This window comes from Micromonospora sp. NPDC048930 (assembly GCF_043197935.1).
Classification (GTDB): domain Bacteria; phylum Actinomycetota; class Actinomycetes; order Mycobacteriales; family Micromonosporaceae; genus Micromonospora.
Genome location: NZ_JBICUB010000006.1, coordinates 1 through 228,035, shown reverse-complemented (window position 1 = coordinate 228,035; position 228,035 = coordinate 1). Strand labels below are relative to the sequence as shown.

204 protein-coding genes, 1 tRNA gene and 2 pseudogenes (1 of these 207 running past the window's edge) are annotated in these 228,035 nt (G+C 74.6%); 74 read left to right on the top strand and 133 right to left on the bottom strand.

Translation table 11 applies throughout. The features are described from left to right. From polA to ACGFI9_RS17965, 8 genes are all read right to left on the bottom strand, one after another. Nucleotides 1-2,287 carry the 5' portion of a DNA polymerase I gene (gene polA / locus ACGFI9_RS18000; RefSeq protein ID WP_393179106.1) on the bottom strand. The gene continues 413 nt to the left of window position 1, outside the view, so the window shows 2,287 of its 2,700 coding nt (coding positions 1-2,287); it begins with the start codon at nt 2,285-2,287; its stop codon lies beyond the left edge, outside the window. Nucleotides 2,288-2,391: 104 nt separating this feature from the next. After that, nucleotides 2,392-3,102 (bottom strand): ABC transporter ATP-binding protein, encoded by a 711-nt coding sequence (locus ACGFI9_RS17995; protein ID WP_393179105.1) that lies wholly within the window; start codon nt 3,100-3,102, stop codon nt 2,392-2,394. Then, the gene (locus ACGFI9_RS17990; RefSeq protein WP_393179104.1) at nt 3,092-4,012 is read right to left on the bottom strand and encodes an ABC transporter ATP-binding protein; all 921 of its coding nucleotides are present in this window, start codon (nt 4,010-4,012) and stop codon (nt 3,092-3,094) included. Before ACGFI9_RS17990 ends, ACGFI9_RS17995 begins: the two co-directional genes overlap by 11 nt. Next, nucleotides 4,005-5,162: a branched-chain amino acid ABC transporter permease gene (locus ACGFI9_RS17985; RefSeq protein ID WP_393179103.1), complete on the bottom strand. Its 1,158-nt coding sequence runs from the start codon at nt 5,160-5,162 to the stop codon at nt 4,005-4,007. The genes ACGFI9_RS17990 and ACGFI9_RS17985 overlap by 8 nt, the downstream gene beginning before the upstream one ends. Continuing rightward, complete coding sequence (locus tag ACGFI9_RS17980; protein ID WP_393179102.1) at nt 5,159-6,109, bottom strand: branched-chain amino acid ABC transporter permease; 951 nt, start codon at nt 6,107-6,109, stop codon at nt 5,159-5,161. Before ACGFI9_RS17980 ends, ACGFI9_RS17985 begins: the two co-directional genes overlap by 4 nt. Before the next feature lie 95 nt (nt 6,110-6,204). Beyond that, nucleotides 6,205-7,365 (bottom strand): branched-chain amino acid ABC transporter substrate-binding protein, encoded by a 1,161-nt coding sequence (locus ACGFI9_RS17975; RefSeq protein WP_393179101.1) that lies wholly within the window; start codon nt 7,363-7,365, stop codon nt 6,205-6,207. A 258-nt stretch (nt 7,366-7,623) separates the two neighbouring features. Continuing rightward, on the bottom strand, nt 7,624-8,793 hold the full coding sequence (locus ACGFI9_RS17970) for a hypothetical protein (RefSeq protein WP_393179100.1): 1,170 nt from the start codon (nt 8,791-8,793) through the stop codon (nt 7,624-7,626). A gap of 103 nt (nt 8,794-8,896) precedes the next feature. Further along, nucleotides 8,897-9,511 (bottom strand): ANTAR domain-containing response regulator, encoded by a 615-nt coding sequence (locus ACGFI9_RS17965; RefSeq protein ID WP_123241985.1) that lies wholly within the window; start codon nt 9,509-9,511, stop codon nt 8,897-8,899. A gap of 93 nt (nt 9,512-9,604) precedes the next feature. On the opposite strand from ACGFI9_RS17965, the gene ACGFI9_RS17960 reads away from it, so the two are divergent. Both ACGFI9_RS17960 and ACGFI9_RS17955 read left to right on the top strand, forming a co-directional pair. Beyond that, a tRNA-Leu gene (locus ACGFI9_RS17960) sits at nt 9,605-9,680 on the top strand. 30 nt (nt 9,681-9,710) lie between these two features. Then, nucleotides 9,711-10,460 carry a transcriptional regulator gene (locus ACGFI9_RS17955; protein WP_393179099.1) on the top strand — a complete coding sequence of 250 codons (750 nt, stop codon included), beginning with the start codon at nt 9,711-9,713 and terminating at the stop codon, nt 10,458-10,460. 53 nt (nt 10,461-10,513) lie between these two features. Here ACGFI9_RS17955 and ACGFI9_RS17950 read toward each other — a convergent pair whose 3' ends face one another. Next, nucleotides 10,514-11,671 carry a trans-sulfuration enzyme family protein gene (locus tag ACGFI9_RS17950; protein WP_393179098.1) on the bottom strand — a complete coding sequence of 386 codons (1,158 nt, stop codon included), beginning with the start codon at nt 11,669-11,671 and terminating at the stop codon, nt 10,514-10,516. Nucleotides 11,672-11,773: 102 nt separating this feature from the next. Between ACGFI9_RS17950 and ACGFI9_RS17945 the strand changes: the two genes are divergently transcribed. The 4 genes from ACGFI9_RS17945 to ACGFI9_RS17930 all read left to right on the top strand — a co-directional run bounded on the left by ACGFI9_RS17945 (nt 11,774) and on the right by ACGFI9_RS17930 (nt 15,535). After that, nucleotides 11,774-12,256: an Lrp/AsnC family transcriptional regulator gene (locus tag ACGFI9_RS17945; protein WP_393179097.1), complete on the top strand. Its 483-nt coding sequence runs from the start codon at nt 11,774-11,776 to the stop codon at nt 12,254-12,256. A gap of 46 nt (nt 12,257-12,302) precedes the next feature. Further along, nucleotides 12,303-13,313 carry an LLM class flavin-dependent oxidoreductase gene (locus ACGFI9_RS17940; protein ID WP_393179096.1) on the top strand — a complete coding sequence of 337 codons (1,011 nt, stop codon included), beginning with the start codon at nt 12,303-12,305 and terminating at the stop codon, nt 13,311-13,313. Between the two features lie 232 nt (nt 13,314-13,545). Next, entirely contained in the window at nt 13,546-15,021 is a 1,476-nt protein-coding gene (locus tag ACGFI9_RS17935) for a pyridoxal-dependent decarboxylase (RefSeq protein ID WP_393179095.1), read from the top strand. A gap of 118 nt (nt 15,022-15,139) precedes the next feature. Then, nucleotides 15,140-15,535: a hypothetical protein gene (locus ACGFI9_RS17930; protein WP_393179094.1), complete on the top strand. Its 396-nt coding sequence runs from the start codon at nt 15,140-15,142 to the stop codon at nt 15,533-15,535. Between the two features lie 33 nt (nt 15,536-15,568). On the opposite strand, the gene ACGFI9_RS17925 is transcribed toward ACGFI9_RS17930, so the two are convergent. The 5 genes from ACGFI9_RS17925 to ACGFI9_RS17905 all read right to left on the bottom strand — a co-directional run bounded on the left by ACGFI9_RS17925 (nt 15,569) and on the right by ACGFI9_RS17905 (nt 20,278). Beyond that, nucleotides 15,569-16,552, bottom strand: coding sequence for a sulfite exporter TauE/SafE family protein (locus tag ACGFI9_RS17925; protein WP_393179371.1), 984 nt, complete (start codon nt 16,550-16,552; stop codon nt 15,569-15,571). Nucleotides 16,553-16,697: 145 nt separating this feature from the next. Then, nucleotides 16,698-17,168, bottom strand: a complete 471-nt coding sequence (locus ACGFI9_RS17920; protein ID WP_393179093.1) for an RrF2 family transcriptional regulator — start codon at nt 17,166-17,168, stop codon at nt 16,698-16,700. An 86-nt stretch (nt 17,169-17,254) separates the two neighbouring features. After that, nucleotides 17,255-18,142, bottom strand: coding sequence for an acyl-CoA thioesterase (locus tag ACGFI9_RS17915; RefSeq protein WP_393179092.1), 888 nt, complete (start codon nt 18,140-18,142; stop codon nt 17,255-17,257). A 55-nt stretch (nt 18,143-18,197) separates the two neighbouring features. Further along, complete coding sequence (pyk, locus tag ACGFI9_RS17910; RefSeq protein WP_393179091.1) at nt 18,198-19,646, bottom strand: pyruvate kinase; 1,449 nt, start codon at nt 19,644-19,646, stop codon at nt 18,198-18,200. Between the two features lie 266 nt (nt 19,647-19,912). Further along, nucleotides 19,913-20,278, bottom strand: a complete 366-nt coding sequence (locus ACGFI9_RS17905; RefSeq protein WP_393179090.1) for a YciI family protein — start codon at nt 20,276-20,278, stop codon at nt 19,913-19,915. A gap of 137 nt (nt 20,279-20,415) precedes the next feature. Between ACGFI9_RS17905 and ACGFI9_RS17900 the strand changes: the two genes are divergently transcribed. Both ACGFI9_RS17900 and ACGFI9_RS17895 read left to right on the top strand, forming a co-directional pair. Further along, nucleotides 20,416-23,136: a SpoIIE family protein phosphatase gene (locus ACGFI9_RS17900; protein ID WP_393179089.1), complete on the top strand. Its 2,721-nt coding sequence runs from the start codon at nt 20,416-20,418 to the stop codon at nt 23,134-23,136. Between the two features lie 101 nt (nt 23,137-23,237). Next, nucleotides 23,238-24,110 carry an aldo/keto reductase gene (locus ACGFI9_RS17895; RefSeq protein ID WP_393179088.1) on the top strand — a complete coding sequence of 291 codons (873 nt, stop codon included), beginning with the start codon at nt 23,238-23,240 and terminating at the stop codon, nt 24,108-24,110. A 50-nt stretch (nt 24,111-24,160) separates the two neighbouring features. On the opposite strand, the gene ACGFI9_RS17890 is transcribed toward ACGFI9_RS17895, so the two are convergent. From ACGFI9_RS17890 to ACGFI9_RS17875, 4 genes are all read right to left on the bottom strand, one after another. Beyond that, nucleotides 24,161-24,964: a lipase family alpha/beta hydrolase gene (locus ACGFI9_RS17890; protein ID WP_393179087.1), complete on the bottom strand. Its 804-nt coding sequence runs from the start codon at nt 24,962-24,964 to the stop codon at nt 24,161-24,163. Between the two features lie 200 nt (nt 24,965-25,164). Further along, entirely contained in the window at nt 25,165-25,428 is a 264-nt protein-coding gene (locus ACGFI9_RS17885; protein WP_393179086.1) for a DUF6244 family protein, read from the bottom strand. Between the two features lie 118 nt (nt 25,429-25,546). After that, complete coding sequence (locus ACGFI9_RS17880) at nt 25,547-26,350, bottom strand: hypothetical protein (protein WP_393179085.1); 804 nt, start codon at nt 26,348-26,350, stop codon at nt 25,547-25,549. After that, nucleotides 26,347-28,902, bottom strand: coding sequence for an FtsK/SpoIIIE domain-containing protein (locus tag ACGFI9_RS17875; protein WP_393179084.1), 2,556 nt, complete (start codon nt 28,900-28,902; stop codon nt 26,347-26,349). The genes ACGFI9_RS17880 and ACGFI9_RS17875 overlap by 4 nt, the downstream gene beginning before the upstream one ends. A 191-nt stretch (nt 28,903-29,093) precedes the next feature. Between ACGFI9_RS17875 and ACGFI9_RS17870 the strand changes: the two genes are divergently transcribed. Continuing rightward, nucleotides 29,094-30,515: an alkaline phosphatase PhoX gene (locus tag ACGFI9_RS17870; protein ID WP_393179083.1), complete on the top strand. Its 1,422-nt coding sequence runs from the start codon at nt 29,094-29,096 to the stop codon at nt 30,513-30,515. Between the two features lie 63 nt (nt 30,516-30,578). Here ACGFI9_RS17870 and ACGFI9_RS17865 read toward each other — a convergent pair whose 3' ends face one another. From ACGFI9_RS17865 to ACGFI9_RS17855, 3 genes are all read right to left on the bottom strand, one after another. Beyond that, nucleotides 30,579-31,067: a hypothetical protein gene (locus ACGFI9_RS17865; RefSeq protein WP_393179082.1), complete on the bottom strand. Its 489-nt coding sequence runs from the start codon at nt 31,065-31,067 to the stop codon at nt 30,579-30,581. Beyond that, nucleotides 31,009-33,258: a hypothetical protein gene (locus ACGFI9_RS17860; RefSeq protein ID WP_393179081.1), complete on the bottom strand. Its 2,250-nt coding sequence runs from the start codon at nt 33,256-33,258 to the stop codon at nt 31,009-31,011. The genes ACGFI9_RS17865 and ACGFI9_RS17860 overlap by 59 nt, the downstream gene beginning before the upstream one ends. Nucleotides 33,259-33,370: 112 nt before the next feature. Beyond that, nucleotides 33,371-33,952 carry a TetR/AcrR family transcriptional regulator gene (locus tag ACGFI9_RS17855; protein ID WP_393179080.1) on the bottom strand — a complete coding sequence of 194 codons (582 nt, stop codon included), beginning with the start codon at nt 33,950-33,952 and terminating at the stop codon, nt 33,371-33,373. A gap of 319 nt (nt 33,953-34,271) precedes the next feature. On the opposite strand from ACGFI9_RS17855, the gene ACGFI9_RS17850 reads away from it, so the two are divergent. Further along, a complete protein-coding gene (locus ACGFI9_RS17850; RefSeq protein ID WP_393179079.1) occupies nt 34,272-35,729 on the top strand; it encodes an MFS transporter in 1,458 nt (485 codons plus the stop codon). Nucleotides 35,730-35,959: 230 nt separating this feature from the next. Here the strand turns inward: ACGFI9_RS17850 and ACGFI9_RS17845 are convergent, their stop codons facing one another. From ACGFI9_RS17845 to gltB, 4 genes are all read right to left on the bottom strand, one after another. Continuing rightward, nucleotides 35,960-36,481 carry a hypothetical protein gene (locus ACGFI9_RS17845; protein WP_393179078.1) on the bottom strand — a complete coding sequence of 174 codons (522 nt, stop codon included), beginning with the start codon at nt 36,479-36,481 and terminating at the stop codon, nt 35,960-35,962. A gap of 207 nt (nt 36,482-36,688) precedes the next feature. Next, the gene (locus tag ACGFI9_RS17840) at nt 36,689-38,386 is read right to left on the bottom strand and encodes an MFS transporter (RefSeq protein WP_393179077.1); all 1,698 of its coding nucleotides are present in this window, start codon (nt 38,384-38,386) and stop codon (nt 36,689-36,691) included. Nucleotides 38,387-38,599: 213 nt separating this feature from the next. Continuing rightward, nucleotides 38,600-40,108, bottom strand: a complete 1,509-nt coding sequence (locus ACGFI9_RS17835; protein ID WP_393179076.1) for a glutamate synthase subunit beta — start codon at nt 40,106-40,108, stop codon at nt 38,600-38,602. Further along, nucleotides 40,101-44,768 carry a glutamate synthase large subunit gene (gltB, locus tag ACGFI9_RS17830; protein ID WP_393179075.1) on the bottom strand — a complete coding sequence of 1,556 codons (4,668 nt, stop codon included), beginning with the start codon at nt 44,766-44,768 and terminating at the stop codon, nt 40,101-40,103. The genes ACGFI9_RS17835 and gltB overlap by 8 nt, the downstream gene beginning before the upstream one ends. Nucleotides 44,769-44,914: 146 nt before the next feature. Between gltB and ACGFI9_RS17825 the strand changes: the two genes are divergently transcribed. Beyond that, nucleotides 44,915-45,757 carry a GNAT family N-acetyltransferase gene (locus ACGFI9_RS17825; RefSeq protein ID WP_393179074.1) on the top strand — a complete coding sequence of 281 codons (843 nt, stop codon included), beginning with the start codon at nt 44,915-44,917 and terminating at the stop codon, nt 45,755-45,757. Nucleotides 45,758-45,775: 18 nt separating this feature from the next. Here the strand turns inward: ACGFI9_RS17825 and ACGFI9_RS17820 are convergent, their stop codons facing one another. Together ACGFI9_RS17820 and lgt are read right to left on the bottom strand one after the other, a co-directional pair. Further along, nucleotides 45,776-46,963, bottom strand: a complete 1,188-nt coding sequence (locus ACGFI9_RS17820) for an FAD-dependent oxidoreductase (RefSeq protein ID WP_393179073.1) — start codon at nt 46,961-46,963, stop codon at nt 45,776-45,778. 12 nt (nt 46,964-46,975) lie between these two features. Then, the gene (lgt, locus tag ACGFI9_RS17815) at nt 46,976-48,211 is read right to left on the bottom strand and encodes a prolipoprotein diacylglyceryl transferase (RefSeq protein WP_393179072.1); all 1,236 of its coding nucleotides are present in this window, start codon (nt 48,209-48,211) and stop codon (nt 46,976-46,978) included. A 118-nt stretch (nt 48,212-48,329) separates the two neighbouring features. Here lgt and ACGFI9_RS17810 point away from each other — a divergent pair, with 118 nt between their 5' ends. Next, complete coding sequence (locus ACGFI9_RS17810) at nt 48,330-48,962, top strand: NUDIX hydrolase (protein ID WP_393179071.1); 633 nt, start codon at nt 48,330-48,332, stop codon at nt 48,960-48,962. Between the two features lie 307 nt (nt 48,963-49,269). On the opposite strand, the gene trpA is transcribed toward ACGFI9_RS17810, so the two are convergent. The 3 genes from trpA to trpC are packed head-to-tail and all read right to left on the bottom strand — an operon-like array spanning nt 49,270 to nt 52,157. Continuing rightward, nucleotides 49,270-50,073: a tryptophan synthase subunit alpha gene (gene trpA / locus ACGFI9_RS17805; RefSeq protein WP_393179070.1), complete on the bottom strand. Its 804-nt coding sequence runs from the start codon at nt 50,071-50,073 to the stop codon at nt 49,270-49,272. 4 nt (nt 50,074-50,077) lie between these two features. Beyond that, nucleotides 50,078-51,313, bottom strand: coding sequence for a tryptophan synthase subunit beta (gene trpB, locus ACGFI9_RS17800; protein ID WP_393179069.1), 1,236 nt, complete (start codon nt 51,311-51,313; stop codon nt 50,078-50,080). Between the two features lie 40 nt (nt 51,314-51,353). After that, nucleotides 51,354-52,157 (bottom strand): indole-3-glycerol phosphate synthase TrpC, encoded by an 804-nt coding sequence (gene trpC / locus ACGFI9_RS17795; protein WP_393179369.1) that lies wholly within the window; start codon nt 52,155-52,157, stop codon nt 51,354-51,356. 411 nt (nt 52,158-52,568) lie between these two features. Between trpC and ACGFI9_RS17790 the strand changes: the two genes are divergently transcribed. Then, a complete protein-coding gene (locus ACGFI9_RS17790) occupies nt 52,569-52,844 on the top strand; it encodes a hypothetical protein (protein WP_393179068.1) in 276 nt (91 codons plus the stop codon). Here the strand turns inward: ACGFI9_RS17790 and ACGFI9_RS17785 are convergent. The 6 genes and pseudogenes from ACGFI9_RS17785 to ACGFI9_RS17760 form a co-directional block, all read right to left on the bottom strand. After that, entirely contained in the window at nt 52,837-53,415 is a 579-nt protein-coding gene (locus tag ACGFI9_RS17785; protein WP_393179067.1) for a Trp biosynthesis-associated membrane protein, read from the bottom strand. The two genes, ACGFI9_RS17790 and ACGFI9_RS17785, sit on opposite strands and share 8 nt — an antisense overlap. A gap of 8 nt (nt 53,416-53,423) precedes the next feature. Then, nucleotides 53,424-54,977 (bottom strand): anthranilate synthase component I, encoded by a 1,554-nt coding sequence (locus ACGFI9_RS17780; RefSeq protein ID WP_393179066.1) that lies wholly within the window; start codon nt 54,975-54,977, stop codon nt 53,424-53,426. Next, nucleotides 54,974-55,408, bottom strand: a complete 435-nt coding sequence (gene hisI, locus ACGFI9_RS17775; RefSeq protein ID WP_393179367.1) for a phosphoribosyl-AMP cyclohydrolase — start codon at nt 55,406-55,408, stop codon at nt 54,974-54,976. Before hisI ends, ACGFI9_RS17780 begins: the two co-directional genes overlap by 4 nt. A gap of 180 nt (nt 55,409-55,588) precedes the next feature. Continuing rightward, a pseudogene (locus ACGFI9_RS17770) lies at nt 55,589-56,263 on the bottom strand (phosphoribosyl-AMP cyclohydrolase); the annotation flags it as partial. Nucleotides 56,264-56,415: 152 nt separating this feature from the next. Then, complete coding sequence (locus ACGFI9_RS17765) at nt 56,416-57,420, bottom strand: aldo/keto reductase (protein WP_393179064.1); 1,005 nt, start codon at nt 57,418-57,420, stop codon at nt 56,416-56,418. After that, the gene (locus ACGFI9_RS17760) at nt 57,417-57,806 is read right to left on the bottom strand and encodes a MerR family transcriptional regulator (protein ID WP_393179062.1); all 390 of its coding nucleotides are present in this window, start codon (nt 57,804-57,806) and stop codon (nt 57,417-57,419) included. Before ACGFI9_RS17760 ends, ACGFI9_RS17765 begins: the two co-directional genes overlap by 4 nt. Before the next feature lie 107 nt (nt 57,807-57,913). Between ACGFI9_RS17760 and ACGFI9_RS17755 the strand changes: the two genes are divergently transcribed. The 3 genes from ACGFI9_RS17755 to ACGFI9_RS17745 are packed head-to-tail and all read left to right on the top strand — an operon-like array spanning nt 57,914 to nt 60,023. Next, entirely contained in the window at nt 57,914-58,639 is a 726-nt protein-coding gene (locus tag ACGFI9_RS17755) for an ABC transporter ATP-binding protein (RefSeq protein ID WP_393179060.1), read from the top strand. Further along, nucleotides 58,636-59,391 (top strand): ABC transporter permease, encoded by a 756-nt coding sequence (locus ACGFI9_RS17750; protein ID WP_393179058.1) that lies wholly within the window; start codon nt 58,636-58,638, stop codon nt 59,389-59,391. Before ACGFI9_RS17755 ends, ACGFI9_RS17750 begins: the two co-directional genes overlap by 4 nt. Continuing rightward, a complete protein-coding gene (locus ACGFI9_RS17745; RefSeq protein ID WP_393179056.1) occupies nt 59,391-60,023 on the top strand; it encodes a TetR family transcriptional regulator in 633 nt (210 codons plus the stop codon). Before ACGFI9_RS17750 ends, ACGFI9_RS17745 begins: the two co-directional genes overlap by 1 nt. 230 nt (nt 60,024-60,253) lie before the next feature. Here the strand turns inward: ACGFI9_RS17745 and ACGFI9_RS17740 are convergent, their stop codons facing one another. Beyond that, nucleotides 60,254-62,032 carry an ABC transporter ATP-binding protein gene (locus tag ACGFI9_RS17740; RefSeq protein ID WP_393179054.1) on the bottom strand — a complete coding sequence of 593 codons (1,779 nt, stop codon included), beginning with the start codon at nt 62,030-62,032 and terminating at the stop codon, nt 60,254-60,256. Continuing rightward, nucleotides 62,029-63,903, bottom strand: a complete 1,875-nt coding sequence (locus ACGFI9_RS17735) for an ABC transporter ATP-binding protein (protein ID WP_393179052.1) — start codon at nt 63,901-63,903, stop codon at nt 62,029-62,031. Before ACGFI9_RS17735 ends, ACGFI9_RS17740 begins: the two co-directional genes overlap by 4 nt. Nucleotides 63,904-64,116: 213 nt before the next feature. Here ACGFI9_RS17735 and ACGFI9_RS17730 point away from each other — a divergent pair, with 213 nt between their 5' ends. The 3 genes from ACGFI9_RS17730 to ACGFI9_RS17720 all read left to right on the top strand — a co-directional run bounded on the left by ACGFI9_RS17730 (nt 64,117) and on the right by ACGFI9_RS17720 (nt 67,790). After that, complete coding sequence (locus ACGFI9_RS17730) at nt 64,117-64,746, top strand: TIGR03085 family metal-binding protein (RefSeq protein WP_393179050.1); 630 nt, start codon at nt 64,117-64,119, stop codon at nt 64,744-64,746. Between the two features lie 126 nt (nt 64,747-64,872). Next, a complete protein-coding gene (locus ACGFI9_RS17725) occupies nt 64,873-65,823 on the top strand; it encodes a terpene synthase (protein ID WP_393179048.1) in 951 nt (316 codons plus the stop codon). Nucleotides 65,824-65,963: 140 nt separating this feature from the next. Next, complete coding sequence (locus tag ACGFI9_RS17720; protein ID WP_393179046.1) at nt 65,964-67,790, top strand: AMP-dependent synthetase/ligase; 1,827 nt, start codon at nt 65,964-65,966, stop codon at nt 67,788-67,790. Between the two features lie 72 nt (nt 67,791-67,862). On the opposite strand, the gene ACGFI9_RS17715 is transcribed toward ACGFI9_RS17720, so the two are convergent. The 3 genes from ACGFI9_RS17715 to ACGFI9_RS17705 form a co-directional block, all read right to left on the bottom strand. After that, a complete protein-coding gene (locus ACGFI9_RS17715; protein ID WP_393179045.1) occupies nt 67,863-69,176 on the bottom strand; it encodes a low temperature requirement protein A in 1,314 nt (437 codons plus the stop codon). Nucleotides 69,177-69,226: 50 nt separating this feature from the next. After that, nucleotides 69,227-70,528 carry a low temperature requirement protein A gene (locus tag ACGFI9_RS17710; RefSeq protein ID WP_393179044.1) on the bottom strand — a complete coding sequence of 434 codons (1,302 nt, stop codon included), beginning with the start codon at nt 70,526-70,528 and terminating at the stop codon, nt 69,227-69,229. Between the two features lie 63 nt (nt 70,529-70,591). Further along, nucleotides 70,592-72,049, bottom strand: a complete 1,458-nt coding sequence (locus ACGFI9_RS17705) for a PLP-dependent aminotransferase family protein (protein ID WP_393179043.1) — start codon at nt 72,047-72,049, stop codon at nt 70,592-70,594. A gap of 58 nt (nt 72,050-72,107) precedes the next feature. On the opposite strand from ACGFI9_RS17705, the gene ACGFI9_RS17700 reads away from it, so the two are divergent. After that, entirely contained in the window at nt 72,108-72,782 is a 675-nt protein-coding gene (locus ACGFI9_RS17700; RefSeq protein WP_393179042.1) for a YitT family protein, read from the top strand. Between the two features lie 153 nt (nt 72,783-72,935). Then, nucleotides 72,936-73,397 carry a hypothetical protein gene (locus tag ACGFI9_RS17695; protein ID WP_393179041.1) on the top strand — a complete coding sequence of 154 codons (462 nt, stop codon included), beginning with the start codon at nt 72,936-72,938 and terminating at the stop codon, nt 73,395-73,397. Nucleotides 73,398-73,429: 32 nt separating this feature from the next. Here ACGFI9_RS17695 and hisF read toward each other — a convergent pair whose 3' ends face one another. From hisF to hisD, 11 genes are all read right to left on the bottom strand, one after another. Beyond that, the gene (gene hisF, locus ACGFI9_RS17690; protein ID WP_393179039.1) at nt 73,430-74,197 is read right to left on the bottom strand and encodes an imidazole glycerol phosphate synthase subunit HisF; all 768 of its coding nucleotides are present in this window, start codon (nt 74,195-74,197) and stop codon (nt 73,430-73,432) included. Between the two features lie 74 nt (nt 74,198-74,271). Beyond that, complete coding sequence (locus ACGFI9_RS17685; protein ID WP_393179038.1) at nt 74,272-75,270, bottom strand: NADP-dependent oxidoreductase; 999 nt, start codon at nt 75,268-75,270, stop codon at nt 74,272-74,274. Further along, nucleotides 75,267-75,692 (bottom strand): organic hydroperoxide resistance protein, encoded by a 426-nt coding sequence (locus ACGFI9_RS17680; protein ID WP_393179366.1) that lies wholly within the window; start codon nt 75,690-75,692, stop codon nt 75,267-75,269. Before ACGFI9_RS17680 ends, ACGFI9_RS17685 begins: the two co-directional genes overlap by 4 nt. Before the next feature lie 2 nt (nt 75,693-75,694). Further along, a complete protein-coding gene (locus ACGFI9_RS17675; protein ID WP_393179036.1) occupies nt 75,695-76,141 on the bottom strand; it encodes a MarR family winged helix-turn-helix transcriptional regulator in 447 nt (148 codons plus the stop codon). 427 nt (nt 76,142-76,568) lie between these two features. Further along, on the bottom strand, nt 76,569-77,297 hold the full coding sequence (priA, locus tag ACGFI9_RS17670; protein WP_393179035.1) for a bifunctional 1-(5-phosphoribosyl)-5-((5-phosphoribosylamino)methylideneamino)imidazole-4-carboxamide isomerase/phosphoribosylanthranilate isomerase PriA: 729 nt from the start codon (nt 77,295-77,297) through the stop codon (nt 76,569-76,571). A 16-nt stretch (nt 77,298-77,313) separates the two neighbouring features. After that, nucleotides 77,314-77,637, bottom strand: a complete 324-nt coding sequence (locus ACGFI9_RS17665) for a hypothetical protein (protein ID WP_393179034.1) — start codon at nt 77,635-77,637, stop codon at nt 77,314-77,316. Between the two features lie 34 nt (nt 77,638-77,671). Next, entirely contained in the window at nt 77,672-78,295 is a 624-nt protein-coding gene (gene hisH / locus ACGFI9_RS17660) for an imidazole glycerol phosphate synthase subunit HisH (RefSeq protein WP_393179033.1), read from the bottom strand. After that, the gene (locus ACGFI9_RS17655; protein WP_393179032.1) at nt 78,292-78,465 is read right to left on the bottom strand and encodes a hypothetical protein; all 174 of its coding nucleotides are present in this window, start codon (nt 78,463-78,465) and stop codon (nt 78,292-78,294) included. Before ACGFI9_RS17655 ends, hisH begins: the two co-directional genes overlap by 4 nt. Next, nucleotides 78,465-79,076, bottom strand: coding sequence for an imidazoleglycerol-phosphate dehydratase HisB (hisB, locus tag ACGFI9_RS17650; RefSeq protein ID WP_393179030.1), 612 nt, complete (start codon nt 79,074-79,076; stop codon nt 78,465-78,467). Before hisB ends, ACGFI9_RS17655 begins: the two co-directional genes overlap by 1 nt. After that, nucleotides 79,073-80,146 carry a histidinol-phosphate transaminase gene (locus ACGFI9_RS17645; protein ID WP_393179029.1) on the bottom strand — a complete coding sequence of 358 codons (1,074 nt, stop codon included), beginning with the start codon at nt 80,144-80,146 and terminating at the stop codon, nt 79,073-79,075. The genes hisB and ACGFI9_RS17645 overlap by 4 nt, the downstream gene beginning before the upstream one ends. Beyond that, nucleotides 80,143-81,465 carry a histidinol dehydrogenase gene (gene hisD, locus ACGFI9_RS17640; RefSeq protein ID WP_393179028.1) on the bottom strand — a complete coding sequence of 441 codons (1,323 nt, stop codon included), beginning with the start codon at nt 81,463-81,465 and terminating at the stop codon, nt 80,143-80,145. Before hisD ends, ACGFI9_RS17645 begins: the two co-directional genes overlap by 4 nt. A 107-nt stretch (nt 81,466-81,572) precedes the next feature. Here hisD and ACGFI9_RS17635 point away from each other — a divergent pair, with 107 nt between their 5' ends. After that, a complete protein-coding gene (locus tag ACGFI9_RS17635) occupies nt 81,573-82,274 on the top strand; it encodes an LON peptidase substrate-binding domain-containing protein (RefSeq protein ID WP_393179027.1) in 702 nt (233 codons plus the stop codon). On the opposite strand, the gene ACGFI9_RS17630 is transcribed toward ACGFI9_RS17635, so the two are convergent. From ACGFI9_RS17630 to mraZ, 25 genes are all read right to left on the bottom strand, one after another. Further along, nucleotides 82,240-82,947 (bottom strand): DUF2567 domain-containing protein, encoded by a 708-nt coding sequence (locus ACGFI9_RS17630; RefSeq protein WP_393179365.1) that lies wholly within the window; start codon nt 82,945-82,947, stop codon nt 82,240-82,242. The genes ACGFI9_RS17635 and ACGFI9_RS17630 overlap by 35 nt on opposite strands. A gap of 440 nt (nt 82,948-83,387) precedes the next feature. Further along, the gene (locus ACGFI9_RS17625) at nt 83,388-84,866 is read right to left on the bottom strand and encodes an AAA family ATPase (RefSeq protein ID WP_393179026.1); all 1,479 of its coding nucleotides are present in this window, start codon (nt 84,864-84,866) and stop codon (nt 83,388-83,390) included. Nucleotides 84,867-85,006: 140 nt separating this feature from the next. Further along, nucleotides 85,007-85,873 (bottom strand): hypothetical protein, encoded by an 867-nt coding sequence (locus ACGFI9_RS17620; protein ID WP_393179025.1) that lies wholly within the window; start codon nt 85,871-85,873, stop codon nt 85,007-85,009. 33 nt (nt 85,874-85,906) lie between these two features. After that, nucleotides 85,907-86,851: an RluA family pseudouridine synthase gene (locus tag ACGFI9_RS17615; RefSeq protein WP_393179023.1), complete on the bottom strand. Its 945-nt coding sequence runs from the start codon at nt 86,849-86,851 to the stop codon at nt 85,907-85,909. Continuing rightward, entirely contained in the window at nt 86,848-87,450 is a 603-nt protein-coding gene (gene lspA, locus ACGFI9_RS17610; RefSeq protein ID WP_393179022.1) for a signal peptidase II, read from the bottom strand. The genes ACGFI9_RS17615 and lspA overlap by 4 nt, the downstream gene beginning before the upstream one ends. A 65-nt stretch (nt 87,451-87,515) precedes the next feature. Beyond that, the gene (locus tag ACGFI9_RS17605) at nt 87,516-87,935 is read right to left on the bottom strand and encodes a TraR/DksA family transcriptional regulator (protein WP_393179021.1); all 420 of its coding nucleotides are present in this window, start codon (nt 87,933-87,935) and stop codon (nt 87,516-87,518) included. Between the two features lie 223 nt (nt 87,936-88,158). Beyond that, nucleotides 88,159-89,661 (bottom strand): potassium/proton antiporter, encoded by a 1,503-nt coding sequence (locus tag ACGFI9_RS17600; RefSeq protein WP_393179020.1) that lies wholly within the window; start codon nt 89,659-89,661, stop codon nt 88,159-88,161. Nucleotides 89,662-89,683: 22 nt separating this feature from the next. Beyond that, nucleotides 89,684-89,992 (bottom strand): DUF167 domain-containing protein, encoded by a 309-nt coding sequence (locus tag ACGFI9_RS17595; RefSeq protein ID WP_393179019.1) that lies wholly within the window; start codon nt 89,990-89,992, stop codon nt 89,684-89,686. After that, nucleotides 89,986-90,690: a hypothetical protein gene (locus tag ACGFI9_RS17590; protein ID WP_393179018.1), complete on the bottom strand. Its 705-nt coding sequence runs from the start codon at nt 90,688-90,690 to the stop codon at nt 89,986-89,988. Before ACGFI9_RS17590 ends, ACGFI9_RS17595 begins: the two co-directional genes overlap by 7 nt. A gap of 70 nt (nt 90,691-90,760) precedes the next feature. Further along, nucleotides 90,761-91,564: a DivIVA domain-containing protein gene (locus ACGFI9_RS17585; RefSeq protein ID WP_393179017.1), complete on the bottom strand. Its 804-nt coding sequence runs from the start codon at nt 91,562-91,564 to the stop codon at nt 90,761-90,763. Between the two features lie 41 nt (nt 91,565-91,605). Further along, nucleotides 91,606-91,911 (bottom strand): YggT family protein, encoded by a 306-nt coding sequence (locus ACGFI9_RS17580; protein ID WP_393179016.1) that lies wholly within the window; start codon nt 91,909-91,911, stop codon nt 91,606-91,608. Between the two features lie 28 nt (nt 91,912-91,939). Next, a complete protein-coding gene (locus tag ACGFI9_RS17575) occupies nt 91,940-92,635 on the bottom strand; it encodes a cell division protein SepF (protein ID WP_393179015.1) in 696 nt (231 codons plus the stop codon). Between the two features lie 195 nt (nt 92,636-92,830). Beyond that, complete coding sequence (locus tag ACGFI9_RS17570; RefSeq protein WP_393179014.1) at nt 92,831-93,577, bottom strand: YggS family pyridoxal phosphate-dependent enzyme; 747 nt, start codon at nt 93,575-93,577, stop codon at nt 92,831-92,833. A 9-nt stretch (nt 93,578-93,586) separates the two neighbouring features. Continuing rightward, nucleotides 93,587-94,702 (bottom strand): cell division protein FtsZ, encoded by a 1,116-nt coding sequence (ftsZ, locus tag ACGFI9_RS17565; RefSeq protein ID WP_393179013.1) that lies wholly within the window; start codon nt 94,700-94,702, stop codon nt 93,587-93,589. A gap of 238 nt (nt 94,703-94,940) precedes the next feature. Continuing rightward, on the bottom strand, nt 94,941-95,759 hold the full coding sequence (locus tag ACGFI9_RS17560; protein WP_393179012.1) for a cell division protein FtsQ/DivIB: 819 nt from the start codon (nt 95,757-95,759) through the stop codon (nt 94,941-94,943). Next, nucleotides 95,756-97,246: a UDP-N-acetylmuramate--L-alanine ligase gene (murC, locus tag ACGFI9_RS17555; RefSeq protein ID WP_393179011.1), complete on the bottom strand. Its 1,491-nt coding sequence runs from the start codon at nt 97,244-97,246 to the stop codon at nt 95,756-95,758. Before murC ends, ACGFI9_RS17560 begins: the two co-directional genes overlap by 4 nt. Nucleotides 97,247-97,277: 31 nt before the next feature. Further along, nucleotides 97,278-98,384, bottom strand: coding sequence for an undecaprenyldiphospho-muramoylpentapeptide beta-N-acetylglucosaminyltransferase (gene murG, locus ACGFI9_RS17550; RefSeq protein WP_393179010.1), 1,107 nt, complete (start codon nt 98,382-98,384; stop codon nt 97,278-97,280). Next, complete coding sequence (locus tag ACGFI9_RS17545) at nt 98,384-99,799, bottom strand: FtsW/RodA/SpoVE family cell cycle protein (protein ID WP_393179363.1); 1,416 nt, start codon at nt 99,797-99,799, stop codon at nt 98,384-98,386. The genes murG and ACGFI9_RS17545 overlap by 1 nt, the downstream gene beginning before the upstream one ends. A 239-nt stretch (nt 99,800-100,038) precedes the next feature. Continuing rightward, nucleotides 100,039-101,163: a phospho-N-acetylmuramoyl-pentapeptide-transferase gene (gene mraY / locus ACGFI9_RS17540; RefSeq protein ID WP_393179009.1), complete on the bottom strand. Its 1,125-nt coding sequence runs from the start codon at nt 101,161-101,163 to the stop codon at nt 100,039-100,041. Next, nucleotides 101,160-102,557 (bottom strand): UDP-N-acetylmuramoyl-tripeptide--D-alanyl-D-alanine ligase, encoded by a 1,398-nt coding sequence (murF, locus tag ACGFI9_RS17535; protein WP_393179008.1) that lies wholly within the window; start codon nt 102,555-102,557, stop codon nt 101,160-101,162. The genes mraY and murF overlap by 4 nt, the downstream gene beginning before the upstream one ends. Continuing rightward, the gene (locus ACGFI9_RS17530; RefSeq protein WP_393179007.1) at nt 102,554-104,116 is read right to left on the bottom strand and encodes a UDP-N-acetylmuramoyl-L-alanyl-D-glutamate--2,6-diaminopimelate ligase; all 1,563 of its coding nucleotides are present in this window, start codon (nt 104,114-104,116) and stop codon (nt 102,554-102,556) included. The genes murF and ACGFI9_RS17530 overlap by 4 nt, the downstream gene beginning before the upstream one ends. 52 nt (nt 104,117-104,168) lie before the next feature. After that, nucleotides 104,169-106,385, bottom strand: coding sequence for a peptidoglycan D,D-transpeptidase FtsI family protein (locus ACGFI9_RS17525; RefSeq protein WP_393179006.1), 2,217 nt, complete (start codon nt 106,383-106,385; stop codon nt 104,169-104,171). Between the two features lie 3 nt (nt 106,386-106,388). Further along, nucleotides 106,389-106,970, bottom strand: coding sequence for a hypothetical protein (locus ACGFI9_RS17520; RefSeq protein ID WP_393179005.1), 582 nt, complete (start codon nt 106,968-106,970; stop codon nt 106,389-106,391). Continuing rightward, the gene (gene rsmH, locus ACGFI9_RS17515; protein WP_393179361.1) at nt 106,967-108,076 is read right to left on the bottom strand and encodes a 16S rRNA (cytosine(1402)-N(4))-methyltransferase RsmH; all 1,110 of its coding nucleotides are present in this window, start codon (nt 108,074-108,076) and stop codon (nt 106,967-106,969) included. Before rsmH ends, ACGFI9_RS17520 begins: the two co-directional genes overlap by 4 nt. Nucleotides 108,077-108,283: 207 nt before the next feature. After that, the gene (mraZ, locus tag ACGFI9_RS17510; RefSeq protein ID WP_393179004.1) at nt 108,284-108,715 is read right to left on the bottom strand and encodes a division/cell wall cluster transcriptional repressor MraZ; all 432 of its coding nucleotides are present in this window, start codon (nt 108,713-108,715) and stop codon (nt 108,284-108,286) included. 355 nt (nt 108,716-109,070) lie between these two features. Here mraZ and ACGFI9_RS17505 point away from each other — a divergent pair, with 355 nt between their 5' ends. Genes ACGFI9_RS17505 through ACGFI9_RS17490 form a run of 4 tightly spaced genes read left to right on the top strand, consistent with a single transcriptional unit; the run spans nt 109,071 to nt 112,476 of the window. After that, complete coding sequence (locus ACGFI9_RS17505; RefSeq protein ID WP_393179359.1) at nt 109,071-110,318, top strand: MurT ligase domain-containing protein; 1,248 nt, start codon at nt 109,071-109,073, stop codon at nt 110,316-110,318. Further along, the gene (locus tag ACGFI9_RS17500; RefSeq protein ID WP_393179003.1) at nt 110,308-111,030 is read left to right on the top strand and encodes a type 1 glutamine amidotransferase; all 723 of its coding nucleotides are present in this window, start codon (nt 110,308-110,310) and stop codon (nt 111,028-111,030) included. Before ACGFI9_RS17505 ends, ACGFI9_RS17500 begins: the two co-directional genes overlap by 11 nt. Beyond that, nucleotides 110,970-111,710 carry a TVP38/TMEM64 family protein gene (locus tag ACGFI9_RS17495; RefSeq protein ID WP_393179357.1) on the top strand — a complete coding sequence of 247 codons (741 nt, stop codon included), beginning with the start codon at nt 110,970-110,972 and terminating at the stop codon, nt 111,708-111,710. Before ACGFI9_RS17500 ends, ACGFI9_RS17495 begins: the two co-directional genes overlap by 61 nt. Before the next feature lies 1 nt (nt 111,711). Beyond that, nucleotides 111,712-112,476 carry a phosphotransferase family protein gene (locus ACGFI9_RS17490; protein WP_393179002.1) on the top strand — a complete coding sequence of 255 codons (765 nt, stop codon included), beginning with the start codon at nt 111,712-111,714 and terminating at the stop codon, nt 112,474-112,476. A 548-nt stretch (nt 112,477-113,024) separates the two neighbouring features. On the opposite strand, the gene leuS is transcribed toward ACGFI9_RS17490, so the two are convergent. After that, a complete protein-coding gene (leuS, locus tag ACGFI9_RS17485; protein WP_393179001.1) occupies nt 113,025-115,865 on the bottom strand; it encodes a leucine--tRNA ligase in 2,841 nt (946 codons plus the stop codon). Nucleotides 115,866-116,257: 392 nt separating this feature from the next. Here leuS and ACGFI9_RS17480 point away from each other — a divergent pair, with 392 nt between their 5' ends. The 3 genes from ACGFI9_RS17480 to ACGFI9_RS17470 are packed head-to-tail and all read left to right on the top strand — an operon-like array spanning nt 116,258 to nt 121,094. Continuing rightward, a complete protein-coding gene (locus ACGFI9_RS17480; protein WP_393179000.1) occupies nt 116,258-117,310 on the top strand; it encodes an AAA family ATPase in 1,053 nt (350 codons plus the stop codon). Next, a complete protein-coding gene (locus ACGFI9_RS17475; RefSeq protein ID WP_393178999.1) occupies nt 117,311-118,609 on the top strand; it encodes a DUF58 domain-containing protein in 1,299 nt (432 codons plus the stop codon). A 16-nt stretch (nt 118,610-118,625) separates the two neighbouring features. Then, entirely contained in the window at nt 118,626-121,094 is a 2,469-nt protein-coding gene (locus ACGFI9_RS17470) for a DUF3488 and DUF4129 domain-containing transglutaminase family protein (protein WP_393178998.1), read from the top strand. Between the two features lie 438 nt (nt 121,095-121,532). Here the strand turns inward: ACGFI9_RS17470 and ACGFI9_RS17465 are convergent, their stop codons facing one another. The 5 genes from ACGFI9_RS17465 to ACGFI9_RS17445 form a co-directional block, all read right to left on the bottom strand. Beyond that, a complete protein-coding gene (locus ACGFI9_RS17465) occupies nt 121,533-121,925 on the bottom strand; it encodes a DUF3040 domain-containing protein (RefSeq protein ID WP_393178996.1) in 393 nt (130 codons plus the stop codon). A 115-nt stretch (nt 121,926-122,040) separates the two neighbouring features. After that, nucleotides 122,041-123,300, bottom strand: coding sequence for a DNA polymerase IV (locus ACGFI9_RS17460; RefSeq protein WP_393178995.1), 1,260 nt, complete (start codon nt 123,298-123,300; stop codon nt 122,041-122,043). A 38-nt stretch (nt 123,301-123,338) separates the two neighbouring features. Beyond that, nucleotides 123,339-124,502 carry an alkaline phosphatase family protein gene (locus ACGFI9_RS17455; RefSeq protein WP_393178994.1) on the bottom strand — a complete coding sequence of 388 codons (1,164 nt, stop codon included), beginning with the start codon at nt 124,500-124,502 and terminating at the stop codon, nt 123,339-123,341. Beyond that, nucleotides 124,499-125,248, bottom strand: a complete 750-nt coding sequence (locus tag ACGFI9_RS17450) for a methyltransferase domain-containing protein (protein ID WP_393178993.1) — start codon at nt 125,246-125,248, stop codon at nt 124,499-124,501. The genes ACGFI9_RS17455 and ACGFI9_RS17450 overlap by 4 nt, the downstream gene beginning before the upstream one ends. A gap of 14 nt (nt 125,249-125,262) precedes the next feature. Beyond that, a complete protein-coding gene (locus ACGFI9_RS17445; protein ID WP_198940230.1) occupies nt 125,263-125,439 on the bottom strand; it encodes a hypothetical protein in 177 nt (58 codons plus the stop codon). 179 nt (nt 125,440-125,618) lie between these two features. Here ACGFI9_RS17445 and ACGFI9_RS17440 point away from each other — a divergent pair, with 179 nt between their 5' ends. Then, entirely contained in the window at nt 125,619-126,338 is a 720-nt protein-coding gene (locus ACGFI9_RS17440) for a sulfite exporter TauE/SafE family protein (RefSeq protein WP_393178992.1), read from the top strand. 75 nt (nt 126,339-126,413) lie between these two features. Here ACGFI9_RS17440 and ACGFI9_RS17435 read toward each other — a convergent pair whose 3' ends face one another. The 4 genes from ACGFI9_RS17435 to ACGFI9_RS17420 form a co-directional block, all read right to left on the bottom strand. Next, complete coding sequence (locus tag ACGFI9_RS17435; protein ID WP_393178991.1) at nt 126,414-129,788, bottom strand: error-prone DNA polymerase; 3,375 nt, start codon at nt 129,786-129,788, stop codon at nt 126,414-126,416. A gap of 156 nt (nt 129,789-129,944) precedes the next feature. Continuing rightward, complete coding sequence (locus ACGFI9_RS17430) at nt 129,945-131,753, bottom strand: DNA polymerase Y family protein (RefSeq protein ID WP_393178990.1); 1,809 nt, start codon at nt 131,751-131,753, stop codon at nt 129,945-129,947. Next, entirely contained in the window at nt 131,750-132,580 is an 831-nt protein-coding gene (locus ACGFI9_RS17425) for a hypothetical protein (RefSeq protein WP_393178989.1), read from the bottom strand. Before ACGFI9_RS17425 ends, ACGFI9_RS17430 begins: the two co-directional genes overlap by 4 nt. 151 nt (nt 132,581-132,731) lie before the next feature. Further along, on the bottom strand, nt 132,732-133,181 hold the full coding sequence (locus ACGFI9_RS17420; RefSeq protein ID WP_393178988.1) for an SAV_6107 family HEPN domain-containing protein: 450 nt from the start codon (nt 133,179-133,181) through the stop codon (nt 132,732-132,734). Nucleotides 133,182-133,732: 551 nt separating this feature from the next. On the opposite strand from ACGFI9_RS17420, the gene ACGFI9_RS17415 reads away from it, so the two are divergent. From ACGFI9_RS17415 to ACGFI9_RS17405, 3 genes are read left to right on the top strand one after another with little or no spacing between them, the layout of a single operon-like run. Then, nucleotides 133,733-135,130 carry a ferric reductase-like transmembrane domain-containing protein gene (locus ACGFI9_RS17415; RefSeq protein WP_393178987.1) on the top strand — a complete coding sequence of 466 codons (1,398 nt, stop codon included), beginning with the start codon at nt 133,733-133,735 and terminating at the stop codon, nt 135,128-135,130. Nucleotides 135,131-135,150: 20 nt separating this feature from the next. Next, nucleotides 135,151-135,654, top strand: a complete 504-nt coding sequence (locus tag ACGFI9_RS17410) for an FMN-binding protein (RefSeq protein ID WP_393178986.1) — start codon at nt 135,151-135,153, stop codon at nt 135,652-135,654. After that, nucleotides 135,651-136,475 carry an FAD:protein FMN transferase gene (locus ACGFI9_RS17405; protein ID WP_393178985.1) on the top strand — a complete coding sequence of 275 codons (825 nt, stop codon included), beginning with the start codon at nt 135,651-135,653 and terminating at the stop codon, nt 136,473-136,475. Before ACGFI9_RS17410 ends, ACGFI9_RS17405 begins: the two co-directional genes overlap by 4 nt. On the opposite strand, the gene ACGFI9_RS17400 is transcribed toward ACGFI9_RS17405, so the two are convergent. Next, complete coding sequence (locus tag ACGFI9_RS17400) at nt 136,457-137,647, bottom strand: FAD-dependent monooxygenase (protein WP_393178984.1); 1,191 nt, start codon at nt 137,645-137,647, stop codon at nt 136,457-136,459. The two genes, ACGFI9_RS17405 and ACGFI9_RS17400, sit on opposite strands and share 19 nt — an antisense overlap. Before the next feature lie 102 nt (nt 137,648-137,749). Here ACGFI9_RS17400 and ACGFI9_RS17395 point away from each other — a divergent pair, with 102 nt between their 5' ends. The 7 genes from ACGFI9_RS17395 to ACGFI9_RS17365 all read left to right on the top strand — a co-directional run bounded on the left by ACGFI9_RS17395 (nt 137,750) and on the right by ACGFI9_RS17365 (nt 143,971). Continuing rightward, entirely contained in the window at nt 137,750-138,451 is a 702-nt protein-coding gene (locus tag ACGFI9_RS17395) for a TetR/AcrR family transcriptional regulator (RefSeq protein WP_393178983.1), read from the top strand. 175 nt (nt 138,452-138,626) lie between these two features. Further along, a complete protein-coding gene (locus ACGFI9_RS17390) occupies nt 138,627-139,115 on the top strand; it encodes a YbaK/EbsC family protein (RefSeq protein WP_393178982.1) in 489 nt (162 codons plus the stop codon). Beyond that, nucleotides 139,112-139,843 (top strand): monooxygenase, encoded by a 732-nt coding sequence (locus tag ACGFI9_RS17385; protein WP_393178981.1) that lies wholly within the window; start codon nt 139,112-139,114, stop codon nt 139,841-139,843. Before ACGFI9_RS17390 ends, ACGFI9_RS17385 begins: the two co-directional genes overlap by 4 nt. Then, a complete protein-coding gene (locus ACGFI9_RS17380; protein ID WP_393178980.1) occupies nt 139,840-140,406 on the top strand; it encodes a GNAT family N-acetyltransferase in 567 nt (188 codons plus the stop codon). Before ACGFI9_RS17385 ends, ACGFI9_RS17380 begins: the two co-directional genes overlap by 4 nt. Beyond that, nucleotides 140,406-141,266 carry a carotenoid biosynthesis protein gene (locus ACGFI9_RS17375; RefSeq protein ID WP_393179355.1) on the top strand — a complete coding sequence of 287 codons (861 nt, stop codon included), beginning with the start codon at nt 140,406-140,408 and terminating at the stop codon, nt 141,264-141,266. Before ACGFI9_RS17380 ends, ACGFI9_RS17375 begins: the two co-directional genes overlap by 1 nt. A 76-nt stretch (nt 141,267-141,342) precedes the next feature. Beyond that, a complete protein-coding gene (locus tag ACGFI9_RS17370) occupies nt 141,343-142,470 on the top strand; it encodes a glycosyltransferase (RefSeq protein WP_393178979.1) in 1,128 nt (375 codons plus the stop codon). Nucleotides 142,471-142,483: 13 nt separating this feature from the next. Beyond that, complete coding sequence (locus ACGFI9_RS17365; protein ID WP_393178978.1) at nt 142,484-143,971, top strand: phytoene desaturase family protein; 1,488 nt, start codon at nt 142,484-142,486, stop codon at nt 143,969-143,971. A gap of 109 nt (nt 143,972-144,080) precedes the next feature. Here ACGFI9_RS17365 and ACGFI9_RS17360 read toward each other — a convergent pair whose 3' ends face one another. Continuing rightward, nucleotides 144,081-144,770, bottom strand: a complete 690-nt coding sequence (locus tag ACGFI9_RS17360; protein ID WP_393178977.1) for a CDP-alcohol phosphatidyltransferase family protein — start codon at nt 144,768-144,770, stop codon at nt 144,081-144,083. 45 nt (nt 144,771-144,815) lie between these two features. After that, complete coding sequence (gene metF, locus ACGFI9_RS17355) at nt 144,816-145,733, bottom strand: methylenetetrahydrofolate reductase [NAD(P)H] (protein ID WP_393178976.1); 918 nt, start codon at nt 145,731-145,733, stop codon at nt 144,816-144,818. A gap of 438 nt (nt 145,734-146,171) precedes the next feature. Here metF and ACGFI9_RS17350 point away from each other — a divergent pair, with 438 nt between their 5' ends. Both ACGFI9_RS17350 and ACGFI9_RS17345 read left to right on the top strand, forming a co-directional pair. Continuing rightward, nucleotides 146,172-147,410 (top strand): transcriptional regulator, encoded by a 1,239-nt coding sequence (locus ACGFI9_RS17350; protein WP_393178975.1) that lies wholly within the window; start codon nt 146,172-146,174, stop codon nt 147,408-147,410. Nucleotides 147,411-147,419: 9 nt separating this feature from the next. Then, nucleotides 147,420-148,502: a polyprenyl synthetase family protein gene (locus tag ACGFI9_RS17345; RefSeq protein WP_393178974.1), complete on the top strand. Its 1,083-nt coding sequence runs from the start codon at nt 147,420-147,422 to the stop codon at nt 148,500-148,502. Between the two features lie 113 nt (nt 148,503-148,615). Here the strand turns inward: ACGFI9_RS17345 and ACGFI9_RS17340 are convergent, their stop codons facing one another. After that, nucleotides 148,616-149,008, bottom strand: a complete 393-nt coding sequence (locus ACGFI9_RS17340) for an Rv2175c family DNA-binding protein (RefSeq protein WP_393178973.1) — start codon at nt 149,006-149,008, stop codon at nt 148,616-148,618. A gap of 167 nt (nt 149,009-149,175) precedes the next feature. Here ACGFI9_RS17340 and pknB point away from each other — a divergent pair, with 167 nt between their 5' ends. Together pknB and ACGFI9_RS17330 are read left to right on the top strand one after the other, a co-directional pair. Continuing rightward, on the top strand, nt 149,176-151,158 hold the full coding sequence (pknB, locus tag ACGFI9_RS17335) for a Stk1 family PASTA domain-containing Ser/Thr kinase (protein WP_393178972.1): 1,983 nt from the start codon (nt 149,176-149,178) through the stop codon (nt 151,156-151,158). After that, nucleotides 151,155-152,027, top strand: a complete 873-nt coding sequence (locus ACGFI9_RS17330; RefSeq protein ID WP_393178971.1) for a deoxyribonuclease IV — start codon at nt 151,155-151,157, stop codon at nt 152,025-152,027. Before pknB ends, ACGFI9_RS17330 begins: the two co-directional genes overlap by 4 nt. A gap of 105 nt (nt 152,028-152,132) precedes the next feature. Here the strand turns inward: ACGFI9_RS17330 and ACGFI9_RS17325 are convergent, their stop codons facing one another. The 3 genes from ACGFI9_RS17325 to ACGFI9_RS17315 form a co-directional block, all read right to left on the bottom strand. Continuing rightward, nucleotides 152,133-153,152: a threonine aldolase family protein gene (locus tag ACGFI9_RS17325; protein WP_393179353.1), complete on the bottom strand. Its 1,020-nt coding sequence runs from the start codon at nt 153,150-153,152 to the stop codon at nt 152,133-152,135. A gap of 25 nt (nt 153,153-153,177) precedes the next feature. Next, entirely contained in the window at nt 153,178-154,584 is a 1,407-nt protein-coding gene (locus tag ACGFI9_RS17320; RefSeq protein WP_393178970.1) for a class II 3-deoxy-7-phosphoheptulonate synthase, read from the bottom strand. A 115-nt stretch (nt 154,585-154,699) separates the two neighbouring features. Next, nucleotides 154,700-155,197: a hypothetical protein gene (locus ACGFI9_RS17315; RefSeq protein ID WP_393178969.1), complete on the bottom strand. Its 498-nt coding sequence runs from the start codon at nt 155,195-155,197 to the stop codon at nt 154,700-154,702. Nucleotides 155,198-155,403: 206 nt separating this feature from the next. Here ACGFI9_RS17315 and ACGFI9_RS17310 point away from each other — a divergent pair, with 206 nt between their 5' ends. After that, nucleotides 155,404-156,378: an AraC family transcriptional regulator gene (locus ACGFI9_RS17310; RefSeq protein ID WP_393178968.1), complete on the top strand. Its 975-nt coding sequence runs from the start codon at nt 155,404-155,406 to the stop codon at nt 156,376-156,378. 67 nt (nt 156,379-156,445) lie between these two features. On the opposite strand, the gene ACGFI9_RS17305 is transcribed toward ACGFI9_RS17310, so the two are convergent. Then, entirely contained in the window at nt 156,446-158,092 is a 1,647-nt protein-coding gene (locus ACGFI9_RS17305; RefSeq protein ID WP_393178967.1) for a glycosyl hydrolase family 18 protein, read from the bottom strand. Nucleotides 158,093-158,235: 143 nt separating this feature from the next. Here ACGFI9_RS17305 and ACGFI9_RS17300 point away from each other — a divergent pair, with 143 nt between their 5' ends. Continuing rightward, nucleotides 158,236-158,724 (top strand): glutathione peroxidase, encoded by a 489-nt coding sequence (locus ACGFI9_RS17300; protein WP_393178966.1) that lies wholly within the window; start codon nt 158,236-158,238, stop codon nt 158,722-158,724. Between the two features lie 93 nt (nt 158,725-158,817). Then, nucleotides 158,818-160,110, top strand: a complete 1,293-nt coding sequence (locus ACGFI9_RS17295) for an exo-beta-N-acetylmuramidase NamZ domain-containing protein (protein WP_393178965.1) — start codon at nt 158,818-158,820, stop codon at nt 160,108-160,110. 91 nt (nt 160,111-160,201) lie between these two features. Here the strand turns inward: ACGFI9_RS17295 and ACGFI9_RS17290 are convergent, their stop codons facing one another. Next, nucleotides 160,202-161,005, bottom strand: a complete 804-nt coding sequence (locus tag ACGFI9_RS17290; RefSeq protein ID WP_393178964.1) for an SGNH/GDSL hydrolase family protein — start codon at nt 161,003-161,005, stop codon at nt 160,202-160,204. 238 nt (nt 161,006-161,243) lie between these two features. Here ACGFI9_RS17290 and ACGFI9_RS17285 point away from each other — a divergent pair, with 238 nt between their 5' ends. Further along, a complete protein-coding gene (locus ACGFI9_RS17285) occupies nt 161,244-161,930 on the top strand; it encodes an NADPH-dependent F420 reductase (RefSeq protein ID WP_393178963.1) in 687 nt (228 codons plus the stop codon). A 64-nt stretch (nt 161,931-161,994) separates the two neighbouring features. Here ACGFI9_RS17285 and ACGFI9_RS17280 read toward each other — a convergent pair whose 3' ends face one another. From ACGFI9_RS17280 to ACGFI9_RS17260, 5 genes are all read right to left on the bottom strand, one after another. Continuing rightward, nucleotides 161,995-162,345: a DUF2203 domain-containing protein gene (locus tag ACGFI9_RS17280; protein WP_393178962.1), complete on the bottom strand. Its 351-nt coding sequence runs from the start codon at nt 162,343-162,345 to the stop codon at nt 161,995-161,997. Nucleotides 162,346-162,475: 130 nt separating this feature from the next. Then, on the bottom strand, nt 162,476-163,294 hold the full coding sequence (proC, locus tag ACGFI9_RS17275) for a pyrroline-5-carboxylate reductase (RefSeq protein ID WP_393178961.1): 819 nt from the start codon (nt 163,292-163,294) through the stop codon (nt 162,476-162,478). A 71-nt stretch (nt 163,295-163,365) separates the two neighbouring features. Next, entirely contained in the window at nt 163,366-164,394 is a 1,029-nt protein-coding gene (locus ACGFI9_RS17270) for a 6-phosphofructokinase (protein WP_393179351.1), read from the bottom strand. 167 nt (nt 164,395-164,561) lie between these two features. Then, nucleotides 164,562-165,065: a pyridoxamine 5'-phosphate oxidase family protein gene (locus ACGFI9_RS17265; protein ID WP_393178960.1), complete on the bottom strand. Its 504-nt coding sequence runs from the start codon at nt 165,063-165,065 to the stop codon at nt 164,562-164,564. Between the two features lie 69 nt (nt 165,066-165,134). Further along, nucleotides 165,135-165,632 (bottom strand): polyadenylate-specific 3'-exoribonuclease AS, encoded by a 498-nt coding sequence (locus tag ACGFI9_RS17260; protein ID WP_393179349.1) that lies wholly within the window; start codon nt 165,630-165,632, stop codon nt 165,135-165,137. A 247-nt stretch (nt 165,633-165,879) separates the two neighbouring features. On the opposite strand from ACGFI9_RS17260, the gene ACGFI9_RS17255 reads away from it, so the two are divergent. Next, nucleotides 165,880-166,572, top strand: a complete 693-nt coding sequence (locus ACGFI9_RS17255; protein ID WP_148803276.1) for a Crp/Fnr family transcriptional regulator — start codon at nt 165,880-165,882, stop codon at nt 166,570-166,572. 58 nt (nt 166,573-166,630) lie between these two features. Here the strand turns inward: ACGFI9_RS17255 and ACGFI9_RS17250 are convergent, their stop codons facing one another. Further along, nucleotides 166,631-166,840 carry a hypothetical protein gene (locus ACGFI9_RS17250; RefSeq protein ID WP_393178959.1) on the bottom strand — a complete coding sequence of 70 codons (210 nt, stop codon included), beginning with the start codon at nt 166,838-166,840 and terminating at the stop codon, nt 166,631-166,633. 190 nt (nt 166,841-167,030) lie between these two features. On the opposite strand from ACGFI9_RS17250, the gene ACGFI9_RS17245 reads away from it, so the two are divergent. Further along, nucleotides 167,031-170,618 (top strand): ATP-binding protein, encoded by a 3,588-nt coding sequence (locus ACGFI9_RS17245; protein WP_393178958.1) that lies wholly within the window; start codon nt 167,031-167,033, stop codon nt 170,616-170,618. A 134-nt stretch (nt 170,619-170,752) separates the two neighbouring features. Here ACGFI9_RS17245 and ACGFI9_RS17240 read toward each other — a convergent pair whose 3' ends face one another. Continuing rightward, the gene (locus tag ACGFI9_RS17240) at nt 170,753-171,445 is read right to left on the bottom strand and encodes a lysophospholipid acyltransferase family protein (RefSeq protein ID WP_393178957.1); all 693 of its coding nucleotides are present in this window, start codon (nt 171,443-171,445) and stop codon (nt 170,753-170,755) included. A 231-nt stretch (nt 171,446-171,676) separates the two neighbouring features. On the opposite strand from ACGFI9_RS17240, the gene ACGFI9_RS17235 reads away from it, so the two are divergent. Then, nucleotides 171,677-172,519, top strand: a complete 843-nt coding sequence (locus tag ACGFI9_RS17235; RefSeq protein WP_393178956.1) for a DUF308 domain-containing protein — start codon at nt 171,677-171,679, stop codon at nt 172,517-172,519. A 166-nt stretch (nt 172,520-172,685) separates the two neighbouring features. Continuing rightward, nucleotides 172,686-174,104, top strand: coding sequence for a trehalose-6-phosphate synthase (locus ACGFI9_RS17230; protein WP_393178955.1), 1,419 nt, complete (start codon nt 172,686-172,688; stop codon nt 174,102-174,104). A gap of 8 nt (nt 174,105-174,112) precedes the next feature. Here ACGFI9_RS17230 and ACGFI9_RS17225 read toward each other — a convergent pair whose 3' ends face one another. The 6 genes from ACGFI9_RS17225 to ACGFI9_RS17200 form a co-directional block, all read right to left on the bottom strand. Continuing rightward, nucleotides 174,113-174,937, bottom strand: coding sequence for an alpha/beta hydrolase (locus ACGFI9_RS17225; RefSeq protein WP_393178954.1), 825 nt, complete (start codon nt 174,935-174,937; stop codon nt 174,113-174,115). A 93-nt stretch (nt 174,938-175,030) separates the two neighbouring features. After that, nucleotides 175,031-176,434 carry a flavin-containing monooxygenase gene (locus tag ACGFI9_RS17220; protein WP_393178953.1) on the bottom strand — a complete coding sequence of 468 codons (1,404 nt, stop codon included), beginning with the start codon at nt 176,432-176,434 and terminating at the stop codon, nt 175,031-175,033. Nucleotides 176,435-176,536: 102 nt separating this feature from the next. Next, nucleotides 176,537-177,253: an endonuclease/exonuclease/phosphatase family protein gene (locus ACGFI9_RS17215; RefSeq protein ID WP_393178952.1), complete on the bottom strand. Its 717-nt coding sequence runs from the start codon at nt 177,251-177,253 to the stop codon at nt 176,537-176,539. After that, nucleotides 177,250-178,206: an ROK family glucokinase gene (locus ACGFI9_RS17210; RefSeq protein WP_393178951.1), complete on the bottom strand. Its 957-nt coding sequence runs from the start codon at nt 178,204-178,206 to the stop codon at nt 177,250-177,252. The genes ACGFI9_RS17215 and ACGFI9_RS17210 overlap by 4 nt, the downstream gene beginning before the upstream one ends. A 64-nt stretch (nt 178,207-178,270) precedes the next feature. Then, the gene (locus ACGFI9_RS17205; RefSeq protein WP_393178950.1) at nt 178,271-179,002 is read right to left on the bottom strand and encodes a hypothetical protein; all 732 of its coding nucleotides are present in this window, start codon (nt 179,000-179,002) and stop codon (nt 178,271-178,273) included. A 41-nt stretch (nt 179,003-179,043) separates the two neighbouring features. Further along, nucleotides 179,044-179,499, bottom strand: a complete 456-nt coding sequence (locus ACGFI9_RS17200; RefSeq protein ID WP_393178949.1) for an SRPBCC family protein — start codon at nt 179,497-179,499, stop codon at nt 179,044-179,046. Between the two features lie 207 nt (nt 179,500-179,706). Between ACGFI9_RS17200 and ACGFI9_RS17195 the strand changes: the two genes are divergently transcribed. From ACGFI9_RS17195 to ACGFI9_RS17175, 5 genes are all read left to right on the top strand, one after another. Then, nucleotides 179,707-181,503, top strand: coding sequence for an AMP-dependent synthetase/ligase (locus ACGFI9_RS17195; protein ID WP_393178948.1), 1,797 nt, complete (start codon nt 179,707-179,709; stop codon nt 181,501-181,503). Between the two features lie 14 nt (nt 181,504-181,517). Further along, entirely contained in the window at nt 181,518-183,212 is a 1,695-nt protein-coding gene (locus ACGFI9_RS17190) for a GAF domain-containing sensor histidine kinase (RefSeq protein WP_393178947.1), read from the top strand. A gap of 7 nt (nt 183,213-183,219) precedes the next feature. Next, nucleotides 183,220-183,888 carry a response regulator transcription factor gene (locus ACGFI9_RS17185; protein WP_007072219.1) on the top strand — a complete coding sequence of 223 codons (669 nt, stop codon included), beginning with the start codon at nt 183,220-183,222 and terminating at the stop codon, nt 183,886-183,888. A gap of 195 nt (nt 183,889-184,083) precedes the next feature. Next, a complete protein-coding gene (locus ACGFI9_RS17180; RefSeq protein ID WP_393178946.1) occupies nt 184,084-184,896 on the top strand; it encodes an SAM-dependent methyltransferase in 813 nt (270 codons plus the stop codon). An 82-nt stretch (nt 184,897-184,978) separates the two neighbouring features. Continuing rightward, on the top strand, nt 184,979-186,643 hold the full coding sequence (locus ACGFI9_RS17175) for a putative bifunctional diguanylate cyclase/phosphodiesterase (RefSeq protein ID WP_393179347.1): 1,665 nt from the start codon (nt 184,979-184,981) through the stop codon (nt 186,641-186,643). Between the two features lie 16 nt (nt 186,644-186,659). On the opposite strand, the gene ACGFI9_RS17170 is transcribed toward ACGFI9_RS17175, so the two are convergent. Next, complete coding sequence (locus ACGFI9_RS17170; RefSeq protein WP_393178945.1) at nt 186,660-187,334, bottom strand: LuxR C-terminal-related transcriptional regulator; 675 nt, start codon at nt 187,332-187,334, stop codon at nt 186,660-186,662. Further along, nucleotides 187,286-188,599: a sensor histidine kinase gene (locus ACGFI9_RS17165; protein ID WP_393178944.1), complete on the bottom strand. Its 1,314-nt coding sequence runs from the start codon at nt 188,597-188,599 to the stop codon at nt 187,286-187,288. The genes ACGFI9_RS17170 and ACGFI9_RS17165 overlap by 49 nt, the downstream gene beginning before the upstream one ends. A 168-nt stretch (nt 188,600-188,767) precedes the next feature. Between ACGFI9_RS17165 and ACGFI9_RS17160 the strand changes: the two genes are divergently transcribed. Beyond that, entirely contained in the window at nt 188,768-190,885 is a 2,118-nt protein-coding gene (locus ACGFI9_RS17160; protein WP_393178943.1) for an MMPL family transporter, read from the top strand. A gap of 157 nt (nt 190,886-191,042) precedes the next feature. Here the strand turns inward: ACGFI9_RS17160 and ACGFI9_RS17155 are convergent, their stop codons facing one another. The 4 genes from ACGFI9_RS17155 to ACGFI9_RS17140 form a co-directional block, all read right to left on the bottom strand. Continuing rightward, nucleotides 191,043-192,167 (bottom strand): glycosyltransferase family 4 protein, encoded by a 1,125-nt coding sequence (locus ACGFI9_RS17155; RefSeq protein WP_393178942.1) that lies wholly within the window; start codon nt 192,165-192,167, stop codon nt 191,043-191,045. Further along, nucleotides 192,164-193,423 carry a M48 family metallopeptidase gene (locus ACGFI9_RS17150; protein WP_393178941.1) on the bottom strand — a complete coding sequence of 420 codons (1,260 nt, stop codon included), beginning with the start codon at nt 193,421-193,423 and terminating at the stop codon, nt 192,164-192,166. The genes ACGFI9_RS17155 and ACGFI9_RS17150 overlap by 4 nt, the downstream gene beginning before the upstream one ends. Nucleotides 193,424-193,703: 280 nt before the next feature. Continuing rightward, nucleotides 193,704-193,922, bottom strand: a complete 219-nt coding sequence (locus ACGFI9_RS17145; RefSeq protein WP_393178940.1) for a hypothetical protein — start codon at nt 193,920-193,922, stop codon at nt 193,704-193,706. A gap of 236 nt (nt 193,923-194,158) precedes the next feature. Then, the gene (locus ACGFI9_RS17140) at nt 194,159-195,580 is read right to left on the bottom strand and encodes an NYN domain-containing protein (RefSeq protein ID WP_393178939.1); all 1,422 of its coding nucleotides are present in this window, start codon (nt 195,578-195,580) and stop codon (nt 194,159-194,161) included. 129 nt (nt 195,581-195,709) lie between these two features. Between ACGFI9_RS17140 and ACGFI9_RS17135 the strand changes: the two genes are divergently transcribed. The 5 genes from ACGFI9_RS17135 to ACGFI9_RS17115 all read left to right on the top strand — a co-directional run bounded on the left by ACGFI9_RS17135 (nt 195,710) and on the right by ACGFI9_RS17115 (nt 201,468). After that, nucleotides 195,710-197,467, top strand: a complete 1,758-nt coding sequence (locus ACGFI9_RS17135; RefSeq protein ID WP_393178938.1) for a DEDD exonuclease domain-containing protein — start codon at nt 195,710-195,712, stop codon at nt 197,465-197,467. Nucleotides 197,468-197,594: 127 nt separating this feature from the next. Further along, a complete protein-coding gene (locus ACGFI9_RS17130) occupies nt 197,595-199,385 on the top strand; it encodes a RelA/SpoT family protein (protein ID WP_393179345.1) in 1,791 nt (596 codons plus the stop codon). Nucleotides 199,386-199,434: 49 nt separating this feature from the next. Then, complete coding sequence (locus ACGFI9_RS17125; protein WP_393178937.1) at nt 199,435-199,974, top strand: NUDIX hydrolase; 540 nt, start codon at nt 199,435-199,437, stop codon at nt 199,972-199,974. A gap of 287 nt (nt 199,975-200,261) precedes the next feature. Then, complete coding sequence (locus tag ACGFI9_RS17120) at nt 200,262-201,128, top strand: sugar phosphate nucleotidyltransferase (RefSeq protein ID WP_393179343.1); 867 nt, start codon at nt 200,262-200,264, stop codon at nt 201,126-201,128. A 52-nt stretch (nt 201,129-201,180) separates the two neighbouring features. Beyond that, complete coding sequence (locus tag ACGFI9_RS17115; protein ID WP_013287689.1) at nt 201,181-201,468, top strand: Lrp/AsnC family transcriptional regulator; 288 nt, start codon at nt 201,181-201,183, stop codon at nt 201,466-201,468. Between the two features lie 64 nt (nt 201,469-201,532). Here the strand turns inward: ACGFI9_RS17115 and ACGFI9_RS17110 are convergent, their stop codons facing one another. The 7 genes from ACGFI9_RS17110 to ACGFI9_RS17080 all read right to left on the bottom strand — a co-directional run bounded on the left by ACGFI9_RS17110 (nt 201,533) and on the right by ACGFI9_RS17080 (nt 207,056). Next, a complete protein-coding gene (locus ACGFI9_RS17110; protein ID WP_393178936.1) occupies nt 201,533-202,207 on the bottom strand; it encodes a DUF4142 domain-containing protein in 675 nt (224 codons plus the stop codon). Nucleotides 202,208-202,258: 51 nt separating this feature from the next. After that, nucleotides 202,259-202,471, bottom strand: a complete 213-nt coding sequence (locus ACGFI9_RS17105) for a hypothetical protein (RefSeq protein ID WP_393178935.1) — start codon at nt 202,469-202,471, stop codon at nt 202,259-202,261. After that, nucleotides 202,468-202,656, bottom strand: coding sequence for a MerR family transcriptional regulator (locus tag ACGFI9_RS17100; protein WP_393178934.1), 189 nt, complete (start codon nt 202,654-202,656; stop codon nt 202,468-202,470). Before ACGFI9_RS17100 ends, ACGFI9_RS17105 begins: the two co-directional genes overlap by 4 nt. 117 nt (nt 202,657-202,773) lie before the next feature. After that, on the bottom strand, nt 202,774-204,399 hold the full coding sequence (locus ACGFI9_RS17095; protein ID WP_393178933.1) for a cytochrome b N-terminal domain-containing protein: 1,626 nt from the start codon (nt 204,397-204,399) through the stop codon (nt 202,774-202,776). Beyond that, on the bottom strand, nt 204,396-205,481 hold the full coding sequence (locus ACGFI9_RS17090; protein ID WP_393178932.1) for a ubiquinol-cytochrome c reductase iron-sulfur subunit: 1,086 nt from the start codon (nt 205,479-205,481) through the stop codon (nt 204,396-204,398). The genes ACGFI9_RS17095 and ACGFI9_RS17090 overlap by 4 nt, the downstream gene beginning before the upstream one ends. A 67-nt stretch (nt 205,482-205,548) precedes the next feature. Continuing rightward, nucleotides 205,549-206,382, bottom strand: coding sequence for a cytochrome c (locus tag ACGFI9_RS17085; protein ID WP_393178931.1), 834 nt, complete (start codon nt 206,380-206,382; stop codon nt 205,549-205,551). Between the two features lie 74 nt (nt 206,383-206,456). Beyond that, complete coding sequence (locus ACGFI9_RS17080) at nt 206,457-207,056, bottom strand: heme-copper oxidase subunit III (RefSeq protein WP_091268281.1); 600 nt, start codon at nt 207,054-207,056, stop codon at nt 206,457-206,459. 108 nt (nt 207,057-207,164) lie between these two features. Here ACGFI9_RS17080 and ACGFI9_RS17075 point away from each other — a divergent pair, with 108 nt between their 5' ends. The 4 genes from ACGFI9_RS17075 (at nt 207,165) to ACGFI9_RS17060 (ending at nt 210,320) form a co-directional block, all read left to right on the top strand. After that, complete coding sequence (locus ACGFI9_RS17075) at nt 207,165-208,121, top strand: cytochrome c oxidase assembly protein (protein WP_393178930.1); 957 nt, start codon at nt 207,165-207,167, stop codon at nt 208,119-208,121. 80 nt (nt 208,122-208,201) lie between these two features. Next, a complete protein-coding gene (locus ACGFI9_RS17070) occupies nt 208,202-208,600 on the top strand; it encodes a hypothetical protein (protein ID WP_393178929.1) in 399 nt (132 codons plus the stop codon). A gap of 139 nt (nt 208,601-208,739) precedes the next feature. Beyond that, nucleotides 208,740-209,786, top strand: a complete 1,047-nt coding sequence (gene trpD / locus ACGFI9_RS17065) for an anthranilate phosphoribosyltransferase (RefSeq protein ID WP_393178928.1) — start codon at nt 208,740-208,742, stop codon at nt 209,784-209,786. Nucleotides 209,787-210,002: 216 nt separating this feature from the next. After that, nucleotides 210,003-210,320, top strand: a complete 318-nt coding sequence (locus ACGFI9_RS17060) for a hypothetical protein (protein WP_393178927.1) — start codon at nt 210,003-210,005, stop codon at nt 210,318-210,320. Nucleotides 210,321-210,412: 92 nt separating this feature from the next. On the opposite strand, the gene ACGFI9_RS17055 is transcribed toward ACGFI9_RS17060, so the two are convergent. Together ACGFI9_RS17055 and coxB are read right to left on the bottom strand one after the other, a co-directional pair. Beyond that, a complete protein-coding gene (locus tag ACGFI9_RS17055; RefSeq protein ID WP_393178926.1) occupies nt 210,413-210,838 on the bottom strand; it encodes a cytochrome c oxidase subunit 4 in 426 nt (141 codons plus the stop codon). Nucleotides 210,839-210,848: 10 nt separating this feature from the next. Next, nucleotides 210,849-211,820, bottom strand: a complete 972-nt coding sequence (gene coxB, locus ACGFI9_RS17050; protein WP_393178925.1) for a cytochrome c oxidase subunit II — start codon at nt 211,818-211,820, stop codon at nt 210,849-210,851. Between the two features lie 171 nt (nt 211,821-211,991). Here coxB and ACGFI9_RS17045 point away from each other — a divergent pair, with 171 nt between their 5' ends. Together ACGFI9_RS17045 and ACGFI9_RS17040 are read left to right on the top strand one after the other, a co-directional pair. After that, nucleotides 211,992-213,143, top strand: coding sequence for a cysteine desulfurase family protein (locus ACGFI9_RS17045; RefSeq protein WP_393178924.1), 1,152 nt, complete (start codon nt 211,992-211,994; stop codon nt 213,141-213,143). Further along, nucleotides 213,140-213,370 carry a sulfurtransferase TusA family protein gene (locus ACGFI9_RS17040; protein WP_393178923.1) on the top strand — a complete coding sequence of 77 codons (231 nt, stop codon included), beginning with the start codon at nt 213,140-213,142 and terminating at the stop codon, nt 213,368-213,370. Before ACGFI9_RS17045 ends, ACGFI9_RS17040 begins: the two co-directional genes overlap by 4 nt. Nucleotides 213,371-213,743: 373 nt before the next feature. Here the strand turns inward: ACGFI9_RS17040 and ACGFI9_RS17035 are convergent, their stop codons facing one another. From ACGFI9_RS17035 to ACGFI9_RS17020, 4 genes are all read right to left on the bottom strand, one after another. After that, nucleotides 213,744-214,304, bottom strand: coding sequence for an AAA family ATPase (locus ACGFI9_RS17035; RefSeq protein WP_393178922.1), 561 nt, complete (start codon nt 214,302-214,304; stop codon nt 213,744-213,746). Further along, nucleotides 214,301-215,278: a carbohydrate kinase family protein gene (locus tag ACGFI9_RS17030; RefSeq protein WP_393178921.1), complete on the bottom strand. Its 978-nt coding sequence runs from the start codon at nt 215,276-215,278 to the stop codon at nt 214,301-214,303. Before ACGFI9_RS17030 ends, ACGFI9_RS17035 begins: the two co-directional genes overlap by 4 nt. 264 nt (nt 215,279-215,542) lie before the next feature. Beyond that, complete coding sequence (gene erpA, locus ACGFI9_RS17025; RefSeq protein WP_089005934.1) at nt 215,543-215,911, bottom strand: iron-sulfur cluster insertion protein ErpA; 369 nt, start codon at nt 215,909-215,911, stop codon at nt 215,543-215,545. Between the two features lie 190 nt (nt 215,912-216,101). After that, entirely contained in the window at nt 216,102-217,238 is a 1,137-nt protein-coding gene (locus ACGFI9_RS17020; protein ID WP_393178920.1) for a glycerate kinase, read from the bottom strand. 67 nt (nt 217,239-217,305) lie between these two features. On the opposite strand from ACGFI9_RS17020, the gene nadA reads away from it, so the two are divergent. The 3 genes from nadA (at nt 217,306) to ACGFI9_RS17005 (ending at nt 220,897) form a co-directional block, all read left to right on the top strand. Further along, entirely contained in the window at nt 217,306-218,481 is a 1,176-nt protein-coding gene (gene nadA, locus ACGFI9_RS17015; protein ID WP_393178919.1) for a quinolinate synthase NadA, read from the top strand. Nucleotides 218,482-218,694: 213 nt separating this feature from the next. Beyond that, nucleotides 218,695-220,050, top strand: a complete 1,356-nt coding sequence (gene murA / locus ACGFI9_RS17010) for a UDP-N-acetylglucosamine 1-carboxyvinyltransferase (RefSeq protein ID WP_393178918.1) — start codon at nt 218,695-218,697, stop codon at nt 220,048-220,050. A 238-nt stretch (nt 220,051-220,288) separates the two neighbouring features. Next, nucleotides 220,289-220,897: a DUF3043 domain-containing protein gene (locus ACGFI9_RS17005; RefSeq protein ID WP_393178917.1), complete on the top strand. Its 609-nt coding sequence runs from the start codon at nt 220,289-220,291 to the stop codon at nt 220,895-220,897. 52 nt (nt 220,898-220,949) lie between these two features. Here the strand turns inward: ACGFI9_RS17005 and ACGFI9_RS17000 are convergent, their stop codons facing one another. Together ACGFI9_RS17000 and ACGFI9_RS16995 are read right to left on the bottom strand one after the other, a co-directional pair. Beyond that, complete coding sequence (locus tag ACGFI9_RS17000; protein WP_393178916.1) at nt 220,950-221,258, bottom strand: AzlD domain-containing protein; 309 nt, start codon at nt 221,256-221,258, stop codon at nt 220,950-220,952. Then, the gene (locus ACGFI9_RS16995; RefSeq protein WP_393178915.1) at nt 221,252-222,205 is read right to left on the bottom strand and encodes an AzlC family ABC transporter permease; all 954 of its coding nucleotides are present in this window, start codon (nt 222,203-222,205) and stop codon (nt 221,252-221,254) included. Before ACGFI9_RS16995 ends, ACGFI9_RS17000 begins: the two co-directional genes overlap by 7 nt. A gap of 67 nt (nt 222,206-222,272) precedes the next feature. Between ACGFI9_RS16995 and ACGFI9_RS16990 the strand changes: the two genes are divergently transcribed. Continuing rightward, nucleotides 222,273-222,833, top strand: coding sequence for a helix-turn-helix domain-containing protein (locus tag ACGFI9_RS16990; RefSeq protein WP_393178914.1), 561 nt, complete (start codon nt 222,273-222,275; stop codon nt 222,831-222,833). Here the strand turns inward: ACGFI9_RS16990 and ACGFI9_RS16985 are convergent. The 3 genes from ACGFI9_RS16985 to ACGFI9_RS16975 form a co-directional block, all read right to left on the bottom strand. Beyond that, a complete protein-coding gene (locus ACGFI9_RS16985; protein WP_393178913.1) occupies nt 222,817-223,800 on the bottom strand; it encodes an ATP-binding cassette domain-containing protein in 984 nt (327 codons plus the stop codon). The two genes, ACGFI9_RS16990 and ACGFI9_RS16985, sit on opposite strands and share 17 nt — an antisense overlap. Beyond that, a complete protein-coding gene (locus ACGFI9_RS16980) occupies nt 223,797-224,588 on the bottom strand; it encodes an ABC transporter permease (protein ID WP_393179341.1) in 792 nt (263 codons plus the stop codon). Before ACGFI9_RS16980 ends, ACGFI9_RS16985 begins: the two co-directional genes overlap by 4 nt. Before the next feature lie 88 nt (nt 224,589-224,676). Continuing rightward, nucleotides 224,677-225,528: an ABC transporter permease gene (locus ACGFI9_RS16975; protein ID WP_393178912.1), complete on the bottom strand. Its 852-nt coding sequence runs from the start codon at nt 225,526-225,528 to the stop codon at nt 224,677-224,679. A gap of 161 nt (nt 225,529-225,689) precedes the next feature. Here ACGFI9_RS16975 and ACGFI9_RS16970 point away from each other — a divergent pair. Further along, nucleotides 225,690-228,035, top strand: a pseudogene (locus ACGFI9_RS16970) (hypothetical protein); the annotation flags it as partial.

The following is a 228,035-nucleotide window of genomic DNA, read 5'->3' as shown; positions in this document are numbered from 1 at the left end:
CGAAGTAGTCCTCCATCAGCCCGCGCGCCTCCTCGGTGGTGATCCCGAGCTGCTGGGACAGGCCGAACGCGCTCAGCCCGTACGCCAGGCCGTAGTTCATCGCCTTGATCTTGCGGCGCTGGTCGGCGGTGACCCGGTCGACCGGCACGCCGAAGACCGAGGAGGCGGTGGCGGCGTGGAAGTCGTGCCCGGAGTTGAACGCCTCGATCAGCGCGTCGTCCGAGGACAGGTGCGCCATGATCCGCATCTCGATCTGGCTGTAGTCGGCGGTGAGCAGGCAGTCGTAGCCCTCGCCGACGACAAAGGCACGCCGGATCCGCCGCCCCTCCTCGGTGCGGATCGGGATGTTCTGCAGGTTGGGCTCGGTCGAGGAGAGCCGGCCGGTGGCCGCCACGGTCTGGTTGAACGTGGTGTGGATCCGCCCGTCGTCGGAGACCGACTTGAGCAGCCCGTCGACCGTCGACTTGAGCTTGGCGACGTCCCGGTGCCGCAGCAGGTGCTCCAGCACCGGGTGCGGCTGCTGGGCGTAGAGCCACTGCAGAGCGTCGGCGTCGGTGGTGTAGCCGGTCTTGATCTTCTTGGTCTTGGGCAGGCCCAGCTCGCCGAAGAGGATCTCCTGGAGCTGCTTGGGCGAGCCGAGGTTGAACTCCCGCCCGACCGCCTCGTACGCGCCCTGGGCGGCCTTCTTCACCTCGGCGGCGAACTGGGCCTCCAGCTCCGACAGGTAGTCGGTGTCGGCGGCGATGCCGGTGCGCTCCATGGTGGCGAGGACCCGCATCAGCGGCAGCTCGACGCCGGCCATCAGCCGGGCGGACTGCTCGCCGTCGCGGGACAGCTCGGCGTCGATCGCGTCGGCCAGGTCGAGGGTGGCCCGGGCGTGCAGCATCAGGTTCTGCTCGGCCTCGCCGTCGTTGCCCAACCCGTCCAGGGTGAGCTGGCCGGTCTCCGGCGCGTCGACCCGCAGCTCGCGGTGCAGGTAGCGCAGCGCCAGGTCGGTCAGGTCGTACGAGCGCTGGTCGGGTCGGGCCAGGTAGGCGGCGATCTGGGTGTCGCGGGCGATGCCCTGCAGATCCCAGCCGTGCGCAGCGAAGGCCAGCACCGCCGGCTTGCTGTCGTGCAGCACCTTGGGGCGGGCAGCGTCGGCCAGCCAGCCGGCCAGGGCGGCCTCGTCGCCCGCGTCGAGGGTGGCCGGGTCGAACCAGGCGGCCGCCCCGCCGGCGGTCGCCAGGGCCATACCGGTGACCGAGGCGGTGTGCCGCCGGTTGGGACCGGTGTCGAGCTTCACCGCCACGCCCACCGGAGTGCCGGCCGGGGCGTGGGTCTCCAGCCAGCCGGCGAGCGCGCCGGGCGCGGTGAGCACCGCTCCGGCCAGCTCGAAGCCGGCCTCCGCCTCCGGCTCGACCGCCTCCAGGTACTGGTAGAGCCGGTCGCGCAGGATGCGGAACTGGAGGGTGTCGAAGACCTGGTGCACGGCCTCCCGGTCCCAGCCCTGCCAGCGGGTGTCCTCGGGGCGCAGGGGCAGCTCCAGGTCGGCGACCAGGCAGTTGATCTCGTAGTTGCGGATCACGTCGGCGAGCCGCTCGCGCAGGCTGTCGCCGGCCTTGCCCTTGATCTCGTCGGCATGGGCGATGACGCCCTCCACCCCGCCGTACAGGTTGATCCACTTGGCCGCGGTCTTCGGGCCGACGCCCGGGATGCCGGGGAGGTTGTCGCTGGTCTCGCCGACCAGGGCGGCGAGGTCGCGGTAGCGGTCCGGGCCGACGCCGTACTTCGCCTCGACCGCGGCCGGGTCCATCCGGGCCAGGTCGGAGACGCCCTTACGCGGGTAGAGCACGGTGACGCGCTCGCCGACCAGCTGGAACGCGTCCCGGTCGCCGGTGGTGATCAGCACCTCCATGCCCTGGTCGCGGGCCTGGCAGGCCAGGGTGGCGATGACGTCGTCGGCCTCGTACCCCTCCTTCTCCACCACCGGCACCCGCAGCGCCGCGAGGACCTCCTTGACCAGGCTGACCTGGCCCTTGAAGTCGGTCGGGGTCTCGCTGCGGCCGGCCTTGTACTCGGCGTACTTCTCGGTGCGGAAGGAGCGGCGGGAGACGTCGAAGGCGACCACGATGTGGGTGGGCTGCTCGTCGCGGAGCACGTTGATCAGCATCGAGGTGAAGCCGTAGACCGCGTTGGTCGGCTGCCCCGTGGTGGTGGAGAAGTTCTCCACCGGCAGGGCGAAGAACGCCCGGTATGCCAGGGAGTGTCCGTCGACGAGGAGCAGGCGGGGGGTCGTAGCTGTCACGGCAGCGACTCTAGTCCGTGGGCCCGACAAGCCGGGGATGGCGGCACCGTAAAGCCGGCGGCCGGCCGCCCGCGAGGGACGACCGGCCGCCGGAGGGTACGGCCTCAGGCCACGCCGAGGTACGCCTCCTTGACCGCCGGGTCGTGCAGCAGGTCCCGGCCGGTGCCCTCCTTGACGATCCGGCCGGTCTCCAGCACGTAGCCCCGGTGGGCGCGGGAGAGCGCCTGCTGGGCGTTCTGCTCCACCAGCAGGATGGTGGTGCCCTGCTCGTTGATCCGCGTGATGATCTCGAAGATCTGCTGGATCAGCATCGGCGCGAGCCCCATCGAGGGCTCGTCGAGCAGCAGCAGCCGGGGACGGGCCATCAGCGCCCGGCCCACCGCCAGCATCTGCTGCTCACCGCCGGAGAGCGTGCCGCCGGCCTGCTTGCGCCGCTCGGCGAGCCGGGGGAAGAGGTCCATGACCATCTTCATGTCCTCGGCGATGCCCGACCGGTCCCGGCGGGTGTACGCCCCCATCTCCAGGTTCTCCAGGACGGTCATGCCGGGGAAGACGCCCCGGCCCTCGGGCGCCTGCCCGATGCCCCGGGCCACCCGCAGGTCGGCCCGCATCCGGGTGACGTCCGTGCCGTCGAAGACGATCGAGCCGGACGCCACCGGGCGCAGCCCGGAGATGGCCCGCATGGTGGTGGTCTTGCCGGCGCCGTTCGCGCCGATCAGCGCCACCACCTCGCCCTCGTTGACCGTCAGGCTGATCCCGTGCAACGCCTGGATCCGCCCGTACAGCAGGGTCAGGTCCTTGATCTCAAGCAGCATCGGTCGGCACCCCCAGGTACGCGGCGATCACCTTCGGGTCCTCCCGGACCTCGGCCGGCAGCCCCTCGGCGATCTTCTTGCCGAACTCCAGCACGACGATCCGGTCGGTGACGCCCATGACCAGCCGCATGTCGTGCTCGATGAGCAGCACGGTAGTCCCGTTGTCCCGGATCTTGCGGATCAGGCCGAGCAGCTCCTCCTTCTCCGCCGGGGTGAAGCCGGCGGCCGGCTCGTCCAGGCAGAGCAGGGTGGGATCGGTGGCCATCGCCCGGGCGATCTCCAGCCGGCGCTGCTCGCCGTACGAGAGGTTGCGGGCCAGGTCCCCGGCGCGGCGCTCGATGCCGACGAAGCGCAGCAGCTCGTACGCCTTGTCGCGGCCCTGCCGCTCCTCCCGCCAGTGCCGCGGCAGCCGCAGCATCGCCGAGATCACGCTGGTCTTGTGGTGGGCGTCCGCGCCCACCATCACGTTCTCCAGCGCGGTCATCTCCGGGAAGAGCCGGATGTTCTGGAACGTCCGGGCGATGCCCGCCTTGGTGATCCAGGACCGGCGCTTGCCGTTGGTCCGCTGCCCCTTGAACCGGATCTCGCCCTCGGTGGGCCGGTAGACGCCGGTCATCGCGTTGAAGCAGGTCGTCTTGCCGGCGCCGTTCGGGCCGATCAGGCCGAGGATCTCCCCCTTGTAGAGGGTGAAGGCGACGTCGTTCAGGGCGACCACACCGCCGAAGCGGAGGGTGACGTGGTCGACCTCCAGCAGTGGCTCCCGCCCGGCCGGGGCGGTCTCCCCGGGGGTGGACTCCACCGGGGTGTCCGGGCCGGACTCCGGCGGGGTGCCGACGGTGCTGCGACCGTCGTCGGCGATGTCCCGCTCGCTGGTCTCGTCCCGCTCGCTGTGCATCTGCGGCTCACTCATTGGGCACCGTCTCCTGGGGGACCGCTTCCTTGCGCCGGTCGGCGAACTCTGCCGCCCGGCGCCGGTTGGGCACCAGACCCTGCGGCCGGAAGATCATCATGACGATGACCACCAGGCCGAAGACCAGGATCCGGTACTCCGCCGCGTCGAACTCGACACCGATCAGGTCGCCCACGCCGCGCAGCCACTCCGGCAGGTACCAGGTGATCGCACCACCGACGATCGCGCCCTTGATGTTGCCCGCGCCGCCGAGGATGACCGCGGCGAGCACCAGGATCGAGTTCTCCAGCAGGAAGCTGTCCGAGTTGATGAACGTCTGCTTACCGGCGAATATCGCACCGGTCAGCCCACCGACCCCCGCGCCGATGGCGAACGCCCACAGCTTGTACTTGAACGTCGGCACGCCCATGATCTCGGCGGCGTCCTCGTCCTCGCGGATCGCCACCCAGGCCCGGCCGACCCGGCTGTTGGCCAGGTTCCGCATCGCGAAGATGATCACGATGATCACCGTGAGGATCAACCAGTAGTAGGGCTTCGAACTCTCCACGCCGAACAGCGCCTTGCCGTCCGCGCCGGTGCCCGGCGGGTGCGGAATCTGCGGGATACCTCGCTGGCCCTGCGCGATGCCCTCGTTGCGGGCCGCGTACAGGCGGATCATCTCGGCGAAGCCGAGGGTCACGATCGCCAGGTAGTCGCCGCGCAGCCGCAGTGTCGGGCCACCGAGGATCACGCCGGAGACCATCGCCACCACGATCGCCACCGGCACCGCCGCCAGCCACGGCCAGTTCGTCCCGAACCGGCTCTCCGGCGAGGTCAGCAGCGCCACCGTGTACGCGCCGACCGCGTAGAAACCGAAGTAGCCCAGGTCCAGCAGGCCGGCGAAGCCGACCACGACGTTCAGGCCCACCGCCAGCAGGACGAAGACCGAGGTGTCGAAGAGCACCGTCGCGAAGTCCGAGCGGGTGGTGTAGAAGGCGAAGTAGTCGCTGCCGATCGGGAAACCGAGGTACTCGTAGAACCACCGGTTGGGCAGGATGTAGAGGAAGACCACCAGCGCGGCGAGGCCGGCCCAGCGGACCTGCTTCGGCATCGCGTCCCAGCGGCTGCGGAACGCCGCCATGCGTCCGGTCTTTTCCGAGGTGGCGGTCATGCGCGCGACCTCCCGAGAGATTCGCCGAGCAGGCCGGTCGGCCGGAACATCAGCAGCACGATCAACAGCACGAAACCGGTGAAGTCCTTCCAGTCTCCACCGAACAGGCCGGCGGCGTAGTTCTCCACCACCCCGAGCAGCAGACCGCCGAGCAACGCGCCGCGCAGGTTGCCGATGCCGCCGAGCACCGCGGCCGAGAAGGCCTTGAGCCCGATCAGGAAGCCGACGTTGAACTTGGTGAACCCGTACCGGACGTCCCACAGCAGGGCGGCCACGCCGGCCATCAGGCCACCGAGCACGAACACCAGCAGGATGACCCGGTTCTTGTTGACGCCCATCAGGGCGGCGGTGTCCGGGTCCTGGGCCACGGCGCGGATGCCGCGACCGAGCCGGCTGCGGTTCACGAACTGGTCCAGCCCGATCATCATGATCAGCGTGACGCCGAGGATCAGCAGCTGGAGGTTGGTGATCTCGGCCCCGAAGAGGGTGAAGACCGTCTTCTGCGGGATCAGGTCCGGCATGCCGTACGGGGCGCGCTCGGTGCCGATGCCGAACGACTCGGAGAGCACGAAGGACGCGCCGATCGCGGTGATGAGGAAGGCCAACGGCGGGGCGTTGCGGCGGCGCAGCGGCCGGTAGGCGACCAGTTCGACGACCACGGCGGTGGAGGCCGAGGCGACCATCGCGACGGCGAGGCCGGCGAGGATCGCCACGATCAGCGGGCCGAACGCGGGGGCGGGGCTGTTCTGGTCGTAGCCCAGGGCCTCCCAGGTCCACAGGGCGGTGAAGGTACCGACCATGAAGACCTCGGAGTGGGCGAAGTTGATCAGGCGCAGGACGCCGTACACCAGGGTGTAGCCGAGAGCGACGAGCGCGTAGATCGCGCCCTGTTCCAGCCCGGTGATGGTCAGCGCCGGGAAGTTCCCGAAGAGCTCATCGAAGTTCAAGAGGGGGCTCCAACTGTGCGGCCAAGCGGTGCGGCCGGGAGGAAATCACTCCCGGCCGCACGCCTGGTGTCCCGTGGCGGGACCGGACGGACCGGTCAGGCCTTGGGGATCTCGATGTCGGGGACGACCTGGCCCGCGTTCACCTTGAACGCCCAGACGATGACCTGGGCCGGGTCCAGCTCGCCGTTGGACTCGAACTTGTAGGTCACACCGGTGGCGGCACCGGTGCCGCTGTAGCTGTTGATGAAGGAGTTCAGGTCGGCCCGGCTCGTCTTACCGGCCTTGATGCCCTCGAGCATGATCCGGGTGATGTCGAACGACACGTCGGCGTAGGTGCCCGGGTCGACGTTGAACGCCGTCTTGTAGTCGGTGACGAAGCTGCCCTTGGCCTTGGTGGCCGGCGCGCACGGGCAGGTCAGGATGGTGCCCTCGGCGACCTGCTGGCCGGCGACCTTGATGAAGTTGGAGTCGTTGACGCCGTCGCCGGCGATCATGGTGCCCTTCCAGCCCGCACCCTTGAGCTGCTTGAGCAGCAGGCCGGCCTCGGTGTAGTAGCCACCGAAGAAGAGGGCGGTCGCGCCGCTGCTGGTGATCTTGGTGACCACGGCGGAGAAGTTGGTCTGCTTGACCTGGATCTTGTCGTAGCCGACCGGGGTGCCGATGACCTTCTTGACCTCGTCGGCCAGGCCCGCGCCGTACGCCGACTGGTCGTCGACGACGTACACCTTGTCGGCCTTCAGCACGTTCTTGATGTACCGACCGGCGGCCGGGCCCTGGGAGGTGTCGTTACCCACGCCGCGGTGGAAGATCTTCCAGTTCTTGGTGCTCAGGCTCGGGCGGGTCGCCGACGGGGTGATGGTCGGCAGGCCGGCCGCGTCGAAGATCGGGTCCGCCACCTCGGACTCACCCGAGAAGCCCGGGCCGATGATGCCGACGACCTTGCTGTCGCCGACGGCCTGCTGGGCCAGGGCCGGGGCCTTGGCCGGGTCGCCCTGGGAGTCGTACTGCTCCAGCTTGACCTGGCAGTCCTTGTTGTCCTTGTTGTACTGCTCGATGGCCAGCTGGGTGCCGTTGCGCATGTGGATACCGAGACCCGCAGCGTCACCCGTCAGCGCGCCGAAGAAGCCGATCTTCAGGTCGCAGGCGGCCTTTCCGCCGCCCGCCTCACTGCCGCTGTCGGCCTTGCAGGCCGCGCCACTGAAAACGAGCGCGCCGATGGCCACGCCACCGAGCACCCGTGCGAGCTTCTGCCTCACGGCTCGTACCCTCCTCCGTCCGAAGGCCCGGAACCACCCACCGCGAATTGGACCTTGCGGGGGCTGGCCGGACCGACCGCGATCCCGGTCTGGGGCGGGACGTTATCCCACCTGGGAGCGGGAAGGTAGACCTGCGAGACGGGGTTGACCTAACCGTTACGTTGAGTGGCCGGATTCACAGATGTGCTGTAACACACGGGTCCATGCGACGGGAAAATCGGACATCCGACACCCGGCGGAAACAGGCTGGTGAGAGGGTCAGCCGGGGCTCCACGATCCGCCCGCCGACCACACCGATGCTCGCGAACCGTCATCCACCAGCAACACCACGGAGTCACCGGACCCGGCCACCGCCACCGACCGGTCGGCACCCGCCGGCACCCCGGCCGGCAGCACCACCGGGGACCACCGCCCGCCGTCCGGCGAGAACCAGCCCGCGCCCGTCGCCCCACCCGCGACCACCGCGAACGCGCCGTCGGACCGCGCGGCCAGCCCCCACACCCGGCCCGGCCGGTCCGTCCCCGCGCCGCCGAAGCCACCGCCCGGCCGCCAGCCGTCGCCGTCGGCCAGCCAGGCGCCCAGGCCGTCCCCCCGCCGGCCCACCGCCACGGTGCGCTCCCCCACCCGGACCACCCGCTGCAGATCCTCGAAGCCGTCCCCGGCGGAGAGCACCGCGCGCCGCCAGCTCCGCCCGTCCGCGGAGGTCCACACCGCCGGATCCGATCCGGTACGCCCCGACGGCAGCACGGAACCCACCACCAGCCAGCCCGCCGGCACCGCCACCCCGTCCGCCGCCCAGGGCCGGCCCGCCACGTCGGCCGCCAGCCCCGGCACCGCGCTGACCAACCGGAAGTCCGTCCCGTCCGGCGAGACCCAGGCGGCTGCCCCGGTGGCCCGGTTGCCCGAGATCAACCACCCCCGCGGACCGCCCGCGATCCGCCCCACGTTCACCGCGTCCTGGCCGCCGAACACCTCGAACTCGGCCGGCACCTCCACCAGCGAACCGTCGGCCACCTGCCGCCAGGTGCTGATCCGGGGATTGCCGTGCACCCCTCCGGTCTTGCCGCCGACCGCGGCCAGCCGGCCGTCCCGGCAGCCCGCCGCGGTCAGCACGTTCTCCACCCCGTACGGGCTGCGCGGCACCGGCCGCAACGCGGTCCAGGTCACCGCGTCGGCGCTGCTCCAGGCGGCCGGCCGGGTGCCACCGGACCCGTCGACCACCGCGCCGACCACGAACCAGCGGCCTTCACAGGCCGTGACGTCCCGCAGCGCCAGCCGGCCGGCGGCGCCGGGCGGGACGGGCAGGGTGACCGGCTGCCAGGCCGGCCGTACCGGCGTGGGCGCGGGCGTGGGCGCCGCCCGGCCGGTCGAACGGCAGGCGGCGAGCAGCACGACGAGCAGGCCGAGCACCGCCACGCCACGCCGCATGCCGGCGATCGTATCGACCGCCGACGACGGGTGAAACCCGTCGAACCCCGGCGTCTGCGCGCGCCGGACCGACGCGGCGTGGGCGCCACGCGGTCGGGGAAGGTCAGGAGGCGGGCTGCGCCACCTCGCCGCCGGCGGTCTCCGCGAGGATCCGCTCGGCGACCTCCTTCATCGTCATCCGGTGGTCCATCGCGGTGCGCTGGATCCACTTGAACGCCTGCGGCTCGGTCATCCCGTACGTGGTCATCAGCGCGCCCTTGGCCCGCTCCACCGTCTTGCGGATCTCCAGCCGGTCGGTCAGGCCGGCGACCTCCGCCTCCAGCGCGGCGATCTCCGAGTAGCGGGACAGCGCGATCTCCACGGCCGGCACCAGGTCGCTCTTCTGGAACGGCTTGACCAGGTACGCCATCGCGCCAGCCGCCCGGGCCCGCTCCACCAGGTCGCGCTGGCTGAACGCGGTCAGAATGATCACCGGGGCGATCCGGGCGCCGGCGATGCGCTCGGCGGCGGCCAGCCCGTCCATGATCGGCATCTTGATGTCGAGAATCACCAGGTCGGGCTTCAGCTCCTCGGCGAGCTTGACGGCGGTCTCGCCGTCACCGGCCTCGCCGACCACCTCGTAGCCCTCTTCGACCAGCATCTCGGCCAGGTCCAGCCGGATGAGCGCCTCGTCCTCGGCGATCAGTACCCGCCTGCGCTCGGTCTCCGTCTCGGCCACAGCCACTCCCACCAGTTCGAACCCGACACCCGCCCTGCCGGGTGTCGCCACCCCTAGCCTAGTGGGTAACCTGTGCAGGCCGAGAAACTGAAGGCCCCTGTAGTCCAACGGCAGAGACGATGGTTTCAAAAGCCATAAAGTGTGGGTTCGAATCCCACCGGGGGCACCAAATGTCGTACGGGCGTTCGAAGATGGGCCTGTGCATCCACCCGAGATACGTGCCCGAGCACGGCAGGTCTTCCTGTCCGGCGGCACCGTCGCCGAAGCCGCCCGCAGTGTCGGTCTGAATTACCGCACGGTCTGGCACTGGTGCCGGGACCGGCCCGTCCCTGTCGTTCAGGGCACCGCTCTGCGCTGTTTCCGCTGCCGCGACAACGTCGATGTTCCGGCAGATCCCGCTGCCTACGCCTACCTGCTCGGCCTGTACCTGGGCGACGGGCATCTCGTCACCACCGCCCGGGTGCCGGTACTGCGGATCTCCTGCAGCAACAGTTGGCCGGGCCTGATCGACGCGTGCGACGACGCCATGCGGGCGGTCCTGGCGGAGAAGGTGCAGCGCGTTCAGCAACAGGGCTGTGTCAATGTGCAGAGCTACGGCAAGCACTGGCCGTGTCTGTTCCCGCAGCACGGCCCGGGCATGAAGCACGAACGGCAGATCACCCTGGCCGACTGGCAGCAGAAGATCGTGGAGGAGCACACCGGCGACTTCCTGCGGGGCCTCTTCCATTCCGACGGCTGCCGCTTCGCCAACCGAGTCACCGTCCGCGGCAAGCAGTACGTCTACCCGCGCTACATGTTCACCAACGAATCGACCGACATCATGGGCCTCTGTCAGTGGGCCCTCGACCTGCTCGGCATCGCTTGGCGAATGAACCGCCGCAACTCGCTGTCGGTCGCGCGGCGGGACGCGGTGGCCGCGCTGGACCGCCACGTCGGCCCGAAGTCCTGACGACGGCAGCACCTCCGGGCCGAGCGACGGGGTGGCCGAGGGCCGAGCCGCCGTCAGATCACCGACAGCGCCTGCTCCAGGTCCGCGCGCAGGTCCTCCGGGTCCTCCAGCCCGACGGAGACGCGCAGCAGCCCGCCGCCCGGCTTGGCGTGGCCCTCGACGGGCCGGTGGGTGAGCGAGGCGGGGTGCTGGATCAGGGTGTCGACCCCGCCGAGGGAGACGGCGTGGGTGATCAGGCGGCAGGCGCCGGCGACGGCGGCCGCGGCGGGGGCGCCGCCGCGTACCTCGAAGGCGAGCAGGCTGCCGGTGCCGGACAGCTGGCGGCCGACCAGGCCGGCGGGGTCGTGCAGCGAGGGGTGGTGGACGCGCGCGACGCCCGGGTGACCGGCGAGCCAGGCGGCGAGCTTCTCGGCGCCGGCCTGCTGGGCGCGGACCCGCAGCGGCAGGGTCTGCAGGCCGCGGTGGAGCAGGTACGCGCCGAGCGGGTGGAGGATCGCGCCGGTGACGGCGCGGACCTGGCGTAGCCGGGTGGCCCAGGTGGGGTCGCAGGCGACGATGCCGGCGAGGACGTCGCCGTGGCCGCCGATGCTCTTGGTGGCGCTGTGCAGGACGAGGGCGGCGCCGTGCCGGGCGGGCTGCTGGAGCACCGGGGTCGCGACGGTGTTGTCGACGAGGAGCGGGACGTCGCCGGCGGCGGTGGCGAGGGCGGCGATGTCGACGAGGTCGAGGGTGGGGTTGGCCGGGGTCTCGACGACGACCAGGGCGGTGTCGGGGCGGACGGCGGTGGCGATCTCGTCGGGTCGGGCCCAGGTGACGTCGGTGCCGAGCAGGCCGGTGGCGAGGACGTGGTCGGTGCCGCCGTAGAGGGGGCGGACGGCGACGACGTGGCGTTTCCCGTCGCGGGTGGCGGCGAGCAGGGTGGCGGTGAGGGCGGCCATGCCGCTGGCGAAGGCGACGGCTTCGGCGGTGCCTTCGAGTTCGGCGAGGGCGGTCTCGAAGCGCGCCACGGTGGGGTTCCAGAGCCGCTGGTAGACGGCGCTGGCACCGGCCGGGAGGGTGCCGCCGGTGGCGAGGGTCTCGTACGCGTCGCCGCCGTCGGTGACGGACGGGAGCGGGTTGGTGGTGGAGAGGTCGATGGGCGGTACGTGGACGCCGAGACCGGCGAGGTCGTCGCGCCCGGCGTGCACGGCTCTGGTGTCCACGGCGGTCATGGCCGGAAGCGTCGAACATGCGACCGGCGGGGGGCAAGAGGAGCGAAGAAGATTCTGACGCAGCGGGTTCCTGCATCGTGAAGTTCGGTGGATGATGGTGGCATGCCCCTCGCACCGAATGATGTACGGCCGCCGTTCGCGGCCCTGGACGACGTGGACCGCGCGATCCTGACGGAGTTGGCGGCGGACGGCCGGTTGCCGAACAACGCCCTGGCCGAGCGGGTGGGGGTGGCGCCGTCGACGTGTCTGACGCGGACCCGGGCGTTGCGCGAGTGCGGGGCGATCCGGGGCTTCCACGCGGAGGTGGATCCGGCGGCGGTGGGCCTGCCGTTGCAGGCGTTGGTGTCGGTGCGGTTGGCGGCGCACGAGCGGGCGGTCGTGGACGCGTTCCGGGCCCGGTCGGTGCGGCTGCCGGGGGTGGTGTCGGTGTTCCACGTGGCGGGCGCGGAAGACTACGTGCTGCACGTGCGGGCGGCGTCCGGGGACGCGTTGCGGGACTTCGTGCTGGATCATCTGGCGGTGGATCCGGCGGTGCAGCACACGCAGACGAGTCTGATCTTCGAGCAGGCGCGCGGTATGGGCTAGGGCACGGTGCGGAACAATTCCGGCGTCCGGCGGGTTGGTCTCTGCCGTGATCGACGTACCGTTGTCTGTTCTTGATCTTGCTCCGGTGACGGCCACCGGCAGTGCCGGGGAGGCGCTGAGGCACACCACCGAGCTGGCCCGCCGGACCGAGGAGCTGGGCTACCGCCGGTTCTGGGTGGCCGAGCACCACAACATGCCGGCGATCGCGAGTTCCGCCCCGGCGGTGCTCCTCGCCCACCTGGCCGCGCACACCTCGACGATCCGGCTCGGTTCCGGCGGGGTGATGCTGCCCAACCACGCGCCGCTGGTGGTGGCCGAGCAGTTCGGCACCCTGGAGGCGTTGCATCCGGGTCGGATCGACCTGGGCATCGGTCGCGCGCCGGGCACCGACCAGGTCACCGCGCTGGCGCTGCGCCGGTCCATGGAGGGGCTGTCGGCGGAGCATTTCCCCCGCGAGCTGGCCGACCTGATGAACTACTTCAGCGGCGCCGAGCCGGGTCCGATCACCGCCACCCCGGGCAAGGGGCAGTCGCCCGCGGTCTGGCTGCTCGGGTCGAGCGGGTTCAGCGCCCAGCTCGCCGGCCTGCTGGGGCTGCCGTTCTCGTTCGCGCACCACTTCAGCGCGCAGAACACGCTGCCCGCGCTCCAGCTCTACCGGCAGAGCTTCCGGCCGTCGCAGTGGCTGGCGAAGCCGTACGTGATGGTCGCGGTCAACGCGGTCTGCGCGGAGACCGACGAGCGGGCGGGGTGGCTGGCCGGGCCGGCCGGGTTGTCGTTCCTGAAGCTGCGCTCGGGGCGGCCGGAGCCGCTGGTCACGCCGGAGGAGGCGGCGGCCTACCCGTACAACGAACTGGAGCGGGAGTTCGTGCTGCAGCGGCGGGAGGGGCAGGCGACGGGTTCGCCGGAGACGGTGGCCCGGCAGCTCGGCGCGCTGCTGGAGCGCACCGGCGCGGACGAGCTGATGCTGACCACGATGGTGTACGACGTGGCCGACCGGGTCCGCTCGTTCGAGCTGATCGCCGAGCAGGTGGCCGGCGGCCTGCGCCGAAACGACTGAAACACGCTCTTCATAGCCACGTCACCCCACCGTCGCGGAGCGCGCATAGCTTTATCCCCGGTGGTGGTACGGCATTCCCGGTCGGGACGGGTCGGGAATGCCGCGGTGTGGTGCACCGGGTCGCCGGCGGAGCGGGTTCCGCAGCCGGCGACCCGGTGCCTGCTTGTGCGGGCCGGTAGCGGTCACCGCCTCTCCCCTTGCCCCGGCCCGGCCCACCTGATCGACTCCAGACATGGCTGAGCACATGGACCCGGAGGAGTTCCGCCGCGCCGGGCACGCCGTGGTGGACTGGATCGCCGACTACTGGACGACGCTCGGGAAGCGGCCGGTGACCTCACAGGACCCGCCCGGCGCGGTGGCCGCCGCGCTGCCGGCGGGGCCGACCGCGCAGGGCGAGCCGGTCGAGGCCGTCCTGGCCGACCTGGACCGGCTGGTCGCGCCGGGGCTGACCCACTGGCAGCACCCCGGGTTCTTCGGCTACTTCCCGGCCAACACCTCCGGGCCGAGCGTGCTGGGCGACCTGGTCAGCGCCGGCCTCGGCGTGCAGGGGATGCTCTGGGCCACCGGCCCGGCCTGCACCGAGCTGGAGACGGTGATGCTGGACTGGCTCGCCGACCTGCTGGACCTGCCGCAGCGGTTCCGCTCGACCGGCCCGGGCGGCGGGGTGATCCAGGACTCGGCCTCCTCGGCGGCGCTGGTCGCCACGCTGGGCGCGCTGCACCGGGCCAGCCGGGGACGGTGGCGGTCCGTCGGGGTCGACCGGCGCTACCGCGCGTACACCTCCACCCAGGGGCACTCCTCGATCGAGAAGGCGGCCCGGATCGCCGGGCTGGGCGCGGACGGGGTGCGCACGGTCGAGGTGGACCCGGCGACGCAGGCGATGCGGCCGGCGGCGCTGCGGGCGGCGATCGAGGCGGACCTGGCGGCCGGGGTGGTGCCGGCGCTGGTGGTGGCCACCATCGGCACCACCTCCAGCACCGCCGTCGACCCGCTGCCGGAGATCGGGGCGATCTGCGCCGAGTACGGCGTCTGGCTGCACGTCGACGCCGCGTACGCGGGCGCGGCGGCGGTCTGCCCGGAGCTGCGCTGGTCGCACGCCGGGGTGGAGCACGCCGACTCGTACTGCTTCGACCCGCACAAGTGGCTGCTCACCGGCTTCGACTGCGACGCGTTCTGGGTGGCCGACCGGGGCGAGCTGATCGAGGCGCTCACCGTGCTGCCCGAGTACCTGCGCAACGCGGCCAGCGAGTCCGGCGCGGTGATCGACTACCGGGACTGGCAGGTGCCGCTGGGCCGCCGGTTCCGGGCGCTCAAGCTCTGGTTCGTGCTGCGCTGGTACGGCGTCGAGGGGCTGCGGGCGCACGTGCGCTCCGGGGTGGCGCTGGCCGACCGCTTCGCCGGGCTGGTGGCCGCCGACGACCGGTTCGAGCTGGCCGCGCCGCACCCGTTCTCGCTGGTCTGCTTCCGGCTGCGGGCCGGCGACGAGGTGAGCGCCGAGCTGCTGCGCCGGGTGAACGACACGGGCCGGGTGTTGCTGACCCACACCCGGATCGAGGGCCGGTACGCGCTGCGCCTGGCGGTCGGCTCGCCGCTGACCACCGAGGAGCACGTCGACGGGGCGTGGGAGCTGCTCTCCACCACGGCGACCGACCTGCTGGACGCCGGAGCCCCGACGCCGGGGCGACCCGCGTCCCCGCCCGGCGCATGACGGCCGGCCGACGGGGGTAGAAGGACATCACTGTGCCCGGACGCACCAGGGGCGCGAACCCCGCGCCGCCGCCGGCACCACGCGGACTCGTCATCCGAGAAGGAAGGAGGCCGGTCCCATGTTCCCCGCATCCCGTTCGGCGCCCACCGCCCCGCGGATCCCGCGCGAGTACGTGCTGTACCTGCGCAACCGGCTGCTGGAGGCGGAGGCCAGCCTGACCGCCATGACCGACAAGTACGAGCGGACCAAGGCCAGGTTCAACCGCTCCTACGCGCGGCAGGGCATCACCCCCGAGACCGACATCGTCAACTACATCAACGCCAAGTCGATGAACCCGGAGCTGCAGTTCTGGTACGCCAAGGTGGAGCACTTCCAGCGTGAGCTCACCGCCTACAGCGCCGCGCTCACCGGGCTGGAGGCCGCTCACCGGATGTTGAACCCGGACGGCCGCCGGGTACCGGCGGAAGCCCCGCGGGCCGCGACCGCCCGCCGTGGCCTGAGCCGCGCGGGCTGAGACCCGCCCCCGGCCGGTGACCGGACCGGCGAATCAGCCCTCGACGGCGGCCGCCAGGCGCCGTGCCTCCGGCGCGGCGGCCTCAGGCGTCGAGGCGATGGCCGGTTTCGCGGCAGTCGGCGCACCGGCGGCGCGGGCGGCCGCGGCGACGGCCCGCGCCCGGCGGGCCCGCCGCAGCGCCCGGGCGGCCAGCACCAGCGCGACCAGCCAGCCGGCGCCGAGCACGGCGTAGACCACGGCCGGCACGGGGCCGCCCAGCTCGCCGGCGCGCAGCAGGGTCCGGGCGTTGGTCAGCACGATCACCCCGCCGATGGCGGCGCCGAGCAGTTGGGCCGGGACGATCCGGACCAGCCAGGCGGCGATCGGCGCGGCGATCAGGCCACCGATCAGCAGCGCCGCCACGGTGGACAGCAGGAAGCCCTCGGCGCCGAGGCCGAGCAGGAAGCCGGCGCTGGCGGCGCCCGCGACCACGAACTCGGCGGTGTCGACCGAGCCGATGACCTTGCGCGGCGCCATCCGGCCGGAGACCAGCAGCGCCGGGGTGGCGACCGGGCCCCAGCCCCCGCCGCCGGTGGCGTCGACGAAGCCGGCGACCAGCCCGAGCGGGGCGAGGAAGCGGCCCCGCAGCCGGCCGGCCGCCCGGTTCGCGCGCAGCGGCCGGGAGAAGCGGACCAGCAGGTACGCGCCCAGAGTGAACAGGATGGCGGCCATCCACGGCGCGGCGGCCGCGGTGGAGATGGAGCTGAGGAAGGTGGCGCCGGCGAACGCGCCGACCGCGCCGGGCAGCGCGATCCGGGCGACCACGCGCCAGTCGACGTTGCCGAAGCGCCAGTGCGACACCCCGGCCGCCAGGGTGGTGCCGATCTCGGCCAGGTGCACCGACGCGGACGCGGCGGCCGGCGACACCCCGGCGAAGAGCAGCAGCGTCGAGGAGGTGAGTCCGTACGCCATGCCGAGCGCGCCGTCGACCAGCTGTGCGGCGAGCCCGACCAGAGCGAGGATCAGCAGCTTCCGCACCGGCGCCCCCAGACTTTTCGGCATCTCCTATCGACTTGGTCGACAATGCGGCACGGAGGCGCTCCGGTCAATCCTCCATCCGACTGGTGGGACGGACGGCACACGCGGGATCAGCCGCCGCCGGACCGGCGGCGGCCCCGGGCGGTCAGGTCCAGGCGCTCGGGTCGGCGGCCAGCTCGTTGACCCGGGCCGGCAGCGTCCCGCCGGCCACGTCGGCGAGGGTGACCAGTTCGAGGATCTCCCGCTCGCTGGCCCGCAGGGCGATCCACACGTCCTGCAGGGCGCGGGCGGCACCCTGGTAGCCGAGCTGCTCGGGGCGCTGGCCGCGGATGTGCGCGAGCGGCCCGTCGATCACCCGGATCACCTCGGCGAGGGAGATCTCCGACGCGGGCCGGGCCAGCCAGTAGCCGCCCTCCGGGCCGCGCTGGGCGTGCACGATGCCGCCCCGGCGCAGCTGGAGCAGGATGCTCTCCAGGAACTTCGGCGGGATCTCCTGGCTGCGGGCGATCTGCTCGGCGGTCACCGGACGACTCCGTCCGGTCGCCCCGCCGTCGGCCACCGAGGCCAGCTCGGCGGACGCGCGGAGGGCGTAGTCGACCCGGGCGGAGAGACGCATGCCGGCAAGGTTAGTCGGCGGCCCGGCCGCCCGGTTCCGCGCCCCTCGGCCGATCGGTCACCGCCGATCGGCCGCGCGCCCGCCGGTCAGGCGCCCACGCGGCGCAGCAGCCCCTCCTGGACGGCGCTGGCGATGTGCCGGCCGTCGGTGGTGAACATCCGGCCGGTGGCCAGGCCCCGGGCGCCGGAGGCGGACGGGCTCCAGCAGTCGTAGAGGAACCACTCGTCGGCGCGGAACGAGCGGTGGAACCACAGCGCGTGGTCCAGGCTCGCGCCCACCACCCCGCCGGGGCCCCAGACCTCGCCGTGTACCGACAGCACCGAGTCGAGCAGGGTCAGGTCGGAGGCGTACGTGAGGGCGCAGGCGTGCAGCAGCGCGTCGTCCGGGAGCTTGCCGTCGATGCGCATCCAGACCCGCTGGTGCGGCTCGGCGGGGCGGTCGCCGGGGCGTACCCAGCCGGGCTCGCCGACGTAGCGGACGTCGATCGGGCGCGGGATCTGGCCCCAGATGCCCAGCCGCTCCGGATAGCGGGCGAGCCGGTCGGCCATGGTCGGCACCTCGTCCGGGCCGGGCACGTCCGTCGGGGCCGGCGCGTGGTGGTCGAGCCCCTCCTCCTGCCGCTGGAACGAGGCCGACATGAAGAAGATCGGCTTGTCGTGCTGGAGCGCGACCGAGCGGCGCACCGAGAAGGAACGGCCGTCGCGGACGTTCTCCACCTGGTACTCGATCGGCTCGGCCGGGTCGCCGGGCCGGACGAAGTAGCCGTGCAGGGAGTGCACGAAGCGCTCCGGGTCGACGGTGCGCCCGGCGGCGACCAGGGCCTGGCCGGCGACCTGGCCGCCGTACACCCGCTGCGGACCCACCGGGGGGCTGATCCCCCGGAAGGTCATCTCGCCGGTGTGGTCGAGGTCCAGCACCTCCAGGAGCTGGTCGACCGCCGCCTGGCCAGTCGCCGCCGCCGGGCGGCCGGTCACTGCGCCGTCTCCGTTCGCGACTGCGGGGCTCGCAAACCCGGCTCACTCCTCGCGCTCACTGAAGGGCCCGCGCGGAGGCGGCGTCGACCAGCGAGCCGAGCTGGTGCACCCGCAGGGTGTTGGTGGAGCCGGGGGTGCCGGGCGGGCTGCCCGCCACGATCACCACGTAGTCGCCCGGGTTGGCCCGGTTGAGGCCGAGCAGCGCCTGGTCGACCTGGCGGAACATGTCGTCGGTGTGCGCGACGAACGGCATCAGGAACGTCTCGACGCCCCAGGAGAGGGCGAGCTGGTTGCGCACCTCGGGCACCGGGGTGAAGGCCAGCAGCGGCAGGTCGCAGTGCAGCCGGGCGAGCCGCTTGACGGTGTCGCCGGTCTGCGAGAAGGCGACCATGGCCTTCGCGCCGATGGCCCGGGCGATCGAGGAGGCGGCGACGGTGAGCGCGCCGCCGTGCGTCCGCGGGTCGTGCTGGAGCCGCGGCACGCCGATCGAGCCGGACTCGGTGGTCTGGATGATCTTGGCCATGGTGCTGACCGTGAGCACCGGGTACTTGCCGACGCTGGTCTCGCCGGAGAGCATCACCGCGTCCGCGCCGTCGAGCACCGCGTTGGCCACGTCGGAGGCCTCCGCCCGGGTGGGCCGCGAATTCTCGATCATGGAGTCGAGCATCTGGGTGGCCACGATGACCGGCTTGGCGTTCTCCCGGCACAGCTGCACGGCGCGCTTCTGCACCAGCGGCACCTGGTCCAGCGGGAGCTCGACGCCGAGGTCGCCCCGGGCGACCATGACGCCGTCGAAGGCGAGCACGATCGGCTCCAGGTGGTCGACCGCCTCGGGCTTCTCGACCTTGGCCAGCACCGGGCGGAAGACGCCCTCCTCGGCCATGATCGCGTGGACCAGCTTGATGTCGTCGGCCGAGCGCACGAACGACAGCGCGATCAGGTCGACGCCCAGGCCGAGGGCGAACCGCAGGTCCTCGGCGTCCTTCTCCGACAGGGCCGGCACGCTCACCGCGACGTTCGGCAGCGAGACGCCCTTGTTGTTGGAGACCGGGCCACCCTCGGTGACCAGGACCCGGATGTCGTTGCCCTGCACGTCGCTGACCTCGACCGCCACCCGGCCGTCGTCGATCAGCAGCCGGTCGCCCGGCTTCACCTCCTGCGGCAGCTTGCGGTAGGTGCAGGAGACCCGCTCCTTGGTGCCGACGATGTCGTCGCCGGTGATGACCACCGAGTCGCCGGTACGCCACTCGTGCGGGCCGTCGGCGAACCGGCCGAGCCGGATCTTCGGGCCCTGCAGGTCGGCGAGCACCGCGACCGGCCGGCCGGCCGCGTCGGCGGCCTCGCGGACCAGCCGGTACACCGCCTCGTGGTCGGCGTGACTGCCGTGGCTGAAGTTGAGCCTCGCCACGTTCATGCCCGCCTCTACCAGGCCCCGGATGCGCTCGGGGGACGAGGTGGCGGGGCCGAGTGTGCAGACGATCTTCGCGCGGCGGTTCACGCCCATCAGGCTAGTCTCTCCTCCGGGTCGGCCTGCCGGCCGGCCCCTTTCGGACTGCGGAACAATGTCCGACGACGCGCGGATTCCGCGCAGCGGGCGGCGGGAACCGCACCGGAACGTCGTGAGCGGCGGGCATCGGCGACCGCGCGGCGGAAATCGTACCGCTCGCCCGCACCGCCCGACGCGGTGCTCCCGGGGCGCCGGCGGGGCGACGTGGACCGCATCGACCGGGGCGCGGACGGGCTCCCGGCCCGTCCCGCGCCGGGCGGGCGTCAGCTCTGTGTCTTCGCCAGGGGGAACTCCAGCGAGCCGGCCGGGCAGAGGAAGGTCAGCACGTCCACCCGGTAGAGCCCGGCCTGCACCGCCGGGTCGGCCTCCATCACGCTGCGCACGTCGTCCACGGAGCCGGTACGGGCCAGGCCGAAGCCGATCGGCGGGTCCGGTTCGCGGGCCGGGCCGTCCACCGAGCCGTCGATCAGGATGATGCCGCGCCGGTGCAGCGCCTGCATGTGCTTGAGGTGCTCGGCCTGGAGCTGCTGCACGGTCTCCTCCGGCAGGGCCCGGCCGGACGGCCCCGGGTAGAGCACGATGCACTCGTACGTGTCCAGCGCGAAGTCGACCCGCGGCGTCGCGGCCATGGCGCACCTCCAGGCGTACGTCCCGACTCCGGCCCAGCGTCGCACGGCGTACCCCGCCGTCGCGGTCGCTCGGCACAACTGCCCGCGCGGCGGCCGGGTTGCCGACCGGCTGCGTGGTTTGACCGCGCGGCCCGGCGATGGACAAGATCGACAACGCCGCGCTCGACGCCGCGCTGGTACGTTTCGGGGTATCGCCGACGCGCCCCGACGCCGAGCGGAGGTTCCGGGTGGACCACACCCCGCCGGACGGCTCCCGATGGCAGGACGTCCTCGCCACCGGCGGGGAGATGGGCGTCGCGATCACCGCCCACGACTGGTCCGCCACCCCGCTCGGCCCGATCGGCTGCTGGCCGCAGGGCCTGCGTACCGCGGTCGTCATCTGCCTGCATTCCCGCTTCCCCATCCTGCTGCTGTGGGGGGACGAGCTGGTGATGCTCTACAACGACGCGTTCCGCCCCATCCTGGGCTCGGCCGAGCGGGCGGCGCTGGGCCGCCCGGCGGTCGCGGTGTGGCCGGAGATCTGGGACGTCATCGGACCGATGCTCGCCGGCGTGCTGGCCGGTGCGGGCGCCACCTGGGACGAGGACCAGCGGCTGCTGCTCGACCGCAACGGCTTCACCGAGGAGTGCTACTTCACCTTCTCCCTCAGCCCGATCATCGACGAGTCCGGCGAAGCCGGTGGCGTGTTCACCGCGATCACCGAGACCACCGGCCGGGTGGTCAGCGAGCGCCGGCTGCGGCTGCTCACCACGCTGGCCACCGCGCTGGTCGACGTGACCGAGCCGGAGGAGGTGCTGAGCCGCACGGTGAAGGCGCTGACCGGCAGCCCGTCCGTGCCGTTCGTCCGGCTCTACCTGGCCGGTCCGGACGGCCCGCGGCTGGTCGCCGGCGACGAGGCCGAGCCCGCGCCGGGCGCGGAGGCTCGCTGGCCGCTGGCCGAGGTGCTGGTGGACGGGAAGCTTAGGCTGCTCCCCGTCGACCCGGCCGACGATCCCGACCGGCCCGGCGTACCCACGGTCGCCGTGGTGCCGGTGCCGGCGCCCGGCGGCACCGCCCCGATGGCCGTGCTGGTCGCCGGGTTGAACCCGCGCCGCCCGGTCGACGCGGACTACCTCTCGTTCGTGTCGCTGCTGGCCGGCCACGTCGGCACCGCCCTCGCCGGCGCCCTGGCGTACCGGGCGCAGCACCGGCGGGCGGAGACGGTGGCGCGGGACGTGAGCGACCGGCAGCGGGCGCTGCGGCAGGCGGAGGCGCTGGCCCGGCTGGCCGGGGCGCTCAGCTCCGCCCAGGGCCGGCCGGCCATCCTGGACGTGGTGACCACCGTCGCCCCGGCGGTGGTGGACGCCGCCGCGCTGCGGGTGGCGATCGTCCACCCGGGCACCACCCTGCTCGAGGTGGCCGACCGGGACGCCCCGGCCGGGCCGCTCCCGGTCGACGCCGACCAGCCGCTGGCCCGGGCCGTACGCGAGAACGCGGTGCTGCCGCTGACCGGCGACGGCGCGGAGACGACGGGCCTCTGCCTGCCGCTGCGGTACGGCGACGGCGGCGCGCTCGGCGCGCTGGAGGTGCGCTGGACCCGGCCGGTCGCCGACGACGAGGCGCTGCGCAACCTGCTGGACGCGGTGGCGGGCCTGTGCAGCCAGGCGTTGCAGCGCGCCGAGCTGACCGGTTCGGCCCAGGCGATGGCCGACTTCGCCGCCCGACTGAGCGTGGCCCGGTCGACCGCGGAGGCGATCGACGTGATCCTCGACGCGGCGCCGACCGCGCTCGGGGCGGTGCTGCCCGGGCTGGCCATGCGGGACGAGGGACGGCTGGTCCGGCTCTGGTACCACGAGGTGCCGGAGACGCTCTCCGCGACCTTCCACGACCTGACCATCGACGACCCGCGCCCGATCGTGCACGCGCTGCGGACCGGGGAGCGGATCCTCCTGCGCGACCGCGCCGACTTCGCCGCCCGGTTCCCGGGCCTGCCCGACCCGGTCGGCGCGCACGGCCTGGTCACCACGGTCGCGCTGCCGCTGTTCGACGCGCAGCGCCAGCCGATCGCCGGACTGGGGTTCGGCTGGTGGCGGGAGCGGCCGCTGCGGGAGAGCGACCTGGCCCTGCTGGACACCATCGCCGACCTGTGCGAGCAGACCCTGGAACGGGTCCGCCTGGCCGCCGCCGAGCACAACCTGGTGACCCGGCTGGCCGGCCGCCTGCGCAGCTCCGCGCTGACCACCCCGGACGGGTTGGAGATCGCCACCCGCTACCAGCCGGCGATGACCGGCCTGCACCTCGGCGGCGACTGGTACGACCTGGTCCGGCAGGACGACGACCGGCTGGCCGTGGTGGTCGGCGACGTGGTCGGCCACCAGGTGGAGGCGGCCGCCGACATGGCGCAGCTGCGCACCGTGCTCAACACCCTGATCCGGCTGGGCGTCCCGCTGCCGGAGCTGTTCCTCCGGCTGACCGAGCTGCTCGGCGTGGGCTTCCTGGGCACCTGCCTGGTCGTGGTGGTCGACCCGGCGGGCCGCGCGGCGCACCTGGTGCGCGCCGGGCACCCGCACCCGGTGCTGCTCCGGGCCGGCCAGGACCCGCAGGCGGTGCACACCACCAACGCGCTGCCGATGGGCATGGTGGACGCGCCGATGACCGTGACCACCGTGCCGTTCGAGCCGGGTGACCTGCTGGTGGCGTACACCGACGGGCTGGTGGAGCGGCGCGGCCAGCCGTACGACGACGGCGTGGCGGCCCTGCACCGGGCGCTGGTCGCGGTCCGGGACGAGCCGGCGGAGGCGATCGCGGACGCCCTGCTGCGGGACCTGCCCGGTACGGACGACGACCGGGCGCTGGTGGTGCTCCGGCACACCGGCTGATTGCGACGATCGGCACGCCGGATGTTGGGCGCGGCGATTCCCGGGAATGCCTTCCGGTCGGCGGCGGGATCGCGCCGACGACGACGCACAGGAGGACCGGCATGGCGACCAGTGCCAGCACCCAGCCCGCGAAGGCCTCGGGCACCTACCGGATCGGCGGCGACCTCCAGGTCGACCGGCTCGGCTACGGGGCGATGCAGCTCACCGGGCCGGGGGTCTGGGGCGACCCGAAGGACCCGGCCGAGGCGGTCCGGGTGCTGCGGCGGGCGTACGAGCTGGGCGTCACCTTCATCGACACCGCCGACTCGTACGGGCCGTTCGTCAGCGAGATGCTGATCAAGGAGGCGTTGCACCCGTACGCCGACGACCTGGTCATCGCGACCAAGGCCGGGCTGACCCGGGCCGGTCCGGGCGACTGGCGGCCGGTGGGCCGCCCGGAGTACCTGCGCCAGCAGTGCGAGCTGAGCCTTCGCCATCTCGGGCTGGACTGCATCCCGCTCTACCAGCTGCACCGGATCGACGAGAAGGTGCCGCTGGAGGACCAGCTCGGCGAGCTGGCCCTGCTCAAGCAGGAGGGGAAGGTCCGGCACATCGGGCTCTCCGAGGTGACCGTGGCGCAGATCGAGGCGGCCCGGCGGATCACCCCGATCGTCTCGGTGCAGAACCTCTACAACCTGGCCGACCGCAGCGCCGAGGACGTGCTGGACCACTGCGAGCGCAACGACCTGGGCTTCATCCCGTGGTTCCCGATCGCCACCGGCAACCTGGCCCGGCCGGGCGGTCCGCTGGACGCGATCTCCACCGAGCACGGCGCGACGCCCGCGCAGCTCGCCCTCGCCTGGCTGCTGCGCCGCTCGCCGGTCATGCTGCCGATCCCGGGTACGTCCTCGGTGGCGCACCTGGAGGAGAACGTCGCCGCGGCCGAGGTGCCGCTCACCGACGACGAGTTCGAGGCGCTGGCCAAGGCGGCGTGACCCCGACGACGGCCGGCCGCCCCGGAGGGCGGCCGGCCGGGGCGTGCGGGTCAGAGGGCGAAGCAGTTGGGCCAGATCGGGGCGTCGGCGAGCGCCTGCCGGACGATGGTGTACGTCGTCCCGTCGAGCACCAGGCCGAGGTGGCCGACGAGCCGCAGCGGGCACCACGCCTGGACCAGGACGTTGCTCGCGCCGTCGGCGAGGACGGCGTTGTCGACCGGGCGGACCAGCTCGTCCTGCCAGGTCCGGACGGTGGTCCAGCGGACCGCCCCCGGGGTGTCGTCGCCGCCGTTGAGGTCGGCGAGGAAGCTCGATCCGATGGACATCTGCTGGCAGGCGACGATGCCGGCGCAGCTGCCCAGGCCGAGGAAGTTGATGATGTTGGCGACGTAGGTGCCGTACTGCGGGGTGCCGAGGCTGATGTAGTGGTCGACCTTGTCGGCGCCGCCGAGGAACTTCACGTACCAGCGGCTGACCAGGCCGCCCTCGGAGTGGGTGACGAGGTCCACCTTGGCCGCCCCGGTGGCGGCGCGGACCTGGTCCACGTAGGACGACAGGGCCCGGGCGGATTCCCGGATGTCGCCGAAGCCGAGGTTCGGCAGCTGGTAGATGGAGACCCGGTAGCCGTCGGCGCTCAGCCGGGCGGCGATGGGCTCGTACGCGATGGAGATTCCGATCAGTCCGCCGACGACGATCACCGGGTTGGCGCCGGCGGCGGCGAGGCTGGTTTCGTCGGTGGTGGCGGTCTCGGCCGCAACGGTGGCGGCGCGCTGCGGTGCGGCCTGGGCGGCGGTGGCCGGGACGAGCAGGGCGGCGACAGCGGTGGTGGCGGCCAGGATCGTTCGGAGCAGCATGGCTGCACCTCCGGTGGGAGGCACCCGGAGTACCGGGAGGGGGACGGGTGGTGGGATCCGATCGATCGTGGAAACGATGATGCGTGTCCGATTTCACACACGTCAATGAAAAGTTACGCGCCGGTAACCCGTTGTCGCGCTGGAGGCACAAACCGGCGAATCACCCGCCCCCGCCCCGGCGGGACGGAAGACGGCGCGGTTCAGCTACCGAGGGCCTGGACCTTGGCGATGGTCTCCTGGACGTGCTGGCGGGCCGGCTCGCCACCCTGCGCGGCTTGGGCGAGCGCCTGCCGGTAGGCGTCGATGACGCCGATCAGCGGCCCGGCGGCCACCCCTTCCAGCGCGCCGGCGACCAGCGCCCGTGCCTCCGCGGCGTCCTGCGCCGCAGCGGCGGCCTTGGCCTTCGCCTCGTCCAGCTTCTGCGCGGCCGCCGCCAGCCTCGCGATGATCTGCGCCGCGCTCACACGCCCTCCCCTGGTCGCCTGCCCCGCAGCCTACGCGACCGGGCACGGCGAGATCTTGGTAGGAAACGGCCCCTGACGGGGCCGAAACCGTCCAAGATCTGCAAGCCGCGCGAAGCGGTCAACGCAGCAGGCGGAAGGCCACCAGGTAGAGGCAGAACAGGCCGGAGGAGAGCAGGGCACAGAGGACGAAGCCGAGCGGGACGTACCGGGACGGCGGGGTGTCTCCCCCGAGCACCGGTCTGCCCCAGCGGGCCAGCACGAGCTGACCGGCCAGGAAGGACAGCAGCGGCACCCCCGCGCAGGCGGCGGCGGCCACCAGGTCCAGCCCGGTCACCGGGATCGGCGAGCCGACCAGCGTGGCCAGCATCAGCAGCGAGCCGGCCAGCGCGCACGCGGCGTACACGGCCACGGCGCGGCCGAGCGGCGACCACGAGGGCAGCAGCACCGGCCGGTGGGCGAGGGCCTCGGCCTGCTGCCCGTACCGGTCGGCCTCGTCGGCGAGCTGCCGGGCCGCGGCCAGCTCCGCCAGCGGGTCACCCTCGCGCTGGGCGGGCACCGTCCCGTCCGGATACGCCCCGACCCCCGGCCGCCCCGGCGCGGCGGCTGCGCCGCCGGCCACCCCCGCCCCGGTTCCGGCCGGGGCCGGGGCACCGCCGGACGGGGAGGGTGCGGGTGCGGCCCCGACGGCGGTGGCCGGCGACCCGACCGGCACCGCGGCGTCCTCCGGCGGCGGGGCGATCCCGATGGCCCGGCCGAGCTGGTCCAGGCGCTGCCCCTGGGCGGCGAGCCGCTGGCCGAGCTGGTCGACGGCGGCCGCCAGCGTCCGGCGGCGCTCCGCCTCGGCGGCGACGGCCTGCTCCCCGCCGCGCTGCCGTGCGGAGAGCTCCCGGGCCAGGGCCGCGTACTCCTCGAATCCGGTCACCGGTCGTCTCCGTCGGGCACGAAGGGCACCATCAGCGCGATCCGTTGGTCGTGCCGGTCGACCAGCAGGGCCCGCCCCTCACGGGGGGTGTAGCTGAGGTCGTGCGCGCCGAGGTGGAGGCCGAGGTCCGCGCCGGGCACGTTCAGCGCCACCAGGCAGGCCACGTCGTCGCGGTTCTGGCTACCGCCGAGGTCCTCGCCGAGCCGGCGCAGGCCGCGCCACCAGCCGAGCAGGTGCACGCCGCGCGCCGGGCCCTGGCGCAGCACGGCGCGCAGGTCGTCGTGGCCGGAGCGGAACGTCGCGGGGTCGGTCGCGGCCAGCGCGCCGGCCGCCGCGTCCACCCCGAACACGACCAGGTAGGTGCGGGCGGCGGCCGGGGTGGCGGCACCGGCCAGCTCGGCGAGGTGGGTGCGTAGCTCCGCGGTGTCCAGGCGGCGGACCGGGTGGCGGGCGGCGGCGAGGGTCATCGCCAGGTCGTCGGCGAGCCCGGTGGTGCCCGGCGCCAGCGGGGCGAGCAGGAAGCGGGCCGTGCCGGGGGCGTGCTGCCGGGCCAGGCTGAGCGCGGCCGACCGGAGCACGTCCGCCCCGGCCGCGGCGGTGCCGACGACGGCCAGGTGCCGGCCGGGGCCGGCGTCGAGGGGGAACGCGGCGGGGCTGCCGGCCACGTCGACGGTCCGGCCCACCAGCGCCAGCGGCGGCTCGACGCCGGGTCGCAGCGCGGTCCAGGTGGGGTCGTCGGCCAGCCGGGGCGTCTCGTACCCGCGGAAGACGGTCGGCGGCGGCGCGCCGGCCGGCCGGGCCTGCCACAGCTCGTGCCGCAGGGCGGCCAGGTCGGCCGTCGCGGCGTGCGCGTCGGGGAAGCGGACCAGGATGTTCGCGCCGGCCGCGCCGCCGGCGGTGTTGACCACGGCCGTGCCCACGGTCAGCGCTCCGGCGGCGTCGTTGAGCGGGTCGAGCACCGCGGCCCCACCGGGCAGGGCGACCCGCAGCGGGAACTGCCCGAAGATCGCCTCGGCCCGGCCGTAGAGGGCCTCCACCCCGGTGGTGCTCTGGCTGGCCAGCACCAGGTGCAGGCCGTACGAGCGGCCCTTGCGGGCCAACTCCTCCAGCAGGTCCACGGCCTGCCGGGCGAGCGCGTCGTTGCCGGCGAAGAGCACGTGGAACTCGTCGACCACGGTGACGAACCGGGGCGGCCGGTGCTCGGCGGGCAGGTCGGCGAGCTTGGTCACGGCAAGCCGTTTGAGCAGGCCGGCCCGGCGGGTCAGCTCGTCGCGCAGCTCGCGCAGCACGGCGACGCCGTACTCGCGGTCGGACTCGATGCCCACGGCCCGGGCGTGCGGCAGCCAGGACGGGTCACGCTCGGTGGGGACGAACTCGGTGAAGCTGACCCCCTCCTTGAAGTCGAGCAGGAGGAGTTGCAGCTCGCTCGGGGCGTACCGGGCGGCCAGCCCGTAGAGCACGTCGAGCAGGAACACCGTCTTGCCCGCGCCGGTGCGCCCGACGACCAGCCAGTGCGGGGTGGCGTCGTCGAAGGCCACCGTGACCGGCTCGCCGCCGGCGGCTCCGCCTCCCGGCGTCCCGGCCCGGAGCGCCCGGCCGAGCACGGTGCGCAGCCCGGGCCCGGAGGACTCGGCCCAGCGCCGGGGCGGGAGCAGGTCGGCGAAGGTGACCGCCTCGGCCCGGCGGGTGGCCGCGGCGAGCTGCCGGGCCAGCGCGGTGACCGTGGCGTGCGACGGGTCGCCGTCGAGCACCACCGGGGCGGCCAGCCCGCCCCCGTCGCCGCTGTACGGCCCTCCGGGCGGGTCGCCGACCAGCGCGTACCGCTCACCGAGTCGGAGCTGGGTGGTGGCGCCGAGCGGCGGTGGCGCCTCGCCCGGGCCGGCGGCCGGGTAGCCGGCGAGCACGACGCAGACCGCGGCGGCCGGGCCGGCGTGGGTGAGCGCGGCCAGCCGGGCCAGCTCGCGCGGCGCCGGGGCCGACGCGGCGACGAGCAGCAGCAGGTCCTGGTCCTCCCGGGCGGCGTGCTGGGCGGCCCGGGCGTGCCGTTCCGCCTCGTCGAGCAGGGCGGCCACCTCGGTCGCGGTGGTGGCGGCGGGGCCGAGCACGCCGGCGTCGAGCAGCGGGCGCAGCGGCAGGAAGGCGGCGCCGAAGGCGGCCGGGTCGATGCCGGCCACCCGGACCGTGCCGGCCGGGGCGGCGGCGAGCAGCTGGGTCACCACCGCCCGCAGCAGCTCACCGACGCGGGGGTCGCGCGCGTCGGCGTCGACCGCGAGGTGGGTGCCGCCGGCCAGCGGGACCAGCACCGGGAAGCCACCGTCGAAGGTGGTCGCCTCGCCGACGCGGACCGGGACGGGGGTGGTGGCGGGACGGGCGCTGCCGGGCGCGGGGGCGGCCAGCGTGGCGCCGAGGCGGGCCAGCCGGGCGACCAGCTCGGGGCTGCCGGGGGCGACCGGTCCGGCGGCCGCGAGCGCCCGCCGGACGGCCTCCCAGCGGCGCACCGCCTGCCGGTGGAGGGCCAGCGCCTGCCCGTACGCCGTCGCGAGCCTGCCCACCGTCCGCCCTCCGACGCCGCCGCGGTCCCGATCGAGGGAACCCTAACGGACGCACGCCGACCCGGCACAGTACGTGACCCGCACTCAGGATTTGTCCACTGTTCAACTCGCGGACCCCGGTCGCGTCGCCGCCGTTCCACCGTCCCCGTTTGCCTGCAAGCGGAAACATCGTGAACAGGAAAGGCGACGACGTGAGCTCCTCCCCCATTTCCCGCCGGGCCGTGCTGCGCACCGGTGCGGCCGGCGCGCTCGGCATCGTGGTGGCCGGCAACCTCGAAGCGATCGCGGGCCCGGTGGCGGCCCGGGCCGCCACCCGTCCGGCGGTCGGCTACGGCGAGCTCGTCCCGGACCCGGCCGGCCTGCTGGCCCTGCCGCCGGGCTTCTCGTACACCATCGTGGCCCAGGCGGGCGCGACCCTGCTGGAGTCGGGCCAGCCGACCCCGAGCGACGCCGACGGCACCGGCTGCTTCCGCGGCCCGAACGGTTCCGTGCTGGTCAACAACCACGAGATCGGCGGCAGCGAGCCGTACGGGGTGCCGGCGCTGGCCGGGCTGACCTACGACCCGGGCGCCCGGGGCGGCACCACCACCATCGAGGTGGACGGCGAGGGCCGGCGGCTGCGCGAGTACGTCAGCGTGGCCGGCACGCACAACAACTGCGCCGGCGGCATCACCCCGTGGGGCACCTGGCTGACCTGCGAGGAGACCGAGCAGCGCAAGGGCGGGAAGTACCTCTTCGACCACGGGTACGTGTTCGAGGTGGACCCGCACGACCGGGCCGCCAACCAGAACCCGGTGCCGCTGAAGTTCCTCGGCCGCTACGCGCACGAGGCGGTCGCGGTCGACCCGTACACCCACTCGATCTACCTGACCGAGGACGCGGGCGGCCCGAACGGGCTCTACTTCCGGTGGACGCCGCCGGCCGGCTTCCGGGGCGGCAAGGGCGCGCTGCGGGCCCTGGCCGAGCGTCCGGACGGGGACACCGCGGGCAGCCTCCAGGCGATGCGTTGCCTCCTCGGCGACCAGCACGTCGCCGACCTGGCCGCGGCCACCACCCCGGGCACCCGCTACAAGGTGGAGTGGGTGGACGTGCCGGACCGGGACGCGAAGACGGTCTCGGTGCGCAAGCAGTTCACCGACGAGCAGGTGACCCGCAGCCGCAAGCTGGAAGGCGCCTGGTGGGCCGACGGCGGCGCGTACTTCGTGGCCAGCTTCGCCCGGCACTCGGACGGCAGCGTCAACGAGCACGACGGCCAGGTCTGGTTCTACGACCCGCGGACCGAGACGGTCACCCTGAAGACCATCTTCGGGGTGAACACCGACCCGGAGGCGGACAACGGCAACTTCGACGGGCCGGACAACATCACCGTCTCCCCGTACGGCGGGGTGATCCTGGCCGAGGACGGCGAGGGCGTGTCCCACCTGGTCGGGGTGACCGCGGAGGGCAAGGCGTACCCGCTGGCCCGCAACGAGCTGAACGACAGCGAGTTCACCGGCCCGACGTTCAGCGCGGACGGGAAGATCCTGTTCGCCAACATCCAGAGCCCGGGCTACGTCTTCGCGATCACCGGCCCGTGGGGCCGGCCGAGCAACGCGGACCTCGCCGCGTCCTGACCGGAGACCGGGCGGCCGGTGGTCCATCCCGGACCGCCGGCCGCCGGCGTCCGCGGCGGCTCGTCAGCCGGTACGGCAGCCCGGGTCGGGGCCGCCGTCGGCCACCCCGCAGTGGAAGACCTCGACCGGCTCGGCGGCGACGTCCGGCACCCGGGCCACGGTGAGCAGCGCGAGCCGCTTGGCGATCGGCTCGCCGGAGTCCGGGGCGTACCGGATCAGCCCGGCGACCCCCGGGTAGCCGCCGGCGGCGTTCTGCCGCAGCACCTCGGCGTGCACCCCGACCGGGTTGACCGAGCGGGGGTCCCAGCGCCGGCCGGTGTCGGCGTGCCGGAGCCGGGCGGCAAGGCTCTCCAGCGCCCGCACCATCATCATCGACGCGTCGTACGCCAGGCTGACGCGCTCGCCCACCCGCGGGCCGGCCCCGTCCCGGCAGCGCGGCGGGTCGAGCAGGTCGTCCGCGCCGATCCAGGTGAGGAAGCTGCCCCGGGCGTCGTCACGCCGGGCCTGCGCGGCCCGCAGCGCGGTGCAGGTGGCCAGGGCGGCCTTCGACACGTACGTCACCGGCAGGTTGCCCGGCGCGCTGGCCCGCAGGCCGGGATTGGCCATGTAGCGGTTGAACGAGTCGTCGGCGACCAGGTGCCGGGGCGGGTCGGACCCGCACTCCTTCAACGCGCGCAGGAACCCGTCGACCTCGGACCACCGCCCGGCGAAGATCAGCACCCCCCCGGTAGCCGCACTCCTGGGTCAGCCGCCGGCCGGTGCGCCACTCGTCGAGCCGGGTCAGCCGGCTGCCGAACCGCTCCCGCAGCCCGTCGACCAGGGTGGACACGTACAGGTCCTCGCCCAGCGAGCTGCCCTCGCCGGTGGTCCAGTAGACGTGCGCCTCCCCCACCCGCAGCACCTGCCGGGCGTACGCCTCGATCATCCGGGCCTGGTCCTTGTTGGGCGCGGAGATCTGCAGGTAGAGGCTGGAGTTCCGGTCCATCCGGTCGGCCGACAGGGTGGGCGCGAGCACCGGCAGGCCGACCCGGTTGAGTTCCCGCAACGCCGCCGCGGTGGTGGTCCGGCTGTCCACCAGCCCGACCACGCCGAGCACCGTCGGGTCGTCCCGGGCCAGCCCCTCCAGCATCCGGACCGCCTCGCCGGCGTGCCGCATCTGCCGGCCCGCGTTGGCCACCACGATGTGCAGCAGCGCCGCGTCGTCCGCCGCCGCCGACTCCTTGAGCAGCGCGTACTGGGCGGTCGCCATGCCCTCCAGTTCCTCGCGCTCGGAGACGTACGACTCCTCGTCCGCCCGGGTCCGGTTGCCGGTGAGGCTGCCCAGGTAGACCAGGGTGAGGTAGGGCCGGCGGTGGTCGCTGCGCCGCCACACCTCCTCGGCGGCCCGGTTCTGGGCGAAGATCCGCCGCTGCACCGCGCGCAGCCGGTCCTGGCCGGGTTCGCTGTTGAACACCTGGCCGGCGGTGTCGCTGTAGCCGACGCACTCGCCCGCGACCACCCGTACCGCCACCCGGTCGGTGGGCCAGGGACGGCAGTCCGGCGCCCAGCGCCCGTACGCCCACACGCCGACGCCGGCCAGCAGGAGCAGGACCACGGCCGCCGGCAGGAACCGCCGCGACCACCACGGCGGGTCTGGCGCCACCAGCGCCGGCGGGGCCAGGCCCGGCGGGGGCGCGACGTCCTCGCCGTCGAGCCGCAGCACGACCAGCCAGGCGCCGGCGCGGCGCAGCCGCCGCGTCTCCGGCACCGCCTCGGCCCACTCGTCGTACGCCTCGTCGGCCTCCCGCACCGGACGGGCCACGGCCGGTTCCGGCGGCGGGTCGGCGGCGACCGCCACCACCAGCAGCGGGTCGTTGCGGCCGGTCTCGTTGCGTACGTCGTCGAGGAGCCGGACCAGGGTGTGCCCGATGTTGTCCTCGGTGACCCCGTCGAGCAGCAGCACCGGGTACGCGGTGCGCCGCCAGTCCCCCGGCCGCCAGAACCGTCGCCGGTACGCCTGGCGCAGGTCCTCCAGGAAGGCGTGCAGCAGCAGCTTCTCCACCTGGGCCGGGTGTTCGCCGTCGCGCCAGCCGGCGGTGAGCCGTTCGGCGAAGCCGAGGAACGTCACCGACTGCCGGGGCGCGAGGTACTGCTGCCGCATGAACCAGCGGTACTGCCGCCCGACGACCGGCACCCGGCCGGACACGGCGATCCGGAACACCACGCTCGGCACCGCGCGGCGCAGCAGCCAGAGCAGCACCTGCAGCGCGGTACCCAGCCCCGAGTCCCCGGCCACCTGCGGATCCTCGCCGGCCCGGCGGCCCCGCCAGTCGCGCAGCCGGCGGACCAGCGCGGCCCGGCCGCTGTGGCCGGCGTCCGCGCCGACCGCGAGGGTCTGCTGCATCAGCCAGTCGGCCAGCGGGTAGTGCCGGAACCGCAGGCGGGCCGCGCCGAAGGCCTCCAGGGAGAGCTGCCGGTGCAGCTCCCGCAGCACCGCCGGGACGTCGTCGGTCTCCGGCCGGGCGGCCAGGTCCAGCACGGCGTGCGGCATCCGGCGGCCGGCGCCCTGGCCGAGGAACCGGCGCAGCAGCCCGCCCAGCGCACCGGCTCCCGCGGGGCGGACCAGCCAGAGCAGCGGCAGCCGCCGGTCGCCGCGATGCGGTCGGCGCAGCAGCCGGGCCAGCAGGGCGAACAGTTCGAGGCTGCCGGCCGGGAGCCGCTCCCGGGCGGCTCCGGGTCGTGGTCGGGTCGCCGGTTCGCGCATCGTCACCTCCGCGTCACTCCTGGTGTCGCACCATTGTCGACACCCGGCGCAACGGCCACCACCGACCTACGGTCCGTCGTGGACCGCGCGGCCGGGGGCGCGGGGGCGGAGGTCAGCGGGGTGCGGTCGGGTGGCGCAGGCCGTCCAGGGCGATGGCCAGCACCCGGTCGCGCTGCGCCGGCTCGGGGAACTGGTACGCGGTGACGCCGCTGATCAGCCGCACCACGTCGTCGAAGCTGGCGTCCGGCCGGGCCGCCCCGGCCGCCTGGGCGCGGCGCAGCAGCGGCTCGCCCGCGGCGTAGATCTCGGTGCGGCAGCTCCGAAACACCTCGGAGTCGTGCACCAACTCCTCGGCGAGGGCCCGCTTGGTGCCGACGTAGGCGACGAACCGGTGCAGCCAGGCGACCAGGGCGTCCCACGGCGGGAGGTCCGCCAGGTCGGCGGCGGAGCGGCTGAGCGCCCGCACCTCCTCGACGTAGACCGCCTCGAACAGGTCACGTCGCTGCGGGAAGTTCCGGTAGAGCGTGCCGATGCCGACCCCGGCCCGCCGGGCGATCTCCTCCAGCGAGGCGCCCGCGCCGGACTCCGCGAACACCTCCCGGCCGGCGGCGATCAGCGCGTCGTAGTTCCGCCGGGCATCGGCTCGCTTCGGGCGCCGCGCGAAGACCTCCCCCAGCTGGTCTGCGCTGGCCATGACGGGCGTCACCTCTCTCGCCTTGCAACCGGAGGCACCCCTCCGCTACGTTAGTGGAGGCACCCCTCCGGAACTGACCGGAGCCATGCCTCCGGATAGCGTACTCCGGATCGCCGGCCGATCCCCACCTGGCGCGATCGGCGCACCAGACACCGGACCCAGGAGGTCCCATCATGCCCGTGTCCCGCTGAAATCCGTCAGCTCCGGCCGCCACCGTCGCCCGATCGCCCCGGCCGAGCCCCGCACGGGCCGCGGCCCGATCCGCGCGAGCGGCCGCCCCGGCAAACCTTCTCTTTCGTACGTGAACGGGAGTTTCTCCGTGCTCGAAACCACCCGACCCGACTCGCGTCGGCTGACCTTCCTCGTCCTCGCGGCCGGCGCCGGCTTCTTCGCGATGCTCCAGTCGCTGATCACCCCGGTGCTGCCCACCATCCAGCACGACCTGCACACCTCGCAGAACACCGTGACCTGGGTGCTGACCGCCTACCTGCTCTCCGCGTCGATCTTCACCCCGGTCCTCGGCCGGATCGGCGACATGGTCGGCAAGGAGCGCACCCTGGTCGTCTCCCTCGCCGCGCTCGCGCTCGGTTGCCTGCTGGCGGCCGTCGCGCCCAACATCGGCGTCCTCATCGCCGCCCGGGTGGTCCAGGGCGTCGGTGGCGCGGTCTTCCCGCTGTCGTTCGGCATCATCCGCGACGAGTTCCCCGCCGCGCGGGTCAGCTCGGCCGTCGCGGCGATCTCGGCGATCGTCGCCGCCGGTGGCGGCCTCGGTGTCGTCCTCGCCGGGCCGATCGTCGCCACCCTCGGGTACCGCTGGCTGTTCTGGATCCCGATGGTCGTCGTCGGGCTCACCGCGCTGGCGGCGCACCGGTTCGTGCCGGAGTCGCCGGTCCGTACGCCCGGCCGGATCAACTGGGCGGCCACGCTGCTGCTCTCCGGCTGGCTGGTGGCGCTGCTGCTGCCGGTCAGCAAGGGTGCCACCTGGGGCTGGACCTCCGGCCGGGTGACCGGCCTGCTGGCGCTCGCCGGCGTCCTCCTGGTCGGTTGGCTGGTGGCCGAGGCCCGCTCGGCGAACCCGCTGATCGACATGCGGATGATGCGGCTGCCCGCGGTCTGGACGACCAACCTGGTCGCCCTGCTCTACGGCGGTTCGATGTTCGCCGTCTACGCCTTCCTGCCGCAGTTCGTGCAGATCCCGACCAGCGCCGGCTACGGCTTCGGCGCGAGCATCACCCAGGCCGGGCTGCTCATGCTGCCGATGCTGGTCGGCATGTTCGTCGCCGGCCTCGCCGCCGGCCGGCTGCAGGCCCGGTTCAGCGCCAAGGCGCAGCTGGCCACCGGCGCCGCGTTCAACGTGCTCGCCGCGGCGATGCTGACCGTCGCGCACGACACCCGCTGGGAGGTCGGCGTGGCCGGCGGCCTGGTGGGCCTCGGCATCGGACTGGCCTTCGCCTCGATGGCCAACCTGATCGTGGCCACCGTGCCGCCCCGTCAGACCGGCGTGGCGACCGGCATGAACGCCAACATCCGCACCATCGGCGGCGCGATCGGCGCCGCGGTGGCCAGCAGCGTCATCACCGCCCACCCGCAGGCCAGCGGGCTGCCCCGGGAGGCCGGCTTCACCATGGGCTTCCTGCTGCTCACCGGCATCTCGCTGGCCGCCGCGCTGGCCGCCCTGGCCGTACCCTCCGGCCGCCGGAGGGCCGGTGGGCGGCGCGGCGAGCCGTCGCCGCGGAGCGCCGCGCCGGAGCTGGAGCTGGCGACGGCGGGACGCTGATCCGGCGGCGGCCCGGGACGACAGTGCCCCGGGCCGCCGGCGGTCGCCCGACGGCACGGGACGCGGCCGCGGTCCGGCACGGACCGCGGCCGCCTCGCCCCGGCCAGCCGATGGCGGCGGTCAGCGCCGGCCAGGTAGCCGTAGCGTTGACGATCCATCACCCGGGAGCGGGCCCGGCCGGGTCAGGTCACCGCGCCCCGGGTCGGCGCCGTCGGGATGACCGTCGCCGGTCAGCCGGCCGCCGGTACGGGCGCGGCTACGGCCGGCGCCTGTGCCGCCTCGATCGCGCGGATGTGCCGGTAGGCGAACCAGAGCGGCGGGAACGCGCCGACGGCGAAGGAGAGGTCGACCACCGTCCAGAACCAGGGGATGTCGCGGATCGGGCCGCAGATCAGCGCCAGCGGCACGATCCCGGCGCAGGCGATCATCCCGAGCTGGACCACCCAGACGTTGCGTACCGGGTCGCGCAGCGGCCCCCAGAACGCCACCGCGAGCACCAGGTGGGCGAAGGCCAGCCAGTCGGTGCCGTACAGCATGAACGGGTAGCGCTCGCCGGTCTCGACGAGTCCGGTGTGGACCCGGGCGATCCAGTCGACCAGGGCCGGGAACTGCCCGGCGAGCGGCTCGAGCGCCCGCAGCAGCCACCGCACCTCGAGCTCCAGCGGGAACGCGGTCACCCCGCTGAGGAACAGACCCACCACCACGACCCACAGCCACCGGCGGACCCGCCGCAGGCGCTCCTCGACGTCCATACCGGCAGCGTAGTGACGATCTTCGCGCCGCCGCGCCCCGTCGTCCATGACCTCGCTCACCTCGGCCCCGCGATGGCACCCGAACGCCGCGCGGCATGGCGCTCGGACGCCGCGGGATGGCGCTCGAACCCGGAAGTAGTGGCCTCCCTGCGCCGGAAGGCCACTACTTCACGGATCGAGCGCGATCTTGCCGGCCGCCCGCCGCGGTCAGGCGGCGGGGCAGCCGTCGCGGTGCGCGACCGGAGACCGGGTGCCGGTCAGCCGGGAGCGGCGCCGGGACCGGTGGGGCGCGCAGGCGGCGCACTCCTGGGCCGTGCGGGCGGCCCGGCTGGACCGGAGCCGGCCGCGGCCGGGGCGGGACCTGCCCGGTTGGCCGCCGGCCAGGCCCGCCGGTGACATGCCGGACAGGACCGCAGGCGCAGCGCCGGGCACGACCGCCGGGGCGGCGCCGGGCCGGCCCGTCGGCGCACCGGCGGTCGACAGGACCGCCGGGGCGCCGCCCGAGAGAATCGCCGGGACGGCGCCGGACAGGACCGCCGGGGCCGCCGCGGACAGGACCACCGGGCGGGGCGCCGACGCCGGGCGGGTGGCGCGGAGTGCCAGGCCCGCCGGGCGGACGACGCGGGCGGCCGTGGCGGCGACCCGGCGTACCGGCAGCACGGCGGGGGCGGCGAGGACGGCGGTGAGCCGACGGTCGCGCAGCCGGTCCAGGGTCACCCCGGCCACGACGGTGGCGACGACGGTGACCGTACCGGCCAGCACCAGGGTCTGCCGGGGGCCGACGTGCTCGGCGAGCCAGCCCAGCAGCGGCGCGCCGACCGCGGCGGAGACCGAGCCGGTGACCGCGATGGCGGCCAGCACCCGGCCCCGCATGGCGTAGTCGGTGTCGAGCTGGGCCCGGGCGCCGACCGTGGTGTCGATGACCACCGCGGCGGCCGCCACGGGCAGGATCACCGCGGCGAAGCTCAGCGTGCCCGGGGCCATTCCGGCGACGATCTGCAGGCCGCTGGCGATCACGCCGGCCCCGACCAGCACCCCGTAGCCCAGTTCCCGCCGACGGGCCGCGACCAGGGCGCCGACCACCGTGCCGACGGCGAAGACGGTGGAGAGGAAGCCGTAGCCGGAGGCGCCGCCGCGCAGCGGGCCCTCGCTCATCGCCGCCATGGTCACCTGGTAGTTGCGGCCCAGGCTGCCCAGCACGAACGACAACGCCAGGGCGACCAGCACCACCGGCTGGCCCAGCAGGTAGCGGAAGCCCGCCCGGATGCCGCCGTCCGCCCGGGCCGCGTCGGCAGTCGCCGGCTCGGTCGTGTGCCGCTCCCCCTCGCGTACGGCGAACAGGGCGACCACGACCGCGACGAAGCTGGCGGCGTTGGTCGCGAAGAGCAGCGCCGGGCCGACGGCGGCGACCACGACGGCGCCGAGGCTCATGCCGAGGATGCGGCCGGCCGAGTTGGTGAGCGAGCCCAGCGCGAGGGCGTTGCCGAGGCTCTCCCGGTCCACCAGGGTCGAGGACCAGCGGCCCATCACCGGGCCCTCGATCGCCGACACCGCCCCGGTGACCAGGGAGATCGCGTAGATCGCCGGCAGGCCACCGGCGCCGGTGACGGCCACCACGGCCAGCCCGGCCGCGAGGGCCGCGTGTGCCGCCTGGGCGACGATCAGCAGCGGCTTGGCCGGCACCCGGTCGGCCAGCGCGCCGCCCCAGACGCTGAGCACCAGGGTGGGCAGCGCCGGGAGCAGGACGGTGAGCCCCATGGAGGTCGCGGATCCGGTCGCCGACATGACGTACCAGTTGACGCCGAGAACCTGCATCCAGGTCCCGATGACCGACACGAAGCCGGCACCGGCCCAGATCCGGTAGTTGCGGTGGCGCAGCGCGGCGAACGTGGCGCCGAGGGCCATGAGGATTTCCCCGTCCAGAAGGTGACACGACGAAGCCGGACCCCCGCGGGTCCGGCCAGCCGACAAGTCTGGCCGTGGTTAAACCTCCTGACGACAATTGGTGAGGCGGTTCACCAGAAGGGTCGGACGGCCGGGACGGCTGCGCACGAACCGGACCCGGAGACGGCGACACCCCGGCCCGTACGGGACCGGGGTGTCGTGGGCCGGGTGTGGTCAGCGGGCCGCGAGGGGCTGCCGGGCCGGGTCCACCGGCGCGGGCAGCGTGCCCACCCCGCCGAGGTACGCGTGGATGGCCGCCGCGGCGGCCCGCCCCTCGGCGATCGCCCAGACGATCAGGGACGCGCCCCGGTGCATGTCGCCGGCGACGAAGACCCCGTCGGCGTCGGTCTGCCAGTCGGCCCGGGCGTCGACCGCGCCCCGCGCGTTGCGGGTCACCCCGAGCTGGGGCAGCAGCGGCTGCTCCTCGGTGCCCTCGAAGCCGATGGCCAGCAGCACCAGGTCGGCCGGGAGCTCCCGCTCGGAGCCGGGCAGCACGGTCACGATCCGCCGGCCGTCCCGCTTCTCCACGGTCACCTCGGCGATGCGGACGGCCTTGACCTGGCCGGTGCCGTCGTCGACGAACTCCTGCACCGCGACGGCGAATACCCGTTCGCCGCCCTCCTCGTGGGCCGGATAGTTGCGCAGGATCCACGGCCAGGTGGGCCACGGGTCCCGGGCGGCGTCCCGGCTGGCCGGGGGCTCCGGGTAGAGGTCGAGCTGGTGGACGCCGGCCGCGCCCTGCCGGTGGGCCACGCCGAGGCAGTCGGCGGCGGTGTCGCCACCGCCGATGATCACCACGTGCTTGCCGGCCGCGTCGATCGGCGTGCCGTCCGGGAGCGCGGCGAGGGCCGGCTTGCCTTCCCCGGCCGCGGCGACCACCCGGTTGGCCGCCACCAGGTGCGCCATCGCCTGGTGTACGCCGCGCAGCCCCCGGCCCGGGGTCTCCGGGGTGTCCCGGCCCTGCAGCGCGCCGCAGGCGAGCAGCACCGCGTCGTGCTCGGCGCGCAGCTGCGCGGCGGTCACGTCGACGCCGACGTTCACCCCGGTGCGGAAGCGCACCCCCTCGGCGGCGAGCTGGGCCACCCGCCGGTCGACGTGGTGCTTCTCCAGCTTGAAGTCGGGGATGCCGTAGCGGAGCAGGCCGCCCAGCGCGTCGTCCCGCTCGTACACGGTGACGTCGTGCCCGGCGCGGGCGAGCTGCTGCGCGGCGGCCAGCCCGGCGGGGCCGGAACCGACCACGGCGACGGACTTCCCGGTCGGCGCCGGGGCCGGCCGGGGCCGCAGCCCGCCGCGGGCCACCGCCGCGTCGGCGATCTCCACCTCGACCTGCTTGATGGTGACCGGCTGCTGGCCGCCGAGGCCCAGCACGCAGGCCGCCTCGCAGGGCGCCGGGCAGAGCCGGCCGGTGAACTCGGGGAAGTTGTTGGTGGCGTGCAACGACTCCACCGCGGCGTCCCAGTTGCCGGTACGGACCAGGTCGTTCCAGTCCGGGATGCGGTTGCCCAGCGGGCAGCCGTCGTGGCAGAACGGGATGCCGCAGTCCATGCAGCGGGTGGCCTGCTCGCGGATCAGCTCCTCGCCGGCCGGCGGGTACACCTCCCGCCAGTCCATGATCCGCACCGGGACCGGCCGGCGGGCGGGCAGCCGCCGGTCGTAGCGCAGGAAACCGTTCGGGTCAGGCACGAGCCACCTCCTGGGCGACCGCCCGCGGGGCGGGCGGCACCGGTGCGGCGGACGGCGCCGCGAGGGCACTCATCACCGCGTCGTCGATGTCGTGGCCGGCGGCTTCGGCGGCCCGCATGATCTCCAGCACCCGGCGGTAGTCCCGGGGCACCACGGCGGTGAACTCCTCCACCGCCTCCGGCCAGCGCTTGAGCAGCTCCTCGGCAACCGCCGAGTCGGTCTCGGCGAAGTGCCGCTGCACCAGCTCGTGCAGCCGGTCCCGCTCCTCGTCGCGCAGCGGCGACAGGTCGACCAGCTCGGTGTTGACCAGCCGCCGGTCGAGCCGGTGCACGAACGCGGTGCCGCCGGACATGCCGGCGGCGAAGTTGCGCCCGGTGGGTCCAAGCACCACCACCGTGCCGCCGGTCATGTACTCGCAGCCGTGGTCGCCGACGCCCTCGACGACGGCCACCGCGCCGGAGTTGCGCACCGCGAACCGCTCGCCCACCCGGCCGCGCAGGAAGACCTCGCCGCCGGTGGCCCCGTACAGGATGGTGTTGCCGGCGATGATCTGGTCCTCGGCGCGGGCGCCCGGGCCGGCCGCGTCGTCGACGAACGGCGCGGCCTCGTCCGGGCGGACGACGATCCGGCCGCCGGAGAGGCCCTTGCCGAGGTAGTCGTTGGCGTCCCCGTCCAGCCGCAGGGTGACCCCGCGCGGCAGGAAGGCGCCGAACGACTGACCGGCGGTGCCGTGCAGCAGGATCTCGACGGTATCGGTGGGCAGGCCGGCGCCGCCGAACCGGCGGGTCACCTCGCCGCCGAGCATCGCGCCGACGCTGCGGTGCTCGTTGCGCACCGTCAGCTCGATCCGGACCGGCGTGCCGTCCCGCAGCGCGGGCTGGGCCATCGTGATGAGCTGGTTGTCCAGCGCCAGCTCCAGGCCGTGGTCCTGCGGCCGGATCCCGCGCCGCGCGGCCCCCTCGGGCAGCTCCGGCAGGTGCAGCACCCGGCTCAGGTCGAGCCCGTGGCCCTTCCAGTGGTCGATCGCCGGGGCGACGTCGAGCAGTTCGCTGTGCCCGATCGCCTCCTCGATGCTGCGGAAGCCCAGCTCGGCGAGGTAGCCCCGGACCTCCTCGGCGAGGAAGAGGAAGAAGTTCTCCACGAACTCCGGCTTGCCGGTGAAGCGCTCGCGCAGCACCGGGTTCTGGGTGGCGATGCCGACCGGGCAGGTGTCCAGGTGGCAGACCCGCATCATCACGCAGCCCTCGACGATCAGCGGCGCGGTGGCGAAGCCGAACTCCTCGGCCCCGAGCAGCGCCGCGATCAGCACGTCCCGGCCGGTCTTGAGCTGGCCGTCGACCTGCACGGTGACCCGGTCGCGGAGCTTGTTGAGCAGCAGGGTCTGCTGCGCCTCGGCCAGGCCCAGCTCCCACGGCGTACCGGCGTGCTTGAGCGAGTTGAGCGGGGACGCGCCGGTGCCGCCGTCGTGGCCGGAGATCAGGATGACGTCGGCCTTGAGCTTGGCGACGCCGGCCGCGACGGTGCCCACGCCGACCTCGCTGACCAGCTTGACGTGCACCCGGGCGGCCGGGTTGACGCACTTGAGGTCGTGGACGAGCTGGGCCAGGTCCTCGATGGAGTAGATGTCGTGGTGCGGCGGCGGGGAGATCAGGCCGACGCCCGGGGTGGCGTGCCGGGTCCGCGCGATCCACGGCCAGACCTTGTTGCCGGGGAGCTGACCGCCCTCGCCGGGCTTGGCGCCCTGGGCCATCTTGATCTGGAGGTCGTCGGCGTTGACCAGGTATTCGCTGGTCACGCCGAACCGGCCGCTGGCGATCTGCTTGACCGCCGAGCGGCGCTCGGGGTCGTGCAGCCGGTCGACGTCCTCGCCGCCCTCGCCGGTGTTGGACTTGCCGCCGAGGCGGTTCATCGCGATGGCCAGGGTCTCGTGCGCCTCCGCCGAGATCGACCCGTACGACATGGCGCCGGTGGCGAACCGCTTGACGATCTCGCTGGCCGGCTCGACCTCGTCCAGCGGCACCGGCGGCCGTACGCCGGCGCGCAGGGTGAACAGGCCGCGCAGCGAGCCGGCCCGCGCGGCCAGTTCGTCGACCTTGGCGGTGTACTGCCGGAAGACGTCGTACTGGCGGCTGCGGGTGGCGTGCTGGAGCAGGAAGACGGTCTCCGGGTTGAACAGGTGCAGCTCGCCCTCGCGGCGCCACTGGTACTCGCCGCCGACCTCCAGCCGGTCACTGGGCTGCGCGCCCGGGGCCGGCCAGGCCAGGGCGTGCCGGGCCGCCACCTCGGCGTGGATCTCGGCCAGGCCGATGCCGCCGATGGTGCTCGGGGTGCCCCGGAAGTACCGCTCGACCAGGCGGGTGTCCAGGCCGACCGCCTCGAAGACCTGAGCGCCGCAGTACGACGAGACCGTCGAGATGCCCATCTTCGACATGATCTTCAGGACGCCCTTGCCGAGCGCCTTGACGTAGTTGCGGACCGCCTTCTCCGCCTCGACCCCGGCCAGCGCCCCCGTGGAGATCATGTCCTCCACCGACTCGAAGGCCAGGTACGGGTTGACCGCCGCCGCGCCGTACCCGATCAACACGGCCGCGTGGTGCACCTCGCGGCAGTCGCCGGACTCGACGATCAGCGCCACCTGGGTACGCGTCTGCTCGCGGACCAGGTGCTGGTGCACCGCCGCGGTGAGCAGCAGCGACGGGATCGGGGCCAGGTCGGCGTTCGAGTCCCGGTCGGAGAGCACCAGGATCCGCACGCCGTCCTCGATCGCCTCCGAGACGTGCCGGCAGATCTCGGTGAGCCGGGCCTTGATGCCGGCGCCGCCGTCGCGAACCCGGTAGAGCCCGGAGACCCGGACCGCCTTGAAGCCGGGCAGGTCGCCGTCCTCGTCGATGGAGAGGATCTTGGCCAGCTCGTCGTTGTCGATCACCGGGTAGGGCAGCACGATCTGCCGGCAGCTCGCCGGACCCGGGTCGAGCAGGTTGCCCTCCGGCCCGATGGTGGACGCCAGGCTGGTCACCAACTCCTCCCGGATGGCGTCCAGCGGCGGGTTGGTGACCTGGGCGAAGAGCTGGTGGAAGTAGTCGTAGAGCAGCCGCGGCCGGGTGGAGAGCGGGGCGATCGGGGTGTCCGTGCCCATCGAGCCGATCGGCTCCGCGCCGCTGCGGGCCATCGGGGCGAGCAGGATCTTCAGCTCCTCCTCGGTGTAGCCGAAGGTCTGCTGCCGGCGGCGGACCGAGTCGTGGGTGTAGACGATGTGCTCGCGCGGCGGCAGCTCGTCCAGCTCGATCAGGCCGGCGTGCAGCCACTCCTCGTACGGCTGGGCGGCGGCCAGCTCGGTCTTGATCTCGTCGTCCTGGACGATCCGGCCGTTGACCGTGTCGACCAGGAACATCTTCCCGGGCTGGAGCCGGCCCTTGGCCACCACCGTGGCCGGGTCGAGGTCGAGCACCCCCGCCTCGCTGCCCAGCACCACCAGGCCGTCGGCGGTCCGCCACCAGCGGCCGGGGCGCAGCCCGTTGCGGTCGAGCACCGCGCCGACGATCTCGCCGTCGGTGAAGGCGACCGAGGCGGGCCCGTCCCAGGGCTCCATCAGGCTGGCGTGGAAGCGGTAGAAGGCGCGCTTGTCGGCGCGCATCTCCGGGTCGTTCTCCCACGCCTCCGGGATCATCATGAGCACCGCGTGCGGCAGGCTCCGCCCGGCCAGGTGCAGCAGTTCGAGGACCTCGTCGAAGTTGGCCGAGTCGGAGGCGCCGGGGGTGCAGACCGGGAAGATCCGGCGGATGTTGCCGGGCAGGTCCGGGCTGCGCAGCAGCGCCTCCCGGGCCTGCATCCAGTTGCGGTTGCCCCGGATCGTGTTGATCTCGCCGTTGTGCGCGATGAACCGGTACGGGTGGGCCAGCGGCCAGGACGGGAAGGTGTTGGTGGAGAAGCGCGAGTGGACCAGGGCGATGGCGCTGACCACCCGGTCGTCGGTCAGCTCCGGGTAGAACGCCGGGAGCTGGTCCGGGGTGAGCATGCCCTTCCAGACCATGGTGCGGCCGGACAGCGACGGGAAGTATGCCGGCACGCCCCGCTCGGCGGTCTCCCGCTCCACCTGCTTGCGGACGCAGAACGCCACCCGGTCGAGGTCGAGCCCGCTCAGCGGGGAGCCGGCCGGGCCGGCGGGCGAGTCGGTGAGCCGGTGCGCGGCGAGGAAGAGCTGCCGGACCCGGGGCATCGCCGCGAGGGCGGTCTCGCCCAGGCCGCTCGGGTCGGTGGGAACGTCCCGCCAGCCGAGCACGTCGGCCCCCTCGACCAGCGCGTACTTCTCCACCACCTGGCGGGCCCGGGCCTCGGCCGCGTCGTCGTCGGGGAGGAAGACCAGACCGGTGGCGTACTGGCCGACCGGCGGCAGCGGGAACTCGACGACCTCGCGGAGGAACCCGTCCGGCACCTGGATCATGATGCCGGCGCCGTCACCGGTGTTGTGCTCCGCGCCCCGGGCGCCACGGTGGTCCAACCGGCAGAGCGCGCCGAGGCCGTTCGCGACGACCTCGTGCGATCGGCGTCCGTGCAGGTCGGCCACGAAGGCCACGCCACACGCGTCGTGCTCGTACGCCGGGTCGTACAGCCCCGTCGCCTCGGGGGCCGGCTGCGGGCGGAGAGGGTACGGAAAGGCCACCGGGCCTCCTGTCGTCACTCAGGTTGGATCATGGTGGGGACGACGTCGGCCCTCGTGGGTTTTATTGAGTCTACGTTAGGGCGTCGGGCGCAAGGCCAGTTCAGATTGATCACACTTCCAGAATCTGGGACGTGTAGTCTCGCGCGGTGGATGTCGTACGCACTGACGTGCTCGACCGGTTGGAACGGTTCTACGACGCGGTGCCCAGAGATGCGGCCCGTGCGGAGGAACACGGCTCGCTGGTGCTGTTCGTCCGGGACGACGCGGGTTGGCCGTTCTACGCCCGCCCCCGGCTGGACGCCGCCGGGCCGCCGTCGCTCGCCGACGTGACCGCGGTCCGCGCCCGGCAACGGGAGCTGGGCCTGCCGGAGGCGTTCGAGTGGGTGCACGAGGTCACCCCGGACCTGCTCGCCGTGGCCCGGTCGGCGGGGCTGACCGTGCTGGAGGCGCCGCTGATGGTGCTGGACCCGGCCCGGCTGCCCGACCCGGCGACGCTCAGCGACGTACCGGTGCGGGTGCTCGCCCCGACGGACCCCGGCTTCGCCGCCGACGTGGCGCTGCGCCGGGCCGTCGCGTCGGTCGGCTTCTCGCACGGCGGCACCGCCCGCGGCGAGGCCGGGCCGGCCGAGCGGGACGCCGCGCTCACCCGGCTGGACGTGGCCGCGCTGGAGGAGGAGGCGGTGCGGATCGCCGACGGCCGGCGCATCTCGGTGCTCGCCGGCACGCCGGAGGAGGGCGCGCTGGCCAGCGGGATGGCGATGCGGGTGGACGACGTCGCGGAGATCGCCGGGGTGGCCACCCTGCCGGCGGCCCGCCGCCGGGGCCTCGGCGCGGCGGTCACCGCCGCCATCGCCCACGAACTGCGCGCGGCCGGCACCGATCTGGTCTTCCTCTCCGCCGGCAGCGAGGAGATCGCCCGGGTCTACCTGCGGGTCGGCTTCCGCCGGGTCGGCACGGCCTGCATCGCCGAGCCGGCCGCCCTGATCTGAGCCGGCCTCGGCGCCGGGTCAGGTCGGCGGGTTCCAGGCGGCGGCGGCCGCCGCGGCCGTGTTGCGCAGCCGGGGGCTGATCGTGCCGAGGGCGGCGTCGCGGGCACGCAGCGCCAGCCGGCCCCGGGTCTGCAGCACCGCCGACATCCGGCGGGTCTGCCGCACCATCGTCGCCGCGCGGGGCCGGCGCAGCCGGTCGTACGCGGCCACCGCGTCGGGGAGCCGGGACTCGCGCAGCAGCGCGGAGAGGGTGGCCGCGTCCTCGAAGGCGAGGCAGGCCCCCTGCCCGAGGTGCGGCGGCATGGCGTGCGCGGCGTCGCCGAGCAGCACCACGCCGCCCGGGCCGGCCGGGAAGCCGTACGCCCGGGGCAGCGGCCGCAGCTCGCGGATCTCCTGCTGCACCAGGTCCGCCGGGTCGGTCGCGTCGAGCAGCTCGGCGATCGGCGCGGGCCAGTCCGCGTACCAGCGCTTGAGCAGGGCGAGCTGGGTCTCCGGCGGCTCCGGGCGGGGCGCGCCGGCCGCGGTGGCCACCCAGTAGACGCCGCCTCGGCCGGACCCGCCCGCCTCGCCCCGCTCCCCGAGCGAGGCGGCCACGAAGCGGTAGCCGGCGCCGAGGATCTCGCCGGCGACCTGCTGTTCGGCGGCCAGCCGGGGCACCCGGTACCAGGGGATCACCGCCCGCCAGGCGGCGCATCCGGAGCTGACCACGGCCGCCTCTGGCGCGAGCTGGCGGCGGATCTCGCTGTCGATGCCGTCGGCGGCGACCACCAGGTCGGCCTCGACGGTGCGCCGGCCGTCGCCGACCGCCGGACGCTCGCCGGAGACCGCCCGCACGGTCCGCACGGTCACCCCGGTCCGCAGCTCGACCTGGTCGCCCAGCCCGGCGATGAGCGCGTCGTGCAGGTCCTCCCGGTGCACCACGACCGGCATCCGCTCGGCCGGCGTGGGGCGGGGCTGGACCAGCCAGTGCCCGTCGGGGCGGCGCACCCCGCCGTCGGGCAGCGGGGTGGCGATGGCGTCCAGGCCCGCGCCGAGCCCGAGGGCGCGCAGCGCGCGTACCCCGTTGGGCCAGAGCACGACGGCGGTCGGGTCCGGGCGGACCCGGTCGGCCCGTTCCAGGAGGGTGACCCGCCAGCCGGAGCGGGCCAGCGTGCCGGCCACCGCCAGCCCGCCGAGACCGGCCCCGACCACCACCGCGGTACGCATGACTCTCCCCGCTCAGCTGTCCCGGTCGGCGGGGCGGGCGCCGGTGGCCCCGGCCCGGTCCTGGTCGGCCGACGGCGCGGCGTCCCGGGCCCCGGTGTCGGTGTCCCGGCCGTCGGCCGGGCCTGGCTCGCCGTCGGTCCCGGCCTCCACGCCCGGCTCGGCCTCCGCACCCGACTCGGCGCCGGCGCCCGGCTCGGCGGCCGCGTCGGGAGCGGCCGCGTCGGTCGCCGGCGGCTCCTCGTCGGGGACCACCCCGGTCTCCCGGTACGCGCGGAACTGCTCCTCGGTCACCACCCGGTAGCCCTCCGGGGCGACCGCCTGCGGACCGGCCTCCCGGGCGGCGAGGTCGACCTGCGACACGTCACCACCGGCGGGCGGGACCGGGGCGGCGGGGACACCGATCGGGACCAGGTACTCCCGGGGCCCCCGGACCCGCACGAAGTAGGCCAGCGCGCCGAGGAAGACCAGCAGCGCCGTCCACACGTTGAGCCGCAGGCCGAGAATGTGGTTGGCCTCGTCGGTGCGCATCAGCTCGATCCAGAACCGGCCGGCGGTGTAGCCCATCACGTAGAGCGCGAAGGCACGGCCCCGGCCGAAGCGCAGCCTCCGGTCGAGGAAGTACACCAGGGCGGCGACGCCCACGTTCCAGAGCGCCTCGTAGAGGAAGGTCGGGTGGTAGAGCCCCGGTTGCAGGACCGGATTGCCGGCGTCGTCGCGCAGCGCGTGCCCGGGGTTGTCCGGGTCCATCACGTGCACCTGAAGGCCCCAGGGCAGGCTGGTGCGGCCGCCGTAGAGCTCGTTGTTGAACCAGTTGCCGAGGCGGCCGACCGCCTGGGCCAGCGGCAGGCCGGGGGCCAGCGCGTCGGCGACCACGGTCAGCGGGATGCCGAGCTGCCGGGCCGCGATCCAGGCCCCGATCGCGCCGCCGGCGACGGCGCCCCAGATGCCCAGGCCGCCCTCCCAGATGGCGAACGCCTTGAGCGGCTCGCCGTGCTCGCCGAAGTACTTCTCCGGCGACGTGATCACGTGGTAGATCCGGGCGCCGACGATGCCGGTGGGCACCGCCCACACCGCGATGTCGAGCACCGCGCCGGGGGCGACGCCGCGCTGCCGGAGCCGGTACTCGGTCACCACGCAGGCCAGCACGATGCCGACGATGATGCAGAGCGCGTACGCCCGGATCGGAAGCGGTCCGAGCTGCCAGACGGCGGTGCTGGGGCTGGGCAGGGCCGCCAGTGGGGTGGTCATCGGGGCGAGGGTCACGGGTGCACACGGTACCGGTGCGGACCGTACTCGCGGCACCCCGGTCCGGTCGGGTTCGTCGCTCGGATGACTTCTGGTTTGCACCGTCGTACGCTCTTTGTCCATGAGCGCGCTCCGCTGGGCGGTCGCCGCGGTCGTCGTCGACCAGGCCGGTCGGGTGCTGCTCTGCCGGCAGGCCGGCGCCGGCCGCCGCTGGGCGCTGCCCGGCGGGCGGCTGCGCCACGACGAGAGCCCGCCGCAGGCCGCCGTCCGTGAGATCCGCGCGGAGACCGGCTGGGACGTGGAGCTCGTCGACCTGGTCGGCCTCTACCGGCTCGGCGTCCCGGACGCGCCCCCGCCACCGGCCGGCCACTGCGGCGCGCCGCCGGACGTGCTGGTCCACGTCTTCCGCGCCCGGGTACGCGCCGACGCTCCGGTGGCCACCCCGACGGCCGGCTGCCACCTCGACTGGCACCCGCCGGACGCGCTCCCGGAGGCGCTGACCCCGACCACCCGGGCCGCCCTCGCCGACGCCCTCGCCGGCCGGTCCGGCGTGCTGCGCCATCCCCCCGCGGAACCCTCCGCCACCCGCGGCGCGGAAGCCGCCCTCGGCACCGAACCGACCGGCGGTGCGGAACCGGCCAGGGGCGCGGAACCGGCCGGGGCGGACATTCCCGGCGGCGCGGACCCGAGCGGCGGCGCGGGCGCCCCGCCCGGTCAGCGCGGCCCCGGTACACGGCCGACCAGCCGGCGGTGACGCCGGCCGACGGCGATCGCCGCAGAGGCGAGGTCATCGGATTGCGCCTGTGGAGCTGATGTCGTGAGCGACTCAGTTGGCCGTCGCGTCGCTGTCCCGCGCTGCGCCGTCGCACCCGACCGCGCCGCCGCACCCTATCCGAGCTGGGCTTTTCCGTCAGGGACCGGAGGACGTGCGGGCGGGGGCGGGACCGCCCGCACCCCCCGCCGGCGCGATGCGATATCACCAACGACTCAGGTCCAAAGGAGCCTGAACAGCGATGTTCCGGACGACACCGCGGCGCTGCCGGTGTGGGACGAGGACCGGGTCAGCGGACCTGGTTGCGGACGCCCTCGGCGAGTTCGGCGCTCAGCGCCCGCAGGGCGGCCAGGCCGGCGGCCTGGTCCGGGGCGTCCAGCACGCAGCGGACCAGCGCGCTGCCGACGATGACGCCGTCGGCGTACCCGGCGACCGTGCCGGCCTGCGCGCCGGTGCCCACGCCGAGTCCGACGCCGACCGGCAGGTCGGTGACCTCGCGCAGCCGGGAGACCAGGATCGGGGCCGCCTCGGAGGTCTGCGCCCGGGCACCGGTGACCCCCATCAGCGCGGTGGCGTAGACGAAGCCGCGGCAGTGCTCGACGGTCATCCGCAGCCGGGCGTCGGTCGACGACGGGGAGACCAGGAACGTCCGGTCCAGGCCGTACGCGTCGGAGGCGGCCAGCCACTCGCCGGCCTCCTCGGGGATCAGGTCCGGGGTGATCAGGCCGGTGCCCCCGGCGGCGGCCAGGTCCCGGGCGAAGGCGTCCACGCCGTACTGCTCGATCGGGTTCCAGTAGGTCATGACGACCACCTGGGCGCCGGTGGCCGCGACCGCGTCGACGATGCGCAGCGCGTCGGCGGTCCGGACGCCCCCGGCCAGGGCGATGTCGCTGGCCTTCTGGATGACCGGGCCGTCCATCACCGGGTCGGAGTACGGGATCTCCACCTCGATGACGTCCACGCCCGCGTCGACCATCGCCTTCATCGCGGCGATGCTGCCCTCGACGGTCGGGAACCCGGCCGGCATGCAGCCGACCAGCACAGCCCGGCCGTCGGCCCGGGCCTTGTCGAAGGCGACCCCGATCCGGCTCACGATCTCACTGCTCCTTGTCGAGGATGCCGAAGTATCCGCCGGCGGTGTGCACGTCCTTGTCACCCCGACCGGACAGGTTGACCACGATGACCGGCTCCCGGCCCAGCTCGGCGGCGAGCTGCGGGGCGATCTTGAGGGCACCGGCGAGCGCGTGCGAGCTCTCGATCGCCGGGATGATCCCCTCGGTGCGGCAGAGCAGCTCGAACGCGGCCATCGCCTCGTCGTCGTCGACCGGCAGGTACGTCGCCCGCCCGGTGTCGTGCAGCCACGCGTGCTCCGGCCCGACGCCCGGATAGTCCAGGCCGGCCGAGATCGAGTGCGACTCGATCGTCTGCCCGTCCTCGTTCTGCAGCACGTACGTGCGGGTGCCGTGCAGCACGCCCGAGGAGCCGCCGGTGATGCTGGCCGCGTGCCGGCCGGTCTCGACGCCCTCGCCGCCGGCCTCGAAGCCGTACAGCCGGACCCCGGCGTCCGGGACGAAGGCGTGGAAGATGCCGAGCGCGTTGGAACCGCCGCCCACGCAGGCCGCGACCGCGTCCGGCAGCGCGCCGGTCAGGTCCAGGCACTGCTGGCGGGCCTCCACGCCGATGCCGCGCACGAAGTCCCGGACCATCTCCGGGAACGGGTGCGGGCCGGCGGCCGTGCCGATCAGGTAGTGGGTGGTGTCGACGTTGGCCACCCAGTCCCGCATCGCCTCGTTCATCGCGTCCTTGAGGGTCCGCGAACCGGTGGTCACCGGGATGACGGTGGCGCCGAGCATCCGCATCCGGGCCACGTTGAGGGCCTGCCGCTCGGTGTCCACCTCGCCCATGTAGACCACGCACTCGAGGTCGAACAGGGCGGCGGCGGTGGCGGTGGCCACGCCGTGCTGCCCCGCCCCGGTCTCGGCGATCACCCGCTGCTTGCCCATCCGCTTGGTGAGCAGCGCCTGGCCGAGCACGTTGCGGACCTTGTGCGCGCCGGTGTGGTTCAGGTCCTCCCGCTTGAGCAGGATCCGGGCCCCGGCGCGGGCGGAGAACCGCCGCGCTTCGTAGAGCCGCGACGGCGTGCCGGCGTAGTCGCGCAGCAGGGCGTCGAACTCGGCGAGGAACGCCTCGTCGGTCATCGCCTTGCGGTACGCCGCGTCCAGCTCGTCGAGCGCCGCGACCAGCGCCTCGGGGACGAACCGGCCGCCGAACCGGCCGAAGTGACCGGCGGCGTCGGGGACCTGGCCGGCGGGGGCCACGGCGTCAGCGCTCATCGCGGGTGTCCTCTCGAGACGTGTCGGGACCCGGCGCGGGTCAGCGCACCGGGCGGGGCGTGGCCGGGTGGTTGCCGGCGTTGACCAGCTCGGCGACCGCCTCGCGGGGGCTCTTCTGGGTGACCAGACCCTCGCCGACCAGGACCGCGTCGGCGCCCGCCGAGGCGTACCGGATGAGGTCGTGCGGGCCGCGCACCCCGGACTCGGCGATCTTGACGACGCTGCTCGGCAGCCCCGGCGCGATCCGCTCGAACACCGATCGGTCGACCTCCAGGGTACGCAGGTCGCGGGCGTTGACCCCGATCACCTGCGCGCCGGCCTCCAGGGCCCGGTCGGCCTCCTCCTCGGTGTGCACCTCCACCAGGGCGCACATGCCGAGCGACTCGATCCGCTCGAGCAGCCCGACCAGGACGTTCTGCTCCAGCGCGGCGACGATCAGCAGCACCAGGTCGGCCCCGTGCGCCCGCGCCTCGTGCACCTGGTAGCTGGACACCACGAAGTCCTTGCGGAGCACCGGGACCTGCACCGCGGCCCGCACGGCGGCCAGGTCGTCCAGCGACCCGCCGAACCAGCGCCCCTCGGTGAGCACGCTGATCGCCCGGGCGCCGCCGGCCGCGTACTCGCCGGCCAGGTCGGCCGGGTCGGCGATCTCGGCCAGCCGCCCCTTCGACGGCGAGGAGCGCTTGACCTCGGCGATCACGGCCACCCCGGGCCGGCGCAGGGCCGCGTACGCGTCCAGCGGCGGCGGGGCGGCGGCGGCCAGCTCCCGGATCCGCTCCAGCGGAACCTGCGCCTGTCGGCGCGCCACGTCCTCGCGGACGCCGGCCAGGATCTCGTCGAGCACGCTTGCGGACGCCGCCGACCCGGCGTCGTCCCCCTCCGCGTGCGCATGCTCAGCAGTCACCAACGGACTCCCCTCTCCGGGTGTCATGGGCCGATGCTAGGTGGCGCCACCTGGCGGCAAGTGCCGGGGGGTATGGCGCTCCTCACGAAATGGGCTGTGGCATGATGACCGACTTCTGGTGAACGTGGTGTCACGCAGCGCCACCGCGCCCCACGACGGGCGTCATCCGGACCGAGGCTCCGCCGTGCTGTGACCAAGCTCAAGGACGAACGGCCCTGCCCAGGTCGGGCCCGCTGCCGCACAGTTGACCTGCGCTTCATGGCGACGAAACGTGAGCCCGGAAGCATCATCCTCGGGCAGACTCGACGAGGCGCCTGCCAACCGTCGCCAACGATCTCGTGCGGGGTGACCATGAGCACCAACGGGCCGAACCAGACCATCGGACTCACCACCATCTCCCGGACCGTCGCGTCGCTCGCCGTCGGTGTGGTGCACACCCTCGAACGTGCCATGGCCGGCGACGGCCGGATGCGGACCGCCCGGGGCAACGCCTGGGAGGCGGTCTGCGCCGACCGGGCCCGGGCCGCGCAGCGCCGCGAACTGGACCGCCTGGTGGCCGAGCTGGCCGCCGCCCGGGCCGCCGCGCGGGAGCGCCGCGACGCCCGGGACACCCAGCCGGTCAGCTGACGGTCGGGTCCTCGCCGCGGTCGAGCGCCTCCCAGGCGTCCCGGGTGCCGCGTTCGACCGCCGGCCGGTCCGCCCGCGACGGCGCCGCCGAGCGGGCCGATCGCTCGTACCGGGCGCCCATCGCCGGCCAGTCGCCGCCGCGCAGCGCCGTGAACCCGCCGCCGGCCGCCGCGACCAACCCACCGGCCAGCACCAACGCCGGCCACTGCCGGCTCACCCCGCCCTCGGTCAGGCCGTAGCCGCCACCGGCCGCCACGGCCAGGCCGGCCAGGGCCAGCAGGGCCCCCAGCAACCGCCGGACCCGACCGCGGGTGGCCAGCACCGCGCCCCCGCCGGCCAGCCCGACCAGCGCCAGCGCGGAGACCCACGGAAGCAGGTCCGCGCCGGTGCGGGCGTGCCGCGTCGGCGGCAGCGACGCCCGGCTGGTCAGCTCGACCGACCAGGTCCGGGTCACCGCCCAGAAGGCCAGGCCCGCGCCGGCCAGGCAGAGCAGCACCGCGTACGTCAGCTCGCGCCGGCCCCGCGCGCCGGGCGACGGCGGCGCGGCGGCCCCGGTGGTGGGCCCGCTCATCGGCGCGCTCACCGGGCCGGCCGGAGGGTCTCGGCGGCGGCGATGGCGGCGAGCACGGCGGCGGCCTTGTTCCGGGTCTCCTGGTCCTCGGCGGCCGGATCGGAATCGGCCACCACCCCGGCCCCGGCCTGGACGTAGGCCCGGCCGTCGCGGATCAGCGCGGTCCGGATGGCGATCGCCATGTCCAGGTCGCCGCCGAAGCCGAAGTAGCCGACGGTGCCGCCGTAGAGGCCGCGCCGGACCGGCTCCAGCTCCTCGATGATCTCCATGGCCCGCACCTTCGGCGCCCCGGAGAGGGTGCCGGCGGGGAAGGTCGCGGCGAGCGCGTCGAAGGCGGTGCGGTCCGCGCGCAGCTCACCGACCACGGTGGAGACGATGTGCATGACGTGGCTGTACCGCTCGATGGTCGCGAACTCCGGGACCTCGACCGTGCCGGGGCGGCAGACCCGGCCCAGGTCGTTGCGGCCCAGGTCGACCAGCATGACGTGCTCGGAGCGCTCCTTCGGGTCGGCGAGCAGCTCGGCGGCGAGGCGGGCGTCGGCCTCCGCTGTGCCGCCACGCGGCCGGGTGCCGGCGATCGGGTGCAGCAGCGCCCGCCGCCGCCCGTCCGCGCCGGTGCTCACCTTGAGGTGCGCCTCGGGCGAGGAGCCGACGATGTCGAAGCCGTCGAAGCGCAGCAGGTACATGTACGGGCTGGGGTTGGTGGTGCGCAGCACCCGGTAGACGTCCAGCGGGTCGGCGTGGGTCGCCCGCTCGAAGCGCTGGCTGAGCACGATCTGGAAGCACTCGCCGGCCCGGATCGCCTCCTTGGCCGCCTCCACCGCCTTCGGGTAGCCGCCGTCCGGCGTCCGGCTGACCACGTCCCCGACCGGGGGCCGGGCAACCGTCGAGATCATGGGCGGAATCGGTCGGGACAGGGCGGTGGTCATCGCGTCCAGCCGCCCCACCGCGTGGTGGTACGCCGCCGCGACCAGCGCCGCCCGGTCCGGGGCGTCGAGCGGGGGCAGGACCGCGTTGGCGACCAGGATCGCCGAGCCGTCATAGTGGTCGAGCACCACCAGGTCGGTGGCGAGCATCATGCCCAGCTCGGGCACGTCCAGCTCGTCCTCGGTCAGCTCGGGCAGCCGCTCGAACCGGCGGACCAGGTCGTACCCGAGGTAGCCGACCATGCCCCCGGTGAGCGGCGGCATCCCGCTCGCCGGGTCCCAGGCCGGGCCGGCCAGAGCGGCGACGGTCTCCCGGAGCACCGTCACCGGGTCACCGGCGGCCGGTACGCCGGCCGGCGGCGCGCCGGCCCAGATCGCGGTGCCGTCCCGCTCGGTGAGCGTGGCGGCGCTGCGCACGCCGATGAACGAGTAGCGGGACCAGGCCATCCCGGCCGAGCCGACGCCCTGCTCGGCGGACTCCAGCAGGAAGGTGCCGGGGCCGCCGGCGAGCTTGCGGTAGACACCGACCGGGGTCTCCGCGTCGGCGAGCAGCCGGCGGGTGACCGGCACGACCCGCCAGCGGGCCGCCAGGTCGGCGAAGGTGCGCTGGTCCGGGCTGACCGTGCCGTCCGTCATGAGGTGGCCTCCGGGGAGCTGACCGGCAGCTCGGTGAAGAAACAGGTGCGCTGCCCGGTGTGGCAGGCGGCGCCGACCTGGTCGACGCTGACCAGCAGCGCGTCGCCGTCGCAGTCCAGGGCGACCGAGCGGACGTACTGGTGGTGGCCCGAGGTGGCGCCCTTGACCCAGTATTCCTGGCGGCTGCGCGACCAGTAGGTCGCCCGGCCGGTGGTCAGGGTGCGGTGCAGCGCCTCGTCGTCCATCCAGGCGACCATCAGCACCTCACCCGAGTCGTGCTGGCGGACCACCGCGGCGACCAGGCCGTCGGGGGTACGGCGCAGCCGGGCGGCGATCTCCGGGTCGAGGCGCGAGGGGCGGGCCGGGCCGGGGGCCGCGGCGCCGCCGGAGCGGGCGGAGGCGCCGGTCACCGGCGCGTCAGAGGCGGGCACGGTTGACCATTCTCCCGCACGCGGCGCCGGCACCGCCGTGGTGTCCCGGGAGGCGGGCGCTGGACCGTCCAGGGCCCGCCCCAGTTGCGCCAGGTAGCGGTCCAGCCGGCCGTCGACCAGGGCGTCCGCCAGGTCCGCGCCGCCCACCGCGGCGATCTCCGCGGCGTACGGGCGGATCAGCGGGACGATCCCGCCGACCAGCCGGCCGGCCGCGGCGGCCACCTCGGCGGTGGCGCCGGGCCGCAACCCGAGGCAGAGCAGCATGTCGTCGCGGTAGCCGGGCGGGGCGACCGGGAGGTCCAGCGCGGCGGCCAGGGCGGCCCGGCGGGACGTCACCCGGACCGACGGGTTGGCCAGCCGCAGCACGGAGGGGCAGAGCCGGGCGAGGTCGGCGGCGGCGAGCCGGACCCCGAGGGTGTCGTCGGCCCATCGGGCGCCGGCGACCTTGCCGAGGGTGGCGATCAGCTCCTCCAGCCGGGGCTCGTCGGCGGGCTGGCAGAGCACCGGCAGGTCGATCCGGCGCCGCCACTCGGGCACGGCCCAGATCAGCCGGGCCGGGGCGGCGACGGGCAGCCCGAACGCCCAGTCCGCCGGTTGCCCGAGCCGGCGTACCCAGGACCGGACGTCCCGGGCGGCCACCGAGACGTGCACCAGCCGCCCGCCGAACTCCGCCAGGTACGCCCGCCGCGCCGCGTACGGGGTGCCGGACGCGGGCGGGCCCGCCACCCCGGCGACCGGGGTGGCGGGCCGCTGCGGGTCCCCGGCGCTCCGCTCGTGGTCGGCCACGACCAGGACGTCCACGTCGACGTCGCTGTGCTCGGTGGCGGCCTGCCGGGCGTGGCTGCCGCGCAGCATGATGCCGACGACGGGGCGGTCGGCGGCCTGCCGGAGGCGGTCGGCCCACTCCTCCAGGAATGCGCCCTCCGGCAGCGGAGCGTGATCCACTGAGCCATCGTGCCGGACGTCCCATGCGTGTGGCAATGACCGATGCCGGACTCCGTGTCCGCCTAGTGCCCGACGGTTCGCATTCCTGCCTCGGTATACCTTTCCCCGGCCACCGCCCCGACCGGCACCGCCTCCCCCAGCCGGCTCCGCTGGTCCGGGGTCAGCCGGACGTCGGCCGCGGCCACGTTCTCCTCCAGGTAGCGGACCCGCTTGGTGCCGGGGATCGCCAGCACGTCCTCACCCTGGGCGAGCACCCAGGCCAGCGCGGCCTGGGCCGGGGTGCAGCCGATCTCGGCCGCCACCTCGCGGACCGCCTCGACCAGCTTGAGGTTGGCGTCGAAGTTGCCCTCGGCGAAGCGGGGCGCGCTGCGCCGCCAGTCGTCGGCGGCGAGCTGCTCCCGGCTGCTGATCGCCCCGGTGAGCAGCCCCCGCCCGATCGGCGAGTACGCCACCAGGGACACCCCCAGCTCCCGGCAGGTGGCCAGCATCTCCCCCTCCACGTCCCGGGTGAACAGGGAATACTCCATCTGCACCGCGGAGATCGGGTGCACGGCGTGCGCCGCACGCAGCGTCTCCGGGCTCACCTCGGAGAGGCCGATCAGCCGCACCTTGCCGGCCCGGACCAGGTCGGCCAGCGCGCCGACGGTCTCCTCGATCGGCGTGGCCGGGTTGCGCCGGTGCAGGTAGTACAGGTCGATGGTCTCCACCCCGAGCCGGCTCAGCGAGGCGTCGCAGGCCTCCCGCGCCCACGCCGCGCTGCTGTCCACGTACGCGCCGGGGGTGCCGGTGCCGCCGAAGCTTTCGCTCCGCGTGCGGTTGCCGAACTTGGTGGCGAGGAACACCTCGTCCCGCCGGGCCCGCACCACCGGGGCGAGCAGGCGCTCGTTCGCGCCGAGGCCGTACATGTCGGCGGTGTCGAGGTGGTTGACCCCGAGGTCGAGGGCGCGGTGCAGGGTCCGCGTCGACTCGGCGTCGTCGGCGCCGCTGTACGCGAAGCTCATGCCCATACAGCCCAGGCCGATGGCCGAGACCTCCGGGCCGGTCGCGCCCACGCGTCGCTTGATCATGACAGTTCCTCCTCCGCCCTGCGGTACGCGTCGATCTTGTAGTCGAGCACCTTGAGGTCCTCCTCCAGCTCGGCCATCCGGGCCAGCACCCGGGCGCGGTGCGCCTCGAAGAGCGCCCGCCGCGCGCCGAGCGTCCGGTCGCCCTGCCGGGCCAGCTCGGCGTAGCGGCGCATGTCCCGGACCGGCATCCCGGTCCGGCGCAGCCGGGTGAGCAGGAACAGCCAGTTGACGTCGGACTCGGTGTAGCGCCGGCGGCCGGAGGAGTCGCGCCCGACCGGGGCGACCAGACCCTCCTGCTCGTACCAGCGCAGGGTGTAGGTGGTCAGGCCGACCCGTTCCGCCGCCTCACCGACGGTGAGGCTCATCTCCCGCGTGCTGATGTCCACGTCCCCCAGGCTTCCAGTTGGAGCGCACTCGAAGTCAACCGTTGCGCGTACCGGCATAACTCAACTAGCGTTGAGTTCAACACATGATGAGTTTTCGGGAGGCGGGCATGGACGACGCGGTGTCGGTCCGTGACCTGGTGGTCGACCGGGGCGGGCGGCGGGTGCTCCAGGGCATCTCGTGCGCGGTGCCCAGGGGCACGGTCACCGGGTTGCTCGGGCCGAGCGGCAGCGGCAAGACCACCCTGATGCGCGCGATCGTCGGGGTGCAGACGGTCTCCTCGGGCACGGTCGCCGTGCTCGGCCGGCCGGCCGGCGCGGCCGAGTTGCGCCGCCGGGTCGGCTACCTCACCCAGGCGCCCAGCGTCTACGCCGACCTGACCGTCCGGGAGAACGCCCGGTACTTCGCCGCCCTGCACGGGCGGGACCACGCCCACGCCGACCAGACGGTCGCCGACGTCGGGCTGGCCGGCGCGGCCACCCAGCTGGTCGGCAACCTCTCCGGCGGCCAGCGCAGCCGCGCCTCGCTGGCCTGCGCCCTGGTCGGCGACCCGGAGCTGGTCATCCTCGACGAGCCCACCGTGGGCCAGGACCCGGTGCTCCGGGCCGACCTGTGGGCCCGGTTCCACGCCATGGCCGCGGCCGGCACCACGCTGCTGGTGTCCAGCCACGTGATGGACGAGGCGGGCCGCTGCGACCGGCTGCTGCTCATCCGGGACGGCCGGCTGGTCGCCGACGACACCCCGGCCGCGGTCCGCGCCACCACCGGCGTGGACGACCTGGAAGAGGCGTTCCTCCGGTTGATCAAGGCGAGCGAGCAGGAGGCCGACTCGTGAACCCGCACATCCTGGCCGCTACCACCGGGCGGATCCTGCGCCAGCTCCGGCACGACAGGCGGACCGTCGCGCTGCTCATCGTGGTCCCGACCGTGCTGCTCACGCTGGTCTACTTCATGTACGTCGACCAGCCGACCCCGCCGGGGCAGCCGACGGTCTTCGACCGGGTGGCGCTGATCATGCTGGGCTTCTTCCCGTTCATCATCATGTTCCTGGTGACCAGCATCGCCATGCTGCGGGAGCGCACCACGGGCACCCTGGAACGGCTGCTCACCACCCCGCTGGCCAAGCTCGACCTGCTCTTCGGGTACGGGATCGCGTTCGGCCTGGCCGGCGTGGTCCAGGCCACCATCGCCTCGGCCGTGGCGTACTGGCTGTTCGGCCTGACCACCGCAGGCAGCATCGGGCTCGTCATCATGATCGCCGCGATCAACGCCGTGCTAGCGGTGGCGCTCGGGCTGTTCTGCAGCGCCTTCGCCCGCACGGAGTTCCAGGCCGTGCAGTTCATGCCCGTGGTGGTCGCCCCCCAGTTGCTGCTCTGCGGGCTCTTCGTGCCCCGGGGCCAGATGGCCGGCTGGCTCCAGGCGATCAGCGACGTGCTGCCCCTGTCGTACGCCGTCGAGGCGCTCCAGGAGGTCGGCGCGCACGCCGAGCCGACCGGGACGATGTGGCGGGACGTGGCGATCGTCGCCGGGGCCGCGCTGCTGGCGCTGGTGCTCGCCGCGGCCACGCTGCGCCGGCGCAGCGGCTGATGGCGCGGCGCACCGGCCGGCGGCCCGGCAACCCGGGCACCCGCGAGGCGATCCTCGCGGCGGCCCGGGAGGCGTTCGCCGAGCGCGGCTTCGACGCCGCCTCGATCCGGACGATCGCCACGGCCGCCGGCGTGGACCCGGCGCTGGTGCACCACTACTTCGGCACCAAGGAGGAGCTGTTCCGGGCCACCGTGTCGATCCCGGTCGACCCGGCCGAGCTGCTGCCGGGCGTGCTGGCCGGCGGCCGGGACGAGGTCGGGGCGCGGCTGGTCCGCACCTTCCTGGCCGTCTGGGACTCCCCGGTCGGCACCGCCGCGGTGGCCCTGCTCCGCTCGGCGGTGAGCAACGAGTGGACCGCCCGGCTGCTGCGCGAGTTCCTGGTCACCCAGGTGCTGCGCCGGGTCCTGGACCACCTCGACCTCGACCCGGCCGAGCTGCCGCTGCGCGGCGCGCTGGTCGGCACCCAGATGGCCGGCCTGGCCATGATGCGGTACGTGATCCGCCTCGAACCGGTCGCCTCCGCCGACCCGGACACGCTGGTCGCCGCGGTCGGCCCCACCATCCAGCGCTACGTCACCGGTGACCTCGGCCCGACCACCCGGCGCTCCGTCACCGGTGACCCGCGCGGTTGAGCGTGCGGGCAGTGGAGGTGGAGTCTCCTCGTCGCCTTTGGAGCTGATATCAGGAACGACTCGCCGCAGCCCGCCAGGGGCCGTGGCGAGCCGTCGCGCGCGGCGTCGGGGCCGGCCGATGAGTCGTTGCCGATATCAGCTCCAAAGGCGGCAGCGACCCGGGTGCCACCTCGAACATGACGGCCGGCTCCGCACGCCCGGTCGCGGACGGCCGGCCGCCGGCGCCCCCGTCAGCGGGTCTGCTCGAGCCAGGAGGCGTACAGCAGGGCGTAGACCGAGTCCGCGTCCTTCACCAGCTCGTCGTGAGGGCCGCGCTGCACGATCCGGCCCCGATCCACCACGATCACCTCGTCGGCCGCCTGGGCGGTGGAGAGCCGGTGGGCGATGGCGAGCGTGGTCCGGCCCCGGGTCACCGCGTCCAGGGTGCGCTGGAGGCGTACCTCGGTGGCCGGGTCGACCGCGCTGGTCGCCTCGTCGAGCACCAGCAGGTCCGGGTCGGCGACGTACGCCCGGGCCAGTGCCACCAGCTGCCGCTCCCCGACGCTGAGCGCCTCGCCGCGTTCCCCGACCGGGGTCTCCAGCCCCGCCGGCAGCCCGTCCAGCCAGTCGGCCAGGCCCAGCTCGCCGAAGGCGGCGGTGAGCTCGGCGTCGGTCAGCTCCGGACGGGCGAAGCGGACGTTCTCCCCCACCGTGGTGTCGAAGAGGAAGCCGTCCTGCGGCACCATCACCACCCGCGAACGCAGCGACTCGAACCGCACCTGGCGCAGGGACACGCCGGAGAGCAGCACCTCCCCCTGGGTCGGGTCCATCAGCCGGGTGAGCAGCTTGGCGAAGGTGGTCTTGCCGCTGCCGGTCTCGCCGACCACCGCCACCCGGCTCTTCGCCGGAATGTCCAGGGTCACGTCGTGCAGCACCGGCGGCCCACCCGGGTAGGCGAAGGTCACCCCGGCGAACCGGATGTCCAGCGGGCCGGGCGGCAGCTCCCGCCCCTGCTCGCCCGGGTCGGCCACGTCCGGCGCGACGTCGAGCACGTCCAGCACCCGGCGCCAGCCGGCGATCGCGTTCTGCGCCTCGTTGAGCACCTCCGTGGCGATCTGGACCGGCTGGATGAAGAGCGTCACCAGGAACAGGAACGCGGTGAGCTGGCCGATGGAGAGCGTCCGGTCCACGCCGAGGTTGACCCCGACCACCACCACGCCGGCCAGGGCCAGGCCGGCGGCCAGCTCCCCCACCGAGCTGCCCAGGATGCTGATCCGGATCGCCTTCTGCTGGGCCTGCCGCTGCCCCTCGATCGCCGCGTCCAGCCGCCGGGCGGTCCGCCCGGCGATCCCGTACGCCCGGATCACCGGCGCGCCCACCACGCTCTCGCCGATGGTGCCGAGCAGAGTGCCCATCCGCTGCCGGACCAGGCCGTACGCGCCGGCGAGGCGGCGCTGGAGCAGCCGGATGACCAGCACCGCCGGGGCGAACGCCGCGAGCACCACCAGGGTCAGCTGCCAGGAGTACGCGAGCATCACCGCCGTGGTGACCACGAGCTGACCCAGGTTGACGATGAGGATCACGCCGCCCCACTGGAGGAACTGGGTGATCTGGTCGACGTCGCTGGTGACCCGGGAGACCAGCGAGCCGCGCCGCTCGGACTGCTGGTGGAGCATCGACAGGTCGTGCACGTGCCGGAAGGCCCGGGTGCGCACCCCGGCGAGGGCGGTCTCGCTGACCGTGAAGAGCCGCCGCATCATCAGGTAACCGCAGGTCGTGGTGATCGCCAGCACGGCGGCGGTGACCACCACGGTCAGCGTGACCACGTCCAGGTCGAGCCCGCCGACGATGCCGTGATCGATGCCGCGCTGCACGGCCACCGGCACGGCGACCCGGCCGATCATGTAGACCAGGGCCAGGCCGAGCGTGCCGGCCAGCCCGGTCCTCAGCTCCGGGGAGAGCGCCAGCCCGCGCCGCAACGTACGCCAGGTCGACTCGGTCTTCGGTTCCGCCGCCACGGTGGTGCTCACCGGTCAACCTCGACTTCCAGGCCGGAGGTCAGCGGGGTGACCTCGTCGTACGTGTGCTTCTGCTCGCGTTCCTGCTCGGCCTGTTCGTACGCGGTGACCAGGTCGGCGTAGCCGGGCACGGTGGCGAGCAGCTCGGCGTGCGTGCCCCGGGCCAGCACCCGCCCCTGCTCGACGTAGATCACCTCGTCGGCGAGCGCGATGGTGGCCCGCCGGTACGCGACCACCAGGATCGACGCGGGCGCGGCCCCGTCGGCCGGAGCGCGCAGCCCGGCCAGGATGGCCGCCTCGACCCGGGGGTCGACGGCGCTGGTGGCGTCGTCGAGCACCAGCAGCCGGGGCCGGCCGGCGAGCGCCCGGGCCAGGGTGAGCCGCTGCCGCTGCCCGCCGGAGAGCGAGGTGCCCCGCTCGCCGACCATGGTGTCCAGTCCGTCGGGGAGGGCGGCGACGAAACCGTCCGCCTCGGCCAGCCGCAGCGCCGCCCAGACCTCGTCGTCGCCGATGCCGGGCCGGTCCAGGGTGATGTTGGCCCGGACGGTGTCGTCGAAGACGAACGGCACCTGGGCGACCAGGGCCACGGTTGAGGCGAGCGAGGCGGCGGTCAGCTCCCGGACGTCGACGCCGTCCAGGGTGACCGTGCCGGTGCGCGGGTCGACCAGGCGTACGGCGAGGGAGGCGATGGTGGACTTGCCCGCCCCGGTCGGCCCGACCAGGGCGACCGTCTTCCCGGCCGGCACCGTGAAGGTCACCTCGCCGAGCACCTCCGTGCCGGGCAGGTGCGCCTCGGCCGGCTCGTAGCCGAAGTGGACGTCGTGGAAGGCGAGGGTGGCCGGCGTCGGGGTGGCCGGGTCGAGGGTCCGGTCGCCGTACGGCATCTCGCCGGTGGCGTCCAGGACCCGGCGCACCCGGTCCCAACCGGCGACGCTGCGCGGCAGTTCGGCCAGCACCCAGCCGATCGCGCGGACCGGGAAGGCCAGCACGGTGAAGAGGAAGGCCACGCTGACCAGCTCGGTCACGCTGATCGCGCCCTGCCGCAGCCGCACCGCGCCGACCACCAGCACGGCCAGGGTGCCCAGGCTGGGCAGGGTCTCCAGCATCGGGTCGAAGACGCCGCGCAGCCTGCCGACCGCGATCAGCGCGTCGCGCAGCTCCCCGGCGCGGGCGGCGAACCGGGCGGTCTCCTGCGCCTCGCGGCCCATCGTCTTGACCACCAGGGCGCCGTCGAAGCTCTCGTGGGCGATGCCGCTGACCTCGGCCCGCAGCCGCTGGGCGCGGGCCTGACGGGGGGCCATCCGGCGGGAGTAGACCACGTTCAGCGCGAAGAGCGCCGGGAAGACCGCCAGGCCGACCAGGGCGAGCGCCCAGTCGGTGAGGAAGAGCGAGACCACCGCGCCGACCAGCATCACCAGGGTGCCGACCGCGAACGGCAGCGGCGCGATCGGGTACCAGGCGGCCTCCACGTCCGAGTTGGCGTTGGAGAGCAGGGTGCCGGTCGCGTTGCGGTGGTGCCAGGCCAGCGGCAGGTCGAGGTAACGGCGGGTGACCCGGCGGCGGTAGGCCGCCTGGAGCCGGTACTGCATGTAGCCGGCGCCGAGCCGGCGACCGAAGATGCCGACCACCCGCAGCACGCTGATCCCGAACAGCGCGGTGGCGGCCAGCGCGAGCGCGCCGCCGGTCACCGAGCCGCGGGCGATCGCCGGCACCACCACCTTGCCGACCACCCCGCCGACGACGTACGCGCTGGCGATGACCATGAGGCCGAACAGCACGCTGCCGGCCACCGCGACCGCGAAGATCCTCGGTTGTTCCCGGATGGCCTGGCCGAGCACCCGCAGTCCTCTGCCGAGGACGTCCCGACTTGTCCCGCTCGCCAACGCTCTCCCCCGCCGTAAGCCGCAATTTTCTCCCTCATCCTTACCGCTCGACGCCAGCTCCGCCGACCCGGCCCGGGTATGTCCACCGTCACGTCGCCCCGCGACCGCCCCGACCAGGGCGGGTCGCCGCGCGACCGTCCGGCGGGACGCCGGTGCCGCCGGACCGGCCGCGCCAGGTCCACCGACGGGCCGCGACGCGCCTACGATCGGAGGATGCCGCGGTACGCCCGATCGGAGCGCGAGGCGCTCGCCGACCTGCTGCTGGAACTGGGACCGGACGCGCCGACGGTCAACGAGGGGTGGACCACCCGGGACCTGGCGGCGCACCTGCTGGTCCGGGAGCGCCGGCCGGACGCCGCGGGCGGCATCCTGCTGCCGGTGCTGCGCCGGCACGCCGAGGCGGTCCGCCGCCGGGTGGCCGCCGGCCCGTACGCGCAGCTGGTGGACCGGGTCCGCCGCCCGCCGGTGTGGAGCCCGCTGAGCAACCCGCTCACCGACGAGTTGGTGAACACGGTGGAGTTCTTCATCCACCACGAGGACGTACGCCGGGCGCAGCCGGGGTGGCTGCCCCGCGACCTGCCGGCCGGGTTGCAGGCGGTGCTCTGGAAGCGGGCCGCGCTGCTGGCCCGGCTGGCGCTGCGCCGCTTCCCGGCGGACCTGCTGGTGCAGGGGCCCGGCTTCGGCGAACTCACCGTCGGCCGGCGCGGGGAGCGGCTGCGACTGGTGGGCGCGCCCGGCGAGCTGATCCTGTTCCTCTCCGGACGGCAGCGGGTGGCCCGGGTGCAGGTGGACGGTCCGGCCGCGCCTGCCGAGCGGCTGCGCGCGGCCGACCTGGGCTTCTGACCGGAGGTACGGAATCGGTCAGGCGGAAGATGTGAAAAGCAAATCACCCAGCGACACCGGCCGATCGCGAGTGCCGTACGCTCCTGCCCGCCGCCACACCCCGGGCGGCGGGACAAGGGAGCACGGATGCGGAGCTTCGCCGTCTCGGCACTGCGCGAACCCCCCTTTCCGGCCGGCCGGCACGCCGCCGCCGACCTGGTCGCCGCGGAGAGCGCCGGATGGGTACGCGAGTTGGGACTGCTCGACACCCCGGCCGGCCTGCGCCGGTTGAGCGGCGCCAACCCGGCGGAACTGGCCGCCCGGGCCTGCCCGGACGGGCCGGTGGAGCGGCTACGGCTGCTCACCGACCTGATCTCCTGGCTGTTCGTGATGGACGACGCCTGCGACGAGGACGGGCTGGGGGCCAGCCCCACCCGGCTGGCGCCCACGGTGGCACGGCTGCTGGACGTCCTGGACCGGCACGGCGACCCGGCCGCGCCGGCGCCGGCCGACACCGGGCCGCTCGGCGTCGCGCTGGACGACCTCTGCCGGCGGGTCCGCGCCCGGCAGCGGCCGACCCTGCTGCTGCGCCTGGTCAGCCAACTGCGCGAGTACCTGCTGGCGCTGCTCTGGGAGGCGGCCAACCGGGAGCAGCGCCGGGTGCCCGGGGTGGCCGAGTACGTGCAGATGCGCCGGCACACCGGCGGCGTCCGGCCCAGCTTCACCCTGACCGACCTGGCGCACGACGGACTGCCGGCGCCGGGCCGGCGGGCCGACCCCGCCCTGGCCGCCCTGGACGCCCTCGCCGCCGACCTGATCTGCTGGTGCAACGACCTCTTCTCCTACGGCAAGGAGCGGGACACCGCGCCGGACGCGCACAACCTGGTCGTCACGATCGCGGCCGAGGGCGGCCGGGACGAGGAGGCCGCGCTGCGCGCGGCGGCCACCCGGTTCAACGACGGCCTGGCCGCGTACGCCGAGCGGGAGGCGGCGCTCGCCGCAACCGGCGACGAGGCCGTCCAGGCCTTCCTGACCACCCGGCGCAACTGGATCCGGGCCACCTACGACTGGTCGCTGGCCGCCTCCCGGTACGTCTGATCGGCGTTCCACGGGCCGGGACACGGATCGTCGCAGGTAACGAGGGCTAGCCGCTGCCCGGGTACAGGCCATACTCTTCGGTAACCGCAGAATGGCGTGACCCCCATCACGTCCCTCCACCGTTGAAGGCGGCTACAGCGATGGCTCTCGATGTACCGTACCGTTCCATCCCCGACATGTTCCTCAAGCGCGTGGCGGACACCCCCGATCGGCCAGCGTTCGCCCACCCCGCCCCGGACGACTCGGGACCGGTCTGGCTGAGCTGGGAGCAGGTCGGGCAGCGCGCCAAGGCGGTCGCCGCCGGGCTGCACGGCCTCGGCGTCGGCCTGGAGGACCCGGTCGCGATCCTGGCGAACACCCGGCTCGACTGGGTGATCGCCGACTTCGGCATCATGTGCGCCGGCGGGGCCACCACCACCGTCTACCCGACCACGGAGCCGGAGGACGCGACGTACATCATCGCCGACTCCGGGTCGAAGGTGCTCTTTGCCGAGAACCCGGCCCAGGCGGCGAAGATCGCCGGGGCGACCCTCCCGGCGCTCACCCACGTGGTGCTCTTCGACGGCGAGCCGGACCCGGCCGCCGCCGTTCCGCAGCTCACCCTGGCCCAGCTGGAGGAGCACGGCACCCAGGCGCTGGCGAACGAGCCCGACCTGATCGACATGCTGGTCGCCGGCATCGGCCCGGACCACCTGGCCACCCTGATCTACACCTCCGGCACCACCGGCCGGCCCAAGGGCGTCGAGCTGCTGCACGGCGGCTGGTGCTGGGAGGGGGTGGCGCAGGCCGAGCTGGGGCTGCTGCACGCCGACGACCTCCAGTACCTCTGGCTGCCGCTGTCCCACTCGTTCGGCAAGACGCTGCTCTGCGGGGCCACCCACGTCGGCCTGCCCACGTACGTCGACGGCCGGATCGACAAGCTGGTCGACCTGCTCGGGGTGGTCCGGCCGACGCTGATGTGCGGCGCGCCGCGGATCTTCGAGAAGGTCTACAACCGGGCGATCACCACGGCCCGGGACGCCGGCGGCGCGAAGGCGAAGATCTTCGCCTGGGGCGTCGCGGTGGGCAAGGAGAAGGTCGCCCTGGAGCAGGCCGGTCAGCCGCTGCCCATCGGGCTGCGGCTGAAGTACGCGCTGGCCGAGAAGCTGGTCTTCAGCAAGCTGCAGCAGCGGCTCGGCGGCCGGATCCGGGTGCTGGTCTCCGGCTCCGCGCCGCTCAGCAAGGAGATCGGCACCTTCTTCGCCGCCGCCAACCTGCCCATCTCCGAGGGGTACGGCCTCACCGAGACCAGCGCCGGCAACTTCGTCAACCCGCCGGGCGGGCTGCGCATCGGCACGGTGGGCAAGGCGATGGGTGACCTGGAGTGCCGGATCGACACCGACGGCGAGATCCTGGTCCGCGGCCGGCCGTTGATGCGCGGCTACCACAACCTGCCCGAGGAGACCGCCGCCGCGTTCACCGAGGACGGCTTCTTCCGGACCGGGGACATCGGCAGCCTCGACGACGACGGCTACCTGCGCATCACCGACCGGAAGAAGGACCTGGTCAAGACCTCGGGCGGCAAGTACATCGCGCCGTCGCACATCGAGGGCATGTTCAAGGCCATCTGCCCGTACACCTCGCAGGCCGTGGTGATCGGGCAGGCCCGCAACTACTGCACCATGCTGGTCACCCTGGACCCGGACGCGATCAAGGGCTGGGCCGCCGGCGGTCCGCTCGAGGGCCGCGACTACACCGACATCGTCACCTCGCCGGAGGCGCAGGCGATGGTGGAGGGCTACGTGGCGGAGCTCAACGCCAAGCTCAACCGCTGGGAGACGATCAAGAAGATCACCATCCTCCCGCGCGACCTCACCATCGAGGACGGCGAGGTCACCCCGTCGCTGAAGATCAAGCGCCGGAGCGTGGAGAGCAACTTCGCCGCCGAGATCGAGAAGATGTACGCGGGCACCCTCGCCGAGCTGTAGCGGATCCGTAGCGGCCGGCGGCCGTGCCCCACCGTCCCGGGGCACGGCCGCCGGCTCGTCCCCGCCGGGCGGTCACAGGTGGTCGCGGCGCCAGCGGCTCTGCTCCTCCTCGACGGCGAACTGCTCCTCGAGGGCGAGCTGCCGGACCTGTCGGCGCCGGCCGTCCTCGCTCATCGTCTCCACCCCGATGGCGACCAGGAGCAGCGCCGCCAGCAGGATCAGCGCGACCAGCTCGGGCAGCACCGCGCCGAGCGGGGCGACGCCGGCGAGCGCGAGCACCGCCACCAGCAGCGGCCAGCACACCCGGCGCAGCGCCGCGAACGCGCAGGCGGCCACGCTGAGCAGGTACAGGGCCACCCCGCCGTAGAGGACGCTGATCCAGAAGCCGCCCAGCGGCTCGCCCCACGGCGGCGTGTTCGGCGCGGCGGCCTCGGCGAGCAGGTCCTTGAGGCCGAGGGCGAAGAAGATGACCCCGGCGATCAGCGGCAGGTGCAACAGGGTGTAGACGTCCCGGGCCAGGTGCAGCCGGGCGGCCGGGTCGCGGGCGTGGTGCAGCGCCTGTTCCATGGCGAACGCCAGGGTGTCGAAGTACGCCCACCAGAGCATGGCGGCCACCGCGATGCCGAGCACCGCGGCCACCGCCACCGGCAGGGTCAGCGGCAGGTCGGTGAAGAACTTCGCCCCCAGGCCCAGCGCGATGATCGACTCCCCGAGCGCGAGCAGCACCATCAACGCGTGCCGTTCCGCCCAGTGCCCGGCCGAGACCACCACCCACCACGACCGGCCCAGGATCACCCCGCCCACGTACTCGACCAGCAACGCCACGGTCCAGAGGGCGAGCTGGAGCGCCTCGCCCAGCGGCCGGTCGGCCAGCCGCTGCGGCACCGTGCCGGCCACCACCAGCAGCACCGTGGTGAGCAGGGGCAGCACCAGGCGCGGCAGGAGCGAGCGGCGCCGGGCCGGATCGGCGCGGTCCACCCAGGCGAAGACGGCGAACTGGGCGACCCGGATCACGAAGTAGCAGCCGGCGAAGACCAGCGGACCGTGCAGTCCGCCGGGCCGGTCCACGAACGCCCCGGGGAGGCTCAGCACCAGCAGGAAGGTGGCGGCCACGGTGACGAAGCCGACCACCGGCAGGATCCCCTGGTCGGTCCGGACGCCGTTGCCGACCCGGGCGAAGCCCGTCCAGCACCACCAGAGCAGCGCGAGCACCAGCAGGCAGCGGTACAGGTTCAGCGGGGTGGGGGTGCTGGCGGTCAGGCTGGTGACGTTGATGAACGCGAAGACGAAGACCAGGTCGAAGAAGAGCTCCAGCCGGGTGGTCCGGGAGCCGGGCGCGCCGCGCTGGACGACGTTCGACCACCGGCCCCCGGCACCGTTGCCCACCCGGGCAGTCTGTCAGCCGCCGGGCCGGCCAACAGCCGGAAACGAGCAGCTCACGCGGGCGGCGAACCGGCGGCGACCCGGCCGGGCGGCCCGCCGGCGCCGTGCTCGTCGAGGAACTCGTCGCGCAGCGCCCGGCGGGCCGCCCCGAAGAGCACCACCTCGGCGACCACCATCCCGGCGCAGACCAGCGCGAGCAGCGCCAGGGCGGCCAGCGCCGGCAGGTGGTCGGCCACCGGCAGGAGCACCACCAGCAGCGCCATCGCCGCCACCCGGGGCCAGTTCACCGAGCCCATGTTGCGCAGCCGGAAGCCCAGGTGACCGAGCAGGTAGAGGATCACGCCGCCGTAGAGGGCGAGCAGGCCCAGCCCGTGCAGCGGGTCGGTGAGCCGGTGGTGGGTGACGTCCCCGACGTACCCGAGGACCTTCTTGAACCCGAGGGCGAGCAGGATGATCCCGGCGACCATCGGCAGGTGCAGGTACGTGTAGGAGTCCCGGCCGATCGCGGCCCGCTCGGCGCCCTGCGCCCGGGCCAGCACCCGCTCGGCGGCGATCGACACCACGTCGAAGTACGCCCACCACAGCGCGGCGGCCACCGTGAGACCGAGGAACGAGGCCACGATGATCGGCCAGGAGATCGGTAGCGCGGTGATCCCGACGCCGATCGCGACCAGGGACTCGCCCAGCGCCACGATGATGATCAGCCCGTGTCGCTCGGTCCAGTGCGCGGCCGAGTAGATCTGCCATCCTTTCGCGCCGATGGCCATGATGCCGCCGTAGTCGATGGCGAGGGCGAGCACCCAGAGCAGGGTCCGCAGCGCGCCGATCCGGCCCGGGTCGTCGGTGAGCTGCTGGGGCGCCAGCGCGGCGGCGAACAGCAGGGTCGCCCCGCCCAGCATCGGCAACGCAGCCCGTAGCACCTGCCGGCGTAGCCCGTCGTCACCCCGGGCGGCGTGCCAGTAGATGACCAGGTGCAGCACCCGGACGGCCAGGTAGCAGGCGGCGAAGACCACCGGGCCGGACAGCCCGCCGCGCAGGTCGACGAAGGCCTCCGGAATGGTCGCGGCGACCACGAACATGGTGGCCATCACCGCGAACAGGGCCACCCGGACCACGCCCTCGTCGGCGCGGACGGTGTTGCCGAGCCAGGCGTAGCAGCACCAGCACCACCAGAGCAGGGCCAGCACCAGCAGGCCCCGGCCCAGGCCGGCCCAGGTCAGGTCGGTCGCCATCAGCGCGGTCACCTGGGTGAGCGCGTAGACGAAGACCAGGTCGAAGAAGAGTTCGAGCGGGGTGACCGAGGCGCCCTCGGTCATCACCCGCATCCGTGCCGTGCGCCGCGTCCCGTTCGTCACGGCGCACAGTCTGGCAGCCGGGCGCCCGCCCCGGCATCTCGCGGCCCGCGCGGCCCCCGGCGGTCACGCGATGACCGATGGCTCCCGCCACTGCGGACGGCCGGTCCGGTCCAGGTCGTACCGGACCGCGGCGAGCCGGCCGACGGCCTCGACCAGGTCCGCGGCGGGCAGGGTGAAGGGCAGCCGCAGGAACCGCTCCAGGGTGCCGTCCAGCCCGAACCGGGGCCCGGGCGCCAGGCGTACGCCGACCTCCTCGGCGGCCCGGGCCAGGGCGCTGGAGATGGGGCCGTCCAGCTCCGCCCAGAGCGTGACGCCGCCGCGCGGCGCGGTGACCCGCCAGTCGGGGAGCCGCTCGGCGAGCGCGCCGACCAGGGCGTCCCGCTGGGCGGCGAGCTGCGCCCGGCGGGCGGCCACGATGACCGGCGCGTCGGCGAGCAGGTGCACCGCGACGAGCTGGTCCAGCACCGGGCTGGCCATGTCGACGCCCACCCGGGCGGCGGCCAGCCGCTGCACCTGGGGCGCGGACGCGCGGACCCAGCCGATCCGCAGCCCACCCCAGTAGGGCTTGCTCATCCCGCCGATGCTGATCACCCGGGAGTGCCGGTCGAAGGTCGCGACGGGCGGGGGCAGCTCGGTGCCGTCCAGCGGCAGGTCCACGAAGGACTCGTCGATGACCAGGTCGGTCCCGGCCGCGTGGGCGGCGCCGACCAGCCGCTCGCGCAGCTCGGTCGCCATCAGGTGGCCGGTCGGGTTCTGGAACTCCGGGATCAGGTACGCCAGCTTGGGCCGGCCCTGCCGGATGCTGCCCAGCAGCAGGTCGGCGTCCCAGCCGACGCCGTCGGCGGCGAGGCCGTGGGTGGTGATCCGGGCCCGGCGGGCGGACAGGGCGGCGAGCGCGTTGGGGTAGGTGGGCGACTCCACCAGCACCCCGCCGCCGGGCGACAGGGCCAGCCGCAGCACCAGGTCCAGCGCGTGCTGGGTGCCGCTGGTCACCATGATCTGTTCCGGACTGGTGGGCAGCCCCCGGTCGGTGTATGACCGGGCCACCGCCTCGCGCAGCTCGATGATGCCGGTCGGGTGGTACCCGGCCCCGCCCAGGTAGCGCGGCAGGTCCTCGGCGGCCGCCCGGGCCGCCGGCACGAGCTCGGGCGGCGCGGCGAGCGCGGCCACCCCGAGGTCGATCATGTCCCGGTCGTCCAGCGGGGTCCACAGGCCGGTGCTGGCCACCCGGTGGGTGCCCGGGAGCATGGTCCAGCTGCCGGCGCCCCGCCGGCTGGCCAGGTGGCCGCTCTCCCGCAACTCCCGGTAGGCGGCGGTGACCGTGGTCCGGCTGATCCGCAGCGCCTCGGCCAGTTCCCGCTCAGCCGGCAGGCGTACCCCGAGGGGGAGCCGGCCGTCGGCGAGCAGGCCGCGCACGGCGGCGGCGAGCGCGGCGTAGTCGGGGCTGCGCCGGCGGCCGGGGAGGGCGTGCCACTGCCCGAGGAGGCGAGCCAATTGGACGCCACGTACCTGGCTCGTCATGGCCACCCCTCCCGAATTGGCTCTGTAATGACCGAGATTGGCCTCTAGGGTGGCATGCATGGCAGCGATTGGCAATCTCCGGCACCGGCCCGCCCGACGACTGACGCAGCTCTACGCCGGGCTCACCCTCTACGGCGTCAGCATGGCGCTGATGGTCCGGTCCGGACTCGGCCTCGACCCGTGGGACGTCTTCCACCAGGGCCTGTCCCGGCAGACCGGGCTCTCCATCGGCACCGTCACCATCGCGGTCGGCGCCCTGGTCCTGCTGCTCTGGATCCCGCTGCGGCAGCGGCCCGGCCTCGGCACGGTCAGCAACGTCGTGGTGATCGGCCTGGTGGTGGACGCCACCCTGGCCCTGCTGCCGGCCGGCGCCGGGCTGCCGGCCCGGATCGTCCTGCTGGTCGTCGGCATCGTCGCCAACGGCGCGGCGACCGGCCTATACCTGGGCGCGGCGCTCGGCCCCGGCCCGCGCGACGGCCTGATGACCGGGTACGTCGCGCGCCGCCCGGGCCGTTCGATCCGGCTGGTCCGGACCACCATCGAGGTCACCGTGCTGGCCCTCGGCTGGCTGCTCGGCGGCACCGTCGGCCTCGGCACCGTCGCGTACGCGCTGGCCATCGGGCCGCTCGCGCAGCTGTTCATCCCGCTCTTCGCGGTGCCCGCGCAGCCGGTGACGCCGGCGGTGGAGCCGGCCGTCGGCTGCGCGCCGCGCCCGGCTGGTGAGGCGGCCTGACCGCCCACGGCGCGGCCGGTCCGGGTACGCAGCGTCACCGCGGGCCGGCCCACCGCCACGGGATGGGACGGGTGCCCCCGCGCTGAGCTGCGGCGACGTCCAAGGGCGAAACCGGGTGTTTTCTCCGCCGTCGATGCCGGGCATCATTCCTGCATGGGGGAGAACGGATGGCACTGGACCGACGCCTGGATCTTCGTCTCACTGGTGATCGCCAGCGGTGCCGGCCGGCACCGCCGGTCGGCCAGCACCCGGCGGCCCGAGGGCGTCCGCCTGGCCGACGTCCTCTCCACCGCCGACCACCTCAACCGGTCCATTCCGGAGCGGCACGAGGTGGAGACCGCGGTCCGTCGGCTGGTCGGCGCCGGTCTGGTCAGCGTCTCCGACGGCTGGTTCCGGATCACCCCGGACGGCGAGCGGCTCTGGCGTACCCGGCCCAGCGCCGGGGTGGGGACCATGGTGGACACCGTGCAGGGCGTGCTCAGCCGGCGGCACATCCCCGGTGAGGCCGACTGGAGCCTCGACGAGGGCGACCACGCCGCCGCCGTGCAGGAGTACGCGGTCCGCTCGATCCCGATGCCCCGCCGCTCCCCCGAGGGCCACTCCGGCCGTCCCTGACCCGCCTCGCGCGGGCCGGGGCGGGCGCGGGGTCAGCGGACCGGGTGCCCGGCCCCCCGCAGGGCGTCCTTGACCTCGCCGACGGTCAGCTCGCCGAAGTGGAAGACGCTGGCCGCGAGCACCGCGTCGGCGCCCGCGCCGATGGCCGGCGGGAAGTGGGCCACCTCGCCGGCCCCGCCGCTGGCGATCACCGGCACGTCGACGACCTGCCGGACGGCCTGGATCAGCGGCAGGTCGAAGCCGGTCTTGGTGCCGTCGGCGTCCATCGAGTTGAGCAGGATCTCCCCCGCGCCCAGGTCGGCGGCGCGCGCCGCCCACTCGACCGCGTCGAGCCCGGTGCCCCGGCGTCCGCCGTGGGTGGTCACCTCGAAGCCGCTGGGCGTGGCGCCGGCCGGGGCTCGGCGGACGTCCAGGGAGAGCACCAGCACCTGCCGGCCGAACCGGTCGGCGATCTCGGCGATCAGCTCGGGGCGGGCGATGGCGGCGGTGTTCACCCCGACCTTGTCCGCCCCGGCGCGCAGCAGCGTGTCGACGTCGGCCACCCGGCGGACGCCGCCGCCGACGGTGAGCGGGATGAAGACCGACTCGGCGGTGCGGCGGACCACGTCGAGCATGGTCCCCCGGTCACTGGCGGATGCGGTGACGTCGAGGAAGGTCAGCTCGTCCGCGCCGGCCCGGTCGTACGCCGCGGCCAGCTCCACCGGGTCGCCGGCGTCGCGCAGGTCGAGGAAGTTGACCCCCTTGACCACCCGCCCGGCGTCCACGTCGAGACAGGGGATCACCCGTACCGCCACCGTCATGTCGCGAGCCTATCCAACGCGTACGGCCCGGCGGCCGGCCCGAGGGGGCCGGCCGCCGGGAAACGAGTCCGGGGTCACACCCGGACGAGCATCTTGCCCAGGTTCTCGCCGCGCAGCATGCCGAGGAACGCCTCCGGGGCGTTCTCGATGCCGTCGACCACCGTCTCGTCGTACCTGATCCGGCCGTCCCGCAGCCAGCCGGCCATCTCCTGGACGAACTGCTCGCGCAGGTGCCCGTGGTCGCCGACCAGGAAGCCGCGCAGGGTGAGCCGCTTGCCGATCAGCAGCGCCAGATTGCGCGGCGCGGCGGGCGGCTCGGTGGCGTTGTACTGCGCGATCATGCCGCAGATGGCGGCCCGGCCGTGCAGGTTCATCGCGCCGATGGCGGCCTCCAGGTGCTCGCCGCCGACGTTGTCGAAGTACACGTCGACGCCGTCCGGCGCGGCGGCCCTGAGCTGGTCCCGCACCGGACCGTCGTGGTAGTCGAAGGCGGCGTCGAAGCCGAGCGCCCGCAGCCGCTCGACCTTGGCCGGCGAGCCGGCGCTGCCGACCACCCGGCCGGCGCCGCGCAGCTTGGCGATCTGGCCGACCATGCTGCCCACCGCGCCGGCCGCGCCGGAGACGAAGACCGTCTCGCCGGGCTTCATGGCGGCCACGTCGAGCAGGCCGGCGTACGCGGTGAGCCCGGTCATGCCGAGCACGCCCAGGTAGGCGCTGACCGGGGCCAGGCTCGGGTCGACCACGCGGGCGGCCCGGGCGTCGACCAGCGCGTACTCGCGCCAGCCGAGACCGTGCAGGACCGTGTCGCCGGGCTTGACACCCTCGGCCTCGCTGGCCACCACCTCGCCGATCGCGCCGCCGTCGAGCGGGGCGTCGAGCGCGAACGGCGGCACGTAGGACTTCACGTCGTTCATCCGGCCGCGCATGTACGGGTCGACCGAGATGAACCGGTTGCGGACCACGATCTGGCCCGGACCCGGGGTGGGCACCTCGGTGGTGACCAGGCGGAAGTTGTCGGCGGTCGGCCAGCCCTGCGGGCGGGACGCCAGGTGGATCTCCCGGTTGGTGGTCACCGCGACTCCCGGACGGTGAGGGCGACCTCGATGTTGCCCCGGGTCGCGTTCGAGTACGGGCAGACCTGGTGCGCCTGCGCGACGAGCTGCTCGGCGGCGGCCCGCTCGACGGCGGGCAGGTCCACCACCAGGGTGACGGCCAGGCCGAAGCCGCCGCTGCCGTTCGGGCCGATGCCCACCTCGGCCTCGACGACCGAGCCGGCGACGTCCGCCTTCGCCCGGCGGGCGACCAGCCGCAGGGCGGAGTGGAAGCAGGCCGCGTACCCGGCGGCGAAGAGCTGCTCCGGATTGGCCGCGCCGCCGGCGCCGCCCATCTCCTTCGGGATGGCCAGGTCCAGCTCGAGGGTGCCGTCCGAGGTGCGGACGTGGCCGTCCCGGCCGTCCCCGGTCGCCCGGGCGGACGCGGTGTAGAGCACCTGCATGGTCACTGCTCCTTCTGTCGGTGGATCGTCTCGGTGACCCGGGTGAGGGTGTCGCGGAGGGCGACCAGCTCGGCCTGGGTGAGGCCGGTGGCGCGGGCCACCCGCCGCGGCACCTCGTCCATCCGCTCCCGCAGGGCCCGGCCCTGCTCGGTGAGGCGCACCTCGACCCGGCGCTCGTCCTGCGCGGCGCGGGTACGCACCACGAAGCCCGCCGCCTCCAGCCGCTTGAGCAGCGGGGAGAGCGTGCCGGAGTCCAGCCGGAGCTGGCCGCCGAGCTCGGAGACCGTGGGGGCGTCGTCGCCGCGCTCCCAGAGCACCAGCAGCACCAGGTACTGCGGGTAGGTCAGGCCGTGCTCGTCGAGGATCGGCCGGTAGACGTCGGTGAGGGCGCGCGACGCCGCGTAGAGGGCGAAGCACACCTGCCGGCGCAGCACCAGGTCATCGGTCACGCGGTAGACGGTAGTGCGCAATTAAGTTGTGCACAACTCATTCGGCCGTGCTGTGACCATGGCCACCGTCCGGCGGCAGGGGAACCCTGACCCTGATCGCGCGCCGGTCCCGCCCCCGTCGCCCGGGCTGGGGACGGCAGTGCCTGGAGACGTCCTTCGGACCTGATGTCACAGACGACTCAGCCGGTGCCCGCCAGGCCCCGGACGAGGCCGCCACCCGCCGGTGTGGACCCCGCCCGAGTCGCTGGTGATATCAGCCCCACAGGCGGCTGCGACCTGTCCCGGCGCCGGTGGACGGCAGGCGCCCGTCCCGGCGCCGGTGGCGCGGAGCGGCCCCGGCGCCCGTCGCAGGCGGTCAGGCGCCGGCGGCCGGGCCCGGATCAGCCTTCCGGAAGCCCGGCACCCCGTTCGACCTCGACCAGGGTGGTCAGGCCGCGTTCCGCAGGGTGGCGAGGGCCTCGGCGACGGTGAACGCGCCCGCGTACAGCGCCTTGCCGGCGATCACGCCCTCCACGCCGACCGGCTCCAGGCTGGCCAGGGCGCGCAGGTCGTCCAGGGTGGAGACACCGCCGGAGGCGATCACCGGGGCGTCGGTGCGGGCGCAGACCTCGCGCAGCAGGTCCAGGTTCGGCCCGCGCATGGTGCCGTCCTTGGTGATGTCCGTGACCACGTACCGGGAGGCACCCGCCTTGTCCAGGCGCTCCAGCACCTCGTACAGGTCACCGCCGTCGCGGGTCCATCCCCGCGCGGCCAGGGTACGGCCCCGCACGTCCAGCCCGATCGCCACCCGGTCGCCGTACTCGCCGCAGATCCGGTCGCACCACTCCGGGTCCTCCAGGGCGGCGGTGCCGATGTTGACCCGGGCCGCGCCGGTGCCGAGGGCCGCGGCCAACGACTCGTCGTCCCGGATCCCGCCGGAGAGCTCCACCTTGACGTCGAGCTGGCGCACCACCTCGGCGAGCAGGTGGGCGTTGGTGCCCCGGCCGAACGCGGCGTCCAGGTCGACCAGGTGGATCCACTCCGCGCCGTCGCGCTGGAAGGCCAGCGCCGCCTCGATCGGGTCGCCGTAGGTGGTCTCGCTGCCGGCGGCGCCCTGCACGAGCCGGACGGCCTGGCCGTCGGCGACATCCACGGCGGGCAACAGGGTGAGGCTCAACGCTCTTCTCCTCGGGTCAGGTACGACGGTCCAGGGCGATCACCACGATCGCCGGCAGGACCAGCAGCAACAGCACGACCAGCGCCAGCCGCAGCGCCAGGTCGTCGACGAAACTCCAGATGCCGGCCAGCGCCGCCCCGGTGAGCAGCACGATCGCCGCCCGCTCGCCCCGGGTGTGCCGGTTCAGCCGGCCGGTACGGCCCCGGCGCAGCGTCGGCGTCAGCCGGCGTACCAGCGCCCGGCGGCGCTCCCGGCGAGCCGCCCGGCGGAGGCGGACGGCGCGCTCGGCCGCCAACTGGGCCTGGCGGGCCTCCCGCCGGCGGGCCCGCTCCTTGCTCACCGGACCACCACGGTCAGCGACCCGCTCCTCGCGCTCACAGCGTACGGAGCCAGTTGCGCAGCAGGATGGCGCCGGTGTCGGCCGACTTCTCCGGGTGGAACTGGGCCGCCGAGAGCGGACCCCGCTCCACCGCGGCCACGAAGTCCGTCCCGTGCTCGGCGGTCGTCACGGCCGCGCCGGCGGCGGCCAGCCCGGCCACGTCGGTCACTCCGTACGAGTGGACGAAGTAGAACCGGGCGTCGTCCGGCAGGCCGGCGAAGAGCGTCGAGCCCGCCGGGGCGTGCACGGTGTTCCAGCCCATGTGCGGCAGCCGCTGCGCGGGCAGCTTCGTCACCCCGCCGGGCAGCAGCCCGAGTCCCTTGGTCACCACGCCGTGCTCGTCGCCGTGCTCGAAGAGCACCTGCATGCCGACGCAGATGCCGAGCACCGGGCGTCCCGCGGCGACCCGCTCGGCGATGACCGGCCCGGCGCCGAGCGCCTCGATCCCGGCCATGCAGGCGGCGTACGCGCCGACGCCCGGCACCACCAGGCCCGTCGCCTCGGCGGCGGCGGTCAGGTCGTCGGTGACGGTGACGTCCGCGCCGGCCCGTTCCAGGGCGCGCTCGGCCGACCGCAGGTTGCCCGAACCGTAGTCGAGCACGACCACGCGCTTGGTCACGACCCCTCCCCGGGTAGCAGCCGGAGCAGCCCGCCGACGGTGGCCAGCACGGCCAGCAGGCCGGTGATCACCACCGCGGCACGCGGGGCGCCCTGCTTGTACAGCGACCACGTCCCCCCGACCAGCACACCGGCCAGGATCAGCAGCAGCGTGGGCAGCGCGGCGCCCATCAGAGGGCGCCCTTGGTGCTCGGCACCACGCCGGCGTTGCGCGGGTCGATCTCGGTGGCCTCGCGCAGCGCCCGGGAGACCGCCTTGAACTGCGCCTCGACCACGTGGTGGGCGTCCGGGTGGCCGCCGGGACGGGCCGCGCGCAGCACGTCCACGTGCAGGGTGATCCGGGCCGCCTGGCCGAAGGACTCCCAGATGTGCCGGGTCATGCTGGTCGGGTAGACCGGCCCGATGTACGGCGCGAGCGGCGGCTCGTCGTGCAGCACGTACGGCCGGCCGGAGAGGTCGACGGCGGCCCGGACCAGGACCTCGTCCATCGGGACGGTGGCCGAGCCGTACCGCCGGATGCCGGCCTTGTCGCCCAGCGCCTCGTCGAACGCGGCGCCCAGGGCGAGCGCGGTGTCCTCCATGGTGTGGTGGGCGTCGATCTCCAGGTCGCCCATGGTGTGCACGGTCAGGTCGAAGCCGCCGTGCCGGGCGATCTGGTTCAGCATGTGGTCGTAGAAGCCGACGCCGGTCTCGATGTCGGCCTTGCCGGTGCCGTCGAGGTCGATCTCGACGAGCACCTTGGTCTCCTTGGTGACCCGCTCCACCCGGGCGGTCCGGCTCATCGCAGTGTCTCCATCGCAGAAAGGAAGGCGTCGGTCTCGGCGGGGGTGCCGGCGGTGACCCGCAGCCAGCCGGGCAGGCCGACGTCGCGGACCAGCACGCCGGCGTCGAGCAGGGTGCGCCAGGCGGCGGCCTGGTCGCCGCCGACCTCGAAGAGCACGAAGTTGGCGTCGCTGTCGGCGACCCGGTGCCCCCGGGCGCGCAGTTCGGCGACGATCCGGTCCCGCTGCCCCATGATCGCGGCGACCGTGCCGAGCAGGGCGTCGCGGTGGGCCAGCGCCGCGCGGGCGGCGGCCTGGGTGAGCGCGGAGAGGTGGTACGGCAGCCGGACGAGCTGCACCGCCTGCACCACCGCCGGGTCGGCGGCCAGGTAGCCGAGCCGCCCGCCGGCGAAGCCGAACGCCTTGCTCATGGTCCGGGTGACCACCAGCCGGGGGTGCTCGGGCAGCACGGCCAGCGCGCTGACCGTGCCCGGCCGGGCGAACTCGGCGTACGCCTCGTCCACGATCACCATGCCGGGCGCCTCGTCCAGCACCGCGGCGACCACGGCCGGGTCGAGCGCGGTGCCGGTCGGGTTGTTCGGCGAGCAGAGGAAGACCACGTCCGGCCGGTGCGCCCGGACCTGGGCGACCGCCTCGGCCGCGGTGAGGCCGAAGTCGACGCCCCGCACGGCCGGGATCCAGCCGGTGCCGGTGCCGAGCGCCAGCAGCGGGTGCATCGAGTACGCCGGGGTGAAACCGAGCGCGGTGCGCCCGGGGCCGCCGAACGCCTGGAGCAGCTGCTGCTGGATCTCGTTGGAGCCGTTGGCCGCCCAGACCTGGTCGACGGTGAGCCCGTGGCCCAGGTAGCCGGCCAGGTCGGCGCGGAGCGCCACGGCGTCCCGGTCCGGGTAGCGGTTGAGGTCGCGCAGCTCGGCGGCGAGCGCCTTGCCGATGGCGTCCACCACCGCGTCGGGCACCGGGTAGGAGTTCTCGTTGGTGTTCAGCCGGACCGGCACGTCCAGCTGCGGCGCCCCGTACGGCGTGAGGCCCCGCAGGTCGTCCCGGATCGGCAGGTCGCCCAGCGTGGTCACGAGGTCTCCCTCGGGAAGCGCACGCTGACCGCCTGCCCGTGGGCGGGCAGGTCCTCGACTCCGGCCAGGGTGACCACGTGCGGGGCGACCTCGCGCAGCGCGTCCTGGCTGTATTCGACCAGGTGGATGCCGCGCAGGAAGGACTGCACAGACAGCCCGGAGGAGTGCCGCGCGCAGCCGCCGGTGGGCAGGACGTGGTTGGAGCCGGCGCAGTAGTCGCCCAGCGACACCGGCGACCAGGCGCCCACGAAGACCGCCCCGGCGTTGCGGACCCGCAGCGCCCACTCGCGGGCGTTCTCGGTCTGGATCTCCAGGTGCTCGGCCGCGTACGCGTCGACCACCCGCAGCCCGGCCTCGAGGTCGTCGACCAGGACCACGCCGCTCTGCTCGCCGCGCAGCGCGGTGGCGATCCGCTCGGTGTGCTTGGCCGCGGGCACCTGCCGGGCCAGCTCGGCGTCGACCGCCTCGGCCAGCGCCACGGACGGGGTGACCAGCACGCTGGCCGCGAGGGGGTCGTGCTCGGCCTGGCTGATCAGGTCGGCGGCGACGTGCGCCGGGTCGGCGGTGTCGTCGGCGAGGATGGCGATCTCGGTCGGGCCGGCCTCGGCGTCGATGCCGACCACGCCGCGCAGCAGCCGCTTGGCGGCGGTGACCCAGATGTTGCCCGGGCCGGTGACCATGTCGACCGGGTCGCAGCGCTCCGCGCCGTCCGGGTCGACGGTCGACCCGTACGCCAGCATGGCGACCGCCTGGGCGCCGCCGACCGCGTACACCTCGTCGACGCCGAGCAGCGCGCAGGCCGCGAGGACCCGCTGGTCGGGCAGGCCGCCGTTGTCCTGCTGCGGCGGGCTGACCACCACCAGCGAGCGCACCCCGGCCGCCTGGGCGGGGACCACGTTCATCACCACGGTCGACGGGTACATGGCCAGGCCGCCGGGGACGTACAGGCCGACCCGGTCGACCGGCACCCAGCGCTCGGTCACCGTGCCGCCCGGCACCACCTGGGTGGTGTGGTCGGTGCGGCGCTGGTCGGCGTGGACCTTGCGGGCCCGGGTGATCGACTCCAGCAGCGCGGCCCGGACCTGCGGGTCGAGCGTCCCCTCGGCCTCCTTGATGGCCGTCACCGGCACCCGCAGGCACTCCGGGGAGATGCCGTCGAACCGTTCGCTCGCCTCCCGGATCGCCGGGTACCCATGGTCCCGGACCGCCTCCACGAGGGGGCGGATCCGCTCGACGGCCACGGACACGTCGAGCTGGGCACGGGGCAGCAGGCGGCGCGGGTCACGGGCCCCGCCGCGCAGGTCGATCCGGTTCAGCACCCGTACGAGTCTAGGCGGCCCGTCCGGGACGGGGCCCGCGCCGCCCGCAGGCCGGGACGGTGAGCCGGGACACGTCGGCCCGGCGAGATCGGGATACGCTCGGACCCGTGACCGCACGGCTGCCGGTGTTCCCGCTGGGGACGGTCCTCTTTCCCGGGCTGGTCCTCCCGCTGCACATCTTCGAGGAGCGCTACCGGGCGCTGGTACGCCACCTGGTCGGCCTGCCCGAGGGCGCGCCCCGCGAGTTCGGGGTGGTGGCGATCCAGGCCGGCTGGGAGGTCGCTCCGGCCGGGCCGGATCGGCCGGCCCTCGGCGGCGGGGAGGTCACCCTGCACGAGGTGGGCTGCACCGCCGAGCTGCGGCAGGTGACCGAACTGGCCGACGGCGGGTTCGACATCGTCACCGTGGGGCGGCGGCGGTTCCGCATCGCCGAGGTGGACTCCGGCGCTGCGCCGTACCTGACCGCCGAGGTGGAGTGGCTGCCGGAGCCGGCCGGCACGGACGAGGTCGCCGACCTGCTCGCGGCCCGGGTGATCTCGGTGTTCCGGCAGTACCTCGGCCTGGTCCGGCCGGACCCGCAGGAGATCTCCGAGCAGCTGCCGGAGGACCCGACCGTGCTGTCGCACCTGGTCGCCGCCACCGCCGCGCTGACCGTCGCCGACCGGCAGCGGCTGCTCGCCATCGACGACACCGCCGCCCGGCTCCGCGCCGAGCTGCGGCTGCTCCACCGGGAGGCGGCCCTGCTGCGCCAGGTCCGGGCCGTTCCGGTGCCGCTCAACGAGCTGGCCGGTCCTCCGGCCCCGAACTGATCCCCGGGCCGGCCGGCGGCTCGCCACCGTCGAGCCCCGGGCCGGTGGGCGGCCCGCCACCGTCGAGCCCCGGGCCGGGCGGCGGCCAGCCGGCGCCGAGCTCCGGCTCCGGGCGCAGCGACGGCCACCGCGACCAGCCGGCCAGCAGGGTGTACGTCACCGCCGCGCCGAACGCCGGCAGCAGCAGGTTGCCGTGCGGCACCGGCAGCAGGCCGTACCAGTCGATCCCGCCCGCGCGCAGGTCGGCCGGCTTGGTGAAGGCCGTCCCGTCCGGGGCGGTGGCCAGCAGCCGGTGGTAGGTGCCGAGCCCGATCCGGCGGCCCACCTGCCAGGCCACCACGGCAGCGCCGATCCCGCCGAGGGCCCCGACGAGCAGGCCGACCGGCCCGCGCCGGCGGCGCAGCAGCACCCAGAGCGCGATCGCGACGAGCACCCCGAAGGCGAGCCCGAGCAGGCTGAACCAGCCGTCGGCGGCGATCGGCTGCTCCGGCTGCGGGGTGGCGTAGATGGCGCCCTCGGCGGTCTTCTGCACCGGGGTGTCCGGTGCCACGGCGGCCCAGAGCAGGCCCAGCGGCGCACCCAGCAGGCTGACCAGGAGCGCGACGGCCAGGGTGGCCCCCACCGTGCGGAGCCGGCCGGTGGGCCGGTCGGTGACGGGCGTCACGCCGGGCATCGCGTCGACCAGGCCCGGATATCCGGCGAGCGGGTCCGCGCCGGGCGCGGTGACCGGGGTGCCGGCGGGCACCGGCAGGCCGGACGGCCACCCGGGCACTGCGGACCCGGCCGCCTCCGCCCCGGCGGGCGGGCCGGCGTCGAGCGGCGCGAAACCGCCGGCCGGCGCGGCACTCGTACCGTTGGCCGGGGTCGGACCGTCCGCCGGGCCGGCGCTCAGGCCCTCGGCGCGGCCCGGGCCGTCGGCCGTCCCGGTGTCGGAACCGGCGTCACCGCCCGGCCGGCCAACTTCCGGGGCGGGGCGCGCGGAGGTCTCCGGGCCGCCGGTCCGGTGGTCGGCGGCACCGGGCGCGCCGGAACGGTCGGCGGCCCGCTCGGGATCAGGGGTGCTCACCCGGTGATCCTCTCAGGCGACGGGCCGGCGCGGGGCGGCGGTCGCGGTCAGCGGGTGAACGGTTCCAGCATCACGGCGGCGGCCTTGAGCCAGGCCTGCCGGGTCTCCGCCTGGAGCTGGTGATACTCGATCGAGGAGCCGGTCTCCAGGGCCGGGTCGTACGGGACCACCGCGACCGCGCGGGTGCGGGTGGCGAAGTGCCGCTCCAGGTCGTCCTGGAGCGGGCTGCGCCCCGGCGTGGGGCAGGAGATCAGGGTGACCGCGTTGTCGGCCAACTCCCCCATCCCGACCTCGTGCAGCAGGTCGAGCATCCAGTCCGCGCTGAACGCGGCGTCCTCGCGCGGCACGGTGGTCACCACGAGCTGGTCGGCCGCCTGCATCACGGTGCGCCAGTTCGGGCTCTCCACGTTGTTGCCGGTGTCCACGCAGACCACGTCGTGGGTCCGCCGCAGCAGCTCCAGCACCCGCTTGACGGTGAACTGGTCCAGCCGCTGGGCGAACCGCGGGCTCTCCTCGCCGGCCAGCACGTCGTACGAGCCGTCGGAGGCGTGCCGCAGGTAGTCGTCCAGGTGCTCCAAAAGGGTGTTGCCCTCGAGGATCTCGATCTGCGCGAGGTCGTGGACCAGGTGCCGGACCGTACGCGCGTGCCGGGCGCTGCCGGCGCGCAGGCCGAGGGTGCCGCGCAGCTCGTTGTCGTCCCAGGCCAGCACCCCGCGGCCGCGGACGCTGCCCACGGTGGCCGCGGCGAGCACGGTGGCGGTGGTCTTGTGCACCCCGCCCTTCGGGTTGGCGAAGGCGAGCACCCGGGGACCGCCCAGCTCGCGGCGGAGCACCCCGGCGGCCCGCTCCAGCTCGTTCTCCGGCTCCGGGGCGCGCCACTCGACCCGGGCCGGCTCCACCCGGGCGGGATAGCCCTCGGGCGACCGCTGGTACGGCACGGCGGGCGCGGCCGGCTCCGGGTAGGCCGGCTCGGCCGCCGGGAGGGCCTCCGGCCGGTAGCGGCCGCGCTCCAGCAGGGCGTACCGGGACTCCACCGGGGGCGGCTCGGGCCGGTAGCCGTTGTCGAGCAGCGCGTACCGGGAGTCGACGGGTGCGGTGCCCCGGCCGCGCGCCTCGGGCTCGGGGTAGTCCTGCGGGTAGCTCGGCTCGGCCCGCCAGGACGGCTCGGCGCGCGGGTCCGGGTCGGTGCGGTACGCCGGCTCCGCCCGGTAGGCCGGCTCGCCGCCGTAGCCGGGTTCGAGCCGGTAGGCCGGCTCCACCCGGTAGGTCGCCTCCACCCGGTAGGAGGGCTCGGCGCCGTACGGCTGCTCGACCTGGTGCCCGGGGGCCTGGGCCCGGCCGGTCCAGCCGGTGCCGGCGGCGCGCCGGGGCAGGGGTTCGCCGGACGGCGGCCCGTGTTCCTCGGCCCGGCGGTCCGGCTCGGTCTGCTCCGCGCCACGGCCGCTGAGCCGGGCCCGGTCGAGCAGCGCCCGCCACCGCGGCGCCGGCTCTGCCTGCCGACCCCAGCCGGTCTCGCTGCCGTCCAAGGCTTCGCCCTCCCCGACCCCATCGATCTCCGCCTGACAGGCTACGAACGAAACCCTATTCGGGCCACACCCCGGTTCGCACATCCCCTGGTGGGTCTCCTCACCGCCCGGTCGGGTCGCCGACCGCCGCCGGGCACGTCTCAGGAGGTGGGAGCCGGATTGGGCGGTCCGGCACCGGTCGCGGGTCCGGGGGCGCTCGGTGAGGATCCGCTCACCGTCGGTGCGGCTTCCGACGAATCGCCCATTCCCGGGCGCGGGGTCGGGCCCGCCAACCCGGTGTCGGCGGGCGGTCGGGCCACCTCCCGCTGCTCGGGCAGCGGCGGCGTGAACACCGTGCGGTCCAGCCGCTGGACCTCCGGCGCCGGGTCCACCCCGCGTACGCCGGGCCGGGCGGCCAGGGCGCGCAGCGCGTCCGGGGTGGCCCGCACGACGGCGGCGTACACGCAGGCGCAGCCGGCCCGGTAGGCGGTCGCCTCGCGGGCCGAGACCGACGCACCCGTGTCGTACACCCGGCGCAGCTCGGGATCGGCGGTGGCCGCCGGGGCGGCGGCGCGGGCCCGGTAGTCGGCGGCCTCCCGGTCCTTGCGGGCCGCGACCTCGGCCATCCCGGCGACCACGTCGTCGGGCACCCGCATCGCGGCGATGCGGACGATCTCGGTCTGCCGCCCGGGCAGCGGCACCCGGGCGACCACCGCCGAGACCGGCGTGCCGCCCAGCGCGGTGGCCGCCCGATCCGGGGTCAGGTACGCGGCGAAGGAGACCAGCGCCCAGCTGCCGGGCGCCGGGGCGTCGAGCCGGGCCAGCTCGTCGGCGGCGGCGCGCAGGTAGGCCGGGATGGCGTCGCCGTCGGCCACGCCCACCCGGGTGACCTCGCCGACCGTGCGGTCCCCGGCCGGCTCGTCCCGCCGCTGCGCCACGGCGACGACCAGCACCACCAGCGCGCAGCCCAGCGCGATCCAGGTGAGCGGGGTGGACCGCGACGGGCGCGGCGGTACGTCGGCGGGCACGGTGCTTTCCCTCGTCGGACGGTCGGTGGGCGGTCAGTCGCGGAGGATCTCCAGCGCCCGGGCCAGGTCGTCCGGGTACTCGCTGACGAAGGTGACCTCCTCGCCGGTGCGCGGGTGCAGGAAGCTCAGCGACCGGGCGTGCAGCCACTGCCGGGTCAGCCCGAGCCGGGCCGAGAGGGTCGGGTCGGCGCCGTAGGTCAGGTCGCCCACGCACGGGTGCCGCAGCGTGGAGAAGTGCACCCGGATCTGGTGGGTACGCCCGGTCTCCAGCCGCACGTCCAGCAGGCTGGCCGCCGGGAACGCCTCGAGGGTGTCGTAGTGGGTGATGCTCGGCTTGCCGCCGGAGACCACCGCCCAGCGGTAGTCGTGGTGCGGGTGCCGGTCGATCGGCGCGTCGATGGTGCCGCGCAGCGGGTCCGGGTGGCCCTGGACCACGGCGTGGTAGCGCTTCTCCACCTCGCGGTACTTGAACGCCCGCTTCAACGCGGTGTACGCCTGCTCGCTCTTGGCCACCACCATGATCCCGGTCGTGCCCACGTCGAGCCGGTGCACCACGCCCTGCCGCTCGGCCGCCCCGCTGGTGGAGATCCGGTGGCCGATCCCGGCCAGGCCGCCGATCACCGTCGGGCCGGTCCAGCCCGGGCTCGGGTGGGCGGCGACGCCGACCGGCTTGTCCACCACCACGATGTCGTCGTCGGCGTAGACCACGGTCAGGCCCGGCACCGCCTGCGGCACCACGGTCGGCGGGGCGGCCGGCGCGGGCAGCGTGACCTCCAGCCAGGAGCCCGCCTTGACCTTGTGCGAGTTGGGCCGGACCGTGCCGTCGACCAGCGCGTCCCCGGCGTCGACCAGGGCCGCCGCGGCCGTCCGGGAGAGCCCGAAGAGCCGGGACACGGCCTGGTCGAGGCGCATGCCGTCGAGGCCGTCCGGGACGGGCAGCGACCGGTGGTCGCCGCCGGCGGCGAAGGCGGAGGTCATGCCCGCTCCCGCTGCCCGGCCGGCGTCTCGTCGCCGGACCGCTCGGCGGTGGCCCGCGAGCCGTCGCGCTGCCGGCCGGTCAGCTCGAGCAGCACCGCGAGGACCACCCCGCAGACCAGCGAGCTGTCGGCCAGGTTGAACACCGGCCAGACCTGCCCGTACGGGTCGAAGAGGCTGACCATGTCGACCACGTGGCCGACGAAGTGGCCGGGGGCCCGGAAGATCCGGTCGGTCAGGTTGCCCAGGGCGCCACCCAGCACCAGCCCGAGCGAGACGGCCCACGGCAGCGACCGCAGCCGCAGCGCCATCCAGGCGATCCAGGCGATCACGCCGATGGTGATCAGCGGGAAGACCCAGGTGTGGTCGGAGCCGATGCTCCAGGCCGCGCCGCTGTTGCGGGTCAGGGTGAGGTAGACGGTGCCGCCGAGCAGCGACACCGGGCCGCGGCCGGTGAGCGAGGAGAGGGCGAGCTGCTTGGTCGCCAGGTCGGCGGCGAGGGCGACCAGGGCGACGCCGAGGAGGACCCCGACCGCCCTGCGGCGGGGCGTGCCGCCGCCCGACTCAGCGGTGCCGGACCCGGCGGGCGGTGCTTCGGTCATCTGCTCCCCATCGACGCTCTCGACGGCGCTGGCGCACCGTCACCTACGGCCGCCGGGGAGCGGGCTCAGCGCCGCTCCTCCAGCTGCTTGCAGGTCACGCAGAGGGTGGCCGACGGGAACGCGGCGAGCCGCTCCACCGGGATCGGGTTGCCGCACCGCTCGCACCAGCCGTACCCGCCCTCGTCGAGCCGCTCCAGGGCGCGCTCGACCTGCGTGATCCGCTCCTTGATGCTGTTGGCGAGGGAGATCTCCTGCTCCCGCTCGAACGTCTTGGTGCCGGTGTCGGCCTGGTCGTCCCCGGCCGAGTCGGTCAGCCGGTCGCGCTGCAGCTCGGTGATCTCGCTCAGCGTCTGATCGTACTCGGCGCTCAGCTCGTCCCGCCGTGCCGCCAGGGCGGCCCGGATCTTCTCGGTCTCCGCCGCGCTGCGGGTGGCCTTCGCCACCGGCTTGCGGCCGGCGGTCCTGGTGTCGGCTGGCTTCGCCATCGTCAGCTCCCTCAGCCGCGTACCGCGGCGCTCGGCGGTGCCTGGGCAGGGGTCACCGGTACCGGTACCCCAGGTACGAAACGGGCGCGCGGCCAGCAGGGACCGCGCACTCCGGAGGGTGGCAAGAATACGGAACGTACAGGCGTCCGACAACGTGCCGCACCGTCGCGCCGTGTTTCAGCCCCAAACAGCCACCAATCGGGGCAAAGGGAACGCTAGCAGATCAATCGTCCCGATCCTCGCCGTACTCGCCAAACCACCGCGCCAACCGACCCCGCCGGCTGACCGCGCGCAGCCGCCGCTCGGCCTCGTCCCGCGCCTCCGCGGTGGCCACGATCAGCAGGCTGTCGCCCACCTTGAGCCGGGTGTCCGGGCCGGGCACGAAGCCCGCGCCGTCGCGCAGCACCAGCGTCACCGACGCGCCCACCGGCAGGCGCAGCTCGTCGACGTGCACCCCGCCGAGCCGGGAGCCGGGCGGCACCTCCAGCTGGAGGAGGTCGGCCCGCATCCGTTCCAGCGGGGCCGTCTCGACCCGGACCTCGGCCGGCTCGGCGGGCGCGGTCACCCCGAGCCGCCGGGCCGCCGGGGCGAGGGTGCCGGCCTGGAGCAGCGTGAAGATCACCACCAGCACGAAGACCGCGTCGAAGAGCCGGTCCGCGCCGGGCACCCGGAGCGAGAGCGGGATGGTGGCCAGCACGATCGGCACCGCCCCGCGCAACCCGGCCCAGGAGAGGAAGAGCTGCTCGCGCGGGGGGAACCGGAACGGCAGCGCGGAGACCGCCACCGACAGCGGCCGGGCGAGCAGCAGCAGGGCCAGCCCGGTCACCACGGCCGGCAGCACCGCGCCGGGCAGCCGGCCCGGCGACACCAGCAGGCCCAGCAGCACGAAGAGGCCGATCTGGGCCAGCCAGGCCAATCCGTCGGCGAAGCCGAGGATCGCCTGCCGGTGCGGCAGCCGCGCGTTGCCGAGCAGCACCCCGGCGACGTACACGGCGAGGAAGCCGGAGGCGTGCAGCACCGAGCCGGCCGCGTACGCCAGCACCGTGAAGCCGACCACCGCGATCGGGTACAGGCCGGCGGAGGGGAGCGCGGCCCGGCGCAGCGCGTACCGGCCGGTGATGCCGGCGGCCACCCCGACGGCCGCGCCGACCCCCAGCTCGTAGCCGACCAGGAGCACCTCGAACCACCACGGGTGGGCGTCCGCCACGTTGCGGGAGAGCAGCACCACCACGATCACCACCGGGGCGTCGTTCATGCCGGACTCCGCCTCGAGGGTGGCCACCAGGCGCGGCGGCAGGCGCAGCCGGCGCAGGGTGGCGAAGACGGCCGCCGCGTCGGTGGAGGAGAGCACCGCGCCGTAGAGCAGCGCCAGCCGCCAGTCCAGGCCGAGCAGCAGGTGCACCACCAGCCCGACCACGGCGATGCTGACCACCACGCCGACCGTGGAGAGCGCGGCGGCCATCCCGAGCACCGGGCGCAGGGTGCTCCACCGCGCGCTCAACCCACCCTCGGCGATGATCACGATGAGCGCGCAGAACCCGAGCACCCGGGTCAGCTCGACGTCGTCGAAGCGGATCCCCAGCCCCGCCTCGCCGATCGCCACCCCGAGCGCGAGGTAGACCAGGAGGCTCGGCACGCCGAGCCGGGTGGAGAAGCGCACCGCGCCCACCGCCACGAGCAGGACTGCCGCGCCGAGCAGCAGCGCGAGATCCAGCCCAGGCGTCATCCGCTACCGACCCGGGCGGTCCTCACTCGGCCGATCCGTCACGCAGCCGGCGCAGCACGTCGGGCAGCCCCGGCGTCGGACGCTCGATCAGGAAGAGCTTGTCCCGGCTGGCCGCGCCGGCGCGCAGCGAGACCGCCGCCGGCCGGACGCCGAGAGCGTCGGCCAGGGCCCGGCGGGCCGCCTCGGTGGCCCGGCCGTCCACCGCGGGCGCGTTCACGGCGATCACCAGGGCCGGCCCGTGCGGCCCGTCGAAGCGGCCGCCGACCCGGGCCCGGGAGGCGCCGGGCTTCACCCGTACGGCGACGGTGAGCGTGTCGTCCATGGTCACCATGATCGGCCCAGGGGCGGGTCGGCGAGCAGGGCGGTGGCCGGCGCGCACCGGGCGCAGGGGGTGAAGCCCAGGTCGAGCGCCTCGGCGACGGGTAGCGGCTCGTCGGCCCGGCCCACCAGGTGGGGGCAGTCGGACAGGTGGAACCGGGGGTGGCCGTCGACCACCCGTACCTCGTCGGCCAGCCCGGTCAGCCGGGCCAGCTCGGCCGCGGACAGGGGCTGGGCGGGCGGTTCGCCCTCGAACGGGGCGTCGGCGGCCGGCGCGGCCGGCGCCGGGGCGTCCGCCGGCGGATCGACCTCGTCCGGGAACGGCTCACGCGGGCCGGGCGGCAGGTACGGGTCGTCGGCGGACGGCTCCGGGGGGAGGTACGACGGGTCGGTCACCGGTGACGCGGGTGGTTGCCGCCACCCGGGTGCGCCGGTGCCGACCGTCGACGGGACGTGCTGGACCGGGATCTCCGGTTCCCCGGCTGGCGGGCCGTACGGCGGGCCACCCGGGGTGGTGCGGTCGCGCGGCCGGTCGCCCCGGTCCGCGGTGGCTCGGGTCGAGGTCGCCTGGCGGGCACCCGCGACGAGGGCCACTGCGGCCAGCAGGCTGGCCGCGATGGAGGTGATCAGCAGCGGGCTGGACCCACCGGCCAGCCCGGCCACCAGGAGCACGACCGCGACGAGGATGAGCAGGATGCTGGCGACTATCACGGCTCACCCCCGCCGCGTCTGTGGGTCTGCGTCGCCGGCGGCCGCCGGGGGGCGACCGCCGACGGCGGGATCAGCGACCGGACTCGAGCGAGCCCGCGCGGCCGCCGCCGTACGAGCCGGCGAGGCCGGCGGCGGCGAGACCGTTGCTGCCTCCGGCGGCCCGGTTGCCCTCGGCGCGGTTCATCTCGGCCTCCAGGCCCTGACCGCGGCCGTCGAGGTCACGCAGCTGGCTCTCCAGGTACGCCTTGAGGCGGGTGCGGTACTCGCGCTCGAACTGCTTGAGCTCCTCGATGTGCTTCTGCAGCGCGGTGCGCTTGGCGTCCAGGCCGCCCATGGCCTCCTGGTGCCGCTGGCGGGCGTCCCGCTCGAGGGCGTCCGCCTTCGCGCGGGCCTCGCGGGTGACCTCCTCGGCCTTCGACCGGGCCTCGGAGAGCAGCTGGTCGGCCTCGCGCCGCGCGTCCGACACGTGGTCGTCGGCGGTGCGCTGGGCCATCATCAGCACCCGCAGCGCCTGCTGCTCGCCGTCGGCGCCGGCGGCCGGGCCACCCTGGGCGCGGACCTGCTCCAGCTCGGCCTGCATCGCCCGGGCCGCCTGCTCGGCGGCCGCCTTGTCGCGCTGCACCCGGTCGAGCTGCGCCTTGACGTCGTTGAGCTCCGCCGCGAGGCGGGCGTCGCCGCCGGGGCCGGCGGGAGCGCCGCCCCGACCGCCGCGCTCCACCTGGGCGCGCAGCTCGTTGTTCTCCTCGATCAGACGGGCAAGCTCGCGCTCGACCTCGTCCAGGAAGGCGTCGACCTCCTCCTCGTCATACCCCCGCTTGCCGATCGGCGGCTTTTTGAAGGCGACGTTGTGGACGTCGGCCGGGGTTAGCGGCATCGAAACTCCTCGGGTCAGTTGCGGCCGCGAAAGCAGGCTGGTCAGGCAAATGCCGTGATCAGCTGCCCTAACACGAACTCCATCAGCACGAACAGGATAACCAGGAGCACAAGGGAGGCCAGGTCGACGCTCACGCTACCAATTCGCAGTGGTGGAATCACACGCCTCAACGCGCGCAGGGGTGGATCAGTGACGCTCCACACCACTTCCAGTCCGGCCGAGGCTCCCCGTCCCGGTTGCCAGCGGCGACCATAGGCCAGAACCGCGCCAAGGACAAATCGGGCAAGAAGCACAAGCAGGAACAGGTAGCAGAGCAGGTAGAGCACCTGGAACAGGATCGACAACACGGCAGGCGACGTCCCTCGGTCGAGCGGGCTAGCTCAGGCTGAAAAAGCCGCCCTCAGCGATCTTGGCCTTGTCCTCCGCGGTGACCTGGACATTGGCCGGTGAGAGCAGGAACACCCGGTTGGTCACGCGCTCGATCGTACCGCGCAGCCCGAACGCGAGCCCGGCGGCGAAGTCGACCAGCCGGCGGGCGTCCGCCTCGTCCATCTCGGTGAGGTTGATGATCACCGGCACCCCGTCGCGGAAGTGCTCGCCGATGGTGCGCGCCTCGCGGTAGGTCGTCGGGTGCAGGGTGGTGATCTGGTAGCGCTGCTCGTCCTCGGTCGCCACCGCCCGCTCCCGCGGCTGGACCTGCGGGGCCAGGGCGAGGTTGTCCCGGGTGTGGTAGGTCAGCGCGCCGGAGGTCTCCCCGGGCCCGGAGCGCGTGATCGACCGGACGCTGGACCGCTCGGCCCGCTCCGGACGCTCCACCTCGGCCCGCTCGCTCTCGGCGACCCGACCGGCGGCGCGCTCGGACAGCCGTCCCCGGTCACCGACCCGGGTACGGCTCGCCGGCGGCTCCTCGGACTCCTCGTCCTCCTCGTCGGCGAACTCCTCCGCGTACCGGCTCGACCGGTAGCGCGAGTCCCGGTAGCCACCCTTGTCGTAGCCACCGTCCTCGTACGCCCGCTCGTCGTCCTCCTCGACGAGTCCGAGCCAGACCCCCGCCTTGCGCAGTGCACCCATCCCCGCGCCCTTCCGTCCGCCGTGCGGCACGCGCCCCCGTGCCGTGTCGCTTGATCACGAGTGGACAACGAATGCCCACCGGACCGGATCGGCAATCCCCTGGCGAGCGATTCGCGGTCCGCCCGCCACGGCCCCCGGCTACGGGAACGCCGTTCCTGAACAACACTGTTGTAATTTGCTTCTTTCGCGGTCAGGCTACCGCAGCGTGGGGCGCATTCCGAGCAACGCGCTGCCGACGCGGACATGTGTCGCGCCATATCCGATCGCGATTTCCAGATCGCCACTCATCCCCGCGGAGAGCACGGTCGCCTCCGGAAACCGGTCGCGGAACCGCTGCGCCACCTCGGCCAGCCGGGCGAAGGCCCGTTCTGCCTCCCAGCCCAGCGGCGCCACCGCCATCAGGCCGCCCAGCCGCAGCGCCCCGGCCCCGGCGACCGCCTCGGCCACCGGGTAGAGCCCGCGGTCCGGGTCCGCCGCGTCCGGCAGCGCCCCGCCGCGCGCCGGGTCGCCGTCGATGCTCACCTGCACCAGCACGTCCAACGGCCGGTCCCGGCCGGCCGTTGCCGCGGCGTCCAGGGCCCCGGCCAGCCGGACGCTGTCGACCGACTGGACGACGTCGGCGTACCGGACCACCGAGCGGGCCTTGTTGCGCTGCAGCTGGCCGATGAAGTGCCAGCGCGGACTCGCCCCGGCCGCGGCCGCCTCGGCGGCCTTCGGGGCCGCCTCCTGGTCGCGGTTCTCCCCCACGTCGGTCACCCCGAGCCCGGCCAGCGCGACCACGTCGCCGGCGGGGTAGGTCTTGGTCACCGCGACCAGGGTGACCTCACTCCGGTCCCGCCCGGCCGCCGCGCAGGCGTCGGCGATCCGGGCGCGTACCCGGGCGAGCCCGGCCGCGAGCTCGGCGCGACGATCCGGTCGCACCGTGGCTGAAATGTCGGTCATCGGCGCGGTTCAGGACCCGTTCTTGAGGAAGTCGGGCACGTCGACGTCGTCGAAGAGCACCCGGCGTGGCGACTGCTGCGGGGCCGGCATGGTGGTCGGCGGCGTGACCGCCGCGCTCGCCTGGGCCGGCTGGTTCTGGTTGCTCTTGCGGGCCGGCTCCACCGCCTTGTACGCCGGCGCGCCCCCGTCGAAGCCGGCGGCGATCACCGTCACCCGTACCTCGTCGCCGAGCGCGTCGTCGATGACCGCGCCGAAGATGATGTTGGCGTCCGGGTGGGCCGCGTCGGTGACCAGCTGCGCGGCGTCGTTGATCTCGAACAGGCCCAGGTCGGAGCCGCCGGCGATGGAGAGCAGCACGCCGCGCGCGCCGTCCATGCTCTGCTCCAGCAGCGGGCTCGAGATGGCCGCCTCGGCCGCCTCGACCGCGCGGTTCTCGCCGCGGGCGCTGCCGATGCCCATCAGCGCGCTGCCCGCGCCGCTCATCACGCTCTTGACGTCGGCGAAGTCCAGGTTGATCAGACCCGGCGTGGTGATCAGGTCGGTGATGCCCTGGACACCGGAGAGGAGCACCTGGTCGGCGGTCCGGAAGGCGTCCATCATGGAGATGTTCCGGTCACCGAGGGCGAGCAGCCGGTCGTTCGGGATCACGATGAGCGTGTCGCACTGGTTGCGCAGCTCCTCGATGCCGGACTCGGCCTGCACCTGGCGGCGCTTGCCCTCGAAGGAGAACGGCCGGGTGACCACGCCGATGGTGAGCGCGCCGAGCTTGCGGGCGATGTTCGCCACCACCGGCGCGCCGCCGGTGCCGGTGCCGCCGCCCTCACCGCAGGTCACGAAGACCATGTCGGCGCCCTTGAGCACCTCCTCGATCTCGTCGCGGTGGTCCTCGGCCGCGTTCTTCCCGACGTCCGGGTTGGCCCCGGCGCCCAGGCCCCGGGTCAGCTCCCGGCCCACGTCGAGCTTGACGTCGGCGTCGCTCATCAGCAGCGCCTGCGCGTCGGTGTTGATCGCGATGAACTCGACGCCCTTGAGCCCAACCTCGATCATCCGGTTGACGGCGTTGACGCCGCCGCCCCCGATGCCGACGACCTTGATGACCGCCAGGTAGTTGTGCGGAGGTGTCATCTCCGGTCCTTTCCCTTCGAGATTGGCATGGGCCGACCCCACACGGCTTGGCCAGATCAGCGGCGGAGCAGTTCCCGGCGAGGCCGAGGGTTGAAACCCTCACCCTCTACTAGAGGCTTAGGGTTATGTCAACCACTGATCTCTTCGGGGCAACGTATGCGCCGCCGCGCGATGAGCCAAGGACCTTTCCGGCGTGTCGCCCCGGGAGCGGGCGGCGACACAGTCGCTGACCGACCGATCACTGGTAGGTGACCACGTCCGGGGCGCTGACGTCCATCGTGTCGGCCTTCCGACCGAGCAGTGCGGTGGCCACTTCGGACTTGTCCCGGCCCCGGGTCGCGTCCCCCCAGAACACCGTCCGGTCGCCGTGCAGCCGCACGGTGATCCGGGCCAGCCCGGCCACGTCCACCGAGACCAGCTCGGCGCGCAACTGCGGGCTGAGCGCGGCCAGCACCGCCAGCCCGGCCCGGGTGCCCGGGTCGTCCGGCGCCGGCTCGCCGACCCGGATCACCGGCAAGCCGTCGGGGACCCGGGGCAGGCTCTGGAAGACCACCCCGCCGCGGTCGATCACCGCGAACCGGTCCCCCTGCGGCACCGCCGCCACCGGGGTCCGCTCCACCACCCGGATCACCAGCGTCCCCGGCCAGTCCCGCTCCACCGTGGCCCGTTCCACCGGGGCGAGGACGCCGACCCGGCGGGCGGTGGCGGCGAGGTCCACCCGGGCCAGCGGCGCGTCGTCCGGCACGGCCGCGGCCTCCCGGACCTCGACCGGCGTGACCAGCTCCGCGCCGACGACCCGTACCTCCCGGACGCCGAACAGGCCGGTGCCGAGCACGGTCCAGGCGACCAGCCCGGCGAGCGCCAGCACGCCGGCGACCACCGCCCAGGGCAGCGCCGCGCGCATCCGGCGCTGCCGGGCCCGCGCCATGAAGCGCCGGGTGGACGGGGGTACGGCGTCGGCGCCGGCCCGGACCAGCTGCCACTGCCGTACCGGGTTGCGCCGGCCGGCCCCGCCGTCCTGACCGCGGGTCCGGCCACGGGCCGGGCCGGGACTCATCCGGCCGTGGCCGCCGCGCCGTCCGGGTCGACGCCGGTGCCGATCGCCGCCGCGCCGCCCGGCTCACCGGTCCGCGCCAGCAGCGCGTCGAGCAGCTGGTCGCCCATCAGCGAGATCGGCGGGGCGCCCATGGTCACCACCACGTCGCCGGGCCGGGCCCGGCGGGCCACCTCGGCCGGCACGTCGTCCCACGCCTCGACGAAGACCTTCCGGTCGGCCGGCAGCGGCACCGCCTCGATCAGCGCCGCCGAGCCCTCGCCGGGCTGGCGCAGCTCGCCCGGCCCGAAGACCTCCAGCAGCACCAGCTCGTCGGCGATGGCGAGGGCGGCGGCGATCTCCGCCTGGAGGTCGCGGGTGCGGTAGAGCCGGTACGGCTGGAAGACCACGATCAGCCGTCCCTCGCCGGCCACCTCGCGCAGCGTCTGCAGGGCCAGCGACATCGAGGTCGGGTGGTACGCGTACTCGTCGTAGACCAGCACGCCGTCCGCGACGCCCTTGCGCTCGAAGCGCCGCCGCACCCCGGGGAACGCGCCGAGCGCCGCCTCGGCCGCCGTCACCGGCAGTTCCAGCAGGTACGCCGCGAGCACGGCCGCGGCGCTGTTGAGCGCCATGTGCCGCCCGGGGATCGGCAGCCGGATCTCGCCCAGCGAGCGGCCCTCGACCTCGGCCAGGTAACGCACGCCCCGGGCGGAGGAGGTCACCTCGCTCATCCGCAGGTCGGCGTCGGGCGCCTCGCCGTACGTCCAGACCCGGCGCCCCTCGGCGCGCAGCGTCTCGGCCAGCCGCCGGCCGCCCGCGTCGTCGGCGCAGGTGACGATGAACCCCGCGGGGTCGGTGAGCCGGGCGAACTCGGCGAAGGCGGCCTCCAGGGTGGCCAGGTCGCCGTAGGTGTTGAGGTGGTCCGCCTCGATGTTCGTGATGACCGACACGAACGGGCGGTAGATGAGGAACGACCGGTCGCTCTCGTCCGCCTCGACCACGAAGTACTCGCCGGTGCCGTGGTGGGCGCCGGAGCCGACCTCGGAGATCTCCCCGCCGATCACGAAGGACGGGTCGGTGCCGGCCTGCTGCAGCACCATGGTGACCATCGAGGTGGTGGTGGTCTTGCCGTGGGTGCCGGCGACCGCCACCGTGCGGCGGCCGGTCATCGCGGCGGCCAGGGCCTCGGACCGGTGCAGCACCCGCAGGCCGCGCCGGCGCGCCTCGACCATCTCCAGGTGGTCCTGGGGGATCGCCGAGGAGTAGACCACGGTGTCCACCCCGTCGAGGTTCGACGCCTCGTGGCTCATGTGGATGGTGCCGCCGAGCGCCCGCAGGCCGGCCAGCGACGGCCACTCCCGCAGCTCGCTGCCGGAGACCGGCAGGCCCCGGGTGAGGAAGAGCCGGGCCAGGCCGCTCATGCCGACGCCACCCACCCCGATCAGGTGGATCCGGCCCAGGTCCTCCGCGGTCATCGTGCCGGCGGGGGTGAACTGCGCGGTGTTCATGAGCGGTACCTTCCCGTCGCGGCGGCCGGCATCAGCGGCTCACCGCCTCGTAGACGAAGTTCAGCAGGGCGACGTCGCCGTCGCGCCGGCCGTACGCGGCCGCGGCGGCGCCCATCGCGGCGAGCCGCTGCGGGTCCCGGATCAGCGGGATCACCGTACGCTCCAGCCAGTCCGGGGTGAGCTCGCCGTCGTCGACGAGCAGCCCGCCACCGGCCTGCACCACGGGCAGCGCGTTGCGCTTCTGCTCCTGGTTGCTGTGCGGGTACGGCACGTAGATGGTGGGCAGGCCGATGGCGGCCACCTCGGCGCAGGTCATCGCCCCGCCCCGGCCCAGCATCAGGTCGGCGGCGGCGTACCCGAGCTCCATCTCGGACAGGTAGGGCAGGGTCACGTACGGCACCGGCAGGTCGGTGGGGACGGGGACCGGCTCGTTGCGGGCGCCGATCACGTGCAGCACCTGCACGCCGTTGCGGGCCAGCTCCTTGGCCGCCCCGGCAACGGCCAGGTTGATCGAGCGGGCGCCCTGCGAGCCGCCGGCGACGAAGAGCACCGGCAGGTCGGGGCGGAGTCCGAAGTGGGCCCGCGCGGCGTTGCGCATGGCGGCCCGGTCCAGGCCGGCGATGCCCCGGCGCAGCGGCACCCCGACCACCCGGGCGTCGCGCAGCGACTCGGCCTGCGTCGGCTGGTGCGGGAAGCCCACCGCGACGTGCTTGGTGAACTTCATCCCGAGCCGGTTGGCCACGCCCGGCGGCACGTTCACCTCGTGGATGACGATCGGCAGCTCCCGTCGCCAGGCGGCCAGGTAGCCGGGGACGGAGACGTACCCGCCGAAGCCGACCACCACGTCGGCCTGCACCTCGTCGATCACCTTGCCCGCCGCGCGGGCCGCCTTCCACATCCGGTCCGGGGTGCGCACCAGGCTCATGTTGACCGAGCGGGGCAGCTGGTAGGCGGGGATCTGCCGCAGGTCGTAGCCGGCCGGCGGGATCAGCTCGTTCTCCAGGCCCTTCGGTGTGCCCAGACAGGTGATCCGGACGCTGGGGTCGTGTCGGCGCAGGCAGTCGGCGAAGGCGAGCAACGGGTAGATGTGCCCACCCGTACCCCCTCCGCAGAGCACCACCGAACGCAGCGGACCCATCAGCGTCTCCTCTCGTTCCCCGCGCCGACGCGCGTCCGGCCGGACCGGGCGCCGCGGGCCGCGGCCTGGTCGTCCTCCCGCCGCGTCCGGGACCGGGGTACGGACCCTCGGTCCGCCCCGGGCGACGCCGGTCGGCGGCGCCGGCCGGGAAGCGGCGGCAACGGGGCCCAGACTAGTCGGACCCACCGGGCCGGCGGACGGGCATGCAGGGCTCGGGCCGCGTCCGGCTCGGCGCGGGCGAAGGAGGCGAGCATCCCGACCGCGGCCAGGGTCACCACCAGGGCGCTGCCGCCGTCGGAGATGAACGGCAGCGGCACCCCGGTCAGCGGCAGCAGGCCGGTGACGCCGCCGATGTTGATCACGGCCTGGCCGACCAGCCAGGCGGTGGCCCCCGCGGCGGCGAGCCGGCGGAACGGGTCCTCCACCCGCCGGGCGATCCGCAGCCCGCTGTAGGCCAGCACGGCGAAGAGCACCAGGACCACGGTGCAGCCGACCACGCCCAGCTCCTCGGCGATGATCGCGAAGATGAAGTCGTTGTGCGCCTCGGGCAGCCAGTTCCACTTCAGGGTGCTCTTGCCGAGCCCGACGCCGAACCAGCCGCCGTGCTGGACCGCGTAGCGCGCCTGGACGAGCTGGTAGCAGCCTTCGAGCTGCTCCTGGAAGCAGGTCTTCGGGTCGGGCGGGTCGAGGAACGAGGTGAGCCGGGTCAGCCGGTAGTTGCTGGCGTCCCGGGCGCCGGAGCCGGCGCCCAGTGAGGCGGCGGCCACCAGCAGGCCGACGCCGGCCAGCCCGACCGCGGTGAGCGCGGCGAACACCTGCAGCCGGACCCCGGCCGCCCAGAGCATCCCGACCACCAGCGCCAGCAGGCAGAGCATGCTGCCCAGGTCGTTGTAGCCGACCAGCACGAAGAGCAGGCCGACCACCGGGAACAGCGGGGTGGCCAACTCCTTCCACCAGCCCAGCGCGGCGCCCTTGCGGGCCAGCACGTGCGCACCCCACAGCACCAGCGCGAACTTGGCCACCTCGACCGGCTGCACCGAGATCGGGCCGAGATAGAGCCAGAGCAGCCGGGCCTCGAGCGGGCCGATCGAGGTGACCCGGAACAGCGCCTCCAGCGCGACCAGCAGGTTGAGGATCAGCAGCAGCACCACGGCCAGGCCGAGCGCCGGCCGGGCGAGCGCCCGGAACGTGCGCACGGGCAGCCGCTGGCAGGCCCAGAACGCCACGATGCCGATCACCGCGAAGATCGTCTGCTTGGTCAGCGACGCCGAGGCGTCGCCGTCCTGCGCGAAGTCCCGGACGCTGGTCGCCGAGAAGACCATGGTGAGGCCGATGAGCAGCAGCAGGCCGGCGCTGGAGAGCAGCAGGTAGTAGGAGGCCAGCGGCCGGGCCAGCAGGCCGCGCAGCGCGGCCAGGCCACCGGCGGCGTCCAGCCCGAGCAGCGGGCCCGGCGGGTCGGCCGTCCGGGTCGCGGCGGGCGACCGTCCGGCCGGCGTGTCGGTCGTGCCCTCGGTGTCTCGTCCCTCCCCCACGTGCCCATCATCGCGGCTCGGCCGGCCCGCCCGTGGCGCAAACCGGCCGGTCGGCGTGTCGGAACGCGAAACGGGGTCCGGCGGTCACACCGGGGGACCCCTCCGTCACGGACGGGTGCCGGTCAGGTGACGGCGGCGAGGAACTCGCTGTAGAACAGGCCGAGCCCGATGGCCACGCCGATGCCGGCGATGATCCAGAACCGGACCACGATGTTGACCTCGCTCCAGCCGGCCAGCTCGAAGTGGTGCTGGAGCGGCGACATCCGGAACACCCGCTTGCCGGTGGTGCGGAACGAGATGATCTGGATCACCACCGACATCGTGATGATCACGAACAGCGCGCCGAGGATCGGCAGCAGCAGGATGGTCCGGGTGGACATCGCCATGCCCGCGATCAGGCCGCCGAGGCCCAGCGCGCCGGTGTCGCCCATGAAGATCCGGGCCGGCGAGGTGTTCCACCAGAGGAAGCCCACGCACGCCCCGGCCGCCGCCCCGGCGATCAGCGCGATCTCCAGCGGGTCCCGGACCGTGTAGCAGTACGCCTCGGTGTAGTTCGGGTCGGCGCACCAGTGCCGGTACTGCCAGAAGGCGATCAGCCCGTACGCGCTGAGCACCATCACCGAGGCGCCGGTGGCCAGGCCGTCCAGGCCGTCGGTGAGGTTGACGCCGTTGGTCGCCGCCATCACCACCAGGACGATGACGATGACCGCGCCGACCTTGCCGATCTCCAGCGCCGGGATGTCCCGGATGAAGCTCAGCGTGGTGCTGCCGACGGTCTCGGTGTTGGTCTGGTTGCCCGCCGGGCCGTACATGTTGCTGGGGAAGTAGAGCGCCACGACGCCGAAGATCGCGCCGACCAGGATCTGGCCGGCGAGCTTGCCCCGCTTGTTCAGACCGCCGCTGTGCCGCTTGCGGACCTTGAGGAAGTCGTCGATGAAGCCGACCGCGCCGGAGAACACCATCAGCCCCAGCAGCACCAGCGCCGTGATGGTCGGCTCGACCTGGGCGATCTGCGCCTCCGGCAGGGTGGTCAGCGCCAGGTGGCCGGCGACGTACGCGATCACCGTGGCCAGGATGAAGACCACGCCGCCCATCGTCGGCGTGCCCTTCTTGCCCTGGTGCATGGCCGGGCCCTCGGCCCGGATCGGCTGGCCGGCCTTGAGCCGGGTGAACACCTTGATCGCGATCGGGGTGCAGAACAGGGAGATGAGGAAGGCGACCCCGATGGCGACGATGACCGCCCTCATGAGGTGACCTTCTCCCCGGTGGCCTCGCGCAGCGCGTCGGCCACCTCCCAGGTGCGGTACCGGGAGCCCTTCACCAGGACCACGTCACCCGGACGCAGCTCGCTCCGCAGCACCTCGACGGCCGCCGCCTGATCGGTGAGCAGCACCGACTCTCCTCCCCAACTACCTACCGCTGTCGCGCCTTCGTGGATCGGCGCCGCCGGCTCGCCCACCACGAGCAGCCGGTCGACACCCAGCTCGGCCGCGAGCCGGCCGACCTGCTGGTGCCCCTCCCGTTCGAAGTCGCCCAACTCGGCCATGTAACCGAGCACCGCGACGGTACGCCCCCGCCCGCGCATGCTCGCCAGCGCCCGGAGCGCGACCGTCATCGAGGCCGGGTTGGCGTTGTACGAGTCGTCGATCACGGTGACCCCGTCGGAGCGTTCGAAGACGTCCATCCGGCGGGTGGAGACCAGGCCCAGCTCGCCCAGCGCGACGGCCAGCTCGGCCAGCGGCATCCCCAGCTCGCGGGCGACCGCCGCGGCGGCGAGCGAGTTGGAGACCTGGTGCCGCCCGGTCAGCCCGAGCCGCACCGGCGCGCTCCCCTCCGGGGTCACCAGGGTGTACGACGGGCGCCCCCGCCCGTCCAGCGTCACGTCCACCGCCCGCACGTCGGCCCGCTCCGACTCGCCGTACCGGACCACCCGGGCCCCGGTCCGCGACGCCATCGCGTCGACCCGGGGGTCGTCGGTGTTCAGCACCGCCAGCCCGTCGGCCGGCAGCGCCTCGACCAGCTCCCCCTTGGCCAGCGCGATGGTCTCCACCGAGCCGAACTCGCCGAGGTGCGCCACGCCGACGTTGAGCACCACGGAGATCCGCGGGGGCACCACGTCGCACAGGTAGCGGACGTGCCCCACCCCCCGGGCGCCCTTCTCCATCACCAGGTAGCGGGTCTCCGGGCCGGCCTGCAGCGCGGTGTACGGGTGGCCCAGCTCGTTGTTGAACGAGCCGGGCGGGGCCACCGTCGGGCCGAGCCGGACGGCGAGCTGGGCGATCAGGTCTTTGGTGGTGGTCTTGCCGGAGGAGCCGGTCAGCCCGATCACGGTCAGCTCGGGCAGCCGGTCGACCACCGCGCGGGCCAGCCGGCCCATCGCGTCGAGCGCGTCGGCGACCAGCACCATCGGCACCCCGGGCACCTCCCGGGTGCCGAGCACGGCCACCGCGCCGGAGGACACCGCGCCGGCGGCGTAGTCGTGCCCGTCCACCTTCTCGCCGGGGAAGGCGACGAAGAGGCCGCCCGGGGTGACCTTGCGCGAGTCGAACTCGACCGAGCCGGTCACCCGGACGTCCGGGTCGGCGGCGACCAGCCGCCCGCCGACGGCCGTGGCGGCCTCGGCCAGGGTCAGTGGGATCATGGCTGCCCCACCCGGTCGCCGAAGCGGGCGCGCAGCGCCTCGGCCAGCTCCACCCGGTCGTCGAACGGCAGCACCTCGCCGTTGATCTCCTGGCCGCGTTCCTGCCCCTTGCCCAGCAGCGCCACCACGTCACCCGGTTCGGCCACCCGGACCGCCTCCTCGATCGCGGCCCGCCGGCCGGGCACCTCGATGATCCGCGCGGCGGTGCTCGCCGCGTACGCGCCGGCCAGCACCTCGGCCCGGATCGCGGCCGGATCCTCGGTGCGCGGGTTGTCGTCGGTCACCAGCACCACGTCGGCGCCCTGCGCGGCGGTCGCGCCCATCACCGGCCGCTTGCCCCGGTCCCGGTCGCCGCCGGCGCCCAGGACGCAGATCAGCCGGCCGGCGGTCAGGCCCCGCAGGGCCACCAGGACCGCCTCGATGGCGTTCGCCTTGTGCGCGTAGTCGACCACGCCCCGGACCGGGGCGTCGCCGCTGACCAGCTCCAGCCGCCCGGGCACCCCGCCGCAGGCGGCCACGCCGGCCGCCGCGGTGGCCGGGTCGACCCCGGCGGCCACCAGCACGGCGATGGCGAGCAGCGCGTTGGCCACGTTGTGCCGGCCGGGCAGCGCCACGCCGGTCGGCAGGACCACCGCGTCCGGGCCGTGCGCCGTGAAGCGCTGGGTGTACCCCTCGCCGTCGATCCCGTCCGCCCACCAGGTGGCGGTCGGGTCGCCGGCCGCCGAGTAGGTCACGGTCGCCGGCTTGCGCAGCGGAGCCAGCGCCGGATCGTCGTGGTTGAGCACCTCGACCTGGCAGCGCCCGTCGAAGAGCTTCGCCTTGGCCGCGAAGTAGTCCGCCTCGTCGGCGTGGAAGTCCAGGTGGTCGGAGCCGAAGTTGGTGTAGCCGCCGACGGTGAACCGCACCCCGCCGACCCGGCCCATGGCCAGGGCGTGGCTGGACACCTCCATGACCACCGCGTCGACCCCGCGCTCCCGGGCCACGGCGAGCATGGCGTGCAGGTCGGTGGCCTCCGGGGTGGTCCGCACGCTGTCCACGACCAGGTCGCCGAGGCGGGTCTCGACCGTGCCGATCAGGCCGGTGGTGTGCCCGGCGGCGCGCAGCCCGGACTCGATCAGGTAGCTGGTGGAGGTCTTCCCGGCGGTGCCGGTCACCCCGATCACCAGCAGCCCGGCGGTGGGGTCGCCGTAGACGGTGGCGGCGATGTCGCCGAGCACCGCCCGCGGGTCGTCCACCACCAGCACGGGCAGGCCCGCGGCGGCGGCCAGCTCGACGCCGGCCGGGTCGGTGAGCACGGCCACCGCGCCGGCCTCGGCCGCGCCGGCGGCGAACTCCGCGCCGTGCCGGCGGGCGCCGGGCAGGGCCGCGTACAGGTCGCCGGCGCGGACCTCCTGGCTGGCGTGGGTCACCCCGGTGACGGCCACCTCGGCGGCCCCCTCGGGCGGGACCACCGCCACCCGGGCGGCGAGGTCGCCGAGCCGGACGGGATTCACGGTACGGGGACGTGGATTGCCGGGCACGGCGTCAGACCCTACCCGGTCGTCCGGTTCCGACCGCACAGCCGCCCCGGTGGTTCGTCGCCACTCACCGATCATGTCCCGCCGTCCCCGCTCAGCGCGGAAAGACCTCGAACTTCGGGGACCGGTTGGTCGCCGAGGGCGGCACCCGGTAGTGCCGGAGGGTGAAGCCCATCATCTCCCGGAAGGCCGGCGCGGCCACCGTGCCGCCCTCGCCGCCCGGGCTCCAGACGAAGACCGCCACCACGTACCGCGGGTGCTCCGCCGGGGCCATCCCGATGAACGAGCCGACCTCGCCGGGCTGCGGCTTGCCGTTGTCGTACCGCAGGCCGGTGCCGGTCTTGCCGGCGATCCGGTAGCCGGGGACGGCGGCGGCCAGGCCGGTGGCCCGCCCGTCCGGGCCGTCGACCGTGGTGACCGCCTCCAGCATGGTGCGCAGCGCCGCCGCGTTCTGCGGGCTGAGCACCGAGCGGGTGACCGGAGCCGGGGACGGGGTCTTCTTCCCGTTCGCGTCGATCACGTTCTTGATCAGGTGCGGCTGGACGTACGTGCCGTTGTTGGCGATCGCGTTGTACGCGGCGGCCATCTGCAGCGGGGTGGCGTCCACGCTGTGCCCGATCGGCACCGACCCGTACGACGAGCCGCTCCACTGGTCGGCGGGGAGCAGCCGGCCGTGGGCCTCCCCCGGCATCCCCTCGCCGGTGGGCTGCCCGAGCCCGAACCGCTTCTGGTAGTCGATCAGCCGGTCCGGGCCCAGCTTGTCGGCGATCTCGATGGTCCCGACGTTGGACGAGAAGGCGAGCATGCCGGGGATGCTCATCTTCCGCCCGTTCGCCGGGTGGGTGTCCCGGAAGGTGACGCCGCCCCTGGTGATCGTGTTGGCGACCGGGAAGGCGGTGTCCGGGGTGATCACGCCCTCCTGGAGGGCGGCGCCGTAGGTGATCGCCTTGTGGATCGAGCCCGGGTCGACGATGAAGCTGGTGGCGGCGTCCTCCCGGTCGCTCGGGGAGTTGACCTTCTCCGGGTCGGCCGCGTTGTAGCCGGGGTAGCTCGCCTGGGCCAGCACCTCGCCGGTCGGCACGTCGATGATCACGGCCGCCCCGACGCTGCCCTTCGTCTGGGCCATCCGGTTCGACAGGATCCGCTGGGTCATGAACTGGAGGTCCCGGTCGATGGTCAGCTGCAGCGAGCCACCGGGCTTGGCCGGGGTGGTCAGGCTGTAGCCGCCCGGGATCGGGGCGGCCAGGTCGCCCTGCCCCACCTCGTACGTCTTCTTGCCCGCCTGGCCCTCCAGCACGTCGTCGTACTTGGCCTCCAGGCCCTCCAGCCCGACCATGTCCTGGCTGACGAAGCCGATCAGGTTGGCGGCCAGGTCGCCGCCGGGCACCTCGCGCCGTTCGTCCCGGTGCACACCGATGCCGGCCAGGTCCAGCGCCATGATCTGCTTGGCCGTGTCGATCTTGACACCGCGGGCCAGGTACTCGAACCGCGACTTCGTGCTGGTGCCGGGGAGGGTGCGCTGCTTCATCCTGTCGGCCAGCTCGGAGACCGGCACCCCGAGCAGCGGGGAGAGCAGCCGGGCGGTGGCCAACCGGTCCTTGACCAGGGTCGGATCGGCGTAGACGTACCGCGCCTCCACGCTGTTCGCCAGCGGGGCGCCGGTGCGGTCGTAGATGGCCCCGCGCGGGGCCGGCAGCTCGACCACGGTGAGCCGGTTGGGCAGCCCGCCGTCGGCGTACGCCGGGGTGTTGACGGTCTGCAGGAAGACCAGCCGGACGCCGATGGTGGCGAAGAGCGTCAGGGCCAGCAGCGTGCCGAGCCGCAGCCGCCGGCGCGGATCGGCGAGCTTCGGCGGGCGGCGCGGCTTGCGGGACGGCCGCCGGGCGGCGGCCGGACGCTCCGGGCGGCGCGGGCCCGGCCGGCGCCGCGGTGGCGCCGGCGGCTCGTCGTCGTCGAACGGCTCCCGCACCGACCGGGGCGACACGGTGCGGACCACGCCGGACCGGCCACCGGGGGCGGTCTCCCGGCGGCCGGCGCGGGTGGCCCCGGCGCGGCCGCCGTCGAGCACCTGCAACGCCGGCCGGAACGGGTCGCCGGACCGGCTGCTGCGCGGGGTACGCCGCTGCTCGGCGCCCCCGCCGGCGCCGGTCCGGGCGGCCCCGCCGCCCTCCCGGATGGTCCGCCCCCGAGGGGTGTACGCCCGCGCGTCGGAGATGCCGCCGACACCCGGCTCCCGGGGCTCCGCGCCCCGGGACGAACCGCGCCGGGAGCCCGTGGCGTCCCGGCGCGGATCATCCGATCTCGGCGGCACCGCTCAGCCTCCGTTGCCCTGCTGGCTGGTGATGGCCGGCGCACCCTCCGCCGGGTGCGGAATGCCGATCATCTTCCCGTCCGGCAGCCGGATGTACGCCGGATCCCCCGACTCGACGAGGCCGAGCTTGCGGGCGTTCGCGGTGAGGTTGCCCGGCGCCTTCTGGTCGGCGATCTCCTTCTCCAGCTGCTGCTGGTCGACGTCGAGCTTGGCCTGCTGCTGCTGGAGCTTCTCCAGCTTGAAGGCGTTCTCGTTGATCTTCGTGTTGACCGCCAGGATGCCGAGCACCCCGCCGACCACCAGCACCACGATCAGCCCGGCGAACGGCGCCCGCGGCACGCGCACCGGCGGCGGCGGGGCGACCCGCAGCCGCGGCGACGGGGCGCCGGTGGCCCGGGTCCGCTCGGCCGGGCGCAGCGCGGCGCTGCCCTGGGTGGGAAACTCGCGCGCCCCCCGGGCGCGAGTCTCCTCCCGGCGGTCGACCCCCGCCGTCGTGGTCCGCGTGCGCTGCGCCGTGGTCCGGCCCCCCGACCGCGGTGCGCGCTGCCCGACGGCGTCCCGGCCCTCGCGCGTGTTGACGTTCATGTCCCCTCCCCCTCTTCGTCCGTCCCGTTCCCGTCCCCCGGAGCCGAACCCGGGTCCGGCACGGACCCCGGTGACCCCGTCCCCGGTTGGTGCATCGCCTTCACCCGGCGGCGGTACCGTTCGCGGTCGGTACGCCCCTGCCGGGCCGCCTCCGGGTCGAGCCGCTCCGCGGCCCGCAGCCGCACCGAGGCGGCGCGCGGGTTGGCGGCCACCTCGGCCTCCCCGGGAAGCTCGGCGCCCCGGCTGAGCAGCCGGAACGTCGGGCCCGACCCGGGCAGTTCGACCGGGAGGTCGACCGGGCCCTTGCTGCGGACCCGGTCGGCGAGCGCCTGCTTGGTGAGCCGGTCCTCCAGCGAGTGGTAGGACAGGACCACCATGCGGCCGCCCACGGTGAGGCTGTCCAGAGCGGCCGGCAGTGCTGCCTCCAGCGCTGCCAGTTCCCTGTTTACCTCTATCCGTAAAGCCTGAAACGTTCTCTTTGCCGGGTGTCCCCCGGTTCGTCTGGCCGGTGCCGGAATGCTCTCCCGGACCAGTTCGGCCAACCGGGCCGACGAGGTGATCCGGGCGCGCTCGCGCTCCCGGATGATCGCCGAGGCGATCTTCCCGGCGAACTTCTCCTCGCCGTACACCCGCAGCACCCGGGCCAGCTCCGGGTGGGAGTAGGTGTTGACCACCTCCTCGGCGGTCACCCCCCGGGTCTGGTCCATCCGCATGTCCAGCGGCGCGTCCTGCGCGTACGCGAACCCGCGGTCGGGCGCGTCCAGTTGCAGCGACGAGACCCCCAGGTCGAACAGGACCCCGTCGACCGCCGGGTACCCGAGCCGGTCGAGCACCTCGGGCAGCTCGTCGTAGACGGCGTGCTCCAGGTGGATCCGGTCGGCGAACCGGGCCAGCCGGACCCGCGCGTGGGCGAGGGCCTCGGTGTCCCGGTCCAGGCCGATCAGCACCGTGTTCGGGTGCGCCGCCAGCACCGCCTCGGCGTGGCCGGCCAGACCCAGCGTGGCGTCGACGTGGACGGTGCGTCCGGTTCGCCCCAGCGCGGGGGCCAGCAACTCGAGACACCGCTCGAGCAGCACCGGCACGTGCGTGCCGCGTAGCTCCCCCATCTCGACCCCCACTGGTTGAAACCCTCTTCCGTCCGTCTCGCGTCCGTCGTCGCCACGACGCCTCGTCATACCGCCAGATCCCCATCCGCTCCCGCCCGCCGGAGGCCGCGGCCCTCCGTATCGGATCGTGCGCCTGGCACCGGGGAAGGGGTGCCAGGAACTCGAAAGCGGCTGGAGATCTCGCAGTACGTCGGGCGCCGTCACGCCCTACAGACCGCCGGGCAGCACCCCCTCCTCGATGTCGGCGAAGTCGTCTTCGCTCTCCGCGAGGTAGGCCTCCCAGGCCGCCTTGTCCCAGATCTCCACCCGGGTGCTCGCGCCGATCACGACCAGATCCCGGTCGAGCGCGGCGTACGAGCGCAGGTGCGCGGGGATGGTGACCCGCCCCTGCTTGTCCGGGACCTCGTCGTGCGCGCTGGCGAAGAAGACCCGGCTGTAGGCCCGGGCCGTCTTGCTGGTCATCGGCTGCGCGCGCAACTGGTCGGCGATCCGCTGGAACTCGGGCATCGGGAAGACGTAGAGGCAGCGCTCCTGCCCTTTGGTGATCACGACACCCCCCGCCAGCTCATCCCGGAACTTCGCCGGCAGGATCAACCGGCCTTTGTCGTCCAGGCGCGGAGTGTGGGTGCCGAGGAACATCGGCCCAACCCCCTCGCCCTGAGCGGCGTTCGCGGCGCCGCTGACCCCCCGGGCCGGTGTGGCCCTCCCGGCCTCACCATCGCGCCCCACTCTACTCCACTTCCCTCCACCTGCAACCAGAAACGCCCGCGCGGCGCGGCGTTTCGGCGCGCAAAAGAGCACGTCAAAAGGGGTGGAGTGGAGTGGAGGGCGGCGACGGCCCGGCGCGCCGGTCCGCTACCCGACATAGATCGACTCCATCCGGCCGAGGGGCCGATGGCCGTCCGCCGGCCGCCCGCGGCCGAACGGATCGCCGTCGGCGGCGATCTGGCGGGCCCCGGGGTCCGGTAACCTCGCTCGGGTGACGGACGCGAAGATGCCCATGCGGGCAAAGGTGGCCAGCTCCGTGTCGCGGACCGCCGCGGCGCTGTCGCGGGCCGCGGGCCGTGGCGACGGCTCGGTGATCGGCGGCTGGATCGGCCTCAAGATCGACCCGGACCTGCTGGCCCACCTCTCGGCGGGTCGCGCCATCGCCCTGGTCTCCGGCACCAACGGCAAGACCACCACCACCCGGCTCACCACCGCCGCCGTCGGCGTGCTCGGCCGGGTGGCCACCAACTCGTTCGGCGCCAACATGCCGACCGGGCACACCTCCGCCCTGGCCAAGGCCGGCAGCACCCCGTACGCGGTGCTGGAGGTCGACGAGCACTACCTCGCCCAGGTGATCGAGGCCACCGACCCGCACGTGGTGGCGCTGCTCAACCTCTCCCGCGACCAGCTCGACCGCGCCAAGGAGGTCGCCATGATGGCGCAGCTCTGGCGCGCCGCGCTGGTCCGGCACCCCGAGGTCCGGGTGGTCGCCAACGCCGACGACCCGATGGTGGTCTGGGCGGCCACCCCGCCGGCCGACCCGGCCCAGGGGCACTTCCCGCCGCACGTCACCTGGTTCAGTGCCGGCCAGCGCTGGCACGACGACTCCTGGGTCTGCCCGGAGTGCGGCTCCACCATCCAGCGTTCCGGGCAGCAGTGGTGGTGCACCGGCTGCCCGCTGCGCCGCCCGGAGCCGCAGTGGACCGTCGAGGACGACGGCGTGCTGGACCCCACCGGCGCCTGGCACAAGGTGCAGCTCCAGCTCCCCGGCAAGGTCAACCTGGGCAACGCGGCCACCGCCCTGGCGGTCGCCGCCGAGTTCGGCGTACGGCCGGTCGACGCGGTCTCCCGGCTCGGCACGGTCACCTCGGTCGCCGGCCGCTACGCGCAGGTGGACCGGGACGGGCGCAACATCCGGCTGCTGCTGGCCAAGAACCCGGCGAGCTGGCTGGAGGCGTTCGACATGGCCGACGTGGCGCCGACCCTGCTCTCCATCAACGCGCGCGACCCCGACGGGCTGGACACCTCCTGGCTCTTCGACGTCGACTTCGCCCCGCTGCGGGGCCGGCAGGTCCTGATCACCGGCGACCGGGCCTACGACCTGGCCGTCCGGCTCGACGTCAACGCCGTGCCGTTCCAGCACGTCCGCAGCTTCGACGAGGCGGTCCGGGCGGTGCCGCCGGGCCGCCTGGAGGTCATCGCCAACTACACCGCCTTCCAGGACATCCGAGCGGAGCTGGACCGTGTCAACTGAGAGCCTGCGTATCGTCTGGATCTACCCCGACCTGCTCTCCACCTACGGTGACCGGGGCAACGCGCTGATCCTGGCCCGCCGGGCCCAGCTGCGCGGCATGCCGGTCGAGGTGGTGGAGGTCCGCTCCGACCAGAAGCTCCCGGCCACCGCCGACATCTACCTGATCGGCGGCGGTGAGGACGGCCCGCAGGCGCTGGGCGCCCAGCGGCTGATCGCCGACGGCGGCCTGCACCGGGCGGTGGCCCAGGGCTCGGTGGTGTTCGGTGTCTGCGCCGGCTACCAGCTTCTCGGCACCTCGTTCTTCGCCAAGGGCGCCAAGTACGCCGGGCTGGGCCTGCTGGACATCTCCTCCGACCGGGGTCCCACCCGCGCCGTCGGCGAGCTGGCCGGCGACGTCGACGCGCGGCTGGGCATCCCGTACCTGACCGGGTTCGAGAACCACGGCGGGCGCACCCACCTCGGTCCGGGCGTGTCGCCGCTGGCCCGGGTGACCGCCGGAGTCGGCAACGACGGGACGACCGAGGGCGCCTGGCGGGGCAAGCTGCTCGGCACCTACTCGCACGGTCCGGCCCTGGCCCGCAACCCGGCCCTGGCCGACCTTCTGCTGCGCTGGGCGACCGGCATCCACCAGCTTCCCACGCTCGACGACACCTGGGCCGACCGGCTCCGGTCCGAGCGCCGCGCCGCGGTGGCCGCCGCCGCCCGGGCGTGATCCCCGCCGCCCGGCGGCTCCTCCGGCAGCCGTCGGCGCGCCGGTTCGCGCTGCTGCTCCTGCTCCTCGCCGGGTTCGGCGTGGCGTTGCTGCTGGTGCCCCGGCCGGACCCGGCCCAGCTGCCCCGGCTCGCCGACTCCCTCGGCGGGTACGCCCCGGTCGCGGCGGTTGCGGTCGGCGCACTGCTGCTGGTGGCGCTGGTCCCGCGCACCTTCGTGACGCTCGCTGCGGGCGCGATCTTCGGGCCGCTGGCGGGGGCCGCGTACTCGCTGGGCGCGGCGCTGCTCGCCGCGGCGCTCGGCTTCGCCGTCGGCCGCCTGCTCGGGCGGGAGTTCGTGGCCGAGCGGGTCCGGGGCCGGCTGGCCCGGCTGGACGGCTGGTTCGCCCGGCAGAGCGTGGTCGGGGTGATCACCGTCCGGCTGCTGCCGATCGCCGGGTTCGGGCTGGTCAGCTACGGCTACGGCACCACCGGGGCGCGGGCGCTGCCGTTCCTGGCCGGCAGCGTGATCGCCGCCGTCCCCACCGCGGTCGGCTACGCCGCGATCGGCGCGGCGGTCACCTCCCCCGGCCAGATCAACTGGTACGCCGCCGCCCCGGCCAGCCTCGGCCTGATCGCCAGCGCGGTGATCGTGCACCGCTGGTGGCGGGCGGAGCGGCAGCGCCGGCTCAGCCCGAGCTGACATGCCCCCTGCCGAAGAGCCGTTGGCCGGCGGGTTCATCGCCGAGGTGGTCCGGGTCGGTGACACGGTCCGCCGTACTCCGCCCGCGAACGCCGACTTCGTCGCCCGGCTCCTGCGCCACCTGGCCGGGACCGCGCCCGGACTGGCGCCGGCGTACCTCGGGGTGGACGAGCGGGGCCGGCAGGTGCTCACCCACGTCGACGGACGGGTGCCCTGGCGCGAGCGCGAGGACCGTTCCTTCTTCGCCGACGCCGCGCTGGCCCGGCTGGGCGGGCTGATCCGCGCCCTGCACGGCGCCTGCGCCGGCACGGATCTCGCCGGCGGCGCGGAGACGGTCTGCCACCGGGACCTCTCCCCGAAGAACACGGTGTACCGGGACGGCGTCGCCGGGCCGCTGCCGGTGGCGTTCCTGGACTGGGACCTGGCCGGGCCGGGCCGCCGGATCGAGGACGTGGCCTTCGCCGGCTGGCACTGGGCCGCCCTCGGCGGGGACGCCGACCCGGCCGAGCTCGGCCGGCGCTGCCGGCTGCTCTGCGACGCCTACGAGGCGGCGGGACCCGGCGTCCGGCTGTCGCGGGGCGAACTGCTCGACGTCATGCTCGACCAGATCGAGGGCACCTGGCGCGGGATCGACGCCGGGGCCGACCGGGACGAGCCCGGCATGCGCCGGCTCCGCGCGGCCGGCGCGGTCGACGCGGTACGCGGCTGGCAGGAGTGGCTGCTCCGGCACCGCCCGACGGTCGAGGCGGCGCTCGGCGCTCGCTGACTTCCGACGCCGGCGGCCCGGGTCCGGGTCCGGGTCCGCCTCCGGCTCCAACTCCGGCCTGGTCCGGGTCCGCCTCCGGGCTGGCTCTGGGCCGGCTCTGGGCGGGGCGAGTCCGAGGCTCGGGCGAGTCCGAGGCCCAGGCGAGTCCGAGGCCCAGGCGAGTCCGAGGCCCAGGCGAGTCCGAGGCCCGGGCGAGTCCGAGGCCCGGGCGCGAATCCGCAGGCGGGGTGATCGAAGGCAGGCACCCGCCCGGACCCTGGCAGGAGCAGCCAGACCCTGTCGAGCTGATATCACCAACAACTCAGCCGCACCGACGACCGCCCGCGCAACAAGGACGAAATGGGACACAGCGGCACGCCTACCTCCCGGCCGCCCGCTCTCGTGAGTCGACTGCGATATCAGCTCGACAGTGCGGCGAGGACCATGTGCCGGCCCGGGCCACGCCGGACCCGGACGGGCACCGCAAGCGACGCGCCACCGGGCGCGCGCCGCGGCGCGACACGCCGGAGGCGCGCCCCGAATCCGGGACGCGCCTCCGGCACAGCGGGTCAGGCGACGACCGAGACCATGCGGCCCTTCACCACGATGACCTTGCGCGGCTCCTTGCCGCCCAGCGTGCCGGCGACGGCCTCCAGCGCGGCCGACCGGACGTCGTCCTCGGACGCGTCGGCGGCCACCTCGATCCGGCCCCGCACCTTGCCGTTGACCTGCACCGGGTAGGTGACGGTCTCGGCCACCAGCAGCGCCGGGTCGGCGGTCGGGAAGTCCGCGTACGCCAGGCTGGTCTCGTGGCCCAGCCGCCGCCACAGCTCCTCGGCGATGTGCGGGGCGAACGGCGCCACCATCAGCACCAGCGGCTCGGCCACCTCGCGCGGGGTGGCCGACAGCCGGGTCAGCGCGTTGGTCAGCTCGATCAGCTTGGCGATCGCGGTGTTGAACCGGATCCCCTCCATGTCGCCGCGGACCCCGTCGATGACCTTGTGCAGCAGCCGCCGGGTCTCCTCGTCCGCCGGCACGTCGGTGACCCGCGGGTCGCCGGTCTGCTCGTCGACGACGGCCCGCCACACCCGCTGCAGGAACCGGTACGAGCCGACCACGGCCCGGGTCTCCCACGGACGGGACACCTCCAGCGGGCCCATCGACATCTCGTACACCCGGAAGGTGTCCGCGCCGTACGCGGCGCACATCTCGTCCGGGGTGACGACGTTCTTCAGGGACTTGCCCATCTTGCCGTACTCGCGCCGCACCTCGGTCTCGCCGTGGAAGTACCGGCCGTCGACCTCGACGACCTCCTCGGCCGGCACGTAGCTGCCCCGCGGGTCGGTGAACGCGTACGCCTGGATCATGCCCTGGTTGAACAGCCGGCGGAACGGCTCGAACGAGGAGACGTGGCCCAGGTCGTACAGCACCTTGTGCCAGAAGCGGGCGTACAGCAGGTGCAGCACGGCGTGCTCGGCGCCGCCGACGTACAGGTCGGTGCCCCCGCAGTCCCCGGCCGCCTGCGGGCCCATCCAGTACGCCTCGTTCTCCGGCTCGGCGAAGCGGGCGGAGTCGGTCGGGTCCAGGTAACGCAGCTCGTACCAGCAGGAGCCGGCCCACTGCGGCATCACGTTGGTCTCCCGGGTGTAGCGCTTGGGCCCGTCCCCCAGGTCCAGCTCCACCTCCACCCAGTCGCGCCGCCGGGACAGCGGGGTCTCCGGGTCACTGTCGGCGTCCTCCGGGTCGAACGTCTTCGGCGAGAAGTCGTCCACCTCGGGCAGCTCGACCGGCAGCATGGACTCGGGCAGCGCGATCGGCGCGCCGGTCTCGTCGTACACGATCGGGAAGGGCTCGCCCCAGTAGCGCTGCCGGGAGAACAGCCAGTCCCGCAGCCGCCAGGTCACCGCGCCGGCGCCGTGCCCGTTGGCCTCCAGCCACGCGATGATCCGCGCCTTGGCGTCGGCCACCCCCAGGCCGTTCAGGTCCAGGCCGCGGTCGGGCGCGGCGCTGTTGATCGCCGGCCCGTCCCCGGTGTACGCCTTGCCGGCGAAGCCCTCCGGCGGCTGCACGGTCCGCACGATCGGCAGGTCGAAGACCTCGGCGAAGTCCCAGTCCCGCTCGTCCTGCGCGGGCACCGCCATGATCGCGCCGGTGCCGTAGCCGGCCAGCACGTAGTCGGCGATGAAGATCGGGATCCGCCCGCCGGTCACCGGGTTGGTGGCGTACGCGCCGACGAAGACGCCGGTCTTCTCCTTGGTCTCCGCCTGCCGCTCCACGTCCGTCTTGGCCGCGGCGGCCTTCCGGTACGCCTCGACGGCCGCCCGGGGGCTGGCGTGCCCGCCGGTCCAGGCGTCCTTCGTCCCCTCGGGCCAGGCGGCCGGCACCAGGACGTCGACCAGCTCGTGCTCCGGGGCCAGCACCATGTAGGTGGCGCCGAAGACGGTGTCCGGCCGGGTGGTGAACACCCGGACCGGGGCGGCGTCGGTCGGGAAGTCGATGTGCGCGCCGGTCGACTTGCCGATCCAGTTGCGCTGCTGCAGCTTGATCGGCTCGGGCCAGTCCAGCGTGTCCAGGTCGTCCAGCAGCCGGTCCCCGTACGCGGTGATCCGCATCATCCACTGCTTCAGGTTCCGCTTGAAGACCGGGAAGTTGCCCCGCTCGGAGCGGCCGTCGGCGGTGACCTCCTCGTTGGCCAGCACGGTGCCCAGCCCCGGGCACCAGTTCACCGGCGCCTCCGAGACGTACGCCAGCCGGTGGTCGTCGACCACCTTCCGCCGCTCGCCCACGGTCAGCTCGGCCCACGGGCGCCCGTCCGGCGTGGGCCGGGTGCCCCCCTCGAACTCGGCGATCAGCTCGGCGATCGGCCGGGCCTTGCGGGCCTGCGGGTCGTACCAGGAGTTGAAGATCTGCAGGAAGATCCACTGGGTCCAGCGGTAGAAGTCGGTGTCGATGGTGGCCACCGAGCGCCGCTCGTCGTGGCCCAGCCCCAGCCGGCGCAGCTGCGCCTTGTACCGCTCGATGTTCGCCTCGGTGGTGGTCCGGGGGTGGGTGCCGGTCTGCACCGCGTACTGCTCGGCGGGCAGGCCGAACGCGTCGAAGCCCATCGCGTGCAGCACGTTGCGCCCGGCCATCCGCTGGTAGCGGGCGTAGCAGTCGGTGCCGATGTAGCCCAGCGGGTGGCCGACGTGCAGGCCGGCGCCCGACGGGTACGGGAACATGTCCAGCACGTACAGCTTCTCGGCGCCCGCCCGGGGGTGGCCCGGGTCGGCCAGCGGGCCGGTCGGGTTCGGCGTGTGGAAGGTGCCCTCCCGCTCCCAGATGTCCTGCCAGCGGTGCTCGATCTCCTCGGCCATGGCCGCGGTGTACCGGAACGGGGGGATGTCGGTCGCCGGTGCGGCTGCCTCACTCATGGCGTCTCCTCGGCGCGGATCATGTCGGATATGGGGAGGTCTGCTGCGGGCACAAAAAAGCCCCTCGCGCAGGAGGGGCGGCCGTGCTGTCGCGCGTTCAGCGCATCAGCACGGCTCGGTAAGAAGCAGGAAGACTCCGGCCATGCGGGCAGTGTACCCCTCCTGCCCACCGACTATCTCGCCCGCACCACAGGTCGGGACGTTCCCCCGGTCCGGCGAATATTCCGGGCGTAACCGACCGACCGCCTGCGGGGGTCGGCGACAGGGACAAACATGGTTAGCCTGAGAGGCCAGTGAGATTTTTGCGGCAGACGAGGCTCGGCGTCGCGAACCCAACGGCGGGTCCAGGTGCTCTATACAGAGCTGCCGTCCAGGCGACGAGGAGGAGGCCCGTGACACAACAGACCTGGGACGAGGTGGGCGGCCTGCTGCCGCACGACGAGTTCCGCGCCGCCAGCGAGGCCATCGTGGCCAACATCGAGCAGGTCATCGAGGGCAAGACGGCCACCGTCCGGCTCGCCCTGGCCGTGCTGCTCGCCGAGGGGCACCTGCTCATCGAGGACGTCCCCGGCGTCGGCAAGACCAAGCTCGCCAAGGCCCTCGCGCGCTCGATCGACTGCTCGGTCCGCCGGATCCAGTTCACCCCCGACCTGCTGCCCAGCGATGTCACCGGGGTCAGCGTCTACAACCAGGAGACGCACGACTTCGAGTTCCGGCCGGGTGCGGTCTTCGCCAACCTGGTGGTCGGCGACGAGATCAACCGCGCCTCGCCGAAGACCCAGTCGGCGCTGCTGGAGTGCATGGAGGAGCGGCAGGTCACCGTCGACGGGGTGACCTACCAGCTGCAGACCCCGTTCATGGTGATCGCGACGCAGAACCCGATCGAGATGGAGGGGACGTACCCGCTGCCGGAGGCGCAGCGCGACCGGTTCACCGCCCGGATCGCGATGGGCTATCCGGACGCGGGCGCCGAGCTGGCCATGCTGGACGGGCACGGGGCCACCGACCCGCTGAACGAGCTGCGTCCGGTCTCCGACGCGGCCACCGTCCGCCGGCTCATCGGCCACGTCCGCCAGGTGCACGTCGCCGACGCGGTCAAGCAGTACGCGATCGACCTGGTCACCGCCACCCGCGAGGCGCCGGACCTGCGGCTCGGTGCGTCCCCGCGGGCCACCCTCCAGCTGCTGCGCACGGCCCGCGCGGTGGCCGCCCTGGAGGGGCGGGACTACGTCCTGCCGGACGACCTGCAGGTGCTCGCGGTGCCGGTGCTGGCGCACCGGATCATCCCGACCGCCGACGCCCAGCTCGCCCGCCGGACCACCGACGCGATCGTCGCCGAGCTGGTGCACCGGCTGCCGCTGCCGCACGACCGGAAGCGCTCGCCGTACGACACCCGGCCGGCTCCGGGCAACGGCCGCGGGCCGTACGAACCGCGGAGGCCGTAGGTGCGCGACGGGCTGCGCGGACTGACCACCCGCGGCCGCTCCTTCCTGGCGGCCGCGGTCGCCGCCGCGATCTCCGCCGCGATCCTCGGCGAGAAGGACCTGCTCCGGGTGGCCGTCCTGCTCGCCATCCTGCCGCTGCTGGCGGCCGCCTACGTCGGCCGCAGCCGCTACAAGCTGGCCTGCAACCGCTCCCTCGAACCGCACCGGGTGCCGGTCGGGGCCAGCTCCCGGGTGGTGCTGCGGTTGCAGAACCTGTCCCGCCTGCCCACCGGCACGCTGCTGCTGGAGGACCGGCTGCCGTACGCGCTGGGCAGCCGGCCGCGGGTGGTGCTGGAGCGGCTCGGCGCGCACCAGGCCAGCTCGGTGGCGTACACCGTGCGGGCCGACGTGCGCGGCCGGTACGAGGTGGGGCCGCTGGTGATCCGGCTGACCGACCCGTTCGGGCTGTGCGAGCTCAGCCGGGCCTTCCCCAGCACCGACCACCTCACCGTGATCCCGCAGGTCACCCCCCTGCCCTCGGTCCGCCTCCCCGGCGAGTACGCGGGCAGCGGCGACAGCCGGGCCCGCTCGGTCGCGGTGCACGGCGAGGACGACGCCGCCACCCGGGAGTACCGGATGGGCGACGACCTGCGCCGGGTGCACTGGAAGTCGACCGCGCGGACCGGCGAGCTGATGGTGCGCCGGGAGGAGCAGCCCTGGGAGAGCCGGGCCACGGTGGTGCTGGACACCCGGGCCTTCGGCCACCGGGGCGACGGCCCGACGGCGAGCTTCGAGTGGGCGGTCTCCGCCGCCGCGAGCATCGCCGTGCACCTGCGGCACGCCGGGTACAAGCTGCGCCTGGTCACCGGGGACGGCGCGGACGTGGACGCCACCGAGGCGGGCGGCGAGGGCCTGCTCCTCGACCACCTCGCCCAGGTCCGCCTGGACAAGCGGGGAGAGATCACCTCGCTGGTGCAGCAGGTCCGGCAGCGGGCCGACGGTGGCCTGATCATCGCGCTGTTCGGCACGCTGAGCACCGCCGAGGCGGAGCTGCTGGCCGGCCTGCGCGGCAACGGCGCCACCTGCGTCGGTTTCCTGCTCGACAGCACCACCTGGCTGAACCTGCCGGCCAAGGCCCGGGCCGAGGCGGAGCACGCGCACGGCACGGCCGCGCTCGCCCTGTTGCAGAACGGGTGGCGGGTGATCGGCGTGGAGCACGGCCACCGGCTGCCGGTGCTCTGGCCGCAGGCGGCCCGCGGCTCGCAGGGCTTCGCGCTGCGGGCGGCCCTGGCCGAGACCGTCGCCGGAGGGATGCGATGACCGGAAGGGTAGACCCGTGACCGCGCACCGCAACCTCGGTTTCGTCGCCGCGGCGGCGACCCTGCTGGCCGCGGCGCCGCTGTCGGCGATCTTCCAGCGCTGGACGTGGCTGGTCCAGGCGGCCATCGTGGTCGCCGTGATAGCCGGCGCGGCCGCGCTGAGCCGACTGGCCCGCGCCCCCCTGTGGGGCCAGGTCCTCGCCATGCTGGCCGGCCTCACGCTCGGGCTGACCTGGATCTTCCCGGCCGGTGCCGAACTGCTCGCGTTCGTGCCCACGCCGGCCACCTTCGCCCACTTCGGCGAGCTGATCGGCGACTCGGTGCAGGACATGCGCTCGTACGGCGTGGAGGTGCCGGACGTCGACTCGCTGCTGTTCCTCACCGTGCTCGGCATCGGCGGCGTGGCCGTGGTGGTGGACGTGCTGGCCGTCGGGCTGCGCCGGCCGGCGCTGGCCGGCCTGCCCATGCTGGCGATCTACTCGGTGCCGGTGGCGGTCTACGTGGACAGCGTCCCGGCCACCCCGTTCGTGGTGGGCGCCTGCGGCTTCCTCTGGCTGCTGGTCACCGACAACGTCGACCGGGTACGCCGGTTCGGCCGCCGGTTCACCGGCGAGGGCCGGGACGTCGACGTGTGGGAGGCGTCGCCGCTGGCCGCGGCGGGCCGCCGGCTGGCGGTGGTCGGGGTGGCCCTGGCCGTCGCGGTGCCGCTGGCCGTGCCGGGAATGACCGGCGGGCTGATGGACACGGTCGCCAACGGCACCGGCGACGGCACCGGGCGGCCCGGACAGGGCGGCAGCCCGGGCCGGATCGACCTCTTCGCCGCGCTCAGCGGCCAGCTCAACCAGTCCGATGTGACCGACTTGGTCAAGGTGACCACGAACGAGCCGGCCCCGTTCTACCTGCGCTTCGGGGTGGCCGACGAGCTGCGCCCGGACGGCTTCCGGGTCCGGGTGCCCACCGGGCGGTCGGTGACCCGGAACCTGCCCGATCCGACGGAGCGCGCCGGGCGGGGCATCGACCAGCAGCGCTACCGGGCCACCGTCGAGGTGACGAAGAACCTCAACATGCCGCTGCTGCCGGTCTACGCCGAGCCGGTGAAGACCGAGAACCTCAGCGGCAACTGGCTCTACGACCCGAACCTGCAGATCGTCTTCTCCAACCGGGACAACTCCCGGGGGAAGCGCTACGCGTTCGACTACGTCCGCTCGACGTACAGCCCCTCGGCGCTGCGCGCGGCGCCGTCGCTCCCGGCCGACGACGCGGTGCTGCGCGGGCAGACCATCACGCCGTCGGTGCAGGCGGTCGACAAGCTGGTCGCCCAGCTCGTCAAGGGCCGGCAGAACGACTACGACAAGGTCCGGGCGATCTACGACTACTTCTCGGTGGAGAACGGCTTCACCTACTCGCTCTCCACCAAGGGCGGCACCAGCGGCGACGACATCACCGACTTCCTGACCACCAAGGCCGGCTTCTGCCAGCAGTACGCCGCGGCGATGGCCTGGCTGGTCCGGGCCGCCGGCATCCCGGCGCGGGTGGCCTTCGGCTTCACCAACGGCAGCAACTCCGACGGTGACACGTACGTGCTGACCAACCGGAACCTGCACGCGTGGACCGAGGTCTACTTCGGCGGGATCGGCTGGGTGCCGTTCGACGCCACCCCGATGGCGGCCGTCCCGGGCTCGGTCCGCTCGCCCTGGGCGCCGGACACCAACGCGCCCGAGGAGACCCCCTCGGTCCCCGGCGTGGACCCCACCGGGGACCCGCTCGACCCGTCGGCGGGCCCGACCGGACAGGACCCGCACGAGAAGAACGGCGATCAGGGTCTCAGTATCGGCGCGGGCGGCCCGAACCGGCAGACGCCGGTCTGGCCGTGGTGGCTCGGCGGGGTGCTCGCGCTGCTGGTGCTGCTCGCGGTGCCCGCGGTACGCCGGTCGGCGCTGCGCCGTCGCCGGCGGGCCCGGGCGGTCGCGCCGGCGGCGACCGTGCTGGCCGCCGTCCCCGGCCCCCGGGGCGGCACCCGGGACGTCACCGTCGGGGTGGACGCCGAGCGGGCCCGGGCGGACGCCCACGCCGCCTGGGACGAGCTGATCGACACGATGGTGGACTACCAGGTACGCGTCGACCGGACGGAGACCCCGCGGGCCACCGCCGAGCGGCTGGTCCGGGAGAGCCTCGCCGAGGACACCGGGGCGATGACCGGGGTGCGGCTGCTCGGCCGGGCGGAGGAGCGGGCCCGGTACGCGCGTGACCCGCTCACCGGCGAGGCGCTGCACCCGGCCCTGCGGTCGATCCGCGCCGCGCTGGCCGCCCGGGCCGACCGGCGTACCCGGATCATGGCGGCGCTGCTGCCCCCGTCGGTGCTGCTGCGCTGGCGTACCGCGGTGGCGGACCGGTCGACCCGGCTGGTCACCACCGGCGGGCAGGTGCGGAACCGGCTGCTGCGGTGGAATCCGCGCCGCCTCCTGGCGGGCCGTCCGGCCCGCTGACGGTCCGCCCGTCCGTCGGCGCTCCCCCGCCGGCGGACGGGCGGACAACCATCGGCGTCACGTCCCGGGCTCCCGTCGAGGTACGCCCCGGCGCCCCCGGCGTGCGCACAGGATCCGGGATCGTGCGCACAGGATCCGGGATGTAGTGGCCTCCGGCATTCGCCGATGCCACTACATCCCGGATCGAGCATGATCTTGGCGGCTGCCGGGTGGACGGCCCGTCAAGGGCGGGCGGCCGGAGCCGGCGAGGACGTCGCGGCGCCGGGGAGGTGTGGGCGCGGCGACCGAAGACACGGGGAAGAGCTCGGGCGCGGCGGCCGGAGGCACGGGGAGGGCCCGGGGCGCGGCGACGAGGAGGGCCGGCGGGATCGGGGCGCGGTGGGGCGCGCCGAGGGCGACCGGCGTGCGCGGGCCGGCGCCGTCAGGGGCGGGACGTGGTCAGCGGTGCCCCTCCGGGCGCTGCCGCCAGCGGTCCTCCATCCGGTCGAGGAAGGAACCCCGCCGGCCGGTCCGGCCGCGGGTACGACGACTGGTCGTGCCGCCCACCACGTGCAGGTCGGGCGACTGCGAGCGGCGGTGCGACTGCACCGCGTAGCCCAGTGAGGCCAGCATGACGACGAAGCCCGCCACGGCCACCGGGGTCATCTTGATCACGGCACCGTAGACCAGCAGGGCCAGACCAGCAATGACCACGCCGGCAGCGACGAGCACGCGACGCCGCGCGTGGAAACGCGGGTCGCTGGCGCGCACAGCCGAGGCGAATTTGGGGTCCTCGGCAAGCGACCGCTCGATCTGCTCGAACAGCCGCTGCTCGTGCTCCGAGAGCGGCACGGCACTCCTCCCCGGTCACGTGGGTCGACCCGGGCGGGCCGACAGACCGTGGCAGCCAACCGGCTGCTTGCCGTCAAGTCTACGAGGGGCCTCGCGCGTCGGAAAGCGGGACGACCTACGGCCGGGTCGGTTTTTCGACTCGTCGTGGATCACGCTTCCCGAGAAGACTGGCCGGACCTATGACGGACCGCCCGAATCGGGCGGCCGCCGCGTCCGCCGCCGCCTCCGCCTCCCGCCAGCCGCGTTCCGGCTCGCCCAGGGTGAGCTGGCGGGGCGTCTCCTCCGTGGCGGCCAGCCCCTCCATCCGTACGCCGACCAGGCGGACCGGCTCAGCGGGGGCCAGGGCGGTCCAGAGCGCCCAGGACGTGTCGAACATCTCCCGTGCGGTGTCGGTGGGCACCGTGAGGGTGCGCGAGCGGCTGACCGTGCGGAAGTCGGCCAACCGAACCTTGAGCGACACCGTCCGCCCCACCTGCCCGGCCGCCCGCAGCCGGGCGCCCACCTTCTCGGCGAGGGCCAGCAGCGCCCGCCGGATCTCCACCGGGTCGGTCACGTCGACGTCGAAGGTCACCTCCGCGCCGATCGACTTCTCCACCTGTTCCGGGGAGACCCGGCGCGGATCCCGCCCCCAGGCAAGCTCGTGCAGGTGGGTCGCGGCGGCCTCGCCGACCGCCCGGCGGAGCAGGCCGAGCGGCGCCTCGGCCAGGGCGCCGACGGTGTGCAGGCCGAGCCGGCGCAGCGCCTCGGCGGAGCGCTCCCCCACCCCCCAGAGCGCGTCGACCGGCAGGGGGTGCAGGAACTCGAGCACCCGGGCGGCCGGCACCACGAGCAGGCCGTCGGGCTTGGCCCGGGTGGAGCCCAGCTTGGCCACGAACTTGCTCGGCGCCACCCCGACCGAGCAGGTCAGCTCCTGCTCCTCGGCGACCCGGCGGCGGATCAGCCGGGCGATCTCCGCGGGCGGGCCGAAGAGCCGGCGGGCGCCGACCACGTCGAGGAACGCCTCGTCCAGGGAGAGTGGCTCGACCAGCGGGGTGACGTCCCGGAAGATCCGCATGACGGCCCGGGAGGCCGCCGAGTACTGGGTGAAGTCCGGCGGGAGGTAGACCGCGTGCGGGCAGAGCGCGCGGGCCCGGGCGGTGGGCATGGCGCTGCGCACGCCGTACCGGCGGGCCTCGTAGCTGGCCGAGCTGACCACCCCGCGCGGCCCGACGCCCCCCACCACCACCGGCCGGCCGCGCAGCTCGGGGCGGCGGCGCACCTCGACCGAGGCGAAGAACGCGTCCATGTCGACGTGCAGGATCGGGCAGCCGGTGTCGTCGGCGTCCGGCCCGAAGCGCGGATCACCGCCCCGGGGCAACGACTGGCTGCGGCCCATCCCCGCAGGCTAGCCGCCGGGTCCGACAACCGGGCCGGTCAGCCCCGCACCACCAGCAGCGGGATGGTCATCTCGGCGGCGGTGTCGGCGCCGTGGTACGCGACCAGCCGGGACACCATCGGCTTCTCCGACCGGGTGGCCACCACGGCGTACGTGCCGCGGCAGACCACCACCACGTCGCCGATCCGGCCCAGGTGCTCCTCCGGCACCGGCCCGAACCAGCCGGTGGCCACCGCCTCGTCCCGGGTGGTCACCCGGGCGGCGTCGCCGAGCACCGCCGACCAGGCGGCCACCACGTCGGCCGTCGCGCCGGGCTCGACGTGCAGGTAGCGGACCCGGGGCTCGCCGGCGACCACCCGGACGCCGGCCCGCAGCCGGGGGTCGACGTCCAGGTCGATCCGGTGCCCGTCGGGCACGTTGAGCTGGCCGTGGTCGGCGGTGACCAGCAGCGCGGCGTCCGCCGGCAGCCCGTCGACCAGCCGGGCGAGCAGCCGGTCGATCTCGGCGGCGGCCAGTTGCCAGGGGCCGGAGTCGACGCCGCTGAGGTGCCCCTGCTGGTCCAGGTCGGGGTGGTAGCCGGAGACCAGGGTCGGCCCGCCGCCGGCCGCGAGGGCGGTGAGCATCCGCGCGGCGAGCGCGTCCACGCCCGTGGCGCCCCGGTAGTCGCCGCCGCGGTTGGCGGCCAGGGTGAGGCCGCTGCCGGCGTACTCGGGGCGGCTGACCACGGTCACCGCGACCCCGGCGGCACGGGCTCGCTCGTACCAGGTGGGGACGGGTTGCCAGCGCAGCGGCTCGGGGTCGCCCACCCACTCGATGTGGGAGAGCACCCGGTCGGTGCCGGGGACCCGGACCGTGAAGCCGAGCACCCCGTGCGCGCCGGAGGCGGTGCCGGTGCCGAGGCTGACCAGGCTGGTCGGGGTGGTCGACGGGAAGCCGGTGGTGAGCGGGGTCCCGACGGCGGCGGCCAGGCCGGCCAGCGTCGGGGCGTACGCAGCGGCGGTGGGGATCTGGTACCAGCCGAGGCCGTCGACCAGCAGCACGGCGATCCGGCGTACCCCGGCCAGCCGGGGCGCCAGGCCGAGCAGGTCGGCCGCGCCGGGCACGCCGAGCACCGCGCACGCGCTGGGCAGCACGTCGATGAGGCTGCCGCCGTCGTAGTGGGGCGCGACCGGGTCGAGCGGGCCCACCGCCGGGCCGGTCATGCCGGGCGGCGGGCGAACAGGTGCAGTTGGGCGGCGAGATCCCGGTACGGCGGCCGGGCCGCCAGGGCCCGTTCCAGCTCGACGAGGGCGGCCGGCTGACCGTCCGCCACGGCGGCGGGGAGCAGGTCGGCCAGGACGCGTACCCCGTGGATCTCCTCGACGGCGAGCCCGGCGGCGGTGAGCAGCGCGGTGGCGCCGTCGGCGTCGTACCGCCGGCGGAGCGTGTCGCGGGGACCGGCGCTGCCGGCCGGGTCGACGGCGAGCGTGGCCGCGACGTCGAGGTGGCCGCTCATCGCCCGGGTGAGCACGGCGGCGGCCCGGCCGGCGACCAGGACGCTGGCCGCGCCGCCGGGACGCAGCGCGGTGACCAGCGCGGCCACCACCGGGGCCGGGTCGTCGACCACCTCCAGCACGGAGTGGCAGAGCACCAGGTCGGCGGTGGCCGGTTCGACCAGCCCGGCGAGCGCGTCGCCGTCGCCCTGCACCGCGCGTACCCGGTCGGCGACGCCGGCCTCGGCGGCCCGGCGGGTCAACGCGGCGAGCGCGTCGGGACTGGCGTCGACCACGGTGACCCGGTGGCCGGCCTCGGCGAGCGGGACGGCGAAGCCGCCGGTCCCGCCGCCGACATCGAGCACGGTGAGCTGCTCGCCGGCCCGCCGGTCCAGCTCGGCCCGGAGCACCGCCCAGATCACGGCGGTACGGGGGGTCAGGGTTCGGGTCTGCTCCACCCCGCCGAGCCTAGTCACCCGCGCCAGCGGGGTCAGGACTCGCCGCCTCCGGCGGGGTCCTCCTCGGCGCGCGAGCGGTGGGCGTTGGCCACCGGCCCGTCGGTCACCGGGTACTCGTGGACCTCGGTGTCGTGCGCCGGGACCCAGTCGGCACCGAGCCGGGTCCGTCGGGCGTTGGCGACGCCACGGTGGGTGTTGCTCCCCGTCATGGTTTTCCACCTTTCCTGCGTGGGCGACTCTGCCCACGCCGGCGGACCGTATCTCCGGCCCGTCGGTCGGTGAAACGGAGATGTGGCCGACGCCATGCCCGCCGGCGGCCCGGTGTGGCGAAGATCTCCGCCCGGTAGGCCTGTTGCCGGCGCACCGCCGGCCGGACCAGGCTGACCCGGTGGTCGTCCTGCTCGCCGCCTTCGGCATCGTGCTGCTCGGCGCCCTCGCGCAGGCGGTCAGCGGCTTCGGCTACGCGCTGGTGACGGTCCCGCTGCTCGCCGCCACGCTGGACCCGCGCAGCGCCGTCGTGCTCTCCGGGCTGACCAGCGTGGGGGCGACCCTGATCGCCGCGGTACGCGAGCGCGCCCACGCCCGCTGGCGGGTGGCGCTGGCGCTCATCGGGACCGGCCTGCTCGGGCTGCCGATCGGCCTGCTGGTGCTCGCGTACGCCCCGGAGCGGCTGCTCCGCGCGGTGATCGCGGTGGTGGTGCTCGGCTGCGTCGCGCTCGTCTGGTCGGGTGCCCGGATCCGTACCGGCCGGATCGGGCTCGGCGTGGTCGGCGTGCTGGTGGGCGCGCTCACCGCCGCCACCGGCACCAACGGGCCGCCGCTGGTCGCCGCCTTCCACTCGCTCGGCTACGACCCGCGCACCTTCCGGGCGACCGTCGCGGCGACCTTCGCCGGCACCGGCCTGATGGGGCTGGCCGGGTTCGCCGCGACCGGCCAACTGCACGCCGACGTGGTCCGCACGGCCCTGGTCGCGCTGCCCGCCGTGCCGCTGGGCTGGTGGCTGGGCAACCGGCTGTTCCACCGGCTCGACCCGGTGGTGTTCCGGCGGATCGTGCTGGTCGGGCTGCTCGGCAGCGCCGGCGTGGCGCTGGCCGGCCTGGCCGGGTGACGCCCGCCGCTCGCCGGCCCGGGCCGTGACGCCCGGCGCCGCTCGTCGGCCCCGGGCCGCGGGTGGCGGCGGCGGTCAGCGGAAGTCGCGGGACGCCGGGGTGACCGGCGGGTCGATCGCGTCCAGCCGGTCGGCGGTGAGGCTGGTGACCCCCTCGTGCCGCTGCAACCGCCCCCGCACCACCAGGGCCGCGCTGGTCCGGGCCACCCGCCGGTAGCGCTGCCACAACCCCGGCGAACAGGTGACGTTGAGCATCCCGGTCTCGTCCTCGAGGTTGAGGAAGGTGACCCCGCCCGCGGTCGCCGGCCGCTGCCGGTGGGTGACGATCCCACCGACCCGGATCCGCTGCCCGGGCTCCACCCGGCCGAGCCGGGCGATCGGCACCGCGCCGAGGTCGTCCAGCCGGTCGCGGATGAACCGGGCCGGGTGGCTCTCCGGGGACAGGCCGGTGGCCCAGACGTCGGCCACCAGGCGGTCCACCGCCTCCATCCCGGGCAGGGTGGGCGGAGCCGCGCCGGTCACCGTGCCCGGCAGCCGGCCCGGCCGGTCCTGCGCCGCCGCGCCGGCGGCCCAGAGAGCCTGCCGCCGGGTCAGCCCGAAACAGGCGAAGGCGTCCGCGGTGGCCAGCGCCTCCAGCTGCGCGGCGGTCAGGCCGACCCGGCGGGCCAGGTCCGGCATGTCCCGGTACGGCCCGTTGGCCGTCCGCTCCGCCTCGATCCGCTCGGCCACCTCGTCACCGAGGCTGCGTACGCCGCCCAGGCCGAGCCGGACCGCCGGGCCGCCCAGCCCCCAGGCGTGCGGCGGCTCCCCCGGCCGGCTCCCCCACCGGGTCTCCGGCGTGGACTCCAGGACCGCCTTGGCGCCGCTGGCGTTGATGTCGGGGCGGCGTACCTCGACGCCGTGCCGGCGGGCGTCGTCGACCAGGGTCTGCGGCGAGTAGAAGCCCATCGGCTGGGCGTTGAGCAGCGCGGCCAGGAACGGGCCCGGGTGGTAGCGCTTGAGCCAGGAGCTGGCGTACACCAGGTAGGCGAAGCTCATCGCGTGGCTCTCCGGGAAGCCGTAGCTGGCGAAGGCGGTGAGCTTGCGGTAGACATCGTCGGCCAACTCCCCCGTGATGCCCCGCTCGGCCATTCCGGCATACAGCCGGTCGGCGATCTGCGCCATCCGCTCCACCGAGCGCTTCGCCCCCATCGCCCGGCGCAGCTGGTCCGCCTCGGCCGCGTCGAAGCCGGCCAGGTCGATGGCGAGCTGCATGAGCTGCTCCTGGAACAGCGGCACGCCGAGGGTCTTCTCCAGGGCGTTGCGCATCAACGGGTGCGGGAAGGTGACCGGCTCCTGGCCGTTCTTGCGCCGGATGTACGGGTGCACCGAGCCGCCCTGGATCGGGCCGGGCCGGATCAGCGCCACCTCCACCACCAGGTCGTAGAACTCCCGGGGCTTGAGCCGGGGCAGGGTGGCCATCTGGGCGCGGCTCTCCACCTGGAACACCCCGACCGAGTCGGCCCGGCAGAGCATGTCGTAGACCTCGGGGTCGTCCAGCGTCATGTCGCCCAGGTCCAGGCTCATGCCGATCATGTCGTAGCCGTAGTGCAGCGCGGAGAGCATGCCGAGGCCGAGCAGGTCGAACTTGACCAGGCTGACGGCGGCGCAGTCGTCCTTGTCCCACTGGAGGACGCTGCGGCCGGGCATCCGCCCCCACTCCACCGGGCAGACCTCGATCACCGGCCGGTCGCAGATCACCATGCCACCGGAGTGGATGCCCAGGTGCCGGGGGAACGTCTGCAGCTCGTTGGCGTACGCGACGACCTCCTCGGGGATGTCCTCGACGTCCACCGAGGCGACCGACCCCCAGCGGTCGATCTGCTTGCTCCAGGCGTCCTGCTGCCCGGGCGAGAAGCCGAACGCCTTGGCCACGTCCCGCACCGCCGACCGGGGCCGGTACGAGATGACGTTGGCGACCTGGGCGGTGTGCTCCCGGCCGTACCGGGCGTAGACGTGCTGGATCACCTCCTCCCGGCGGTCGGACTCGATGTCCACGTCGATGTCGGGCGGGCCGTCGCGTTCCGGGGCGAGGAAGCGCTCGAAGAGCAGCCGGTGCCGGACCGCGTCCACGTTGGTGATCCGCAGCGCGTAGCAGACCGCCGAGTTGGCCGCCGAGCCCCGGCCCTGGCAGTAGATGTCCTTTTCCCGGCAGAAGGTGACGATGTCGTAGACCACCAGGAAGTAGCCGGGGAAGCCAAGGTCGTCGATCATCCGCAGCTCGTGTTCCAGCTGCGCGTACGCGTCGGGGTGCGCCTCGGGCGGCCCGTAGCGTTCCCGGGCGCCGACCATGGTGAGGTGCCGCAGCCAGCTCATCTCGGTGTGCCCGGGCGGCACCGGGTACGCCGGCAGCTTCGGCGCGACCAGTTGCAGGTCGAAGGCGAGTTCCGCGCCGAACTCGGCGGCCCGGGCCACCGCCCCCGGGTACGCGGCGAACCGCGCCGCCATCTCCGCGCCGCTGCGCAGGTGGGCGGTGGCGGCGGCGGGCAGCCAGCCGTCGATCTCGTCCAGGCTGCGCCGGGCGCGTACGGCCGCCAGGGTGGTGGCCAGCCGGCGCCGCCCCGGGGTGGCGTAGTGCACGTTGTTGGTGGCCACCGTGGGCAGTCCCGCCGCGGCGGCCAGCTCGGCCAGGGCGTCGTTGCGGTCGGCGTCGACCGGGTGCCCGTGGTCGGTCAGCTCCACCGCCACCGTCTCCGGGCCGAAGAGCTGGGTGAGCCGGTCCAGCTCCCGGGCGGCCGCGTCGACGCCCTCGGTGAGCAGGGCGGCGGGCACGTGCCCCTTGCGGCAGCCGGTGAGCACCAGCACGTGGTCGCGCAGCTCGGCCGCGACCTCCTCCAGCTCGCCGTAGACCGGGCGGCCCTTCTCGCCGCCGCGCAGCTGGGCTCGGGAGATGGTGGCGGCGAGCCGGGCGTACCCCTCGTGGCCGTGGGCGAGCACCAGCAGGTGCCGGCCGAGCGGGTCGGGCTCGCCGTTCTGCGGGCCGGGCAGCCCGAGGGAGAGCTCGGCGCCGAAGACCGTCGGCAGGTGCAGCGCGCGGGCCGCCTCGGCGAAGCGCACCACGCCGTAGAAGCCGTCGTGGTCGGTGACGGCGAGCGCGGTGAGCCCCAGCCGGGCGGCCTCCTCGGCCAGCTCCGCGGGGTGGCTGGCGCCGTCGAGGAAGCTGAAGTTGGAGTGCGCGTGCAGCTCCGCGTAGGGCACCGCGTCGTCCGGCCGGGGCAGCTCGGGGGCCTCGTACTGCTGCCGCTTGCGGCTCCACGCCGGGGAGTCGCCCCCGTCGGCGTCGACCGCGAGGGGATCCACCACGTGCAGGTGCCGCTCGCCCCGGTGCCCCCGGGACCGCCCGCCACCGGGCCGCCCGGAGAGCACCTGCTCCAGCTCGGACCAGGGCATGTTCGGGTTGTGGAAGCTCACCGCCCCACCCCGCGTCCAGGGGGTGCTGAGATCCTGGAAGGTTCCGGCCCTTGGCGGGGCCCGAATCTTCCGAGGTCTTTCGCGCCGGCCGTGCCGACCGGACGGCAGATGACTGGCGGTCGCCTACGCGTCCGCCCGGGCACGGTCGTGCGCCGCTCAGTCATAGATCGCCTCCACCAGCCACTGGCCGCCCTCGACCGCGAGCAGCAGGGCGGCGCCGTCGGCCAGGCAGACCTGGAACCGGGCCCGGCGGCGCGCCTCGGCCGGCGCCCACCAGCGCTCGTCCACCGGCCACGGACCGGCCCAGCCGACGATCTCGGCCGGTCGACCGGTGCCGACGACCAGCCGGGCCGGCGCGGCGCTCACCGCCAGCCGGGCGCTGACCACGACCGGCTCCCCGGCGGCGTCGTGCACGGTGGCGAGGAGCGGGGTGGGCAGCACCACGGCCGGCGCGGGCGGCGGCAACCGCCCCGGCCACGGCGGGTCGGCCGCCACCCCACCGGACCGCCCCCCGCCCGCCCGCGCCGTGCCGCCCGCCCGAGTCACCCCACCGGGCCCCGCCACCGGTGATCCATTCGCGGTGCGGCGAGTCGCGCCTTCCGGGGCGGGGGATGCCGCGGTCTGCGCCCATCCCGGATGGATCGAGGGCTGGCCGCCGGGCCCGGCCGGCCCCGGGCCGTCTGGCAGGGCCGGCTCACCCGTCGAGGTCGGGCCGGCCGGCAGGGGCGGCGGGCCGGGGCGGGCCGGCCGGCGTTCGTCGCCCCACGGGACCAGGCGTACCTGGTCGGCCGGGGAGCGCCCGCCGCCGAGCACGGCGGTGACCACCGCCTCGGGGCCGAGGATGCCCTGCACCCGGCTCAGCGCGCGGTGCGCCCGCTCCCGCTCCTCGCCGGTCTCGCCCCACAGCCCGGGTTGCAGGCCGGCCTGGGCGAGCACCCCGTCCGGCACCAGCCGCAGCCGGATGATCCCGGCGGTGGGGCGGGTCGGGCGGGCGCCGCCCCGGCCGTTGCTGCCGGAGAGCCAGCCGTCCAACTGCCAGCGGACCCGGTCGGCGATGGCCGCGGCGGTGAGCAGGCCGTCGTGCCGCCAGACCCGGTGCAGCTCCTGACCGTGCGCGGTGACCGCCTCGATGCCGAGCCGGGTGCAGGCCAAGCCGTAGCCGGCGAGCCGCTCGTGCAGCTGCTCGGCCAGCATCCGGGCCGCGAACGCCGCGGCGTCGACCCGGTCGAGCGGCTCGTCGTAGTCGGCGGTGACGGTCAGGTCGGCCGGCGGCTGCCGGACCGCGAGCGGCCGGTGGTCCCGCCCCGCGGCGAGGCGGTGGGCCAGCGCCCCGTCGAACCCGAACCGGGCCAGCACGTCACCGGCGGGCAGGGCGGCGAAGTCGCCGAGGGTGCGTACCCCCAACCGGCGCAGCAGGTCGGTCAGGGCGGGCCGGCCGAGCGCCTCGACGGGCAGCGCGGCCAGGAACTCGGGGCTCCCCCCGGGCGGCACGATCCGCCCGTCCCGGGCGGCCAGCCCGGCGGCGAAGACCCCGTCGGCGATGCCGACCTGACTCTCCACCGCGCAGCTCTGGGCGACGTGCTCGACGATCCGCTCGGCCGCCGCCTCCTCGCCGCCGAGGTATCGGCTCGGACCCCGGGCGGCCAGCGCGCAGGCTCCGGGGCGGAGCACCTCCACGCCGGCGGCCACTTCCTCGACGGCGGCCACCACCGGCTCGAACGCCCGGGCGTCCCGGCCGGGGTCGTGGTCGACGACGGTGAGCTGCGGGCAGCGCCCCTGCGCCTCCCGTCGGCGCAGCCCACGGCGTACGCCCTCGGCGCGGGCCCGCTCGGAGCAGGCGACCACCCGGTTGGCGTGCAGCACCACGACCGGGTCGGTGGCGGGCACCCCGTCGACGATCTCGGCGGCGAGGACCGGCCAGTCCGGGCACCAGAGCAGCAGGGTCCGCACCGGCGCACCGCTCATGCCGGCCCGACCACGGTGAGCGCGCCGCGGCGGGACCGGGCGGCGACAGCGGACCCGGCGGCCGGCGCCACCACCCGAAGCCGCCCGGCGCCCGGCCCGGTGGCCACAGCGGCGGGCGACGGGGTGGAAGCGGGCCGCGCGGCGACGCCGGCCCCGGCCGACCGGGGGATGACCCGGGTCAGCTCGTCGCCGGGCAGCCAGACCTTGATCTCCTTGGGTCGGGCGGCGGCGCCCCGCCCGCGCGCCGAGACGGTCACCTCCCGGCGGCGCAGCCGGCCCCGGCCCGCCCCGAGCCCCTCCCAGACGCCGCGCACCACCTGGAGCGTGACGTCCGCGCCGTCCCACCGGCCGTACGGGACGAGCACGCTGCCGCGCTGCCGGGCCCGGGCGGCCAGCCGGTTGGCGACGGAGGCGGAGACCGTGGTCGGCACGGCGGTGACCACCACGTCCACCCCGTCGATGAGCGCGGCGACCACGGTGGGCCACTCGGGGCCGGGGTTCGGCACCAGGGCGAGCCGGTCCAGGGCGATCCCGGCCTCGGCCGCCGCGCCGGCCCCGAAGGTGGGCACCCCGACCACGGCGCACCACGAGCCGGCCCGGGACGCCTCGGCGAGCAGGGCGAGGATCAGCGACGTCCCGCCACTGCGCCGGGGCTGCCCGACGCCGACCGCGATGGTGCTGCCGCGCCGCAGCCCGCGGTGGGGCAGCAGCCCGGTCAGCTCGCGCCGGACGGGCAGCACCCGGTGGCCGCCCGCCGGGTCCGGCGCGCTCGCCGGACGCACCAGCTCGGCCAGTGCGGCGGAACCGACCACCATGCGGCCCGCCATCGGACTACCCCCCGTCGTGTCGCGCGGGGTTCGTCCCCCGTCAGGTGCTGGGTGTGCTGAGTGCTGGATCAGGACAGTGCGCCGGGTGACGCGCAGCGGCGTCCGGCCACCACCCGGGGTCCCGCCGGTGGCGGTGGCCGGACGCCACGACTCAGGCCGCGAGGCCGTCGATCGCCGGCTGGTGGGCCAGGCCGAGCGCGGTCTCCACCACGGCCACGAACTGTTCGGCGGCGCGGAGCAGGTCGTCGGCCTCCCGGGCGGTGACCACCCGCGGGATGCCGGCCTCGGCGGCGGCCCGTTTGCCGGCGCCGGCGGCGAAGTAGGCGGCCCACTCGTCGAGCTCGGGGGCGACGCCGGCGAGCAGCACCCAGACGCTGGTGATCCGGTTGCGCCGAGTGGGTGCGGGGCGGGCGCGGGCGGCGAGCAGGGCGGCGGCGGCGCGCAGCGCCGCGAGGTGGGCACCGGCGTACCGGAGGCCGTCGGGGCGGGTCCGGGCGGCCTCGGCCAGCCCCTGGCGGGCCACCACGAGCAGCTGGGCGGGGGTGCGGTGCGGCAGCACGTGCGCGGGCACCGTCGGCGCCTGGGCCGGACTGGTCGGCATGGTCTCTCCTCCGCGTGGGCCGGGGCGGGCGGGCCGCGCGACGGATCGGATCCGCCGGCGGGGACGCCCGGAGCGGTGGTGCGGAGGAAGACGCACCGGTGTGGGAGCCGGCCGGGTGTGGACGCTTCCCCACACCACACCCGGCCGGCGTACCGGCGGGTTCGTCGCCCGCCGCCCGGGGGTCGTGGGCGGCGGGCGACGATCCTGCCTGACGGGTCCGGACTCGCGACTGTCCGGAGCCCCGGTGCGGTCCGCGGAACCGCACCTCCCGGGAGCCGGAGCCGCGAAACACCGCTCCCGGGCGTTGGAACGAGCGTACGACCGAATCGAACACTCGTTCTAACTACCCCGACAGTACACCTCCCCACCGACGAAAATGCAACGTGTGACGCGCCGGCGGCGCCGACCCACCCCCGGACCGGCGCGCCACCGGGACACGCCGGAGAACGGTTCGGATTCTCAGCCGGGGCACAGCATCGGCAAAGGGGGCACAGAGTTCCCCGGCCCAGGGTTGACGTCATGAACGTCAGCCGTACCGAAGAGACCCTCCGGTGACCGCCGCCGTGGCCGACCGGCGGGCCGTACGCCCCGCCCTGCCGGCGGCCCCCGCCTGGTGGGCCGATGTCGCCGGCAGCGCCGCGGTGCTCAGCCTGCTGGTCGTCACCGCCCTGTGGACCGCCGACCGCGGGGTGCAGGAGCTGGTGGGCGGCGTCGCCACCGGGCTCACCTCGCTCGGCCGCCTCGCCGGCCTGGTCAGCGCCGACCTGATGCTCATCCAGGTGGTGCTGATGGCCCGGGTGCCGCTGATCGAGCGGAGCTTCGGCCAGGACCGGATCGCCCGCTGGCACCGGCTCGCCGGCTTCACCTCCTTCCACCTCCTCCTCGCCCACGTGGTGCTGACCGTCCTCGGGTACGCCGGCACCGCCCGGCAGGGCGTGCTCGCCGAGACCTGGGACCTGGTCGTCACGTACCCGGGGATGCTGCTGGCCACGGCGGCGCTGGCCCTGCTCGTGCTGGTGGTGGTGACCTCGGTCCGGGCGGCGCGCCGCCGGCTGCGCTACGAGTCCTGGCACCTGCTGCACCTGTACGCGTACCTGGGCGTCGCGCTGGCGCTGCCGCACCAGCTCTGGACCGGCGCCGACTTCCTGGCCTCGGCGACGGCCCGCGCCTACTGGTGGACCGTCTACCTGCTGGCGCTGTCCAGCGTGCTGGTCTACCGGCTCGGGCTGCCCGCCTGGCGGTCGCTGCGGCACCGGATCGAGGTGGCCGCGGTGGTCCCCGAGGCGCCCGGGATCACCTCGGTCTGGCTGCGCGGGCGCGACCTGCACCGGCTGCCCGCCCGGGCCGGGCAGTTCCTCCTCTGGCGGTTCCTGGACGGCCCCGGCTGGTCCCGGGCGCACCCGTACTCGCTGTCGGCGCCGCCGACCGGGGGCCTGATGCGGATCACGGTCAAGGACCTCGGCGACGACAGCGCCCGGGTGGCCACCCTGCGCCCCGGCACCAGGGTGCTGGTCGAGGGGCCGTACGGGCGGCTGACCGGGGAGCACTGGCGGGGCGGCGGGATCACCATGCTGGCCTGCGGGGTCGGGATCACCCCGCTGCTGGCGCTGCTCTGGGAGCTGCCGTACGCCCCCGGCGAGGCGGTCCTGCTCTACCGCGCGCGTACCCCCGACGACCTGGCCTTCCGGGCGGAGCTGGACCGGCTCGCCGCGGAGCGCGGGCTGGTCGTGCACTACCTGGTCGGTCCCCGGGCGACGCGCCCGGCCTGGCTGCCGGCGTACGCCGAGGGGATGTCCGACGCGGAGGCCCTGCGCCGGCTCTCCCCCGGCGTCGCCGCCCACGACGTCTTCCTCTGCGGACCGGACGGCTGGGTCGACGCGGCCCGCGCCGCCGTCCGCGCGGCCGGGGTGCCCGACGCGCACACCCATCACGAACGCTTCGCCTGGTGACAGGCGCGAAAGGAGGATCCGTGCGACGGATCACCATCTGGCTGCTCTCCACGGTGGCCGCGCTGGTCCTGCTGTTCAGCTACAAGACCAGCACCATGGGCGCGGGTGGGGAGAGCAGCGCGATCGCCTCCGGCTCCGACGGCGGGGCGGGCAGTTCGTGGAGCGCGACCGACGACGGCGCCGGCACGGACTCCGGCTCGTCCGGCTCATCCGGCTCGTCGGGCTCGTCGGGCTCGTCGAGCGGCAGCGGCACGGCCACCGGGTCGGTGGCGCAGACCCGGTGGGGGCCGGTGCAGGTGCGGATCACCGTCTCGAACGGGAGGATCACCGACGTCACCACCCTGCAGGTGCCCGACAACAACCACCGGGACCAGGAGATCAACGACTACGCCGTGCCGATCCTGCGCCAGGAGGCCCTGGCCGCGCAGAGCGCCCAGATCGACACCGTCTCCGGCGCCACCGTCACCAGCGACGGCTACCGGGAATCGCTGCAGTCCGCGATCGACGCGGCACACCTGAGGTGAGGACGCGATGGGACCTGACCAGGGAACTCGACCGGCGCGCCTGGGTGGAGCAGGTGATGGGGCTGCCGGTCAGTGTGCACCTGCGCGGGCCCGAGGTGCACGCCGACGTGGTGGCGGAGCGGGTGGGGCGGGTCTTCGCCGAGCTGCGCGGGATGGACGCGGTGTTCAGCACGTACCGGCCGGACAGCGTGCTGGGCCGGCTCGGCGGCGCGCTGCCCGACCCGGCCACCGTCGACCCGGTGGTGCGCGAGGTGGTGCGGCGCTGCGCGGAGGCCCGCGCGCGGACCGGCGGGTGGTTCGACGCGCGGCGTCTGCCGCTGCCCGGCGGCGGCCTCGGCTTCGACCCGTCCGGCCTGGTGAAGGGGTGGGCGGTGGAGCGGGCCGCGCGGCACCTCGCCGACCTGCCCGGGCACGACCTCTGCCTCAACGCCGGCGGGGACGTGCTGCTGCGTACCGCGCCGGGCCGGCCGGCCTGGCGGGTCGGGATCGAGGACCCCGACCGCCCCGAGCGGATGCTCGACGTCGTCGAGCAGGCGCACGGCGCCGTCGCCACCTCGGGCACCGCGCGGCGCGGCGCGCACATCACCGACCCGCGGTCCGGCCGGCCGGCCGAGGCCGTCCGGTCGGTCACCGTGGTCGGCCCCGAGCTGCTCTGGGCCGACGTGTACGCGACCGCGGCCGTCGCCCGCGGCGCGGACGCGCTGGACTGGCTGGCCACCCTGGACGGGTACGCGGCGCTGCTGGTGGACGCCGCCGGCCGGGTCCGGGCCACCCCGGACTGGCCCGGCTCCCGGCCGGCGGGTCAGACCCGCGCCGCGTAGTCGGGCAGATCGGCCTCGGTGGCCAGCGACCCGGTGCCGCGCACCAGCATCGACTGGACCGGGCGGGCGGCCAGCAGCCGGTCGCGCAGCCACAGGCCCCACCCGCTGGCCGGGGCCAGGAAGTGGCCGGGGTTGGCGCCGCGCTGCCAGCGGGCGGCGTACCCGCGCATCCGCCGCTCGTACGCGGGCAGCGCGACCCGGTGGTCGCCGCCGGCCAGGGCCAGCTCGCCGGCGAGCACGTACGCCCCGACGATCCCGGTGCCGACGCCCATCCCGCCGAGCGTGACGCCCCACGCCGCGTCCCCGAGCAGCACGCTCCGGCCGGTGTGCCAGCGGGGCACCCGGACCTTGGCGATCGCGTCGAAGTAGAGCTCCGGCGCGTCCCGCAGGCCGGCCAGCAGCCGGGGCACGTGCCAGCCCAGCCCGGCGAAGGCGTCGGCGATCAGCGCCTTCTGCCGCTCGGGGTCGAGCCGGTCGTGGTCCTGCCGGGGCCCGGCGAAGACCACCAGGGCGGTGGCCCGGTCGGGGTCGCGCGGGTCGGCGGAGACGCTGGCCATCCGGCCGGGCACGTTGTACTGCCGGGGGACGGCGTCCGCCCCCAGGTCGTTCGGCAGGTCCCAGCCGGCCAGCTGGTAGCCGAGGTGGGTCACGTACGCCGACTCCGGGCCGAGGGCCAGCCGGCGCACCCCGGAGTGCATGCCGTCCGCGCCCACCACCAGGTCGACGGTGCGGGAGGCGCCCCGGGCGAAGTCGACGTGCACCCCGTCGGCGGCGTCGGTGAGCGCGGTGATCCGGTCGCCGAACCGGTACTCCACCCGGTCGGCGCCGTGCTCGTACAGGATCCGGGACAGGTCCCGGCGGCGGACCTCCAGCTCGCCGCCGGCGAACTCGGCCGGCAGCCGGAAGATCTCCCGGCCGTGCTCGTCGACCCGGCTCATCGCGCCGGCGTGGGTCTGCACCGCGCGCAGCTCGTCGAGCACCCCCATGGCGGCGAGCACGCCGAGGTGGGTCGGCCCGCGGAAGTCGACCGCGAAGCCGCTGGTCCGCAGCGCCGGGGCGGCCTCGACGACGGTGACCTCGGCCCCGTGCCGGGACAGCCACCAGGCCACCGCGGGACCGGCCACCCCGGCGCCGGAGACGAGCACGCGGAAGCCGCGCAGTGCAGAGGACATGATCTTCTCCCCCAGGATCGAAACTGTGTCCGTCGGATACAGAGTATCGTAGACACAGTTTTGAGCCGTGGACAAGAGAGGGTGCGCGTGGAGACCGGTGGCGTGGACGAAGGACGGCTCTACGAGCTGCTGTGGGGCACGCCCAGCGGCCCCCGCCGGGGCCCCCGCCCCACCCTCACCCTCGACGCGATCGCCCGGGCCGGCATCGCCATCGCCGACGCCGACGGGCTCGAGGGGCTGACCATGCAGCGGGTCGCCGAGTCGCTGGCCGTCACCAAGATGGCCCTCTACCGGTACGTGCCCGGCAAGGCGGAGCTGGTCGCCCTGATGCTGGAGACGGCGATGGGCGAGCCGCCCCCACCCCGGGCGGGCGCGGACTGGCGCGGCCAGCTCGACGACTGGACCCGGCAGATGTTCGACCGGTTCCGCCGCCACCCGTGGGCGCACGCCGCCACCATCGCCCCCCGGGTGCCCGGCCCGCACGAGCTGGCCTGGCTGGAACGGGTGGTCGCCGCCCTCGCCGGCACCGGGCTGACCGGTGGCGAGCAGATGGACGTCGCGGTGCTCCTGATCGGACACGCCCGCAACCTGGCCCAGCACTCGGCGGCCGGCACCGCGCCGGCGCAGGGCCGCGAGGCCGGGCTCGCCACGCTGCTGCGCGGCCGGGAGGACCGCTTCCCGGCGCTGGACGTCGCGCTCCGCTCCGCCGCCGCCGAGGCCGCCGGCGACCAGGCCCTCGACTTCGGCCTGGCCCGCATCCTCGACGGCATCCAGGCCCTCATCACCACCCGCCGCCCCACCTGACCGCCCCGGGCCGCCGCCCCAGGGGCCGCTGTCCCAGGGGCCTGTTTCCCGGAAAGAGTGGCCATCCACGTGGGAATGGCCGCTCTTTCCGGGAATCAGTGCGGATCTTGAGTGTGCGGCGGGACACGGCGTGGGCGGGTGGGGCGCGTCGGGAGGCGGTGGGGAGAATGGGGGCATGCAGCCACACCCGAACGTGCAGGCGGTGCAACAGGCGCTCGACGACGCGGGCGCGCGGGACGGTTCCGGCGGGGCGAGCCAGGTCCGCCTGCTGCCCGCGGCGGTGCACACCGCCGCGGCGGCGGCCGAGGCGCTCGGCGTCGGGGTCGGCGCCATCGCCAACTCGCTCATCTTCGACGCCGACGACGCGCCGCTGCTGGTGCTCACCTCCGGCGCGCACCGGGTGGACACCGCCGGGCTGGCCGCGTCCATCGGGGTCACCCGGCTGCGCCGGGCCACCCCGGAGTTCGTCCGGCAGCACACCGGGCAGGTGATCGGCGGGGTCGCCCCGGTCGGCCACCCCCGGCCGCTGCGCACCCTGGTGGACACCGCCCTGGCCGGGTACGGCGAGGTGTGGGCGGCCGGCGGCGTGCCCCAGGCGGTCTTCCCCACCACGTACGCGGAGCTGCTGCGGATCACCTCCGGCACCCCGGCCGAGGTGGCGTGACCGCCGTCCCCGAGCTGGTCACGCTGCACGTGTGGCGGATCCCCCGGCCGGCGGTGCCCGGCGCGCTGGGGCGGATGGCGGTGCACCCGGCGCGGCTGCGCCGCCTCCCCGGGGTCCGGTTCGCCAAGCTGCTCGGCACCGGGACCGGCACCGGCTTCGGCCCGGGCGACGCCGACCCGACCCGCTGGGCCGCCCTGGTGGTGTGGGACTCCCCCGCCGCCGCGGCCGGCTTCGACGCCTCGCCGGTCGGCCGCTCCTGGGCCCGGGCCGCTCGCGCCGCGGTCCGGGTGGACCTGCGCCCGCTGACCGTCCGGGGCGAGTGGTCCGGCCGGCGGCCGTTCGGCGAGCCGTCCGGCGGCCCGGTCGACGGGCCGGTGCTGGCGCTGACCCGGGCCCGGCTGCGGCCCCGCCGGGCGGTCACCTTCTGGCGGGCGGTCCCGCCGGTCGCCGCGGCCCTGCACGCCGCGCCCGGGCTGCTCGCCCGGTTCGGCGTCGGCGAGGCCCCGCTCGGCTGGCAGGGCACGGTGAGTCTGTGGCGGGACCCGGCGGACCTCGTCGCGTTCGCGTACCGTCACCCGGAGCACCGTGCCGCGATCACCCGCACCCCCACCGAGGGGTGGTACGCAGAGGAGCTGTTCGCCCGGTTCGCGGTACGTGACGTGGTCGGCGACCGGACGGTGCTGGGCTGGGCCGAGGGCGGCCCGGCAACGGTGAGAGGACACGCATGAGGTTGGTCCGCTGGACGCCGGACGATCTGGTCCGGCGGCTGGACGACGTGGTGGCCGTCTACGGCGAGGCGATGGGCTACCGCGCCGACCTGCTGGAGGCGCGGCGCGGCTACATCGCCACCCACGTCCGCCGGCCCGGCTTCCGCGCCGTCGCCAGCCTCACCACCGAAGGGCACCTGGCCGGCTTCGGGTACGGCTACCTCGGCGCCGCCGGCCAGTGGTGGCACGACCAGGTGCACCGGGCGCTGGACACGCACGCCCGGCAGCGCTGGCTGACCCACTGCTTCGAGGTGGTGGAACTGCACGTCCGGCCGCCCGCGCAGGGGCACGGCCTCGGCGCCGGCCAGCTGCGCGCCCTGCTCACCATGGCGGAGGGGACCACCACCCTGCTCTCCACCCCCGAGGCGGACGAGCAGAAGTCCCGGGCCTGGCGGCTCTACCGCCGGTTCGGCTTCGTCGACATCCTGCGGCACTTCCACTTCCCCGGCGACGAGCGGCCGTTCGGGGTGCTCGGCCGGGACCTGCCGCTGCCCCCGCCCGGCCCCGTACCGGCCACGTCGTGATCCGGCGCCGGCTGCCCTGGGCGCTGCTGGCCGTCCTCGTCCTCGCCCAGGTCGGCTACCCGCTCACCGCCGACGCCGCGCGGGCCGGGCTGACCGTGGCCACCGTCCTGCTCGGTTGGCTGCTCTCCGTCGGGCACGCCCTGCTCAGCCGGGGTACGCGTACCGCGCTGGCGCTGGTCGCGGTGGCCACCGGCGGCGGCTTCGCGATCGAGGCGCTCGGGGTGGCCACCGGCTTCCCGTTCGGCGGCTACGACTACTCCGGCGAGCTGGGCCCGAAACTCGCCGGGGTGCCGCTGGTCATCCCCCTCGCGTGGACCTGGATGGCCTGGCCGGCCTGGCTCGCCGCGGTCCGGCTCACCGAGCCCGCCCCCGGGCCGGCCGGGGAGCGGCCGGCGCGCGGGTGGGTGGGCCGGGTCGGCCGGATCGCGCTCGCGGCGGTCGGGCTGGCCGCCTGGGACCTCTTCCTCGACCCGCAGATGGTGGCCGAGGGCTACTGGGTCTGGCGGGACCCCACCCCGGCGCTGCCCGGCCTGCCCGGCGTCCCGGCCGGCAACTACCTGGGCTGGCTGCTCTTCGCGGTGCTGCTGATGGCCGCGCTGCGCCCGCTCGCCGGGCCGGCCGTCGACCGCGCCGACGCGGGGGACGCGCCGATGTTCGCGCTCTACCTGTGGACGTACGCCGCCAGCGTGCTGGCGCACGCGGTCTTCCTCCGGCTGCCCGCCTCGGCGCTCTGGGGGGCGGCCGGCATGGCGGTGGCCGCCCTGCCGCTGGCCGGGGCGCTGCTGCGGGCCCGGCGCGCCGGTGGCCCGCCCCGGGCGGTGGCGCCGGTGGCCCGGCCGGGCGTCGACACCCCGGCATGAGCGGGCGAACAGGCCGGCCCGGTGCGCCGGCGCCCCGGCGCGTCGCCGGTCCCACGGCGACGGCGACGGCGACGGCATGAGCGTCGTCCTCGCCCTGGCCGTCGCGGTCGCCGCGCTCACCGCGCACACGCTGGTCAACGCCACCCGCTGGCTGCGCCGCCCCGCCGCCGGCCCGGTCGAGGTGACCGAGGCGGTGGCGGTGCTGCTGCCGCTGCGTGACGAGGCCACCCGGGTGACGCCCTGCCTGCGCGCGCTGCTCGCCCAGCGGGGCGTACCCGACCTGCGGATCGTGGTGCTCGACGACGGCTCGACCGACGGCACCGCCGAGGTGGTCCGCGCGGTGGCCGGCGACGACCCTCGGGTCACCCTGCTCACCGGGGTCGCCCCGCCGCCGGGCTGGCTGGGCAAGCCGCACGCCTGCTGGCAGCTGGCCAGCCGGGCCGACCCGGCCGCCACCGTGCTCGCCTTCGTCGACGCCGACGTGGTGCTCGCCCCGTACGCCGTGGCGGCGGCGGTGACCGAGCTGCGCGCGGCGGACGCGGCGCTGCTGTCGCCGTACCCCCGGATCGTGGTGCGGACGGCGGCCGACCGGCTGGTGCAGCCGCTGCTGCAGTGGCTGTGGCTGACCTTCCTGCCGCTGCGCGCGATGGAACGCTCGCCGCGGCCGTCGCTGGCCGCGGCCGGCGGGCAGTTCCTGGTGGTGGACCGGGCCGGCTACCTGCGCGCCGGCGGGCACGCGGCGGTGGCCGACCAGGTCCTGGAGGACATCGGGCTGGCCCGGGCGGTCAAGCGGGCCGGGGGCCGGATCGCCCTCGCGGACGGCTCCCGGCTGGCCGCCTGCCGGATGTACGAGACCTGGCCGCAGCTGCGCGACGGCTACACCAAGTCGCTCTGGGCCTCGTTCGGGCACCCGGTCGCCGCGGCCGTGGTGGTCGCCCTGCTGCTCCTGCTCTACACCGCTCCCCCGCTGATCGCCGTGGTGCTGCTCGCCCGTGCGGCTCCACTGGAGTCAATGGTTGCGCTGGTCGCATATTCGCTTGGGGTGGCCGGGCGGGTGGTGACCGCCCGGGCCACCGGCGGACGGGCCTGGCCCGACGCGCTGGCACACCCCGTGTCGGTCGGGTTACTCGGTTGGCTCACCCTCCGGTCGTACCATCTGCGGAAGCGACGCCGGCTCACCTGGCGGGGTCGCCCGGTGGGCTAGGAGGGGGCACGTCATGGCGCGGATCGTGGTCATCGGCGCCGGCGTGGGCGGGCTCGCGGCCGCCGCCCGGCTGGCGGTCACCGGGCACGAGGTCACCGTGTTCGAGCAGGCCGACACGGTCGGCGGCAAGCTCGGCCGGTACCCGCACGACACCCCGGCGGGGACCTACCGGTTCGACACCGGACCCAGCCTGGTCACCCTGCCGCAGGTCTTCCACGACCTGTTCGAGGCCACCGGGGCGAAGCTGGACGAATACCTGGACCTCGTGCCGCTCGACCCGATCGTCCGGCACGTCTTCCCCGGCGGCGGGCCCACCCTGGACTCCTGCGCCGACCCGGCCGAGTTCACCGCCCGGATCGGCGCGGCCCTCGGCGACCGGGCCGCCGCGGACTGGCAGCGGCTGTGGCGACGGGCCACCCGGGTGTGGGAGGCGTCGCACCGGGACATCCTCGGCCGGGCCGTCGACTCTCCCCGCGACCTGGCCCGGCTGGCCTGGCGGCTCGGCGACCTCGCGGCCATCGGCCCCGGCCGCACCCTGCGCGGCCTCGGCCGCGGCCACCTGTCCGACCCGCGGCTGCGGATGCTGCTCGACCGGTACGCCACGTACACCGGCGCGGACCCGCGCCGCGCCCCGGCCGCGCTGGTCGCCGTCCCCTACGCGGAGCTGGCGTTCGGCGGCTGGTACCTGCGCGGCGGGCTGGGCAGCCTGGCCGACGCGCTGCTCTCCCGCTGCCTGGACCTGGGCGTGGTGGTGCAGACCGGCACCACGGTCACCCGGATCGACGCCGCCGGCGGCCGGGTGCACGGGGTACGCCTCGCCGGGCTGGCCGCCCCCGTCCCGGCCGACGTGGTGGTGGCCAACGTGGACGCGCTCACCCTCTACCGGGACCTGCTGCCCAGCCCGCGCCGGCTGGCCGGGCTCACCGACCGCAGCCTGGCCGGCTTCGTGCTGCTGCTCGGCGTACGCGGGGACTCCGGGCTGGCTCACCACACCGTCTTCTTCCCCGGCGACTACGACGCCGAGTTCGACGCGGTCTTCGGCGATCCGGGGCGCGGCGTCCGGGCCCGGCCGGCTCCCGATCCGACGGTCTTCGTCACCGTGGCCGACGACCCGACCGTCCGCCCGGACGGGCACGAGGCGTGGTTCGTGCTGGTCAACGCCGCCCGCCACGGCACCGCGGCGGGCGCGGTCGACTGGCGCCGGCCGGGGCTGGCCGAGGCGTACGCCGACCGGATCCTCGACGTGCTCGCCGAGCGGGGGGTGGACGTCCGGGACCGGCTGGTGTTCCGGGAGATCCGCACCCCGGCCGACCTGCACACCGCCACCGGCACGCCGGGCGGGGCCATCCACGGCACCGCGGGCGGGCTGCTGCGCCCGGCCAACCGGGGCCCGGCGGCCGGGTTGTGGCTGGTCGGCGGCTCCACCCACCCCGGCGGCGGCCTGCCCATGGTCACCCTGTCCGCGCAGATCGTCGCCGACGAGATCGGCCCGGCCTGGTGAAAGGAAGGGCCCCTTCTTAACGCCTGGTGCAGAGCAGGGGTCCCTTCTTAACGCCTGCGGTCGGGGGCGCGGCGCGGGTGGCCGGGTGGGCGGAGCGGGGAGGGCCGCGTCAGCCGGCGTCGATCAGGGCGCGGCGGACGGCGGACATGAGCTGCCCCAGGCCGAAGCCGGCCAGCAGCACCCAGACCGTGGTCGCCATGGTGATGGTGCCGGCGGTCAGGTCGGCGTCGAGCAGCCCGGTGAGCCCGGCCACCACCAGCCCGCCCAGGGCCACGCAGACCCGGGTGGGCCGCTCCCCGACGGTGACCGCGCCGATCTCCCGCATCCCGGCCGCGACCGCCCGGGCCCGGACGTACTCGTGCAGCCAGGACAGGCCGCCGGCCGCGGCGACCAGCGCGCCGGGCGCGCCGATCAGCCAGAACGCGGTCAGCCAGGCGGCCTCACCGAGCCGGTCGGCGACCGAGTCGTAGACGTACCCGAGCCGGGTGGTGCGGTTCGTGGCCACCGCCACCGCCCCGTCCACGCTGTCCGCCACGGCGGCGAGCAGCACGAACAGCGCGGCGAGGAACGGGCCGTCGCCCGCCCGGCCGACCACCAGCGGTACGCAGAAGCAGAGCAGCACCCCGACCACGGTGACCGCGGTCGGGCCGATCCGGAGCCGGCCCAGGAGGTAGCCCACGTGGTAGGCGAAGCGCAGCCAGGCCCGGACCACCGGCGCGGCCACCCGGGGGTCGAACCCGCCGTGCAGCCGCGCCCACACGGTCGCGTACTGGTCCCAGTTCAGCTGTGTGCCCACCACGGGATCAACCGTAGAAGGGCGGTGCGGGTGTCGTGGGCCGGCTGGTCAGACCCGGGCGTCGACCCGCAGGTGCTGCCAGACCTCGCGGGTGGCGGTGGACCGGTTGAGGGTGATGAAGTGGATCCCCGGCACGCCCTCGTCCAGCAGCCTGGCGCACATCTCGCTGGCCTGCTCGATGCCGAGCCGCCGGACCGCCTCCGGGTCGTCGGCCACCTGCTCGAAGCGCGCGGCCAGCGCGGGCGGGAACGGCGCTCCGGAGAGCTGCACGGACCGCTCGATCGTGCCGATCTGGGTCACCGGCATCACCCCGGCCAGGATCGGCGTGTCGCAGCCGGCCGCCGCCACCCGGTCCCGCAGCCGCAGGTAGTCGTCGGCGTCGAAGAACATCTGGGTGATGGCGAACTCGGCCCCCGCCCGGCACTTGCGGACGAAGTGCTCCGTGTCGCTGGCCACGTCCGGCGAGCGCGGGTGCTTGTACGGGAAGGCCGCCACCCCGACGCTGAAGTCGCCCGCGTCGCGGATCAGCCGGACCAGCTCCTCGGCGTAGCGCACGCCCTCCGGGTGCGGGATCCACTCGCCGCCCGGGTTGCCCGGCGGGTCGCCGCGTACGGCCAGCACGTTGCGGACGCCGACCGAGGCCAGCCGGCCGATGACGTGCCGCAGCTCGGCGACCGAGTGGTTGACCGCGGTCAGGTGCGCCATCGGCAGCAGGGTGGTCTCGGTGGCGATCCGCTCGGTCACCGAGACCGTGGTGTCCCGGGTCGAGCCGCCGGCGCCGTACGTGATCGAGACGAACGAGGGGCGCAGCGACTCCAGCTCGCGGATGGCCTGCCAGAGCAGCCGCTCCCCCTGCGGGGTCTTCGGTGGGAAGAACTCGAAGGAGAAGGTCGGCTGGCCGTGGCGGATCAGCTCCCCGATCGCCGGCTGCGGGTTGGGGAGGACGGAGGGAAGACCGAGCGCCACGCCCCGACTGTAGTCGCCGCGTCCCGCCGTACCCAGGATCTTCCCAGCCTGCGAGCGCGGCGCGGGCGGAGCGTCGTACCCCAGGGGTAGAAACGGGGCAGCGCGGAGGGACCGGCCGGCGGCCGGCGCCCGGGGGCCGCGCGGGGGTCAGCACGATCGGCGACGTGCCGGTCCGGCACGGCCGGGCGTCCGCGTCGTCACCCGCGCCGATGCCCTCCGGAGGACCGATGAGCCCGTTCCCGCCCCCCGACCCGCGCCCGCTCGGGCCGCTCCTGGCCCACCTGCGGGCCACGCGCGGGTGGAGCCAGCAGCGGGTCGCGGCGGCGCTCTGCGCCGCCTCCGGCGTGCCGACCCTGACCCGGCACGAGATCTCCCGGTGGGAGCGCCAGCGACGGCTCCCCGGCGACTTCTGGCTGGGCTGGCTCGCGGTGGTCCTGGGTGTGCCGGGCGGCCTGCTCGCCGAGGCGGCGGCACAGCCGCCGGCTGGGGGTGGTGCCGGCGGCGGTGGACCGGGCCGCCGCCCGCTCGCGGACCGCCCTGCTCACCCTGGCGCACCGCTGGTCGGCCGACCCGGCCGGCGCGACCGGGTCGGGTTGGGTGCCGTCCGTCGTCGGGGCGGAGCCGGGCGGGATCGAGCCAGGCGTACGGGAGGCGGGCGGCGCCGAGCCGGGCGTACGGGAGCCGGGCGGGCCGGCGGCCGACGTGCCGGCCGGCGGCGACCTCGCCGACCTGCGTCGCTGGGACGACCTGCTCGGCGGGGCGGATCTGGCCGGGCACGGCACCCGCCGGCTGCGCCGGGCGGTCCGGGCCTACCGGGCCGCCGGGCCGGTGGGCCGCCGTCGACTGCTGCCGGTGCTGGCCGAGTCCGCCCAGCTCGCCGGCTGGCTCGCCGCCGACGCCGGGGAGGTGACCGCCGCCCTGGACGCCTACCGGCTGGCGCTGCGCGCGGCGGCGGCCGCCGCCGACCCGGCGTTCGCCGGGCACGTGCTCGGGTCGGCGAGCCACCTGCTGGCCGGCGTCGGCGACCCGGTGGGGGCGCTCGCCCTGGCCCGGGCCGGGTGCGCGGGCTGCCGGGACGCGGCCTCGCCCGGGCTGCGGGCCCTGCTGCTGCACCGGGTGGCGTTCGCCGCCGCGCTCGCCGGGCGGTCCCGGGCGGCCCGGCGGGCGCTGGACGCCGCCGCGCGGACCGGCGGCCCCGAACCGGACCGGGAACCGCCCTGGCTGTACTGGCTCGACCCGGCCGAGCTGGCGGCGCTGACCGGTCGCACCCTGGTCGCGCTGGGCCGGCCCGGGCCGGCGGTGCCGCTGCTCGGCCCGGCCGTGGGCGGTCGGGAGCGGCCCCGACGGGCGGCGGTCTACGGCGGCTGGCTGGCCCGGGGGCACCTCCAGCTCGGCGAGGTGGAGGCCGCCTGCACGGTGGCCGGGGCGGCGCTGCTCGACGCCGTCCGGTCCGGCTCGCCCCGGGCGGTCGGCCAGCTCACCGAGGTCCGTCGCCGGCTGGCCGCGCACCGCGACGAGCCGGCCGCCCGGCGGTACGCCGGCCTGCTGGCGGAGGCCCGGCCCTGGCTGCCGGTGCGGCCGGGCAACGGGCCCGGGGCGGCCGGGTCGCGGCCCCGGGCCGCACCCCGCGCGCCACGCCGACCCCGCGACACGACGGGACCGGTGGGGACCGGCTAGCGTCGTGGCGTGACCCACGCTGCTCCCGTCTCCCCGGTCGACCGCGCCGGCCTGCGCCAGCGGATCGACAAGTCGCTCACCGAGTTCCTCGCGGGCCAGCGCGGCTGGCTGACCGGCGTCGACGCCGGACTGGTGCCGGTCGCCGAGGCGATCGAGGCGTTCGTGCTGGGGGGCGGGAAGCGGCTGCGCCCGGCCTTCGCGTACTGGGGCTACCGGGGCGCCCGCGGGATCGACTCCGACCAGGTGGTGTGCGCCCTGGCGGCGCTGGAGTTCGTGCAGGCCAGCGCCTTGATCCACGACGACCTGATGGACCGCTCGGACACCCGGCGGGGCGAGCCCTCGGTGCACCGGCGGTTCGCGGCCCGGCACCGGGAGGCGGGCTGGGGCGGCGACCCGGACGGGTTCGGGGACGCCGCGGCGATCCTCCTCGGCGACCTCTGCCTGGTCTGGTCGGACGAGCTGCTGCACTCGGCCGGCCTCGACCCGCGTACGGTGGCCCGGGCCCGGCCGGTCTTCGACGAGATGCGCACCGAGGTGACCGTCGGGCAGTACCTGGACGTGCTGACCCAGGCCACCGGGGACACCTCGCGGGAACGGGCCGGCAAGGTGGCCCGGTACAAGTCGGCGAAGTACACGGTCGAGCGGCCGCTGCTGCTGGGTGCCGCGCTGGCCGACGCGCCGCCCGAGGTGCACGCCGCGTACTCGGCGTACGGGCTGCCGCTGGGCGAGGCGTTCCAGCTCCGCGACGACGTGCTGGGGGTCTTCGGAGACCCGGAGCGCACCGGCAAGCCGGCCGGCGACGACCTGCGCGAGGGCAAGCGGACGTATCTGGTCGCGGCGGCCCTGGAGGCGGTCGACGAGGCGGGCCGGGAACTGCTGCTGGGCGGGCTCGGCGACCCGGGGCTGGACGCCGAGGGGGTGGCCCGGCTGCGTGAGGTGATCACGGCGAGCGGGGCGCTGGAGCGTACCGAGCGGCGGATCGCCGCGCTCACCGAGAGCGCGCTGGCCGCCCTGGCCACCGTCGACCTGGACACCGAGGCCCGACAGGCCCTCGTCGACCTGGCCATCGCCGCCACCCGCCGCACCGACTGACCCCCTCCCCCTCCCACCCAGCCCCACCCGGGTTGATCATGAAGTTGTTGCCGCCGATCCCGGCGTGTCGGAGCAATAACTTCATGATCAACGGGGAGGGGCGGGGGGTGGGGTCAGAAGCCGAGGGCCTGGGCGCGGCGCTTGATCTCGCGGGCCTGGTCGCCGGCGAGGGCGGCGGCGGGCGTACCGGCGGGGAGGGTGGGGTCCTCCTGGTAGAGCCAGCGCAGCGCCTCCTCGTCGTCGTATCCGGCGTCGGCGAGCAGGTTGAGCACGCCGGGCAGGTGCTTGAGCACGGTACGGTTGGCCACCAGGTCGGCCGGGATGCGGCGCACGCCGTCGCGGCGTACCGCGATCAACTCCCGGTCCCGGATCATCTGATGCACCTTGCTGATCGACAGGTCGAGGCGCTCGGCCACGTCCGGCAGGGTCAGCCAGCCCGCCGGGTCGGTGGGGCCGGGCAGGTCGGCCCCGGCGGCGGCCGGGTCGACGGGTACGGAATCGGTCACCCGACCACCCTGCCACGTGCCGGCCCGGACCCGGCACCGGCACCCCGTCCCGCGGGGGCGGCGGCCCTGGTCGGCGGGCCGGACGTGCGCGTCGGGGTGGCCGGGTCGCACCCCGGCGGTAGCATCCTGTTCAACCTTCACCCGATGGACACATAGACTTCCTGCCGATGGACACACAGGTCGCCGACACGTTGCTGGGCTCGCTGATCGACGGGCGCTACCGCATCCGCGGTCGCGTGGCCCGTGGTGGCATGGCGACCGTGTACACCGCCACCGACGAGCGCCTGGAGCGCACCGTGGCGGTCAAGATCATCCATCCGACCCAGGCGCCGGAGGCCCGGGCCCGCCTGGCCGGCTTCGTGGCGCGGTTCACCGACGAGGCGAAGACCATCGCCCGGCTGACCCACCCGAACGTGGTGGCGGTCTACGACCAGGGCACCCACGCCGGCCTCCCCTACCTGGTGATGGAGTACGTGCGGGGGCGCACCCTGCGTGACGTGCTGACCGAGCGGCGCCGGCTCAACCCGGACGAGGCGCTGGCCATCGCGGAGCAGATGCTCGCCGCGATCGCCGCCGCGCACCGGGCCGGCCTGGTGCACCGCGACGTCAAGCCGGAGAACGTGCTGGTCGCCGAGGCGCCCACCGGCGGCGCCGCCAACCTGGTGGACAGCGTGGTCAAGGTGGCCGACTTCGGGCTGGCCCGCGCGGTCGAGGCGAGCGCCGAGGAGGAGAACGGCAACCAGCTGATGGCCACCGTGGCGTACGTCGCCCCGGAGCTGGTCACCGAGGGCCGGGCCGACCCGCGCACCGACGTCTACTCCGCCGGCATCGTGCTGTTCGAGATGCTCACCGGCCGGGTGCCGTACGACGGCGACCGCCCGGTGGAGATCGCCTGGCAGCACGTCGACCGGGACGTGCCCGCCCCGTCGACGCTGGTGCCGGGGCTGCCGAAGGTCCTCGACGACCTGGTCGGCCGGGCCACGCGGCGGGATCCGGGGGCCCGTCCCACCGACGCCGGCGCGCTGCTGGCCGAGGTGCAGGTGGCCCGGGACGACCTGGGCAACGCCCAGTCGCACACCGCGGTGCTGCGCCGGGTGGACGAGACCGCCCCGGTGGCCCAGCCGACCATGGTGGTGGCGGCGGTCCGCCCGGCCGAGCGCCCGGCCTGGGCGCGGCTGCCGGAGGGCGGCGGGCAGCGCCCGCACCGCCGCCGGGCCGCCGTCGAGGACGAGAGCCTCGGTTCCCGGCTGGCCGGGCTGCGTACCCGGGTGATGGGCTCGCCCCGCGGCCGGCTGGCGGTCGCCGCGGTGGCCGTGGTGCTCGGCCTGGTGGCCGCGGTCGGCGGCTGGTGGTTCGGCGTCGGGCGCTACACGGTCGCCCCGCAGCTGGTCAGCCTGACCAGGGCCGAGGCGGAGGCGCAGGCCGCCCGGGGCGGCTTCACCCTCCGGTACGCCGAGCCCCGCTACGACGAGAAGGTCCCGAAGGACAGCGTGCTGGGGCAGGACCCGGCCTCGGCCGCCCGGATCGTCAAGGGCGGCACCATCACCCTGACCCTGTCCCTCGGCCCGGAGCAGCTGCCGGTGCCGGACGTGGTGGGCAAGGACTTCGAGGTGGCCCAGGCCGAGCTGACCGACGCCAAGCTGGTCGTGGTCAAGGGCCCCGCCCGGTACGACGACGCGCTCCCGGCCGGGGTGGTGCTGGAGACCAACCCGAAGACGGGCACGGTGGTCAAGCCGGGCACGAAGGTGACCCTGGTGCTGAGCAAGGGCCGGGCCCCGATCAGCGTGCCCAACCTGGTCGGCAAGAACATCAACGAGGCGCGCACCATCCTCGCCCAGCTCGGGCTGACCCCGGTCGAGACGTACAAGGACTCCGACAAGCCGAAGGACGAGGTCCTCGGCCAGAGCCCGGCCGACGGCACCGGCGTGGAGAAGGGCGCCCAGGTCAAGCTGGAGATCAGCAAGGGGCCGGCGCAGGTGCCGGTGCCCCGGGTCGTCGACATGCCCTGCCAGCAGGCGAAGCAGGTGCTGGAGAGCCAGGGCTTCCCGGCCAACCTCCAGCTCAACCCCAACGGGGTGGCCCGCTTCCAGAACCCGCCGGAGAACACCCCGGTGCCGCCGGGCACCACGGTCACGGTGACCTGCCTGTGAGCGCGAACGGCGGCGGGCGACGGCGGGTCGGCTCGCACACCCCCACCTCGGGCGGCCTGGCGAAGGCGGCGTTGCCGTACGTCGACGCGGCCGCCTCCGAGGTGGTGCAGGTCTACGTCTCCAACTCGCGGGGCTGGGCCCTGCCGGCCGGCGACCCGGCCCAGGACGGGCTGTTCCGGGACGGCTGCGGCGAGCGCGGCCTGCCGGTGTTCATCCACGCCTCGCTGCTGGTCAACCTGGGCTCCCCCACCCCCGCCACCGTCGAACGGTCGGCGCAGACCCTGGCGCACGCGCTGCGCCGGGGCCGGGCCATCGGCGCCGAGGGGGTGGTGTTCCACGCCGGCAGCGCGGTGGACGCCGGGCACGCCGAGGCGGCGATGCGGCAGGTACGCGAGACCCTGCTGCCGCTGCTGGACGAGACGGCGGCGGCCGGCGGGCCGATGCTGCTGGTGGAGCCGAGCGCCGGGGGCGGCCGGTCGCTGGCCTCCCGGGTGGAGCACCTGGGTCCCTACCTGGACGCGGTGGAGCGGCACCCGATGATGGGCGTCTGCTTCGACACCTGCCACGCCTGGGCCGCCGGGCACGACCTGGCCGCCGAGGGTGGGATGACCGCGACGCTGGACACCCTGGTCGCCACGGTCGGGGCGGGCCGGTTGAAGCTGGTGCACGCCAACGACTCGAAGGACCTGTGCGGCTCGACCCGGGACCGGCACGAGAACATCGGCAAGGGCACCATCGGCGAACCCGCGTTCGCCGAGCTGATGCGCCACCCCGCCACGGCCGGCGTCCCGGTCCTGGTGGAGACCCCCACGGAGAAGCACGTCGGCCACGCCGCCGACATCGCCACCCTCAAGCGCCTCCACCCCTGACCGCGCCCCACCCTCGCGCCGCAACCCTGCAGTTGATCAAGGGGTTCGCGTCAGCCGGAGTGCGGATTGTGACGCAAACCCCTTGATCGCCGCAGCAGACGGGGGTCAGGCGCGGAGGATGGCGGCGAGCGCCTCGGCGGCGCGGTCGATCTGCGTGTCCGAGACGTCGAAGTGGGTGACCAGGCGGGCGGTGCGGGGGCCGAGCACGGAGATCAGCACGCCCCCCGCCCGGGCGGCGGCGGCCAGGGCCTTCGCGTCGAGCGGGTGCTTGGTCAGGTCCAGCGGGACGATGTTGGTCCGCACCGGCGTGGCGAGCACCCCGAACGGGGCGACCGCCTCGGCCAGCCGGGCCGCCTTGGCGTGGTCCTCGGCGAGCCGGTCGACGTGGTGCGCCAGGGCGTACCGGCCGGCGGCGGCGAGGACGCCGACCTGCCGCATGCCGCCGCCCATCCGCTTGCGCACGAACCGGGCCCGGGCGATCTTCTCCGCGCTGCCCACCACCAGGGAGCCGACCGGCGCGCCGAGGCCCTTGGAGAGGCAGACCGACAGGGTGTCGAAGAGCGCGCCGTACTCGGCCAGCGGCACCCCGTCGGCGACGTGCGCGTGCCAGATCCGGGCGCCGTCGCAGTGCAGGGCCAGGTCGTGGTCGTCGGCGATCCGGCGCAGCTCGCGCAGGGTCGCGAGGGGGATCACCCCGCCGCCGCCCCGGTTGTGGGTCTGCTCGACGGCGATCGCCCGGGTGGGCACGGCGAAGTAGCCGTCGGGCCGGATCATCCCGGCCACCACCTCCGGGTCGATCTCCGCGCCGACCGCCGGCCAGGTCCGCGACGAGATTCCGCCGTACGCGGCCGCCGCGCCGATCTCGTACGTGACCACGTGCGCGTCGGCGTCGCAGAGCAGTTCGTCCCCGGGCGGCACCAGCAGTTGGAGGGCGATCTGGTTGGCCATCGAGCCGGTCGGGGCGAAGAGCGCCGCCTCGTGCCCGAACAGGGCCGCCACCTCGGCCTCCAGCGCGGCGACGGTGGGGTCCTCGCCGTACACGTCGTCGCCGACCTCGGCGGTGGCCATCGCCTCCCGCATCCCGGCGGTGGGCCGGGTCACCGTGTCGGACCGCAGGTCGATCAGACTGTCAGCCACAGCACTCCTCGCGTCAGCCACGGAGCATCTCCGCCACGAGGAAGGCCAGCTCCAGCGACTGCTGGGTGTTCAGTCGCGGGTCGCAGGCGGTCTCGTACCGGTCGGGCAGGTCGAGGTCGTCGATGCCCTGGGCGCCGCCCAGGCACTCGGTGACGTCCTCGCCGGTCAGCTCGACGTGCAGGCCGCCCGGGTGGGTCTCCAGGCCGCGGTGCACCTCGAAGTAGCCGAGCACCTCGTCGACGATCCGGTCGAAGTGCCGGGTCTTGTAGCCGTTCGAGGACTCGTGGGTGTTGCCGTGCATCGGGTCGCACTGCCAGACCACCTTGGCGCCGGCCGCGGTGACCTTGGCGACGATCGGCGGCAGGGCGTCCCGGACCCGGTGGTTGCCCATCCGGCTGATCAGGGTCAGCCGGCCGGGGATGTTGTCCGGGTTGAGCTTCTCGCACAGCTCGATGGCCTCGTCCGGGGTGGTGGTCGGGCCGAGCTTCACACCGATCGGGTTGGCGATCCGGGAGATGTAGTCGATGTGCGCGCCGTCGATCTGCCGGGTGCGCTCGCCGATCCAGAGGAAGTGCCCGGAGAGGCCGTACGCCCGGTTGTCGGAGATCCGGGTGAGCGCCCGGTCGTACTCCAGGGCGAGGGCCTCGTGGGAGCAGTAGAGGGTGACCGTCCGCAGCGCCTCGTCGTCGGTCATCCCGCAGGCCCGGATGAACGCGATGGCCCGGTCGATCTCCCGGGCGATCGCCTCGTAGCGCTCGCCGGCGGGCGACTGCCGGACGAAGTCCTTGTTCCAGTCGTGCACCGCGTGCAGGTCGGCCAGCCCGCCGGCCAGGTACGCCCGGAGCATGTTCATCGCCGCGGCCGAGTTGGCGTACGCCCGGATCATGCGCTGCGGGTCGGCGACCCGCGCCTCCGGCGTCGCCTCCAGCGAGTTGATCATGTCGCCGCGGTAGGCCGGGAGGCCGCGCGCGTCGGTCGGCAGCGAGCGGGGCTTGGTGTACTGGCCGGCGACCCGGGCCACCTTCACCACCGGCAGCGACGCCCCGTAGGTCAGCACGATCGCCATCTGGAGCAGCGTGCGGGCGTTGGCCAGCAGGTGGCTCTCGGTGTTGTCGGCGAAGGTCTCCGCGCAGTCGCCGCCCTGGAGCAGGAACGCCTTGCCCTCGCAGACCAGCGCGAGGCGCCGCCGGAGCTGGTCGACCTCGTACGGGGCGACCACCGAGGGCACCGTGTCGAGCACCTTGCAGACCTCGGCGACCCGGGCCGGGTCCGGCCAGGGCGGGGTCTGCGCGCGGGGCAGGTCCCGCCAACGGTCCAGGCCGAGGGCCGCGTCCTCGGCGGAGTCGGCGGTCGGACGGCTCGTCTGCAGGCTCGGGCTGCCCACGGCGGGGTGACTCAGTTGGTGCCACTCATGGCGCATGACAGAAAGCGTACGGCGACCGCCGGGGCGACCTGCCGCCGAGGGGGACGGTTCCGGCCACTGGGAGACGCCCGCCACACCCCGGCCGGAGCGCAGGTCAGCCCGGGTGACGGGGTCACGGGGTGGTGGACGGCTCCGGGGTGTTGCCGCCCGGCGCCTCCCCGGCGATGCACCAGTCGGCCCCGCTGCGGGTGACGGTGAACAGCAGTGGCCGGGTGGCCGTGCGGGACCCGACGGCGACCGTCACCGCCGTGCTGACCTCCTGGCCGTGCGGGCCGGACCGGACGTCGGTGATGGTCGACTGGGGGACGGTGAAGTGGTCGGCGAAGTCGCCGTTGGGGCCGGTGGCGGCGGCGTCGAAGGCGGCCTGCATCGGCGCGCAGAGCTGGCTGCGCCCGGCGTCGACGTCCTTGGCGGCCATCGCGTCGAGGTACGCCTGCACCCGCTCCCGGCTCTTGGCGGCGGCCTCCTCGGCCGGGGCCTGCTGCTGGGCGCCCGCGCCGGAGCCGCCGTCGGCGTCGTCCCCGCCGGCGAGACCGCAGCCGGTCAGCGCGACCGGCAGGAGCGCGAGCAGGGCGGCGCCGGTGACCACCCTCCGGTGCGACTGGCCCATCGGTCCCTCCCATCGACCCGGGGCATCGAGACGTGCCGAGCGGCGAGTCTGTCACACCCGTCGGCGACCGGCCCATCCTCCCCCGCTCACCCCGGCCGGCCGGGACGCCGCGCGGCGGCGCCCCGCGCCCGTCCGGACCGGTGGTTAGTCTCTGGTGGCCGCGGCGTCGGACCGCGGGTACGGGGAGGTGACGGGCGATCCTCGCCGTGGCGTCGGTCGACACCGCGGGGCTGGCCCCGGCGGAGCGGTTCGACTTCTGGCAGAACCTGGTGGCCCGCGAGTCGGCGGCCGCCCGGATCGACAGCGCGCACGCGCACGACTTCACCGCCTCGGCCCGGGCAATCGACCTCGGCGTGGTACGCCTCGGCGTCTGGCGCTACCCGTCGCTGGAGTTCACCCGCACCGCCCGGATGATCAACAGCGCCGATCCGGACCTCTACCAGCTCGCCCTGCCGCTCTCCGGCCACGGCGTGGTGTGGCAGGGGCGCCGGTCCGGCGCGCTCGATCCGTCCTGCTTCGCCTTGGTCGACACCGTCCAGCCGCACGGCTCTCACCACCGGCCGGACGGGACGGGCGGCGGCCCGGTGGCCACGCTGACCGCCCTGGTGCCGCACGACGCCCTGCCGCTGCCCGCCCGCCGGGCGGACGCGCTGCTCGCCGCGGCGATCCCGGCCGACCGCGGGATGGGTGCGCTGCTCGCCGGCTTCCTGCGGCAGATCGTGGCGCACCCCGAGCAGTACGCGGCGGCCGACGCGCCCCAACTCGACCGGATCGCCCTGGACCTGATCGCCGGCACCCTGGCCCGGCGGCTGGACGTCGAGCGGGAACTGCCGGTCGAGGTCCGGGCCACCGGGCTGCGGGCCCGGGTCGAGGCGTTCGTCCGGCAGCACCTGGGCGACCCGGCGCTGACCCCGGCCGCCGTGGCGGAGGCGCACCACGTGTCGCTGCGGTCGCTGCACCGGCTCTTCGAGGGCACCGGCACGACGGTCGGCGGGCTGATCCGTACCGTCCGGTTGGACCGCTGCTTCCGGGACCTGGCCGACCCGCGGCTGGGGCACCTGACCGTCCACCAGATCGCCCGCCGCTGCGGCTTCCCCGACCCGGCGCACTTCAGCCGGGCCTTCCGGGCGGCGTACGGGCTCTCCCCCAGCGAGCACCGGGCGCGCGGCCTCCGGGGCTGAGACGCGCGGGCGGGGAGGGGCCGGTGCGGCCCCTCCCCGCCGGGTGGGTGATGCGTCGGCCCTCGGCTCAGCCGAGACCGCCCTTGATGGCGCCGATCAGCTCACCGTTGCTGGTGTCACCGGAGAGCTCCCAGAAGAAGGCGCCACCGAGGCCCTGGTTCTTCGCGTAGGTCATCTTGCCGCCGATGGTGGCCGGGGTGTCGTAGCTCCACCAGTTCGACCCGCACTTCGCGTAGGCCGTGCCGGCGACGGTGCCGGTGGCCGGGCAGGTGTTCTTGAGCACCTTGTAGTCCTCGATGCCCTGCTCGTAGGTGCCGGGCGCCGCACCGGTGGCGGTGCCGCCCGGGGCGGTCTGGGTGACCCCGGTCCAGCCCCGGCCGTAGAAGCCGATGCCCAACAGCAGCTTGTCGGACGGGATGCCCTTGCCCTTGAGCTTCTGGATCGCCGCGTCGGACCAGAAGCCCTGCTGCGGGATCCCGGTGTACGAGGTGAGCGGCGAGTGCGGCGCGGTCGGGCCCTGGGCTGCCCAGGCGCCGAAGTAGTCGTACGTCATCGGCATGATCCAGTTGAGGTACGGCGCGGCGCCGGCGTAGTCGGTGGCGTCGATCTTGCCGCCGGTGCTGCCGTCGGCGGTGATCGCCGCGGTGACCAGGAAGCTGGAGCCGAACTTGGCCCGCAGCGCGCTGATCACGTTCTTGAAGGCGTTCGGGCCGCTGGTGTCGCACTGGAGACCGCAGGCGTTCGGGTACTCCCAGTCGATGTCGATGCCGTCGAAGACGTCGGCCCAGCGCGAGTCCTTGATCAGCGCGTAGCAGGAGTCCGCGAACGCCGCCGGGTTCTGCGCGGCCTGGGTGAAGCCCGCCGACCAGGTCCAGCCGCCGAAGGACCAGATCACCTTCAGGTTCGGGTACATCTTCTTGAGCTTGCGGAGCTGGTTGAAGTTGCCGCGCAGCGGCTGGTCCCAGGTGTCGGCCACGCCGTCCACGCTGTCCGCCGCGGTGTACGCCTTGTCGTAGTCGGCGTAACTGTCCCCGATGCTGCACCGGCCGCCGCTGGTGTTGCCGAAGGCGTACAGCAGGTGGGTCATCTTGGCGGCCGACCCGCTGGTGTGGACGTTCTTCACGTGGTAGTTGCGGGCGTAGACGCCCCACTCGGCGAAGTAGCCGACGATCTTCTTCCCCCCGGAGGGAGGCGGGGTGGTGGGGGGCGGAGTGGTGGGAGGCGGGGTGGTCGGCGACACCGTGGGCGAGGCGGTCGGGGACGTGGTCGGCGAGGTGGTCGGGGACGGCGCGCTGGTGGTCGGGGTGCCGCCACCGGAGCAGGACGCGCCGTTGACGGTGCAGTTCAGCGGCGCCTGGTACCCCCCGGTGCCGTTGTAGCCCCAGCTGAAGCTGGCCCCCGGGGCGAGCGGCCCGGCCCAGCTCTTCTTGACCGCCACGTAGTGGTTGCCGCTGCTGGTGACGTCGGCGTCCCAGAAGGTGCTGATGCTGGTGCCGGCCGGCAGGTCGAACTCGATGCGCCAGGTGTCCACGGTGGCGCTGGTGCCGTTGGTGACGGTCACCTTCGTCTCGTGACCGGTCCCCCAGTCCTGCACCTTGGTGAAGGTGGCGGTCACGCTGCCCGCGGCGGAGGCGGTCGCCAGAGGCAGTGCCGCGGCCACCAGCGCGACCACGGCGCCGGTGGCCCAGAGGGCCCGGCGGAGCGATCTCTTCATACGGCCTCTCCCCAATAGTTAGGAAACTTTCCTTATTGAATGCTGAGACGCTACTCAGCCGTCACCACTTCGTCAAGATGTAGATATGTCGATCTCTGGTCGCCCTCGGCGGGGGCGCGCCCGGAGGCGCGTAACCTCGGCGCATGAGTGTTTTCGACGTACGGATCGACGCCCTCTCCGGCGGCCCGGCCGACCTCGCGCGGTACCGGGGCCGCGCCCTGCTGGTGGTCAACGTGGCCTCGCGGTGCGGGCTCACCCCGCAGTACGCCGGCCTCCAGGCCCTCGCCGACGAGTACGCCGACCGGGGGCTGACCGTGCTCGGGGTGCCGTGCAACCAGTTCGCCGGCCAGGAGCCCGGCACGGCCGCCGAGATCGAGGAGTTCTGCCAGGTCAACTACGGGGTGACCTTCCCGCTGACGGAGAAGGTGGACGTCAACGGCCCGGACCGGCACCCGCTCTACGCGGAGCTGGTGTCCACCCCGGACGCCGAGGGGCACACCGGCGACATCCGGTGGAACTTCGAGAAGTTCCTGGTCGCGCCGGACGGCACGGTGGCGGCCCGGTTCGCCCCGCAGGTCACCCCGGACTCCCCCGACCTGCGGGCCGCGATCGAGAAGGTGCTGCACGGCTGACCCGGCCAGCGCCCCGGATTGTGTAGGTAACCTTCCTTGACCGCACATCGAGCTGTAGCTAAGTTTCAATGACCTTCGGACGAGGAGGTCTCGATGGAGCGCAGAAGGTTCCTGGCCGGCGCCGGTGCGGCCGCCGCGGGCGCGGTCGCCGCGGCGGCCCCGGGCACGCCGGCACCCGCCGTACCCGGCATCCGACGGGTGGCGACCGGCCTGGACGTGCTGGTCGACTCCGGGTTCGCCGCACTCGCCGGCCAGCGGGTGGGGGTGGTGTCCAACCCCACCGGCGTCGACTCGGCGTACCGGCACCTGGTCGACCTCATGCACGGCTCGGGCAGCGTGCAGGTCGTCGCGGCGTTCGGCCCCGAGCACGGATTCCGTGGCTCGGCCCAGGCCGGCGGCAGCGAGGGCACCGGGACGGACGCCCGCACCGGCATCACGGTCTACGACGCGTACGGCGCCAGCCAGGCCAGGTGGGAGAGCCTGTTCACCCAGGCCGAGGTGGACACCGTCGTCTTCGACATCCAGGATGTCGGCGCCCGCTTCTACACGTACATCTGGACGATGTACACCTCGATGGTCGCGGCTGCCCGCGTCGGCAAGCGGTACGTCGTCCTCGACCGGCCCAACCCCGTCGGCGGGCGGGCGTACGGCCCGATGATGACGCCCGCGTACACCTCGGGCGTGGGGCTGAAGGAGATCGTCCAGCAACACGGCATGACCGTCGGTGAGCTGGCCCGGCTCTTCAACGCGGAGTTCCTGCCCGCCGACGCCGGACGGCCGGTCGAGCTGGAGGTGGTGCGGTGCCGGAACTGGAAGCGTGACCTGCTCGCCGCCGACACCGACGTGCCCTGGGTGATGCCCAGCCCCAACATGCCCACGCCCGACACCGCGCTGGTCTACCCCGGCACCTGCCTCTTCGAGGGGGTCGCCTCGATCACCGAGGGGCGGGGCACCTGCCGGCCGTTCGAGCTGATCGGCGGGTTGGCCGGCGACTTCGACTACCACTGGGGGGACCGCCTCAACGCCCGAGGGCTGCCGGGTGTCGAGTTCCGCGAGGCGTACTTCTCGCCGACGTCGGCGGGCCAGAAGCCGGCGCTGCTGAACAAGCTCTGCGCCGGCGTCGAGCTGAAGATCGTCGACCGGGCCGCCTACGACCCGATCCGCACGGCGGTGGCCATGCTGGTGGAGGCGCGCAAGTACCCGGCGTTCGCGTGGCGGTTCGACTCGTACGACGCCGCCCGGCCGTACTGGGTGGACAAGCTGACCGGCTCGCCCCGGTTGCGCACGATGATCGACGCGGGCGCCGACGTGGACGACGCGGTCGGCGCCTGGGCCGACGAACTGGCCGCCTTCGCGCAGCGGCGCCGCCCGTACCTGCTCTACTGACCGCGCTGGCGCCGCCGGCGGCCCCGGCTCCCGAGCTCCCGGTGCCCCGCTCCCGCCCGCCACGCGGACGGGAGCGGGGATCGCGCCTCGGTCAGCCCGCGACGGAGCGGAAGACCGGGTAGTAGCCGCCAGACTGGCCCGCGGCGGTCGGGTGGTACGAGATGGTCAGGTTGAGGTAGTTCAACGCGTGCAGCCACTTCTCGCCGTAGCTGCAGAGCTGGTGCCCGACGAAGATCGAGCGGACGTCGGCGAACTTGAACCCGGCCGAGGTGGCGGCCGTCCGGGTGATGTCGTCCAGCAGGTTGATGCCCTCGTTGATCTTCGCGCGGGAGGTCGCGCTGAGCCCGACGCAGAGGGTGCCGAGCTGGTAGAAGACCGGGTAGCCGACGACCACCACGCGGGCGTTGGGCGAGCGGCTCCTGATGCCGTTGTAGACGTTGGCCAGCTTGCCGGGCAGCTCGGTGCGGGCCTTGTCCTCGGCCGCCTGCACGGCGGCCACGCACTGCGTCTCTCCGTAGAGCACGCAGGTGGTCATGATGTTGGCGAAGCCGACGTCGTTGCCGCCGACGGTGATGCTGACCAGGGTGGTGGTCGAGGAGAGCGCGGAGAGCTGGCTGTTGATGACGGTCGCGGTGGTCGCGCCCGAGCAGGCCACCGACCGGTACGAGGCCGGTTGGACGTTGGTGTTGTAGAGCGCGGGATAGGCGTTGGTGCTGCGCATGCACGACCCGCTCTCCGAGGTGTAGCTGTCGGCGCCGACGCCGGAGGCGTACGAGTCGCCGAGCGCCACGTAGTGGTCGGTCGCGGCGGCCTGGGCGGGGGCGGCCATCATCAGCGTGATGCCGAGAGACGAGGCGAGCGTCAGGGCGAGGGTGGCAAGACGGGATCTCCGCACGTCGCACTCCTGGGGTGGGAAGTGGTGGTGGGAGATAGATATCAATAGATAGGACACCGGCGGAAGATCAACAAATTCGCGCCGGGCGCTGATTGACACTTATAGATACAAAATCATTGCCACCCTGTGACGCGGCTGTGAAGGTTTCCGCCCACACCGTCCATTGCCGACCAGCCGGGTGAACAACCCACCGGCACGGTCGGGAATGCCGACCGCCGCTTACCGGTTGGCACCGGACATGACGACTGTGGGACTGATCGGCAGCGGCAACATCGGCGGCACCGTGGCCCGACTCGCGGTGGCCGCGGGTCACGAGGTGGTGCTCAGCAACTCACGGGGCCCGGAGACCCTCAAGGAACTGGTCGACGAGCTCGGACCGCGGGCACGCGCGGCCACCCCGGCCGAGGCGGCGGCGGCCGGTGACCTGGTGGTGGTCACCATCCCGCTGCGGGCCTACCGGGAGGTGCCGGCCGGACCGCTCGCCGGCAAGGTGGTCATCGACACCAACAACTACTACCCGGAGCGGGACGGCCGGTTCCCCGAGCTGGACGACGAGTCGACCACCACCAGCGAGCTGCTCCAGCGGCACCTGCGCGAGGCGCGGGTGGTCAAGGGCTTCAACAACATCTACTTCAAGCACCTGCTCGCGCTGGCCCGGCCGGCCGGCGCGGCGGACCGTACCGCCCTGCCGATCGCGGGCGACGACGCGGCGGCCAAGGCGGCCGTCACCGCGTTCCTCGACTCGGTCGGCTACGACGCGGTCGACGTCGGCCCGCTCGCCGAGGGCTGGCGGTTCCAGCGCGACACCTCCGCGTACGCCGCCCTCTACTCGGCCGACCCGGCCGACTGGGAGCGGCCGGCCCCGGTGGACGCGGCGCGGCTGCGCGAGGCCCTCGCCGCCGCCCGCCGCTACGCCGACAGCTGACGTCCGGTCCGGAGGGCGGGCCGGTCTCCCGCCCTCCGGACCTCGCGTGACGCCCGCGCGCTGTTCAGACCGGGCGACGGCCGGCGAAGCCGCACTCCGCGCGGTGGTACCAGCGCACCTCGTCGTCCCCCTCCAGCCAGCACCAGAGCACCGCCCGGCCGTCCCGCTCGCCGGGGAAGTCCAGCAGCACCGGGGCGATGCCCTTGACCTGGATGTCGTGCTGGTACAGCTCCTCCAGCACGGCGTGCAGCCGCGCCTCCAGCGACTTCAGCTCGGCCCGCCCGCCCAGCACGCTGACCCCGTGGTCGGCCAGGTCGGCGCGCAGCTCGGCCAGGTCGGCCCGGAGCCGGATCAGCTCGTCGACGCGCGGTCGCAGGGTGGCCACCATGTGCCGCGCCTGGGCGAGAGTGAACACCGCGCCAGTATGGGGCACGAAACCCGCACCCGCGCCACTTCCTCGGCCGGCTGATCCACTCCCGGTCGGCGAGGTGGGGGTGTCAGCCGGTTCCGGACACCCCCACCTCGCCGACCTGGATTGGCGGAGCTCAGTCGGCCTGGGCGGCCAGCTCGCGGGCCCGGTCCCGGGCCGCCTCCAGCGCCGCCAGCATGGCCGCGCGGACGCCGTGGTTCTCCAGCTCGCGGATCGCGGAGATGGTGGTGCCGGCCGGCGAGGTGACCGCCTCGCGGAGCTTGACCGGGTGCTCGCCGGAGTCGCGCAGCATCACCGCCGAGCCGATGGCGGTCTGCACGATCAGCTCGTGCGCCACCTGGCGCGGCAGCCCGAGCAGGATGCCGGCGTCGATCATGGCCTCGACCAGCAGGTAGAAGTAGGCGGGGCCGGAGCCGGAGAGGGCGGTCACCGCGTCCTGCTGCGACTCGGGCACCCGGATGGTGGCGCCCAGCGGCTTGAACATCTCCTCGGCGAGGGCCAGGTGCGCGCCGGTGGCGTGCGCGCCGGCCGAGATGGCGCTCATCGCCTCGTCGACCAGCGCCGGGGTGTTGGTCATCACCCGGACCACCGGGGTGCCCTCGGGCAGCCGCCGGTTGAAGAAGCTGGTGGGCAGGCCGGCGCAGAGCGAGATGACCAGCTTGTCGGCCGGCACCTTCGGGCCGATCTCGTCCAGCAGCGCCGCCGCGTCCTGCGGCTTGACCGAGACGGCGAGCACCTCCGCCTCGTCCACCGCGGTGAGGTTGTCCACCACCCGTACGCCGTACCGGGCGGTCAGCTCCTGTGCGCGGGCGGGACGCCGGGCGGTGGCCAGCAGCCGCTCCACCGGCCAGCCGGAACGGAGCAGCCCGGAGAGCATCAGCTCACCGATCTTGCCCGCGCCGATCACCGCGACCGTGTGCACCTCGGGTGCCATGACGCCGTACCCCTCTCGCCTCGCGGCGGGGCGCGGCGGACCCCCGGGCCCGCCGCGCCACCGGCCGTCGCTCAGCTGCCGAAGAAGACCTCGGCCTCGGCGTACCGCTCCAGCGGCACGGTCTTCAGCTCCCGGGTGGCCTCCGCGAGGGGAACGCGGACGATGTCCGTGCTCTTCATCGCGACCATCTTGCCCCAGTCGCCCTCGTTCGCCGCGTCGATCGCGTGCAGGCCGAGGCGGGTGGCGAGGACCCGGTCGAACGCGGTCGGGGTGCCGCCGCGCTGGATGTGGCCGAGCACCACGGTGCGGGCCTCCTTGCCGGTCTTCGCCTCCAACTGCTCGGCGAGCCACTGGCCGATGCCGCCGAGGCGGACGTGGCCGAAGGCGTCGAGCTCCTGGTTGTGCAGGACCATCTGGCCCTCGAGCGGCTGCGCGCCCTCGGCGACCACGACGATCGGGGCGTACTGGTGCTGGAAGCGCTTCTCGACGTACCCGGCGACCTGGTCGACGTCGAAGTGCCGCTCCGGCAGCAGGATCACGTTGGCGCCGCCGGCGAGACCGGCGTGCAGGGCGATCCAACCGGCGTGCCGGCCCATCACCTCGACGACCAGGGTGCGGTGGTGGCTCTCCGCGGTGGTGTGCAGCCGGTCGATCGCCTCCATGGCGATGTTGACCGCGGTGTCGAAGCCGAAGGTGTAGTCGGTGGCGCCGAGGTCGTTGTCGATGGTCTTCGGCACGCCGACGACCTTGACGTCCAGCTCGTGCAGCTTGGTGGCGACGCCGAGGGTGTCCTCGCCGCCGATCGCGATCAGCGCGTCCACGCCCTGGGCGGCGAGGTTCTCCTTGATCCGCTCCACCCCGCCGTCGATCTTGAACGGGTTGGTCCGGGACGAGCCGAGGATGGTGCCGCCGCGCGGCAGGATGCCGCGGACCTCCGCGATGCCCAGCGGCTTGGTGAGGCCCTCCAGCGGGCCCTTCCAGCCGTCCCGGAAGCCCACGAACTCGTGACCGTAGGTGGCGACGCCCTTGCGGACCACCGCCCGAATCACCGCGTTGAGACCAGGGCAGTCGCCGCCGCCGGTGAGCACGCCGATACGCATGATCTGCTCATCCTCCTGGAGCATCAGGTGAAGCCCGGATAAGCCCCAGGATATGTGTCAGATCAGACCATCGGCGCCGTTGCCGGCCCGGGGCGGGCCGTCAGTGCGCACTGTAGTCGGCGTGGGTGTCCACCGACAGCGCGCCCCGGCCCCCAACCGGCTACCGGTCAGTAGCTGACCTCGCGGTTCCGCCCCGCCCGCGGCCGCCGGCCGGTCACCGCCGCCGGGGCGAACCCGAGCAGGTCGACCACCGCGCCGCCCGACGCGTCCCGGCACACGGCCGCGGCGGCGTGCACCTTGAGCAGGGTGATCCCCGGGGTGTCCGGCCCGTCCGGGAACCAGGTCCGCAGCAGTGGGTGCCAGAGCCACTCGGCGCGCGCCCGGTCCCAGCCCTCCTGCGCGGTGCCGGCCACCGACACCCAGGCGTTCCCGCGCTGGTCGGAGAAGCCGACGTTGACCTGCGGATTCACCCGGATCTGGCGGATCTTGGCGGAGTCCGCGTACGCGAAGAACCAGAGGTCGCCGTCGAACTCCGCCGCCTGGAGCGCCATCGGCCGGCTGACCAGCCGCCCGTCCACGGCGGTGGTGGTCAGCAGGCAGACCCGGGCGTCCCGGATGAGTTCGGTGACCCGGCGGCGGGCGTCCGCGGCGGTGGTCGGCTGGTTGCTCATGACCGCACTCCCTCGGCTCGACTGCTGCGAACCGTGCCCGGGACAGAACCGGTCAAACCTCCGAGAAGGTCATTGTCCGGTCATCGCTCGCCACCGGGCCAGGTTGTGCCGGGCGTCGACCAGCGCGTCGTGCCGGTCCGCCTCGGCGTCGGGCAACCGCGGCCGACCCCGGTCGTCCCAGAGCTGGCGCAGCTCCTTGGTGAACCGGGGGATCTCCCGGGGCAGGGCCGGCATCGCCCCCCACAGCTGGGCCAGCACCACGTGGTCGTACGCCGCGTACCAGGCCCAGAGCTCCAGCTGCTCCCCCGGCCGGTCGCGGACCGGCGCCATCAGGAACTCGTAGAGGTCGTCGCGGATCCGCTCCCGGGACCGCCAGGCCCGGTCGGCCGGGGACGGGAGCTTGTCCAGCACGTTGCGGCGCACCCAGGGCACGGCCCGGGAGTCGTCGAACTCGGTGGAGACCGCGTAGAACTCGCGGCCGTACTCGTCGACGACGCCGATCGACACCAGGTCGACGATCCGGCCGTCCTCGATGAACTCGCAGTCGTAGAAGTAGCGGTAGACCATCCCCGCCATCCTCGCCCACCGCCGCCGGCCGCCGCCGGGCGGGGCGTCCGTCGAGGTCACCGGCGCGCGCCGGCACTGCTCAGGCAGGTCACTTGAGTATGTCCAGGGGTGTACAGCAAGCGACCGGAGCGTCATGATCTGATGTGTACCGCTACCGGACGCCGAACCGGTTCTGATGCCTCGTACCGGGGATGACAGGTTCACCCGGTGTGCGAGTTGTGGTCCTTGACCGGGGAGGGGTTGGGCCGTGGAGGTTCGCCTGCCGGAGCCGGGTGACGCGCTCACGGGCGTGGAGATGTTCGCCGGGCTGGAGCCGGAGGTGCGGCAGCGGGTCATCGCCGCGGCCGTGCCGCGCACGTACCGCAAGGGTCAGTTGCTCTTCGTGGAGAACGACCCGGGCGAGTCGCTGATCGTGCTGCGCCGAGGCGCGGTGGCGGTGTTCCGCACCGCGCCGACCGGCGAGCGGGCCGTGCTGTCGGTGATCCGACCGCCGGACGTGCTCGGCGAGGTGTCCCTGCTCGACGCCTCGACCCGGTCGGCGTCGGCCGAGGCGATCGAGGACTGCACCGCGCTGGCGTTGTCCCGCCCGGCCTTCATGGAGCTGGTGCACTCCAACCCGCGCATCCTCGACGCGGTGATGCGCTCGCTCGGCGGGCTGATCCGCCGGCTCACCGAGCAGAACGCCGACCACGTCTTCCTCGACCTGCCCGGCCGGGTGGCCAAGACGCTGGTCCGGCTGGCCGGCGAGAGCCAGGCCCCGATGATCACGATCGAGCTCAACCAGAGCCAGCTCGCCGAGATGGCCGGCGGCTCGCGGCAGAGCGTCAACCAGGCGATCGGCTCGTTCGCCAGCCGGGGCTGGCTGCGTACCGAGGGGCGCCGCATCGTGGTGACCGACGTGGCCGCGCTGCGCCGCCGCGCCGGGATGAACGACCGCTGACGGAAACGACGGAAGGGCCGGGGCTGTCCGCCCCGGCCCTTCGTCGTGTCGGTCCCGCTCAGACGGTCGCGCTGCCCGGCCCCGCCCACGCGGTGGTGCTGCCCGGGCCGGCCCACTCGGTGCCGTCCTTGCTGGTGGACCCCTCGCTGACAATGCCGTCGGCCTGGAGCGCGGCCAGGGTGGCGGCGTCCACGTCGACGGACTCCCCCGCCGAGTGGGCGATGCCGTCGGCGTCGGTCCAGTCGCTCTCCAGCTTCACGTACACCATGTGTTCCCCCTTGTGATCACGGTCGTCATCGTCCGGCGGCATGAATGTAGTCCGCCGGGCGCTCCGCTGGCTGCCCGGACGAGTGTCCACAAGCCAACAGCCCGGTACCTGACAGCTCGGGGGACCGTGATACTCACGGTGGACGCCGCGGGGGGCGGCGCCCGGCCGGGACCGGCCGGAAGATCCACCAGTGGAGGGTGTCATCTCCGCGCAGTGTGACCGTTGTGGACGTACCGCTGCCGACGGCGACCGCTTCTGCGGCGGCTGCGGCGCGGAGCTGGGCGCGGTCTGCCCGCACTGCCTGCGCCCGCTCGCCGCCGACGTGGCCTTCTGCACCTCGTGCGGATCGCCGCGGGCCGGGGCGAAGCAGCCGGTCGCGGCACCGCAGGAGGACCGCCGCCGGGTCAGCGTGCTCTTCGTCGACCTGATCGACTTCACCCCGTACGTGGAACGGGCCGACCCGGAGCAGGTCCGCGGCATGCAGACCGGCTTCTTCTCCGCCGCCAAGCGGGTGGTCGGGCAGTACGGCGGGGTGGTCGAGAAGTACATCGGCGACGCCGTGATGGCGCTCTTCGGCGCCCCGGTGGCCACCGAGACCGACGCGCTGCGCTGCGTCCGGGCCGGCCTGGAGCTGCAACGGGTGCTCACCCGGTTCGCCCCGACCGGCCGCGACGAGCTGCGCTTCCGGGTCGGCGTGGCGACCGGCGAGGCGCTGGTGGACGTGGCCGCCGCCCGCGACGGCGGGCAGGCGATCGTGGCCGGCGACGTGGTGAACACGGCGTCCCGGATGCAGTCGGTGGCGCCGCCCGGCGGGGTACTGGTCTGCGGCGCGACGCACGCCCTCACCAAGGACGCCATCCGCTACGAGGAGCAGCCGCCGGTCACCCTGCGCGGCCGGTCCACCCCCACCGAGGTCTGGCTCGCCCTCGCCCCGGTACGCCGGCAGCCCACCGACCGGGAGCCGGACACCACGCCGCTGATCGACCGCGAGCACGAGCTGGGGCTGCTGGTCAACGCCCTGCACCGGTCGTTGCGGGACCGGCTCCCGCAGGTGGTGACGGTCTTCGGCCGGGCCGGCATCGGCAAGAGCCGGCTGGTCCGCGAGCTCTACCGGCACGCCGGCCGGCTGGTCGACGAGCCGCTGACCTGGCGTACCGGGCGCTGCCCGCCGTTCGGGGAGAACGTCACCTTCGCCGCGCTGGCCGACATCGTGAAGACCGAGGCCAGCATCCTGGACACCGACCCGGCGTCCACCGCGGCGCAGCGGCTCACCGCCGCGGTCGCCGAACTGGTCGGGCCGGCCGAGCGGGACCGGATCGTCGACGCGCTGCGCCCGCTGGTCGGGCTGACCGGCACCACCCTGCCCGCCGAGGAGGCCGAGTCGGCGTGGCGGCGGTTCCTGCTGGCCCTCGCGGCCCGGCGCCCCACCGTGGTGGTCTTCGAGGACCTGCACTGGGCCGACGACGCCATGCTGCGCTTCGTCGAGCTGCTCGGCGCCGCCGCCCGGGACGTGCCGCTGCTGCTGCTCTGCACCGCCCGGCCGGAGCTGGTCGACCGGGACCCGAGCTGGGCGGGGACGATCACCGGCTCGGTCACCATCACCCTGCCCCCACTGCGGGACACCGGCATCGCCTCGCTCTACGCGCACATGTTCGGCCAGGCCGCGTTCCCCGCCGAGATGCTCACCCCGCTGGTGGAGGTAGCCGGCGGCAACCCGCTCTACGCCCACGAGTACGTGCGGATGCTCATCGAGCAGGGCGCGCTGCGCCAGTCGGGGCGCGGCTGGTCGCTGGAGAAGCACCTCGACCTGCCGATGCCGGAGAGCGTGCACGCGGTCATCGCCAACCGGATCGACCTGCTCGACGCCAAGGACCGGGCGGTGCTGCTGGCCGCCTCGGTGGTGGGCGTGCAGTTCTGGCCGGGCGCGGTGGCCGCCGCGCTGGGCCAGCAGGTGGAGTCGGTGGAGCGGGCCCTGCGCCGGCTGGAGCAGCGCGACTTCGTGCACGAGCAGGGGGCGTCCACGATGGCCGGCCAGCCGGAGTTCCGGTTCCGGCACGTCCTGGTCCGGGACGTCTGCTACCAGCGGCTGCCGCGTACCGAGCGGGTGGCCCGGCACGAGCGGACCGCGGACTGGCTGGACGCCCTGTCGCAGAGCCGGGACACCGACCTGGCCGAGGTGCTGGCCCACCACCGCTGGGCGGCCCACGAGATCGCCCGCACGCTCGGCATGGACACCCACCGCTACGCCGGCCCGGCACGCGCCGCGCTGCACCGGGCGGCCCGCCGGGCGTACGCCCTGCACGGGCTGGACGCGGCGGCGGCGCACGCCGGCCGGGCGCTGGGCCTGGCCGACGACAGCGACCCGGTGGGCCGGCTGCAGCTGGAGCTGCTGAGCACCGAGATCTCGTTCTACCGGGACGGCAACGCGTTCCTCTCCGGCGGCGGCCCGGAGCAGCTGCACGCGCTCGCCGACCGGCTGCTCGCGCACGGCGACGACGCCTGCGCCGCCCGGGCCTGGACCCTGCTCGGCCAGGCGGCCTGGCTGCGGGCCGACCGGACCGCCGCGGTGGCCTGCCTGAACCGCGCGGTGACGCTGTTCGAGCCGCTGCCGGACAGCGGCCAGAAGGCGGACGCGTACGCCGAGCTGGGCCGGCTGCACATGCTCAACTACGAGCGGGACCCGGCGGTGGCCGCCGCCGAGACCGCGGCGGAGATCGGCGAGCGGCTGGGGCTGTCGGAGACCCGGATCAACGCGCGGATCACCGCGGCCACCGCCCGCTACCAGTCCGGCGACCGGTCGGGCCTGGACGAGCTGCACGCGCTCGTCGAGCACAGCCGGGCGCAGCAGTTGCTGGCGCTGCACCGGGCGGTGCAGAACCTGGCCTACGCGGTCCGCGAGGAGGGGGACTGGCTGCGCTCGGACGCGCTGCTGACCACCGGGCCGGAGCGTACGGCCAGCGGGCAGACGCTGACCACCAGCTACTCCGGCGAGGCGATGCGGGCGTACTTCGACGGGGACTTCGCCCGGCTGATCGCCGCCGCCGACGCGTTCGTGGACACCCCGACCGGCGGCTGGGACATGCAGGTCCGGGGCCTGCGCTCGTGCCTGCTGGTGCTGCGCGGGCAGCCGGTGCCGCCGGCGCCCCGGTCGACGCCGGCGCCGCAGGACAACGGCGCGGCCCCGGAGCCGGCCCGGCACCGGGACGACGTGGCCGCCGCGCTGGACAGCGCCCGCCGCAGCGGCTTCCACCGGCCGCACTGGACGATGCTCGGGATGGCCGCACTGTGCCGGGCCCTGCTCGGGCAGGCGGAGGAGGCGGCGGAGCTGGTCGACGAGCTGGCCGACTCGTGGTCGGCGGTGCCGGCCCTGGCCAGCGGCGAGTGGATCGCCGCCGCGGCGTACGCGGCCAGCCTGGCCGGCCGGGACGCGGCCGTGCGGGTCCGCGCGATGCTGGACCGGCTCGACCACCGGACCCCCTGGTCGGAGGCGGCGCTGCGGACGGTGACCGGAGCCCTCGCGGCGGCCGACGGCGACCACCGGCGCGCCGGTGAGCTGCACCTGGCCGGCGCGGAGATCTACGCCCGCATCCCGGACGTCACCGACCGGATGCTGGCCCTCGCCCTGGCGGTGGCCGAGCTGGACCGGGCCGGGGACACCGCGACCGCCGCCGGGCCGCTGGCCGAGGTACGCGCGTTCGCCCAGCGCAACGAGGCGCCCGGCCTGCTGGCCCTGGCCCGCCACCCGGTCCCCGACACCGGCCCCGCCGTCGCCTGCTGAACTCCCCACGGGCCCCGGCACCCGTGGGCCCTCTTTCGCGGAAACTGGCCCCACCCGGCGCGGGATGGGGCCAGTTTCCGTGAATCAGCGCGGTCGCCTGGCGGGCGGCGGGACGCGCGCGGGGTGCGGCGGCGTCAGGCGGGGACCGGCTCCCGGGGCTGGGCCTTGGCCTTCTGCGCGTACATGTCGACGTACTCGCGGCCGGAGAGCTCCATCAGCTCGTACATGATCTCGTCGGTGACGGCGCGCTCGACGAACCGGTCACCGGCCATCCCGGCGTACCGGGAGAAGTCGAGCGGGGCGCCGAAGCGGATCCGCACCCGGCCGAGGTTGGGGATGATCTGGCCGGTCGGCTGGATCGCGTCGGAGTTGAGCATCGCCATCGGCACCACCGGCGCGCCGCTCTCCAGGGCGAGCCGGGCCACCCCGGTCTTGCCCCGGTAGAGCCGGCCGTCGGGCGAGCGGGTGCCCTCCGGGTAGATGCCGGCGATCCCGCCGGACCGCAGCACCCTGAGCTGGGTGTCCAGCGCCGCGCGGGCGGCTCGGCCGCCGGACCGGTCGACCGGGATGGTGCCGGAGCCGACGAAGAACATCTTGGTCAGCCAGCCCTTGATGCCCTTGCCGGTGAAGTACTCCGCCTTTGCGATGAATGTGACTTTTCGCTTGACGATGAGCGGGGTGAAGATCGAATCCGAGAAGGAGAGGTGATTGCTGGCCAGGATGACCGGACCGGTCTCCGGGACGTTCTCGAGCCCTTCGACCTGCGGGCGGAAGATCAGCCTCAGCAGCGGGCCGAGGATGATGTACTTCAGCAGCCAGTACAGCACCGGGGTCCTTCCAGGCGGGCGGCGGGGAGCCGGAAACCGGGCCGCCGGGCACGCCCGGACCGCGCCCGGGGCGCCGTCGGCGAGCGGGAACTGTCGGGGAAGAGCCTACGAACCAAGAGCGGCACGCCACAACGCACTCCCGGAACCGGGTCCCGACGTGTCACGATTCAGGGCACGGCGTGCGGGGCGCCGGGTCGGGAGGCACCGACGGGTGCGGCGAGGAGGTGTCCGGTGTCAGCGGGTGGGCCCCGTCGAGGGCGGCGGGACAACGGGCTCGACGCGGCCGAGTACGCGGTCGCGGGCGACGTCGATCCGCGCGTCGGCGAGCACCTGCTCGACGTGCTGGCCGCCGGCGGGATCGCCGCGTACCTCCAGCCGTCCGCCGACCTGAACCCGGTCACCCGCACCACCACCGTGCCGTCCCGCCCGGTCGACCGGCTCTACGTCGACCGCTCGCACCTGACCACCGCCCGGGACTACCTCACCCAGCTCGCCGACGATGGCGCGCCCGAGCCGGCCCGGGACGACGAGCCCGACATCGAGGCCGAGTGGGCGAAGATCGTCGCCGGCTTCCACACCGCCCCGGCCGCCGGGAGCCACCCGTGGCCCGCCGCCGAGGACGTCGACGACCCGGTCGACCCGACCGGCCCCACCGGCAGCACCGGCACCCGCGCGGAGGAGCCGGCCGGCCCGACCGCCACCGACGTGCGCCGCCTGCCGTACGCGGCGGACGTCTCCGGGGTCTCGCTCGGCCGCAACCGACAGGACGAGCCGTCGCTGCTGGACGGGCTGGACACCTTCGGCGCCGACCTGCCGGACGACGAGGAGGAGCACTACACCCCGCCGCCCCCGCCGCCGCTGCCGCGCTTCTCCAAGTACGCCGTGGTCGGCGTGCTCTGCATCGTGGTCGGGTTCGTGCTCTTCCTCTCCCCCACCGTGCTGCCGGTGACCGACCCGTCGGTGGTGACGCTGCTCGGCTTCACCGGCATCCTGGCCGGGTTCGTGATGCTGATCTGGCGGCTGCGCCCCGGCGACTCCGACGAGCACGACCCGGACGACGGCGCGGTCGTCTGACCGGCGCCGCCCGGATGGCGGGACGGCCGCCGCCCCCGCGCGGTCGCGTAACAGGGGTGTAACTTACGGTCAGTAGTAATATCGCTGTACGTCACTTCCCGCACCGGCTGCCCGGTTTGTCCCCTCGCGCCGGACGGCCGCTCCCCAGCTGATCGGAATGCCCGAGATGCGACAGAGTCCCCTCGTGGTGGTGGCCAACCGCCTCCCCATCGACGACAGTGTGGCGCCGGACGGCGCCTGCGAGTGGCGGCGCAGCCCCGGCGGCCTGGTGAGCGCCCTGCACCCCCTGCTCCGGCACACCCCGGCCACCTGGGTCGGCTGGGCCGGCGGCACCGGCCCCGCACCGCACCTGCCCGACGTGGACGGCGTGCGGATGCACACCGTGCCGCTGACCGGCGACGACCTGCGCGACCACTACGAGGGGTTCGCCAACGCGACCCTCTGGCCGCTCTACCACGACGCCGTCGAGCAGCCCGTGTACCACCGCCGCTGGTGGGAGGCGTACCAGCGGGTCAACCAGCGGTTCGCCGAGGCCGCCGCCGAGGTGGTTGAGCCGGGCGGCCTGGTCTGGGTGCAGGACTACCACCTCCAGCTGGTGCCGGGGCTGCTCCGCCAGCTCCGCCCCGACCTGCGGATCGGCTTCTTCCTGCACGTGCCGTTCCCGCCGCCGGAGCTGTTCATGCAGCTCCCCCGCCGGGCCGAGCTGCTCCGCGGGATGCTCGGCGCCGACCTGATCGGTTTCCAGCGGGCCCAGGCCGCGCACAACTTCGCCCAGCTGGTGACCAAGGTGCTGGAGCTGCCCGCCACCGACCGGCGGATCGGGGTCGGCGACCGGGTGGTCCGGATCGGCGCCTTCCCGGTCTCCATCGACACCGCCGAGATGGCCGCGCTCGCCGCCCGGCCCGAGGTCGCCGACCGGGCCCGCCGGCTCCGCCAGGACCTCGGCAACCCCGAGCGCGTCATCCTCAGCGTCGACCGGATGGACTACACCAAGGGCATCGAGCAGCGGCTCAAGGCGTACCGCGAGTTGCTGATCAGCGGGGACGTCAAGGTCCGGGACACCGTGCTGATCCAGGTGGCGGTGCCCAGCCGGGAACGGGTCGCCCAGTACCAGGTCCTCCGGGACCGGGTGGAACACCAGGTCGGCCGGATCAACGGCGAGTTCGGCCGGGTCGGCGAGCCGGCCATCCACTACCTCACCCAGCAGTTCGACCGGGCCGAGCTGGTCGCCCTCTACCGGGTCGCCGACGTGATGGCGGTGACCCCGCTGCGGGACGGGATGAACCTGGTCGCCAAGGAGTACGTGGCCGCCCGGGTGGACGACACCGGGGCGCTGCTGCTCAGCGAGTTCGCCGGGGCGGCCGCCGAACTGCCCCAGGCGTACCTGGTGAACCCGCACGACCTGGAGGGGCTCAAGCAGGCGCTGCTCGCGGCGCTGCGGGCCACCCCGGCGGACGTCGCCCCCCGGATGCGGGCGATGCGGGAGCACCTGCGCCGCAACGACATCCACGCCTGGGCGGGGTCCTACCTGAGCGCACTGGAGGAGAGCGGCTCCCTGCTCGGCCGACGCGCCACGACCGGCTGACGCGGCGCTCAGCCGAGCGCCGGCGCCGGGTCCTTCTCCAGCCAGTCCAGGATCGCGTCGATCGGCTCCTGCCAGCGGGCGTCGAGCATCAGGTCGTGGCCCATGCCCGGGAAGAGCAGCGGGGCCGAGGCGTACCGGCGGGCGGCCCGGGTCAGCGCGGCCGGCGACACGACCCGGTCGTCCGGGCTGCCCAGCACCAGCACCGGCGGGCCACCCACCGCCGGCTCCGGCTCCCGGCCGGTGAGCAGCTGCCACTGCGCCCGACGGCTGGCCCGGCCCAGCCGGGAGACGTGCCGGCGGGCCTCGGCGTCGGGCAGCTCCCGGCTGAACAGCTGCCGGCGGCTGAGCCGCAGGCCGGCGCCGAAGATCGCCGGCAGGGTGCCGAGCGGATTGCGCCGCAGCGCGGTGCCGAACGTCCCCCAGCCGCCGAGCACCGGCGCCACCAGCACCGCCGCCCGGGCCGGGTAGCGGGCCAGGGCGTGCGCCACCACCCGGGCGCCGGCGCCGTGCCCCACCAGCACCGCCTGCCGCGGCAGCCCCGCCGCCACCTGGACCACGTCATGGGTGTACGCCCGCAGCGTCGCGTCCGGCGCCGGCTCGCTGCCGCCGTGCCCGCGCAGGCTCAGCGCGTACGCGGGGAAGCCGCGGGAGGCGGCGTGGTCCAGCCAGTGCTCGGCGAACGCCCACGCCCCGTGCCCGAAGCCGGGCACGAAGAGCAGCGGCGGCTTCGCCTGCTCCAGCTCGGGCACCACGGCCAGCACCTCGCGGCGGGCCGGGCGCTCCGGCCGGGCCCACTCCCACGCCCGGACGACCCGCACCCGCTCCCCGCTCACTGTGCTGCCCTTTCGTTCGCGACTGCGGGGCTCCGCTCCGCTGCACTCCTCGCGCTCACCGTGCCGCCATTCCGTCCGTGGGACGCGCCTCGTTCACTTGCCCTCCAGGTCGTAGAGGGCGCGCTGGAGCGCGCGCAGGTAGTCGGCGTGCCCGACCTCGAACCAGTGCCGGGTGCTGTCCTTGACCTTGGCCGAGTACCGCTCGCCGAGGCCGGCGGCGACCTTGCGACCGAAGGCGGCGGCCCGGTCCGGCCGACTGGTACGCAGGGCGAGCAACCGGGCGAAGAGCACGCTCTGCCAGTGCGAGATGGTGAAGATCCCGGAGTCCGGCTGCACCAGGCCCACCACCGCGAGGGTGGGGTGGCCCGCGGTGAAGGCGTTGAGCCAGAGCCGGGGCCGACCGGAGCCCTCCTCGTCGCCGAGCACCCGCCCCTCGAGGAACTCGAACCGCGGCAGGTAGCCGGTGGCGAAGACGACCAGCTCCGGGTCGATCTGCCGCCCGTCGGTCAGCTCCACCGTGCGGTCGTGGAACCGGGCCACGTCCGGCACCGGCGTGATCCGGCCGTGGCCGACGTAGTAGACGAGCTGGCTGTTGGCGATCGGGTGGGTCTCGTACACCCGGTGGTCGGGCTTCGGCAGGCCGAACCGGGTCAGGTCGCCGACCGTCAGCCGGAGCGTCCAGTGGTAGAGCCACTGCCGGACCCGCAGCGGCACCCGCAGCGCGAGCAGGGTGTCGTTGACCTGGTCGGCGGGGCGGCCGAGGACGTACTTCGGGGCGTACCAGTAGCCGCGGCGGGTGGAGTGCCAGCAGCGGGACGCCTGCTGGGCCGCCTCGACCGCGATGTCGCAGCCGGTGTTGCCGGCGCCGACGACCAGCACCCGCTTGCCGCGCAGCTGCGCCGGGTCCTTGTAGGACGAGGCGTGCATGACCTCGCCCCGGAACTGCTCCAGCCCCTCGTACCGGGGCAGCTTCGGCGACCAGTTGTGCCCGTTGGCCAGCACCACGGCCGCGTACCGGGAGGTGCGCTCCGGGCCGTACCCGCCGGTGCTGCGGGTGGTGACGTCCCAGCGGTCGCCCTCGACCGGCTCCACCCGGACCACCTCGGTGCCGAACCAGATGTGCTGGCGCAGGTCGAAGTGGTCGGCGTAGCGCTCGAAGTAGGACAGCAGCTGGGCGTGGTGCGGGTAGTCCGGCCAGTCGTCCGGCATCGGGAAGTCGGGGAACTGGGTGAACGGCCGGGACGAGATCAGGTGGGTGCTGGCGTACACCGGGCTGCGGTCGTGCCGCCAGTTCCAGGCGCCGCCGACGCCGGTCTCCCGCTCGTAGCAGTCGACCCCGAAGCCGTGCTCGCGAAGGTTCTTCACGGCGGTGAGGCCGCTGGCCCCGGCCCCGATGACGCAGACGGTGTCGCCCCGATCGGAGACCGGGCGGCCGTCCCGGGTCAGGGCGACCGTCGTGTCCGGATCGGGGCGGCCGAGGTCGGTGGAGGAGGACACCGGGGACATCTCCTTTGTGCGGCACGCGTGCCGGGTCGGTGCGAAATCCTGCCGAGAACGCCCGCCGTTGTCCAGCCCCACCGGGGCGTGGCGGACGGTGACTCAGCCGGCGGCGGGGAGCAGCAGGTCGACCAGGACCGGGAAGTGGTCGCTGGCCCGGCGGGTCCGCGGGGTGTCGACCACGTCGTAGTCCACGACGGTGATCCGGGGGTCCACGAACAGGGCGTCGATGCGCCGGTGCGGGTTGGCGCACGAGTAGGTGTGCCGGTCCGCCCGGTCGGCGGCGACCGCGGCGTCGGTGAGTCCCGCCGCGACGGTCCGCCACGCCGCCCCGTCCGGCCCCTCGTTGAGGTCGGCCCCGGCGATCACCGGCACCGTCGCGGCGGCCAGTTCCCGCTTGAACGCCGCCGCCTGGGCCGGTCGCTCCGCCGGGTCGGTGGAGAGGTGGGAGCCGGCCAGCAGGAACCGGCTCCCACCCACCAGGCACTCGGCGTACGCGGCGCCCCGCAGGTGCCGTCCGGGGGTCAGCGGGTAGCGCTGGCAGCGGGTGTCCCGCACCCGCACCCGCAGGCTGGTGAGCAGCAGGTTGCCCAGCGACGGCAGGCCGCCGGCGGCCACCACCAGGCCGAACGAGTCGGCCAGCGAGGCGCACTTCTGCCGCCACCGGAACCGCCGCGGCCCCTCCTGGACGATCACCACGTCGGGCTCGGCGGCGCGGACCACCTCGGCCAGCGCGGCCGTGTCGTCGCGCTGGCTGTGGATGTTGTACGACACCACCCGCAGCGGCACCCCGGCGCCGGCGGCTCCGGCCGCGCTCACAGGCGCCGGGCGAGGTCGGCGGCGCCGATGACCCCGGCGCTGTTGCCCAGCTCCGCGGGGCGGATCTCGGCCACCGGGAGCCGGCTGCGCTGGGCGAGGGCCTCCCGGTACGACCGGCGGGCCGGGCCCATCAGCAGCTCACCGGCGTCGATCACCCCACCGCCGACGACCAGCACCTGCGGGTCGAGGATCTGCGCCATGTCCGCCATGCTGGTGCCGAGCCAGCGGCCGACCTGGGCGAACGCCTCCGCGGAGACGGGGTCCCCGCCCTTCGCCGCGGCGGTCACCATCGGTCCGGTGATCGCCTCGGCCTCGCCGCCGGCCAGCTCCAGCAGGGCGGTGGCCCGGTGCGGCTCCTGGCGGGCGGCGGCGCGGGCGAAGCGGACCAGGGCGCTGCCGCTGGCGTACTGCTCGATGCAGCCCAGCCGGCCGCAACCGCACTGGTGGCCGTCCGGGACGGTGAGCATGTGCCCCAGCTCGGCCGCGATGCCGTTGGCCCCGCGGAGCAGTTCCCCGCCGAGCACGATGCCCCCGCCGACGCCGGTGCCGATGGTGAACATGACCATCGAGTCGTCGGCGGCCCGGGCCGCGCCGTAGCGGAACTCCGCCCAGGCGGCCACGTTCGCGTCGTTCTCCACGATCACCGGCAGGCCGGTGGCGTTGCTGACGTACTCGCGCAGCGGCTCGTCCCGCCAGGCCAGGTTCGGGGCGAAGAGGACGGTGGAGCGGGTAGCGTCGATCCAGCCGGCCGCGCCGATGCCGACCCCCACGACGGTACGGCCGGTGGCCAGCTCGGTGACCAGCTCGATGATGACGTCGCGGGTCTTGGCCACGTCGTCGGCGGGGGTGTCCCGTCGCGTCTGCACGAGAACCTTGCCGGTGTCGTCCACGACACCGCCGGCCACCTTCGTGCCACCGACGTCGACTCCGATGGTCAGCGTCACCGCTGCCAACTCCCCTCTGCTGTGCTGCCCGGCACCGGCCGAACCGGCCGTGCGCTGCCGGGATGACCGGTGGTCAGGCCTCGTCGCCTGGTGCGTCCCCGCCCACTTCGCCGGAGACCCGCGAGGCGGGCACCACGGGACGGGCAGCCGGCGGCCGGGTCGTCACCGGCGCAGCCGGCCCGGCGGCATCGGCGGGCTGCGACGACTCCGGCTCGGCGCGTCTGTCGCCACGCCACGACCTGGAGCCGTCGGCGGCACCCGGATCGGTCGCGCCCTCCCCCCGGGTGGCGGCGGACCACACGTCCTGCTCGGGTGCCGGCTGAGAATCATGCCCGGTACGGGTCGCCTCGCGCCACACGTGGTCTCCGGTCGGGTTCCCGGCGTCCGCCCCGTCGGAGCCGCCGGTGCTCGCACCGGCCGGCGCGGCGGGCTCGGTCGGGGCGAACGCGCGCAGCAGGCTGGCCACCCCGGCGGCCAGATCGCCGGCGCCGGTGGCGAGTCGCTCGGCGAATTCCGGACTCGGATCCCGCAACGCCGCGATACCGCGACAGACCGGGCAGACACAGCATTCCGGCGATCCGGTGGCGAAACCCGCGCCGGTCGCGGCGCCGCCGCCAGCGGCGGTCCCCCGGCCGCCGGCACCGTCCCCGCCGGGGGTGTGACCGAGGACACCCGACAGGATCCCACCGAGCGGACCCCAGGGCCCCGCCCCGGGCGACGCGGCGGCCAGCCGGGCGCTGGCCAGCAGCATGGCGACGAGGCGCTCGGCCTCTTCCCGGGCCGAACCCGGATCAGTGGTGCCCATGGGTCGGCTCCTCTACCGTGACGACCGGTTCGACGGTCGGGTCAGTGGGCCGCACCGGATGCTTCTACCCGGCGCTTGAGCTGCTTCAACGCCGCATCCATGATCATTTTCTCGGCCTTGCGGCGAAACATGCCGAGCATGCCCACGGAGAGCTCCACCTCGAGGGTGTAGGTCACCGTGGTGGTCCCGTCCGCGTTGCCCTCCAGGTCGTACGACCCGCGCTGGGACTTCTGCATCTTCGAGGGCGCCACCAGGTGCCACTCGATCCGGGAGATGTCCTCGGCGTACTCGTAGGCCAGCACGTACTCGTCGGCCATCACGCCGGCGTCGATGGCGAACCGGACCTGGCTGGCGTAGCCGTCCTCGTACTCCTCGATCACCTCCGCCTGCCGCACCGCGTCGGCCCACTCCGGATAGCGGGGGAAGTCGCAGATGACGGCCGCCACCCGGTCCGGTGACGCGGCGATGATGATCGACTGGGTGGAGGAGTCCGCCATGGGGGGAGGCTACCCGGCGCCCGCCACCGCCGCGTGGCTCCCACCCCGCCCGGTCGCCGCGGAACCCCGGCGGTCACCGCGGGGTTTCCGGCGTGTCCCACCAACCGGGCGGGCAACCTCCCTGGCTCACCCCACCGAACCAGCGGGTAGGTTTCGACAGAGCCGACCCACGGCCGGCCCGGCCAGTGCGAGCCCGAGGGAGTGCAGGTGCGCGAGTTCTCCGTCCCGCCGATCGTCACCGTCGGCGACGCGGCCAACCTGACCGACCCGGTCTGGGACAACGCCGAGGTCGCCCCCGACACCGTGCAGTTCGCCCGGCGCACCGGCGACGGCGGCTGGTCCGACGTCACCTGCCGGCAGTTCCGCGACGAGGTGGTCGCGGTGGCCCGCGGCCTGGTCGCGGCCGGCATCTCCCCCGGCGACCGGGTCGCCCTGATGAGCCGCACCCGCTACGAGTGGACGCTGCTCGACTACGCCATCTGGGCCGCCGGCGCGGTCACCGTGCCGATCTACGAGACCTCCAGCGCCGAGCAGGCGGCCTGGATCCTCGCCGACTCCGGCGCGGTCGCCGCCGTGGTGGAGACCACCGGGCACGCCGCCCTGGTCGCCGGGGTACGCGACCGGCTGCCCGAGCTGCGCGAGGTGTGGCAGATCGAGCTCGGCGCGGTGGACCAGCTGGTCGCCGCCGGCGAGTCGGTCGACCCGGCCGACGTCGAGGTACGGCGCAGCTCGCTGCACGCCGACGACATCGCCACCATCATCTACACCAGTGGCACCACCGGCCGCCCCAAGGGCTGCGTGCTCACCCACCGCAACATGTACGCCGACATCGCCAACGCGGTGCCGGTGCTGCCGAACCTGTTCCGCCCGGGCGCGTCCACCCTGCTCTTCCTGCCGCTCGCGCACGCCTTCGCCCGGCTCATCCAGATCGGCGTGGTGCAGGCCCGGGCCACCATGGCGCACTGCGCGGACACCAAGAACCTGGTCGCCGAGCTCCAGGACTTCAAGCCCACCTTCGTGCTCTCCGTGCCCCGGGTCTTCGAGAAGGTCTACAACGGTGCCCGGCAGAAGGCCGAGGCGGAGGGCAAGGGCGGGATCTTCGACCGGGCCGAGAAGGTCGCGATCGCGTACAGCGAGGCGCTGGAGACCCCCGCCGGGCCCGGCCTGGTGCTGCGCGCCCAGCACGCGCTCTTCGACAAGCTGGTCTACGGCAAGCTGCGGGCCGCGATGGGCGGCCGGTGCCGGGACGCGATCTCCGGCGGCGCCCCGCTCGGCGCGCGGCTCGGGCACTTCTTCCGGGGCGTCGGGGTGACCATCTGCGAGGGCTACGGCCTCACCGAGACCTCCCCCGCCGCCGCCGCGAACCTGCCCGGCCACACCCGGGTCGGCACGGTGGGCCGCCCGCTGCCCGGGGTCACCATCCGGATCGCGGACGACGGCGAGATCCTGATCTCCGGCGAGATCGTCTTCGGGCGCTACTGGCACAACGAGGCGGCCACCGCCGAGGCGCTCGCCGACGGCTGGTTCCGCACCGGTGACCTCGGCCGGCTCGACCCGGACGGCTACCTGAGCATCACCGGCCGGAAGAAGGAGATCATCGTGACCGCCGGCGGCAAGAACGTCGCGCCGGCGGTGCTGGAGGACCAGGTCCGGGCCCACCCGCTGGTCAGCCAGTGCCTGGTGGTCGGCGACCGGCAGCCGTTCATCGCGGCCCTGGTCACCATCGACGAGGAGGCGCTGCCGAAGTGGCTGGCCGCGCACGGCAGGCCGGCCGGCACCCCCGTCGCCGACCTGCGTGACGACGAGACGCTGCGGACCGAGATCCAGGCCGCGATCGACCAGGCCAACCGGTCGGTCTCCAAGGCCGAGGCGATCAAGGTGTTCCGGATCCTGCCGCAGGACTTCACCGAGGCCACCGGCGAGCTGACCCCCTCGCTGAAGGTCAAGCGGCAGGTCGTGCACAAGACGTACGCGGCGGAGATCGCCGACATCTACCGGGGCTGACTACCATCCGTCACGTGCCCGCCTCCACAACCAGCCAGCCGCAGACCCAGCCGCTCGCCGCTGCCGCGCGCCTGGTCCTCCTCGCGCTGGTCGCCGCCCTGACCTTGTTCGCCACCGGCGAGCCGGCCCAGCTCTGGTGGATCGCCCTGCTGGGCGTCGCCGGGCTGCCGGCCGTGCTGGCCCCGCAGCACCGGCTGCTCGGGCTGCTCAGCCGCTTCGCCGAGGTGGTGGTCCTCGGGCTGGCCGCCAGCCAGGTCGCCGCCGACACCCACCTGACCGGGGTGACCGGCGGGCTGGGCGCCTCGGCGGTGCTGCCGTACCTGGCCGTGCCGGTGACCGTGACGGCGCTGCGCCGCAAGTACCGCGAGGGGGCCGCGCTGCTGGCGGTGGCGGCGGCCACCCTGCTGGTCAGCGCGGCCTTCACCGAGGTCGACGGCGGACGGCAGCTCGGCCAGCTCGGCTACCTGGCGGTCTGCGCGCAGTGGTTGATCCTGGCCGGCCTCGGCCTCTTCACCGCCGGCACGTTCCAGCGGGTGGTGCGGGTGCGCGGGGAGGGCAAGCCCCAGCCGTACGCGGAGGCCACCCGGCTGCTCACCCAGCTGCGCACGGTCGCCCGCCAGCTGCCCGGCGCCACCCTGGACCCGGGCGGTATCTCGGAACACCTGCTGGAGGAGCTGCGGGCGGTGGCGAAGACCGACCGGGGCGCGGTGCTGTCCGCCTCCGGCGGCGGCCGGCTGGTGGTGCTCGCCCAGATCGGCGTGGACCGGGTGGACTGGGAGACCACGCTCGACGCGGACTCGGCCATCGCCGACGCCTGGGCCAGCCAGCAGCCGCAGACCTCGACCCGCTCGCAGGCCCGCTCGCAGCACTCCGGTGAGGTGTCGTCGCTGATCGTGCCGCTGGTCGCCGGGGTACGGACGGTCGGCCTGGTGGTGATCGAGGCGGACACCCCGCACGCGTACCCGCCGCCGGTGATGTCCCGGGTGACCGCGCTGACCGGGCCGGCGGCGCTGCGGCTGGAGGCCGCCCTGCTCTTCGACGAGGTGCGGTCGCTGGCCACCAACGAGGAGCGGCAGCGGCTGGCCCGGGAGATCCACGACGGGGTCGCCCAGGAGCTGGTGATGGTCGGGTACGGCATCGACAACGCCCTGGCCACCGTGCACGACGACGCCGAGGAGACCGCCGACTCGCTGCGCACCCTGCGCCAGGAGGTCACCCGGGTGATCACCGAGCTGCGGCTCAGCCTGTTCGAGCTGCGCAGCGAGGTGGACCGGCACGGCGGCCTGGCCGCCGCGATCGCCGAGTACGCGCGCACCGTCGGCGCGTCCGGCGGGCTGCGGGTGCACCTGTCCCTGGACGAGTCCACCGCCCGGCTGCCCGCCGCCACCGAGGCGGAGCTGCTGCGCATCGCCCAGGAGGCGGTCACCAACGCGCGCAAGCACGCCGGGGCGGCTAATCTGTGGGTCACCTGTGAGGTGGACCCGCCGTACGCGCAGATCGAAGTGTCGGATGACGGTCACGGCATCGGTGACCAGCGCCCGGACGGGCACTATGGTCTTGCGATCATGGCGGAGAGGGCGGAACGTATCCGGGGCCGGTTGGAGATCAGGCCGCGGCAACCCAGCGGCACGACCGTGGCGGTGGTACTCGGCTCCTCACCCCGGCGCGATAAGGTGCGCGGCAGTGCCGCGGCAGCAGAAGGGGAGTAACCCGAGGATGACCACTAGTCCGACACCGGCCACCCGTACCAAGGTTCTCCTTGTCGACGATCACGACCTGATCCGCAAGGGGCTGCGGCACGCCTTCGAGCGGGACCGGCAGTTCGAGGTCGTGGGCGAGGCCGCCACGGCCGCGGAGGGCGTCCGCCAGGCCGGCGCGCTGCAGCCGGACGTGGTGATCATGGACCTGCGGCTGCCCGACGGCAGTGGCCTGGAGGCCACCCGCGCCCTGCGCAAGTCCAGCGCGTCGATGGGCATCGTCGTGCTCACCATGTACGCCGGCGACGACCAGCTCTTCGGTGCCCTCGAGGCGGGGGCGAGCGCGTTCGTGCCGAAGACCGCCCCGGCCGACGAGGTGGTGGCCGCCGCCCGGCACGCCGCCTCCTCGCCCAGCGCGTTCACCGCGGCCGACCTGGCCGAGGCGATGAAGCGCCGGCTGGCCCCGTCCGGCCCGCAGCTCTCCCCGCGCGAGGGCCAGGTGCTGCGGCTGCTCGCCGACGGCATGAGCGTCGCCGGCATCGCCAAGCAGCTGTTCGTCAGCGAGTCGACGGCCAAGACGCACATCTCGAAGCTCTACGAGAAGCTGGGCGCGGCCAACCGCGCCCAGGCCCTGATGACCGCGCTGCGGCTGGGCCTGCTCGAGGCCCCCGACGCCCCCAAGTTCTGACGGCGTACGCGACAGGCCCGCGTCCGGGACCGGACGCGGGCCTTCTGGCGACGTTCCGGGCCGGGCCGACCGCGTACGGTGAGCGGCCGACCGCGCAGTGACGGTGGTCTTTGCACCGCGAGGACGGGCGGGCAGAATACCCGGGTGACCGCGCGAGCGTGATCCCGCGCGTCGTTGACACAAAGGGGCAGGGGCATGCAGCGACCGGACTGGGCACCTGACACGATCGACATCGAGCGCCCCAGCGTCGCCCGCATGTACGACTACTACCTCGGCGGCTCGCACAACTTCGCGGCCGACCGGGCGGCCGCCCGGGCCATGGTGGAGGCGGTGCCCGAGGCCCCGCTGATGGCCCAGGCCAACCGGGCCTTCCTGCGCCGGGCGGTGCAGTTCCTCGCCGAGGCGGGGGTACGCCAGTTCCTCGACATCGGCTCCGGCATCCCGACCGTGGGCAACGTGCACGAGATCGCCCAGCGGATCGACCCGGAGTGCCGGGTGGTCTACGTCGATGTCGACCCGGTCGCCGTCGCGCACAGCCGGGAGATCCTGGCCGGCAACGACCGGGCCACGGTGATCCAGGAGGACCTGCGCCGGCCGGCGGCCATCCTCCAGCATCCCGAGGTCACCAAGCTGCTGGACCTCTCCCAGCCGGTGGCCGTGATGATCGTGGCGGTGCTGCACTTCATCCCGGACACCGACCGGCCGGACGAGATCCTGCGTACTCTGCGGACGGCGCTGGCGCCCGGCAGCTACCTGGTGCTGTCGCAGGCCAGCGACGACGGCCGCGGCGAGACGGGCGAGCGGGCGGAGGCCGAGCGGGTCTACCGCCGGACCGACAGCCAGCTGTGGATCCGCAGCCGGGCCGAGCTGACCGCGCTCTTCGCCGGCTTCGAGCTGGTCGAGCCGGGCGTGGTCTGGGTGCCGCAGTGGCGGCCGGAGTCCCCGGAGCAGGCGGAGGACGCCGCGAAGGCGGTCTTCATCGGCGGCGTCGGGCGGCTCGGTGGGTGAGCCGGCCGGCGCGGTCCGCTCCTGCCCGAGCACCTTCGCCCGGGCCTGGGCCAAGGCGGTCTCGGGGACCAGCTACCTGCCGATGACGCAGGCGCAGTTGGAGGCGCTGCTCCAGCGGCTCACCGAGCGGCTGGCGGTGGCGATCCAGTCGGAGCCGTTCGACCTGCGGATCGGGCAGCAGGTCGGCGCGGAGCTGGTGCAGGCGCACATCGCCTCCGCCGAAGGACTGGGCCGCACCATCGAGGTGATCCAGCTCCGCCTGGTCCGCGACCTCGGCCTGCTCGCCGAGGACGTGGAGGACCGGATGGCCCGGCTGCTCGCCACCGTGGCCACCGGGTACGCCCGCGCCCTGCGGGACCGCACCCTGGACGAGCAGGAGTCCATCCGGCGAGCCGCGATGATGGCCCGGGCGCAGGCCGAACGGGCGCTGCGGGAGAGCGAGGCCCGCTTCCGGCACCAGGCCACCCACGACCCGCTGACCGACCTGCCCAACCGCACCCTGTTCACCGAGCGGCTCGCCGCGGCCATCGACGCGGCCGACCGGGTCGGGGTCTGCTTCCTCGACCTGGACCGGTTCAAGGTGGTGAACGACAGCCTCGGCCACCAGATCGGTGACCTGCTGCTGGTCTCCGTGGCGCAGCGGCTGCGCCGGGCGCTCGGCGAGCACCTGGTGGCCCGGCTCGGCGGCGACGAGTTCGTCATCCTGGTCGAGCGCACCGCCTGCACCGACGACGTGGTCGAGGTCGCCGAGCGGGCGCTCGCCGCGGTCAGCGAGCCGGCCCTGGTCGAGGGACACGAGCTGACCGTCTCGGCCAGCATCGGCATCGTGGAGCGGCCGGCGGCCGGCACCTCGCCGATGGAGCTGATGCGGGCCGCCGACAGCACCCTGCACTGGGCCAAGGCGGCCGGCGGGGCCCGCTGGTCGGTCTTCGACGCCGACCGCAACCGCCGGGAGCTGGCCCGGTACGCCCTCTCCGCGGCCATCCCGGCCGCCCTGGACCGGGGCGAGTTCTACCTCGACTACCAGCCGCTCACCTCGCTGCGGGACGGCCGGGTGCTCGGCATGGAGGCGCTGGTCCGCTGGCGCCACCCGGAGCTGGGCGTGCTCCGGCCGGACAGCTTCATCGGGCTCGCCGAGGAGACCGGGCTGATCGTCCGGCTGGGCGCCTGGGTGCTGGCCGAGGCGTGCCGGGAGGCGCGGCGGTGGACCGACCCGTCCGGCGACCCCCCGTTCGTCAGCGTGAACCTGGCGGTGCAGCAGGTTCGCCGGCCGGGGCTGGTGGACGAGGTGCGCGAGCTGCTGCGGCGCACCGGCCTGCCACCCGGGCGGCTCCAGCTGGAGATCACCGAGAGCACCATGATGAGCACCGCCGAGGAGCCGGTACGCGCGCTGCGCGTCCTCGCCGACCTTGGCGTCCGGATCGCCATCGACGACTTCGGCACCGGCTACTGCAACCTGGCGTACCTGCGCGGGCTGCCGGTGACCGAGCTGAAGGTGGCCGGCGAGTTCGTGACCGGGCTGCGCGACCCGGCCAGCCGCACCGACGAGCAGATCCTCGCCGCGCTGGTGTCACTGGCCCACGCGCTGAAGGTGACGGTGACCGCCGAGGGCGTGGAGACCGCCGAGCAGGCCGAGCGGCTGCGGGCGATCGGCTGCGACGCGGCGCAGGGCTGGCACTTCGGCCGGCCCGGGCCGGCGGCGCAGCACCTCGGCCGCTCCCCCGCCCTCTCCGGCACCACGGTCTGACCGGCCGCCCGGCCAGTCAGGCCCGGGCCCGCGGCCGGCGGCCGTCCTCCCCGTCCAGGTACGCCAGCACCGCCAGCACCCGCCGGTTGTCGTCGTTGGACGGCGGCAGCCGCAGCTTGCTGAAGATGTTGTTGATGTGCTTGCTGACCGCCTTCTCGGTGACGAAGAGCCGGGCGGCGATCGCCGCGTTCGACCGGCCCTCGGCCATCAGGCCCAGCACCTCCCGCTCCCGGGCGGTCAGCTCCGCCAGCGGCTCCGTCCCGCCCCGGCTGGCCAGCAGCTGGGCCACCACCTCCGGGTCCATCACCGTGCCGCCGCCGGCCACCCGGCGCACCGCGTCGACGAACTGGTCCACGTGGGACACCCGGTCCTTGAGCAGGTAGCCGACCCCGCCGAGGCGGTCGGAGAGCAGCTCCCGGGCGTACAGCTGCTCGACGTGCTGGGACAGCACGAGGATCGGCAGCCCGGGCAGCTCGGCCCGGGCCCGGATGGCGGCCTGCAGCCCCTCGTCGGTGAAGGTGGGCGGCAGCCGGACGTCGACCACCGCCACGTCCGGGCGGTGCGCGGTCAGCGCGGGCAGCACGGACGGCCCGTTGTCGACGGCGGCGACCACCTCGAAGTCGAACGCCTCCAGGATGCGGATCAGCCCGTCCCGGAGGAGGGCGAGGTCCTCGGCGATGACAACTCGCACGGCAACTCCATGGTGACGACGGTCGGCCCACCGGCCGGACTGGACACCACCATCGTTCCATCGAAGGCCGCGAGGCGGCGTCCGACACCGGCCAGGCCGCTGCCTGCCGCCGGGTCGGCGCCGCCCCGGCCGTCGTCACCGACCACGATGGTCAGTCGCCCGTCGGCGTGGTCGAGCCGGATCCAGGCCCGGGTCGCCGCGCTGTGCTTGGTCACGTTCGCCAGCCCCTCCGCCACCGCGAAGTACGCCGCCGACTCCACCGGCGCCAGCGGGCGGCCCGGCAGGTCGACCGTCACCTCCACCGGCAGCGGCACGGCCAGCGCCAGCGCCCGTACCGCGCCGTCGAGGCCGCGCTCGGCGAGCACCGGCGGGTGGATGCCGCGGACCAGCCCGCGCAGCTCGGCCAGGGCCTGCCCGCTGGTCTCCCGGGCCTCGGCGAGCAGCCGCCGGACCGCCTCCGGGTCCCGCTGCACGAGCTGCTCGGCCAGGCCGATGCTCATGCTCAACGCGACCAGCCGGGCCTGCGCCCCGTCGTGCAGGTCCCGTTCGATTCGGCGCAGCTCCGCCGCCTGGGCGTCCACCGTCTCGGCCCGGGTGACGGTGAGCTGGCGGACCCGCAGCGCCAGCTCGGCGGTCCGGGTCGGCGGCAGGAAGAACCCGGCGAAGGTGACGTGCAGCCAGACCAGCCAGCGGCCGGCGGCGAGCCCGCCGACCAGGATGAGCGCCCCCAGCGGGAAGCAGAGCAACGCCTGGAGGAGGTTGCCGATCGGCCAGAACGGGCCGTAGCCGTACCCGACGTCGAGGGCGTGCAGCACCAGCGGCAGCCCGAGGACACCCTCCAGGCCGTACAGCGGCAGCACGAACGCGGCCAGGCAGACCCCGCCGGTGACCGCGCCGGGCAGCAGCCAGGACAGGTCCCGCCAGGTGGCCGGGTCGGTCACCACCCAGCGGAACCGCCGCCAGGTGCCGAACTGCGCGCCGGCCGGCACCGGCCGGTACGGCGTGGCCAGCTCCACCCCGGACCAGCCGGCGAGCCGGCGGTGCAGCCCGGTGGCCGGGCGTACCAGCGCGGTGGCCACCGGGAACAGCGCGAACCCGACCCCGAAGACCGGGATGAGGGCCAGGGACACCACCGACAGCACGAAGAGCGCCACGTGCGTGGTCAGCGACAGCAGGGCGATCAGCAGCCCCTGCGCGACGGTGACCGCGCCGGGGCGCAGCCACTGGCGGAGCTGTCCGCGTACCGAGCCGTTCACGGGCCCCATTCTCCGGTACCGCCGCCATGGAATCGGTGGTGCTGGCACCACCCGCGGTCGGCGGGGTGGGACCCCTGACCCCGGGCCCGTACGCCCGAAGGATCGGCTGCGATGGCCGCGGGTCCGGCGTCCGGCCGGCGGCGGCTCCCCCGGCCCACCTGACGAAAGGAACTCGGGATGTCCCCGCAACGACTGGCCGGCCTGCCGTCCGGCCGCCGCGGCAAGTACGCGGTCCTCCTGCTCTGGCTGGCGCTGCTCGCGGTCGCCGGTCCGCTCGCGCTGCGGCTCGGCGAGGTGCAGGACAACAGCACGCTCGGCGCGCTGCCGGCGGGCGCCGAGAGCAGCCAGGCCGTACGGCGGGCCGAGGCCGCCTTCCCGGGGTCGCGGCGGCAGCTGGCGATCGCCGTCTACGTCCGCGACGCCGGCCTCACCGCGGCCGACCGGGCCCGGGTCGACGCCGACCGCGCCGCCTTCACCGCGTACGCCGACGGCGGCGTGGTGTCGCCGCCGGTGCCCAGCGGCGACGGCCGGGCCCTGCTGCTGTCCCTCCCGGTCAGCACGGACGACGACCGGCGTGCCGAGGCGGTCGCCGCGCTCAAGGACCGGCTGGCCGACGGCGCGCCACCCGGCCTGCGGACCGCGCTGACCGGCGACGCTGCCGCCGAGCACGACGTCTTCGACGCGTTCGAGGGAATGGACGGGGCGCTGCTGCTGGCGACCGCGGCCACCGTCGCCCTGCTCCTGCTGGTCACCTACCGCAGCCCGGTGCTGTGGCTGATCCCGCTGATCGCGGTCGGGGTCGCCAACCAGCTCGCCGGCGGCGTGGTCTACCTGCTGGCGAAGCACGCCGGGCTGGCCGTCGACTTCCAGAGCCAGACCATCCTCACCGTGCTGGTCTTCGGCGTCGGCGTGGACTACGCCCTGCTGCTCATCGCCCGCTACCGGGAGGAGCTGCGCCGGCACCCGGACCGGCACGCCGCGATGGCGGTGGCGCTGCGCCGCTCGTACGGCGCGGTGTGCGCCTCGGCGGCGACCGTCGCCATCGGACTGCTCTGCCTGCTCGCGGCGGACCTGCCCGCCACCCGCGGCCTGGGCCCGGTCGGCGCGGTCGGCATCGGCGCGGCGCTGCTCGCCATGACCACCCTGCTGCCGGCGGTGCTGGTGCTGTGCGGCCGGTGGCTGTTCTGGCCGTTCGTGCCCCGGTACACCCCCGACGCGGGCCCCCGGGACCGGGCCGCCGACCACGGCGTCTGGCGCCGGATCGCCGGCCTGGTCGCCGCCCGGCCCCGCGCGGTCTGGGTCGGCACCGCCGCCGTCCTGGTCGCGCTGACCTTCGGCATCGGCAACCTCAGCCTCGGCCTGCCCGACGACGAGTCCTTCACCACCGAGGTCGGCTCGGTCACCGGGCAGCGGCTGATCGCGGCCCACTACCCGGGCGGCTCGGCGGCGCCGGCCGAGATCCTGGCCACCGCCGGCTCGGCCGGTCAGGTGGTGGCCGCCGCCCGTGCGGTGCCCGGCGTCGCCGAGGTGGGCGCCCCGGAACCGTCGCCGGACGGCCGGTGGGTCCGCGTCCCGGCGGTCCTCGCCGCCGCCCCGGACAGCGACGCCGCCCGCGACACGGTGACCCGGCTGCGTACCGCGGTGCACGCGGTGCCCGGCGCGCAGGCCCTGGTCGGTGGCCGGACGGCGACCCTGCTGGACGAGCGGCGCACCGTGGACCGGGACGACCGGGTGGTCATCCCGCTGGTGCTCGCCGTCGTCCTGGTGATCCTGGTGCTGCTGCTGCGCTCGCTGGTCGCACCGCTGCTGCTGATGGCGAGCGTGGTGCTGTCGTACGCGGCCGCGATGGGCGCCGCCGGCCTGCTGCTCGACGCGCTGGGCCACCCCGCGCTGTTCGTCGGGGTCCCGTTGCAGGCGTTCCTGTTCCTGGTGGCGCTCGGGGTGGACTACACCATCTTCCTGATGACCCGGGCCCGGGAGGAGGTCGGGCTGATCGGGCACCGGCCGGGCGTGCTGCGCGCGCTGACGGTCACCGGGGGCGTGATCACCAGCGCCGGCGTGGTGCTCGCGGCCACCTTCGGCGCGCTGCTGGTGCTGCCGCTGGTGCCGTCGGTGCAGATGGGGGTCATCGTGGCGGTCGGCATCCTGCTCGACACGCTCCTGGTCCGCAGCCTGCTGATCCCGGCGCTGACCCTGGACCTGGGCACCCGTACCTGGTGGCCGGGCCGGCTGTCCCGCCGGACGGCCCAGCCGGCCCCGCCGCCCGCGCCCGAGCCGGCCCTGGCCCGGACCTGACGGCCGGCGCCGGGCCCGCGAAGAACGCGCTCGATCGTGGATGTAGTGGCCTCGGCGTGCCGTCGAGGCCACTACATCCCGATTGGAGCGTGGTCTTGCCGGCCTCGCCGGCGCGGGCGCGGCCGGCGCGGGCGGGGGCGCGGGCGGCGGGGGTGGGTCAGCCGGCGAGGAGGGCGGCCATCCGATCGGCCTGGGTCTCCCAGCGCCACTCCTTCTCCACCCAGGCCCGGCCGGCCGCGCCGAGCTGGCGGGCCAGGTCCCGGTCCGCGAGCAGGGTGGCCACCCGGTCGGCGAGCTGGGCCACGTCCCGGCCCCGGACCACGTACCCGGTCTCCCCCTCGCGGACGGCGTCCGGCGCGCCGCCGGAGTCGCCGGCCACCACCGGCAGCCCGGTCGCGCTGGCCTCCAGGTAGACGATGCCCAGGCCCTCGACGTCCAGCCCCCGGTTACGGGTCCGGCAGGGCATGGCGTACACGTCACCGGCGGCGTAGTGGGCGGGCAGCTCCGCCGACGGCACCGAGCCGGTGAACACCACGTCCCGCTCCACGCCGGTCTGCCGGGCCAGCTTCTCCAGCGTCGCCCGGTACGGCCCGCCGCCCACGATCAGCAGCGCCGCGTCCGGGACCCGGCGCCGGATCTCCGGCATCGCCCGGATGAGCATGTCCTGCCCCTTGCGGGGCACCAGCCGGGACACGCAGACCACCACCGGCCGGTCGGCGAGCCCCAGCCGCAGCCGCACCCGTTCGCCGTCCACGGACGGGTGGTAGGTGTCCACGTCGACGCCGGGCGCGAGCCGGCGCAGCTCGGTCACCCCGTCCAGCACCCGGGCCAGCCGGACCCGGGTGTACTCGCCGAGGTAGGTGGTGACGTCCACGCCCCGGCCGATCCGCCGCAGCGCGGACCGGGCGCCGGGCAGCGCCGCCCAGCCGACCTCGTGGCCGTGGGTGAGCGCCACCGCCCGCCGGATCCCGGCCCGCCGGCGCAGCCCCGCCGCCAGCAGCCCGAGCGGGGCCGCCGCGCCGAACCACACCGTGTCGCAGTCGTACGCCCGGGCCAGCCGCGCCGCGCGGCGGGCGACCAGCGGGGTGGGCAGCAGCACCTTGGTGCGCTCCCGGATCACCTCGAACGGCTGGTCGGCGTCGAACTTGGCCGCGCCCCGCCAGCTGGACGCGTAGACCACCACGGAGCCGGCGGGCTGGCGCACGGCGAGGTGGTGCACGAAGGACTGGATGCCGCCGGGACGGGGCGGGAAGTCGTTGGTGATCAGCAAGGTGCGGCTCATCTGCCGATCTCCCTGGCGTAGGCGCGGGCGGCGGCCATCCGCTCCACGGTGGACGGGTGGGACGCCGACCAGAGGTACTCCCAGCGGGGCGGGTCGGGATCGGCCAGGTTCACCCCGGCCAGGCGGCGCTGCATCGCCTCGAAGGTGACCGGGTCGCCGGTCAGGGCGAGCGCGTGCGCGTCGGCCCGGGCCTCGACCCGCCGCGACACCAGGGCCTGCACCGGGGTGGCCACCAGCCCGGCGACGGTGACCAGGGCGATCAGCAGCGGGAACGCGACGGGCTGGGCGATGGAGTCCACCCCGGCCAGGCGCAGCAGTGGCGTCCAGGAGCCGATCAGGTAGAGGGCCACCACCGCGACGGCCGCGCCGAGCGCCCCGATGAGGGTGCCGGTCCACACGTCCCGGTCCTTGGCGTGCCCCAGCTCGTGCGCCACGACGCTGGTCACCTCCGCCGGGGTGGCCTCGCGCAGCAGGGTGTCGTAGACCACCACCCGCCGGGTCGGCCCCAGCCCCGAGACGTACGCGTTGACCGCCCGGGTCCGCCGGGAGGCGTCGGCCACCAGCACGTCACGGACCGGCACGCCGTCCCGGGCGGCGATGCTCATCAGCTCGGTGCGCAGCGGGCCGGGCTCCATCGGGGTGAACTTGTTGAACACCGGCTCGACCAGCACCGGCAGCACGAAGGAGAGCAGCACCACCAGCAGGGCGGCGCCGGCCGCGCCGAACGCCCACCACCAGCGCGGGGCGAGCCGGACCACCGAGTAGAAGCCGAGCAGCACGATCGCGCCGATGACCGCGCTGACCGCGTACGACTTGAGCAGGTCCACCGCCCAGCCGCCCCAGCCCTGGGTGCTGAGGCCGTACCGGGTGAGCACGGTCTGCCGCCAGGCGGCGAAGGGCAGGGTGAGCAGGTCGGCGAGGAGCAGCACGGCCAGCCCGCCGAGCACCGCCTGGGCGATCCAGTGGTCGCCGAAGGGCCGGCCGGCGAGCGCCACCAGCCGGGCGCCGGCCGGGGTGACCCCGAGCAGCAGCGCGACCACCAGGCCGACGGCGAGCGCCGACCAGGCGGCCGGGCGCAGCGCGCCGTGGAACGCCCGACCCCGGGCGACCTGCTCGACCGGGAGGGAGCGCAGCGCGGCCACCTGGTCGGCGCGCGGTGCCGGCGGCCGGTGCCACGGGATCAGCAGCGCGCCGGCGACGACCAGGGCGATGGCCAGCCCGGCCAGGGTCAGCAGCGCCCAGCCGCGCGGGCTCACCGCCGTGTCCCGCCGTCGCGCCGTACCCGTTTCATCCCGCTCCTCCCGCCGTGAGCGCCCATCTTATTGCCCGGGACGGCCGATGGGTGATCGACTCCGGAGCGGGCGGAATGGCGCGACGATCTGCCCGGGCTGTGGAAGGCGTGGTCTCTCCGCCGCGGGCCACCCCGGGATGCCGCAAACCGAGTTGATCAATGGGCGCGGCCGGCGGGCGGGTGGCAGACGGCCGACGGCCGATGCGGGGGTCGGGCGACCCGGCGGCGGGCGGCGGGGCCGGGCCTCAGGCGACGCGGCGACGGCGGGCCGGCCGACGGGCGGGCCGGGTGGACGGCGGCGGCAGCACCTCCACCTCGAAGCCGGCGCGGGCGAACACCTCGATCGCCCGGTGCTCGGCGGGGCCGAGGCCGGCCGCCGGCGAGCCGGGGTCGAGCAGCGCGGTCACCAGGCAGCCGGAGCAGCCGGCGCCGCGGATCCCGCAGGTGTCGCAGTCGATGAGCATCAACGCCTCCTGACGCGGTCGCCGGTGGCGGTCGGGACAGGGGCCACCACCGTCGGTCACCACGACGCTAGGCGGCGGGTACGACAGAACCGGACAACGAGGCAGGAGCTCCCGCCAACCCGATCATCCGGCCACCAGTTCGCCGAAGTGGCGCGATCCGAACACCTTCGATCCCGCCACGTCGCCGATCCGGGGTCGATCACGCGCCGGCAGGGCACCGGCAGAGGCGCGGCGGGTCAGGAACGGGCGAGCCGGCGCAGCAGCGAGTCCGCGCCCAGCGGGTAGGCGCCGTGTCGGCGTACCCCGTCGGCGACCTCCCGGTCGGAGGAGACCACCACCACTGGCCGGCCCGCGGGCTCGGCCCGGACCAGCCGGCGGATCAGCTCGTCGGCGGTCTCCCCCTTGCGCGAGAAGAGCACCCGTACGCCGCGCGGCGTGGGCGGCAGCCCGTGGATCCGCTCGGCGCCGTCGAAGACCACGGTGACCTCGTCCCCGGTCTGCGCGGCGATCCCGCCCAGCCCGCTGATCAGCCGCTTGCGCTGCTGTTCGAGGGACATCTCGCCGAAGCCCCGCTTGGTGACGTTGTAGCCGTCCACCACCAGGTGCGCCTTGGGCAGGGCGAGGAGCTGGTCCAGCCGGGCCGGGTCGTCGGTGTCCCGGGCGCGGGCGGCCGCCCCGGCCTGGGTGGTGGCCGACTGGTCGGCGAAGGCGTCAGCGACGAAGTCGGCGGGCATCCGGTCGACCGGATCGAGGGCCAACTCCCGGCGCAGCCCGACCGCGGCCTGCCCGATGGTCTCCAGCAGCAGCCACAGCTTCGCGTCGTCGACCGAGCGGGCCTCCTTGGCGCTGGCCCGGGCCACCCCCGCGGCGGCCTCCGCCTCGGCCAGCCGGGCCCGCGCGCGGCGCAGCTCGGCGTCGGCGTCGGCCGCCGCCCGGGCGGCCCGGCCGCGCTCGGTGGCGAGCATCTCGGTGGCCTTGCGCTCCCGGGCCTGGGTCTCCCGGAGGGTACGGGCGAGCTGCCGCGCCTCCTCGCGCAGCTGCCCCAGCTCCTCCCGGACCCGGGCCAGCTCGTCGCGGAGCTTCTCCGCCTCGACCCGGGCCACCGCCCGGTCGTGCTCGGCGCGGGTGGCCCGCTGCTCGGCCTCCCGGACCAGCTCGGCCACGACCGCGCTGTCCGCCTCGGCCCGCACCGCGGCGCCGCTCGCCTCGATCAGCTCCCGCCAGCCCCGGGGCCGGGCCAGGTAGGCCAGGGCGGCCACCTCGACCGGGTCGGCGGCGGCCGGAGCGGTCCCCTCCACCACGGCCGCGCCCAGGTCGCCGGCGTCGGCCAGCACCCGGGCGGTGACCCGCTGCCGGAACAGCGGGTCGGCGGTGAGCTGGGCGGCGATGGCCGGGGCGCCGAGCCGGGCGCGCCGGTTGGGGGCGAACTTGGCGACCCGGCGCAGCGGGACCGGCACCTCGTCGGCGGGCAGGCCAGGCAGCACGGCGGCGGTCAGCGCCACGATCCGCTGCCGGACCGGCTCGGGCAGGCTCGGCTCGGGCTCGGGCGCGGTCTCGCTCTCCGGGCCGGGGGTGTCCGGGGCCTCACCGGCAACGTGCGCGGCGACCACCGACTCCTCCTCGGAGAAGTGGTCGTCGTGCGGCTCGGTGAGGGGCATGTGGTCAAGTCTCCCACCCCGAACGGGCCCACCGCCCGGTGAGTGAGCCGATCTCTCATCCTACCCTCCGTGGTGACGCGTGGGGCAGCTGGGACGGGAGTGTCGGACCCGGCCACTAGCGTGCCGCGGGTGACCCGAGCGGAGTACGTCCAGGAGTCGCTGGCCGGCCTGGACCCGACGGCGGACGGCGGGGTGGACCCCGCCCTGCCGCTCTACGCCACCACCTTCGTGGTGGTCGACCTGGAGACCACCGGCGGCGCGCCGGACGGGGGCGGCATCACCGAGATCGGCGCGGTGAAGGTCCGCGGCGGCGAGGAGCTGGGCGTGCTCGCCACCCTGGTCAACCCGGGCGTGCCGATCCCGCCGTTCATCACCGTGCTGACCGGCATCACCCAGGCCATGCTGCTCCCCGCCCCGCCGATCGAGCAGGTGCTGCCGAGCTTCCTGGAGTTCATCGCCGACGCCGTGCTGGTGGCCCACAACGCTCCGTACGACGTGGGCTTCCTCAAGGCCGCCTGCGCCAAGCACGGCTACCGCTGGCCCAACCCCCGGGTGCTGGACACCGCCGCGCTGGCCCGCCGGGTGCTCACCCGCGACGAGGTGCCCAACCGCAAGCTGGGCACGCTGGCCGCGTACTTCCGCACCGCGACGCAGCCGACGCACCGGGCGCTGGACGACGCCAAGGCCACCGTCGACGTACTGCACGGGCTGATCGGCCGGCTGGGCGGGCACCGGGTGGACACGGTCGGCGAGGCGATCGAGTTCGCGAAGGCGGTCACCCCCACCCAGCGCCGCAAGCGGCACCTCGCCGACGGCCTGCCCAAGGTGCCCGGGGTCTACATCTTCCGGGCCGCCGACGACCGGCCGCTCTACGTCGGGACCTCCGGCGACATCGCCACCCGGGTGCGCAGCTACTTCACCGCCAGCGAGAAGCGGGCCCGGATCTCGGAGATGCTGGCCGCCGCCGAGCGGGTCGAGGCCGTCGAGTGCGCCCACTCGCTGGAGGCGGAGGTCCGTGAGCTGCGGCTGATCGCCGCGCACGCGCCGCCGTACAACCGGCGGTCCAAGTACCCGGAGCGGCAGGTCTGGCTGAAGCTGACCGACGAGGCGTACCCCCGGCTGTCGATCGTGCGGGACCTCTCCCCCGCCGACACCGCCTACCTGGGCCCGTTCCGCTCGAAGCAGGCCGCCGAGCTGGCCGCCGCCGGCTTCCACGACGCGGTGCCGCTGCGCCAGTGCACGCACCGGCTCTCCCGGCGCACCACCATGCCGGCCTGCGCGCTGGCCGAGCTGGGTCGCTGCCCGGCGCCCTGCGAGCACCGGATCACCCCGGAGGAGTACGAGCAGCGCGCCGCCACCCCGTTCCGCACCGCCACCACCAGCGACCCGCAGGTGGTGGTGGACGCCCTGCTCGCCCGGATCGACGTGCTCTCCCGCGCCCAGCGGTACGAGGAGGCCGCGGTGGTGCGCGGCCGGCTCGCCGCGGTGCTGCGCGCCGCGGTCCGGATGCAGCGGCTGGCCGCGCTCACCGGGATCGCCGAGCTGGCCGCCGCCCGCCCGGCCGCCCGGGGCGGCTGGGAGCTGGCCCTGGTCCGGTACGGCCGGCTGGCCGGCGCCGGCGTCTCCCCGCCTGGTGTCCACCCTCGACCGACCATCACCGCGATCCGGTCCACCGCCGAGACGGTGCTGCCCGGCCACGGCCCGGTGCCGGCGGCCTCCGCCGAGGAGACCGAACGCATCCTGTCCTGGTTGGAAAGACCCGAGACCCGGCTGGTGGAGATCTCCTCCGGCTGGGCGTCCCCGACCACCGGTGCGGGGCGGTTCCGTGCCCTGCTGACGAAGGCGGAAAACGGAGCGTCCCACCAACTCTCGACCGAACGCTCATGACCAAGTGTCCGATCGGACGACGTCAACTCGCTTAGGCTGTTAGAGAAGTGCAGTCCTGCCCGTTTCGCGGGCCTGCTCCCGGTTGCCGGTCCCGGCGGCCCGGGGCCGGGGTGAGGAGGTGTCCCAGGTGGACGTCGACGCCGGACACGGCGCCGCCCTGGGCGGCGCCCTTCCGACCCAGCCCGGCGAGCTGCCGCTGACCCGGCGGCTGCGCGCCCTGCTCACCTGGCCCACCACCGACAGCGACCCGGTCACCGCGCTGGTCCGCGCCCACCGGGGCATCCACCCCAACGCCGACGCCTCGGTGCTCCGCCGGGCGTACACGATCGCCGAGAACATGCATCGCGGGCAGTTCCGCAAGAGCGGCGAGCCGTACATCACCCACCCGCTCGCCGTCGCCCAGATCTGCGCCGACCTCGGCATGGACACCACCACCCTGGTCGCCGCGCTGCTGCACGACACGGTGGAGGACACCCGCTACACCCTCCAGGCGCTCCAGGAGGACTTCGGCCGCCAGGTGGCCCACCTGGTCGACGGGGTGACCAAGTTCGACAAGGCGTTCTACGGCAAGGCCGCCGAGGCGGAGACCATCCGCAAGATGATCGTCGCGGCCGGCAAGGACGTCCGGGTCCTGATCATCAAGCTGGCTGACCGGCTGCACAACATGCGCACCCTCGGCGTACGCTCCGCCGCCTCGCGGGAACGCATCGCCCGCAAGACCCTCGAGGTGCTCGTCCCGCTCTGCGACCGGCTCGGCATCCAGACGCTCAAACGCGAACTGGACGACGTGGTGCTGCTGCACCTGCAACCCGAGGAGCACGCCCGCATCGCCCGGTTCGTGCACGACCGGCCCGGCTGGGCCGCGTACCTGGACGCCGTGGTGGCGCGGACGAAGGTGGCGTTGCGCCGCAGCCGGGTCGACGCGCAGGTGTCCCCCCGGCCCCGGCACCTCTACTCGATCTGGAAGGACACCGTGGCGGGCGGCCACACCGCGCCGTACGACCTGCCCCGCATCGCGATCGTGGTGGACGGCCCGGCCACCGACTGCTACGCCGCGCTCGGCGCGGTGCACGGGCTCTGGCGCCCGGTGCCGGGGCGCTTCAAGGACTTCATCGCCTCCCCGAAGAACAACCTCTACCGGTCGCTGCACACCAGCGTCTGCGGCCCGCAGGACCGCACGGTGGAGGTGCTGATCCGCACCGAGGAGATGCACCGCTCCGCCGAGTACGGCGTCGCCGCCCACTACCGCTTCCCGCGGGCCGCCGGGCGCGCCGCCGACCGGGCGGACGAGCTGGCCTGGCTGCGCCGGGTGCTCGACTGGGAGCAGGAGACCGTCGACCCGACCCAGTTCATGGAGTCGTTGCGCTGCGACCTGGCGGAGGCGCAGATCCAGGTGGTCGCCGACGGCCGGCAGGTCGTCCTCCCGGCCGGCGCGACCCCGGTCGACCTCGCGTACGAGCTGGGCACCGAGCGGGGCGACCACTGCCTCGCCGCGCGGATCAACGGACGGCTGGCCCCGCTCTCCTCCGAACTGGAGGAGGGCGACGTGGTGGAGATCTTCACCGAGAGCGACGCGGAGAGCGGCTTCGAGGCCGACGTCGCGCCGCGCGGCCCGCGCCGGGAGTGGCTGGGCTTCGTCAAGTCGCCGCACGCCCAGATGCAGATCAACCGCTGGTTCGCCGAGCACACCGAGCCGGGCATCTCGATCGCCGACAAGGTACGCCTCGGCCGGGCCAGCATCGGCCTGGCGCTGCGCAAGCACAACCGGGGGCTGGCCAGCGACCTGCCGCTGCTGCGGCTCTCCGAGGAGCTGGGCTACCCCGACCTGGAGACCATGCTGGTGGCGGTCTTCGACCGGGCCGTCGAGCCGGACACCGTGGTCGAGCAGCTGATCGATCTGGTCGACCACCGGCAGTAGGCGAACGCCGCTCGTCCGCCCCGGCCGTCCGGCCACTAGCCTTACAGACATGATCCCCCGCGCGCGTGCCACCGGACGGGCCATCGGCTACCGGCTCTTCTACCGCCTCCCGGTCCGGCTGCGGCGGCGGCTGGTCCGGCTCGCCGTGCCGAAGTACATCGTCGGCGCGGTGGTCCTGGTCCGGGACACCGAGGCGGACGGCGCCGGACGGATCCTGCTGCTGCGCCAGCCGCCCGGCTACAGCTGGACCCTGCCGGCCGGCCTGCTGGAGCGGGCCGAGGCCCCGGTGGTCGGCGCCGCCCGCGAGCTGTACGAGGAGTCCGGCATCCGGCTCTCCCCCGACCGGCTCCGCCCGGCCGTGCCGAACGCGGTGGTACACGCTCAGGGCTGGGTGGACGTGGTCTTCGAGACCGAGGTGCCGGCCTCCACGACGGAGTTGACGGTGGACGGTGCCGAGGTCTTCGAGGCGGCCTGGCACCCGCTGGACGACCTGCCCCGGCTGAGCCGGGCGACCGCCAACCTGCTCGCCCACTACGGCATCGGACCGCGCGCCGGCGAGGTGCCGCCGGCGACGCCGCCGGCCGCGTGAGCGGCCCGCGTCGCCCCGGCGGGGCGCGGGGCTCCACCGGCCCCGCCGGTCCCGGCCGCCCCGCCGGGCCGTCCGGCCGCGCCGGCACTGGCCCGGCCGGCGGGGACCGTCCCACCGGTCCGGAACCCCCCGGCGCCACCGGCGAATCCGGCCTCCGCCCGTGGGACGGACCGGCGACCGCAGGGGGCGACCCGGGCCGGCCCGCGCCGCCGGTGGCGGGAGACGAGGCGCGCCCGGATGCCGGCGGCCGGCCCGGGGCGGGCGGCGCGGCGGGGCCGGGCTGGCCGGTGGCGGCGGACGTCTGCGCGGTGGTGCTCGCCGCCGGCGAGGGCACCCGCCTGCGGCCGCTGACCGAGCGGGTGCCCAAGGCGCTCTGCCCGGTCGGCAACGTGCCGCTGCTGGACCGGGCCCTGGCCCGCCTCGCCGGGCTCGGCCTGGCCGGGCCGGGCCGGGTCGCGGTGAACGCCTGCTACCTGGGCGACCAGGTGGTGGCGCACGTCGGTGACCGGGCCCGGCTGTCGGTCGAGCCGGGCGCGCCGCTGGGCACGGCGGGCGGGCTGGGCAAGCTGCGGGACTGGATCGCCGGCCGGGGGGTGCTGGTGGGCAACGCCGACGCGTACCTGGCGGATCCGGACGCCCCACCGGGGCCGGACATCGCCGCGCTGCTGGACGGCTGGGACGGGCGGAGCGTACGCCTGCTCGGCCAGCCGGCCGACGACCCGGCGGCCCCCGGCACCTTCAGCGGCCACCGGTTCGTCGGGTTCTCGCTGCTGCCCTGGCGGCTGGTACGGGACCTGCCGGCGACCTTCGGCGACCTGGTCCGGGCGGTGTGGCGGCCGGCGGAGGCGGCCGGCGCGCTCGACGTGGTCGGCTACCCGGGCGTCTTCTACGACACCGGCACCCCGGCCGACTACCTGGCGGCCAACCTGCACGCGGCCGGCGGCGCCAGCCTGGTCGACCCCTCCGCCACGGTGACCGGGCGGGTGCACCGGGCGGTGGTCGGGCCGGGGGCGACCGTCCGGGGCGAGGTCACCCGGGCGGTGGTCTGGCCCGGCGCGACGGTACGCGCGGACGAGCGGCTCTCCGACGCGATCCGCGCCGGGGACGACCTGACGGTCCCGGCCGGCGGGATCGCCCGGCCGGGGACGGCGTGACCGGCGCAACCTCTAGCATGGGCCACGACGCCGACGAACGGAGAAATGTCCCGTGATCACCGCGATCGTGCTGATCGACTGCGCCACCGACTCCATCCCGGAGGTGGCCGAGACCCTGGCCAACCTGCCCGGCGTCAGCGAGGTCTACTCGGTGGCCGGCCACGTCGACCTGATCGCCATGGTGCGGGTCCGCGAGTTCGAGCAGATCGCCCAGGTCATCGCCGGCAGCATCTCCAAGGTGCCGGGGGTGCTCAACACCGAGTCGCACATCGCGTTCCGGGCGTACTCCCAGCACGACCTGGAGGAGGCGTTCGCGATCGGGCTGGCCAACGCCGACTGACCGCCATACGCGAGGTGGCCGGCCCGCCCCGAGGGGCGGACCGGCCACCGTCAGCCGTACCGCGTCAGCTCTGGCCGGGCGCCGGGGTCTCCGTGGTGCCCGGGGCCGGCGCCTCGCTGGTGCCGCCACCCGGAGCCGGGGACTCGGTGCCGCCCGGAGCCGGCGACGTGGTGCCGCCCGGGCTGGGCGTGCCGCTGGCGCTGGTCTGCGGGACGGGGACGCCCAGGGTCTGGGCCAGGGCCGTCAACGCGTCCAGGTGCGCCTGAAGGACCGGCAGGGCGTCCTGGGCCAGCGTGACCACGGACTGCTCGGAACCCTGCGAGATCTCGGTCTGCGTCGCCTGGATCGCCGCGACGTGGCCCGCCAGCTCAGCGGTCACCCACGCCTTGTCGAACTCGGCGCCGCTGAGGTTGTTCAGCCGGCTGATCACCTTCTGCTCGTCGGCGGTCGGCTCGGACGGCAACTGCACGTTCAGCTGCTGCGCGGTGCTCTGCACCGTCTGGTCCAGCTGGGTGTGGTCCGTCACGAACTGCTTACCCAGGTCCTTGACCTGCTGGTTACGGCCCTTCTGCTGGGCCAGGTTGCCCATCGTGATCTCGGCGAGGTTCACCTGGTGCAGCGCCTGCAGGTACTGGGTGTCCTGCGTCGACGGCTGGGCCGCCGCCTGCGCCGCCGCGGCGGGCGCCAGCCCGACCAGCACCAGCGCGGCCAGCAGGCCCAGGCGTTTGATTCCCAACATGCTTTCCCCCCCTTGAGACGTTGGACCGCACGGATACCCGGCTGACCGGGGTTATTCCTGCGATTCCACCCGTCCGTGTCGGAGGCGGGGGCGGAGGGGCACGGCGACCTCGACGGCGTACTCGTCCGGTTCCGCTCGATGCCAGTTCTCGTGGTAGATCTCCCTCGGCGGGGACGCGAGAACCATGTCGTTCTCGGCCAGCCAGCGGTGCACGGCGTCGTGCGCCCGCAGGATCGCCGGATACCCGGCCTGCGCGCGGGTCACCCGGCGCGCAGCAGAGCGATCCGCCGGGCGCGGTCGAGCTGGTCGGGGTGGTAGCCGCGGACCCCGGTACGCGCGTCGACCCGGGCGGGGACGAGCAGGCCGCGCGCCTCGTAGAGGCGCAGCGCCTTCAGGCTGAGGGTGGACCGGGCGGCGAACTCGCCGGTGCTGAGGTGCGTCGACGGCATGGTGAGAGTCTCCCGGCGGCCCCAGGGGCAGGCGCAAGTCGCGGGCCCCGGGTCCGGAGACGGCCGTGGCGCCCGCCGGAGATCCGGCGGGCGCCATGGTCAGTCGTACGCGAGGGGTCAGCGACGGCTCTCGCCGCTGCCGATCTCCTCCCGCTCCGGTCGCGGCTCGACCGGCGGGTGCCCCGGCGAGACCGGCGCCTCGGCCGGCTTCTCGATCGGGTAGAAGAAGCCCCGGATCGCCGGGCCCAGCGCGCCCAGCCGGTTCATCTTCTTGGGCACCACCCAGCCGACGTAGTCCAGCTCACCGTGCCCGTCGTGGCCGGCCGCGCTGAGCGGCTGGTGCACCTCGACGAACCGGCCGTCCGGCAGCCGCTTGATGATGCCGGTCTCCACGCCGTGGGCCAGCACCTCCCGGTCGTGCTGCTGCAGACCGAGGCAGATGCGGTACGTGAGGTAGTAGGCCAGCGGCGGCAGGATCAGGATGCCGATCCGGCCCGCCCAGGTCATCGCGTTCAGGCTGATGTGGAACTTGTCGGCGATGACGTCGTTGGCGCCGGAGAGGGTCAGCACGAGGAAGAACGCCACGGCCATCGCGCCGGCGGCGGTCCGGGCCGGAACGTCCCGGGGCCGCTGGAGCAGGTTGTGGTGGCGGTAGTCCTTGAGCCGGCGGGCCTCCAGGAACGGGTACATCAGCGACAGGCCCACCAGGATGCCGGGCAGCACGACGGTCGGCCAGAACAGCGGCGGGATGACGTACCCGTCGCCGATCGGGATGCTGATCTCCCAGGCCGGCATCAGTCGCGTCGAGCCGTCCAGGAACATGACGTACCAGTCGGGCTGGCTGGCGGCGGACACCGTCCACGCCTCGTAGGGGCCGAAGTACCAGATGGGGTTGATCTGGAAGAGACCACCCATCAGCGCGATCACGCCGAAGACGACCATGAAGAAGCCGCCCTGCTTGAGCACGTAGCGCGGGAAGAACCGCTCGCCGACCACGTTCTCGTTGGTCCGGCCGGGGCCGGGCCACTGGGTGTGCTTCTGCTTGAAGACCAGGCCCAGGTGGGCGCCGATCAGCGCCAGCAGCAGCGCCGGGATGAGCAGCACGTGGGCGATGAAGAACCGGCTGATGATGATGGTGCCCGGGAACTCCCCACCGAAGATCGACGAGGTGACCCAGGAGCCGATCACCGGGATCGACAGCATGATGCCGGAGGCGATCCGCAGACCGGTGCCGGAGAGCGCGTCGTCCGGCAGCGAGTAGCCGGTGAAGCCGGCGAGGAAGCCGACCCAGAACAGCAGCGAGCCGATGATCCAGTTGGTCTCACGCGGCTTGCGGAACGCGCCGGTGAAGAAGATCCGCAGCATGTGCACGACGATCGAGGCCATGAACAGCAGCGCCGCCCAGTGGTGCATCTGCCGCATGACCAGGCCGCCCCGGACGTCGAACGACAGGTTCAGGCTGGAGGCGTACGCGGCCGACATCGGGGTGCCCCGCAGCGGGGCGTAGCTGCCGTTGTAGACGACCTCGGTCATCGCCGGCTCGAAGAAGAAGGTCAGGAAGGTCCCGGTCAGCAGCAGGACGATGAACGAGAAGAGCGCGATCTCGCCCAGCAGGAAGGACCAGTGGTCCGGGAAGACCTTGTTCAGCACCTTCCGCAGCGGGGTGGCCGCCTGGAACCGGTCGTCCAGCGCCCCGGCGCTCTTGGCCGGCAGCGCTGCTACCTCAAACTTTCGGCGCTTCATGGCCGCTCCCAGAAGTCGGGACCGATGGTTTCGGTGTAGTCGGACTTCGCCACGAAGAAGCCCTCCTCGTCCACCTCGATCGGCAGCTGCGGCAGCGGCCGGTTCGCCGGACCGAAGATCGGCTTGGCGTTGTCGGTGATGAGGAACTGCGACTGGTGGCAGGGGCAGAGCAGGCGGTTGGTCTGCTGCTCGTAGAGGCTGGCCGGGCAACCGGCGTGGGTGCAGATCTTGGAGAAGGCGGCGTAGTTGCCCCACATGTAGTCGCCGCGACCCTTGCGCTGGTTGGCCGCGCGCGACTTCTGCGCGTCGTCCTCACGCAGGTGGATCAGCAGGGTCGGCGAGTCGGCGTGCTTGTTGCTCACGCCGCCGTCGATGCCCGGGAAGACGGTGAGCTGGCCACCCGCGCTGACGTCCTCGGGGCGGATCGGCCGGCCGTCCTCACGGATCAGCCGGATCTTCTTGCCGTCCGCCGGGGCGAACCCGGTGGTGAACATCTGGTTGTTCTTGTGCGGGTCGGAGATCAGGCCACCGACCAGCGGCGCCGCGGCCACCGCGCCGACCGGGGCCAGGCCGGCGAGGACCGACAGGCCCAGCAGCGGCCGACGCTTCACCCCGAGCTCGTCGGCCATGTAGAGCATGGTCTCGCCGGCGATCCGGCGGTCGTCGGGCGAGCTCGGCTGGTCGTGCCGGTCCTGGATCGAGACCTCCTTGGCCAGCAGCTTCTTGCCCCAGGTGAGGATGCCGAAGCCGATGCCGAGGAGCGCGACGCCCAGGGTCAGGCCGAGCAGCGGGGTGTAGAACTTGTCGCCGCCGCGGCCCGGCTCGTACTGCCACGGCCACCAGATGTAGACGACCAGGAAGGCGGTGGCGGCCACGCCGGTGATCCAGAAGAAGGAGGCGACCGTACGGGTCAGCCGGCGCTCCGCCTTGGTGCCCGGGACCACCTGCGGCTCGTAGTGGACGATCTCGATGTCGTCCCGCCGCGCGCCCTCCCGGACGATGTCGAACCGGGAGAGCCGGGGGTCGTTCAGGTCGAGCGGTTCCGGGCCCTGCGGGGCCGGGTGCTCGGTGTGGGTGCTCATGCCGTCACCTCGCTACGGGTGGCGTCGGGGGTCGACGCCACAGCACTGAAACGAATGATCCGCTCGGTCACGACTTGCCCGCAATCCACAGGGTCGTGAAGACCAGCGCGACGATGCCGACCAGGAAGATCGCCAGACCCTCGGTCGACGGGCCGTACCGGCCCAGGTTGAAACCGCCCTGGTCCTGGTCGTGCTTCAGGGTCTCCTGGATGTAGGCGATGATGTCCGCCTTCTGCTCCGGAGTGATCTGGTTGTCACCGAACACCGGCATGTTCTGCGGGCCGCTCAGCATGGCGGCGTAGATCTGCCGGTCGCTGGCCGGCTTCAGGCTCGGGGCGAACTTGCCCGAGGAGAGCGCGCCGCCGCCCGCGCCGAAGGCGTGGCACTGCGAGCAGTTGATCCGGAACAGCTCACCACCGGTGGCCAGGTTGGCGCCCTCGCGCAGGTTGCCCTGCGGCACCTGCGGGCCGCCGCCGAGCTCCTGGATGTACTGGCCGAGCTGGCGGACCTGCTCGTCGGTGAAGTGCGGGGGCTTGCGCTGCGCCTGGGCCTCCTGGCGGGCCATCGGCATCCGGCCGCTGCTGACCTGGAACTCGACCGAGGCCGACCCGACGCCGATCAGGCTCGGACCGCGACCCTCGACGCCCTGGGCGTTTCGACCGTGACAGCTCACACAGCTCACGTCGAACAGCGCCTTGCCCTCGTTGGCGGCGGCGCTCAGGGGCGGGTTGTCCTGCGCCTGCACGCTGGGGGCGAAGACGGTGTAGGCGCCGCCGGCCAGCATCAGCGCGGCGGTCAGGCGGACCGCGGCACCCAGCCGGCGGCGGCCCCTGCTGCGCGCTACGGGCCGCCCGCGCAGTCGCGCGAGCAGACCGCGTCGGCGGTCGTTGTCAGAAGTCATGACCTGTGTCCTTAACCGGTTGGACCTTGTGTCTCAGGGGACGGAGCAGCGGCGCGGTACGTGACGCGCCAAGATCACTGGAGCCAGTAGATCATGGCGTAGAGCCCGATCCACACGACGTCGACGAAGTGCCAGTAGTAGGACACGACGATGGCGGACGTCGCCTGCGCCGGGGTGAACCGGCCCATGGTGGTGCGGATCATGAAGATGATGAAGGCCACCAGACCGCCGGTCACGTGCAGACCGTGGAAGCCGGTGGTCAGGTAGAACATCGACCCGTACCCGTCGGCGTTGATCTTGACGCCCTCGTGCACCAGGTTGCGGTACTCGTTCGCCTGGCCGAGCACGAAGATCAGACCCATCACGAAGGTGATCGTGAACCACCGGCGCAGGGCGTGGACGTCACCCTTCTCCGCCGCGAAGACACCGAGCTGGCAGGTCACCGAGGACAGCACCAGGATCACCGTGAAGGTGGTCGCGTAGGGGATGTTCAGGATCTCGGTGTGCTTCTCCCACTGCTCCGGCGCCGCAGCGCGGATCGAGAAGTACATCGCGAACAGCGCCGCGAAGAACATGAGTTCGCTGGAGAGCCACACGATCGTCCCGACGCTGACCATGTTGGGTCGGGTCAGGGAGTGGATCCGGCTCTTGTCAATGGCTGGGGCCGCAGTCACGCGGTCATTATTGCCCTTGACCGGGACCGACGATCAGCGGGGTCGGAAACCTGTGCCGACAGTGGCCCGATCGGGGTCGTCCGCTTCGCCTGACCTACCCTGAAAAGCGTGCTGCACGTCGATCAGATCCTCGCCGCCACCTCGGGTGCCGCCGCGACCACCCTGGCGGGCGGCGGCGGGACGGTCCCGCCGCCGTTCACCGTCGACCGGGTCTTCACCGAGACCGAGCTCAACAGCTGGCTCGCCCTCGGGCTGGTGCTCGCCGCGGGCCTCTACCTCTACGGGGTGTACCGGCTGCGGCTGCGCGGCGACCGCTGGCCGGTGCTCCGTACGGTCTGCTTCCTCGGTCCCGGCCTGGGCGGCATCGCCGCCGTGACCCTCAGCGGCCTGGGCGCGTACGACACCACGCTGCTGTCGGTGCACATGATCCAGCACATGGTGCTGTCCATGGTCGCGCCGATCTTCCTGGCGCTCGGCGCCCCGGTGACCCTGGCCCTGCGCACCCTGCCGGTGCGGCCCCGCAAGCGGCTGCTGGCGATCGTGCACAGCCGGATCGCCCGGGTCTACAGCTTCCCGCTGGTGGCGTTCGCCATCTTCGTGGTGAACCCGTTCGCGCTCTACTTCAGCGGGCTCTACGAGTACACGCTGCAGCACGAGTGGGCGCACGAACTGGTGCACGCCCACTTCATCGCCACCGGCTGCGTCTTCTTCTGGCCGCTGCTCGGCCTGGACCCGCTGCCCGGGCGCTGGCCGTACCCGGCCCGGGCGCTGCTGATGGTGCTCTCCGTGCCGTTCCACACCGTGCTCGGGCTCACCATCATGCAGAGCACCACGCTGCTCGGCGGCGACTGGTACCCGTCGCTGCACCTGAGCTGGTCGAACCCGTGGAACGACCAGGTGGTCGCCGGCGGGGTGCTGTGGGCCGGCGGCGAATTCGTCAGCGTCACCATGCTGGCCGTGCTGGTCGTCCAGTGGATCAAGCAGTCGGAGCGCGAGGCGCGCCGGCTGGACCGCGAACTGGACCGCCAGGAGGCCCGTCAGCGCGCCGCGGAGGCCGCCGCCTGAGCGTCCCGGGAGGGGCCGTCCGGCCGCATGTGACGCCCGCTACGATCAGCGGGCAGCTACGAGGTGGGAGCAAGCCAGCCATGAGCGATCGTCTTTGCACCGTCCTGCTCTACAGCGACGACCCGAAGGTCCGTGACCGGATGCGGCTGGCCGTCGGCACCCGGCCCGCGCCCGGGCTGGAGATCGAGTTCGTGGAGGCCGCCGACTACGCCGGGTGCGTCCGGCTCGTCGACGACTACGAGATCGACCTGCTCCTGCTCGACGGCGAGGCGACCCCGGGCGGCGGCATCGGCATCGCCCGCCAGATCAAGGACGACCGGGACGACGCCCCGCCGACCTGCGTGGTGATCGCCCGGGCGGCCGACCGTTGGCTGGCCGCGTACGCCGAGGTCGACGCCACGCTCACCTACCCGCTCGACCCGGTGAGGACCGGCACCACCGTCGCCGAGCTGCTGCGGCGCACGCCCGCCGCGGCCTGAGTCACCCCACCCGGCGCCACGGCAAGGGGGCCGGGGCGCCGACGCTTCGGCCGTCGTTCGGCCGCCACGCCGCCAGCGGCGCCGCGGACCGGAGGACGGCCGCCACACCCGCATTCCACCCCCGCTCGGGAGGCCCGCCATGGGCGAACGGACCTGGCCGCTTCTGCTCAACGCGCTCCTGCGCGGCGAGGAGCTCTCCACCGCCGACACCGCCTGGGCGATGGACGAGATCATGACCGGCTCGGCCAGCCCGGCGCAGGTGGCCGGCTTCGTGGTGGCGCTGCGCGCCAAGGGCGAGACCCCGGCCGAGCTGGCCGGCCTGGTCGAGGCGATGCTCGGCCGATCGGTCGAGGTCGAGCTCCCGGAGGAGATCCGGGCCACCGCGCTGGACGTGGTCGGCACCGGCGGGGACCTGGCCCACACCGTCAACATCTCCACCATGACCGCCCTGGTGGTGGCCGGCGCGGGCGTCCGGGTGGTCAAGCACGGCAACCGGGCCGCCTCCTCCTCGTGCGGCACCGCCGACCTGCTGGAACACCTCGGGATCCCGCTGGACCTGGCCCCCGAGCAGGTGGCCCGGTGCGTCGTCGAGGCCGGCATCGGCTTCTGCTTCGCCGGCCGCTTCCACCCGGGAATGCGCCACGCCGGCCCGGTACGCCGCGAGATCGGCGTGCCCACCGCGTTCAACTTCCTCGGCCCGCTGACCAACCCGGCCCGTCCCCGGGCCGGCGCGGTCGGCTGCTTCGACCTGCGGATGGCCCCGGTGATGGCGGCCGTCTTCGCGGCGCGGGGCGACTCGGTGATCGTGATGCGCGGCGAGGACGGGCTGGACGAGTTCACCACCGCCGCCCCGACCCGCGTCTGGGTGGCCCAGCAGGGCACCGTCAGAGAGGCACTGCTGGACGCGACGGAGCTGGGGGTACCCCGGTCCACCCTGGCCGATCTGCGGGGCGGTGACGCGACGTACAACGCCGGCGTGGCCCGGCGGCTGCTGGCCGGGGAGACCGGCCCGGTCCGGGACGCGGTGCTGGTGAACGCCGCGGCGGCGCTGGCCACCCAGGGCCCGCTCGACGGGGACCTGACCGAGGCGTTGCGGGTCGGGATGGCCCGGGCGGCCGAGTCGATCGACTCGGGCGCCGCCGCAGGTGCCCTGGAGCGCTGGCTCGAGGTGGCCCGCTCGCTCTGACGCCCGCTCTCCCCCGGCGTCCGCCCACCGTGGCCGGCCCGCCGGGGGTGGGTCCGTTCCGGACGGTGTCGTACCGGCGTGCCAAACTACACGGGAGTAATTTTCCGTTTTCGACCGTTGGCGGCCGCCGGCTCCCGGTCGCGGCGCGGGCGACAGCCACGCCGAGCCCGAGTCGTCGCCACCGCCCGCCGGGCACCGGAACGAGAGGAGACGCCCGTGTCGGACCGCGAGCTCTACTGCGACATCTGCGAGGGCGTCGTGCTGTTCGAGGCGCCACCCTGCGTCGACGCGCACGGCGCGGACTGCCCCGACGACTGCTCCGGGTCGCGGCGTGGCGGCAGACACGCCGAGCCGGAATGGTCGGACGACTGCTCCGGGTCGCGGCGTGGCGGCAGACACGCCGAGCCGGAGTGGTCGGAGCTGGTCTGCACCGGCTGCGGCGCGGCCCTGCTGATCGCCACCTTCGCCTTCCGCGCGCCGCGCCTCGACACCCGCCACGGCACCACCCGCCGCCCGCACCGCCGCGCCGCCTGATCGACTCGCGGAGCGGCGGGTGGGATGATCCGCTCCGGACATGCGGAAAGGCCCGCGTCCCCGGAGGGCGCGGGCCTTTCGCTGCCGTCAGATCAGTGCTCGGCGGTCCGGCGGGTGCCGCTGTAGTACTCGAAGAGCAGGCCGCAGGCGGCGAAGATCACCGCGACCAGGCCCGCGCCGAGCAGCCACAGCTGCCAGTAGACCAGGCCGAGACCGGCGATCGACGCGGCCAGCGCCAGGCCGAACGGCCAGTAGCTGCCCGGGCTGAAGAAGCCGACCTCGCCCGCGCCGTCGGCGATCTCACCGTCCGCCCGGTCCTCCGGCCGCAGGTCGATACGGCGGGAGACGAACCAGAAGAAGCCGCCGCACATCGAGGTCAGCAGGCCGGAGAGGAGCAGCGCCACGGTGCCGACCCACTCGACCCGGCCACCCTCACCGTACGTCCAGGCGGCGTAGAGGATCGTGACGCCGTAGAGGAACGTCGAGACGATGAGGAAGATCTTCCACTCGGTCTTCATGCCGGCCCCCTCAGCTGCCCGCGCCGGCCGACGCGTCGGACGGGTTGAAGTTGTTCTTGGTACGCCGGGTGTCGAACGGGTCGGTGGTCTTGGCGTACGGCGCCTGGCCGATCGCCTCGAGCGCCTCCTGGGTCGACTTGCCGGCCTTCTTGGCCGCCAGGAACTGCTCGTACTTCTCCGGCGAGACGACCCGCAGCTCGAAGTTCATGAAGGCGTGGTAGCTGCCGCACAGCTCGGCGCAGCGGCCGACGTACGCGCCCTCCTGATCGATGCTGGAGACCTCGAAGGTGTTGCGGATGTTGCCCGGCATCACGTCGCGCTTGAACAGCAGCTCCGGCACCCAGAAGGAGTGGATGACGTCGCGGCTCTGCTCCTCGAACCGGATCGACTTGCCGGTCGGCAGGACCAGCACCGGGATGACCTCGCTGGTGCCGAGGGTCGAGGCGATGGTGTTCGCGTCACGGCCCTGGCCGTCGCGGTAGTTGAACTGCCAGTTCCACTTGAAGGCGACGACCTCGACGGTGACGTCCGGGTTCTTCGACTCCTTGACCACGTCCGTCTGCACGACCGCCGTGTAGTAGAAGAGCACGGAGACCACGAGGATCGGCGCGATGGTGTAGAGGAACTCCATCGGCAGGTTGTAGCGGGTCTGCACCGGCAGCGCGTTGCCCCGCTTCCGGTAGCGGATCACGCACCAGAAGATGAGGCCCCAGACGAACACGCCGACCGCGAGCGCCGCGATGCAGGACGCGATCCACAGGTCGTACATCCGGTGCGACTCCGGCGTGATGCCGCCCTGCGGCCACCCGAAGCCGCCGAACGTCTTGCCGACGTCGCAGCCGGTGAGCGAGAGCAGCAGCGCGGCCCCACCGAGACCGAGCCCGGCGAGCCGACCAGCACCACGCCGCCGGCGTCCACCGGCTCCTGGGGAAGCGCTGTGCCGTACGGCCGACGACCGTACCTCCGAACTCCTTGCGACCACCTGGTCCTGCCTCCCTAGCGCGCCGCGGTGGTTGTTTCCCTCAACACCGACGGCAAAGGCGTCACCGACGGTCGCAGATTACTCGACCATGACGGGCCTGACCGTCTTGGGGTCACTGTCCGCCCCCATCGGGGGGATCGTGCCCGTCCCGGCACGCTAGCGTGGGCCTTCGTGAGCACCTCCCCGGTCTACCTGGACGCGGCCACCGCCGCCCCGCTGCACCCGGTCGCGCGGCAGGCGCTGCTGGCCGCGCTCGACGACGGGTGGGCCGACCCGGGCCGGCTCTACGGCCCGGCCCGGCGGGCCCGCCAGCTCCTCGACGCCGCCCGCGAGGCCGCCGCGCAGACGCTCGGCGTCCGGGCCGACGAGCTCTCCTTCACCCCCAGCGGTACGGCGGCCGCGCACGCCGCCGTGCTGGGCGGGCTGGCCGGCCGGCGGCGGGCCGGGGCGCGGCTGGTGCACTCCGCGATCGAGCACTCCGCGGTGCTGCACGCCGCCGAGCGGCACGTGGCCGGCGGCGGCGAGGCGGTCTCCGTACCGGTGGACCGGCTCGGCCGGCTGGACCTGGACGCCTGGGCGGCGGCGCTGGCCCGGCCGGGGGTGGCCCTGGCCGCGCTGATCGGCGCCAGCCACGAGGTGGGCACGGTGCAGCCGGTCCCGGCGGCGGCGGAGTTCTGCGCCGAGGCGGGCGTGCCGCTCTACGTCGACGCGGCGCAACTGGTCGGCCGGGCCCCGCTGCCGGCCGGCTGGTCGGTGCTGAGCGCCAGCGCGCACAAGTGGGGCGGGCCGCCCGGGGTCGGCCTGCTGGTGGTCCGCAAGGGCACCCGCTGGGAGTCGCCGTTCCCGGCCGACGAGCGGGAGTCGGGGCGTACCCCCGGGGCGCTGAACCTGCCGGCGGTGGTCGCGGCGGCGGCGAGCCTGCGCGCGGTGGCGGCCGACGCGGCGGCCGAGACGGCCCGGCTGGCGCCGCTGGTGGACCGGATCCGGACCCGGGTGGCCGCCGAGGTGCCGGACGTGGAGGTGGTCGGCGACCCGGTGGACCGCCTCCCCCACCTGGTCACCTTCTCCTGCCTGTACGTGGACGGCGAGGCGCTGCTGCACGCGCTGGACCGGCGCGGCTTCGCGGTCTCCTCCGGCTCCTCCTGCACCTCGTCCACGCTGCGGCCGTCGCACGTCCTCGAGGCGATGGGGGTGCTCTCGCACGGCAACGTCCGGGTGTCGCTGCACCGGGAGACCACCGAGGCGGACGTGGAGCGGTTCCTCGCCGAGCTGCCCGGGATCGTCGCCGACCTGCGCGCCGAGGCGGGAGTGGCGGGACTGTGACCGAGCCGGACGAGGTGCTCGACTGCCGGGGCCAGCGCTGCCCGCTGCCGGTGATCAACCTGGCCCGCCGGCTGCCGGAGCTGCCGATCGGCGCGCTCGTCCGGGTGCTCGCCGACGATCCGGCCGCGGCGGTCGACATTCCCGCCTTCTGCCGGATGCGCGGCCACGAGTTCGTCGCCGCCCACCCCGACGCCGGCCCCGCCTACGACGTCCGCCGCACCCACTGACCCCGCGCCCCGCCCCGCGCGCCGCCCCGTGCCCCGATCCCTGGCCGCGCCCCCACGCCGCGCCCTGGCCCCGTCCCGCGCTCCGCTCCCCGGCCGCGCCCTGTCCCCGTCCGCGCGCCACTCCACGTCCGCGCGCTTGCGCCGCGCCCGCGCGCCCAGCCCACCTCCGCGCGCTTGCGCCGCACCCCGCCCCCGCACCCACGGCGCGCCCGCGTCCACGTCCGCGCGCCAAGATCCCCACTAATTCAGGGAAATAGTGGCCATCCGCCGCGCGATGGCCACTATTTCCGCGAATTAGGCCCCACACGGCACGGGCGCACGGCACGGGCGCACGGCGCGGGCGCGCGGCGCGGCGCGGGCGCGCGGCGGGGGGTCACTTGAGGTAGGCGAGGATGCCGGGGAGGGGGTCGGTGTCGACCGCCGTGTCGACGACCAGGCGGGGGCCGATGATCGGCTCGTACTCGGCCCGGCGCAGCAGGGTCTGCTCCCAGGTGGGGAGGTGCTCGTCGGGCAGGCGGGCCTCGACCCGGCGGCGGTGCTCGGCCTCGTCCCCGCAGTGCACCTCGATCACCCGCAGCGGTACGCCGGCCCGCTCCGCCAGGTCGTGCCAGAGGCCCCGGGCGCTGGCCACCGGGTTCACCGCGTCGACCACCACGCTCAGCCCGAGCCCGAGCTGGACCTCGGCCAGCCCGGCGACGGCGCCGTACGCGGCCATCCCGGGCACGTCGCCGACCAGGCCGTACCGGTGCAGGGCCCGCTCCACCGGGTCGACCGGCAGGACGGGGGCGTGCAGCGCGGCGCCGACCCGGACGGCGAGGGTGCTCTTGCCCACGGCGGGCAGCCCGGCGAAGGCGACCAGCAGCGGGCCGCCCGCGCCCGGGCGCACCGCGCCCGGGTCCACCCTGCCGTCGGGGGCCGGTGGGCCGGAACTCATGGCAGCAGGTGCGGCCGGACCTCGTCGGCGGCCGCGTCGCCGTACGACTCGGCGAGCCGCTTGACGAACAGGTCCCGGCGGACCTCGTACTCCTGGCCGCCGAAGTTCTCCAGCACCAGGGTGGCGAGCAGGCAGCCCACCTGGGCGGCCCGGGCCAGGCTGACGCCCCAGTTCAGGGCGGCGAAGAAGCCGGCCCGGAAGCCGTCGCCGACGCCGGTCGGGTCGACCGCCTGGATCTCCCGGGCGATCGGCACGTGAATGGTCTGGATGTCCCGGCCGGCGATCTCCACGCCCCGCTTGCCCAGCGTGGTGACCCGCACCTTCACCCGGTCCAGCAGCTGCGCGTCGGTGAGGCCGGCCTTGCTCTGCAGCAGCGACTTCTCGTACTCGTTGGTCATCAGGTACTCGGCGCCGTCGACCAGGCTGAGCACGTCGGCGCCGTCCATCCGGGCGAGCTGCTGCGACGGGTCGGCCACGAAGGCGTAGCCCCGCTCCCGGCACTCCTGCGAGTGCCGGATCATCGCGGCCGGGTCGTTGGCGCTGACCAGCACCAGGTCGAGGCCGCCGAGCCGCTGCGCCACCGGGGCCAGCTCGATGTTGCGGGCCTCGCTCATCGCGCCGGCGTAGAACGAGGCGATCTGGCACATGTCGAGGTCGGTGGTGCAGACGAAGCGGGCGGTGTGCGCGACCTCGCTGACGTGCACCGAGTCGCAGTCGACACCGTGCCGCTCCAGCCAGGAGCGGTAGTCGGCGAAGTCGGCGCCGACCGCGCCGAGCAGCACCGGACGCAGGCCCAGCTGGGCCATGCCGAAGGCGATGTTGGCGGCGGTGCCGCCGCGCCGGAGCACCAGCTCGTCGACGAGGAAGGACAGGGAGACCTTGTCCAGTTGGTCGGCGAGGAGCTGTTCGGCGAAACGGCCGGGGAAGCTCATCAGGTGGTCGGTCGCGATCGAGCCGGTCACGGCGATCTTCATGTCAACCCTCGCGGTCGGGAGCACGGCGCGGGTCAGCCTACCGGTCGGATCGGGGCGCCGGTCGCAGGTCGGTCGACGGGCGGTCAACCGCCGTACGGCCGACCGTCACCAGACGGACACCCCGGGCCACGCGGCGTGGGCGTTTCCGGGCAGCAACGCAGACAGCGGCGGGGCCGCCCCCGGTGAAGGGGACGGCCCCGCCGCTGTCGTCGCTCGGGCAGGCCGGACCCGCCCGACGTGGCGGGCGGACCGGCGTCGGTCGACTCAGCTGAAGGAGTCGCCGCAGGCGCAGGAGTTGCCGGCGTTCGGGTTGTCGATGGTGAAGCCCTGGGCGTCGATCCGGTCGGCGAAGTCGATGGTGGCGCCGGCCAGGTAGGGGGCGCTCATCCGGTCGACGACGACCTCGACACCGTCGTAGTCGGTGACGATGTCACCGTCGAGCGACCGCTCGTCGAAGAAGAGCTGGTACCGCAGGCCGGAGCAGCCGCCCGGCTGCACCGCGACCCGGAGCCGCAGGTCGTCGCGGCCCTCCTGCTCGATCAGGGCCTTGACCTTCTGCGCCGCGACGTCGGTGAGGACGACGGTGCTGGGGGCCTTGGCCTCGGTCGACTCGGTCTGCGCTGGCGTGGTCACGTGGAAATCTCCCTGCGCGGTATGGGTCCGGACGCACTGGCCAACGTCGCGCGTCCGCCAGTGATTCCCGGTGTGGTCCAGATCCGATCGTACGCCGCCCCGCCGGGAGTCACCTCCGGTGGCGTGACCCGGGATCCGTGAGCCGCGCCGCAGGCCAGCGCCGCCCCGCGCGTCGGCCGGAGCCACCGGCTCAGCGGCTCCACTGCCGGGCGAGCCGGGCGCCCAGCGCGCGCAGCCCCTCGGCGGGCCGGCCCATCGCGGCCTCGACGCCGCCACTCTCCTCGCCGCCGAAGTGCTCCACCAGGCTGTACGCCTCGGTCACCCCGGCCGCCGCGGCCTCCCGCCGCCCGGTGCTGACCCGGCCGGCCAGCACCACGCAGGGCACGCCCCGGTCCCGGGCGGCCCCGGCCACCCCGGCGACCACCTTGCCGCGCAGCGACTGGTGGTCGAACGAGCCCTCCCCGGTGATCACCAGGTCGGCGGCGTCCAGCGCGGCGTCCAGGCCGATGGCCCGGGTGACCAGCCCGATGCCGGACTCGCAGCGGCCGCCCAGCGCCAGCACCGCCGCGCCCAGCCCGCCGGCCGCGCCGCCGCCGGGCAGCGCGCCGAGGCCGGCCGGGCAGCCGGGCAGGTCCCGCTCCAGCACGCCCGCCCAGCGTTCCAGGGCGGCGTCGAGCAGCAGCACGTCCGCCCGGCTGGCGCCCTTCTGCGGCCCGTACACGTTGCTCGCCCCGTGCAGGCCGAGCAGCGGGTTGTCGACGTCGGTGGCGGCGACCAGGTCGGCGCCGCGCACCCGGGGCGCGCCGTCCAGCGCGGCCACCGCGGCGAGCGCCGCCCCGCCGTACGGCAGGGCCCGACCGGCCTCGTCCAGGGCGGTGACGCCGAGCGGGGTGAGCATGCCGGCGCCCCCGTCGTTGGTGGCCGAACCGCCCAGCCCGATCACCACCCGCCGCGCGCCCGCCTCGACCGCAGCGGCCACCAGCAGCCCCAGCCCGTACGAGGTGGTGGCCTTCGGGTCGCGCTCGGCGGCCGACAGCAGGTGCAGCCCGCACGCCTGGGCGCTCTCCAGGTACGCCGTGCCGTCGTCGGTGAGCAGGATCTCACCGGCGGCGGGGCGGCCGAGCGGGTCGACGGTCGGCACCGGCAGCCGCCGCCCGCCGAGCGCCTCGGCGAGCACGGCGACGAACCCCGGGCCGCCGTCGGCGAGCGGCCGGATCAGCAGCTCGTCGGCGGGGGCGACGGCCCGCCAGCCCTCGGCCACCGCGGCGGCCACCTCCGGGGCCGGCAGCGTGCCGGCGAACTTGTCGGGGCAGAGCAGCACGCGCATGCCGAGCAGTGTGGCAGGCCACACCGGGGAGGGCTGCGGGCCGGTTCCGCTGTGGGACCATGGGTGCGTGACTTCGACCTGGGTTGAGCCCTCCAACACCGCCACTGCGCTGCTGCTCCTCGGCCGCGGCAGCGACCCCGCCACCGAACGTGGCGTGGAGTGTCCGGGTGACCTTCCCGCGCCGAGCGACCCCGACCTGGTGGCCCGGGCGGCGGCGGCGAAGGCCGCGCTCGGCACGAAGGTCTTCGTGTTGGGCCACCACTACCAGCGCGACGAGGTGATCCAGTTCGCCGACGTGACCGGCGACTCGTTCAAGCTGGCCCGGGAGGCGGCGGCCCGGCCCGACGCCGAGTACATCGTCTTCTGCGGCGTGCACTTCATGGCCGAGAGCGCGGACATCCTCACCTCGGACCGCCAGAAGGTGATCCTGCCGGACCTGGCGGCCGGCTGCTCGATGGCCGACATGGCGGTGCTGTCCCAGGTCGAGAACGCCTGGGACGTGCTGACCGAGCTGGGCGTCGCGCAGGACACCGTCCCGGTGACGTACATGAACTCCTCGGCCGACATCAAGGGCTTCGTCGGCCGGCGCGGCGGCGTGGTCTGCACCTCGTCGAACGCGAAGCGGGCCCTGGACTGGGCGTTCGAGCAGGGGCGGAAGGTGCTCTTCCTCCCCGACCAGCACCTGGGCCGCAACACCGCCGTGCTGGAGATGGGCTTCTCCCTGGACGACTGCGTCCTCTACGACCCGCACAAGCCGAACGGCGGGCTCACCCCGGAGCAGCTCCGCGACGCGAAGATGATCCTCTGGCGCGGGCACTGCTCGGTGCACGGCCGCTTCACCCTGGACAGCGTCAACGACGTCCGGGAGCGGGTGCCGGGGGTCAACGTCCTGGTCCACCCGGAGTGCCGGCACGAGGTGGTCACCGCCGCCGACTTCGTCGGCTCGACCGAGTACATCATCAAGACCATCGAGGCGGCCCCGGCCGGCTCGGCGTGGGCGGTCGGCACCGAGCTGAACCTGGTCCGCCGGCTGGCGCTGGCCCACCCGGACAAGCAGATCATGTTCCTCGACCGGGCGGTCTGCTACTGCTCGACGATGAACCGGATCGACCTGCCGCATCTGGTCTGGGCCCTCGAGGAGCTGGTCGCCGGCCGGGTGGTCAACCAGATCACCGTCGACCCGGACACCGCGCGGCACGCCCGGGCGGCGCTGGACCAGATGCTCGCCCTGCCGGGCGCTTGATCACAGGCGGTCACCGCGCTGGTACGGATAAGCACCGGAATCCCCGGTTCATGCCCTCGCTGGTGATGTGACCGATTCCATTTTCGTCACCGAGGGCTATGCTGCCGGGGCGACGACACACGCGGGCGGTTTTCCCGTGACCGCATTCCGGGTAGCGATGCAGATCGTGAGCCCGCCCATCTACTCGGCAGCTGAAGCGCGCTGGAGGTTGCGTTGACCGACGACGTCCTGGTCGTACACGGAGGCACTCCGCTTCAAGGGCGGATCCGCGTGCGCGGCGCGAAGAACCTCGTGTCCAAGGCGATGGTCGCCGCCCTGCTGGGCGACACTCCCAGCCGGCTGTTCGACGTGCCACGGATCCGGGACGTCGAGGTGGTCCGCGGGCTGCTCGGCCTGCACGGGGTCAAGGTGAGCGACGGCGAGGAGGACGGCGAGCTCGTCTTCGACCCGTCCAACGTCGAGAGCGCCAGCACCGACCAGATCAACGTGCACGCGGGTTCCAGCCGCATCCCGATCCTGTTCTGCGGTCCGCTGCTGCACCGGCTCGGCCACGCCTTCATCCCCGACCTGGGCGGCTGCCACATCGGTCCGCGCCCGATCGACTTCCACCTCCAGGCCCTGCGGGAGTTCGGCGCGACGGTGGACAAGACCCCGGAGGGTCTGCACCTGTCGGCCCCGAACGGCCTGCACGGCACCAAGTTCGCCCTGCCGTACCCGAGTGTGGGCGCCACCGAGCAGGTGCTGCTCACCGCGGTGATGGCCGAGGGCGTGACCGAGCTGCGCAACGCGGCCGTCGAGCCGGAGATCATCGACCTGATCTGCGTCCTGCAGAAGATGGGCGCGATCATCAAGGTGCACACCGACCGGGTGATCGAGATCCAGGGTGTGAAGCGGCTCAGCGGCTACACCCACCGGCCCATCCCGGACCGGATCGAGGCGGCGAGCTGGGCGGCGGCCGCGCTGGCCACCCGCGGTCACGTCGAGGTGCTCGGCGCCCAGCAGGCCGACATGATGACCTTCCTCAACATCTTCCGCTCGGTCGGCGGCGAGTACGAGGTGACCGACCTGCGGCCGCCGCGGGCCGGCAACCCGGGCCAGGAGGGCGGCATCCGCTTCTGGCACCCGGGCGGCGAGCTGAACGCGGTGGCGCTGGAGACCGACGTCCACCCCGGCTTCATGACCGACTGGCAACAGCCCCTCGTCGTGGCGCTGACCCAGGCCCGGGGCCTGTCGATCGTCCACGAGACGGTCTACGAGCAGCGGCTGGGCTACACCGAGGCGCTGAACACGATGGGCGCCAACATCCAGGTCTACCGGGACTGCCTGGGCGGCACCCCGTGCCGCTTCGGCCGGCGCAACTTCAAGCACTCGGCGGTGATCGCCGGCCCCAGCAAGCTGCACGCGGCCGACCTGGTCATCCCGGACCTGCGCGCCGGGTTCAGCCACCTGATCGCGGCGCTCGCCGCCGAGGGCACCTCCCGGGTGTACGGCGTCGACCTGATCAACCGGGGCTACGAGGACTTCGAGGGGAAGCTGGCGGACCTGGGCGCGCACGTCGAGCGTCCGTAACGTCACACCGCCCCTCCGCTGCGACAACTCCAGCTCGGCGCGTCTGACGCCGCGCCGCGACCTGGAGCCGTCGGCGACAACTCCAGCTCGGCTGGCGGCAATAATTCGGCCTCCGCGCCCGCAGGCGGCGCTCCGGACCGAATGAAGGCCGGTCTGACGCCGCGCCGCGACCTGGAGCCGTCGGCCCGGTGCACCCGCGATGTGCACCGGGCGCGGCCGGTTGGCTACCCTTCACGGCGTGCCGTCGCTGTTTCGCCGTAAGCCCGCCGACCTGGTCGAGGAGTCCGTCACCCCGGTGACGCCCGACGAGGAGTCCGCCGCTGGCCGCCCCCGGGGGTACACCCCGAGCAAGAAGGAGCTGGGCCAGGCCACCCCGAAGCGGCCCGGCGCCGGCCGGCGCCCGGGCGCGCCGACCAGGCCGCTGACCAAGGAGGAGGCGCGGGAGCAGCGCCGGGCGGCCCGCGCCGAATCGGCCGCCGAGTTCCGGCGCGAGGGCGGTCCGCGCGACCGGGGCCCGGAGCGGCTGCTCGCCCGCAACGTGGTCGACTCCCGGCGTACGGTCGGCACCTGGTTCTTCGGCGGCGCGCTGATCGTGCTGATCGGCTCCAACCAGGCCATGCCGCCGATCGTCCGGCTGCTCTCCAACGTGCTGTGGGGCCTGCTGGCCCTCGGTGTGGTGGTCGACTCGGTGCTGATCTCGCGGAAGATCAAGAAGCTGGTGCGCGAGCGCTACCCGAAGAGCACCGAGAGGCTCGGCTCGCTCTACTTCTACGCGATCATGCGATCAATCACGTTCCGCCGGATGCGCGCGCCGGAGCCCCGGGTGAACATCGGCGACAAGATCTGACCGGTTCCGGTCCGGCCCCTTCCCGCCCCCGCGGGGAGGGGCCGCGTCGTGTTCAGGCCACCCCGAGCAGGCGCAGTAGTGCGGTGGTGCCGGCCGCCGCCACCACGACCAGGACGAAGGGCGCCCGCCGCCAGGCGAGCAGCACGCCGACCAGCACGCCGGCGGGTCGGGCGTAGCCGGCGAAGCCGCCGGCCTCGGTCAGCGCGGCGGTCGCCACCAGGGCGGCCAGCAGCGCGGCGGCGCCGACCGGCAGCAGCCGCCGGGACCACTCGGGCAGTTCGAGCCGGTCGCGCAGCAGCACGCCAGAGGCCCGGAAGGCGTACGTGCCGACGGCCAGCGCCAGGATCACCGCGATCAGCACGACGGCTCCCCGGTCCGCACGACCTGTCCCGGCTCGCGGGCGGGCCCGCCGTCGCCCCGCCCGCCGGCGTCCCGACCGGGACCGCCACCGACCGCGTCCCCGCCGATCGCGCCGCCACCGCCCGCCCCGCCGCGGGGCGGCCGGCCGCCGCGCACCGCCTCGCGCGGGACCCGCACGTGAGGGCCCGCTTTCCGGGAACGAGTGGCCATCGCGCGGAAGATGGCCGCTCTTTCCCGGAAAGAGCCCGAATCTCGGCGCGCGGCGCCAGTGGCCCGGTGGCGGCGGGCGCGGAGCGCGGGCACGATCAGGGCGGCGAGCGCGAGCAGGACGGGCAGGCCGGCGGGCAGCACCGGGGTGGCCAGCACGGCCAGGCCGGCGCCGGCCAGCGCCACCCGCCGGGTGTCCCGGTCGCGCAGGCTGGGCAGCAGCAGGGCGGCCAGCCCGGCGGGGAAGGCGGCGTCGAGGCCCAGGGCGGCCGGGTCGCCCACCGCGCCGCCGGCCAGCACGCCGAGCACGGTGCCGGTGTTCCAGGCCAGGAAGAGCAGGATCGCGGCGAGCCAGAAGGCGCGACGGCGTCCCGGCCCGGCCGGCCGGGCCAGCGCGAACGCCGTCGCCTCGTCGGTCATCAGGTGGCTGCCGAGCAGCCGCCGCCAGCGGCCCGGGCCGAGGCTGCCGCCGAGGGCCAGGCCGAACGGCAGGTGCCGGGCGTTGAGCAGCAGGCCGGCGAGGACCGCGGCGAGTGGGCTGCCGGCGGCCACCAGGCCCACCGCCATGAACTGCGCGCCGCCGGCGTAGACGAGGACGGACATCGCGAGGGTGGCCCAGGCGGGCAGGCCGGCGGCCACCGCCACCGCGCCGAAGGAGGCGCCGACGGCGACCATCGCCGCGCCGATGGCGGCGACGTCGCGGAGCATCGCCGCCTCGCCCGTTCGATCTGCCGTACGCATGGTCCATTATCCTGAACACGAACGGCCCTGTTCGTCAAACCGAACAAACAGACCGATGGAGCGAACAATGGCGCACGACCCCGCTCCCCCGCTGGCCACCATCGCGGCCGCCCTGCGGCGCGAGCGCGACCGGGCCGGCCTCTCGCTGACCGAACTGGCCCGGCGGGCCGGCATCGCCAAGTCCACCCTGTCCCAGCTGGAGTCCGGCGTCGGCAATCCGAGCGTCGAGACGCTCTGGGCGCTGGGCGTCGCGCTGGGCGTACCGTTCAGCCGCCTGGTCGAGCCGCCGACGGCGGCGGTCCGGGTGGTCCGGGCCGGCGAGGGCCCCCGGATCCGCTCCGAGCACGCCGACTTCAGCGCCACCCTGCTCGCCGCGGGCGCGCCGCACACCCGCCGGGACGTCTACGTGATGGAGCTGGAGCCGGGGGCCGTCCGGACCGCCGAGGCGCACACCCCGCGCAGCGTCGAACACGTCGTGGTCGCGGCCGGGCGGATGCGGGTCGGCCCGGAGTCCGACCTGGTGGAGCTGGGGCCGGGCGACTACGCGACGTTCCCCGGCGACACGCCGCACCGGTACGAGGCGCTGGCCCCGGGAACCTTCGCGGTGCTCGTCATGGAGCACCCGTGACGCCGGCCTCGGCCGGGGCCCGGTAGAGCCGGGCCACGACCTCCTCGATGTCCGGCTCCACGATCGAGATGTCCCGCAGGGTGGCCAGCCCGGCCAGGCCCGCGACCACCTCGGCGACGGTCGCCGACTCCAGCGCGAAGACCAGCCGGTGCCCGTCCGCCTCCACCCGCTGCAACGGCGCGCCGGGCAGCTCCGGCGGCTCCGGCAGCACCGCGTCCAGCTCGGCGACGACCATCCGGCGCGAGCCGTAGCGGCTGTGCAGGGCGGCGATCGAGCCGTCGTGCACCACCCGGCCGTGGTCGATCACGACGAGGCGTCGGCAGAGCCGCTCGATGTCGGCCAGGTCGTGGGTGGTCAGCACCAGGGTGGTGTCGCCGGCCCGGCCCAGCTCCGCTAGGAAGCCCCGGACCGCCTGCTTGCTGACCACGTCCAGCCCGATGGTCGGCTCGTCGAGGAAGAGCACCTCCGGGCCGTGCAGCAGGGCGGCGGTCAGCTCGCCGCGCATCCGCTGGCCGAGGGAGAGCTGCCGGACCGGGGTGTCCAGGAACTCGTCGAGGTCCAGCAGGCCCCGGCAGCGGGTCAGCCGCGCCGCGTGCTCGTCGGCCGGCACCCGGTAGACGTGCCGGAGCAGCGCGAACGAGTCGCGCAGCGGCAGATCCCACCAGAGCTGCGAACGCTGCCCGAACACCACGCCGATGCGCATCGCCAGCCGGGTCCGCTCGGCCACCGGACGCAGCCCGCAGACCCGGGCCTCCCCCGCCGAGGGCATGAGCACGCCGGTGAGCATCTTCAGGGTCGTCGACTTGCCCGCGCCGTTCGGTCCGATGTAGCCGAGCATCTCGCCCCGCTCCACCCGCAGGTCGATCCCGTCGACCGCGGTGACCGTCCGCTTCTCCCGGCGCAGCCGCCCGGCCTTCACCCGGACGGTGAACTCCTTGCGCAGCCCGCTCATCTCGATGACGCTCATGATCCCGTACTCCGGTAGTGGCGGATCCCGACGCGCCAGGCCAGGGCGGCGACCGCCGCGGCGACCAGCGCGACCCCGGGCGCGGCCCAGCCCACCCAGCCGGGCAGACCGAGCGGGTCGGGCCGGCCGAGCAGCGCCAGCGCCGGGTGGTAGCTGACGAAGGCGAAACCCAGCCCGTACGCGAAGAGCGCCCGGAACCAGCCGCCGTAGACGGTGACCGGGTACGAGGTGAAGTCGCGCCCGCCGTAGGTGACCGAGTTGGCGAGCTCGCCCGAGTCGATCCAGTAGAACGAGACGGTGGCGGTGGTGACGAAGACCGCCCCGAAGAAGACCACCCCGGCGAGCGGGGCGACCAGCACCAACGCCACCCGGCCCGCGGTCCAGTGGATGCCCGCCGAGGCGACCGACGCCACCAGGACGGCCAGCCCGAACACCACCCGGGACACCTTCCGCAGCGGCAGGTCCATCAGCAGCAGCTGGGGCAGCGCGGCCAGGGGCCGGACCAGTACGGCGTCGAAGAGGCCGGTGCGGACGTACCGGGGCAGCCGCTCGATGTTGCCGACCAGCAGGTCGGCGCTGGCGAACGCGAACGACGAGAGGCCGACGATCACCAGCGTCTCGCGCAGCGTGAAGCCGCCCAGCTCCCGGGTGACCCCGAAGAGCACCAGCACGGTGACCACGTCGAACACCGTGGCCCCGACGTTGCCGACCAGGTCCACCACGAACGACGCCCGGTAGGCGGCCTGCGACCGGGCCTGCGCGCCGAGCAGCGCCCGGTACGCGGCCAGCACGCCCGGCCGCCGGTACGCCGACGCCGGCCGGCCCGGCCGCTCGCGACCGGGCGGCGCGACCGCCGGGCCGGTCAGCGTCCCCGGCTCAGCCACCCTGCACCACCAGCCGGTGCTCGGCCCGCCGCTGCACCAGCCGGCAGAGGGCCAGCAGCGCGACGGCCCAGCCGAGCTGCACCCCGACCAGGCCGACCTGCATCGGCGCCGGGTGCCGCTCGACCAGCACGTCGAGCGGGATCTGCAGCAGGCTCGGGAACGGGGTGCCGTACCGCAGCCCGGCCTCCAGCCAGCCGGGCAGGAAGCCCAGCGGGAAGTAGAGCCCGGCGAGCACGCCGGAGCAGAGCGTCCAGAGGATCAGCGGGCCCCGGACGTCCTGCAACCAGTACGCGGTGGCGTTGACCAGGTAGCGGCAGGCGAAGCAGACCACGACGGCGAGCAGCACGGAGAGCGCGAACAGCGGCAGCGTCGCCACGCGGTGGGGCAGGTACACGTCGAAGAAGAGCAGGCCGATCAGCACCGGCGGCACCAGCCGGGACAGCGAGGCGAACCCGGCCCGCCCCAGGTCGGTGGCGAGGTAGCTGGTCACCGGATGGACCGGGCGGAGCAGGTCGGCGGCGATCTCCCCGGTGCGGATCCGGTCGGCCAGCTCGGTCCAGCCCCAGATCGCGATGACCGCCAGGAGGCCCTGCCCGACCCAGACGAAGGTGGCGAGCTGGGCGCGGTCGTAGCCGGCGACCTGGCCCGCCGCGCCGGCCGCCGCCAGGAAGATGTAGTAGCGCAGGAAGCCGAAGACGCTGTTGGTGACCACGCCCGCCACGGCGGCCTGTCGGTAGGTGGCGTACCGCCGGAAACCCGATACCGTTATGGCGCTGAATGTCCGAAACCATCGGGTAACGTTTGAGTTCGTGGGCGGTGCCACAGTGGCGGTGACAGAGCCCACGCCGCTACCCTCCTTCCGCAGCCACGACGTGCCGGACCGGGCGACTCTACCGGCACGTCCGGCGCCCAGCGCGACAATTTTCAACGAGGTGACATCGCCGTGAGCGAGCGACGCGAGCCGGCCCCGGGGCCGCGCCGCGCGAGCGGCGACCGGGTCCCCCGATGAGCGGCTACGACCGCTGGCGCGAGCCGGCCGAACCCTCGTGGGCCGCCGAACCGACCCACGAGTGGCGGCCGCAGTTCCCGGGGCAGCGCTACCCCGGCGACATCGGCATCGAGTACCTGACCCCGCCCCCGCCCCGCGGCCGGGCCGTGGTCGGCCGGGCCGAGGTCCACCCGGTCAGCCCGGCGCCGATGGACGACCCGTACCCGGTCAGCCCGGTCAGCCCGGCCGGTCCGGACGACCGGCGCGGCGCGTACCCGGTCAGCCCGGCCGGCCCCGACGACCGGCGCGGCGCGTACCCGGTCAGCCCGGCCGGCCCCGACGACCGGCGCGGCGCCGGCCCGGGCGAGCGGCGCGCGTACCCGGATCGGAACGGGCGGGAGGAGCCGCGCGCCGACGGGCGGCGGTCGTGGGCGGACCGGCGCGGCCCGCGCCCCGACGACCGGTACGACCCGCGCGGCCCGGGGTGGGCGCCGGACCGGGACCAGCCCGCTGCCTGGCGGGACGAGCGGTCCGACCAGCGGTGGGTACGCCCCCGGGACGGCGGGCCCCAGCGGCCGGTCTCCCCCGCGCCCGAGCCCGGCTGGCTCCCGGAGCCCGGCGAGTTCCCGAACCGCCCGCAACCGCGTGCGGGCCGACCCGACCAGCGCTGGGGTACGCCCGACGGACGTACCCCTCCCCCGCGTGACCGCCGCGAACCGGGCTTCGACGGCCCGGTCGACCGGGGCGAGCCGGCCCGCAACGGACGGCCCGAGCCTGGCTTCGAGCGCCGCGCGGACCCCCGCGACCCGGACTTCGACCGCCCCGCGGACCGCCGCGAGCCCGGCTTCGACCGCCGGCCCGACCGCCGTGAAACCGGCTTCGACCACCGCGAGCACGGCTTCGACGGCCGACCCGACCGCCGTGAGCCCGGTTTCGAGCGGCGGGCCGATCGCCGCGAGCCCGGCGTCGAGCCGCGGCCGGACCGGCGCGACCCGGGCTTCGACGGACGCGGCGACCGACGCGAACCCGGCTTCGGCCGTCCGGCGGACGGGCGGGAGCCGGGCTACGGACGGCCGGCCGAGCGCGGCTTCGACGGCGCGCCGCGACGCGAACCCGACCCGCGCCGGGAGGCCGCCGCGCGCGCCGAGACGTACCGGGACGCACCCGACGGCCCGCGCCGGCCGGAGTCCGGCCGGTACGACGGGCCGCGCCCCGCCGCCTTCCGATCCGACGAGCGGTGGGAGGGCCAGCGCCCGCCGGGTGATCCGGCACGGTCCCGCCCGGAGGAGTGGCCGGTCGTCGAGCGGCGGCCCCGCACCGAGCCGGCCGCCCACCGGCCGGACGAGCGGCCCCGCCCGCCACTCGGCCCGGACGGACGGCCGGTACACCCGACCGACGAGGCGGCCGCCCGGTACGACGGTCGCCGCCCGGACGCGGTCGGCCCCCGGTACGACGGTCCCCGCCCCGAGTCCGCCGGTCCGCGGTACGACGCTCCCCGGCCGGAGTCGATCGGTCCCCGGCCCGAGTCCGTCGGCCCCCGGCCCGAGTCCGTCGGCCCCCGGCCCGAGTCGATCGGTCCCCGGCCCGAGTCCGTCGGCCCCCGGCCCGAGTTCCGGCCGCGTCCGGAAGAGCGGGCCGGCCGGCCGGCCGAAGCCGGGCCGGTCCGCCCGGGCGACGGTTGGCGGGCACCGGCCGAGCCGGCCGCCCGTACCCGGCCCGAGGAGCTGCGCGACCGGCCGACCTCGCCCGCGCCGACGCGCCCCGACGACCCGCGGGCGCGCCCGCCGGCCCACCCGGCCGAGGTGCGCGAGGCCGCCCTGCCGGCCGCCCCGGCCCGTCCGGAGAGCCGGCCGACGAGCGCGCCGCGTCCGGACGACCCGGCGACCCGCCCGGCGCCGCCCGCCCGTCCCGACGAGCCGCACCGGGCCCCGGCGCCGGCCACCCCGGGCCGGCCCGACCAGGGGCCGCGTCCACCGGTGGACCGGCCCGATCCGCGCCCGGCCGTGCCCACCTCGGGCGCTCCGGTATCCGGTGCGCCGGTCTCGGGCGCGCCCGTGTCCGGCGTACCGGTCTCCGGGGCCGCCGCTCCCGGTGTGCCGGTCTCCGGCGCGCCGGCGTCGAGCCGTCCGGTGTCGGGCGCGCCGGTCTCCGGCGGGCCCGTCCACCCGCCGGCTGACCGGCCGGTACGGCCGCCGGCGCCCGAGGCGCCGACCTCCGCACCCCCGGCCGCCGACCTGCGCGTCGAGTTCCGGCCCGGCCCGGGGCCAGGGCCCGACCGGTCCTGCCCGGTCGACCGGGGCGAGCCGGCGGCACGGGTCGGGGAGGCGCCGGACGGCACCACTCGCCCGGTCTCCGTGCCCCCC

Coding starts and splice junctions, on each gene's coding strand:
- ACGFI9_RS17995 (WP_393179105.1), bottom strand. CDS start 3,102: ATGCTGCTTGAGATCAAGGACCTGACCCTGCTGTACGGGCGGATCCAG.
- ACGFI9_RS17990 (WP_393179104.1), bottom strand. CDS start 4,012: ATGAGTGAGCCGCAGATGCACAGCGAGCGGGACGAGACCAGCGAGCGG.
- ACGFI9_RS17985 (WP_393179103.1), bottom strand. CDS start 5,162: ATGACCGCCACCTCGGAAAAGACCGGACGCATGGCGGCGTTCCGCAGC.
- ACGFI9_RS17970 (WP_393179100.1), bottom strand. CDS start 8,793: ATGCGGCGTGGCGTGGCGGTGCTCGGCCTGCTCGTCGTGCTGCTCGCC.
- ACGFI9_RS17950 (WP_393179098.1), bottom strand. CDS start 11,671: ATGACCGCCGTGGACACCAGAGCCGTGCACGCCGGGCGCGACGACCTC.
- ACGFI9_RS17945 (WP_393179097.1), top strand. CDS start 11,774: ATGCCCCTCGCACCGAATGATGTACGGCCGCCGTTCGCGGCCCTGGAC.
- ACGFI9_RS17935 (WP_393179095.1), top strand. CDS start 13,546: ATGGCTGAGCACATGGACCCGGAGGAGTTCCGCCGCGCCGGGCACGCC.
- ACGFI9_RS17930 (WP_393179094.1), top strand. CDS start 15,140: ATGTTCCCCGCATCCCGTTCGGCGCCCACCGCCCCGCGGATCCCGCGC.
- ACGFI9_RS17920 (WP_393179093.1), bottom strand. CDS start 17,168: ATGCGTCTCTCCGCCCGGGTCGACTACGCCCTCCGCGCGTCCGCCGAG.
- pyk (WP_393179091.1), bottom strand. CDS start 19,646: ATGGGCGTGAACCGCCGCGCGAAGATCGTCTGCACACTCGGCCCCGCC.
- ACGFI9_RS17905 (WP_393179090.1), bottom strand. CDS start 20,278: ATGGCCGCGACGCCGCGGGTCGACTTCGCGCTGGACACGTACGAGTGC.
- ACGFI9_RS17900 (WP_393179089.1), top strand. CDS start 20,416: ATGGACAAGATCGACAACGCCGCGCTCGACGCCGCGCTGGTACGTTTC.
- ACGFI9_RS17895 (WP_393179088.1), top strand. CDS start 23,238: ATGGCGACCAGTGCCAGCACCCAGCCCGCGAAGGCCTCGGGCACCTAC.
- ACGFI9_RS17890 (WP_393179087.1), bottom strand. CDS start 24,964: ATGCTGCTCCGAACGATCCTGGCCGCCACCACCGCTGTCGCCGCCCTG.
- ACGFI9_RS17860 (WP_393179081.1), bottom strand. CDS start 33,258: ATGCGCGAACCGGCGACCCGACCACGACCCGGAGCCGCCCGGGAGCGG.
- ACGFI9_RS17855 (WP_393179080.1), bottom strand. CDS start 33,952: ATGGCCAGCGCAGACCAGCTGGGGGAGGTCTTCGCGCGGCGCCCGAAG.
- ACGFI9_RS17845 (WP_393179078.1), bottom strand. CDS start 36,481: ATGGACGTCGAGGAGCGCCTGCGGCGGGTCCGCCGGTGGCTGTGGGTC.
- ACGFI9_RS17840 (WP_393179077.1), bottom strand. CDS start 38,386: ATGGCCCTCGGCGCCACGTTCGCCGCGCTGCGCCACCGCAACTACCGG.
- ACGFI9_RS17820 (WP_393179073.1), bottom strand. CDS start 46,963: ATGCGTACCGCGGTGGTGGTCGGGGCCGGTCTCGGCGGGCTGGCGGTG.
- lgt (WP_393179072.1), bottom strand. CDS start 48,211: ATGACCACCCCACTGGCGGCCCTGCCCAGCCCCAGCACCGCCGTCTGG.
- ACGFI9_RS17810 (WP_393179071.1), top strand. CDS start 48,330: ATGAGCGCGCTCCGCTGGGCGGTCGCCGCGGTCGTCGTCGACCAGGCC.
- trpB (WP_393179069.1), bottom strand. CDS start 51,313: ATGAGCGCTGACGCCGTGGCCCCCGCCGGCCAGGTCCCCGACGCCGCC.
- ACGFI9_RS17790 (WP_393179068.1), top strand. CDS start 52,569: ATGAGCACCAACGGGCCGAACCAGACCATCGGACTCACCACCATCTCC.
- ACGFI9_RS17785 (WP_393179067.1), bottom strand. CDS start 53,415: ATGAGCGGGCCCACCACCGGGGCCGCCGCGCCGCCGTCGCCCGGCGCG.
- ACGFI9_RS17780 (WP_393179066.1), bottom strand. CDS start 54,977: ATGACGGACGGCACGGTCAGCCCGGACCAGCGCACCTTCGCCGACCTG.
- ACGFI9_RS17765 (WP_393179064.1), bottom strand. CDS start 57,420: ATGATCAAGCGACGCGTGGGCGCGACCGGCCCGGAGGTCTCGGCCATC.
- ACGFI9_RS17755 (WP_393179060.1), top strand. CDS start 57,914: ATGGACGACGCGGTGTCGGTCCGTGACCTGGTGGTCGACCGGGGCGGG.
- ACGFI9_RS17745 (WP_393179056.1), top strand. CDS start 59,391: ATGGCGCGGCGCACCGGCCGGCGGCCCGGCAACCCGGGCACCCGCGAG.
- ACGFI9_RS17730 (WP_393179050.1), top strand. CDS start 64,117: ATGCCGCGGTACGCCCGATCGGAGCGCGAGGCGCTCGCCGACCTGCTG.
- ACGFI9_RS17725 (WP_393179048.1), top strand. CDS start 64,873: ATGCGGAGCTTCGCCGTCTCGGCACTGCGCGAACCCCCCTTTCCGGCC.
- ACGFI9_RS17720 (WP_393179046.1), top strand. CDS start 65,964: ATGGCTCTCGATGTACCGTACCGTTCCATCCCCGACATGTTCCTCAAG.
- ACGFI9_RS17705 (WP_393179043.1), bottom strand. CDS start 72,049: ATGACGAGCCAGGTACGTGGCGTCCAATTGGCTCGCCTCCTCGGGCAG.
- ACGFI9_RS17700 (WP_393179042.1), top strand. CDS start 72,108: ATGGCAGCGATTGGCAATCTCCGGCACCGGCCCGCCCGACGACTGACG.
- ACGFI9_RS17695 (WP_393179041.1), top strand. CDS start 72,936: ATGGGGGAGAACGGATGGCACTGGACCGACGCCTGGATCTTCGTCTCA.
- hisF (WP_393179039.1), bottom strand. CDS start 74,197: ATGACGGTGGCGGTACGGGTGATCCCCTGTCTCGACGTGGACGCCGGG.
- ACGFI9_RS17680 (WP_393179366.1), bottom strand. CDS start 75,692: ATGCAGGTGCTCTACACCGCGTCCGCCCGGGCGACCGGGGACGGCCGG.
- ACGFI9_RS17655 (WP_393179032.1), bottom strand. CDS start 78,465: ATGGGCGCCGCGCTGCCCACGCTGCTGCTGATCCTGGCCGGTGTGCTG.
- hisB (WP_393179030.1), bottom strand. CDS start 79,076: ATGAGCCGGACCGCCCGGGTGGAGCGGGTCACCAAGGAGACCAAGGTG.
- ACGFI9_RS17630 (WP_393179365.1), bottom strand. CDS start 82,947: ATGCCCGGCGTGACGCCCGTCACCGACCGGCCCACCGGCCGGCTCCGC.
- ACGFI9_RS17615 (WP_393179023.1), bottom strand. CDS start 86,851: ATGACCTCCGCCTTCGCCGCCGGCGGCGACCACCGGTCGCTGCCCGTC.
- lspA (WP_393179022.1), bottom strand. CDS start 87,450: ATGACCGAAGCACCGCCCGCCGGGTCCGGCACCGCTGAGTCGGGCGGC.
- ACGFI9_RS17605 (WP_393179021.1), bottom strand. CDS start 87,935: ATGGCGAAGCCAGCCGACACCAGGACCGCCGGCCGCAAGCCGGTGGCG.
- ACGFI9_RS17600 (WP_393179020.1), bottom strand. CDS start 89,661: ATGACGCCTGGGCTGGATCTCGCGCTGCTGCTCGGCGCGGCAGTCCTG.
- ACGFI9_RS17595 (WP_393179019.1), bottom strand. CDS start 89,992: ATGGTGACCATGGACGACACGCTCACCGTCGCCGTACGGGTGAAGCCC.
- ACGFI9_RS17585 (WP_393179017.1), bottom strand. CDS start 91,564: ATGCCGCTAACCCCGGCCGACGTCCACAACGTCGCCTTCAAAAAGCCG.
- ACGFI9_RS17575 (WP_393179015.1), bottom strand. CDS start 92,635: ATGGGTGCACTGCGCAAGGCGGGGGTCTGGCTCGGACTCGTCGAGGAG.
- ACGFI9_RS17570 (WP_393179014.1), bottom strand. CDS start 93,577: ATGACCGACATTTCAGCCACGGTGCGACCGGATCGTCGCGCCGAGCTC.
- ftsZ (WP_393179013.1), bottom strand. CDS start 94,702: ATGACACCTCCGCACAACTACCTGGCGGTCATCAAGGTCGTCGGCATC.
- ACGFI9_RS17560 (WP_393179012.1), bottom strand. CDS start 95,759: ATGAGTCCCGGCCCGGCCCGTGGCCGGACCCGCGGTCAGGACGGCGGG.
- murC (WP_393179011.1), bottom strand. CDS start 97,246: ATGAACACCGCGCAGTTCACCCCCGCCGGCACGATGACCGCGGAGGAC.
- murG (WP_393179010.1), bottom strand. CDS start 98,384: ATGGGTCCGCTGCGTTCGGTGGTGCTCTGCGGAGGGGGTACGGGTGGG.
- mraY (WP_393179009.1), bottom strand. CDS start 101,163: ATGAGGGCGGTCATCGTCGCCATCGGGGTCGCCTTCCTCATCTCCCTG.
- murF (WP_393179008.1), bottom strand. CDS start 102,557: ATGATCCCACTGACCCTGGCCGAGGCCGCCACGGCCGTCGGCGGGCGG.
- ACGFI9_RS17520 (WP_393179005.1), bottom strand. CDS start 106,970: ATGAACGTCAACACGCGCGAGGGCCGGGACGCCGTCGGGCAGCGCGCA.
- rsmH (WP_393179361.1), bottom strand. CDS start 108,076: ATGGGGGAGCTACGCGGCACGCACGTGCCGGTGCTGCTCGAGCGGTGT.
- mraZ (WP_393179004.1), bottom strand. CDS start 108,715: ATGTTCCTCGGCACCCACACTCCGCGCCTGGACGACAAAGGCCGGTTG.
- ACGFI9_RS17505 (WP_393179359.1), top strand. CDS start 109,071: ATGCCCATGCGGGCAAAGGTGGCCAGCTCCGTGTCGCGGACCGCCGCG.
- ACGFI9_RS17490 (WP_393179002.1), top strand. CDS start 111,712: ATGCCCCCTGCCGAAGAGCCGTTGGCCGGCGGGTTCATCGCCGAGGTG.
- leuS (WP_393179001.1), bottom strand. CDS start 115,865: ATGAGTGAGGCAGCCGCACCGGCGACCGACATCCCCCCGTTCCGGTAC.
- ACGFI9_RS17460 (WP_393178995.1), bottom strand. CDS start 123,300: ATGGGCCGCAGCCAGTCGTTGCCCCGGGGCGGTGATCCGCGCTTCGGG.
- ACGFI9_RS17455 (WP_393178994.1), bottom strand. CDS start 124,502: ATGACCGGCCCGGCGGTGGGCCCGCTCGACCCGGTCGCGCCCCACTAC.
- ACGFI9_RS17445 (WP_198940230.1), bottom strand. CDS start 125,439: ATGACGGGGAGCAACACCCACCGTGGCGTCGCCAACGCCCGACGGACC.
- ACGFI9_RS17430 (WP_393178990.1), bottom strand. CDS start 131,753: ATGAGCGGTGCGCCGGTGCGGACCCTGCTGCTCTGGTGCCCGGACTGG.
- ACGFI9_RS17425 (WP_393178989.1), bottom strand. CDS start 132,580: ATGGCGGGCCGCATGGTGGTCGGTTCCGCCGCACTGGCCGAGCTGGTG.
- ACGFI9_RS17420 (WP_393178988.1), bottom strand. CDS start 133,181: ATGCCGACCAGTCCGGCCCAGGCGCCGACGGTGCCCGCGCACGTGCTG.
- ACGFI9_RS17400 (WP_393178984.1), bottom strand. CDS start 137,647: ATGTCCTCTGCACTGCGCGGCTTCCGCGTGCTCGTCTCCGGCGCCGGG.
- ACGFI9_RS17390 (WP_393178982.1), top strand. CDS start 138,627: ATGCAGCCACACCCGAACGTGCAGGCGGTGCAACAGGCGCTCGACGAC.
- ACGFI9_RS17380 (WP_393178980.1), top strand. CDS start 139,840: ATGAGGTTGGTCCGCTGGACGCCGGACGATCTGGTCCGGCGGCTGGAC.
- ACGFI9_RS17370 (WP_393178979.1), top strand. CDS start 141,343: ATGAGCGTCGTCCTCGCCCTGGCCGTCGCGGTCGCCGCGCTCACCGCG.
- ACGFI9_RS17365 (WP_393178978.1), top strand. CDS start 142,484: ATGGCGCGGATCGTGGTCATCGGCGCCGGCGTGGGCGGGCTCGCGGCC.
- pknB (WP_393178972.1), top strand. CDS start 149,176: ATGGACACACAGGTCGCCGACACGTTGCTGGGCTCGCTGATCGACGGG.
- ACGFI9_RS17320 (WP_393178970.1), bottom strand. CDS start 154,584: ATGCGCCATGAGTGGCACCAACTGAGTCACCCCGCCGTGGGCAGCCCG.
- ACGFI9_RS17315 (WP_393178969.1), bottom strand. CDS start 155,197: ATGGGCCAGTCGCACCGGAGGGTGGTCACCGGCGCCGCCCTGCTCGCG.
- ACGFI9_RS17305 (WP_393178967.1), bottom strand. CDS start 158,092: ATGAAGAGATCGCTCCGCCGGGCCCTCTGGGCCACCGGCGCCGTGGTC.
- ACGFI9_RS17300 (WP_393178966.1), top strand. CDS start 158,236: ATGAGTGTTTTCGACGTACGGATCGACGCCCTCTCCGGCGGCCCGGCC.
- ACGFI9_RS17295 (WP_393178965.1), top strand. CDS start 158,818: ATGGAGCGCAGAAGGTTCCTGGCCGGCGCCGGTGCGGCCGCCGCGGGC.
- ACGFI9_RS17285 (WP_393178963.1), top strand. CDS start 161,244: ATGACGACTGTGGGACTGATCGGCAGCGGCAACATCGGCGGCACCGTG.
- proC (WP_393178961.1), bottom strand. CDS start 163,294: ATGGCACCCGAGGTGCACACGGTCGCGGTGATCGGCGCGGGCAAGATC.
- ACGFI9_RS17270 (WP_393179351.1), bottom strand. CDS start 164,394: ATGCGTATCGGCGTGCTCACCGGCGGCGGCGACTGCCCTGGTCTCAAC.
- ACGFI9_RS17265 (WP_393178960.1), bottom strand. CDS start 165,065: ATGAGCAACCAGCCGACCACCGCCGCGGACGCCCGCCGCCGGGTCACC.
- ACGFI9_RS17260 (WP_393179349.1), bottom strand. CDS start 165,632: ATGGTCTACCGCTACTTCTACGACTGCGAGTTCATCGAGGACGGCCGG.
- ACGFI9_RS17250 (WP_393178959.1), bottom strand. CDS start 166,840: ATGGTGTACGTGAAGCTGGAGAGCGACTGGACCGACGCCGACGGCATC.
- ACGFI9_RS17230 (WP_393178955.1), top strand. CDS start 172,686: ATGCGACAGAGTCCCCTCGTGGTGGTGGCCAACCGCCTCCCCATCGAC.
- ACGFI9_RS17205 (WP_393178950.1), bottom strand. CDS start 179,002: ATGGGCACCACTGATCCGGGTTCGGCCCGGGAAGAGGCCGAGCGCCTC.
- ACGFI9_RS17200 (WP_393178949.1), bottom strand. CDS start 179,499: ATGGCGGACTCCTCCACCCAGTCGATCATCATCGCCGCGTCACCGGAC.
- ACGFI9_RS17185 (WP_007072219.1), top strand. CDS start 183,220: ATGACCACTAGTCCGACACCGGCCACCCGTACCAAGGTTCTCCTTGTC.
- ACGFI9_RS17180 (WP_393178946.1), top strand. CDS start 184,084: ATGCAGCGACCGGACTGGGCACCTGACACGATCGACATCGAGCGCCCC.
- ACGFI9_RS17175 (WP_393179347.1), top strand. CDS start 184,979: ATGACGCAGGCGCAGTTGGAGGCGCTGCTCCAGCGGCTCACCGAGCGG.
- ACGFI9_RS17165 (WP_393178944.1), bottom strand. CDS start 188,599: ATGGGGCCCGTGAACGGCTCGGTACGCGGACAGCTCCGCCAGTGGCTG.
- ACGFI9_RS17160 (WP_393178943.1), top strand. CDS start 188,768: ATGTCCCCGCAACGACTGGCCGGCCTGCCGTCCGGCCGCCGCGGCAAG.
- ACGFI9_RS17155 (WP_393178942.1), bottom strand. CDS start 192,167: ATGAGCCGCACCTTGCTGATCACCAACGACTTCCCGCCCCGTCCCGGC.
- ACGFI9_RS17145 (WP_393178940.1), bottom strand. CDS start 193,922: ATGCTCATCGACTGCGACACCTGCGGGATCCGCGGCGCCGGCTGCTCC.
- ACGFI9_RS17140 (WP_393178939.1), bottom strand. CDS start 195,580: ATGCCCCTCACCGAGCCGCACGACGACCACTTCTCCGAGGAGGAGTCG.
- ACGFI9_RS17125 (WP_393178937.1), top strand. CDS start 199,435: ATGATCCCCCGCGCGCGTGCCACCGGACGGGCCATCGGCTACCGGCTC.
- ACGFI9_RS17110 (WP_393178936.1), bottom strand. CDS start 202,207: ATGTTGGGAATCAAACGCCTGGGCCTGCTGGCCGCGCTGGTGCTGGTC.
- ACGFI9_RS17100 (WP_393178934.1), bottom strand. CDS start 202,656: ATGCCGTCGACGCACCTCAGCACCGGCGAGTTCGCCGCCCGGTCCACC.
- ACGFI9_RS17095 (WP_393178933.1), bottom strand. CDS start 204,399: ATGAAGCGCCGAAAGTTTGAGGTAGCAGCGCTGCCGGCCAAGAGCGCC.
- ACGFI9_RS17090 (WP_393178932.1), bottom strand. CDS start 205,481: ATGAGCACCCACACCGAGCACCCGGCCCCGCAGGGCCCGGAACCGCTC.
- ACGFI9_RS17085 (WP_393178931.1), bottom strand. CDS start 206,382: ATGACTTCTGACAACGACCGCCGACGCGGTCTGCTCGCGCGACTGCGC.
- ACGFI9_RS17070 (WP_393178929.1), top strand. CDS start 208,202: ATGAGCGATCGTCTTTGCACCGTCCTGCTCTACAGCGACGACCCGAAG.
- trpD (WP_393178928.1), top strand. CDS start 208,740: ATGGGCGAACGGACCTGGCCGCTTCTGCTCAACGCGCTCCTGCGCGGC.
- ACGFI9_RS17055 (WP_393178926.1), bottom strand. CDS start 210,838: ATGAAGACCGAGTGGAAGATCTTCCTCATCGTCTCGACGTTCCTCTAC.
- ACGFI9_RS17035 (WP_393178922.1), bottom strand. CDS start 214,304: ATGAGTTCCGGCCCACCGGCCCCCGACGGCAGGGTGGACCCGGGCGCG.
- ACGFI9_RS17030 (WP_393178921.1), bottom strand. CDS start 215,278: ATGAAGATCGCCGTGACCGGCTCGATCGCGACCGACCACCTGATGAGC.
- ACGFI9_RS17020 (WP_393178920.1), bottom strand. CDS start 217,238: ATGCGCGTGCTGCTCTGCCCCGACAAGTTCGCCGGCACGCTGCCGGCC.
- ACGFI9_RS16995 (WP_393178915.1), bottom strand. CDS start 222,205: ATGCGTACGGCAGATCGAACGGGCGAGGCGGCGATGCTCCGCGACGTC.
- ACGFI9_RS16990 (WP_393178914.1), top strand. CDS start 222,273: ATGGCGCACGACCCCGCTCCCCCGCTGGCCACCATCGCGGCCGCCCTG.
- ACGFI9_RS16985 (WP_393178913.1), bottom strand. CDS start 223,800: ATGAGCGTCATCGAGATGAGCGGGCTGCGCAAGGAGTTCACCGTCCGG.